This is a genomic window from Micromonospora yangpuensis (assembly GCF_900091615.1).
GTDB lineage: Bacteria > Actinomycetota > Actinomycetes > Mycobacteriales > Micromonosporaceae > Micromonospora > Micromonospora yangpuensis.
Genome location: NZ_FMIA01000002.1, coordinates 793,179 through 1,019,762 on the forward strand (window position 1 = coordinate 793,179; position 226,584 = coordinate 1,019,762).

The window sequence follows — 226,584 nt, forward strand, 5'->3', positions numbered from 1 at the left end:
ACGTCGGCCAGGAGCGTGTCGATCGTCAGGGTGCGGTAGTGCGCCAGCGTCCGGGTGACGTGGTCCTGGCCCGCACCGGTGGGCGGCACCGCAGGCCTACGTGTCCGACGGCGCGGACCGCTGCGGACCCGGCGGCGGGACCCGGTCGACCAGCCCGTTGGCCAGGTCGGGGACCAGCCGCGCGAGGTTGAGTACACCGTCGAGCACCTCGTGCGCGTCCGAGGTGTACCGGCGGACGACCTCACCGCGCCGGTCGTCGGCCATCTTCAGTTGCCCGACGACGGTGTCGATCAGCGCGTGCCCGTCGGCCCGTACCCGGGTGACCAGCTCGTCGAACGCCTCGGGGTCCACCCTGCGGTCGGCGCTCAGTTTCTCCTCCAGGCGGCGCGCGCTGGCGATGCCCGCCGCGAGCTCCTCCTCCAGCACGGATGCCGCGTGGGTCACGGTCTCGGAAGCCTCCTCGGCTACCTTCTCGAAACGCTCGTTGCCCTGCTCAGGTCGGTTCTTCTCCATGGCTGAAGTGTTGGTGGGGCGACACACCCCGGGTAGGGATGTGTCGCCATGGTGACTCGGAGTGGTCGGTCGCCTTGGCGCAGCATGGCGACGGTCGCCTTGGTCGGCTCAGCGCAGCGTGGCGACGACCGCCTCGGTCGGCTCAGCGCAGGGTGGCGACGACCGCCTCGGTCGCCTCGGCGATCAGCGTGTCCGCCGAGGGCGCGTCCGGCACTCCCCGGTCGGAGAGGACGGCGATGATCAGCGGCGCGCCGGTGGGGGGCCAGACCACCGCGATGTCGTTGCGGGTGCCGTACCCGCCGCTGCCGGTCTTGTCGCCGACCTGCCACCCGGCGGGGATCCCGGCCCGGATGTACGGGTCGCCCGTGGTGTTGCCGATCAGCAGGTCGATCAGCTTCTGTCGCCTCGGCGCGGGCAGCACGTCGCCGAGAGCGAACGCGCGCAGGTCGGTGGCGAGGGCGCGGGGCGTGCTGGTGTCCCGGGGGTCGCCCGGCGTGGCTTCGTTCAGCGTCGGTTCGTTCCGGTTGGTGTTCGTGGTCCGGTCGCCGATCTTCCGCAGCTCCCGTTGCAGGCCCTTCGGACCGCCGATCTCTTCGAGCAGCAGGTTGGCCGCGGTGTTGTCGCTGTACTGCACGTTGGCGGCGATGAGATCCTCGATCGACATGCCGGTGGCCACGTGCTTCGAGGTGATCGGCGCCCATTCCAGCAGGTCGGCCTCGGTGTACCGGATGACGCGACGCAGGTCGGCGTCGGAGAGGCGGCGCAGCAGCACCCCGGCCAGCAGGGCCTTGAACGTCGAGGCGTGCGCGAACCGCTCGTCGGCGCGGTGGGTGACGGTCCGGCCGGTTCCGGTGTCGATCGCGTAGACGCCCAGTCGGGCGCCGAACTGTCGCTCGAGCTCACTGAAGTGCCGGTTCTCGGAGGTTGACACCTCGACCGTCGACCCGGAGATCGCATTCGTCGGGACCGGCGAGGAGGCGACGGGGCCCGTGCCGCAACCGCTCAACAGAACGGCGACGAGGACCGACGACAACGCCGACACCCTGGTACGTCGGAAAGCAGTAGTCATGCGTTCGAGCTTGCTGCTCCGGACACATGCCGTCAAAGACGCCAATGACGTTTTCCATGCTGTTCTGGCATAGTTGCAGGTCATGGACCTGATCGGAGCCTGTCGGGTGTTCGTACACGTCGGTGAACGAGGCAGCTTCACCCTCGGTGCCGCAGCCGCCCGGGTGCCGCAGCCGGTGGCGAGCCGGCGGATCGCCGCCCTGGAGCGACGCTTCGGTGAACGGTTGTTCGACCGGGCCGCCCGGCGGGCCGTCCTGACCACGTTCGGGCGGGACCTGCTGCCACCGGCGAAACGGCTTGTCGAACTGGCCGACGCGTTGGACGACGACGTCGAGCGGGCGAAGCTGCGGCCACTGGCCGTGGCGCTGCCGGAAACCTGTCCCGTCCGGCAGTTGGCCCTGCTGGACGCGGCCGCCCGTGCTCAGGGCGCGATCCTCGACTTCCTACCGGCCGGGCCGTCGGCCCGCGCCGAGCTGCTCAGGTCCGGGCGGGCCCGGGCGGCTCTGGTCGCCGTGGTGCCGGACGAGGCGACCTGGGTGACGCCGCTCGGGGTGGCCTCGGCCCACGACGACGACCGGCGCCCGCTGCACATCGAGACGCTCAGGCCGGGCCGGGGCGGCAGTCGTCACGCCGGATCTGGATCCAACCCGAGGACGACGTCGCGCACGTCCGGGACCGGTTGGTCCAGATCGGCCATCGGGCCGCGCTCGCACCCGCCCAGATCGCGGTCGCCGCGACCCTCACCGCTGCGGTCTCCGACGTCATCCGGACGACCAACCTGCTGCTCTGCCCGGCCGCTCAGGCGGACGAGCTGGGGCTGCGCTGGCGTTCGGTGGCCGGCGACCCGGTCGCCCGTGGCTACGGGGTCGCCGCGGTGACCGAGGTCGACGCCGACCGGCTCCGGGGTGGGCTCCACGAGCAGGTGGGCCGTTGCCTGGCCGCCTCCGGGGCCGCCCGATGACCTCCGCCGACCGGTTCGTGGCGACCCTGCGCCGACAACTGGCCGACGCGGGGCTGTCCGGCTCGTTCCTGGTCCGGAACCTGGCGGACGGTGCGGAGATCGGCATCGAGGCCGACCTGGTGTACCCGGTCGCGTCCCTGGTCAAGGTGCCGCTGGCGGTGGCCGTGCTGAACCGGGTCGAGGACGGGCGTATCGACGGAGCCACGATGATCGACGTCGAACCGGGCCGGGTCGCGACGGCCGGCCCGATGGGGCTCACCAAGTTCCGGCACCCGGTGCGGATCGCCGTGGACGACCTGCTCTACCTCAGTACCGCGGTCAGTGACAACACCGCAGCCGACGCGCTCTTCGCCCTGGTTCCGCCGGCCGAGGTCAACCGGGCCCTGCGCGACGCGGGGATCGCCGGCATCGCCGTCCGGCACCTGCTGCGTGACCTCGTCGAGACGCCCACCGAACGGTTCGAACCGGCGGAGGTGCACCTCGCGCACTCGGTGGCGATCGGCGCACAGACCTCGCGGGGCGGGCACGCCGTGCCGCAGCTGGACGTGAGCCGGGCCAACACCGGCACCGCCCGCGCCTTCGTCGACCTGCTCGAAGCCCTCTGGGTCCCGTCGCGGATCGCGCCGGGCGTGGCCGCGCGTACCCGGTCGTTGATGGCTGACAACGTCGTCCGCCACCGCCTGACGCCCGACTTCGTCTCGGACGCCGCGAGGTGGTCGGCGAAGACCGGCACGCTGCTCAACCTGCGGCACGAGGTCGGCGTGGTCGAGCACGACGACGGCGGGGTGTTCGCCGTCGCCGCGTTCACCGCCTCCACCGTGCCGGCCTCGGCCCAACCGGCGGCCGAGGCGACGATGGGGCAGGTCGCCCGCGCCCTGCACGACCACCTCCGGGCCCGCTGAGGCCGGTGCCTGGAGGGCCGGACCGGCAGACGGCCGCGGTCGGCCGGGTGTCATCGGCGCGAGGACGGGTAGCCGGCGAGGGTGAGACCGACCAGCAGAGCCCTGATCGCCGGCGCGGCCGGTGCCTCCGCGTTGAACGCCGTCACCTACCTGGACATGGCGGTACGGGCCCGGCCGGCCAGCAGCGCCGCGGAGGACAGCGTCGCCCGCCTCGCCGACCTGGCCCACGTCGATCTCGGTGACCGGCAGACGGGCGGGAACCGGAGGGCCGGGCTCGGCCCGTTGCTCGGCTACGTGACCTCGGTCGCCGCCGCCGGCGGGTACGTCGCGGCCGGCGGCCGCCGGCTGCCCACCGCCGTCTCGGCGCTGGCGCTGACCGGGCTGGCCATGATCGCCTCGAACGGGCCGCTGACCGCGCTGCGGGTCACCGATCCACGCTCCTGGTCGGCGACCGACTGGGCCACCGACCTCGTGCCGCACCTGGCCTACGGCGTGGTCACCGCCGTCGCCCTGCGGGCGCTGCGCTGACTGCGGTCGCCCTGCGGGCGCTGCGCTGACTGCGGTCGCCCTGCGGGCGCTGCGCTGACCGCACGGCTGGCCTGGTCCGCGCCGGTCACCCCTCGGGCAGGTGGCGCATGGTGCGCAGCGGGGGAAGTGCTGGGCACCTAGCCTGATCGGTTTGCCGGAGGTCCCGAGTGACCCTGGGGGCGTACGTAGCTCCCGGGGCCGCTCCGTGTCGCGCTCCAGGATCCCCCGTCAGCCCTGGTCGTCCTCGTCTGCCGGCGGCCGGGGCTGGCGATGCTCGGCGATCCACGCCTCTACCTCGACGGCCAGCCAGACCTTGGTGGCTTTCAGCTCCTGGTAGGGCCTGGGGAACGAGGGGCGCAAGGCGATCTGCTGGAACCGCGAGCGGGAGACGCCGAGTCGTTGGCAGATCTCCCACGGCCCCATCAGTTCACCCGGTCCCTTGCCCATGGTCTGAACGTAAGAACAGGTTCATCTCCCCGCGTGTAGATCCTCGATCGGGGGTCCCCACATTGACAGGGGGGTAGCTGGCGGTGTGTGGTTGGTGACGCGGTACCCCCGGCCCGGTGGAGCGGGGCTCGGCGGGTCAGGGTGCCGCACAGAACCCGAGGTCAGACCCGGAAAGGTAACCCCGAATGCGGCAGACACAGCGACCGGATCCGAGGCCATGAGCTGTCGACGGCTGCCCCGGCTGATCCGCCTGGCCTGGTACGTACTCGACTACCACCGGCACCACCGGTGTCCGGCTTGCCGCCCCGACGTTCGGTGCCCGAACGTCGTGGTGGCCCGAGCCCGGATCACCGCCTGGCGTCGGTCCGGCTCGTGAAACTCGACCTCAGGGCCGGCGACATCCTGCACATCACCCGGGCCTGCAGCGTGCAGTTCGGCGTGCCGATCTTCTTCCGGCTCATCCGCGTGCTGGACCTTCAGACCTACTGCGGTTGGGTGTGGCTGGACGGTTACGAGTTGGACAGCGCGGGCGACGCCACGAGGCGGCGGGAGATATTCGTCAGGGTCGAGGGCATCCGGCGCATGGCGATGCCCGGCCGGTCCACCCCCGCCCAGCGGTCCCAGCCGATTGACCGGGAGATCACCCGCCGGGTAGGGCTGCGGGGAGTGCCCCGGTGAATGTCACAGCCTGCTCCTAGTCTCACCACCATGACGACGACGCAGACCCGTACGCTGGCCGTTCCCGGCGTCGACCTGGTCTATGACGTGCGCGGGCCGCTGCCGCCGGCGGATGGCCGGCCCGTCCTGCTGATGATCGGCCAGCCGATGACGGCGGAGGGCTTCGAGGCGCTCGCGGCCCACTTCACCGACCGCACGGTGGTCACCTACGACCCGCGCGGCCTGGGCCGCAGCATCCGCACGGACGGCCGGTCCGACCACACCCCACAGCAGCAGGCGGCCGATCTCCACCTGTTGATCGGGGCGCTCGACGCCGGTCCGGTCGACGTCTTCGCCAGCAGCGGCGGCGCGGTGACCGGGCTCGAACTGGTCGCGGCCTACCCCGGTGACGTCGGCACGCTGGTCGCGCACGAGCCGCCGATCAACGCCGTCCTCCCCGATGCCGCCGGCGCCGAACGCGCCCAGGCCGCTTGCTTCGACGCGTACCAGGCGAACGGCACCGGCGCGGGGATGGCCGCGTTCGTCGCGATGACATCCTGGCAGGGCGAGTTCACCGAGGACTACTTCGCCCAACCCACGCCCGACCCGGCGATGTTCGGGATGTCGGCCGAGGACGACGGCACCCGCGACGACCCGCTGCTGTCGAAGAGCTCGCAGGCGATCACCGACTACCACCCGGATACGGGCCGACTGACCGCGGCACCGACCCGGATCGTGGTTGCCGTCGGCGAGGAGTCGGCCGGGACGTACACCGCGCGGACGGCCGCCGGCCTCGCGGACCTACTCGGCCAGCGGGCCACGGTGTTCCCGAGCCACCATGGCGGCTTCCTCGACGGCCGGTTCGGTTACGCGGGCAAGCCCGAGGAGTTCGCCGCGAGGCTGCGCGAGGTGCTGGCCACCGACTGACCGCCGACGGCCGGCGCGGCCGTCGGCGGACCGCGGCTGGCCAGGGCGACCGGCGGGGGTGCCGACGACGGCCGTCGCCGGCGTCCGGCGGGCCGCCGGCAGTGACCGTCGTAGGTAGAATCCGATCGTGGTCCGTGAGTACGACACGCAGCTCGTCGAGTCGGTCGCGGTTCGTCGTGCGCGGATGCGGGAGCTGCTGCTCTGGGGCGGGCAACGGCGGATTCGCGCCACCGGCGACGGGCTCAGGTGGCTACGGATCGGGCTCGTGTTGGCGGCGGTCGCCTGCGCCGGTTGTGTGGGCTGGTCCTTCCTCCGCGGGGTCGTCGCCGACCAGCAGCGGGCGCGTGCCGCGGTGCCGGTCCAGCCGGCGAGTGCCGTGGTGCCGGCTAAGCCGGCGGGTGCCGTGGTGCCGGTCCAGCCGGCGGGGCCACGATGACCCGGCAGCCGGCACCGACGGCGGCCGGGCAGCTCAGCCGGGTGACCCTGGTCGGGCCGCGCCGGGGGGTCGACCTGGTCCTGCCCGCGGACGAGCCGGTCGGGCTGTTGCTGCCGGAGATCGTGCCGATGGTGGGGCACCCGGCGGCGGACGACTCGCGGGGCTACCAGATCAGCACCCTCGACGGCCGGGTGCTCGATCCGGCCGGCAGTCTGCGGGCGGCCGACGTGCTCGACGGCGCGCTGCTCCGGGTCGACCCGATCGCCGCGGCGCCGCCGGCGGCGACCGTGTACGACGTCTCCGACGAGGTCGGCGACGACCTCGCCCGCCGGGGCGGCACGTGGGACGACACCGCCCGGGCGTGGACCGCCACCCTCACCTGCCTGGTCGCCGCCACGGTGGCGGCGGTGCTCGTGGCGCCGCGACTCGGGACACCGGTGACCGGCCTGGCCGGCGGCGCGGTCGCGCTGGTCGGCCTCCTGCTCGGGCTGCGGGGCCGACGGTCCGTCGCGGTGGCGGTGCTGGTCAGCGGAGCCGCCATGGTGTTGAGCACGGTGCCGGGCTGGGCCGACGACCACACGGTCCGGTGGGCGTCCTGGGTGGCCGGCCTCGGCTGTACCGTGCTCGCCCTGGGTGCCGTGACGGGCAACCGGCGGGCCGGGGTTCTCGGTGGCGGGACCGTGCTGGTGCTGGTCACGGGCTGGAGCGTGCCGCTGCTGCTCGGCGTGCCCGCCGAACGGGTCGCCGCCGTACTGGCGGTCGGGTCCGTGGGACTGCTGGGGTTGCTGCCACGGGCCGCGATGATCACGTCGGGGCTCACCCGCCTCGACGACCAGCGCAGCAACGACGAGCCGGTGAGTCGCGTCGCGGTGCGGGCCGCGGTCGACTCGGCGCACCGGGGGCTGGCCGTCGCGGCCCTGGCGACGGCGGCGTCGGCGACGCTCGGCGGGCTCGTCCTGGCGGCGGCCGCGGGCCGGTGGACGTGGGTGCTCGCGGTTCTGGTGGCTGCCGCGCTGCTGCTGCGGATGCGGGCGTTCCCGCTGACCGTCGAGGTGGTGGCGTTGGTGGCCGGTGCGTTGGCGGTCCTGGGTGGCCTGCTGGCCCGCTGGGTGCAGGCCTCGCCCGGCACGTGGTGGGGCGCCGCGGTCGGTGCGCTGGTCGTCTGCGCGGTGGCCCTGGTGATCCTGGCCCACCGGCCGGCGCCGCACGTGCGGGCCCGGGCCCGGCAGTACGCCGACCGCGTCGAGGCGCTGACCGTGCTGGCGTTGGTGCCCGTCGCGGTAGGGGTGTTCGGGCTCTACTCGCGACTTCTCGAATCGTTCTGACGGAGGCGGTGGGATGAGCACCACGTCGGTCGCGGCCGGGCCGGACGACGTGCCGATCGCGCGGACGGTCGCCGCCGGCGACCCGTCGTTGCTGCGGGCGTGGCACACCGTCAGCCGGATGTTCGCCGGCACGCGGGCCACCCGGGAGCTGGCCGAGCTGGCCACCACCGTGCAGGCGCCGGTGCACACCGGCCGGCGGATCGCGGTGGCCTCGGTGCACGGCGGGGCGGGCAAGTCGACAGTGGCCGCGTTGCTCGCGTCGGTGTTCGCGGTGCGCCGGGCCGACGCCGTGCTCGCCGTCGACGCCGACCCGTACGAGGGCTCGCTCACCTGGCGGCTGGGTGCGCCGAGCCGACCGACGCTGGACCGGCTGGCACCGGAGCTGCTCGCGGCCCGTGGCGGTGACCTGCGGACGTTCGGGTCGCTCCTGCCGCGTACCGGAACGGGGTTGTGGTTGTTGCCCGGTGGTGCCGCCGACGCGAACCTGTGCACCGAGGTGACGCGGGCGCTGTCCCGGCTCTTCGCCATCGCGGTCACCGACTGCCGGTCGACGCTGGAGTCCCCCGGTACGGCGCCGGCCGCCGCCGACGCGCACGCGGTGGTGCTCTGTGCCGCGGCGACCCCGGACGGGGTCCGCGCCACCTACCGCACGCTGCGTCGGATCGTCGACACCGGGTACGCCTCGTGGCTGTCGCGGGTGGTGGTCGTGCTGAGCGCCGGCAGCCGCGACGGCCGCGCCGCGCTGCGCGCCGGTGCCGCCCGGGAGCTGATCGAGCAGACCGGCGTGCCCGTGGTGACGCTGCCGTACGACCGGCACCTGGCCGGTGGGGCGCTCATCACCCCGTCGCGGATCGCAGAACGCACGCTCGTCGAGGCGACCCGCGCCGCCGGGCTGGCCCTGGCCTGTGCCAAGCGGATGTGACGGGAGAGCGGTGGGATGACGACGCGCATCGTGCACCGCCCGGCCCGGGTGGTGCGCCCGGTGTCCACCCTGGAGCCGGTCCTGCTGGAACCGCCACCGCAACTGCCCGACGGCAGGTCCACCTCGGGCCTGCAATCGCTGCTGCCGATGGCCGGCGCGGGGGTGGCGATGAGCATGATGATGTTCCTGCGCGGCTCCGGCTTCGCCGCCCTGGGCGCGGTCGTGATGGTCGTCGCGCTGGCCGCCGCCGCGGCCATGTACCTCACCCAGCTCGGCCGGGCCGGTCGCCAGCGCCGGGGCAGACGCGAGCGGTACCAGGACCGGCTGGAGGAGCTGCGCGAGCGGCTGCGGGCCGACGAGCAGCGGCTGCAGGAGCAGGGAAACCTGCTCGACCCCCCGGTCATCCGGCTGCTCGACGTGATCCGCAGCCCGGCCCGGTTGTGGGAGCGCCGCCGTACCGACGTCGACTTCCTCCGGGTCCGGGTGGGCTCGGGTGCCCTGCCCGTCCGACCGGTCCGGTTGCGTGAGGAGAGCAGCTCCACCGAGCCGCCCGATCCCTTTATGCGGCAGGAGGCACAGTCGCTGATCCGCCGTTTCGAGCGGACCCCGGGCCTGCCGTTGCGGGTGGACCTGGACTGTGCCGGCGACGTCAGCGTGATCGCGCGCGACCACGACGAGGCGGTCGCCCTCGCCGGCGCGATCCTCGTGCAGGTCGCCGCGTTCCACGCCCCCGACGACGTGACGATCGCGATCGTCACCACGGCGCAGCGGGCCCCGACCTGGCGCTGGGCGCGCTGGCTGCCGCACCTGCTCGACCGCGCCTCGATCGGCCCGTCCGGCCCGACCCCGCTGCTGGTCACCAGCGTGCAGACGCTCGCCGAGCTGCTCGGCGCGGAGCTGGAGGTACGAGCCGACGCCGCGCTCAAGGCGCTGCGCCACTCCGCGGGGCGCACCGGGGCGCGGACGCGCCCCCGGCTGCTGGTCGTCGACGACGCGTACGGCGAGGTCGCCGGGGTCCTGCCGAGCCCCGATCCGCTCGTCGACCTGGGCCACCTCGGCGTCACCGTGGTGCACCTGCTCGCCGACCGGCTGCACGAACCCGGTGAGGTCACCCGACGGATCACCGTCGACGGCGGCCGGCTCACCCTGGAGGAGCGCACCGCCTCGCCGCCGGTGACCGTGCACGGCACGGTGGACGAGGTGCCGATGCCGCTGGTCGAGGGGCTGGCCCGGGCGATCGCACCGCTGCGGCTCTCCGCCGACTCCTACGACGACGGCACCGGCACCCCGCCGGCGGACTTCCCGGACCTGCTCGGCCTGACCGACCCCGCGCACCTGGACCTGGCCACGCTGTGGCGGCCGCGCAGCGAGCGCGACTTCCTGCGGGTCCCGATCGGGGTCGACACCGCGGGCCGCCCGGTGCTGCTCGACCTCAAGGAGGCCGCCCAGCTCGGCATGGGCCCGCACGGGCTGTGCGTCGGCGCGACCGGCTCCGGCAAGAGCGAGTTGCTGCGGACGCTCGTGCTGGCGCTGGCCGCGAGCCACCCGCCGGAGCAGTTGGCGATGGTGCTCGTCGACTACAAGGGCGGGGCGACCTTCGCCCCCTTCACCGAGCTGCCGCACATCTGCGGGCTGATCACCAACCTGGTCGCCGACGCGGCGCTGGTGGACCGGATGTACACCAGCCTGGACGGCGAGGTGCAGCGTCGCCAGCAGCTGCTCGCCGACGCCGGCCGGGTCACCGACATCACCGAGTACCACCTGCGCCGCACGGCGCAGGGCGAGCAGACCACCCTGCCTGCGCTACCGCACCTGCTGGTGCTCATCGACGAGTTCGGCGAGTTGCTGGCGGCCAGGTCGGACTTCATCGACCTGTTCCTGCGGATCGGCCGGATCGGCCGGTCGATCGGGGTGCACCTGCTGCTGTCGAGCCAGCGGATCGAGCAGGGCAAGATGCGCGGGCTGGAGAACTACCTGGCCTACCGTCTCGGCCTGCGCACGTTGAGCGAGATGGAGTCACGCACCGTCCTCGACACGCCCGACGCGTTCCACCTCCCGCCGTTGCCCGGTAACGGCTACCTGAAGGTCGACACGTCGATCTACCAGCGCTTCAAGGCCGCCTACGTGTCCGGCCCGCTGCGCGAGGGCACCGAGGCCGAACTCGCCCCGATCGTCGGTCCGCTGGTCAAGCCGATGCCGCTGACCGGCACCGTACCCGCCGACGCCGACACCTCCGAGGTGCCGAAACCGACCAGGCGCACCACCGGCCCGACCCTGCTCTCCACAGTGGTCGATCAGCTGGCGGCGGGCGGTCGACGGGTCCCGGCGATCTGGCTGCCGCCGCTGCCCCCCGCGCTCACCCTCGACCAGGCCGCCGGTGGGATCTCCGACAGCCCGCAGGGGCTCCGCCTGGGGGCCGCCCGCCCGGCCGGTCCCGGGCTGCCCGTACCACTGGGCCGGCAGGACGACCCGGCCCGCCAGGCCCAGGGGCCCTGGCTGGTCGACCTGGCCGGCCGGGGCGGCAACCTGCTCGTCCTCGGCGGGCCCGGCACCGGCAAGACGACGACGCTGCGCACGCTCGCCCTCGGTCTGGCCACCAGCCACCGCCCGACGGAGGTCGGCGTCTACGGCATCGACCTGCTGGGCAACGGGCTGTCGGGCCTGGCCGGGCTGCCGCACGTCGGCGGCGTCGCCAGCCGGGACGACCGGGAACGGGTCCGCCGCACCGTCGACGAGGTGCACGCGATGTTCGTCCGGCGCCAGCGCGTCTTCCGGCAGCACCAGTTCGACACGGTCGACGACCTGCGGGCCGCCGACGACCGGGTGCGGGCCGAGGTCGGCGGCGTCGACGTGGTGCTGCTGATCGACGGGTACGGCCAGCTCAACGCCGAGTTCGAGAGCCTCGAACCCGCGGTGCACGACCTGCTCGCCCGGGGTTCCCGCTACGGCGTCCACGTGGTCGCCACCGCCCGACGGTGGAACGAGGTGCGCGCCGCCCAGCAGGTCGCCTTCGCCAACCGGGTCGAGCTGCGGCTCACCGAGCCGGCCGAGTCGAGCATCGACGGCAAGCTGGCCCGGGCGATTCCGCCCGAGCCACCCGGCCGGGCCCTGACCAGCGACAAGTTGTACGCGCAGGTCGCCCTCCCGCGCCTCGACGGGCTGCCGGACCCCGGCAACGCCGGCCTGGTCGCGGCAGCCGAGCTGGTCCGGGCGTCGTGGACGGGCGCGCTGCCGCCACCGGTACGGGTGCTTCCCGCGGTGCTGCCCGTGGCCGATCTCGCCGACATCCCGGCCGGTCACGGGGTGGTGCCGTTCGGCCGGTTCGAGAGCGACTTCACGCCCGCCGTACTCGACCTCTTCGGTCGCGACCAGCACCTGCTCGTCCTCGGCGATCCCCGGACCGGCAAGACGAACCTGCTGCGGTTGGTGGCCGAGGAGCTGATGGCGCAGTACACCGAAGACGAGCTGGTGTTCGCGGTCTTCGATCCGCGCCGCGGCCTCGCCGACGTGGTGCCGGAGTCCTACCGTGGGGGATATGCCCCGAACCCGACGCTCGCCCAGCGGTTGTCCGCCGCGGTCTGTCAGGAGCTCGCCAAACGGGAGCCGTCCGAGCCGGCGCGCCCCCGCATCGTGCTGCTCGTCGACGACTACGACATCCTCGCCGCCTCCGCCACCCAGCCCCTCGGCGCGTTCGTGCCGTACGTGGCGGCCGGCCGGGACACCGGCCTGCACGTGGTAGTGGCCCGACGGGTGGCCGGCGCCTCGCGCGGCCTGTTCGAACCCTTCCCGCTCAGTGTCCGCGAGGCCGGCTGCCTGAGCCTGCTCATGTCCGGTGACCGCACCGAGGGGCAGCTGTTCGCCGGGGTACGGCCGACGGTCCTGCCGGTGGGCCGCGCGCAGCTCATCCGCCCCGGCGAAGCCCCGCGCATGGTGCAGACCGCCCACACCGGGCAGCAGTGATGACGTACGACATGGTCGCCCTCTGCCGGGCCGAGCCCGACGCGGCCGCGCTGCTGGGCGCGCTGCTCGCCGCCGGGCCCGACCTGAAGCTGGCCGCGGTCGAGGCGGCCGGGCTGGTGCAGCTCTTCGACCCCGGCGACGGGCGGCTGCTGCTGACCGTGGAGACCACCCGCCTGGTACGGGTACCGGGCGAGACCGAGCGGCTGCTCGGTGTCGCCCTCGACGACTCCTTCGACGGCCGGGTCTGGTGGGTGGAGTGCCGGGCCCCGGACGGCGACCCACGGGCCGCCGAGACGGGACGCCGGTTCACCGCGGAGCTGGTGGCGATCACGGGAGGGCTGACATGGGCGAGCCGTTGACCGGCCCGACCGACACGATCACCGACCGGGCGGTGGTGCTGCACCAGGACCGTCCGGTGGTCGGCCTCGCCCCCTGGCTCGCGGAAGCCGCGGTCGACGCGGTCCGGGACGGGCTGTTGCTCCAGGTCGTCACGCCGGCGGACGGCTTCGTCACGTATCCGCTCGAGATGATGCTGACGCAGGCCCGGGGGCAGTGGGTGGTACGCGGCGGTGACCACTACCGCGACGGGCTCACCGGCCTGCCGCTGCGGTGGGACGGCCGCCGATTCTCGCCCGCCGACGGCTCCCGGCCCACCGGCCCGCCGCCGGCCGCCGACCCGTGGACCGGCGGCCTGGAGATCCAGATCGTCACCCTGCACCCGGCCACCGAGGCACTGGAACTCGGCGCCAGCACCGAGGTCGCCGTGCGTGCCCTCACCGGCGACGCCCCGGCCGGGTGGGGCGTGGCCGAGCCGGTCAGCGAAGGGTGGTCGCGTCGCGACCTCACCTCGTTCTGCCGTACGCGCGCACCCGCGCCCACCAGCCTGACGATCGTCGGCGGGGAGCGGGGCTCGGCGGTGCTCGGGGTGCTGACGATCGAACGGGTCGACACCGGGGTCCGGGAACAGCTCCGGCTGGCCGGCCCCCCGCTGCCGGCGGTAGGTGAGGCGGCGGTGGAGGCGCTCGCCGGGACGCTGGCGGGTACCGCCCGCAGCGTCATCGTGGCCGTGCACCCGGGGCGGACGAACGGACTCCGATCGAGCCGGCCCAGCCTGCCGGCGCTGCCCTGGGGCATTCTCGTCGGCCAGCGGGGGAACGCTCCGCACTCCGTACCCGAGGTTGTCCCGGGCCGGGCCATGGGCCGGGGTGCCCGTCGTGCGTGGTGGTACCGACTGGACCGCGGCCCGGGTGCGCCGTACGAGACCCTCACCGCGGTCCTGCGCGGCTACGGCCTGGACGAACCTCGGTGATCCGGCCGCCGTCCGGCGCGTCAGCCCGCCGGCGACGGACCGCCGGTGGCTACCGGGTGGGCTGGGCCGCCGGCTCGCTCACCGGGCGGGCGCCCCGCTCGCGGCGGGCGATCGACCAGTAGTCGCCGAACTCCGGGACGGGTTCCCAGTTGTCCGCGACGGGCACGTCGTCGTACTCGTAGGTGTCCTTCATCCGTTCGACGTGGTCCATGACGATCCGCTGGACGTACCCGTCGGGGCGGAACGACAGCTCCTCGACCTTCGTCGCCTCGCTCTGGCGGAGCTTGGGGTCGTCGTTGGGATATTCCCACAACATGACCGTACGCAGGAACAGGCGCTCGTCGTCGGCCTTGACGAACCAGTACTTCAGGTTCTGGCGGCCGTGCTGGTCCCGGAACGTCACCGAGATGGTGTCGGTCTGCCCGGAGACGGTCACCAGCACCGGCTGGCGGCTCCCCCGGGGGCGAAGGGCGGCGATGAACTGCTCACCCGCGGCATCGCGGCCACGGGCCTCGTCCTCGCTCAGAGCGACCCCGACCCGGTTGCGGCGCACGTTCCACGAGTGGCAGTACTCGATCTCGCCGGGCTCGCTCATCGGCGACTCCTTTCCGTTGCGCTGCTCGGGCGCTGCTCACTCACCATCGTGATCGCCCGGGACGTCGTCGCCGCCCTCACGGTATTCATCGTCCGGAAGCTCGTAAACGTTACCCTCCTCGTCACGGATGGTGATGCCCAGATTCTCGGCCTCCTTGAGGACCTCGGGGGGAATGTCGGCGTCCTGCACCGGCACCTCAAGGATCATCTCGCCTTCCAGCTCCTTGCCGACCAGGTCGTCACCGAGGTCACGGCGGTTGGTCGGCGTATCGGCGATGATCGTGCCTTCCTTGTACTTCCGGTCGAACTCGCGGAGGTACTCGATCGCCGTCTCGGGCTTGATCTCGGCCAGCTGGGTGAACTTGCGCGAGACGATCTCCCTGCCCGGCACGTACGAGTCGACCCGCGGATACTGGCCCTTGTCGCTCTTGGGCTCGACGTGGACCTCGTTCGCGCCGCCCTGTTCCGTGTAGAAGGGCTCCCGGCGGTGGTTGAACTCGTTGCCCTCCCGCACGTTCTGGAGCCACTCCGGGGGCCCGGACGAGTCGGTGTCCGCGGTGTTCGCATCGGATCCGTCGGCTGCCTCGTCGCCGGGCGCCGAGGCCTCGGGTGTGTCGTCGCCCGGCGTGCTGTCCGGGTCGCGGTAGCTCGGGTTGTCGTCGCCCGGCCGGTCACCCGGGTTGTCGTCTTCCGGCGGGTCACCCGGATTGTCGTCGCGCGGGTCGCTGTCGACCGGGTCGCTGTCGACCGGGGTGCGGTCGCCCACGGGGCCGTCACCGACGCCGGTGTGCGTCGGCGGGCGGCTCACGGGCGGGTCGTCACGTGGCAGCTGCGGGCCGTTCCCGTCGCCGGAGTCCATGTTCATCTGGTGGCCGGGTCGGCCGTTGGGCATCTCGACCTCGAAGCCCCGGCCGATCGGCACGTCGCCGGCGATGGCGGGGACCAGCCCGAGATTCGGGATCTTGATGTCGAACTTCCCGGCGACGTTGAGGGCGACGTCGCCGACGGTGGGAAGGTTGTCGAGCCAGTTGCCGGTACGGACCAGCGCGGCGCCGATGCGGGCGGCGGTGGCGCTGCCGCGGATGCCGTTGACGGCGGCGCCCGCCCCGCGCAGGCCGGAGCCGGCGCCCTTGGTGCCGACGACCGCGGAGACGATGTTGAAGGTAGTCATGCCGGCGGCCTTGGACTTGTCCTCGCCCCAGGTGTCGTAGGCGATGATGCTCTTGCCGGCGTTGAGCAGGAGATTGCCCGCCTCACGGCGCCCCATGAAGGGCATGCCGGTGGTCTGGTCGATCACCGCGGTCACCGGGTTGGTGTAGACGGCGACCGCCCAGACGAACTTGCCCAGCCCCAGCCAGGACTGGCCGGCGGTGCCCCAGCTCCACTCGCCGGTGACCGGGTCCCGGCCGATCAGCCCGCCGAGGTCTTCGAGCATGGTCACGAAGCTCTCGCCGATGCCGCCGAAGTACGCGCCGACGTCGCCCCAGAAGCCCCGGTCGTGCTCCTCGTTGCTGCCCCAGGGCAGGGCGCCGTCCTCACCGGCCGCCGCGTCGAGGGTGTCGGCGGTGAAGCCGTACTCGCCGTCGTCGGCCCGGCCGTCGGCGTTGTCGGCCCGGTACTGCCGGCCGCCGTACAGTGCGTTGATCGTGTTGGCGCAGGTGCGCTGGGCCTCGAAGAAGGCGGCGACCTGTGTGTTGACCGCGGAGATCAGGCCGTTGTGCCGGTCGACCTTGCTCTCGTCCTCGCGCCAGTCGTCGTCCTCATTGGTCGAGGCGACGAACTGCTCGGCCTGGAGTTTCAGCGCCGCGAGCTGGGCCTTGATCTGTTTGACCTCGGTGGCGTACGTGCTCAGCGCGGTCCCGACGGCCTGGATGTCCTCACCGACCGACGCCGACACCGTGCGTACGGGGCCGGTGGCGGCGAACAGCTGGGCCGCCTCCGGTGCCTCGTACACCGCGGCCAACCCCTGCCAGGTGCTGTCGACCGCCTGGCCGGTGCTGGCGAAGTCCCCACCCGTGGTCCGGATCGTCTGGGCGTGCGTGGCCAGCACGTCCAGGTCACCGGGGATCTGTGGAATCTCCGCAGGATTGATCATTCCGGCACCGCCCTACGGCCCGGCCCCGGCATCACCGCCGAGGGGTCCGGTGCGGCGGTGGCGTTGCGTTGCGCGTTGGCGGCCATCTCCAGGTCGCCCTGGACGTAGGCGTTCGTCGCCTGCGCCGCCGCGTTCGTGCACGCCCCGGTGCGGGTGAAGACGAACTCCAGATCCGTTCGGATGGACGCCACGAAGCCCTGCAGCGCCTTACCCACGATCTCCGAACTCGACTGGACGGCGGATCCCTCCAACGCCGAGTTCAGGCTCTTCATCTGCCCCTCGAACGGGGCGGCCGCGGCATGGGTGCGATTCAGGACCCCACGTACTCCCTCGGGGGAGATGTCCCAGGCGCTCACGCTCGTGCTCCCTCGTCGACACTTGATCGGAAAGCCGGGTCACCCGATGGACTGCACCGCCGAGCGGGCCCGGGTGAGGGTGCTGGTCGCCGTGTCGTCGTTCTTCGCCATCGTGGTCTTGACCAGGTCGATGATCGTGCGGACCTCACCGGCGGCCCGGTTCCACCGGTCCTCGACGGTGCGGTACTCGTCCGACACGCCGTCGGCCTGGAAGTCGGCCATGGCGGCCGCGACATCGGCGCTGCGCTGCGAGATCACCGCCTCCAGCCGCGCGACGATGCCGGCGAGATCACCCTGGACCTGCTGCGAGGTGCCCGTGTCGAAACTGCGTCGGTCGGTGCCCATGACTGTCGCTCCCCTCGGATCAGCGGCTGCCGGAGAACCTGGCCGCGTCGAAGTTGGCGGTGCCCGCCGCCCTGGAGGCGTTGTCGGCCATCTCGGTGTCACCCTGGCCGAACGCCGAGTCCATGCCGCCCTGGCCGCCCAGGATCGCGCCGAGCGCGGAGTTGAGCGCGGCCGTGATCGAGTCGGCGTTGGCCTTGAACGAGTCGAACGCGGCCCGCCCGGCACCGTTGAAGTTTCCCTGCAGCGGCTCGGCAGCGGCGACCAGCTGCCTGATGAGGGTGCCGAGCTCGTCGGAGGAACCCTGGGTCTGCTTGGTGAGGCTGCCGAGTGTCTGCGCCCCCATGTCGAACTTCATCCTGCACCTCCACCTGCCGGGATGAATAACGTTCCCAGTCGATGCTACGACGACCGCGCCAGCCCGCGGTGCCCCCGGCCGGGGGTCGTCGCTGTCGGTTTCCGGCAGAGCGGAACGGCCGGATCCGTAACCCGCAGGACATCGATGCCCGTCATCCGTGCACTACGCTGAGCCATTGCAGATTCACCCACGGTGGGTGGGCTGCGGAGGGAGCGCGTCATGGAGGACATGGCCGTGGAGGCGACGGAGTTCGCCGATCTCGACATCGTCGACCTCGATCTGCCGATCGACGAGGAGCTCGCCGCGGTGAGCATCGGTGGCCTCGGCAACACCGAGGTCGGCGCGTCCGGTTTCTGGGGGAGGAGCTGGCTGATCTGAGCCCGGGCGGCTCCGGCGCGCCAGCCGGCCACGCCGGAGCCGTCCGACCGGACCATCCCGAGCCACCCCCGTGCGAGGTTCCTGTGCCCGCTCCGCCCACCGACTCCACCGGCCCCGTCGTCGTCGTACGGGTCGCCGCGCTACCCACGCAGGCCCTGGCGGAGACCGCCGCACCGGCCTCCTGGGCGACGGTCCAGGCCATCCTCGCCAGCCGTCGCCTGGTGGCCGAGGTCGGTGCCCGGCTGGCCGACGAGGTCCACGGCTTCGTCGCGGACCCGGCCCTCGCCGACGCCCGGCCGGAGCTGGTGGCCCTCCGGCGGGCCCTGCACAACCACCGCCGTCCCGGACCCCGGGCCTGGCCCGGCAACCATGCCGAGCTGCTGCCCGCCCGCTTCCGAGCCGAGCTGACCGGCTGGACCGTCGAGCTGGCCCGGTCCGCCGCGCTGACCCGGCGACTTCCCGAACTGCTCGACGCCGAGCGGGTCCGCAGCCTGCGGGCCCTGCGCGAGTGGAGCGCCACCGAGGTCTTCGAGTTCGGACTGCTGCAGTCCAGTGAGGACCTTTTGCACGCCCTGCTGAAATGGCGTGCCCAGCCGGAGGGCAGCGCGCCCCGGGCCCAGGTGGCGCTGCGGCTGGCCAAGTACCTGGCCCGCGCGGTGGCCAAGACCAGCCCGCAGGCCACCTTCATGATGAGCGGGCTGTGCCGGTGGTCCGACGTGCCGACCCCCGTGCAGCCCACCGGCCGCTGGGCCTGACGCAGCGCCGTCGAGCCGGACGTACCCCTGCTCCAGGCGCTCAGCCGCCGCCTGGCCACCGACGGTGCCGCCGACCGGCTCGTGGTGGCCGTCACGCCGGACGCCGAGGTGGCCGAGGGGCGGATCTGGTTCGGCCACCCGGGACGCGAGCGCATCCGGGGACTGCTGTTGACCCCGCCGGTGCGTACCGTCGTCGAGGCCGTCGGTGCCGGCGGACCCCTCGCGGAGGTGGGCCGCCGCCTGCCCCGCGACGCCGCGGTGACCTTCGACCGGCTGGTCGAGATCGGGCTGGTCGAGATCCGACCTCCCTTCGCCGACCAGGCCGCCGACCACCTGCACGACCTGCGCGCCTGGCTCGGCCCGGACGCACCGGCCGCCGGACCGCTCCGGGCCCTCGCGGACGCCCTCGACACCTATCCGGCCCCCGGGACCGGCGCCTGCCGTCGCCGGGAGCTGCACCACCGGATCCGCACCGAGTTCGAGACGGTGAGCGGCCAGGTCGGTGGCCCGCCGCTGCCCGCCCGGAACCTCTTCCGGGAGAACGCCGTCTTCACCGCCGACCCGGTCCGCCTCGGCGGGCCGGCCTGGCGTCCGGCCGTGGCCGACCTGCACGTGGTCCACCGCTTTCTGGCCCTCTTCCAGCACTCGACGGTCGTCCGGTTGGTGGCCCACCGGATCTTCGTCGACCGGTACGGCGCGCACGCCCGGGTGGGTCTGCTCACGCTGCACCGGGAGCTGTCCCGGCTGACCGTCGACGCCGCCCCGGCAACGGCGCTGGCGGAGCTCGCCGGCCTGCTGCACCCGGGGGAGCCGCCCGACCCGGCCGGCAGCACCCTCGCCGAGGTGCGGTTGCTGCACCGGCTGCGACAGGAGGCACTGGCCACCCTCTGGGCGGGGCCGGAAACCGGCCAGGACGGAATCACCGTCGACCCGGCGCGGGTACGGGCGTTGGCGGCCGGCTGGCCGCCGTGGGTACGACCCGCCCCGGCGTTGGCCTGCTTCGTCCAGCAGGTACCCGCCGCCGACGGGCTCCGGCTCGTGCTCAACGGCGTCGGCGCCGGGCACGGGGCCGTCCGCAGCCGGGTGCACCGGCTGCTGGCGAAGGTCGCCCCGGAGGCAGCCGACCCCGTCGACCCGCCCGGGTCCACGGCACTATCCGGTCCCGACCCGGCGGGCTACCTCGCCGAGCTCACCGGCCTCTTCGGCAGCAACGTCAACCTGCGCTCCCCGGCGGTGGGCTTCGAGATCTGCCACCCGGGGATGGTCAGCGCCCGCCCACCGCAGCAACGGATCCCGCTGGACGACCTGGTCGTGACGCCCGACGCGGCGACCCCGGGTCTGCGCCTGCGGCGGCGCAGCGACGACGGTGCGGTCCGCATCGCGTACACCGGCATGATGGCCGGGGCCCGGCTGCCCCGCCTCGCCCGTTTCCTGGTCCACCTCTTCGGCGACGTGCCCAACGCCGCCGCCCCGACCGCCCAGATCTTCACCGGGACCCCGGAACACCCGACCGGCACGGTACGGCGACGACCCCGGCTGTCGATCGGCCGGGTCACCGTCTCCCGGGCCTCCTGGCGGGTCCGCGCCGATCTCGTGCCGGGCCGTGCCAAGGGCGTCGACGACGCCGGCTACCTGCTGACCCTGGCCGCCTGGTTCGCCGAACACCGGATCCCCCAGCGCTCGTACGTCACGGCGAGCCGACCGGCCCCGGTCAAGCCGGTCTACCTCGACCTGGCAAACGTGCCGCTCGTACGCCTCTTCGAACGCCTGCTGCGCGGCCCGGACGCGGTGCTCACCTTCCAGGAGGCCCTGCCGCAGCTCGCCGACGCCCCGAGCTACGGCACCGAGGGCCGGCACGTGACCGAGTACGTCGTCGAGATCGGCCCCTCGTGACCCCGCCGCCCTGGCTGTCGCTGCACGCCTTCCACCGCGGCGACCACGACCGGCTGCTCACCGGGGCGGTCGCCCCACTGGTCGCCTCGTTGCGGGCCACCGGCGTACTCGACCAGTTCTTCTTCATCAGGTACTGGGAGGGCGGGCCGCACCTCCGGCTCCGCCTGCTGCCGACCCGGCCCGACCTCGCCGCCGACGTCGCGGCCTGCACCCGGTCCACCCTGGAGGCGCACCTGGCCCGGTTCCCCTCCCCACCCCCGGGGCCCGCCGAGCGGTACGCGGCCCTCGCCGAGCGGTACGCCCGCCTGGAGGGCCGGGCCGACCACGACCGACGGATCCGCCCGCCCGACGTGGTGGAGGTCCAGCCCTACCAGCCCGAGTACCCGGTCTACGGCGGCCGGGCGGCGACCCGGGCCGTCGAACGCCACTTCACCGACTCCAGTTGGCTGGCCCTGTCGACGTTGGCCCGCCCGGCGGCTGCGGATCACCGCTCGCGGCTGGCGGTGCTCGCGTTGGCCTCGGCGCTCGCCGCCTGGCAACCCGACCGGCACCGCCTGGCACACCTGCTTACCCGGTCCCGGTCCCACTGGGACCCGGCCGACGGTCACCGGGCACGGCGGGAGAGCTACCTGCGGCAGCGCACCGCACTGCGGCGGCTGGTGTCCGGCTGCTGGCCGGCCGCGCAGTCGGCGCGACCAGGGGCTGATCCGGACCCCTTCGTCGCCGCCTGGTCCGCCTCCATCCACCGGCTCCGAGCCGAGCTGACCGACCTGCACCGGGCCGGGGACTTCCGCCCCGACCTGCGGTCGGTGCCGACCCGCTTCACCGCCGACGCCGGCCCGTCCCGCTTCACCGCCGACGTCGGGCCGACCCGCTTCACCGAGGCCGGGCCGACCCGCCTCGCCGACGTCGGGCCGACCCGTGCGGAGCAGGCGTTGCTCGTCGTCCTGCTGCGCTGTGTGCACCTGCTCTGCAACCGGCTGGGTCTCGGTGTCGACCAGGAGACCCAGCTGCACTACCTGGTCTGCGCCGCCTGCGTCGACCTCGGAGAACCCGCGCGCGAACAGGAGGACTTCCGATGACAGCCACCCCGCCGCCGGAGGAACCCGGCTGGTACAGCATCCAGGTCCGGTACCACGCCCAGGAGAAGGACGACCTGATCCTGGACGGCGTACGCCCCCTGCTGACCGCGCTCGCCGACGTCGTCGACCAACCACATGTCATCCGCCACTGGCGTCGTGGGCCCCACCTGCGGATCAACCTGCGGACCACCCCGCAACTCTGGGCCGCGACGGTACGCCCCACCGCGCGGCGCAGCCTCTCCGGCTACCTGCGTGACCACCCCTCGACGGCCGCCCTGCGCGAGGCCGACCACCTGGCGGCACACCGGCGGCTCGCCGTCCGCGAGGCAGACCCCGGCCCGCTCACCCCCTGGTACCCCGACAACACCGTCCAGTTCGAACCGTACGAGGACCGTCGGCACGTCCTGGGCAGCCCGCAACTGGCGAGCCTGCTGGCCGGGGCGTACGCCCGCAGCACCGCCCTGACCTTCGACACCCTGGCCGCGATCCGCAGCGGTGCGGTGGACCGGATCGGGCACGCCCTGGACCTGCTGTTCGCCTTCGGTCATCTCAGCGTCCCACCGATCTCCCGGGGCTACCTGTCGTTCCGGTCGCACGTCGAGTCCTTCCTGGCGTACACCGCCGACCCCGACGCCGTCCGCGCCACGTTCGACGAGCGGTACCGGCGGCACCGCCCGGCGCTGCGCGACCGGCTCGACGCCACCCTGGCCACGGTGCGGGGCGGTCGCCCGGATCCGCTGGTCGAGACCTGGCTGGGGATCGTCCGGGACCAGAAGGCGCGGGCCGAGCCGCTGTTCACCAGCGGCGAGATCGACCTCGACCACCTCGACCAGCAGGGCATGGAGCTACGACACCCGATCGCCTTCCACGACATCCTCAGCGAGACACCGGCCCACCGGAGCGAGGTGCTGTCGCAGGTCTGGTTCCGCTGTCACCGGCTGGCCATCAACCAGCTCTACTCCCACCTGGGCCGACTCGGCATCGTGCCGACCCAGCGCTACCTGCTCTGTCACCTGGTGGCCCGCACGGTCGAGGAGGAGTACGACATCTCACCGGCCGCCCTGGCCCGACAGTTCGTGGACGCCCGGCGGTGAACCGCCGGGCCGCAGGCCCGGTCAGGAGGCGTCGTGGGCGTCGCGGTGGGCGAGGACCTCACCCATGTGGTCCTGCGCCCAGTACCTGATCTCCCGGGTCATCCGGTGCAGCGACAGACCGAGGTCGGTCAGCTCGTAGCAGACGGTGACCGGGACGGTCGGCGTCACCGTCCGGGTGAGCAGACCGTCGCGTTCCAGTGAACGCAGGGTCTGGGTGAGCATCTTCTGACTGACCCCGGCCAGCAGCCGGGCCAGCTCGGAGTAGCGCAGCGCCCTCGGCGCGTCCGGTCGCGGGCCGGCGTCACCGCCCAACGCGCACAGCACCAGCACCACCCACTTGTCGGAGATCCGGTCGAGCAGCTGACGGCTGGGGCAGACCGCGAGGAACGCGTCGTAGTCCGCCTTGGCCCGGGCCCGTTGCTGCGCTGCTCTCGTTGTGGCCACCGGGCTCCCCTCTCCCTGCTGGGTGGTTACGCACTTTCAAGTGCCTACTTCCCGATGGAGAGTAAAGCTCCCATGCTGGAACGCGCCACCCTCTCCCGACAACGAAAGTGACCCGATGAGCACCTCTCCCACCGCCCTGCCCGGCGGCACCTGGACGCTCGGCGACCACACCGTCACCCGCTTCGGCTACGGCGCCATGCAACTCGCCGGACCGTGGGTGCTGGGGCCACCCGCCGACCGCGACGGCGCGCTGGCCGTTCTGCGCGAAGCGGTCGACCGGGGCATCACCCACATCGACACCAGCGACGCCTACGGGCCGCGGATCACCAACGAACTGATCCGCGAAGCGCTGCACCCGTACCCGGAATCGTTGTTGATCGCCACCAAGGTGGGGGCGAACCGCGACGCGCAGGGCGGTTGGCCGACCGCCCGCCGCCCCGCGGACCTGCGCCAGCAGGTCCACGACAACCTGCGGTCCCTCGGGGTCGACACCCTCGACCTGGTCAACATGCGGATGGGTGACGCCCAGGGGCCTCAGCCCGGCCCGATCACCGAGGCGTTCGAGACCCTCGTCGAACTCCACCGCGACGGCCTGATCCGCCACCTGGGGGTCAGCAACGTCACCGCCGAGCAGGTCGCCGAGGCCCGCACCGTCGCCCCCGTCGTGTGCGTGCAGAACATGTACAACCTCGCCCACCGCCACGACGACCAGCTCATCGAGCAACTGGCCGTCGACGGCGTCGCCTACGTGCCGTACTTTCCGCTCGGTGGTTTCTCACCGGTGCGCTCCGCGGCACTCTCGGCCGTCGCCGCCCGGACGGGGGCGACCCCGAAGTCCGTCGCCCTCGCCTGGCTCCTGCGGCGCTCGCCGAACGTCCTGCTGATTCCCGGTACGTCGAAGGTCGCCCACCTGCGCGAGAACATCGTCGGCGCCGGCCTCGCCCTGTCCGACCAGGACCTCGCCGAGCTGGACCGCGAGGACCGGGCCCCGGTCGTCGCTAACGATCCGTCGGACCCACCGCGGCACTGAAGGCGTGGCGCAGGAACCTGCGCTGCCAGCGGACCTCGACGGCGCGCCTGTGGTAGTGCCGGCGCACCCAGTTGACGGCCTCGTCGGGGGCCATGCCCTCGAAGACGCACAGGGTCGCCAGGCCGGTGCCGGTACGCCCGATACCACCCCCGCAGGCGATCTCCACCCGGTCGGATTCGGCTCGATCGTAGGCCTGCCGGAGCACGCGCAGCGCTTCGTCGGGGTCGGCCGGCAACCAGAAGTCCCGCCACCGCACCCAGACCCGTTCCCACTGGGGTTCCGCGGTCGGCTTGTCCGTCAGATGGACCGCGAACGTCGGCGTCGGGCCGTCCGGCGAGTCGTATCTGAGGCCCCGTCCCCGGAAGCGGCGCCCGGACGGCAGCTCGATCACACCCGGAGCATCGACACTCCACTGTTCCGTCATGGAGACTCCCAACTCGTCCTCGGTACGGAGATCGTGTGCTCGACCTGGAGGTACGGGCCTCGCACGTCGTGATGATGTCGCAACTCTGGGCCATTGCGGAACTGATCGCGCGAGCTGCCGAACGTTGACCCGGGTTGCTGTCCCGGCTCGCAGTGCCGACCGGCCGCAACTTATCGGCTGTCTGGACTTCCGGGCAGCTCCTTCGAGCGCTTCTTTGGCTGGCAGTGGCTCCAGTCGTAGACGCCATCTGGGGGTAGGTTCTCGGGAGTGTTCATCGAGATCAACTTCACGAGTGGGCTCCCCGTGGATCGGGACGACATCGAAGATGCGCTCCAGGAGCTTGACGCCTTCGAGGTCGTTGGCGCGGGTGTCGGTGAACTGGGAACCAACCTCGACGTAGAGGTGGTCCTGCCGATTTCGCGGGACGAGGCACTCAAGCTGGTCGCGGAGTTGTTGCATCGGTTCGGCGTGGCGACGATGGCCTGCTTGCAGGTCTCGGATCCCAGAACGCGGATCGAAGTCGTAGATCTGCTCGGATAGTTCGTTACCCCTCAGCCGGCGGTTCGTCTGCCTCGTTGAGGACGTGGCGTAGCTGCTCGGCGGTGAGGCGGCGGGCGTGCCAGATCAATGCGGCTGCATCTCGGGCGTCGGGGTGGTCGGGTGGTGGATCGGCCGGTTCGTGGCCGGTGAGGGCGGCCAGGTCGTCGGCGGGTAGGCCCAGCAGGGCGGCGAAGCAGGCGACCAGGTCGGGACTCATTTCCTTCCTACCGTGACCGATGCGTCCGATGGTGGCGGCGGCGTAGTAGTGAGGCGTGACCCGGGCCAGGCATCGGGCTGTCGCGGACCACCCGAGATTCCGGTTTCGGAGCAGGCGCAGGATGAGCCCGCCGGGCCCTGGCGGGTACCGCTCACGGGGCGGTGGAGGCGGGAACGACCTGCTTCGCTCGGTCTGCGGTAGTGACCGGACCGCGTGGTGGAGCCGCCCCCGCTCCGTGGGTGGTAGTTGCGTCGATGCCGCGACCAGCGCGGGTACCCAGCTCCCGGCGGCCGGGTCGAGCGGGGTCAGATCATCCGGTACGGGCAGCTCCGCGATGACGAACAGGTCGGCGGTGTGCAGGCCGAGGGCGGGTGCCAGGAGCCGTACCAGTGCGGGTGTCGCCGGTTGACCTGTGGCGACTGCACGCAACTCCGTCTCCCGGACGCCGGTGTAGACGAGCAAGGTGGACAGGAGCAGGCCCCGATGCTCCAGCAGCCGGGCCAAGGGCCCCTGTGTGCTCGGCGTGCTGCCCATCCGGCCATGCTAGGGCTCAAGAGATTGGCAAACTTCCCATGGGGTTCTGCAACCCGACACGGACGCCTGCGGGCACTGCCTCTCGGCACGCCACGATGTTGATCGCCGCCTGACCAGCCTCCAAGAGGTGCGCAGGCTCTGTGCCGCTCGGCTTGCCGCCACTTGCGGAACTCCACACTGCGGTTCAGCAAGTTCCCCGGAACAAGGCCAGCTATACCAGCAACTAGGGTCACCTATCCCAACATGGAGACATGCCGATCATGCTGTCAAAGTCAGGGCGGGCATAGACAGCAACAGAGCCGCGAGCCGACCACCAGCAGGGTGCCGAACGCTCCTCAGGCTCGGGTGGTGACCTGCGGGGACGGCTGCCCGGAGGGTCAAGATCATTCTGCGTATTTTGCACGGAGCGCTGCAGCGGTGGCTTCGGGTGGCATCCGGCTGCACGGGTCGGCCGATCGATGCGGGGGAGTATCCGCAGGTCAAGGAGTTCTTCGCTGGTCTTTGAGGTGCCCCCGGCAGGATTCGAACCTGCGACACACGGTTTAGGAAGGCGACAGCGGCAGAGTGGCCGCTGTGGCCGCGAACAGGGCGGACCGACTTCTCACCGGATCCGCGAGCCAAGATCATTGCACGTACTCTGCACGAGGCGCTGCGGATGCCCGAGGACGGCCGGAGGCCGCCCGCAGGGAAGGCCGCAGCGCGACGGATACCCCTGCCTTGCAAAGATCAAGACGACTGTCGGCCGGCGTCGGTGACTGCCGCTGGCCTGCTCGCCGTGTCGCCCGTCGCCGCTCTCGGACCGGGTCTGTCGATCGACTTGGCTGTACGGATGGCTGTACACAACCCTGCTCCGTACCCCACGCCCGTGGGTCCTGCCGTTCACTGCCGCCCCGGTCCGCCGACCGGCCGCCACGCCGACAGGACGGTAGGTGCGCCACTGCTTCCACGTTAAGAATCTCGCTGATAATATCCCTTCCATGTTTAACGAAGACGTTGAGCGCATCCGCGAAGCCCTTGGCCCGCTCTGCGAACCCCTGCACGATGTCTTCACCTGGGCTGACCAGCAACGCAAGAAGGCGCTACCGGAGCTCGACGGCCTGCCGGAGTACAGGTGGCACGCGACCCACACCATCCGTGCATTCGCTCACCTCCGACTTCGGCAGATCAAGATCGACTCCTGGAACCTCGCTGGCAACCACTCACGCAACGGAGAGCTTTGGCTCACTGACGGCGATTATCGAGCACGGCTCCTACACACGATTCGTGACGCAGATGTTCCTGCAGCGGGAAGCAACGCCGCGAGGCAGGCCTACTACCGAAACGTGCCGCTCTTCACTCTGGCTCAGCAGCGGCTCACGGGACCGCCGGACGATCGCCTGCTGTTCGTCTGGCGGATCGACCTGAAGACCGGCGTTCCGGCCTTCCGGGTGGTAAGGCCCATCGGGAACTGGAAGTGGGGCGACCACGCCGAGACTGACATCGACTTCATCTTGCCCGAGACGGCAGAGGATCTTGCTGTACTAGAGTTCGAACCCTCGGATGAGGGCATGGAGTTGGACATCCCAAACGAGGACCAACTGGAAGGCGGGATCGAAGATGCTGGCGGCAGCGCCGGGTGAGCGACTTAAGACCCTGCGTGACATTCTGGGGTTGACGCAGAGTCAACTAGCCGAGGTGTCTGGCGTCAGTCAACCCTGGATATCAGATGTCGAAACGTCAAGTAAGGAGGCGACACAGGATAAGCTGCAACAGATTGCGGACGCGACCGGCACACCGGTCAGCTTCTTTGCGGCTCGCCCTGCATCGCTTCCTCTTGACACCCTCCGTTTCCGGAAGACGTCTGCCGCCAGGAAGACCACTACTCGGCGAGTGCACGCCGTCTACGGTGAGAGCTACCGCGTGACGGAAGATTTGGTTGAAGCGGAGCGCTATCCGACGCCGTCTCTGCCCTTTACTTCCAACGACGCCGACCTTGCCAGCACTGAGATTGAGCAGCTCGCAAACGAGACACGGGAAGCACTTCAACTGGCCCCCGGTAAGCCCATTCCGCACCTCACGCGTGCTCTTGAACGAGCCGGCATTGCAGTTGCCCCCATGGTTCTTCCAGATCACGATGGAGAAGAACAAGTTGCGGTCGGCCATTTTGGCGTCTCCTACTGGGGCGGCCTCGGCGCTACTGCGTTGATCGGATATTTTCCAGGCCATCAAGGGGACAGGGACCGCTTCACCCTGGCTCACGAGCTCGGGCACCTGGTCCTGCATACCTTTCGACCGAGAATCACCCACAATCAAGCCGAACAGGAAGCGAACCTTTTCGCGACTGCTCTACTGGTGCCGCTCGATCGCGCTCAGGCCAGCATGTCGGACAGACTCTCGCTGACCGACTACGCTCGACTAAAGGCGACCTGGGGCGTTTCCATCCAAGCTCTGATTATGCGCGGACATACTGTTGGTGCCGTAGGAGACACTCGAAAGAACTCCTTGTTCGTCCAGTTATCAGCGAAGGGGTGGCGAAAGCGCGAACCCGTCTCGGTGGGGCATGAATCACCGAAGCTGCTTTGGACATTGCTGTCTCGCCGCTATGGACCTCGCCCTTACCTGCAGGGTTCAGAAAAGCTTGCGATTCATCCGACCCTTTTGCGTTCGATCGCGCCGACTCCTCAATTGGCTATTGCTAACCAAAGCCAAGTCGACCCGACTCAGAATGGCGGGGTGAAGGTAGTCGATTTTGGCGCGGGGCGCAGGGCAGTACGGCGGAGAGCTTAGCGTCCGCCGATCAACTCCTTGCCATCCCGTCTGCCGCCGACCCACACACCGTGGAGCGGGCCAGGGCCAGGGCGACAAGGTGGAGCGCCCTACCGGACGTACGACCTTGTCGCCCTGGCCCTGGTCTGCTCGGCTTGCCTGGGTCGGTGGCTGGCGGGATGGCATCCCCCAACCCCTCCACCCACGGCCGAAACGTTCGGCAACTCCATCCCGGAGTCGTTCGGCCCCCGCCGGAGGCAGCTCTAACCCCCACCCCGCCCCACCCTCCGCCCTTCTTCGCACCCCCACCCCTTCCCCACCTCGGACCCGTGAGCAACCCGCCGCGTTCCGTTCGGCAACTCGCCCCGGGCGACCCGCTGACCGGTCCGCGGCTTCGTCTCGTCAGGCTGGATGATGACCGGACCGGTGCAGGCGGCACGCCCGGCCACAGGTCTATCCGGGACTCGTCACCGGGTCACCTCGCTGACCCAGGAGTGACGCGCGGGGCGGGGCGTGGGGTTCGGGCCGGTTGACTTTCCGCCCCGGGCGGGTAGGCCCGGGGCGGCGGCTCCGCAGGAGCCGGTTACCGCGCCCCGGCCCGCGCCCCGGCCCGCGCCGCGCGGAGCGCCTTGATCTTTACTGAGATTGTTTCGGCAACCGTTGGAACTGATGCATGGCTCCGTCAGCTACGCCGCTGCTGGCGTCTGCTCGTCGGTTGGACACGGCGACACGGGGTAGGCGCATGGCGGTCAGATGTACGCGGACGGCACGGCGGTCAACTCGGTGCTGAATGAGTTCATCGAGGCGGCGCAGTCGGGGACTCGGGGCCGCCGGTCGAAGACGGTCGCGGTGCCGCCTGAGATGGCTGAGGCTGGCCGACGGGCCGACCTACACGAGGCGGCTCGTGAAGCCGGCGTCGGCCAGGCGGGTGTAGGCGGCGCGCACCTGGTCGGGAATGTCTTGGGGGATCGCGAAGCCGAGTTCGGCGTACATGTCGATGCGCTGGGTGTCGCCGACGAGCATGTCCATGACCTTCTTGGTGTCGCCGATGCTGGCCACGTAGTCGTCGAGTGAGAGCTGGTGGGACGCGCAGATCACGTCGACCTCGGGCCAGAGCTTCTTGCAGGTGGCGTACGCGCGGCGCTGTTGGTAGGGGCGGGACATGAGGATCACCGATCGGGCCGGGACCTGGTGCTTGGCAAGGAGTGCGCGGGCGTACTCGATGTTCTGGCCGGTGTTGGTGGCCTGGGTGTCGATGAGGATCGCGGCGGTTGGTACGCCGTGGGTTATGGCGTACTCGCGGTAGTGGACGGCTTCGCCTCGCGGGAAGGCCTCGGTGGTGGTCGGGGCGTTGGCACCGGTGAAGACCAGGGTGGGGTACATCCCTCGGTGGTAGAGGTCGGTGGCCACCTTGGCGACTCCGAGATCATGGCTGCCGAGGCCGATGCCCACATCAACGGGCCGGATCTCGTGGTGCATGTGGTGGTAGTCCCACAGGCATTCGACGTCCGCGCGGTGTTCGGCGGGGATGGTCGGGGGAGTCGTCGTCATCGTGGCTGCCTCAGTCGGGAATCTTGAAGGTGTACGACCAGGTGAAGCGGGATGCGGCGTGGACTCCGCGGGCGAACTCGACGGGGCGGCCGTCGTGGGTGACGGTCGTGCGGTGCAGGATCATGACCGGCTCGCCTGCGGGGAGCTGGAGTAGCTGGGCTTCCTCGGGTGTGGGCATCCGGGCTCGTACCGTTTCGGTGATCGTGTCGGGCTCCAGTCCTCGGCTGGTGAGGATGCCGAAGCCGCCGCCTTGTCCGGCGGGGCCGGGCGTCGGGTCTACCAGCGAGGTTCCCTCGACGTCTTCCGGGCGGTAGTAGCTGGTCAGGGTGTGTGTCGGCACGTCGGCTTCGGTGACCAGGCGGGCGCGTTCGTAGACGGGTGCTCCGGGCGCGAGTCCGAGGGCTTCGGCGGTTTCGGCGTCCGCTTCGGTCAGGCGTACCTCGTTGGTCTGGTCGCCGGGCGTCCAGGTGCGGCCGGTCGCCTCGCGGTCGGCGGCGAACGCGACGAGCCCTGACTTCCACTTGCTCTTGGCGTAGCGGTCGGTGCCGAGGCGTTTCATGGCGACCCGTGGCCGGACGACGGTGCCGCGTCTGCGGACGGGCGTGACGAGTCCTTCGGCTTCGAGGACCCGAACTGCCTGACGGACGGTGTTGATGTTGACGCCGTGTTCGGTGGCGATCTCGTCCTGCTTGGGCAGGGTGCTGCCCTCGGGATGGTCGCCGCGTTGGATGGCCTCACGCAGCAGCGCGGCGAGATCCCGGTACCCGATACCCATTGGCTCCTCCTGGCCGGTGCGCTGTGTCGAGGTATCTCTACCTAGCAAGTGTGCCCACCCGTTCAACATTAGAGCTAGTTCTATTGACAGCACCATGGTCGATCGGGTCACATAGAGCTAGTTCTAATGCCTGGCTGGTGGGAGAGCGTGATGCGTGGCCCTGCGGAAGTTCCGACCGTCTCCAGATCATCCTCGATCCCACCCGGGGGCACCGCCCAGGCCATCGTGCCCGGTGCGTGTTGAGGCTGGCCCGGGGTGGGTGCTGGCGTGGGATCTCGACCCGAACGACATCCCCGGAATGGCCCGCCCGCCTCGGTGCCGCCCCGGCCGAAGCCGGGGACGGTACTGCCGCCGATGCCCGGTGACCTGGTGTTCCTCGGCCGGCGGGCGTCGGTGCAGTTCGGCGGGGACCGGGGGTTGTGGCTGCGGGTGATGTCGGTGTGCGACAAGCCGACGTACCACGGCTGGGTGTGGTTGACGGGTTATGTCATCGACCGGGCCACCGGTGAGGCCACCGGGCGGCGGGAGGTCTTCGTTCAGCTCGCCGGCCTGCACGTCGAGCTGCTTGCCAGGGGTAGCCGGACCCGGCGACCCGATGTCTCACGGGGGACGGTGAACCGGCGTGTTTGACGTGCGCGTACAGCTCGGTGCGGTGCTGCGGATCGCGGCGGACGACCGGTTCCGGCCGGCGGACGGGCCGGTGACGGTGTGGGTGACCGGCGTGCGGCTGGTGAGCAACCGGCCGGAGTGCGACGAGTGGGTCTGGGTCGAGGGCTTCAAGCTCGACGCCACCGGCCGCCGTGGGCCGCAGACCCAGATCCTGGTACGCGCTGCGCTGCTGCCGGCCAGGGTGGCGGACCGGTGACCACGTATCTGTCGGCGACCATCGCACAGCAGTTGCGCGCGGCACAGGCGCGGTTGGACCGGCACACGCCGTCGAGCGCCGACGGGCGCTGCTCCGGCTGCGCCGAGGTCGGCCCGTGTCCGCAGCGGCGGGCGGCCTTGCGGGTCTTCGGCCGGTACGGGCGGCTACCGCGCCGGTGGCCGAGGGCGACCCGGCCGGAACAGATCAACCGCACGTCGTCCTGGTCGTGGCTGTGCCGGGAGTGAACGCCGAACGACTGTGCCGGCCTCAACGCAAGGGCCTGCTTGCCGAGTGCCGGACTCGTCACGGTGCCACGTTGGTGTTGGAGAGTATCCGCAGGTCAGATCGCGTTCATGCTGGTCTTTGAGGTGCCCCCGGCAGGATTCGAACCTGCGACACACGGTTTAGGAAACCGATGCTCTATCCCCTGAGCTACGAGGGCGCGAGGGCCTAGTCTAGCGACCTGGGGGTTCACCTGGGGTGGCAGGGAGTGGCCCGCGTTCGCCCACGTTCGCCGGAACCCCGTTCGCCCAGCCCAGGACCACACACCGAGCACACGAACCCCCGTTTGCGACCGGCGGTCGGCCATGGTGACCCACGTTGGCACCGGTTCACCCCGGTTGGCATCCGCTGGAGAGCACACACCGCGCACATCATCGAAGATCATGGAAGGGCTAGCCGCTCCCCCGGCTGGGCACCGCCTTGCACGGGGGATTCCGGAAAGGTCGCGACCAGCCACGCGGCAGCCGGGTCGTCGATGTCGCGAGTCAGGTCCGCCGGGTCGAGGAAGACGACATCGACGTCGCCCACGGACGACGGGTCGAAGCCACGTCGTCCGTGAGCCGGTCACCCGCGCTCGGCTGGTTCATTGGGTGATGGAGTCGTCTATGCCGTAGTGGCTCCACCAGGTAGACCGGTGTCTGCGGAGTGTGCCCCCGACGCGAGTCAACAGGAGCCAGTTGCCGTTCTGGACCAGCGCCGCGTCCTCCTGCCGGGCGGCCAACACCCGTGCCACGGCCTTCATCATGTTCGGGATCCCCTTGTCGACCAGGTCGTCTGCCCGCATGGAGAAGTCGATGTCGACGTACGTCTCCGGCTCCCACTCCCAGCGGGCACCGTCGTCGGCCTCGGCATCGAAATAGCCATGGCTGCCTGAGGAAACGATCAACGCGTACCCGCGGGTGTCGTAGAGGCGGGCACTGAGCAGCCGTGGGTTGGTGCCGCTCGGCCTGGGCTTCTCGGCGGGTTCGGCTGCCACGAGATCAGCAACGTGGTCCAGGGGCAGGTCACCGGCCAGGGTCAACCTGAACTCGACAGCCATCTCCGCGCCTCTCCTCAGTCTCGACGGACGATCTGCACGATCGCGCCGCTCGGCGTTACCGCGACGAGTTCCTTCAGCCTCTCGACGGGCCAGGTGTCAAACTGTGTCCGCAGGGCCGCGAGGTCTCCGTGCCAGTCGTGCAGGTTCAGCACCACGCGTTGGGTCTGCTCCTTGTCGACCTTGGCGCGGACCTCGCTCCAGACGCCCCGCACCGGCTTGCCGAGAGTGGGCGAATAGCAGTCGAACACATGACCCTCGATCAGGTAGTCCGGGTCTTTGTTCGGGTTGCCGGAGTCGCCGGTACGGAGCCGGGCGTCGGCGATCTCCTGCCTGGTGGGGTTCTGGTGGACCCGGTAACTCTTGCTGGCGACTATATCGGCGCATTCGTTTTCAAGCTCCAACGGACGCCGCCCGTCGTCGTCCAACCGGGGTGGAATTCTGGTTCTCGGACCGGTCGGCGTCCCGCCCGGGACACCGGTTGGCTGTCTGGTCCAGGGCGTGCCGTGGTCATGGTCAGCTGATGGGGTGTCGCCGTGCTGGGAAGGGGTGGGGCTGGCCGGTGGGTGACCGCCAGCCCCTGTCAGTTTCCCGACGAGCCCAATTGCCGGGCCTGCGCGATCGCCGCTTCGATGGCCTGCCGGGCCCCGCCGGTGCGCGCAACCACCAGCACCAGGACCTGCTTGATGGCTTCCAAGGCCTGCAGCAGCGGCCCGGGCTGCCCGCCCTGCAGGACCATGGCGACGAGTTGCTGCGCCTCACCGACTCCGGTGATGGCCCCGGTCGCCGCGTCACGAGCGGCGTCCACGGCGCTCTGCACGGGCGCCAGCCCGGCGATCGTCTCCTGCGGGGTGGCCTCGTTCGGCACCGCCGCGGTGGCCTTCGTCGCCTCACCGATCGAACCGGCGAGACTTCCCAGGCCGCCCTGGATACTCGTGATCGCGTTGCGGACCCGCGCCACACCCGCCGCCACGGCGAGGAAGCCCGCGCCCGCGGCCCGCAGCGCCACCTCCTGCGCTTGGCTGTCGGCCGCGGCTGCTAACCCCTGGGCGCGTTCGACCCCGGCCATCAACGCACGGAGCTCACCGGTGATCTTCTCGATCTGTGACACGTGGCCGGCGCCCCAATCGACGTTAATGAAAGTGCTTGATGCCTGAACCTACCGGGCTACTCGCGAGGCCACCAGACACCAGCGAGGCGGTCGGCACCGCCGGCAGCCACCGCGATGCAAGCAGCCGCATGAGCAGGTTCCGGTCCAGATTCCAACTCTTGGGGTGGGAACTGTGGCTGTCGTGTCCGGCGGTCGACATGTCAGCATCGACGGGACGGCGGTGCGGGTGTTCGCGTCGGGAGGCTCGGTGGGTAATCGCAAGCGCAGTGGCCGTCGGCAGCGGAGGGAGCCGATCCGCCGGATGATCCCGCCCACCCGCGTGCCCGGCAGCCGGCGCCCTCACCGCCCGGACGAGACGGCGCTAATGCCGGTCTACGAATACAGCCCCATGTTTGGACGGCTCGTCGACGCGCCGGTGGAGATGGTGCCGCTGCTCGCCGTCCTAGCCGTTCTACACCAAGCGCAGAGCGGCATGCCGGTTGGTACCTGTGTCCCGACGAGTCATCAGGTCAGTGGGGCGCTGCGGCACCTCGGCTTCGAGGCCGAGCCGGTCGCCGCGTGCGCGACGCTGTACCGGGTGACCGACACGATCACCGAGGTGTCCGAGGTTGGCGTGTGGAAACGACCACCGGTTGTCCACCCCGACGGCACTACCAATGGCCACATGGTCGTGTGGACGCCATCGTTCGCGCAGCTCGTGGACGCCACCCTGGTGCAGGACCCGCTTCTGCTGGCCGCCGCCCAAGCTGACCCGGTCTACTCGACGCCAGTGTTCGTCGAGGTCCCCACCGACCGGAGGGAGTTCCTCACGGCTCAGCCCGTCGCCAGGCTAGACGATCACCTGTACGCGTCGTGGGTCCTGCTGCCAGATTGGACCCGACGGATGGACCCGGTGCTGGAAGGGAAGGCCAGCACGGTCGTGGAACTCGGCGCACTCGGTCTGGCCACCGACGCGCTCCGCCTCATCGCAGCGGTCGGAGAAGATCGGGATCTGGACGCTCTACCGGTCCGGTGTCCTCGGCTCGGGGCGCTTCTTCAAGGTAAGGAACAGCTACCGAAGTTGCCAGCCGAGCCACCCTCGCATCTTGACCCTGACGTGGGCGCAGCTCCGATGAACATATCGCGAGAGTCTCGATGAGCTCGCCGGCGGCGGGTGTTCAGTCGTGATCGCCATTCTGCGCGGACCGCTGGGGTGTCGTGGAGTTCGGATAGACAACCGGCGCGTTAGGGTGCCAGGGCCCCTCGCCCGCTTCTGACCGATGTTGCGAGGTCCGGAATCTGGTGGACTCCCCGGGGAGAGGTGATTGTGACTGCGAAGCCGACCATTGCCGCGCTGGCGGTTGTCTCCACCGCGTCGGGTGAGGTGGTGTTCGTACGGCAGCAGCGTGGCCCGTACGCGGGGTGGCTGCTGCTGCCGGGCGGCAAGGTGGAGTTCGGGGAGTCGGCGCACGATGCGGCCCGCCGAGAGACGGTGGAGGAATCCGGTTTCGAGGTCAGCGAGCTGACGCCGACGGGGGTGTACGAGATTCGCGCCGAGGACGGGTCATACCACTTCGTGATGATCGCGTTCCGTGCCGGGACCGCGACGCGGGTAACCGCCGGTGGGCATCATGTGGACGGGGTGTTGCAGGCCTCGGTGGATGAGGTGCAGCCGCACCCGACGGTGATGCGAATCCTCAACGACGCCGGCGTCGCCAGCTACCCGGCCCAGGACATCGAACAAGGCCTGCGCCGGAACGGTATTCTGATGGATGGGCATCTAATAGCAACCACGGCTGCTTTGGCCTGAGGGGTTGACTGGCAGTCTTCCGCCGAGCGGAATCCCACTGGACTCCACCGTCCCTCCTTGCTCAACCGATGTACGGCGTCGCCCGCTCCTCGAGGGCATGGTCGATACGCAGCCGCATCGAGGGGTGGATGTCCAACTGGTTGAGCTCGGCGGGGTTCACCCAGCGGACCTGACGCGACTCGCTGGAGGTCTCCAGTTGCCCGCCGACGGGCCGGGCGGTGAAGCAGATCGAGAACTGCTGGCGTACTTCACCGTCGTCGTAGGCCATCACGTGGTGGGGGTTGGTGTAGATCCCGACCAGGCCGATGACCTCCACCTCGATGCCGGTCTCCTCGCGCACCTCCCGCACCACCGTGCCGGAGATCGACTCGCCGATGTCGTGACCACCGCCGGGCAGCGCCCACAGGTTGTTGTCGGTGCGATGGATCATCAACAGCTCACCGCGCTGGTTACGCACCGCCGCCACAACCGACGGCACCACGCTGTTGGCAGCTGGCGCACTGGGGTCGTTGAAGTAGTCACGGCGCGCCATCCGTCATCTCCCGTCGAATGCGGCTACCCGCGCATCGATACCGCAGTGAGCTCCGCCTAGCTCAGCTGCACCCTGAGTAGGGTCAGCTTCATGAATGAGGTCCTATATGTGTATACCGCTGCGGGCAGTCTGGAGGTCGCGCGGCGGTTGGTCCAGGGCGCGGTGCGGGAGCGGTTGGCGGCTGGTGGCCAGGTCGTGGGGCCGGCCGAGTCAGCCTTCTGGCATGAGGGGTCTTTTGGCACCGGCCAGGAGTGGCAGGTGGTGCTCAGGTCCAGCGCCGGAGCGTATCCCCAGTTGGAGAGCTACCTGAGGAAGCATCACGAGTGGTCCAACCCGGAGATCGTCGCGCTGCCAGCGGTCGCTGGTTCACGGCCATACCTGCAGTGGGTGCGCGGTGTCACCGAAACCGCCGGTGAGGGTGGATGAGGCGACTGCCCTACAAGGTGACGCGCGTCGGTAGACCTTGTCTCGACGCTCGGTCGAAGGTGAATGGCAGCGAGGCGATTGAGCAGCTGCCCTTCAGCGAGGGCCTCCGCCAGGGGAGTTGGTGAATCGGATGTGAGCGCCGCTGTGCCCGACGGTGTGGGAGCCGGCGTGGACGGCGGCGGTGATGGCGTCGGGTAGCGGGGTATGGCGGGCGAGGTCCACGGCGAGAGAGCCGAGGAAGGCGTCGCCGGCTCCGGTGGTGTCGACGACCGGGACGGCAGGTGCCGGCACGGTGCCGGATCCATGGGGGTGGGTGAAGGCGGCGCCGTTGGGGCCTGCGGTGACGACGACGGTACGAGGGCCGAGGCGTTGCAGTGCGGCGGCGGATTCGAGCGGGTTGCCGGCGGTGGTGCGCAGGATGGTGGCGGCTTCGTGTTGATTGACCACGAGGACGTCGAGTTCCGCGAGCAGCCGGGGGTCGAGGTCAGGGTTAGGGACGAGATTGCCAATGACGATCGGCGCGCGGCGGTGGCTCAGCAGTGTGGTTACGGGCTCGGGTGGCAGGTCGAGCTGCACGATCACGGCTTCCGCAGCGAGGCCGGCGGTGGCTCGGTGTATGTCGTCGGTGGTGAGTTCGGTGGCGGGTGAGAGTGCGAGGGTGATGTAGCTTTCGCCGTCTGGGGTGACCTCGATGATGGCCGCGCCGGTGGTGGCGTCGGGGACGAGCCGGACGCGGCGGGTGTCGACCCTGGCGTCGGTCAGTGTTGCGGTGATCTGGTGGCCCCAGGTGTCCGCGCCGACGTTGGCGATCAGGGCGGCGCGCCCGCCGTGGCGGGCGGCAGCGATGGCCTGGTTGAGGCTTTTGCCTCCGGCATTGGCGGTCAGAGGCGAGCCGATGGCGGTGCGGCCGGGTCGGGCACGGTGGGGTACATGGATGGTCAGGTCGATGTTGGCCCGGCCGACGAAGGCGGCATCGACCCTGCCACCGGCCCCGCTGCTGTCGGTCACGAGGTCGCTGTGGAAGCGGCCAGGGCGGCATGCAACTGCTGCACTGCGGGCTCGGTGGGAAACGCCGCGAGCTGGCGGCCTGCAATTGCGACCTCGCGTTGGATGCGTGCCGAGCGGGTGAGGTTGGCCAGGTTGAGCGCGGCCAGGGCGGCGGCAGCGGCCAGCTCGGGTTCACCGGCGGCGGCGTGGGCGACGGCGGTGCGCGCCAGATAGCGGCCCCGTTCACGTCGGTACGTTTCCGGCCACGCGTCGAGAGCCTCGCCGAAACACCGGACGGCGACGCCGGGGCGACCCAGCCGAAGCCAGCCCTCGCCCTCCTGCGCGCTGATGTATGCCGTCGTGCAGAACGCACCGAGCCCACCGCCGTCTGTTCCGGTGGCGGCAGCGAGGTGGTGGGCGTCGGCGATGGCGGCCCGGAACGAGCTGGTGTCACCTTCGACCGTGTGCCCGTGCGCGCGTTGCACCGCCGCGAACGCGCGCACCTGCTCCCGGATGCTGCCAGCGCGCTCGGCGGCACGGGCGAGCCCGAGTACGCGGTCCTGGTCGGCGGCGTCGCTGGCCCGCTGCGCCATGCGAGCGAAAACGTAGGCGGTGAACTCGATGTCCCCGGCTTCTTGGGCCATGGTCAACGCTTGGGCGAGCCACCATTCGCCGGCGTCCCGGTCGCCCATATCGTCGCTGAGCCAGCCGGCGAATTCCGCCCACCGGGCCTCGGTACTCAACAGCGCCTCGCGCAGGCTGCCTCGTGCGGCTCGGCGGTAGTCGGCGATGTGACCGAGCTGCTGTCGGGCCGTGGGAAGGATGGCCGCGGCACCGACCCGGTTGTCGGATTCCACGAGCACCGACCGCAGTGCCGCGAAGTGCTCCACGACAGCCGGATCAACCTGCGCCGCCCGTGTCGCTGAGGGCAGCGGTTCCGCACTCGACAGGGACGCCACCACACTGCCGGGGACCGCCTGCAGGAGAGCCCGGCGGCTGACCTGAACGTGCCGTCCTCGCCCGTCTGCCACAGTCATCACGATATCCGCCTCCCCTGCGGGCTGGCCGTTCGTGTCGGTCACCGGGGTGGTACCGGCCGCGGTCAGAGCGGTGGTGAATGCTGCTGTTCCCCTGGCCCGGCGGTACTTCTGCTCAATGGCCACGACCCGGTCGTACCCGGCGGTGAGGGCACCGTCGGTGTCGAGGACCTCGTCACAGCGGTTCCAGAAGGCCCGGTCTGGGTGCTGGCGCCCGACTTCGGTGTTCGCGATTGTGCTGCGGCCGGTAAGGATCCTGGGCGCCAGTGAATGCTGGGTGTGGCCGGCCGCCTTGCGGTACGCGGCCAATTGCTGGCCAAGCGCGCGCCACGCTCCGCTCACCTCGTTCGGGCCTGCCACCGTCGCCTCCCGGGGCCATCGCGCCTCGGCTGGCTGAGCGAGATGACCGAGCGCTAGCCAGAGGCGGTCTTCGATGTAGATCGTTACCCTACCGTGCGGTCGTGGCTGCGTAGGTCGTCTACCCGCCGTTGCTGGTAGAGGCTTGCCCCGCCTGGCAGTGGCCCGCCACGGCCAGGCGGGGGCGTCAGACCTGTGCGGGTGCGCTTGGTCAGCTGGTCGTCGCAGCGGCGGGCGGGGTGTCGGCTTTGCGGGCGCAGTGTCGGCAGCGTCGTGGGCAGGGCGTTTGTGGTATGGCGCTGATGAGGCCGCTGGCCTGCAGGATCGTGGTAACCGTCTGCTCGAGGGTCTGAGGTTCGGGGATAGTGGTTTCGCCGGGGACCTTGAGTAGGTCTCGGTGCGTGTACCAGCGGCGCATCTCGTCGGGGGTGACGGGTATTGGCTCGTCTCGGTTGAGGTGGCGGCGGATGGTCTCGTCGATGGAGACGTCCAGGTAGAACACGGCGACCGGACCGGGGTGGTCGTCGATGAGCTGGTGCAGCACGGCGGCGTAACGCTCGGTGTGCAGGATGCCTTCCAGGATGACGTGGTAGCCCAGGTCGAGGGCGGTGCGGGCGGTCGCGGTGATGAACGCCGGGGCGACCGGGTTGATATGGGCGCTGTCGTGTTCGCGGAGCAGGGTTCTGCGGAGGTAGTCCTGCTCCAGCAGGGCGGCCCCGCGTCCGTAGCGGCGTCGGACCTCACGGGCGGCCGTGGTCTTTCCGCTGCCGGAATTCCCGCGGATGATCACCAGCGTTGGGGCGAGATCGGTGGCATGCGGTTTGTCCATCTGGTGGTCCCTCAGGCGGAGGCGGGTTGGCGGGGCAGCGTCGGAGTGTGCGCGGTGGGGCTGTCGTAACCGGCGGCTTGGAGGGTGAACAGCTCGGCGTACCGCCCGTCGGCGCTCATGAGCTGGTCGTGGGTGCCGGCTTCGACAAGGCGGCCGTGGTGCAGGACGTAGATGCGGTCGGCGTGCCGGACGTTTGCCAGCCGGTGGGTGATCAGGATGGTGATGCCACGCCCCTGCCGGTCGCGGATGGCCTGGAACAGGGCGTCCTCGGCGCGGGGGTCGAGGGCGGAGGACGGCTCGTCCATGATGAGCACGTCGGCGTCGCGCAGGAAGCCGCGGGCGGCGGTGATGCGTTGCCACTGGCCGCCGGAGAGGTCCTGCCCGCCGGCGAAGGTCCGGTCGAGCAGTGTCTCGTACCCGTGGGGCAGCTCGACGATCATGTCGTGGGCGACCGCGCGGGCGGCGGCGGCCTCGATCCGGTCCTGCTCCGTCGTGGTGGTGATGTCGCCGATGGCGATGTTCGTGGCGGCGGTGAACGGCCACTTGTGGTACTCCTGCGTCACGACGCCGATCCGGGCCCGCAGCGCGTCGACGCCCCACTCCTCAGCGGGCCGTCCGTTGTAGCGGACGGTGCCGCTGGTGGGGGTGCGGAGAGTGGCGATCATGGTGGCCAGGGTGGACTTGCCGGAGCCGTTCTCCCCGACGAACGCCACGGTCTGTCCGGCGGAGACGGTCAGGGTGACCCGGTCGACGGCGGGGGTGTCGCGATCGGGGTAGCACAGGCTCACCGCGTCGACGGCGATCTCCCGCAGCCGCTCCGCGGCCGGCGCGTCGGCGGGCCGGTCGGTGGACGGTGGCAGGTATTCGGCGGCCCGGGTCATGAAGCCGGTGTAGTCGCGGAAGTGCTGCCCCTCGGTGTAGACGCGGTCGACCTGGAACGTCACCACGGCCAGCGAGCGTTGCGCGGACTGGACGGCGATCACGCAGGTCGCGGCGGCGGAGAGCGGGATCTGCCCGTCGATGAGCAGTAGGCCGAGCAGGACGTAGACCACGGCGGTGGCGATCCCGCCGAGCACGGCGCCGACGGTGGTGGTCGTGGTGACCCGGCGGGCCAGGGCGAGCTGGATCCGGGTCTCGACGTTCATGACCCGGTCGTACTGGTCGAGCAGGAAGTCGCGCAGTCCGTAGGTGCGCAGCTCGGGGGCGGAGTCGCGTTCGGCCATCAGCCGGTGCAGCAGCCACAACCGGCGGCGGCGTACCGACCCGGCGGCGTAGGTCTGGTAGCGCAGGTGCCCGGCCCGCAGCGACGCCCACCCGTTCGGCACGGTCGCCACCAGCAGGGCGAGCAGCAGCAGCGGGTGGACCACCACCACGGCGACCGCGACGGCGATGACGCCGGCCAGTCCGGCGAGGAGGTTCATCGACGCCTGGACCAGGGCCGTGGTGGAGTTCGCGCCGCGGGAGGCGCGTTCCATGTCGTCGGCGAACGCGTCGGCGTCGAAGGCCTCCAACCGTACGGCGGTGGTCACCTCGAACAGGCCGCGTTCGACCTCCCGGTCGACCTTCGGGGTGAGGCCGTTCTGTGCGTACCCCATGGCGGTGGCCATGCCGGCGCGCAGCGCGGTGGCCGCCGCGAGCGCGACCAGGGCGGGCAGCGCGGCGGTCACCTTGTCGGCGGTCGGTCCGCCAGCGAACAGCTCCACCAGCACCCGCTGCGCCGCGAGGAGCCCGAACGCCGACATCACCCCGGCGACCACCGTGGTCGCCGCCACCACCGACGTCCGTGCCCGGTCGGCGCGCCAACTCACGACGAGCGCAGCCCAGACCAGGCGGGGCAGTTCGGAGAAGACGGCGAACAGGCCGGCTTGCGCTCGCGCCCGCACACCAGTCTCCCACCACACCTCCCGCAGCTCCGGCAGCACCGAATCCCGCTGCGGTGGTGCGGGACTGGCGGGCGTGCGGTCGGGGTGGTCGGTTTTCGGCATGGCGGTACCTCCCGAAGGTGAGCACGGTGGGCGGTGGTGGTGTCTCGATGCGAACGGCGGGAGCTGAGGTGTCCCGTTGGCGTCCCGGCTGGCGCAGCCGACGCTTCGCCCTTCCGGGCGGTGGGTCTCAGGTCAGGTGACTCGGACGCCGTCTTCGAGGTAGTAGCTGCACCCGTCCGCACGGGCGTTCAGCGCCTCGGTGATCCGGCGGGTCAGCAACGGCGGTAGCCGCAGGGCGGCCTCTGGCGGGTCGGAGAAGGCCCAGCCCGTCAACTCACCGGGCGGCACCACGATCCGTTCGTGCACGCGGGGGCCGAGGGTGCCGCCGTCGTAGACGACCATGACGCCCTCGGTACGTCCGGCGCGGGCCGGCACCCAGTCCACAACGAGCAACCGACCCGGTGCCAGATCCAGGCCGAGTTCCTCCCGGCACTCCCGGATCGCAGCCTGGTACGGCGACTCGTCAGCCTCGACACAACCGCCAGGGATCTCCCAGCCGGCCTTGTAGACCGGCTCCACCAGCAGAACCCGATCGTCCGCATCGGTGATCAGCAGCCCTGCGGCCATCCGCTTACGGGGCAGGCCAGCGGTGACGTCACGGCGTTCGGAGGGCATGCAGGGACCGTAGGACGCCGGTCGGTCGACACGCCCGCAGCGCCGTGCGCCGACATTGTCGGCAGATGCCGACACAACTCCGACACCACATCCACTCCGTCCGCGTTTTGGCCCCGCGCCGTTGGAGCCAGCGCCGTGAGCTGGGCATTCATCACCCGCGGGCAACTGCGGAAGGGAGTCCCGAGGGTGCAGAAGTGTCACCGGGAGCAGCTACGGTGTCGGCTCATCGTGACTGCGGCACCGGGGGTGGCAGCGATGGTCGACCACGACGAGATCGCCGCCGCTCGCCGCGCGCTCGGTCGCCACCTCGCCCATCTGCGTAAGGACGCCGGCCACACCCAGCATGGGTTGGCCCGGCTCGTGCAGTACGGGCGCAGTTCGGTGGCGAACACCGAGACCGGCCGCCAACATCCCGAGCGGTCCTTCTGGTTCCGCTGCGACGCGGTGTTGCGCACCGGTGGCGTGCTGACCGCCGAGTACGATCGCATCGCTGACCTGGACTATCAACATCGCTATCGACCGGTGCCCCCACCCGCTGGCCCTGGCCCTGCCACCTACGCGGCAGCCGTGTGGTGGGAGCACGAGGAGCGCATCACCGCCCGCCGGTCCGCGCTGACCGTGACGGCCGATGACGACGCGCGGCTGGCGCACCTGGAGCACGAAGTGCGGCAGGCGATCGGTGACAGCGAGCGACTCCCGCCGGCCACGCTCGTGGCCCGGCTGCGTCCGCTGCGGGTCAGCGTCGACCAGCTGATGTCGGCCCGGCAGCACCCGCCGCAACGCGCCCGGCTCTACACCGCCGCCGCCCACCTGTCCGGGCTCCTCGCCGCCCTCGCCCTGGACCTGCGCGCCTTCCCGGTCGCGCACGCCTACGCCGCCGAAGCCTTCGACCTCGCCCACGCCGCTGAGCAACCCGACACGCAGGCCTGGGCCCGCGCCACCCAAAGCCTGGTCGCCTACTACACCGGCAAGCACCGCGACGCGCTCGCCTATGCCGAAGACGGCCTACGCCACGCTGGCGCCGGCCCGCACCTCATCCGCCTCACGATCAACGGGCAGGCCCGGGCGCTCGCCCACCTCGGCGACCGCCGTGGTGTCCACCAGGCCGTGGACCGTGCGTTCGCCCTGCTGCCCGAACACCCGACCGGCGGGCAGGTCAGCACCAGCCTCACCCTCGGCCCGTACTGCCCGACCCGGGCCGCCGCCAACGCGGCGACGGCCTACCTGGTCCTCGGCGACACCACCGGCGTCGTCGACCAGCTCACCGCCGCTGTAGCGGCGTTCGACGCGGCGCAGCTGCGCGGTCCGCAGGCGCTCAGCCGCCTCGATCTGGCGACGGTCCATGCGAGAGCGGGCGACCTCGACCACGCCGCTGGGCTGGCGCTGGAGGCACTCAGCCTCACCGCCGAGTACCGCTTCGAATCGGTCTACCAACGCGCTCGCCGATTCCTCGCCGCCGCCCGCCCCTTCGGCCCTAACCCGCGACTACAGGAGGTCGCGGACCTGTTCACCGAATTGGCGCGTCCCGGCAGCGCGTCACCACCGGGCCTACGATCGCGGACATGAGCAGCCGGGAATTGGCCAGCTTGCGGCAGCGGTGGACCGCCTACCGGGACCTGGCCGCACTCACCGAGCACTGGTACTGGCGTCCCGGCTGGCGCGCCGGCCGCCATTTCTACACCTGGCACCTCACCTTCCAGGAACAGCCCGACCTCCACCGCCTCGTCACCGATCTTCAGCACCAGCTCCAGTTCCCCGGACTGGACCTGGTGCCGATCGACGGCCTGCACCTGACCATGCAGGGCGTCGGCTTCACCGACGAGGTGCCCGACGGCGACATCGAAGCGATCGTCACTGAAGCCCGGCAACGGTGCGCCGGCCTGCCGCCGCTGGATTTGTCTCTCGGCCCCGTCGACCCCGACGCCGAAGGAATCGGTCTGCTCGTCCAGCCCTGGAGCCCCGTCGAACGGGTCCGCACCGCGATCCGGGCCGCGATCGCCGCCGTGTGGCCAACCGTCCCCGAACCAGCTGACGGGTTCCGGCCCCACGTCACGATCGCCTACAGCGGTGCGCCCGCACCCACCGCCCCCATCCGCGCCAGGCTGGCCGAGCTGCGGCATCTGCCGCCAGTGACAGCGACGATCAGCGAGGTGTCACTGATCGCCCTCCACCGGGAACACCGCACCTACCGATGGTCGACGCAGGCAACAGCACCCCTGAACGGACGAGGCCCCCGACACGCTGAAGCGCAGGCAGCTCGTGGCGATCAGTGATTCGGACATCGCACAGGCGCTCTTGGCCTATCTCGAGTGCAATCCGGACGACGCCGTGTCGCTGGCCGAGCCGGTGAGGCTGCTGGCTGAGGGAGCGGATTTCGCGTCCCGACGAAACTTCTCGATGCATGTCACTGTCGGCGCTCTCCTGGTCCGCGGCGGCGCCGACGTGCTGCTTGTCGATCACCTCGCCTACGGGATCCTCTTGCAGCCTGGAGGACACCTGGAGCCGACCGACTCTACGTTGATCAGCGCGGCAGTGCGTGAGCTGGTAGAGGAAACCGGTGTTGATCCCAGCGGACTCGTCCCCGCGTCGAAGATGCCGGTCTACGTCGAGCACGGCCGAGTTCCGGCGCGGCCGGCGAAGGACGAGCCGGAACACTTCCATCTCGACTTCGGCTACTCGTTCCTGACGACGCAGGCCGACGTGGGGCCCATCCAAGAATCGGAGGTGCGAGGTGCGACGTGGCACCCCCTCTCCGTGGCTGAGCGGCTTGTCGGCCCTCGCATCGCGCGGGCGATGACCGCATCGACATGAAGCGGATGACGGCCCAGCGGCCGTCACGTTTACCCATCGCCGCTCATGCTGCGGCCGACGGTTGCCCGACCGCGACAGGCAGACCGCCGGCAAACTCCGTCAACTTTGCCGATAGGCCAGGACAATCAGGTCTGGGAGCGCGGGGGGATGGCGGGTGCGGTCATGGTCAGGTATCGGTAGCCGATTTCGGTGAGCCTGTCGGCGTCGAGGCAGTGTCGCCCGTCGAGCACGAGCGGTGAGCGCATGGTGGGGGCGAACTTGGCCCAGTCGAGGTCGCGGTAGTGCGACCATTCGGTGGCGACCACGATGGCGTCGGCGTCGTCGAACACGTCTTCGACGCGATCGGCGAGGTGCTCGGCCAGGGTGGGCTGTTCGCGGCGGAAGCGATCGGCGGCGACGGGGTCGTGCAGCGTGATCCGGGCACCCCGTTCGAGGAGCAGATTCGCGATGTCGATGGCCGGTGAGTCACGCAGGTCGTCGGTGTCCGGCTTGAACGCGAGGCCGAGGATGCCGATCTTGCGCCCCTTGATGATGTGGAGTTCGTCGAGGAGCCGGTCGACGACCTTGGTGCGCTGGCGGTGGTTGACATCGCGGGCGGCGGTGACGATCGGCATGGCGAGGTGGTACTCGCTGGCAGTGGCGATGAGCGCTGCGGTGTCTTTGCCGAAGCAGGATCCGCCCCAGCCGATGCCGGGGTTCAGGAAGCGGGGGCCGATGCGGGCGTCGAGGCCGGTGCCGCGGGCGACTTCGCGGACGTCGGCGCCGACCTTGCCGGCGATCGCGGCGATCTCGTTGATATAGCTGATCTTGAGTGCGAGGAAGGCGTTGGCCGCGTACTTGATCAGCTCGGCCGAGGCCAGGTCGGTGGAGACCAGCGGCACGGCGCTCATGCCGGCGGGGCGGGGCAGCACGGTGGGCGGCGTGAAGGACTGGTTGAGGATGGGTCGGTAGAGCTGGTTGAGGAGGTCCAGGCTCTTCTGGTTGTCGGAGCCGATGACGATGCGGTCCGGGTAGAGGGTGTCGGCGAGCGCGGTGCCCTCGCGGAGGAACTCGGGGTTCGAGGCGACGGCGAATCGGCCGTCGGGGCGGTGGCCGTGGTGGCGTTCGTACGCTTCGCGCAGGATCGCGTCGACCCAGTTGCCAGAGCCGATCGGGACGGTGCTCTTGTTGACCACGACGGTGAAGTCGCCGCGCAGGTGTTGGGCGACGCTCTCGGCGGCGGACCGCAGGTACTGCAGGTCGGGGTTGCCGTTGTCGAGTTGCGGAGTCTGCACTGCGATGAACACGACGTCGGCGTCGGGTACGCCGACGGCGTATTCGGTGGTGAAGTTCAGGTGGGAGGACGCCTGCTCGAGGAGCGCTTCCAGATGTGGCTCGTAGATCGGACAGTGGCCGCCGCGAAGGGTGTCGATCTTTTGCTTGTCGAGGTCGATGCAGGTGGTGTCGTGGCCCAGGAAGGCCAGGCTGACGCTGGTGGTGAGACCGACGTATCCGGTGCCGACAACACAGACCTTCATTGAGCGTTTCCTCTCGCCATGAACGATACCGACGCGTGGTGATCCGGATCCAAAAGTGCCGCTGACCAGCGATTTTCTGTTGCGGCGGTCGGCCGGCTTGAAGGCCGTGGCCCGCCTGCTGCCCGCCGGAATGATACCGACCTGAGGCGGGCGGCGGGTCGGTCGGACCGGACATTCGGGTCAAGAAACGGCGGCGGCTCCGCTGCTGTTCAGATGTCCGAGCAGGGTGTCCTTCTGCCCGAGATAGTCCCGGTTATCGGAGGTGACGAAACCGGAGAGGGGGACACGGTCGACGGTGATCCCGGCGGTACGGAGGGCGTCGATCTTGTGAGGATTATTGGTGGCGAGTCGGGCTGAAGTTACGCCGAGCCAGGCCAGGACGCTCGCGGCGGGTCGGTAGTCGCGGGCATCGGTGGGTGCGCCAACGGCGGCGTTTGCGGCAACGGTGTCGTAGCCCTGGTCCATGAAGGTGTAAGCGCGGATCTTGGCAGCAAGCCCGATGCCGCGGCCTTCGTGGCACAGCATGTAGAGCAGGATCCCGTAGTCGGATGCGCCGATCATGCGCAGGGATGTGGCCAGCTGGGGGCCGCAGTCACATTTGAGGGATCCGAGCAGGTCACCCGTGGCGCAGGCGCTGTGAATCCGTACCAGCGGATTCTGTTGGCCGGCGGGCTGAGGGCGGTGGACGGCGGCGAGCACCTCCTCACGGCCGGTCTCGGGGCCGAAAGCATGCAGTTGGAATTGTCCGTACGCGGTGGGGAGGTCACAGCTGGCGAGCCGAACGGTAGTCGTCATCTCGTTTCCTTCGCAGCGGTGCTGTCGGGTGTGGGCTTGTGGGCGATGAGCAGGACGTGTTCAGACATGCCGAGGAGTGAGGGTTCTGCCTCGACCCGGCGGATCGCCCGCAGGAGGAGGTCGCGACGGTGTGGGTCGCGGAGGCGGTCGGCGAGGTCGGGCAGCAGTTTGGCGGCGCCTTCGACCGCGAGCAGGGCGTGCGGGCGCAGGCCTGCGGTGGTGGCTTCTGCAGCGAGACCATTCGGGTTGTGGAAGTAGCCGGTGGTGAACAGCCGTCGATCACCGGTCGGGTTGCGGTGTTGCCCGTCGCGGAGATGTCGGGCCAGGATCGCCTCCACCGCCGGGTCGTCGTAGAGGTTCTTGGCGAGGTATTCCCAGGTGGTGTAGTAGCGGGACGTCGCTGCGGCGGCGACCACGCCGCCTGGGACAAGTACGCGGTACGCCTCGCCCCAGGCGCGGGCGCGGTCAGCGGCGTTGGTGAGGTGATACAGCGGTCCGAGCAGAAGAACTGCGTCGCAGCTGGCGGAGCCGAGAGGCACCTGGCGCGCGTCCCCGCGCGAGATCGAGGCCAGCGGCGACTCGGCGCGGGCGCACGTGGTGGCGGCTTGCTCCAGGTGCAGCGGGACAGGGTCCACGAGGTGGACGCGGTAGCCGTCCGCGGCCAGCTGAAACGCGTACGCGCCAGGTCCTCCGCCGACGTCGGCAACAGTTCCGGCTGGGGGAAGGTGGCGACCCAGGATGTCGCGGGTGCGCAGGTACTCGATGTGGCGGCGCGGGTCGCTCAGGCGTCCCTGCTCGGCTCCGTGGGCGTAGAAGGCGAGGACCTCCGGATTGATGCTCGCCGCTGAGGTCACGTCGGGCGGATGGAGATTCACGCTGCTGCCTCCGGCGCGCCATGCTCCAGATCCGCGAGGAAGCCGTCCTGGAACTGTCGACGCAGGCGGATCTGCTGCGCCGACATGATCGGGCCGCGGAAGCGGTCGAGGATCGATGCGACGCTGCCGCCGATCGCCGGACTGCTACCGATGGCGCTGAGCAGCTTGAACTGCATTACGAGGTAGACCGGTGGACATTCACGCGAGCTGCCAAGTCGCGCTGGGGACCAGAATCCGAGGTGGTAGTCCAAGCCAGCCAAGGTCAGGCACCGGTTCGCGAGATCCATGTTCGTTCGCAACAGGGCCATCTCGTGGGCGGTGATGTCCCGGAGTAACGCCCTCAGCATCACGAGACCTTGCCGGCCGGGTTCGGACAGCCAGGTGAGGTTGTTCAGGTTCGCCGCGACCTGGCCGGGCGGCAGCAGCCCCGGCCGAGTCCACGGGGGCGACGCCGCCGGGCTGCCGGTGAAGCACTCCCGCAGCTGCGCGTACGCGCCGGTGGCCATCTCATGAAGTTGGACGAGAAGGCGCGCGCAGGCTCTATCGAGGAGGAAGTCCCAGTCCGGAAGAGCGATCTTGAATCCGACTGGGCCACCAGCAGCGGACAGATCTGCGTCGCCCGCGAGGTGGCAGCCGGCGGGCAGCGGCTGCGTACGGGATGCGTCACGCATGACCTGGGCGGCCAGGTGCGCGATGGGGTCCACCAGCGCCCGTCGTCGGTTGAGGTCGTCTACCTCGCCCAGCGGCACGATCGAGGCGTCGCGGTAGGCGGCGGCGGGCCAGCAGTTGAGGTGCCAGTGCATCCGCTTGTCCCACCACTGCCCGTTGTCGCGGTCGACCGTGTACGGGTCGTGGTTAGTGCCGATCATGAGCTGCGCCCCGTCGAGGTCGAACCGGCGCCGAGTCGAGGAGGCGTCGACGTAACCGACGAACTGCCTACAGAACCTCAGCAGCGCCGTCAGCATGGCCTCGGGGACATCGTTGACCGACGACGCGATGACTCTGTCGTCGCCGACCGTGGCAAGCAGCATCATGTCGTAGACGCTGTGCGGGAACGCCTTGTCGATGAACGTGAGCCGGTCCCCGGATCGTCCGGCGGGAGATTCGCGCAGGATGTTGGCGCCGTAATGGTCGCGGTAGTGCGGGCTGAGGTTGCGCACGTCCGGTGGCGGCGCGGCGAATCTCGGCATCGGAAGGCTGGGAATGACCGGCAACGTCATCGCCGACGCCGGGTAGAGCGGCCCGAACCGGTCCGCGACCGGGCGACGAGTCGTGACGGCGGTCATGCCGGCGTACCGGACGCGATGGCGTCGCCGGCGGCAACGCCCATCATGGCAGCCTGCACGATGCCCTGGGCGATCCCTGCGGCGTCTCCGACCACGTAGATCGGCAGGCCCCGCACCTTGCAGTCCTCGTCGACCGGGACCCGGTCCCACAAGAACTCGACCTCAGGCCCGATCACGAGAACATCGTCGACAAGGTCATCCACGGACAAGCCTGCGCCGGCGTGGTCCAGGATCGAGCCCATGACCCGGCGGAGGCTCTCGGTAAGGCTGACGTGCTCTGCGTCGGTGAACAAGCTGTCGAGCCGGGCGGTAGTCAAGTCCTTGACGGACGGCTCGAACGCCACTGCCGCAGCCAACTCCGGCCAACTACGCGGCTCGGTCGTCTTGTTCATGAACGCGCGCAGACTCTGCGCCACCGGCCGGCCTCCGCTGAGCCGCCAGTAATCGGACAGGATCTCGTCCCGGACTTCGGTGCTGGTGCCGGGTCTGGCAAGCTGGCACAACAGGCCGAAGTTGGCTGCCAGTGGACGTCCCCCGGGAAGGCGTTCAGTGGTTTCGTGCCCGTCGAGAGTGATCACCTCCCGCCCGAAGGAGCGCTGGTAGTTGGTGAACTTGATCCGACCACCGTTCGGGCCGCCGCAGAAACAGAAGGTCTTCGTCTTACGGTCCACCCGCTCTAACTGGGTGATCTTCAGATCGGGGTGCTCGACACCGATCGCGGCCAGCACCTCGGCCCTCGTCTCGAGACGCACGCCGAGCGACATGTCCGGCGCGATCGTCTGCACCCCGAATGCCGTCAGGAGGTTGTGAGTGCTGGTCACCCCGTGTCGGCCCGTGGCCAGCACCAGACGTGCCGTCTGGGCGGTGACGAGGCCACCGTGGGTCGCTACCGTCAGCGTCAGGCGGTCCCCCTCTAGGGCGGCGGTGACAAGTTCCGATTTCTCCCAGACGGTCAGAGCGTCGTTGCGGAAGCCGTGCAGCGCCGTGAGCATGTCCCGAACCTGCGTCTCCCCCAAGACCGCGACCGGGTACTCCCGGATGGCCAGGCCGTTCCCGGCGAACGCCTTGATGGCTGGCGCGCCGAGTCTCGTGCCACTCAGAATGGGCGGCTCTGGCAGTGGAGCGGTCAGGAACTGGAACGCGCGTTCGCACAGTTCGTCCGCGCGGTCCTCACCGAAGTGATCGATCAGGCGGCGGCCGGACGGCAGCAAGCTCAACTTCACCCCGTCTCCGTAGTGCACACAGCCGCCAAAGCCACTGATCACGTTGCAGATCCCGGCGCACCCCGTGCAACGCAGCCCCCGGTCGACCGGGCACGGCCGATTCCGCATCCCCCGCCCGGCCTCCAACAGCAGCACCCGCAGGCCCTGGGCCTGGCGCACGACCTCGTGGGCACAAGCCAGACCACCTGGGCCAGCGCCGACGACGACGACATCGAAGAACATTGCAGACATTCCTTCCAACAGTCGCAGGCGATCGGGAGCGAACAGCCATCCCCGCCGCCGGACGCGCTGCATGTCCGTGGCTGGATCAGCAAATCGGCAGCAGCCGCGGCCAGCGCGATGATCACCACGTAGGGCAGCGAAGGTGCCGTCCGGACAGCTATGCGCGGACGAGCCGCCCGGGGCCTTTCGGGGAAGGCTCACTCACCGTCGCCGACGTCGGGTGTTGTCGGACAGGCATGTCATCGGACTATGACAATCCACCGACACCCGCTGCCGCGACCGCATCCGCCGCTTGGCCTTTCGGTCCGGCCGCGAACCCGGAGCGATCGGCAGGGTTAGCTGCTCGTGCCCGTGCGACGATGGATCTATGAACCACAGCAGCGCCGGCTTGGTCATCTGGGACGTTGACGGGACGCTCATCCCCGCGGACTTGCGTTGGCTGACGCGCGCGATCGCTCGTGCGTACGGCATCGCGCAGTCCGAGGTTGTCTTCCCTGACAAGAAGGTGCATGGGTATACGGACGAGTCGATCGCCGTGGACACGGCGATCGCTTCGGGCGTGGACCCGTCATCTGCGGAGGCAGGCATACCCGCCTTCCGTCAGGCCATCGCCGCGGTCATGCGAGAGGGTCGGCAGGAGTTGGCTGAGGTCCAGCCGCCGTATCCAGGTGCTGCGGCGAGCATCGCGAAGCTGCACGAGCGTGGCTTCATCCAGACCGTGCTGACCGGCAACCTGCGTTCGGCCGCCGAGGTGAAGCTGGACGTGGCGGGCTTGGACGATTTTCTTGATCTTCGCATCGGCGGGTTCGGATCGGACGCGCGAGATCGCTTCCAGCTTCCGGCAGTCGTAGCTCAGCGCTACTCCGCGATCTACGGTGACCCGCTCGATTCCGCTCGAACGATCGTCATCGGGGATGCGCCCAACGACATCGCTTGCGCACGTCACGCCGACTTTCGCGTCGCTGTCGTCGCTCACCGGCTTGGGCGTCGAGAGCTGGCATCCTACGAACCTGACGTGGTACTCGACAGTCTCGACCCGACGACGGTGGCGGCAGCCGTCAGTTCGCTGTTGAGTGCGGGCGGAACGCCGGCTGCTCGTTAGGCGGCCATCTGCTCCTCGAGTTCGAGGACAAGCGGCTCATCGCGCCATCGGTCCAACCGTTGTCGAGCTCGTTGGGCTCGAGCGATGCCTCGATGGTTTCCACCGGCTTTCAGCTGGTCGTAGGTGGCGCCAAGCAAGGTGCAGGATTGTTCGAGTTCGCCGGCGTCGGCGTAGGCGCTGGCGAGGTCTACGGCTGCCGCCAACGCGACGTTGGCGTTGGCGTGGTCGTGCTGCAGCATCTGTACCGCACTTTCCAGCACGGTCACCGCTTGGTGGGGCTGACCGAGAAGGAGATGGCACGTGCCCGCGTAGACGTGGAGGCGGGCGCTGCTCCAGTCGCTGTAGAGGCCGACACAGTCAACAGGCGACAATTCGTTGACCGCTTCTTCTGCCCGCTTCAGGGCCGCCGTGGCCTCGCGGGGAAGTCGCAGGGCCGCGAAGGCTTGGGCCTGCTCGGCAGCTACTCGCGCCCGTGCGGGTGGACTGAGATCGGTGGACGCACGGGCGGCCTCATCGAGGAGCCGCAGGCCGATCATGATGTCACCATCTGCGTCGATCAGTGTGGCAGCCTCCGAGTGGAGGTTGCTCTCGAAGATGCGTGCCGTTGCGCTGATCCTGCGGCTGCCCAGCCTGTCGCCGAGCTGACGGGCATAGGCACAGTGAGCGAGCGCGAGGGCACGGTTGCCCTGCGCGCTCCACAGCCGGCTGGCGACGATCGAGGCTTCGGCGAGCATCGCTCCGATATCAGCGCGGATGGGAGCACGACCCGCTTTGCGATACAGCGTTGACAGGCAGTCACGGTGGGCCTCGATCAGACCCAGTAGCGCGTCGGGTGACACGGCCTGGCGCTGCTGGGCCAGCATGCTGGTGAGCGTGGAGAAGCTGTTCCACTCGCCCACCAGGTAGTCCGTTCCCGGTGTGCGGGCGAGCGCCTCCGCAGCGGTGGAGGACGAGGGCTCAGCAGCCACGTGGCACGCCATAGGGGCGGCCGTGCCGCTCAGCACGTGCCGGTTGCTGGCGAGCCGGATGCGATCGTATTCCCGGACCAGTCTGCCGCCGGTTCCCAACACCTCGTCGCTTCGGGCCCAGAAATCGCGGCCCACACGCTGCCGGCCGGTCTCCACGTTCGCGATCGTGCTCCGTCCATAGCTCACCCGCGGGGCGTACGCCTCCTGCGTGTAACCAGCGGCTTTGCGGCTGCGGGCCAGCATTTGGCCAAGAGCGATCCATGCCTTGGCCACGTCTTGTGGTGGCACGCTCGACATCAGCAGCTCCCGATGGGTACGAACGCTCGCGCGAGGCGAGGCAGGTTGGCGTGGGAGCACTGTAGTGCAGGTCTGTGATGCGCCAGCTACTCAGCGGCTTCATCCAGCACGTTTCCGACAAAGTTCCGACATTGGCCTCGCGGTCGTCCGAACTCGCGTGACCTCCGATGCTCGTATGCTCCCTGCTCGTGACCCACGAGCCGGCCAACAATGATCATGAGGTTGAAGCCAAGTACCGCGTCGACGACCTGCAGAGGTTGATCACGGCGCTCGCCCGGCGGCAGGTCGTGTTGACGGAGCCGTCGGTCCAGGACGACCAGGCGTACGCACCAGCCGGCTGGTCGTACGGAATGTCGAAGGTCGGTGTGCCGTTCGCGCGTCTTCGCACGCAGGAGGGGCGCCATCTGTTCACAGTGAAGAAGCCGATCGACAATGAGATGGCGTGCCTGGAGCACGAATGCGTGATCCTCGACCGTCACGCGATGCACGCTGCTCTAGCGACGATGGGTTGGGTGCCAACCGTACGAATCGTCAAGCACCGCCGAACTGGCGATTGGGACGGCGCGACGGTCTGCGTCGACGTTGTCGACGGGCTCGGCGCATTCGTCGAGGTGGAACGGGTGGTCAGCTCCCAGCACTCGGGTGAACAGGTGCAGCACGGACTCGATGCGATGATCCGCTCACTCGGCGTGCCTGTACTGCGGGTCGTGGACACCTACGACACATTGATCTGGAATCTGACGAGCGCGGCTGTTGGGACGTCGGCGCGGGTCTGAGGGGGTCGAGTCCACGGCTGTTGTCGCCCCGGCTGTGCCGGCTGTAAGCCTGGGCTGCCGCGCTCGGCTGTCTTCAAGGGAATTGCAGGAGTGGCACGTCGTAGAGGTCGGTTTGGCGGACGCGCCTCATCGATGGCTCGGCGATCTCAACAATGATCATCTCGGTGAGGAACTGGACGGTCGCGGCGAGCAGGTGGCTGGTGTGGGCGGTGGCGCTGTGCGCTTTCAAGCCGACGGTGAGGTGGATGTGCGGCTGGATGGTGTCGGTGTCGGGGTCGTAGGCGAGGGTGCCGCCGCCGAGGGCCTCGATGTTGGTCAGATGGACTTTGGACCAGACGGGGGCGTCTGGGTTGTCGAGGCGTTCGCAGGTGCCGACGATGTCTGCGGTGGCGAGGCCGGCGATGAAGGTGGGGATGTAGCCCTGGCGGATGTCGTGGGTGCGGCAGGTGCGGTCGAGGGCGTCGTAGAAGTCTTCCCCGTGGTCGAAGACGGCGGCGATGGTGCGGCCGGGGACGACTTCGCGGCTCCGCAATGTGGGCTCCTTCGAGTTTCGGCTGGCGCGCAGTGAGTGATGGGTGCCGCCGGGAGGATTTGTCGCGTGGCGCGAGTGCTGGCCTATTGACGGGTAAGCATGGTGAGGGTGTCCTCGAAGCTGCGGGCAAGGCTGGCGAGCACGGCCTGTCCCTTGGCTTCGGCGGCCAGAGATGGTTGCCCGATTACTCCGGTGCTCGTGTAGGCGGTCATGCCGAGTGTCAGGAGGTGTGGCCGCTCGGTGAGGTGATCGGCGGTTCCGAAGTCCGAGCCGACGGCATCCGGCGCGGCGTGGAGAAGGATCGACGTCTCGATCTCTCCGGCGTGCATGTCGTCGTGGGTGGTGCTTTGCAGTCCGGCGTCGTGGCGTGCTTGGTCCCAGTCCTGGCGACCTGGGAACAGTGCGAGGCGTGGCCGGTCGGTGTTGGCCTCCTGGACGATGTTGGACAACACGTAGTTGCCGCCGTGCCCGTTGACGAGCACGAGACGATCGATGCCTTGGCCGTGGAGGGACGCCACGACGTCGTTGATGATGGCGGTGAGGGTGGTGGAGCTGAGACTGACAGTTCCTCGCCACGCCGCGTGCTCGTGGGAGCAGGACAGAGTGATTGGCGGAAGCAGGAACAGGTCGTAGCGTTCCGCGAGCGCGGTGGCGATGGCGCTGGCCACGATGGTGTCGGTGGCGAGCGGTAGGTGTGGGCCGTGTTGTTCGAAGCTGCCGATGGGGAGGACAGCGACCGTCGCTCGGCGGCGGGCTTCGTCGGCCGCCGTGGCGATCGTCCAGAGGGTCACTGGTCTATTCTGCCGCCCGTCTGGAAGACGTACGGGACGTCAAGGGAGCTTCGGCGCTGCCAGTACCGGCACCGCGCCCGCAGGCACGCCGTACGTCGATGTCGGCGCTGTGCGCGCAGTGGTCGGTGAGACCCTCAAGGCGAGGTTGGTCCAGGTAGGCGGCAGCTGCCAGATGGGGCAGTAGCCCAGGGCCGGCATGGAGGTAGTCGAAGCGGTATCCGTTTCCGGCACGGCCGATCCAGCTGTGTGCCTGCACGTCGGGGTGCAGAGTCCTGTGGACGTCGGTGAGCCCGAGTGCGGTGAGGGCGTCGAGAAAGTCGTACTCGAAGGGTCGAAAGCCGGGGTAGCGGGGTTGGTGGTTACGGCTGATGACGTTGTAGTCCCCGCCGACCACCAGGTTTGCGCGGTCGGTGGTAGGTAGTCGGCCTAGGGTGTCGGTGACGGTGGTGAGGAAGGTCTGCTTCTTGGTGAGCTTGGCTGGTGCCCGGTCGCTGGAGGGGACGTAGAGGCCGAGGATCGCCACGGCAGGGTCGGTGTCGAGGGTGAGGGCGGGGGCCCGGCCGGGCAGGCTGATACCCGCGGTGAGGTGTGGGGCTGGGCGGGTGGGGATGCGGCTGGCGATGGCACAGCCGCGGTCGCCGTCGGGTGAGGGCTGGTGAGTGATGAACAGCCCGGCTGCGCGCAGGCCGGTGAGAAGGTGCCGGGTGCCGGGTCCGTTGCTGGTTTCGGTCAGGATGACCACGTGGTCATCGCGCTGCAGCAGCCAGGTCAGAAGGTTCTGCGCACGGGCGAGGGCGGCGGCCTGCACGTTGATCGTCAGGATGGACAGCACGGTGAGCCTCGCTGGTCAGGGGCCGTCGGCGGGTAGCAGGGCGAGAATAGTGTCCACGACCTGTTCGGGGGTGAGGCCGTGGCAGGCGACGACGTGTTGGCGCCACTGCTGCCGGTGCAGGTGGGTGGCGGCGTCGCGGTAGAGGGCGAGTTCTTTCTCGGGTGAGCCGGCCAGTTCCAGCCTGGTCAGGTGCGGCCTGGCTGCCAGTCGGGTGCGGATGACCTCTGGGTGGTCTTCGAGGTAGATGACGGTGGCGGGCAGGACGTAGCGGTTGTAGGACCAGATCTCGCCGAGGTCGAGGCCGTCGATGCGTTGCAGCACCAGGGAGGAGGCGACGTACCGGTCGGTCACGACGTGGAGTCCGTCGTCGAGCCGGGGAATGATCTCTGTTTCGATGTGCGCGGCGCGGTCGGCGGCCAGAGCGAGAGCCAGTGCCTTGCCGTGCAGGAAGGACTCCTGCCGGCGCAGGAGTTGGCCCAGGGGTGTGCGGGTGGGCTCGCTGGTCAGGTGGACCCCTGCCGGTCCGAGTTCGGCGAGGCGGTCGGCCAGGCGACGGGCGACGGTGCTCTTGCCGACTCCGTTGGGGCCTTCGACGGCGATGAACAGGCTGCTCACCCCTTGGCCAGGGACAGCGGGAGCAGTCGACGGCCGGATGGGTCGGTGACGGGGCACTGCTCGGTATCGACATCGCCGATGCGGCCACCGGTGGCGATGACCGCAGCAGGGCAGCCCTTGCCGCACTGTCCGGCCAGCGCGCAGGAGCCGCAGGTCGGGTTGGCGCCGAGCCGGTAGCGGCCGTGGAAGTCGTAGGCGTCGAGGCCGATGACAACCTCACTATCGAGGATGTTGCCGGTGAGGAACTCGGTATCGCGGTGCGCGGAGGCGGGCGTGCGGGCGGCGAAGACCAGGTAGGGGCACACGGCGACCTGCCCGTCGACGAAGACGTAGATCAGTTTTCCCGCGTCGCATCCGCCCAGCGGCAGGTCGTCGTTGGGGAACCGGATGCGTACGAGGTCGAGTTGGCCGGCGAAGCGGTCGGTCACGGCCGTGATGGCGTCCATCGCGGCCGTGGTGGCGGCGAGCTTACTGCGGCTCTTCACCCCTCGTCCGAAGGAGGACAGCGGGTTCATCAGCACGTACTCGGCGCCGACGTCGACGGCGAAGGCGCACAGGTCGGCGAACTCCTGCGGCACGGTCAGCGCGTTGGGCGTGGACAGCAGGCCCTTGAGGAGGCCGGCCTTGGCGAACTTGCGGGTGGTGGCGACGGTGGTGGCGAACGACGACCGGTCGCCGCGGAACTTGCCGTGGCTGTCGGGCCGGAACCCGTCGAAGGACACGTTGACGTGAACGTTGCCCAAGGCGGCCAAGGCGGCGATGTCGGCGTCGCGGGTCAGTGTCGCGTTGGTGCAGATGCCCACCGGCAGTCCCTGATCGGCCACCGCCTGGCACATGGCGATCAGGTCGGGGTGGACGAAGGGCTCGCCCCCGGTGAGCGTGAGGCGTTCGACTCGGGCGTCGAGCAGCCGGGGCAACACTCGGGTGGTGAAGTCGCCCAGGGACAGGTCGGACCCGACTGCGGTCGAGGAGACGAAGCAGTGGGCGCAGTGCAGGTTGCACCGTTCGGTGATCTGCACCAACGCCTTGCGTCCATCCCCGCCGACGGAGGTGCGGAAGTAGCAGGACGAGGCGTGGGTGTCCACGATGAGGCGCTTCATAAGGATCTTCCCGCGGTAGTGAGATGAACTCCGGACGCGCCAAACGGGGCGGCGTCGAGCAGTTGCGCGGCAGCGTGCAGTTGGCGGTGCACGACCTGGGTGTGAGAGCCATCGGTGTGGCGCTGGTGGTGGCCTGCGGCGGCCGTGGTCAGAAACCACCAGGCTGCCCACACGCGGTGCCATCCCAGCGCCCACTGAGCCGCCGGCAGGCCGCCGCGGTCGGAGTGGGCGTCGGTGCTGCCGCCAGCCGCGACGTAGGCGCGGATCAGGCGGGTAAGTTGGGCGGGGTCTGCGGCGTTGCGGGTGCCGAACCAGGTGGCGAGGTCGAGCAGGCCGGGTCCGGTGAATGCTTTCGCCCAGTCGACGAGACGGCATCCCGTGCGGCTGACGTGCAGCGAGCTGCGGTGGAACTCGCCGTGACACCAGCCGAAGGGCTCTCGTTCGGCGCCGTCGGCGCGCCGGCCCGCCACGGCTTCCAGCCGCCGCAGCAGTTCCTCGGTCGTGGCCGTGTTGAGGAAACGGCCCTGGCGGTGTAGCGCGTCGAGTGCGGCGAGCGCCTGCTCTGGGAGGCGCTCCAGGGTCTGCTGGCCGAACACGGGCAAGGTCGGCATCGGGGGGATGGTGTGGATCGCGTGGGCGGCGGCTGCAGCCTCGGCCGTGGTGGGTGGGCGGATGGGGTCGCCGAGGTCGTCCATCAGCATGCCCAGCGCCTGCGGGCGTAGCGTGTAGCCGTGCAGGTGGGGCACCGCCGCGCCGTTTTCGTTGAGGGCTCGCAGCACGGCGGCTTCGCCGGTGAACGGTGATGTGGCGAGCTTGCAGATCACGCTGCTGCCATCGCTCAGGTACAGCCGCTGCACCGTCGACAGTTCCCACTCCTGGATGACCTGCCCACCGGTCTGTTGATGGCCAGCGGCGGTGAGCAGGTCGCGGCGTAGCTGGTCCGCCAACGCGGTACTAATGGCGATCATGATCTGCTCGCCGTCTGGATGCCGGTGGCGGCTCTCTCGAGCAGCGCCAGCGCGGTGTCGAGGCGTGCCGACATCGCGGCCGGCAACCGGGGGTGTGCTGCCTGGTGAAAGGCCCGGAAGTGCGGCAACAGCGTGAGCAGCGCCGGGCGCCTGCGGAGGAAGTCGGTGACGTCGCCGCTGGCGTGGGCCCGTCGCAGCAGCGATGTCAGCGCGACGATCTTGTCGGCGGTCGAGGCCAGCAGTACCGGCAGGTCGTCGACGCGGATGGGCGGGACCGGCATGTCGAGGGCCCGGTGCTCGGCCTGCAGGGCGGCGATGATCCGCGGTACCTGCGGGCCGTAGGCGGCGGCGAGGACCTGGTAGATGTCCGGCGTGCCCGGGGCGAAGTCGGGGATGTCGTGCAGCAGCGCTGCCGCTATCAGATCCGGGTCGGGGTTTGGTACATGCTCGCCGATGGTCACCGCGACCCGGACCGCGTGGGCCAGTGCGGGACGGTCGTCGATGGCGTGTCCGGCGCACCATCGCTGGGCGTCGCGCAGGGCGCGGTCGACGGTGGCGGCCCGGGGAGGGGATAAGACGGTCATACCCTGATACCTCCTGGTTGCCGTAGCATCGGCGCCATGTCCGGGCCGCTACCGCAGTGGTGTGAGCAGACGTGCGTGGTGTGTCCCGCCCAGCAGCTCGGGCCGGGCCAGTTCGACGTGGTCGACCGGCCCGGACCCGAGTTCGCCTACAACCCGGACATCGGATGGCGACTCACCGCCGAGGGCGTCGCGGTGTGTGTGCACCCGTACCGGGTCGGACTGCCACCGGGCCGATACGCCTCACGCGGTGAGCCTGTCCCCGACCAGACCCCACGACCGGCGCCGACGCCCGCCTCCCTGGTGCTGCCTGCCGAGCTGGTGGATCTGGAAGGCTGGCTCGTCGCCGTGCTGCGCGACGCCCCGGAAGAGCAGATCTTCGGTGCCGTTGCCCGCGCCGAGCGCCTCGCCGCGGAGAGGTTCGAGCCGAAGCAGGTGGTGGCGGCCATGCGGCGGGTGCTGTCGGTGGAGCTGGCTAACCGCTGACCGCGACCGGTGTGGTCGCTGGGTCCGGCTGGTCGAAGTCGAAGTCGTGGCTGCGTCCGTCGCGTCCCAGGCCCGCCGCCTGGTAGTGGGCGTTGAGCTGGTTCAGGCGGCGCGTCACCTCGGCGGAGTCCAGCCAGTACCGCAGCGGCTGCGGCCCCCAGCCGGCGGCGGCGTAGTACTCGTCGGTCAGGCAGCCACGGGTGTAGGTGAACTCCTCCAACTCCGTGGCGTGCGGGAACGTGACCCCGAGGTCGCGCTGCATCCGGGACATCAGGGTGAACTGGGCGAGCACGGCGTGGATCATCTCGTCGACCGGCGCCGGCACGAGCAGCTCCGCGGCTTGCTCGTCGCCGCCGGTGAGCTCGAACACCGCAGCCTTGAGCGCGAGGACCCGCATCGCTTCGGTCAGCAGCGGGCCGGCGTCCCGGTCCAGGGACCAGCGGCTGATCGCCGGGTACCCGGTGAATGTCGCCCAGCAGCTGGAGTACTTCATCGACGAGCTGCGGAGCCGTTCGGACGACGAGTGGCGTGTGATCAGGTCGAGGATCTCGGCGGCTCGGCGACCGACCTCAGCCGGTTCGGGCATGGTTCGTGGGGCCATGGCACATCCCTCCTACGGGAGCGTTGGGCACAGGCAGGCGAACCAGCCGGCGGCCGGATCGCCCGTCACCGCTGTCCTCGTGCCGTCGACGCACGGTGATGCCCCATTAAGGGCTGGGTGCACGGATGTCGGTAAGCCGTTGCTGTGACTTCTGACAAGCTCCGACATTGACCAGCCCAGACCGTGAATGGCCCGACGGCCGAAAGCCGTGATGCGGCGTGTCAGTACGCGATATGCGCCGCCTGCGGCAGGGCGTGATAGCCGCCATCCAAGAAGACTGATGTCGGCGGATTGTCAGACGTCGACGGCAGGGCTTACCGACATCGACCGACTTCGCCTTTAGTCACTCTCGTCGCCGGTGGCGCGTGCCGCGTCCCGGACTGAACACGTCACGGCCCAATGCCGGCATGCGGTGCCTTGATGAAGCACGTGCCGACGACTCATTGATCAACTGAAAGGATCCCGGATGTTGGATCAGCACGATCTAGAGCGTTACGGCTATCGGCAGGAGTTGAGCCGCCAACTACGGTTCCGGGACCTGGTTGCGTACGGCCTGGTGTACATGGTGCCGATCGCGCCGATGGCGATCTTCGGCAGCGTGTACGCCGGTTCCGGTGGAATGGTGGCTCTGGCGTACGCGGTCGGTGTGGTGGCGTTGGTGTTCACCGCGTTCTCGTACGCGCAGATGGTGAAGGCGTTTCCGATGTCGGGCAGCGTCTACAACTACGCCGGCCGGGGCATCAGCGCGCCGGTCGGGTTCCTGGCCGGCTGGGTGATCCTGCTCGACTACGTCCTCGTACCGGGCCTGCTGTACCTGGTGGCGTCGGTGGCGATGCACTCCACCGTGCCTGCGGTGCCGGTGTGGTTGTGGTTGCTCGGGTTCGTCGCGGTCAACACGGTCGTCAACTCGGTGGGGATCCGGATGACCGCATTGGTGACCCGGGTGATGCTCGTCGGCGAGCTGATCGTCCTGGCGGTCTTCCTCGCCGTCGCCGGTTGGGCCGTCGCAACGGGCAGGGGCCGGTTCAGCTGGGAGGCGTTCTACAACTCCGACACGTTCACCTGGTCTCTCGTCGCGGGGGCGGTGTCGATCGCGGTGCTGTCCTTCCTCGGCTTCGACGGGATCAGCATGCTGGCCGAGGAGACCAAGGGCGGTTCCCGGCAGATCGCTCGGGCGATGGCCGCTGTCCTCATCCTGGCCGGCGTGCTGTTCATCGCGCAGACGTGGCTGGCCGCGATGCTCATCCCCGAGCCGGCCTCGCTGCTCAGTGACGGGGATCCGAACGGCACCGCCTTCTATGATGCCGCGCAGGTGGCTGGCGGAGGCTGGCTGGCGACGTTGTGCGCGGTCGCCACCGCGATCGCGTGGGGCCTGCCGAATTCGATGGTCGCTCAGGTCGCCACGTCCCGGCTGCTGTACGCGATGGCCCGGGACCGGCAGCTTCCCGGCTTCCTGGCGAAGGTGTCGATCCGCCGCAACGTGCCGATCAACGCGACCCTGCTCACCGGCTTCGTGTCCCTGGCACTGGGCCTGTACATGGCCACCCGCGCCGACGGGATCACGCTGCTGTCGTCGCTGATCAATTTCGGGGCGATGGTCGCGTTCCTGGTCCTGCACGTCTCCGTGGTCGTGCACCACCTCATCCGCCGGCGCAGCGGCAACTGGTGGGCGCACCTGGTGATGCCCGGTATCGGCTTCGTGATCCTCGCCTACGTGGTGGTCAACGCGAACATCGCCGCGCAGCGCCTCGGTCTGGCCTGGCTCGCCCTCGGCATGGTCGTACTCGCCGGCCTGTACCTGTCCGGTCGCCGGCCCGCCCTGTCGGGTCTGGCGCCCGCGCATCCGCAGGCCCGCCACGTCGAGCGAGTGTGACCGCCATGGACACGATCACCTACCGGCCGGCCCGCGACGAGCTGGCCTACACCTTCGGCGGCCGGATTCCGGTGGCCCACGTCCGCTCCGGCGGCATGCTTCAGGTGCACACCGAGGACTGCTTCGGCGGATTGGTGCGCGGCCCGGCGGACCTGCCGTCGCAGGTGTGCCGCATGCCGTACCTGAACCCCGTGTCCGGGCCGTTCTTCGTCGAGGACGCAGTGCCAGGCGACACCCTCGCCGTCCACCTCGCCTCGATCGTTCCGGCCCGCGACTGGGGAGTCTCCTCGACGTTCCCGCACTTCGGGGCACTGACCTCCACCTCGCATACGGCGACCCTGCAGCCGCCTCTCGAGGAGCGGGTGTGGGTGTACGACATCGACCGGCAGGCCGGCACGGTCCGCTTCCACGCCACCGACAGCGACCACATCGTCGACCTGCCGCTGGACCCGATGATCGGCACCATCGGGGTGGCGCCGGGCGGTTTCGAGGCGCGTTCGACCATCGTGTCCGACAGCCATGGCGGGAACCTCGACACACCGGAGCTGCGCGCAGGCACCACCCTGTACCTGGGGGTGAACGTGCACGGGGCGATGCTCGCCCTCGGCGACGGACACGCCCGCCAGGGCGAGGGTGAGGCCTGTGGCGTCGGGGTGGAGATCGCCACAACCACCACCCTGATCATCGAGGTCATCAAAGGCGTCCCGACGGTGTGGCCCCGCCTGGAGACCGACACGTCGATCATGTCAGTTGGCTGCGCCCGTCCCCTGGAAGACGCGTACCGGATTGCGCACCGCGACCTGGTCGGCTGGGTGGTAGACCTCACCGGCCTGGAGCAGCTCGACGCCTACCAGCTGGTGTCACAGGCGGGACGGGCGCCGATCGGCAACGTCTGCGACCCGAACTACACACTCCTCGCCGCCGTCGACAAGCTGCTGCTTCCGCAGCCGCAAGCCGCCTACGACGGGGTGCACGCCCGCTTCCGGCAGCACACCGACGGGCCGAGGTAGAGGGCGGGATCCACATGGCCTCCTCCATCCCCCAGCTGCCGTTGCGGGACGAGTTGTTCCTGCTCGGTCACGACGACGACACCGGCCAGCCACACATCCACCGCCAGGCTCTCGCACTCGGCCTGGCGGGTGCGGTGCTCATCGACCTGTTTCTCGCCGGGCGGATCGGTCTCGACACCACGGACGACACCCAATCGGGCGAGGAGCAGCGGCTGTGGCTGCACCTGGACCGCCCGGTCGGGGACTTGATCGCCGACACCGCCCTGGCCTCCATCCGCTACGCCCACCCGACCCCGCCGCTGCGGAGGTGGCTGCGCGGGTTCGCCGACGACCTGTACGACCGCACCCGCGCCGGCCTGCACGCCGGCGGGATCCTGCGCCACGACGTGCGTCGCCGCCTGGGAGGGCTCGCCCGCACCGACCGCTACCTGCCCACGGACCTCAAGTGGCCGGTCGTCGCCCGCGCCCGGTTGCACTACATCGCCGCCGGCCGTGACCAGCCCGACAACCACACCGCCGCCCTCGGCGGCCTCGTCGCGACCCTCGGCCTGACCAACCACCTGTACCTCGCCGACGACATCGCCACCCTCACCGCGCAGCTACGCACCATTGCCGCGCAGCACCACCGGCAGGTACGCGACATCACCGCCGCGGTCGACGCCGCCGTCGGTGACCTCGCCACCGCCACCTACCGGTAAGCCCGCCCCACCCACCCGCTGCCCTTGGAGGCATCCCATGGACGTCATTCCGCGTATCCGTGCCGCCCGGTGGGCGGACAAGGAACCGGTCGCCGCGCTGATCGCCTACGCCCTGCACTCCGGCCCGCTCGCCCAGTGGCTGGTGCCCGACCCGACCTGCCGGCAGCGGATCCTCACCGACGTGGCGGTGATCTGGGTGGAACACGCCATGTTCTTCGGCGACATCCAGATCATGGACGACCTGAGCGCCGCCGCCATGGGGTTTCACCGCTACCGCAGCATCCCGCCACCGTCGAACTACCACAGCCGACTGGCCGACGCCGCCGGCCCGCACGTGCGGCAGTTCGAACTCCTCGACCAGCTACTCACCCCGGTCCGACCCACCGAACCTCACCACCACCTGGCAGTCCTCGCCGTCCTTCCCGCCGCCCAACGACGCGGCATCGGCAAGGCGATGCTCACCCACCATGAAAGCCGCGTCGACCGCATCGACATGCCCTCGTGGACCGAAATCGCGCCCGACAGCCAGGACCTGTACCGCAAGCACGGCTACCTCCCGAGACCCACGCTCACCCTGCCCGACGGGCCGGTCCTCGTCCCGATGGGCCGCAACCCTCACCCGAACCGCGGCTCCTGGCCCCTGAACACCGCCAGGCCGGCAACCGTCACCGCCCCGGCCCGCGCCCAGTCCGACGCCCAACGCTAGGCCCTGGGTTTCGGTAGCCAGGTCCGGCTAGCACCGCCCCTCTCTGTCGCCGCCCCGCGTCATCGCCCACCCTCTGCGTCGGGCCCACGTCGGGGCGTCCAAGCCGGTCGCCCGCCCGTTGAGGGAGGGCAGCGGCGACCGACGTGGCCGGCGACGACAGCCCCCCACTGTCGTCGCCGGCCACACCCTCCGCTCACATGCGCCGTCTGCGGGTCCCTACGAACTTCACAAACCCGGCGCTGCTCCCACCGCCTGAACGCAACCATGAACCCCCAGGAAGGAACGCCGATGCCGACGCGGACGACCGCCATCCCCGCGTGGACACCCGCCTTCGTCGCCGAGGTCGTCGCCGCGACCATCGAACAAGCCGCCGTCCACGGCCTGCACCAAGCGCCCCGGGACGTTGCCCGCAGCCACCACCTGTCGCCCGCGACGGTTGAGGAATGGGTCTCGCGGGCCCGCGCCGTGCAGGCCGCGCCCGTGCCACCCGGCCTCCTGGCCTGCCACACCTGCGCGCGATCCATGATCCTCATCCAGCTGCCCGGCAGCGGCAGGTTCTACCTGTGCGCGCCGTCCTGCGGGCGCACACCGGTGCCGGCCGAGGAGATCCGCGACGCCGTCGCCGCGGTGATCCTGCACCGCACCCCACACCTCGTCCCACCCGGAAAGACGACCCAGGCCGCCTCCTACGCGCTCGGCCCTATCCAACGCGTCACCGTCGGCGCAACCGGCACAGACCTGCACATCACCTGGAGAGCCATCTCCCTACAGGTCACCGGCCCGATGATGGTCATGGCCCAGCGTCTACACCTAGCCCAGCGCCACGCCGCCGACAACAAGCCCGAGCGTGCCATCGACGTCCTGCACAGCGGGCTCCTGCACGTCGACCCCACCAGCGGCAGGCTCGCCCTGGACACCGCGACCGCCCGCGCCGCCATGCTCCTGGCCACCCTCACCCTCACCAGCGGCGACCCAGCCGCCGCGCTCCCCTGGGCCCAGTGGGGACACCGCGGCCTGCGCCACCTCCTCCGAGACCCCACCAACCCGGAAGTCCGCGCCGCCCTGCGCGTCCTGGCCGCCACCCACCGCGCCGCCGGGAACCTCACCGCCGCCGCCGACTGCTACAGCGACCTCATCCGCCACCACACCCAAGCCGACGGACCCTACGCACTACCCACCCTCGCCACCCAAGCCACCCTCGCCGTCGTCCTGTACCAACACGGCCACCAGGAACCGGCGCAGCAACTCCTCGCCCGCACCATCGCCGACCACCGCCGTGTCCATCCCCACCACCCCGCCATCGCGCGCATGACAGCCGCCCTGTACCGCATGCACACCACAGCTACCGGCCCGCCGGGGCATCCCCCGCACATCGCAACGTCCGCCACGCCCGGCGCCAGCTAGACCGCCGCGCACCTGACCACCCACCACCGGGACAACCGGCCTGGGCGCACCCGAAACAAATGCGCATCGAAAGGACACCAAACACCTTGCTCCGCACCACCCCCACCACGCGCCGATGGTCGGCAGGACTGATCGCTGGCCTCCTCCTCGCCGGCTGCCAACCCGGACCCGCCAGCCCGACACCGGCCACACCAGCCCCCACGACGCCTCCGATGCCCCCATCCCCGGCACTCGTAGCGACCGCGCCCGGCCTCACCCCACCGCAGCGCCTGCGTCTGCTCGCCGGCACCATCACGGCCGCCCCCGCCGATCGCACCATCGACCTGCCCTACACCTACCTCCACACCCAATCCTGGACTCGTGCCACCAATGTCATCACCCGCTCGGACCTACAGCGCTGGCGCCGCGACGCCGACGACTCCGGCCGTGAGGTGACGCGCCGGCTCCCCGACGTGCATGGCCTCGCCCACCGTCCGACACCTGACGAGCGCCGCCAGTTCGCCACTGCCGGGACGAAGACGACGCGATACGTCAGCGGCGAACTCGAGCCCTACCTTCCCGAACCGCTGACCACCGACATCGCCGAGCTTGTTGGTGCGCTGGCCCCACGCGAACTGGCCGGTGAGCCCGCGTACCCGCGCATGCTCGTCCAAGGCGTCATCGGCGTCGCCACCAGCCAGTACCTCAATCAGGAACAGCGCGCAGCCGCACTGGGAGTCCTCGCAGACGTGCCGGCCATCTCCTACCAGGGCGAGCAGACTGACCTCGCCGGACGAACTGGCCTCGGCTTCACCGTGAGTGCTGACAACTCCCAGACGCAGCTCATCGTCCACCCCCGCACAGGCGAGATCCTCTCTGCCCAAGAACGAGTGCACGGCGCGAAGGCGGGCTTGTTCTCTTACGTGCTGATCCTCGAACACGGCCACACCGGCACCGACACCGCAACGCTTGGCGGGCGGCCTTGAGCTGCCCCGTCCGCTCGAGGGCGTACACGGGCGCATCGACTCCGCACGGTGGTGACGTCGCCCTCGACGACGGTCACGTCGTGGCCCGCCAGGTTCGCTCGCCGCCGGGCCGCCAGCCGACCACCGATCTCCACGGCCAGCGCCGACGCACCAGCGGCCATGAGGGGACCCAGTCACCTGCCCTGCTCTGGGCCCCAATCTCAGAGACGCGCGTACCCGGTCGCAGCCCGCACTCGGCAAGCACCTCATACCCTACGCAGCTACCCCGGCCGAGCTGCCTGAAATTGTCGGGATCATCGTCGAAGCTGCCCGCTGCCTCATCCACTGGCCGTCACCTCTCACGGCGCGAGCGCCGTCCGGAACGACCGAGGCCTCGTAGGAGGGCGGCCTGCTACAGCTCGGCGACGATAGTGGCATCACCCCGCGAGGCAGGGACCGCGGCGCTTCCGGTTGATCTTCTTGGCGACGGCATCTGCGGCGTCCTGGTGCATCCGCTTGGTGACGCTCTGGTAGGTGTCGCGGGTCAGGGTCGTGGTGGAGTGGCCGAGTTGCTCGGAGACGACCTTGATGTCGATGCCGGCGTCGAGGGCGATGGTGGCGGCGCTGTGGCGCAGGTCGTGCAGCCGGATCGGAGGCAGCCCGGCCTTGCGGACAAGCTTGCGGAACCGTTGGGTGACGGCGTTGGGGTGCCACGGCTTTCCGTCGGGGCGGACGAAGAACAGGCCGGTGTCGGGCCATGCGTCGCCGGCGGCGAGTTGCCAGGCGGCGCGGCGGGCCTTGTAGGCGGTGAGGACCTTGGTCGTGTCCGTGTCGAGGGCGACGTCGCGGTTTCCGGCCCTGCTCTTCGGCGGTTTCTGCACGGCGGTGTAGCCGTGAGTGGCGATCTGGTTGTTGATCGTGGTCTCGCGGCGGTGCAGCCGCACCTCGCTGTCGCGCAGGCCGCACGCCTCGCCGCGGCGGGGCCCGCGGTAGGCCATGTAGTGCCACATGGGGTGCAGGTCGGGGGCGTGTACGGCGGCGTAGTCGAGGAACTGCACGACCTGGGCGTCGGTCCAGACCATCACCGGTCCGGGGACCTCGCCGGTGGCCTTCCACCGTTGCACGCGTTCGTCCTCCCACACGATCGGCAGGGGCCGGTCGGCGGGGACCTTGACCAGGGCGGCGGGGTTGGCGCCGACGATGAGTTCGTCGGCGAGGGCGTCGTTGATCGCTTTGCGGAGGCAGGCGCGGATGCGCTGGCGTGTGCTGGCGCCAGTGGGTCGCACGCCGGTGACGGACGCGCGGACAGCTGGGTCGGTGCTCGCCTTCGCGGCGGCGATCTCGTCGTTGCGACGCTCGATGGCAGCGAACATGGCGCGGATGTGGGTGGTGCGCAGCTTGTCCAACGGGATGTCGCCCAGGTGTGGGATCAAGTGGACCCGCGCGATCGATTCGTAGCCGCGCTGCGTGTTCGCGTCGATCGTGAGGTGGATCAGCCAGCCGGTGAGGTACTCGGCGACGGTGGGCATGTCGGCCAGCGCACCGTCGCCGCGCAGCCGTTGGCGGATGCGGTCGACCTCGGGCAGGGGACGTTTCGCGCGTACGGCGGTTTGCAGCAGGTCGGCGATCTCGGTACGGCGGCGCCGGTCACCGTTGGCGAGGGCGAGCAGGTCGCGGGCGTGGTCGAGTTCGTCGGCGGCGGCACGCCGGGTGGGAAAGCTGGAGCGGCGTAGCTGCCGGCGCCCGCCATCGGTGGTGGGTGGTAGTTCGAGCTGGTAGGCCCAGTGGCCGTGGTCGGAGCTCCAGGATCGGTTCGCGCGTCGTAGTTTCGGGCAGTCGTTTCCCAGTGGCTTGCCGGTGTCGGGGTGGCGGCAGCCGCAGCGCTTGAAGATGCTTCCGTCTGGCATCGGTGGTGGTGCTCCCGTTCGTCTGGGGTGGTGGGGCATCGGTTTGGTCGATCGACATCCACGCGTGACCGGCGGGCACGGTCAAGTCGCCGCGGTTCCAGGTCCGGTGGGTGGTCCATCCGCTGGGCCGGTGACCGGCGAAAGTCAGATGCGCCCTGCTGGGGAGTCTGAGATCCTGTCCGGTTCGCGTGAGATCGGGCATGGAGGACGGCCGATGGTGGCGGCAGTTGACGTGGTGAGGGGTCGGGTGCGGCGCCCGGAGTTGCACGCGGCAGTGGCCCAGTTGATGGCGGCGGTGCTCCGCGACTTGGCCGCTCGCGACGGCGTGCCGGTGTTCGCGACCGTTCCCGACTTCGGCGAGTGGCACCGCCACGGGCAGGAGGCGTTCCTCGCGATCCGCCGCGGCGCCTGGCAGATGCCGGCCTGGGTCACCGACTACCGGTTCTTGGACACCTTCGCCGAGATCGGGGCGGTGCGGGCCGTCGTGGCCGCCGATGAGGTGCTGCGCGAGCGGATGGATTGCCTTGTCGGGGTGGAGTTCGCCCTCACGCTGCGGCAATTGGGGTGGACGCTGGTGCAGCACGTCCTCGAACCCATGGTGGCCGCCGTCGGGGGTTACCGGTTCGACCAGGAGGCATTCGACGCCGCGTACAGCAGGTTGGAGGACGGTCTGCTGGCCACGCGGGCCCGGCTGGTCGAGGTGGTCCCGCTCAACGCCTTCACCCCCACCGCGGGCATCGAGGCGGTCACGTTGCCGGACGGCCTGGTGCTGCAAGCAATGAGCGACCGGCAGGTGAGCGCCGCGATCGGCTACCTCGCGGTGCCGATCGCCTTCGCGGGCGGCCCGAACTCGGTGACCGTGTCGCGGTTCCACCAGTGGGCCCTGACCCGCTGCACCTCGTACCCGGTGTGCTCGGACGTGGACGTACCCGCCCAACCGACGGCGCCGGATTCTGGCGCGCTGGTCGAGCCAGCCAGCCGTCTGGTGACGGCGCTGCGGCTGGTGTGCGGCGGGTCCGTCACCGCGACCCGGGCGATCCGCTGCCCACCGGACGACGACTTTCCCCAGGGTCTGGGGCCGACGGCGTCACTGTCGGCGCTACCCGCCTTCGACGAGGAGCGGCCGACGATCCTCGGGCGAGAGCAGGTTGAGGCGGTGCGCGAGGTGTACGACCTCCTCGCGCATCCCGTGGTCCGGGGGAACCGGGGTCTGCAAACCGCGCTGCGCCGGCTGGTCCTGGCGGGGGCTGACCGGGTGCCGACCGACCGGCTCATCGACCTGATGGTCTGCAGCGAAGTGCTGTTCATCAAACTGCCAGGCCTCCCAGCGGATCGTTGGAAGCAGGACAAGGTCGTTGCCGGAGCGACCGTGCTCTTGGCGGACGACCCTGTCCTGCAGGCGCCTCCCGAGCGGCTCGAGGCACTCCTGCGTCTGGGGTACCGGCTCCGCAACGACGAGATGCACGGCGACGACCCGAGCAGGCGGGAACTGCGCACGCTCACCGGTCAGCCGACAGATGACCTGTCAGCCGTCGTGGATGACATCGAGCTGGTGTTGCGCCGCACCCTGGTCCGGCTCCTCTCCGGCGTCGTCGAGCAGTAGTCGGCGCGACTGCACCGGCACGGCGTACGGAGCCGTGCCGGTGGACCGTGCCTACCACCCCCGGTGGGGTCAAGGCGGAGGGCTGCAGCCCGTGGTGTCCCTGTCCGCGCCCGAATACCCGCCGTCCTCGTCGGCACCCGCCCCGCCGGTGTCATCCGCTGCCGGTACCGGCAGGGACTCGAGGTGCAGTTTCCGCAGGATGGGGGCGGTCGGCACGCGGTAGTACGCGCCGGCCCGGAACAGGGGCACCGGGAAGGCGTCGCGGGCGGCCAGCTTGTAGGCCGCCGAGCGGGAGATGCCGAGGATGGCGGCGGCGGTGGCGAGGTCCGTGGTCGCCCCGAGCGCCAGGATGCGCTCGGTGGTCCAGGTACAAGCTGCGTCGTCGCTGTCGGGGTTGGCGGCGGGGGTGAGGCTGCGGGTTCGTCGTGCTGATCGCATGGGCTTGACTCCTAATCTCGGACCGCCAGCCGCAGGGGCGGTAGGGTCCTGGGGTTTTCAGATGAGGGCTGGCTCTCCGCATGCGGCACCGCCATCGCGTCGGACTGGCGGTGCCGCCTGCGGAGCGAGGCCGTGGAGGCGGAGCACGCCGATGCCGGTTAGCGGGATCTCACTGGCACCCTGGCCTCAACCGGGCGCGCCACCACTGGCCATGTCGGTAGGCCAAGGAACCTTCTCCCGCTACCACCTGCACGGGCACAGCAGCAGCCGCAGGGCGGCGGCGGCCTGTTGGGGCACGACGCCGTTGCCGAGGACCCGCAGCGCGAGAGTGCGCGGCAGCCCCAGGTCGGGGTCGGTGACGTGGCCTGGGTCTAGGCCCATGAGCCACTCCACGAACGGCGGCGCGAGGACGGGTTTGCCGTGCCGGCCGATCTGCGTGGGTTCCGGTGCGGGCCGGCCGAGCAGCAGCTCCCAGCGGGCGACCGCGGCGGCGTAGCCGCCCCACCGCTGTTCGTCGGGCTGCCCGAGCCCGGCGATGGTGGTGCGCAGGTCCGCGCCGCCATCGCCGTGCTGTCCGGGACCGCGCCCGTCGGACGCGCGGGGGGTGGGCAGGGTCCGGGCCGGGACCCGCACCGCCGCGGCGGGCAGGGTCAGGTCGCCATGCGAGCCGCGCTGCCCGGGGCAGCCCTTCTCGCCGTCGGTGGCCCGTGGGGTGGGCAGCAGCACCTGCGACAGCGGGGGCCGGAACCCGGCCCCCGCGCGTCGTCCGGGCGTCCCGGTGTCGCTCGCCCTGGGGGTGGGCAGCAGCCGCGCGCCGTCGACCCGCGTATGCCCGTGCTCAACGGTGCGCCCCACGGTGGAGGTGGATAGGAGGCCGTGGGTCGAGCCTGACGGTTCGATGAGGTCGGGCAGCCCGTGCTGGTGGCCGGGTCCTTTACCGTCACGGGCGCACGGTGTCGGCAGCGTCCGCACCCCCTCCCCGTCCTCCGGCGGGTGCGGCCAGCAGGAACAGCCTGTCCCGGCGGTGGGCGGCGCCGATGTCGGACGCGCGTAGGCACGTCCAGTTCGCGTCGTACCCGATCGCGGCCAGGTCGGCTTCGACGACGTCGAATCCCCGCCGTAGGAGCGCGGCGACGTTCTCCACGAACACGAGCGGCGGTCGAAGGACGCGAACGGCGTCGGCGACGGCACTCCACAGGCTGGAGTGCTCTCCGGTGATGCCGGCGCGTTTGCCGGCATTCGAGATGTCCTGGCAGGGGAACCCGGCGGTGAGGACGTCGACGGGTTCGACGCGGGTCCAGTCGACGGTGCGGATGTCACCGAGGTTGGGCACGCCGGGCCAGTGGTGGGCGCAGACGGTGCGCGCGTGCCGGTCGGTTTCGGCATACCAGGTGAGCTCGCCGCCGAGCACCAGCTCGACGGCCATGTCGAGGCCGCCGTAGCCGGTGCACAGCGATCCGATGCGCGGTGCGGGTCGGTGGTCAATCACGCACCTCCCCGGCGTCTAGTGTCGGAGTCTCACCGCGCGCGGCCAGCCGCATGCAGCAGCTCTTCGCTCCAGCCCTGAGGCTCGTGTAGCGGTAGGTAGGGGCACTCACACGACCACCCCTCCCCCGAGGTTTTCCTTCGGGCTTCCTGCATCCGAGTCGGTCTGGCTCTTGATGAACACGAGGACGTCCTCGTGCGCGATCAGGTGCATGGGGGTGCCGGCGGCCCGGGCCTTACGGACGGCCTGAAGTTGGAAGAACGACGGGCGGGCGACGAGCCCGCCGTCGCGGACGGCGGCGAGCAATGCCACGCACCGGTCGACCGGGGTGAGGCCGGCCCGGATGCCGGCGCCGATGACCGCGCTGGGCAGGTCGACCAGTTCGCCGTGCTTGCGCCACGGTCGGGCGGTCACCACGACGACCCCACCAGGCTTGAGGAGGGTGTGGCAGCCGGCGAGGATCTGGGCGAACCCGTCGGCGAGTCCGGTGAGGTCGCGGTAGGCAAGGTTCCCGCGGTCGGTGCCGTCGTTGTAGGCGTTGTCGAACTTCGCCACCCCGTCCGCGCCGGGCCGAACCAGGCCGTGCACGGTCGGCCCGTACGGCGGCGAGGTCACCACGAGGGCGACCTGCCCGGCCAGGGCTCCGGGTACGAGCGACAGGATGCGGGTGGCGTCGCCGCGGATGACGCCAGCCCGGCCGGTCGCGCCCTGGGTGTGGGCGTGCGTGATGTTGGCGTCGGCGATGTCGGACCAGCGGGACTCGTACTCCACCCCGATCGCGTCGCGGCCGGCGTGGATCGCCTCGACCAGGGTGGTGCCGATCCCGCACATCGGGTCGAGCACCAAGTCCCCCGGTTGGGTGTAGGCGGTGACGGCGTGCGCGGCGATCGCGGGGAGCATCCGCGCCGGGTGCTGCACTGACTCACGGACGTACCGGCCGCGGCGCTGGACTGGGCCGGTGGACTGCGCAGTCGCCCACACCGACAGGCCCTCCGGGCCGGGAGCAGCCCGGTGGCGTCCGATCGGGTCGGGGCTCGTGGCGGCAGTGGTCGTGGTCTGCTCGTGGGCCGGTTCGGGGGTGTGTGCGCGGTGCCTAGCCACGGCGACCACCGCCCTCGCGCCCGCCCCGGCGCGGGGTGTGGCGCTGAGTCTGGCTGAACACCATCAGGTCCGCGTGGACCCGCAGGTGCGCCACCCGCCACCGATCGCCCATGCTGTTGGCGAGGGTGAGGAGTTCCTCGTCGGTGACGTGGTAGACGAACGCGTCCCCGTCGGTGTCGGCGGTGACCGCGACAAGGTGCTGCAGGTAGCCCAGCCCGACGCCGGCGGCGGCCTCGACCACGCCGGAGAAGTCCTCCGGGCCGGCGGTGGTGCCGGCCGGGACGGTGACGACGAGGATCAGGCAGCCACCCGGCTCCAGCAGCTGGGCGCAGCCGGTCAGCAGCCACGCCAGCCGCACCCGGTTGGCGGCGGCGTTGGGGTCGAGGGGCCAGCAGGCGACCACGAGACTGGTCGCCTGCTGCAGGGAGCCGCCGGCCTGCCGCCCGGCGGCCGTGTCGGCCGGTGGGTGCAGGTCGGGGTCGGTGAGGTCGTCCCCGAACCAGGCGCCCATCTCTGGCAGGTCGTCGTCGGCGTCCGTGTCGCCGGTGGTGCCGGCGGGCGGGACGGGAGTGGCGGGGCCGATGATCAGGCTGGAGGCGTCGGTGAACCACGCCGGGTGGTGCAGGCGGGCCCCAGCCGCGCAGGCCTGGGTGAGGGCGTGGTCGGGGCTGAGGTCGACGACCGCCTCGCCGGGGCGGCTGTAGGCGGCGATGAGCCGGGCGGCGAGGCGGGTGCCGATGCTGCGTCCGGCGTCGCCCGGGGTGCGGGCGGTGCGCCAGACGGTGAGCGGTACCGGCGGGTCACCGGCGACCAAGTCGGTCGGCGTCGGGTCGACCCCGGCCAGCGGGCCGGTGTCGACGATGGGATCGTGCTGCGGGTTGTGGTGCTGCGGCGTGTGCTCGCTCATGTGGTGTCGGCTCCGCGCCGCGCCGTGGTGCGCTGACACCCTCAAACCGGTGTTTGTCAGCTGTGGCGAACACCTGCCGACCTCACGGTGATCTCACGAATGTCTGACAGCCGATTCCTGTCCGCTCGGCTGGCCCGGGAACGCGGGATGATCCGGCGGTCGCCGGCTCGATCGAGCCGGGGTCGGCGTCGTGAGATCGTCACAGCGCTCGGCCACCCCCGGCTGTCAGACATGCACGGTCACGACCACCTCGACCATGACCGCAACTTGCGTCGATGACACGGGGGCGCTGGCCAGTCTTGTCAGATCGCCGTCCGGTGTCCCGGACGGCGGCGGGGTCTGTCCCGGACGGCGGCAGCGTCACCGAGGACACCGGTGCCGGATTGTCATCGGAGGCGGCGGCCGTGTCAGACCGTCCCCACGCCGAACGAACGCTGTCAGACGGCGCGGGCCGCCGCGGCGCGCGGGGTGACGATGACATTCGGCGGCGGTGTCAGCCGGTCGCGATCTGACACCGTGCCGCCCGCGGGGCGCTGTCACCGCTGTGAGACCGGCAGTGCCCCCGTTGTCAGGCCGCTCGGCGGTGTCGTGTCCCTCGCGGCCTTGTCCCGTGTCCGCCGCCTCCTGTCGTGTCAACGCGCCGGTCAACGCGGTTTGTCAGAACGGTGAAGCACGCCGACGCCGGTCGTCAGTCAGCGGATGGCCGGGGCGGCCGACGCCGTCGAACCGGCAATTCATGCCTGCCGGCCTGCGCTGTCAGGGGCCTGTGAGACCCCGGTGGCGCAATGGCGGTCAGACGCGCCGGCCACCCCGCTCCGGCCCGTCATCGACATTCGTCTCCGACATGGGAGTTCGTGACATGACCGCGTCCGCCAAGGACTGGCCCGACTCGCCGCTGGACGCCGTGGACACCGCGTTCGCCGACCTGACCTGCGACCCCGACCCGTTGTCACTGGACCTCGACCCGCTGGCCGACCAACTCGGCGATGACAGCGGTCTGCCTGGCGGTGTCATCGCCCTGCCGGCGTTGCGGCAGTGGCTGCTGGAACATCCCCGCGCCTACACGGCGCGGGACGTGGTGTGGCGGGAGCTGGTCCGCCGCGCCCGCCTCGACGGACCCGCCTGGGTCATCGCCGCGGTCGCCCTGGCGATGCCGGCGCTGCGCCGCTACGCCGGCCGGCTGCACACCGGCTGGGCCGGCGATGCCCACGACCTGGACGCCGAGATCCTCACCGGCTTCCTGACCGCCCTGCGCGACCGGGTCGACCTGGCCAAACCAGCGCCGTACGCGGCGCTGTGCATGGCCGCGTGGCGGGCCGGCCACGAACTGCGGCAACGTGACGGCGCCGAGGCTGTTCCGGTGGACGACCTCGAACACGTCACCGGCCCCCGCACGCCGAAGCGGCCCTACGGGCATCCAGACCTCCTCGTACGCCGGGCGGTCGAGTTGGGCATCGTGGACGAGTGCGATGAGCAGCCCTACATCGACGTGCGGCTGGGCCACCGGGCCATCGAACCCATCGCCGCCCGCCTCGGCCTAGAGGTCGACACGCTGCGGCGACGTGTCGAGCGCATCGATGTCCGCATCGCCGACGCGCTCGCCACCGGGATGCTCACCGAGGCGACCTCACCCCGGGCGCGGGAAGACCTCGCCGTGGCGGCCGAGCGACGGCAGCACATCCGGGCCGCCCGCGGCGGCAGCGCTCGGCATCCTGCGGCGCAGGTGACGCTGGCAGCCGCCTGACCGCCGACCATCCCGCAGGCTCTCTGCTCGCGGGCCCGACCATCTGGTCGGGCCCGCGAGCGTGTGCGACGAACCCGCCACTTCTCACCGCTGCTACCGGCCCCCACCCCGGTGCGGGGAAACCCGCCGTGGCCGCTGCCAAGCGGGTCTGACGGATCTCCCACGGATCTGACAGCGGCCCCGGCGGGGTGTTGATCCGGCGGCTGTGAGATTCCGGCGCCGACGCCGACGGCGAGGTCCGCCACCAGCGGCACGATCGTCGGACAGGCCGCTGACCAGGGCTGTCAGAGGTCTGTGAGGTCGTGTCGGAGCGCTGTGGGATCGGCAGGTGTTCGCCACAGCTCACAAACGCCGGTTTGAGGGTGCGGAACTCCTCCGACGCCACCACGGCGTCACGCTGGGGGTTGATTCCGCCCGCCGCGGGCCGGGAGGCCAGGTCGGCACGGGACCGGGCGACCTCGGGTGCCGCGCCACGTTGATGCGCTGACACCTCATCGATCATCGCCAACCCGAACGGGAGGACGAGCTCCTCCCGAGGTTCACCACGGTTCCCGGCCGACGTGTCTTTCCCGAGCCCGGCGGCGGCTCTCCGCCCACCGTTTCGACGAATCGCCCCGGCGCGAGCCGGGGCGGGAGGTGCAGCCATCATGTTCCGCCCGCTGTTGGCACGTTCCCGTGCCCTGACCACCGCCCTCTCCCACGCACCGATGACGACCCGCGCGCTTCGCCTCGTCGCCCGGGTCGCCGCGCCCGCCGCGGCGGCTGCTGTGGTGACGCTGGCCGTGCCGGCCGTCGCTTACGCCGACCCCGGCGGCCCGGTCGTCCTGGCCGCCAACGACCTGCCCACCGTCATCGCCAACCTGCAGACCTGGGTGATGGGCATCCTGGCAGCCGTCGCCACCCTGTTCCTGGTCCTGGCCGGCGTGTACTGGGCCACCGCCGGCGGCGACCCAGCCCAGGTCGACAAGGCCAAGGGCGCACTGAAGAACGCCCTGATCGGCTACGGCCTGGCCGTGCTCGCGCCCATCCTGCTGGAGGTCGTCCAGGGAATCGTCGGAGGCTGACGATGGCCTGGGCGCTCAACCAGATCCTCGACTGGTTCGCCGGCCTGCTGCTGGACTGCCTGAACGGGCTCATCACCGCGATCACCCACGCGCTGCTGATCACCCCGGACGTGACCAGCCTGCCGCAGGTGCAGGCGCTGACCGGGCGGTCGATCTGGGTCGTCGACACCGTCTTCGTCCTGGTGTTCGTCGCCGCCGGTGTCCTGACCATGGTCGCCGGCGGCGACGAACGCGCCCGCTACACCGCCAAGGACCTCCTGCCGCGGTGCGTCGTCGGGTTCGTCACCGCCCACTTCTCCCAACTGATCGCTGGCAAGCTCATCGAGTACGCCAACGCGTTCACCGCCGCACTGACCGCGCAGGACTTCAACGGCGACGGGGCACTCGACGCCGTCAAGACCCACCTGATAGCCGCGCGTGACCAGACCGCCGGTCTGCTGTTCGTCGTCTGCCTGGCGATCATCGTGTTCCTGCTCGCCGCCACGGCCTGCAGTGTGATCGTCCGCTTCGCGGTCGCGCTGGTGCTCACCGCGGTCGCGCCGATCGCGCTGGCCTGCCACGCGCTGCCGCAGACCGACGGCGTGGCCCGCCTGTGGTGGCGGTCGTACGTCGCCATGCTGGCGATCCCGGTGGTGCAGGCGTTCGTGTTGTTCGCCGGCCAGTGGATGCTGCTGGATACCAGCACCATGCTGCCGCTGCTGGGCCTGCCGGTCGAACCGGGTGGAGTGCTCAACCTGTTCGTCGTGATGGTCCTGCTGTGGACCACGCTCAAGGTGCCGGGTCTGATGCGCCGCTACGCCACCAGCGGCGCAGGCGGGCGTGGCGGCAACGTGCTCGGCGCGGTCGTGCGGGTCGTCGTGGTGCAGCAACTCACCCGCGGGCTGCGCATCCCCGGCCTTGGGGCGGTGCGACGATGAGCCGCGCCCGCCGCGACGAACAGGCCGTCACCGCCCGCATGCCCGCCGACGTGGACGCGCCGGACAAGGTGCTCTACGGGCTGACATTCCGGCAACTCGCGATCCTCGCCGTCGCCGCCGTCATCTTTTACGGCGCCTGGCGCGCCCTGCACGCGATCGTGCCCGCACCGGTGCTACTCGGCGCCGCGGTTGTTCTCGGCGGCCTGGTGTTCGGCCTCGCTGTCGGCCGCCGCGACGGCCTGCCCATGGACGTGTGGCTGGCCTCCGCGGTGCGCCACTCCCGGGCGCCGCGCGCTTTGTCCACCACCGACACCACCGCGAAGACACCCGACTGGGTGCAGGCCCCGGCGTCGAAGGTGATGCTGCCGGCGCCGCTGAAACTGCCCGCCGACGCCATCGACGACCACGGTGAGATCAGCCTCGACGGTGTGAAGGCGGCGATGGTCGCGGCAACCAGCGTCAACCTCGCTCTGCGCACCGCCGACGAGCAGGCCGCCCTGGTCGACACCTTCGGCCGGTGGCTCAACAGCCTGTCCACGCCGACGCAGATCGTGGTGTCGGCGCAGCCGGTCGACCTGCGCTCCGCCGCCCGCACCCTAGCGCGGGCGGCGGACGAGATGCCGCACCCGGCTCTCGCCGACGCGGCAGCCGATCACGCCCGGTTCCTCGACGACCTCGCCGAACGGCGGGATCCGCTGCGCCGGCAGGTCCTCATCGTCACCCGCACCAACTCCGGTGAGCGCGGTGAACACGCTGCCCGGCGCCGCGCCGATCAGACGGTCCGGTCGCTAGCCGGGCTGGGCGTCACCACCCGCGCCCTCGACGGCCACGCCACGACCGCCGCCCTGGCCGCTGCGGCGGACCCCTACCGGCCGCCCCGCCCCGGCGGCCTCGCCGCCCCCGACACCACCATCACCGCGCCTCCGGCGAGGAGGCCACGTACCAGGAGGACATCATGATCTTCGTCAAGCGCCGACGCGCCCCGATCGACGACAGCACCAGCCCGCCGTCCGCAGGACTCGCGGCGACGGTGGCCCCGGCCTCGGTGGAGGTGACGCCGCGGTTCCTGCGGGTCGGGGACGGCTACGCGGCCACCCTGGTGGTGACCGGGTATCCGGCCGAGGTCGGGCCGGCGTGGCTGGAGCCGCTGCTGTCCTGGCCAGGCCGCCTCGACCTGGCCCTGCACATCGACCCGATCCCCGCACCGGTGGCGGCGTCGCGGCTGCGCAACCAGCGGGCCCGGTTCGAGTCGTCCCGGCGGGCGGACGAGCAGAAGGGCAAGCTGGCCGACCCGTACGTGGAGGCCGCCGCCGACGACGCCGCCGACCTCGCCGAACGCCTCGCCCGCGGGGCGGCGAAGCTGTTCCGCGTCGGCCTGTACCTGACCGTGCACGCCCGCACCGAGGCCGAACTCCTCGACGCGTGCGCGCAGGTGAAGGCCGCCGCCGCCTCCACGCTGATCGAGGTGCAACCCGCGACGTGGCGGCACCTGCCCGGCTGGACCACCACCCTCCCCTTGGCGACCGATTCGCTGCAGATGCGCCGCACCATGGACACCCAGGCCCTGGCCGCCGCGTTCCCCCTCGCCAGCGCGGACCTGCCGGCACCGCTGCCCGGCGACCCCGCCACCACCGGCGGCGTGCTCTACGGGGTCAACCCGGACTCCCAGGGCATCGTCTGGTGGGACCGCTGGAGCTGCGAGAACCACAACAGTGTGATCTTGGCCCGCTCCGGCGCCGGGAAGTCCTACTTCGTCAAACTCGACATCCTCCGCCAGCTCTACCAGGCGGTGCAGGTCGCCGTCGTCGACCCGGAGGACGAATACCTCCGGTTGGCCGACGCGGTCGGCGGCACCATCGTGCGACTCGGCGCACCCGGCGTGAAGATCAACCCCCTGGACCTGCCGGCCGGGGACACCCGCCCGGACGTGCTCACCCGCCGCGGCCTGTTCCTGCACACCCTTATCGCGGTGCTGCTGGGGCAGCTGCCGCCGCCGGCCGAGCGCGCCGCCCTGGACCGGGCGATCCTGCAGGTGTACCGGCAGGCGGGCATCACCGCCGACCCGTCCACCCACCACCGGCCCGCGCCGCTGCTGCGCGATCTGGCCGCGACCCTACGGGCCGACGACAACGCCGCCGCCCACGAACTGGCCGCCCGACTCGCCCCGTGGGTGGCCGGCTCGTTCTCCGACCTGTTCGACTCACCGACCACGACCCGCCCACAGGGGCACCTCGTCGTCTGGAGCCTGCGAAACCTGCCAGACGAACTGCGCGCCGTCGGCACCCTCCTCGCCCTGGACGAGATCTGGCGGCAGGTCGACCTCCCACCCCAACACCGGCGGTCCCACGAAGGATCCCGCCCGCAAGGCCGGCGGCTGGTCGTGGTGGATGAGGCGTGGCTGCTGATGCGCGACGGGGAAGGCGCCCGGTTCCTGTTCAAGATGTCCAAGGCCAGCCGGAAGCGCAACGCCGGCCTGTCGGTCATCACCCAGGACGTCGCAGACGTGCTCGGCACCGACCTCGGCCACGCCGTCGTGTCGAACGCGGCCACGCAGGTGTTGCTCAAGCAGGCACCGCAGGCCATCGACCAGGTCGCCGACGCGTTCGGCCTGACCGTCGGGGAGCGGCGGATGCTGTTGTCTGCCCGGGTCGGGCACGGCCTGCTGATCTCCGGTACGAACCGGACCGCGTTCGAGTCGATCTCCTCGCAGACCGAACACCTTCTCGCGACCACGAAGCCGTCCGACCTGGCCGACCTCGACTCCGACGACGGGGAGGAGGCCCTGTGACACCCCTGCATGCCTTTTCGCCGATGCCGGCGCCCAGCCCGTCCGGGCCGGGCGCCGGTCTCATCTCTCCGCCGGGCGCGCCCGCGCGGTGGGTTCTGCACGCCGCGGAGTGGGCGGCCGGCCGGCCGTGGTTGCTCGGCGTCGCCGCCTCCCTGCTCGTCGCCTATGTCGCCGGGCGCAACCTCCTCGACGGGTGGCGGCACCGCCGCCACACCGACGGCGCCCGCCTCGTCACCGTCGCCCCACCGCCGGAGGTCGACCCGCACAGCGCCGCCGCGCTGTGGGCGAACCTGCACGGCACCCTCACTCCGTCCCGCCGACGCCGGCTGCTGTACGGCGCCCCGCACGTGGTGTGGCACTACACCTGGACCGGCCGCCAGCTACTCATCAGCATCTGGGTGCCCGGCAGCGTGCCGCACGGGGCGGTCGAGGCCGCCGTGCGGGCCGCCTGGCCCGGCGCCGCCTGCACCACCGACGACCAGGCGTCACCGCCGATCCCGCTCGACGTGCCCGCCGCCGTCGGCGGGCACCTGCTGCCGACGGCCGCCGAGTGGCTGCCCTTCGAAACCGACCACGACAACGACCCGCTCCGAGCACTCATGTCGGCCGGGTCGCAGCTCAAACCGGACGAGTATGCCTGCGTGCAGGTCCTCACCCGCCCCGCCACCCCCCGCCGCGCCGCACGAGCCCGCCGCGCCGCCGGCCGGCTCCGCGACGGCAAGACCGCCGTACCGGCCATCAATCCCGCCGCCCCACTCCTGTGGCTCATCGAGGCGTTCCTACCTGGCCGCACCGCCACCGCCCGCAGCGGCGGCCAGCCGGCCAGCCGCCGGGACCCCGGCGTGGAGAGGGACGTGCGGGCGATCCTCGACAAGACCACCCACCCGCTGTGGACGATCGGCATCCGCTACGCCATCGCAAAGAACAACCACCGCGGCGGGTCCCGGCCGGAGGCCAGGCTGCGCGGTGTCGCGGACGCGGTCGCCTCGTCGTTCGCCGTGTACGCCGGCCGCAACCGCCTCGCCCACCGGGCGCGGATGGCGCAACCGGTGGCCGTGCTGGCCACCCGGCGGCTCGGATCCGGGTTCCTGGCCTCCACCCCCGAGCTGGCCGTCCTCGCGGCGCTGCCGCGGGATCTGGCCGTGCCGGGGTTGGATCGGGCGCGGGCGAAGTCCATGCCCGCCCCGGTGGCGGTGCCGACCGGCGGCCGCGGGATGAAGGTCCTCGGCGACGCCGAAGTCGGTGGCCACGCGGTGGCCCTGTCCGTCGCCGACGCGAGGTATCACATGCATGTGGTCGGATCGACGGGCTCCGGGAAGACGACCCTGCTGGTCAACATGGCCGTCGAGGACATCAAAGCCGGCCGGGGCACCGTGGTCATCGACCCGCACGGCGACATGGTCCTGGACATCCTCGACCGGCTTCCCGCCAGCGTCGCCGGGCGGGTGGTGCTGTTCGACCCCGACCAGCCCAACCCGCCCACCCTCAACCCGCTATCCGGCAGCGACCCAGACCTGGTCGTGGACAACCTCGTGTCGATCTTCGGGAATATCTTCGCGAAAGCGTGGGGGCCCCGGATGGACGACGTCATGCGAGTGGCCTGCCTGACCCTGCTGCGACACGCCAACGTCACCCTCCAACACATCCCGCCCCTGCTCAACTCGGCGCAGTTCCGGTCGGCGATGACCGTCGGCCTGGACGACCCGGCCGGCCTGTCCGGGTTCTGGCAGTGGTACGACGACCTCAACCCGGCCCTGCGCTCCCAGGTCATCGGCCCCGTCCTGGCCCGCCTGCGGGCGTTCCTCCTGCGGGACTTCGTCAAGCGCACCATGCGCTACCCCCGGTCCAGCTTCGACATGGGCAAAGTCCTCGACGGTGGGGCGCTGCTGGTACGCATCCCAAAGGGGCAGTTGGGTGAGGACACCAGCAAGCTGCTCGGCTCCCTCGTCCTGGCGCAGGTGTGGCAGGCCGCGACCGCCCGCGCCGCCGTGTCGGCGGACAAACGCCGCGACGCCACGTTGATCATCGACGAGTGTCAGAACTTCCTGACCCTCGCCAACAGCCTGGACTCAATGTTGGCGGAGGCGCGGAAGTACCGACTGTCGATGGTCCTCGCCCACCAGGACCTCGCCCAGTTCCCGAAGGACCTCCTGGCAGCGGCGTCGGCGAACGCCCGCAACAAGCTGTACTTCTCCGTCGCCCCGGAAGACGCCCGCGTGCTGGCCCGGCACACCCTGCCCGAGCTCGATGAGCACGACCTGACGCACCTGGACGCCTACACCGCTGTCGGGCGGCTCGTCGTCGGCGGGCGGCAGACGCCGGCGTTCACCCTCAAGACCCGGCCGCCGAAGCCGGTCGTGGGCGAGGCGACGGCGATCCGTCAGGCCGCGGCGCAGGCGGTTCCGGCCCAGGACACCAGCGCGATCGACGACCTCGTCGACCGGTTCTCGGCCCGCCCCGACGACAACCGCCGGTCCCGAGGCAAGAGCGCTCCGAAGGCGAACACCTGAACGCCGCAGGACGGTTGAAGCAAGATCGACAGATCGGTCGACCGAGGTCGACCGAGTCCCGGTCGCCCCTTCCGTGCGGGCTTCACCAGCCCTTCACCACCGATCACCACACCGCACTGACAGATCCGGCCGTCCGGGTCTGTCAGTGCCGCTCACCGGCCGTGTCCAGCCTCCGGTGACCACCTCACCGAACTCAGACACCCTCCCTCGGAGGGAACTCCTCTTCCGCTTGGAGCATCCACCGTGTCCACCAACAACTCCGACTCCCGCTCGGCTTCCGCCTCTTCCTCGTCCTCTTCGCCTGGTTCCCGTTCGTCATCTCGTCTTGCTCGTCTTGACCGGCTTCGTCGGTTGACCACCCGTGATCATCAGCTGTTGCGGTGGCTCGCCGAGCACTACGTGCTGTCCACCGACCAGATCACCACGGCGCTGTTCCCATCGCGTCGCTCGGCCCGGCTCCGACTCGCCCAGTTGCACCAGATGGAGGCGGTCAGCCGGTTCGTCGACGTCACCACCGGCAGCGGCCAGTACCTCTACACCCTCGGCCCGCTCGGCACCGTGGTCCACCCCACCCAGTTCAACGACCCGAACCACGTCGACGCCCGCGCCCCACGCACCAGCATCGACCGCACCGAACGCATCATCGGCAGCCGCCGCCTGGCCCACCTGCTCGGCACCAACCAGCTGTTCGTCGACCTGCTCGGCTACGCCCGCACCGACGAACACGCTCGTCTGGCGCGGTGGTGGTCCGAACAGCACACCACCGCAGCCTTCGCCGCCGCTTCCTACGCCGCCGGCAGCGGCACCGGTGTCCAGCCCGACGGGCACGGCATCTGGCACGCCGGAGGGCGCACAGTCGGGTTCTTCCTCGAACACGACAACGGCACCGAACCCCTCGGCATCGTGCTGCGCAAGCTGCGCGGGTACGAGCAGCTCGCCCGCTACGGGCCCCGCTACCCGGTGCTGCTGCGCGTCCCCGGCCGCCGCCGCGAGCAGCACCTCCTCGACGCCCTCGCCGGGGTGCCCACCGCCATGCCCGTGGCCACCGGCCTCCACGGCGAGCATCCCGCCGGGCCTGCCTGGACGCTGACCACCGACCCCGGGCCGCGCCGCTGGCTGCACGAACTGCCCGCCGACCACGGCCCGGACAACCCGGCCACCAACCCGCACCGCTTCCCCGACACCGACCCCAGCGGCCCCGCCGACCCGGAGCCCTGACATTCACCTTCAACACACGCGGAGGGGAGCCGTCCCACTGCCTTGGGCGGCTGTGAGACAGACCGGATCTCACAGTCCCGCCGTCCCTCGCCCGCGGAATCGAGCGGTCGTCTGACAGTGCAGGTCACCGGCACTACTGACGATCATGACGGCGGCCGGCGCTGACAGATCCGGCCGCTACCTTCATCGGCACCACCTTCACCCATATATCGCTCCACCCGGTCCGGTCCCACCTCGGGAACCACCGCCGCACCTCACGGTGCGCTCCGCCCACCCGCCCTTGTCGGCCGGTCGGCGCCCGCGCCAAGCGGCGACCCCCAGGTCGCACCGCACCACCAGCACCAACCCGCACCATCCCGCTCCACCAGCAGCCCTCTGCTGCACCCATCCCTGTTCGTCCCGTGAGTCGACCCATGTACCCGGTGGGCCGGCCGCTTCCGCGCGCCTAACAACGCGCCCTACCGAAGGAGGAACCCCAGATGACCGCAACCAACGGTGCCGCGACCCCGCTGAGCCGCTACGGCACCCGCGTGCCGACGGTGACGCCCCGCCCGGGCCGCAAGCCCACCCCCGCGGCCACCACCGCCAGCACCACGGCGCCCACCAGCCCGGTGGTCACGCCGACCGCGACGATCAACACCATGATCGTCTGCCTGCCCGACGGCCTGCCGTCGCAGGCCCTGACCGCCACCCAGCTCGACCGGCACTTCGGCGTGTCCGGCACCCTGCAGCCCCGTTTCTGGGCCATCCCGGACATGTGGCTGTGGCAGCGGCGCGACCTGGTCGCGCCTCGCAAGGGACGTCCGGTGTACTGCGCCGGCGGACCGGTCAAGCTGCTCGACCTCGCCGCCATGCGTCACGCCGCCGGCGTCGGCGCCGGCATCCGCCACCAACTGTGGCAGCAGGTCGTGCACGGCACCCGGCCGGCCACCCCATGGCCGACCCTGCTGGCCCGCCACCTGGCGGACCCCGCCAAATACCCGCGCGAGCGGGCCGAGGCGGACTTCCACAACCAGGCCCGCGTCAACGCGATGCGGATGCACAACGCGGCCAGCTACGGCGCCGCCCACCTCAGCCCTGGGGAGCTGGAGATGTTCCAGGCAGGCCCGATGGCCTACCAGCACTACAGCGCCACCACCGCCGTGTGCGGCGACGCCCTGCTCACGCCGGACGGGCACAAGTTCGCATCCGCGAGCGACGCCCTCACCCACCGGGTGACCTACCTCGAGCAGGCGACCCGGTACCTCGACACCATCGAGGCCGACCAGCGGCTGCTCGCCGTCGCCCTGTAGCACCACCGGATCTGGAACCGGTCGGGCACTGCCACCCATCCCTCTTCCCTGGGATCGGCGGCGGCCCGACCGGCTCCACCCCATTGCACCCGCGCCGCGCTGCGCACCAGCAGCAGACGCGACCTCTGCAGCCGCGTCCCTGAGCGTCCCGGCCCTGCGACGCACACACCCTCCGCGACGAGTGCGGCCACACCCCCACACGACATTGACCACAACCTGAACCACGCCCGCCTGCACTACATCCGACCCGCTCCTGCGGGCCATCCGCCGTACCCACGGGGGGCCAAAGCGGCGTGGCGTGGACCCACTGCCGGCCCCGTATGGCACCCGCCCGGCGCCCCGGGCTGGGGCTCCCTGCAAGCCCGGCCGGCGAACGGCCGACCTTTCCCTCTTCCCCTATCAGGAGGTTCCTTCGCCATGTCCAACCGACTGTGGTTCCGCGTCGACGACGTCCTGCCCCTCGCCGAACACGCCGCCGCCACCCACGCCCACCTGAAGACCCGGCAGCAGTACCGGGCCGACGTCCCGGACCAGGCCGCGCTCATCTGGTCCCACGACACCGACGGTGACTGGCTGTCCTCCAACGGGATCCCCCGCTGGTACGACGCCGACGGCGCCGACCACCGGGCCCTCGCCGAAACCTGGACCCACACCGCCACCGGCGCCACCGGCAACCCGGTCCCCGCCGACGACGGGCACGGATTCCTGCCCCTACACGCCGACCACGTCGACGGCCGGCGGGACCTGCTCGACCTGCTCCGCTACGCCCGCCGCCACGGGATGCACTGGTTCGGGTTACACCCCGACCCGGCGAGCGAGGCCACCGGCGACCGCCACCGCATCTCCCGCCACCGCGGCGACATCTTCCCACCGCTGTCCACCTGGATCCCGGCGGCCGTCACCTGCGACGTGGTCGGCGGCGGCACCTACCGCGCCATGGTCGCCACCGGCTACACCACCCTCACCCGCACCGGGCTGCTGTGCCGCTTCCCCCGGTTCGCGGTGCAGCGCATGGCCGCCCACCTCGACGCCCTCTACCCCGGTGACATGCCCGGGGAGCACCCCCGGCTGCGGTTCGACGGCGACGAGGTCGCCGTCGAGTGGGAGAACGACGACGGCCTGGACAGTCGCTGGTTCGAGGACGACCGGGTCACCCCGGACGCCAACCGTTGCTACGCCATCGGCGCCTACCAGTGGCCATGGGCCCTCGTCGCGTCCGAGGCGACCTCCCGCGCCGCCGACCCGACGGACCGGTCGCGGTGATCGTCGACGAGGTGTTCCACCAGGGCGGCCCTGGCAGCTACGAGCTGACCCGGGTGCACCACACCGACGGGTACGTCCTGCGGGTGCGGGTCTACCGCGACAGCTACGCAAAGCAGAGCACAGCGGTCGCCGAGGTCCTCACCCCTCTGTTCACCTGGACGATCATCGCCAGCAGCCCCGGTAGCGGCTGGCAGCGCACTACCCCGATCACCTCACCCGACGTGACGCCGCTGATCCCGGTCGCCGACGAGGTGCTGCAGCGGGCGCGGCGGATCCTTCCCGTGCCGCCGCCGTTCACCACGCCCGGCCGGTAACCCGCCAAGGCCACGCCCTCCCGCGCCGCACTGCCCGCCCGGTCGCACCTCACGCACCAGCGGACCCAGCCCGGCGCCGCGTCTTCCGAACCTCATCCGCCCGCCGCACCACGGCGGGCTGATCAGCGCGTCCACGGCCCACCGCCGCTGACGCGCTTTCGCACTTGCACGACCTGGCCGATGCCCGGCCACCCGCGCACTCGCGCACACCCGGGCACGGCCGTGCCCGGGTTCCCACCCCCGCAGAAGGGAACCCCATGACATCCACCAGCAGACCCCGCGTCGCCGTCGTTGGCGGCAGCCTCACCGGCCCGGTCACCGCGTTGCTGTTGCTGCACGCCGGATTCGACGACGTCACCGTCTTTGAGGCGGCACCGGCGTCCGCGCCCCTGGGCGGCGGCCTCATCGGTCTGGAACACCCCGCCCTCGACGTGCTCGACCGCCTCGACATCGGCCAGCACGAGTTCGTCGCCCATGACTCCGAGGCCATCGTCCAGATGACCATCCGCGACCGCCACCCCGCCGAGACGATCCGGCGTACCTACCCGGGGCGGAACACCACCTGGACCCTGCTGCACCACGCACTGACACGCCGCCTACCTGCCGGTGTCCTGCACTCCGGCATGAAGGTCACCGCCCTGGCCGAGCAGGCCGGCCAGCCGGTGCTGCGGTTCCGCGACGGCCACACCGCACCCGCCGACCTGGTCGTGTTCGCCGACGGCCGGTCCTCCACCGGCCGCCGCCTCCTCGACCCTGATCGGACCCTGCGGTACGCCGGCTACGTCGCCCACCGCGGCATCGCCGACATCACCCCCCAGCCCGGCCTGCGGGACTTCCTGCGGCTGCAGCCCTGCCCCGGTGCGCAGTTCAACCTCGCCCCGGTACCCGGCGGCTGCGACTGGACCTTCTACCTCAACTGCACCAGCACCGAGTACGCGCAGCGGTTCGGCGCCGACCCCACCCGCCGAGTCTTCGCCCTACCCCGACACGTCAGCCCCGCCGCCCGCACCCACGTCGACACCCACGCCGACCAGCTCCTCCCGGCCGACCACGCCGCCGTCGTCCACGCCACCACCACCCGCATGGCGGTGCCAGTCCTCGACATCACCCCACCGGACCGCATGGTCTGGCCCGTCGGCGGCGGCCACGCCGTCCTGCTCGGCGACGCCCTCGCCCCCGTCCGCCCGCACACCGCCCGCGGCGCCAACAACGGCATCGAACAAGCCGCCGGCCTAGCCGCCGCCCTCACCCAGCACCGCAAGTACGGCGCCGACCTCACCGCCGCCCTGCACGGCTGGCAACGCCGACACCTGCCCGCCGCCGTCGCCGCCGTACACCGCGGGCCCGCCATCGGCCACCGACTCGGCCTCGGCACCCACCAAACCGCCCAGTAACCCACCCCTCGAAGGAAAGGAGGTGGCCCTCGTGGCCACCAAGACCACCGCGATCGTCGTCGACGACCTCGACGGCTCCACCGACGACGTCGGCACCTACCAGTTCGCCTTCAACGGCATCACCTACGAGATCGACCTGTCCGCCGGCAACTTCGACCGGATGGCCGCTGCCTTCGGCCCGTTCATCACGGCCGGACGCCGCCTGCCGAAACAGACCCGCGCACGGCGGCAGCACGGCACCGCGACCGGCCGCACCCAGAGCCAGGAGATCCGCACCTGGTGGTGGACCGCGAACTGGCAGGAGCTGAACCTGCCCCGGCCACGAACCGGGGGCGTCATCCCCGCCACGGTCCGCGACGCCTACCACGCCGCGCACTGACCCCCTGTCACCAGCAGGCCGCCCGGCGAGCGTTCGCCGGGCGGCGCACCTGTCCGCGTCGCCGGAGTCCCGCACTCCGGGCAAACGACTTGATCAATGCCCGATCCGAAGCGTGCATCAGTGCACGCGCCTCACTCATCGACCCCTGCCGACGGCAGGAGAAAGGGGCCCGCGCCCATGACCAGCACCCCCACCAACACGGCCGCACCAGCACCACTGGCACCCAGCGTCGCGAAGGTCCTCGCCGCGCTGCACCGCCTCGGCGAAGCCACCGCCGCCGCCATCGCCACCGAAGCCGGCCTCGGCTACTCCACCACCACCCCGAAACTGCGCACCCTGGAAACCGCGGGACTGGCCGAGCCCAGCCGAAACGACACCGGACGCAGCCTGTGGCGGCTGACCGACACCGGCCGCGCGCACGTCGAGCAGGGCGAGCACGACGAGCCCGCACCGGAATCCTCCACCTCAGACGTGGACACAGTCACCACCGCCGCGGAACTCGAGCCACGCGGCGACGACACGCAGGTAGCCGGAGATGCCGCCGGGCAGGACCACGACGAGCAACCAGCCGCCGAGATTCCCGCCGACGGGCAGCCGGACGCCGCCCAGGAGCAAGCATCGCCGGCTGCTGGTGACGTCGAGGCCGCACCCGACGAGGCCGCTGAAGCCGAGGACACCGAAACCGACCACGGCGACGATGACGACCGCTCGACTGCCGACCCCGACGTGCCGGGCGCGACCGACGACACCGACCCGGCCACCGGAACGACGCCCGCAGCGAACGACACGGACGTCAGACCGGCCACACCGGATGGTGGCCCTGCCGGCGGGGCCACCGACAGCACCACGGGCGACCCCGCCCCGGAAGCACCCGCCGCTACGCCGGCCACGGAGGCGGCGGGCGATTCGGCACAGCCCTCTACCCGGCGGGCGTCGGGCTCCCTGCGCGGCGCGGTCCTCGACATCCTCGAGGCCAACCCCGGCCAGCAGTACAAGGTCAGCGAGCTGTGCAAGCTGGTCGACCGGGCCAACGAGGGAACCGGCGCGAAGAAGGCCAGCGCGGGCGCGGTCCACAACGCCGCCGTGAAACTCGTCGGGACCGGGCGGGCGGTCCTGGCCGCCGAGAAACCCGCCACCTTCGCCCTCGCCGACACCACCGCCTGAACGACCCCGCCAGCCGGTAGCCCGGGGGCGGGCGTCGAACTTCCCGGAACCACGCCCGCCCCCGGTGCTCCTTCACAGACAAGGAGCTCCCGAAGTGTCTCCCATCCTGACCTCGATCGTCACCGCAGCCGGTGGAATCCTCGCCGGTCTCGCCCTCGCCGCGGCGCTGCTCTGGCGCCAGCAGCAGGCGCTAACCCGCGCCCGCTACGCCGCCGACCACGACGACACCACCGGCCTGCCCAACCGGCGGGCCCTGCTCGCCGCCCTCACCCGCGCCACACACGCCGATGCCCCGTTCGGGCTCGTCCTGCTCGACCTCGACGGCTTCAAAGCCGTCAACGACACCCTCGGCCACGAGGCCGGCAACGACGTCCTCACGGAGGTCGGCCGACGGCTGGCCGCCCTGCGAGGACCGGTGCGGCTCGCCGCGCGGCTGTCGGGCGACGAGTTCGCCCTGCTGGTCACCGGCGGCCCCGACGACGTGGCGGCCACCGCCCGCGCCGCCTGGCGGGCGGTCGGCCGCCACCCCGTCGACCTCGGCACGCACGCGGTGGCCTTGCGCGCCAGCGTCGGGCACACCAGCGCCGCCCTCGGCGTCAGCCCGCGCACCCTGCTGCACCAGGCCGACATCGCCATGTACCAGGCCAAACAAACCGGAACCGGGGTCCACGGCGCCACCGCCACCACCGGCCACACCGGACCGCCGCCAGGTACCCGCCTGCGAGACCTGCGCCGCCGCCGCTGACCGCTCACGGACACACCAAGAGGACCTCGCGCCCGTCGACGTGCGCGAGGTCCTCACCGTGCCCCGCTCTTATCTGCCCAGCCCTGCTTTCCCTCTCCTCGGCGTCGGTCGCCGAGACCCCGTTAAGGAGCGCATCCGCCATGAGTAGCCCCCACACGTTCACCGTCGGCGACCGGGTGACCATCGACCCGACCGTGGCCCGCGCCAGCACCCGGGGCGTCACCTACCGCGTCACCCGGCTGCTGCCGGTCAACGTCATCGTCGAACCCGTCGACGGCGGCCGACCGGTGAAGGTCAACCCCACCTACCTACGGCCCGCCCCCACGGCGGACAGCACCACCACAACCGACAGCAGCAGCACCGGCGGCGGCACCCACAGCGGCGAGTGGACCATGAACCACGAGGCGCCGCTGCACCCGGGCACCCTCGTCACTGTCGCCGGCCCGGGCTGGAAGCAGCCTCCCGGCGAGCTGTACGTGGTGCTACGCGACACCGGGACCGGCCGCGTCTCCCTCGTCCCGCTCGGCGGCAACAACGGCCGCTACTGGCGCGGCGTCTCCCGCCACCTGCTCACCATCGTCGACCCCACCCGCGTACGCCTCGACTCCGAACAGACCACCTGAACCACGACTTCACGCTGCCGTGTCGGGCGGGCAAGGTTCTGCCCGCCCGACACGACTTGACCTTCGTCGAGAGATGAGCGTCGATCAGCGCTGGCCGCCGGCCATCGTGCGGACATCAGCACTCCCAAGGGCTCCGACGCGAGTCGGGCGGCGACCGCGCATGCCCGCGATCCGCCGACCGAAGGGCCACCCGCCATGGCACACCGCGCACAGCCCAAGGGCCGCAACCGGCGTCCCAGCGACCGCACCGCCGTACCGGACGACGTCACCGACAGGCTCCTGTGGGCCCTCGCGGTCGACGTCGCCGCCGCCCACCAACTCGGACCCGACGGCGCCTGCACGAACCTGCAGTGCCGCGGGCAGCAGGGCCCCTGCTGGGCGCTGCGCACCGCCCGCCGCGCCGAACAACACGCCCGCCGCGCCCCTGCCACCCTCGCCCCGGCGCCCCCGCCGCCGTCGCCGCGCCCGGTCGGGGTCGTACGGGGACGCGCCCCCGTGCCCGCCCCGCCGCGCCGCTTCACCGGCTGGTTCACCCCCGCCCGCCCGCCGGCACCCCTGACACGGTCCGCGCCCGTACCGGACGCGGTGCCGCCTGAATCCCGCGTCTACCGGCATCCACCCGTGGCGGCGCTGGCCGCCTGAGCACGCACCTGGAGGTGCACAGTGAACTTCCTACCGAACGACACACTCGCCGGCTACGCCCGCACCGCCGTCGACCTGCGCACCCGCATGGTCGACTACCACCGCAGCCCGCTCGCGGCGAAGTACCTGCAGGCGTTCTTCGGCAGCCGCCTCGCCAACCACTCCAGCCCCAGCCCAGCGGGCATGGCGAAGGTCCTCACCGCGGTGCGCGCCATCACCGCCAACCCGTGGCGGCACGGCGAGCCGTACGTCATCGCCCCCGCGATGACCGCGATCATCGCCGCCGCCGCGGCGGCCCTCGACCTGACCGGCGAGGTACTCCCCGCCGACATCGCCCCCGACGACGGCGGGGTGCTGTTCCTCCCCGAACCGATCTACCACCGCAACCTCCGCGGCGAGGTGTCCTCCATCGGTGCGATCACCTGGGCCCGCACCACCAACACCGGCAGCGGCCGGTCGTTCTGGGCCATCGCCGGCTGGGCCGACCACCACGACGCGCACGACCCGGCGGCCGTCCGCCGCCGGCAGCAGCTCGCCGACCGGCCCGACCTCGCCCGACAGTTCGGCCCCCTACGTGCTGACCGACTTCACCGAGATCCCCATCGGCCAACCCGTCGACCCCCGCCCCGACCTGCCCGTCCTCGACGGAGACGACCATGACTGGGAACCGGCGCCCGACGGCCGGTTCTGCATCGACGAGACCACCACCCCGATGCGGGCCTGCGCCGCTGCTGACCGACTTCACCGAGATCCCCATCGGCCAACCCGTCGACCCCCGCCCCGACCTGCCCGTCCTCGACGGAGACGACCATGACTGGGAACCGGCGCCCGACGGCCGGTTCTGCATCGACGAGACCACCACCCCGATGCGGGCCTGCGCCGCTATCGCCTACGCCTTCTGGCGAATTCAGGCCCAACCTCTGGCCACCGTCGCCGCCGCCCCCCTGGACCGCGCCGCCCGCCGCCGCGCCGTGCGCGCCAGCATCCGCCACGACACCCGCGTGGTCATGCTGCGCCGCACCAGCCCTCTCGCCGAACCCACCGACGGCGAACCCAAGTGGCACTACCGGGTGCGGTTCGTTGTCCGCGGCCACTGGCGACGCCTCATCGACCGCGACGGCCACCCCTACCGCATCTGGATCAACGCCCACATCAAAGGCCCCGACGGGGCACCCCTGCTGCACGGCGAGAAAGTCGCCGTTCTCGCCCGCTGATTCCCTGCAACCCGCCGAAGGCCGCGCGACGCCCCCTCCACGGGCCCGCGCGGCCTTCGCCGTCCCCGCCCACCACCCGGCCACCGCTCTGAAGGAGTGACCAGTCATGACCACCCGCGTGCTGTCCGGGATCACCGTCGCGGTCGTCGGCGTCCTGCTGCTGTGCTCCGGACTGGCCACCACCCTGATCTTCGGCGGCGGCACCGGCGCCGCCGCGTGTGCCGCGATCGCCAGCGTCACGCCCACCGCACCGTCGGCGACGCGCAGCCCCGCCTCGGGCGGGATCGGTCCGATCGGTGACTGGAGCACCGAGCAGGTCGGCAACGCCGCCACCATCACCGCCGTCGGCATGCGTCTCGGCGTCCCGCCCCGCGGCTGGGTCATCGCCGTGGCCACCGCGATGCAGGAATCCTCGCTGATCAACACCCCGGGTGGGGACCGCGACTCGGTCGGCCTGTTCCAACAGCGGCCCTCCCAGGGCTGGGGCACCCCCGAGCAGCTACAGGACCCGCAGTACGCGGCGACGAAGTTCTACCAGAAGTTGCAGGCCGTCGACGGCTGGCAGGCGATGGCGCTGACCGAGGCCGCCCAGGCGGTGCAGCGGTCGGCCTACCCGGACGCCTACGCCAGGTGGGAACCCGACGCCACCCGCATCGTCACCGCCCTGACCGGGGTCACCGCCGGCCTGGCCACCTGCGGCGTGACCGTCAGCGCGCAGGGCTGGACCCAACCGGTGCACGCAGACGTCGGCTCCGGTTTCCGCACCGAGGACCGTCCCGGGCACGACGGCGTCGACCTGATCGTGGGCAAGGGCACCCCGATCCACGCCGCGTCCGCCGGCACCGTCACCGTCGTGCGCTGCAACGCCGTCGACGTGCGCACCGGCGCGGGCTGGGGCTGCGACCGCGACGGCGACCCCGCTCTCACCCGCGGCTGCGGCTGGTACGTCGACATCACCCACCCCGGTGGGGTGATCACCCGCTACTGCCACATGCTCACCCACCCCTCCGTCGCCGAGGGCCAACAGGTCGCGGCCGGTGACGTCATCGGCGTCTCCGGCAGCTCCGGCCACTCGTCCGGACCGCACCTGCACTTCGAGGTCCACCTCGGTGACCACACCTCCGCCACAGCCGTCGACCCGGTCGGCTTCATGGCCTCCGTCGGCGCGCCCCTCAACCAGTAGTCGCCATCGCGAACGCCGGCGGCGGCTGCGTGATCCACCCCCAGCTCGGTGGTCGGCCCACCCCGGGACGACCACCGCAACCCACATCCACACAACCCTGAGGAGGAAAAGCCCGTGAGCACACCCACGCTCATCGGTGTCGCCGCGTTCCGCGGCAGGTACACCGCCCGCTTGATCCAGTTCGGCGAGGATCCGCAGGTTCTGGTGCCGCTGCTGCGCCGGATCTGGACCGACACGTTCAGCCGTGACACCGGCGCCATGGCCGCCGCGCTGCTGGCCCACGACTGGTGGTCCCTCGCCGTCAACCCCAAGCCCCGCCGCTGGGACCAGCAGCGGCCCGTACCGGGCCTGGGCCATCCCGCCGACAACGACACCATCCGGCGCGGCGCGCTGCGCGAGGACGTCGGTGGGGCCCTCGAGTGGCTGTACCTGCTGCACCTCGATCAGCGGCGGCTGGTGGTGTACGAGGCGACGGTCCACGGCCGCTGGCTGCGGCACAGCGCCCACCACCTCGACCCCGCCGATGAACTGTTCATCACCGAACCCGCCGACGACGGCGGCGGCCCGGAGATGACGGTGTGCACCGTCTGCGGCGCGGTCGACGAGATCGACCACGTCGAGGTGCCGTCCATGGCCGGCTACGGCTACGACACCGCCACCAGCTGCACCCGCTGCGGCTCCTCGGTCGCCACCGACCCGATGTTCGGCGACCACGTCACCCGCAAGCCCTGGCCGCCGCACAACCCCACGACGGGTGACGCGACGGGTAGCGCCCGATGAACACACCCGACCCCACGCCGTCGCCGCCCACCAGCGGCAGCGATGGCCCGTCCACTCGCCGATCGGAGACCACCATGAGCTACCAGCCTGGCCAGCGCGTCGCGCTGGTCCACACCAGCGACCCACATACCCGGCTGCGTGCCGGCGACACCGGCACCGTCCGCCGCCACGACCAGCGGCAGAACATCGTCGAGGTCGCCTGGGACAGCGGCTCGACGCTGTCGATGTGCCTCGACGACGGCGACCGCATCGCACCAGCCACCACCCCGCCGCCCACCGGCGATCCGGTCGCCGAGGCCACCGAATGGGCCGCCGCGCTGCGGCGCATGCGGGCCGCCGGCACCGAGGCCGGCCAAACCGCCGCCGAGTGGTGGGCGCAGGACACCATCGGCGCCCGAGCCAGCGGCGACACCCGCCTGACCGCCCGCCGGATCCTGGCCGGCATCCACGACGGCGATCCCGCCGTCCTCGACACGTTGCCCCACTTCTTCTCGGCTGGAGACTCGGTCGATGCCGCCGGGTGGGAGCTGTTCGCCGACGCCACCGGCGATGTCTCCGGCTGGTTCGGGCTGCGCATCCAGCAGCGCGACGAGGCGATGACCGTCTACCGCGACGCCTTCGCCACCGTCGCCGAAGAGCGTGTCGCCGACCTGTGTCACCTCGCGGCCAGCCCCACCGGCCGCGACGTGTCCCACCTGCACCCCGACCGGGTGCACCTCGGCGACGTCGGCGTGTTCTCGGGCGAGTGGGCAATGACCGCCGGCCCGGACGGCGATGACCGCTTCGAGATCGGCTTCGCCGGCACTCTGATCGACCACTGGAACGGGTGGGCGGTGTTCTCCTGCACTCGCCCGGTGGCGGAGGCGATCGTCGCCGACCAGTACCGGCTCCGCGACCAGCACTGCCGCAGCCTGCGCGAGCAGGGCGTACCGGAGGACGACCTGGATCGCCGGGTCGACGCGGATCTGGCCGACCTGTCCTTCGACGGAGACGTCCTCGTCGCCGACCAGCGCGCACTGTCCGACGATCCGGAAGCCATCGAGCGCGTCGCCCCGGACGGTGACGGCCGGTACGTGGTGATGGGCCGCAGTTGGTGCTGGGAGGCCGTCGACCCGTACGCCTGCGACCGGATCGTCGGCGACCTGCCCGACCCGAACCAGGCATAGGCCGGGCCCCCGACCAAGGTCGCGCCACGTCACCCGAAGCCGAGCCCTCTCCGGCAGCGGCACACCACCACGACAGGTAGGACCAACAGGAAGGAAGACCACGTGACCATCCGTACTCAAGAGGAGATCGTCACCCGGGTCTGGGCTCTCCGGGCCAACCGACAGGACATCCTCGGCTTTCGGGAGGAGGTGCTCGTGGAGGCACTCGACCTCGACCACGCCCGCCAGGTCATCACCCCCCGACACCCGGTTGAGTGGGCCCAGCGGGTCGACCACGAGACCTACGCCCGGGAATACCTCGAGTTCGCCATCGGGAAGATCCTCGACCACCGGGGCAACTCGGCGAGCCGGTCGGTGGACAAGCTAAGCGAACTCGCCTGGCTCCTCGGCCGCGACGACATCGTGGCGGCGATGGACCACGCCGGCTACCCGATGTACGGGGCGCCCAAGGTCAGGGCGTTCGCCGACGGGTTCGGCTGGCCGTTCCTCGACTGCGACGACGGGCTGGCCCTGGCCCGGATGGCCGACGGTCAGCAGTGCGACCCGCAGGGCTGTGAACGGGGCTGCGCCGACTGACCACGACCTGGCCACCGGCCCAGCTCCCGACCTTCGACGTGCCCGCGTAGACAGCCGGCACGTCAGCATCCCGCGCCCCGCACCAATTCGACTTGATCGATTGGGCGGTGGGGCGTTCCATCGTCGGCGCAGACACCGCCCGCGCGGCGTCGACACCGACCAGCACGCACCGGCGGCGACCCACCTGTCGCCGTGATTCTTCTGCACCACCGGGGTGTGGTCGCCCACCCGCCCGGCCCGACCAGGCCGGCACGGGGTTGGCCCCACCCGTCTCCGCTGTGCGGTACCCACCGCCCGCGCACCCGGAGACGGGTGCGCGGGCTCGACCTTGGAATCGAGGCATCACCATGACCACACCAACCCCACCGGCCCCCCAGGCCGGCGCGCCGCAGAACAACCCGACCTCGGACGGCACGCCCACCGCTGAGGCCGCCTCTGGCCGGTCCGGCTACCTGTACCGGAAGGTGGCCCTGCACCTGGCCGACCACCCCGATCAGATTCTCAAGGTTGGCGAGATCACCCGGGCGATCGGCGCCCCGTCGTCCGGGGCGGTGTTCGAGGCGTTGAAGAAGATGACCACCGCCGGACACGCCACCCACCACCGCGACCCGCACCACCGCTTCCAGATCACCCAGGCCGGCATCGACGCCGCCGGCACCCTCCCACCCGCCGCGCCCCGCACCCGCTCCAGCAGCAGCGGTGGCGGCAGGCAGGGACGGCCTGCGCCGGTACCGCGACCGAACGGGACGCTGTACCACCCGCGGCGGCTCGGCCGGGGCTGGGACGTCGAGGAACTACGGCGACTGCGCACCCAGCAGGTGCCCGTGCTGCTGTACGGGCCGCCCGGGACCGGCAAGACCGCCATGGTCGAGGCCTCGTTTCCCGACCTGCTGACCGTCGCCGGCACCGGCGACACCGTCGTCGACGACTTCCTCGGCTCCTACAACCCGATCCCCGGCGGCGGCTACGAGTTCGTCCACGGACCCCTGGTCACCGCCATGCGGGAGGGGCGGGTGCTGCTGGTCGACGACGCCACCCTCATCCCACCCCGCGTCCTGGCAGTCCTGTACCCGGCCATGGACGGCCGCGGAGTGATCACCATCCCCGCCAACGGCAACGAGACCGTGCAAGCCGTCGACGGGTTCTACATCGTCGCCGGCCACAACCCGGGCGTGCACGGCGCGGTCCTCACCGAGGCCCTGGCCTCCCGGTTCACCGTCCACCTGCACGTCACCACCGACTGGGACCTCGCCCGCCAACTCGGCGTCCCCAAACCGGTCGTGGCCGCAGCGATCGACCTCAACGCCGACCTCGCCGCCGGCAAGACCGTATGGGCGCCGCAGCTACGCGAACTGCTCGGCTTCGTGAAGGTCCGCGACCACCTGGGCATGCCCGCCGCCCTGGCCAACCTGGCCGGCATCGCCCCCGAGGACGCCCGCGACGACGTCACCGCCGCCCTGTCCCGTCACACCGGCACGCCCATCACCGCGCTCGCCCTCGGCAAGCGCTAACCGCCGCCCACCTCAGATTTCTGGAAGGAGCCAATCCGTGTCACACCCCAGCACCCACCTCCAGCAGGGCGCACCGCCGACGCCGGCCGGCGCCAGCAACTGGCATAGCTGGTCCGCCGCGTGGACCCAGCACGTTCCGCTGCTGACCGGCCGTACCGACCTCACCGTCCTCGTCGCCCCCGGCGCCGCCGGGGACGCACCCGAGTGCTTCTACCCCGCCCTGAACCGGATCGAGGTCGACGCCACCTACATCGCCGACAGCCCCGACGTCACCGACCCGACGAAGGCCCGACACAAGCGCCTCGTGCCCACCGGCTACGGGCTGCTCGTGCACGGCGCCGCGCACGCCGCGCACAGCCGCTGGACCACCCCGCCCGGCACCCCGCCGATCCTCGCCGCCGTCGCCGACATGCTGGAGGAATCCCGGGCCGAAGGACGCCAACGCGCCCGCCGCCGCGGCGACCGCCGCTGGCTACGGCACACCGTCACCACCCTTCTCGACCCCGACGACGCGGCCGTCGACGACGCGTGGCACGCCGGACAACTCGCCGCCCTGCTCCTGGCGCGCGTCGACGCCCGCATCGTCACCAGCAAAGACGTCCGCCCGATCCGGGCCGCCGTCACCGGCGTCCTCGGACGCAAACGCCTGCGGCAACTGCGGGACATCTGGCGCGAGGCCCACACCTGCGAAGACACCGACGCCGACACCATGATCTGCCTGGCCCGCCGGTGGTGCCAGGTACTCGGCATCGACCCCGACCAGCAGTACGACACCCCCGTACCGGACGCCGGACAATTCGCCGGCCGCCTCGCCGCGGCCCTCGTCGACTACCTCGCCGTCGCCGCCGGCATCACCCCGGCCGAGTACGCCGCCGCGCTGCTGGCCCACCGGCACAGCCCACCGTCGGAGTGGGACCGCCGGGACCCGACCGAGCAGGAACACCGCGCGGCCCGCGACCTCGCCAACCGGCTGCGGCAAGCCCGCACCCAACACTCCGAACCCGGCCGGCGGCCCTCCGCGATCCCACCCGGCCGGCTGCGCACCCGGCAGGCCATCACCGCCGAAGCACAAATCGCCGCCGGGCAACTCCCGACCGCCGCCCCGTGGCAGCAACGCGCCCAACTGCCACCGGAGAAACCCCGTCTGCACCTGGCCGTCCTGGTCGACCTGTCCGGCTCGATGGACCGCTACACCGACGCGATGTCGTCGGCCGCGTGGATCTTCGCCAACGCGGCACGCCGCGCCGACGCGACGACCACCACCATCGGGTTCGGCGACCGCACCACCGTCCTGGTACCCCCACGCACCCGCCCCACGCAGGTGCTGACCATGCGCACCGGCCTCGCCACCGCCACCTTCCCGGAAGCGGTCAAGGTCGCCGACCAACTCCTCGACCTACGCCACGGCCGCACCCTGCGGATGCTCGCCGTCGTCTCCGACGGCTACCTCGACGACATCCCCGCCGGCCAACAACTCGTCACCACCCTGCACCAGGCCGGCTGTGCCGTGCTGTGGCTGCACCCCGCCGACCCGCTCGCCGACAGCGAACTGACCGGCCCCGACCAGATGTGGAGGCACACCTTCACGCACACCACCACCCTCACTGTCGCCGATCCCGTCGAGGCCGTCGCGGCGATCGCCGACGCCGCCGTCGCCGCGCTCGCCCAGGCCTAGCCCAGCCGCGCCGTTCGGCGACCGACCAGCCCACCCCCGCGCCGCGGCGCTGCAACGGCCGTGGCCGGGCAGCGCCGCGCGCGGCCACCCCAACGACGTACCCAAGCCCGCAGAGGCGGGCTGCCGCCGGCAACCCGCCACGTCTCGCGGGGCCGGCAGCGGACGGCCCTCGCCGCCGGTCGGCGACTTGACCATCCCGCGCCATCGAAGCGTCCATGCATCCCGTCCCCATGACCCGGTGGGCCAGGTCCGGACGCGATACGACGCCGCCCATCACAAGGAGCTCATCCCATGCGTTTCGGCACCGACAACGAACACCCCTTCGACACCGACAACCGCGCCTGGCGACGTCTCGCCGACGTCACCAGCGAACACTTCGACGTGATCACCTGGACCCGCGACCCGGACGGACGGCCGGTCCTGCTCACCCTGGGCGACCTGCGAACCGGAGACATGATCACCCTCGCCGTCCTGGACTCCCTGGAGATCCGCGACCCGTACGCGCTGCTCGCCGTTCACACCGGCGGCGAACTCGCCGCACACGGCCCCACCAGCGGCGCCGAAACAGCCCGCTCCCTCGCCCCCATGCTCGCGCTCGACAGCACCACACTCGCCGTGACCAAACCCGTGCCGCTGCACGACCCCGCCACCACAGCCCTACCCGCCACCTGCTGGGTCGACCTGCCCACCACCCTCGCCGCGGCCCTACGGCCCGCCCTCGACGACGCCCGCACCGCCGTCCTCGTGCTGCTCGACCGCACCCAAGGCTGGCTCGCCGCCGTCGGCCCGTTCCCCACCCACGCCGCCGCCGACACGTGGCAACCCGACGACGGACCCGGCCGCGCAGCCGACCGGCTCATCGTGCCGCTGCACCCGGTCACCCTCCAGGAGGCCCAGCCGTGACCAGCACCCGACCCCTGGCACACCCAGAGCTTCCGCCGATCGTGGCCCTCGACGTCGACGGCGTCCTCAACCCCGCCAACCCGGCCCACGCCGCAGCGCTTGGCTACCAGCCACACCGCTACGACGGGCCCGGACCCGACGGGCAGCACGTCACCGGCACCGTCTGGCTCCACCCCGACCACGGGCCATGGCTGCGGGAACTGGCCGAACACGCCCAACCGGTGTGGTGCACCAGCTGGAACCACCTCGCCGCCCAATGGATCGCCCCACGACTCGACCTGCCGACCACCTGGCCGCACGTTCCCGTCCACGCGGGCGGTGTCCGCTTCGGCCACCAGAGCAAACTCTCCGCCCTCTACCCCTGGGCCACGCGGCGGGCACTCGCCATCCTCGACGACGAGTTCGGCGGCAAGGACCCCACCACCGCCGACCAGCGCACCCGCGACGGCGCACCCACCCTGCTCCACCCCGTCGACCCGTCTCACGGGCTGCGCCGTGCCGACATCGACACGGTGCTCACCTGGCTACGCCGGCTCTGACCAGGCCACACCGGCGCCACCCGGGCGCCAAGGCCTTCCGCTCACCCGGATTCGTGGGGCCCGCATCGACGGATTCGGGCCCCACGCCGTTACGCCAAGGAGTTGATGATGGACAGCATGTTCGATCCCGCCGACGAACCGGGTACCGACCGGTCACCCCGGCTCAGCGTCGGCGACCCGGAACTGCGCAAGACTCGCCTGCTCGCCCGCGAGTGCTCCACCTGCATCTTCAAGCCCGGCAACCCGATGCACCTCGACCCCGGCCGACTCAAGCAGATGGTCGCCGAGGCACGGGGTGCGGCGGGATACATCATCTGCCACTCCACACTGCCCTACGCCGATAGTCCGGTCCCGCCCGCGGTCTGCCGCGGATTCGCCGACCGCTACCGCACCTGGCAACTCCAGGTCATGGAACGACTCTGGGGCTTCGTCGACGTCGAGCCACCCGACCCGGACTCCACCCGTACGCCCGAATGACCAGGAGACAGCACGTGCCTAACACCGACGACTTCCTCCAACGCCAAGAACAGATCATCGACACCACCGGCTGGGCCGTCACCCACGTCCTGCCCACCGCCGACGACCCCGACACCACCGCCCCGTTCGCCTACACCGTCGGGCTCACCGCCCACGACTACCCCGAACTGATCACCGCCGGACTGCCACCCGAGGTCGCCCACAGCCTGCTCAACGACCTTGCCCGCCGGGTCTACGACAAGGCCGAACGGTTCACCCACGGCCAGCGCATCAGCGACCTCATCGCCGGCTACGACGCGATCATCATCGACGGACCACCCACCGACGAGCTGCTGCCCGCGATGGCGATCAACCGCTACGGCCGAGAGAAAACCCGCCTCCAGCAGCTCGTGTGGCCCGACCGAGAGGGCCGATTCCCCTGGGACAGCGGGTACGACTTCGACCCGCAGGCACAGCCGCTCATCGCCCAGCTGTAACAGAGCACGCCAGCTGCCGCCGGGATCCGGGCGCCCCCTATCGGCGCTCGGATTCCGGCCACGACCGGATGCGCTCGCCTATGTCGGCTCGGGCTGTGTCGCCATCGACGTCAACGCCGTCACTGGGGTCAACACCGGTAGTCAGTTACTGAGCATTAGCGAGTGCCCGGCCCCTCCCGGTGGTTGGGCAGGCATGGAGTGAAAAGGCGGGGTCTTTCGTCGTCCGCCGTGCCGTGCGTTCGGATAGTCCGCGTGGTCTCGGCCAGCTCGCTGCCGTCGTCACCCCACAGCCGCCCGGATCCTCGCCGACGCGGCAAGGACCGGCTACCCATAGCAATGGGGCACTGAACATCCGCACGCTCGAGCGTCCGCAAGTCTGTTCGTCGCTGCTTGGCGCCTCTTGCTCTATTCTCCGTTCACAGCGATACTGCGGTTCGACCGCAGCGCGCGGCGAGACCTGGCATCTGCGGGGGCCTATCGTGCCTAATCACCACGACGATCTTCAGGCGTTTGCGACTCTTGAGTCCGAATTTCGGGCGGTATGTGAGATCGCGATCGAGACATGCCTCCGCCTCTCTCCGCCCTACCGGCCAACGGCATGGGGTCACGTCCACGGGAGTGGTGTACGACTTGCCCGTGTTGGGCGTGTTGCGTAGATGAGAGACGGCCATCGCGTCGATCCTTCAAGACGACCAAGTCAGAGAAGGAGATGAGGACGCGATGGCCGCTTCAGAGAGTGTGAACCCTGTTGACCTGCTGCGCGAGCAGATCGAGGGCGCGTCGCCGGATGTGTTGCAGGCGATGATCAAGACGTTCGCGCAGGCGGTGATGTCCGCCGAGGCCGACGCGATCTGCGGCGCCGCATATGGGCAGCGCAGTGATGAGCGGGTCAACTCCCGTAACGGCTACCGGACCCGGGAATGGGATACCCGCGCCGGCACGATCGACCTGGCGATCCCGAAGCTGCGGCAGGGCTCCTACTTTCCCGACTGGTTGCTGACGCATCGGCGGCGGGCCGAGCAGGCCCTCGTGTCGGTGGTCGCGACGTCGTATCTGCTGGGGGTGTCGACGCGGCGGGTGGAGAAGCTGGTCGAGCAGCTCGGCATCCGGCAGTTGTCGAAGTCGCAGGTCTCGGAGATGGCGCAGCATCTGGACGCGCAGGTGGAGGCGTTCCGCAACCGGCCCCTGGACGCCGCCCACTACACGTTCGTGTGGACCGACGCCCTGACCATGAAGGTCCGCGAGGCTGGCCGGACCGTCAACGTCCACGCCCTGGTCGCGGTCGGGGTCAACGCCGACGGCCAACGTGAAGTCCTCGGCATCGACGTCGCCTCGGACGAAGACGGCGCGGGGTGGCTGGCGTTCCTGCGATCCCTGACGGCCCGCGGACTGTCGGGCGTCCAGCTGGTCATCTCCGACGCTCACCGCGGCCTCGTGGCAGCGATCGGCGCCGCGCTGCCCGGCGCCACCTGGCAACGATGCCGCACCCACTACCTGCGCAACCTGCTCACGAAAGTCCCGAAATCAGCGCAGCCGTGGATAGCCACCCTGGTCCGCACGATCTTCGACCAGCCCGACACCGACGCCGTTCACGCCCAGTTCCGGCGGGTCATCGCCACGATCGAGGCGAAGTTCCCGGCCGCCGCCGAGCACCTCGACGCCGCCCGCGACGACCTGCTCGCCTTCACCGGCTTCCCACGCGAGATCTGGCGCCAGATCTGGTCCAACAACCCGCAGGAACGCCTGAACAAGGAAATCCGCCGCCGCACCGACGTCGTCGGGATCTTCCCCAACCGAGCGGCCATCATCAGACTCGTCGGCGCAGTCCTAGCCGAACAGACCGACGAATGGACCGAAGGACGCCGCTACATGGGCCTGGAACTCCTCGCCAAAGCCCGCCTGACCACCCTCGACACCAACCAACACGACACCAACCAGCCCGACCCCACCCCGATCGCCGCATAACATCAGACCGGATCACGCGATGGCCGTCTCTTACACCACCAGCGCGGACGTGACCCGGCATGGAAAGGGATGATTTCCACCCTGGGTGCAGCGGAGGCTGCGCGACGCTTGGTCGTTAGCGGGGACATCCAGACAGGCTTCGGTCGGCTTGTCCAAGCTGGTCGCCCCGAGCTAACTATCGAATGGGAGATCCTTAACCCAAGGTGGGATCCGTTATTCAGCGAGCAGCACCGAGCAGCCGCACGCTGGCGGCTTCAGCGAGCGGGCATCGAGCCGCCGAACCGCTAATCGCCGCCAGCACAGTTCGGCGAGTGGCTGCGGGGGGTCGCCGAGCTGAAAGACCAAATTGCAACAGCTCCGTAAGCGAATGTGAGAGATGTCCGACTACTACAAAGTCATCGTCGATGCCGGTCACGAACTTGCAGCGTCAACCAGGAACCTCGGCGCTTTAAGCTCGAATACTTTCAATGCTGCTCGCAGCCTCGGCCGCGTCGACTTGCTATCGGCGGATGCCGAAATAGCGAAGCTGCTTGCACAAAGCAAGCTGAAGGGCGTAATCATTGGGGCTGTCGCCACTGGCGGGATCATCGCAGTCGCCACCGGCGGGATTATCGCAGCAGTCAAGTCGGCGCCATACGTCAAGGACTGGTTCAACGATCTGAAGTCGAAGTCGAGTGGGAACTCCGAGATGAGCGAGGGCGAGAGTCAACCCGCCCTGGACGGCGCCGCCGCGAAGAACTTCTCGCAACAGGTAGAGGCCTCGCTGGACGACCTCCGGACCGATATGAGCAGCGAGGAAGCCCAACGGCGACTCGCGATGATCATGATCGCCGCGGCGTTCATCGCCGATCAGATGCGGACCCTATCCCGTGCTCGCGTCGAAGACGCCGACGCTGCGCCGGAACTGAAGAGCGCGCTGGAGAGACTCTCCGCCCTAGACCTCACGGACACCCTCAACCGGATGCTGGAGGCGAACTCCTCCCTGCTCAGCGACGAGACCACGGCCGCGCTCATGAAGATCTTCGAAGGCGGCCGTTTCATCGAGGGCGAATACCTGCCCCTGCGCAACGACAAGATCAAGGACGCGCTTCGCCTGACCGAGGGCGAGGAGTGAACCGGAAAGACTCCTAAGGATCTGGCAGCACCGCCCCGCACTTTGAGCCGCACCCTGCCGGGTGCTTGCGCCAGCGGGCCCACAGGTTGCCGTGGCGCCGCCCCAAGGCACGAGGGTGGTCACGAGGCGCCAATTTGCTCGGCGACACGACTTGTGTCGTGCCCGTTCGCGGTTCGCGGCACGGGTGGCCAGTACCGGCGGACGGTGCGCTCGGACCGGCCGATTCTGGTGGCGATCTCGGCTGGGTGCAGGGACGGGTCCTGGCGATGCCAGTAGGCCACGGCCCCGGCGGTGTCGGGCGGCACCTTTGCGCTGCTTGTGCCATCGTCCGGGTCGGAATTTCGACCCTGGCCTTCGATAGAGTCCAACTCAATCTCTTGGGCAGCGCCCGGAGGGTTGGCCGTGTCCTGCTCGTCGGGATTCTCGACCGGCGTGCCTGGAGAGCCGGTGGTGCCGGACCTGCTGATTCCAGACCGGTCCGTGGCGTGGTGAGAGGGGTCCGCACCCCGCAACGGCGGCGTGTGCGGGGACGGTATGGCGTCCTTACCGGTCTGGACGAGGTGAGCGTCCTCGTGGTCGCGTGTATCGTCCTGCGGCAGCTCAGGTGCAACTTCCTCGGTGTCGCGCGCATCGGTCGGCGCGTGCACGGTGGCGTCCGCATTCGAATGCTCGCCCTCGTCGCCGCGGATCGCAGCCTCCGGCCATTCCGTCGGCGATACGTCGAAGCCTCGTAACGTCTGCGCTGCACGGGGCGGCCCTGATACGAGGGCCGGTGCCCTCAGGCTCGGCGATTCGGCCGTCGGGGTCGGCGTCTCCGTTGGCGTGGTGGCGGACTGCAGGCGGCCAACCTGACTGACGGAGGGGGTGCGGATCCGTCCAGCGATCTCGACCAGGCTGATGCTGGCTACGACGACGAGCCCGTCAACGGAGATGGGCAGCAGGTAGGAGGCGGCGACGCCAGTTTCGCCGTATCGGGCGGCGACGCCGACCATGTGCCAGTAACTCACCCAGGCGGCGATGCCGGCGATGACGGCGGCGGCGATCAGCCGGGCGGCGGCCAGGCCGCGGCGATCTGCGGGGACGCGGGAGATGAGTTCGACGGTCAGCAGCAGTGCCAGCGGCGGCCACGCGGCGATGACCTGGCTGATGAGGTTCGGCCGGGCGTGTAGGACGTTCGCCGCGATCGACGCGGCGACGCCGAGGGCGAGCACGGCCCGCACGGCCCACCGCAGCCGGATCAGGTGCCGCGTGTCGACCTCCGCTACCTCCGGGGTACGGGCGGAGGTGTGCCGGGGTAGCGGTGTGGCGGTCATGCGGCAGCTCCGTCACCGGGCCGGGGCGCCGGCCGCAGGTCTGGTCGGCGGGCGGGACGCTGGACCTGGGCGACCAACTCGTCGGCCAAGGCGATGGTGTCGTCGCTGGGTTCGGCGTCGATCTCGCCGAGGGCGCGGGTCAGGGCGCGGCGCAGGCTGCGGATGGCGTCGAGGTGCCCGAGCGCGGCGCGGGCCCGCATCGCCTGCTGGTACAGCTCTTCCGCGTACAGGTTGTGGCCGATCGCGGCGTCCAGGACGGTGAGCTGCTCGGCGGGGTTGTCGGTGAGGGCGTCGGCGAGGGCGAGGTAGGCATCAAGTGCCTGCTGCCGGACGGCTTCGCGGTAGGGCTCGATCCATTCGTAGTCGGCGCCGTCGGCCAGGTGTCCGCGGTAGGTGTCGACCGCGCGGCGTAGCGCGGCGAGGCGCTCGGTTGGGTCGGTGGCCTGGTTGGCGTCGCGGATCGCGGCGCGCATGCGCCACAGGTCCACGTCGACGGCGTCGCGGTTGAGGACGTACCGCTGGTGGGGGTGGGTGAGGTAGGTGCCGCGTCCTGCGGTGCGGCGCATGATGGTGCGCAGGTCGGACACGTAGGTGTAGAGCCGGCCGGGTGCTTTGTTGGCGGGGGCGTCGGGGAGCAGGTCGTCGAGGATCGCCTCGGCGGAGGCGTCGCCGTCGTGCACGGCCAGGTAGACGAGCACTTCGAGGGATTTCTTGCGCAGCGTCGGCCCTGGCGGCACGTCGACGATCGCGGCGGTGCCCAGGACGGAGACCTGCACCCTCCCGTGGCTGGTCTCCTGGCTTTTCTCGGCCGCGCCGTCGGTGTCCGGTTCCTCCACGGCGGGCGGGGGCGCACCGTCGCGGGCAGTGTCCGCGCCGCCGGCATGGGCGTCGGTGGGCGGAGCTGCCTGGGTGGCCGGGGCGGTCTCGCTGCTGGCGCTGCCCGCTGTTGTTGTCGGGGCGGCGGGCACGGGCTCCGGGCCGGATGCCGGCAGGTGGTCACCCTCGCGGACGGGGACGTCGGCTGGCGCCGGCTCGGTGTCGGGAGAAGGTTGCGCATCGGGTGCGGCGTTCGTGGCCTGGGCGGTGGTGACGGGTTCGATCGGGGCGGGAGCCTGCGGCTGGCCGGTGTGGGATTCGGCGAGGGTGACGAGCAGGTCGCTGGTCTCGGACGGGGTGAGGACGGCCAGTCGGCCGATGTCGGCCGGGTGGCCACCGTGGCGGGAGCCTTCCCCCTGGGCGCGGCTCGTGGTGCCGTCTTCGGCGACGACGACGGTGTCGCCGTCGGGCCATGCGCCCAGCAGCACGCCGTGGATGTCAAGGCGCTGGCCCTGGGCGAGGAGCGCGGCGATACGGGTGCGCTGGTGGCGGGTGTCGGCGTCGGCCAGCAGCAGGACTGGCGGCATCGGCTCCCCGGTCGGGTCCGCCGCGCGGGCCTCGGCGGCGGTGTCGACCTCGTGGGCGTAGGCGATGCGGCTGCGGTGCAGGGTCTGCGCCTCGAGCAGGTCGAGTGCCTCGTCCAGGCCACCGGTGACGGTCAGCCGCGGGGTGCGGGGCAGCGCGACGGCACCGGCGCCGAGCAGCGTCGCCGCGGTCGCTGATGGCATGACCAGCCAGGTGCGGTCTTCTGGTGCGTCGAGGCCCCCGGCGGCCAGGGCGGCGGCCATGAACCCGCGGGCGGCGGCCTCCGCGCCGGGACCGGTGAGCCCCAGGCCGGCAGGCGGCCAGACCGCGGCGAGCGGGTGCGCCAGCGACGGCACCACCGGGCGGAGCGCAGTGTCGTCTCCTGCGCGCGGGTCCGCGGCAGGCGCCGGCTTTCCGTGGTCGTCCTCGTCGTCGAGACCGGCGTCGTCGAGGGCGCCGTTCTGGTCGTGCCGCCCGGCGATCTCCGGACGATCGTCGTCGAGCAGGCCGGCGTCCTGATCGGAGGTGTCAGGGCTGTCCGGTACGGAGGCGTTGTCGTCCGCTTCGGTGCCGTCGGGGTCGGTGAACAGCCCGAGGTCGTCATCCGGACCGTCGAGGCTGGCCGGGTCGGTGGGGGTCGTGGTGGCGTGGCGCAGGCGTCGGCGGATCTGGTTCACCACGGGCGGCATGGGCGCCACGTCGGGGTCGTCCAGGCGCAGGTCGGCCGACACGGGCCGGCGGGTGTAGCGGCGGCGGCGGTGGGCCCAGACGAGGGCGACGGCCGCGAGGATCGCGGCAACGAGCCCGGCGTCGAGCCAGCTGCCGGTGCCGAGTGAGACACCGGGTGACGCCTCCGTTTGCGGCCCGGGTGTCTGCTGCCCGTTGACCGAGGGGCGGGGCGTCGTCGAGCCTCCGGAGGCCGACGGCTGCTCAGCGGGCGCGGTGGAGACCGGCGGCGAGGGGACGTGGACTATGCCGTCATCACCGTCGTGCGGTGCCGGGGTGGTGGAGCCTGTCGGCGGTCTCGCGGACGGCGCGTCGGGTGGCGGCTGGGTGGGTTGGTTGGGTGTCGGCGGGGGCGCGGTGGTGCCGGTTCCCGGCTGTTCGGGGCCTGCCGCCGGCGGCTCGGCGGGTGGCGGGGTCCGGGGTGTGCCGGCTGGTGGTGTGGCGTCGTCGGGCAGTTCCAAGGTCCAGCCGGGATAGATCAGGTTCGGGTTGGTGAGGGTGCCGCCGACGTCGCGGAAGTGGGTGCCCCGGTTGAGGGCGAAGATCTCCGGCCACCGGTTGGCGTCGCCGAGCCACTGCTGGGCGATCTTCGACAGGGTGTCCCCGCGCCGCACCTCGCATGTGTAGGTCTGGCCGGACGACACAAGCGTTACGTGGCCCGCTACCAGCCGCGCCGGCACCGGATCCCTCATGTCCGGCAGGGCGGACGTCGACACGGCTGCCTGCCAGGCCTGCGTGTGGTGCCCGTCCGTGGTCACCAGCCGCATGGTGCTGCTGGGCACGGCGGTCGCCGTAGCCGTAGCCGGAGCGGTGGCGTTGGTGTGGGTGGTTGTCGCCTGCGCTGGCTGGGTGAGGGTCGGTGCGGCCTGGGCGGCGGTGGCGAGGACGCCGCCGCTGATGGCGGCCACCAGGATGGCGGCGAGCCCGCGGGCCGGCGCGATGGCTCGGGGTTGCGGCAGGCGGATGCCCGTGGCGGTTTCGGCGACCTCGGCGATCAGCGACCAGATGAACGCCGCCCACGCCGCCCAGAGCAGGCAGACGAGGGCGTTGCCGAGCATGGCGTCGGTCAGCGGTGAGGTGAGGGCGGTGCCGACGTCCTGCCAGGTGGGGACCTCGCGGGGTAGCGGCCAGCCGACGTATCGGATGAGCGCGTACGGCACGCCGGCGGTGAGCAGCACCAGGATCCCGAGTCCGGCCAGCCGGCGGGCGGTGGCGCCGAGGAATGCGAACACTGGGGCTCCCGGTCGTGGCGTGGCGGTCCTGGTCAATTCGGTGCGGTAACGCCGGTCAGAGGGCTGGCGGTCGCAGTCGCGGACACCGGCAGGGCGCTGATCCCGACGAGGTGCAGCAGCTGCGTGGGCCGGGTGCCGCTGATGGTGACGGTGACGGCGGTGGGGGTGGCGGACGCGGTGACCTGCCCGTCGACGCCGGCCTGTTGGGCGAAGCTCCGCGCGGCTGCGGCGGCCTGGGCGGGCTGGAGCTGGACAGTGCCGGTGGCCCGGTAGGTGGCAAGGTCAATCTCGCGGGCGCCTGCCCGGGCGGCGCCCTGTGCGACGTCGAGGAGCCGCACCTTGTCCGACATGCCCAGGCCCAGGTCGAGCACCAGGCCGGCGAGGATGAGGACGAGAACGACGCCGAAGATCGTCCACGGGGTGATCTGGCCGCGGTCGTCGTGGCGGGCCTGCCGCAGGCGGGTACGCAGCCGGTTCATGGCGCCGTTGTCCCGCGGTAGGTGTCGAGGGGCTGGTGGGAGGTGCCGCGGATGGTGATGGTGCCGGGCAGGCCGAGGCCGTAGAGGTCTTCGAGGCGGACGGTGCACGCCACGGTGGCGCTGACCTGCCCGCCGGGGACGAACGCGCCGGCGTCGACGGTGACGTTGGACGGCTGGCAGGTGAAGGCCCGCCCAGCCAGGGTCGCGGAGGCGCCGTCGGCACCTGCGGCGCGGGCCTCGCCGGGGGTGTGGGCGAGGGACGCCTGGCGGGCCGCGGCGGCGGCGGCGGAGTTGACGTCGATGGCGGCCGAGGCCAGGCGCAGGCACGCCACCACCGCGAGGGCGGCCAGGACCATCAGCGGTACGTAGCTCAGCGCCATCTCGACGCTGACCGAACCGCAGTCTCCCCGCAGCCGAGGCACCCGGCGGCGTGGGTGTCGGCTGCGGCGCTGCTCGCGGGTCACGTCGAGGCTCCTTCCACTCCAGGCGGCGAGGGGGCCAGCGACAGGGTCGAGGGGCGGAAACGCTCGACTGGGGCGCTGGCCTGCGTGCTGACCTGCAGACGTAGGAACGGCACGACGGCGGGAACCCGCCCTGCCACGGCCACGGTGGCGGTGTCGGCGGTGCGGGTGACCGACACGCGCGGGTCGACGACGACCTGCCCGGCGACCTGGCGGAGCACCTCGGTGGCGTCGGCGCGGCCGGCGGCGGTGGTGCCGCCGGACACTCTGGTGGTCTGCAGGGCGTGGTTCGCGGCGTGCTGGACGCCGAGTTGGGCCAGGGCCCACAGGGCGAACTGCACGCCGACGAGGACAAGCAGGAACAGCAGGGGCGCGTAGAGGACCACCTCGGTGGTGACCGACCCGCGGTCACCACCGAGCCGGCGTCGCCTGCCTCGTCGCGTGCGGTGCATGGCTAGAGGTTGATTCCGGTGATCTTAGTGATGATCTTGCCTTGGAAGATGGCGTAGACGGCCAGGACGAGGGTGACGAGCAGGGCGATCCACATGACCTTCTCGGTGGTCTCGCTGCCCCGGTCGCCGGAGTCGCGCAGCCGGCGGGCCCGGTCGACGAGGGTGAGGTGTGCCAGGGTCAGCAGGGCCATCAGCTTGCTGGGGTGCACGGCGTTTCTCCTTCTGGTGTGTCGGGGTCAGAAGCTGTCCACGGCGGTGACAGCCGGGTAGAGGAGGAACAGCATGTAGGCGGCGGCCAAGAGCATGACCGGCATAGACATGCGCTCGGTGGCGGAGTTGGCCCGGGCCTCCAGGGCGGCGGCCTGGTGGGCGCGCAGGGTGGCGGCGCGGATGGTGAGGGAGTCGCGGATACGGGCGCCTTCGGTGCCGGCGAGACTCATCGTCGCGGCGAGTTCCTGCAGTTCGACGACGCCGGTGTCCTCGCCGAGCTGGCCGAGGGCCTGCCAGGGCGGGATGCGCAACAGCCGGGCGGTGGCCACTGCACGGTTCAGGCGTCCGGCGGCCCAGCCGTGAGTGTCGGCGCAGGCGTCGTCGAGGGCTTGTTCGAGACCGGCGCCGCCGGCGAGGGAGATGACGACGAGATCGAGCACGGCGGACAGGGCGTAGCGCAGCTCGTCGCGGCGCCGCTGCGCCTCGGCGTGCACGGTGGTCTCGGCCAGCCACCAGCCGCCGGCCGCACCCGCCAGCGACGCCCACAGCGGCATGCCGGCGGCGAAGCTGACCCCGCCGGAGGCGAGGACGGCCATCGCGACCGGGGGCAGCAGCAGGCCGGCGATCACCGCGAGGGCCTGGTCTGCCAAGTGGGTGGCGGTCGGCCGTTGCAGGACGGCGAGGTCGGCGCGCATCCGCTGCCGGGGCAGGCCGAGGGCACGCAGGGGCGCGGCGAGCAGCCGAGTCCTTGCCCCCACCGGTTCTTCCGAGGCAGCCGGGGTGCGGCGCAGAGCGTCGAGGGCCTGAGCGAGGCTGGGGCGGGCGGGATGCAGGCCGGTGCCGGCCAGGACCAGGCCGAGGCCGGCGACGACGCCGCACGCCACCACGAAAGCGGCCATCACGCCACCTGCCCGAGCTGGTCGGCCGAGAGCACCCGTGGCGGTTGCGGCACGCGGGAGGCGCGGGCCAGCCACCAGAACCCGCCGGCGAACACCGCCCCGACGACAAGGAGCACGAGCTGCCCGGTGACGCTGCGGTACGGGGCGAGGAACCCGCGGTTGAGCAGGATCAGCCCGGCGACCATCGCCACCGACGTGCCGGTGATCACCCGGGCGGCCGTGCGGGTCGCGGCCCGTTTGGTGGCCACCCGCATCCGGATGCCGGCGAGCTCACGGGCGGTGGCGGCGAGGCTGGTCAGGCACTGGGACAGTTGCCCGCCGTGGTAGCCGGCGGCCTGCGTCAGGGCGCGCACGACGAGGTCGGCGGTGGGGTCGGCGAGGTCGGCGGCGAACGCGCGCAGCGCGTCGGGCAGCCGCGCACCACCGCGCACCGCCCCCGCGAGGGCCTGCACCTGAGGGCGGATGGGCTGGGGGGTAACAGGGGCGGTGGCGGTGATGGCCTGCTCCAGGCCGGCGGCCGAGGACAAGGTGTCGCGCAGCAGCTCAGCCCAGGTGGCGATCGCCTCGATCCGGGCGATCGCGCGAGTGTGCTCCCGGTCGGGACCGAGGACGCGGGGCAGCGCCCACACCGCGGCGGCGGTCAGCAGCGCCGCGACCGGCCAACGGGTCGCCGCCGCGGCGGCGAATCCAGCGACGATGGCCGCGAGGAGCCGGGTGCGGTCGGCCGACGTCCACCGTTGCCGTGTCCGGGTGGTCGGGATGCCGGGTGGGCGGCGGCGTAGCCCGTCGGCGACGAGGATCAGGCCGGCGGCGCAGCCCAGGCCGAGCAGGATCGGCAGCAGGTCCATGCTCACCACCGGTCCCGGACGAGGAGGTCGGGTTTGAGGCCGGCGGCGGTGAGCTCGTCGAGGGTGTCGGCGCGAATCGGCGCGGCGGGGACGGCGCGCCGGTCGGGGCCAGGGCGGTAGATCTCGTTGGAGGGGACCTGGGTGCCGTCGGTCTCCAGGACCTGGCGGATGGACGACACCACCCGGGTGCCGTCAGTGGCGACGTCCAGGTGGACGACGAAGTCGACGGCCTGGCCGATGAGCACGTTCGCCGCGTCGAAGGTCAGCTTCTCCGGCGCCTGCATGACGTACATGGCCAGCCGGGTCAGCGCCTGCTTACTGGAGGAGGCGTGCAGGGTGCACATGCTGCCGTCGTTGCCCTGCGACATAGCCAGGAGCATGGGTACGGCCTCGGCGCCGCGGGTCTCGCCGACGATGACCCGGTCCGGGCGCATCCGCAGGCCCCAACGCACCATCGTGGACATGTCGATGCCACCGACGCCTTCCAGGTTCGGTTCCCGCTGCTGCAGAGCGGTGGTGTTCGGGTGGGCGTCGCTGTCCTCGTCAAGACCGAGTTCGTAGGCGTCCTCGACGGTGACGATCCGCTCGTGCGGGCTGATCGCGCCGGCGGCGGCGCGCAGCATGGTGGTCTTGCCGACGCCGACACCTCCGCAGATCACGATGTTCTTGCGCGCCCGCACCAGCGCCCGGATGAGTTCCCGCAACCCCACCGTGATCTCCCCGCGGTGCAGCAGGTCGTCCAGGGTCACCCGGTGCAGGGTGTTGCGGCGGATCGACAGCGAGGGCCGTTTCGCTACCGCCATCACGGCGAACAGGCGTTGCCCGCCGGGCAGCCGCAGCGACAGGCCCGGCGAACCGCGGTCGAAGCGGCGCTCCTCCTGCCCGCTGCGCGCCGCCGCAACCCGCACCAGGTCGACCAGGTCGTCGTCGGAGGCGGCGACCGGCGGCACTCGCTGCACCCGCCCGTCGGTGGTGCGGATCCACACGTTGTCGCAGCCGTTGGCGAAGATGTCCTCCACCCGCGGGTCGTCGATCAACATCTGCAAGCCGCCCAGGCCGGTGAAGCTGTCCCGCAACGCCCGCGCCAAGGCCGCCTCGGCCTGCGGAGTGAGCGGGACACGGCCGGCGGAGATGTCCTCGCGGGCGTGGACGACGAGTTCCTCCGCGATGTATCCCGCGATCACCGCGTGCCGCTCGCCGTCGGGAAGTTGCGCGCCGTGCGCGGCAAGGCGGTCGCTGACCCGGGCCCGCAGCCGCGCCACCACCTCCGGCGGCGCCGCCGTCGTGCCGCCGTTCAGGGTCGGGGCGGTCACCGCACGACCTCCAGCGCCGCACCGGCGGGCTGCCCGCCGGCCGCGAGAGACGCGGCGAGGGCGCGCAAAGCTTGGGCGAGGCGGGTACGTGTCCACGCCCGCCCCGTCATCCGCCCGGCGAGGACGCCCGCACCCCACCGGTCGGTGGGCAGCTGCGCCCAGACCGGGACACCGAGGCGCCCGCTGATCTCCGCCGGGGCGTAGGCGGACCGGCCGCAGACCGCCAGCCCGACACCACCCGACCTTGCCGCGGCGCGCAGCGCCGGCAGGCGGGTGTCCAGGTGATCCAGGTACTCCGTCGACCCCGAGGTGACCAGCACGACCGCGTCAGCGGAGCGCAACAGACCCCATGTCGGGCTGTTGGCGTAGAGGCGGCCCGCGTCGGCGACCACTACCGGCGCCAACCGCGCGACCGCGTCGGCCTGGCCGGCGAGGACCGACACCGCCCCCGCGGCGGTCTCGGCCGCACCCGGCCCGACGAGGACGTGCAAGCCCAACGGCACCTGCTGCACGTACGGCGCCGCCCCACCGGCGTGCCCACCGTGCCGGGCCGCCGCCGCCAGGGACGCCAGGCCCGGCTCCTGCGCCAGCCCGAACCTCGCCGCGACCACCCCACCACCGGGATCGGCCTCCACCAGCAACGCCGGGCGCTCCGGCCACAACGCCGCCATCCCCAACGCGGCCGTCGACGCACCCGGCGCGCCGGACACCGACGCCACCATCACCAACATCTCCCGCACCTCCTCACGTCTCACTGGGACGGGCCGAGCTGCACCAGCGACACGTCCCCCGGAGCCGCCGCGACCGCTTCCGCCGCGTCCGCGGCGAGCAGCACCGTCACCAACTGCGTGCCCACCTGGTCGGCGCCCGCCGCCACGGACACGACCGTGGCCACCGCCCGGCGTACACCGCTGTTCTGCTGCGGCGCCTGCTGCCCGCCCCCCGCAGGCGGGGCGACCAGCACCACCACCCGCGACCCGGCGGTCAGGCTCGTCGGGGCCCGGCCCGGCTTGACCGGCACCGCGATCACCGCCTGCCCCGCCGCAGGCCACGCCGCCGGCCCGACCTGCCCCGACACCAGCAGGCTCCCTGCCGCCAGCGGCACCGCCGCCGAACGGCCAACGATCCCGCCGCGCCGCTCGGCCGGGACCAGGTCCAGGCCGGACGGGTTCGCCATCCGCACCACCCGGACATCGACGTCGGTGATGACCTGACCCGCCGGTACGTCCCGCGCGACGGCGAGGAACTGCTCGTCGGCGTGCCGGCGCAGGTCCAACTGCCAAAACGTCACCACCGTCGCCAGGACCAGCAGCACCCCGGCGACCACACGCCGCCCGCTGCGCCGCCCCACCCGCCGCATACCGGTGGACACCGGCGGCAGATCCGCAGCGGCGATGCTCCCCGGCCGGGGACGGTCCGTCGTGACGCTCACCGGACACCTCCGACGATCGCCTGGGACTCCGCCACCCGCACGGACACCGTCGAGGTCGTCGTGAGCGGAGCGAGAGTGCCCCCACTACCGGCACCAGACCAGGTGACCGACCACGTCACCGTCGCCCGCAGCCGGAACGCCGCCCCCGCCGCGACAGCGGACGAGGAGGTGTAGGTGTGCCCGCACGGCGACGACGCCCGCGGGTCGGTGCCCGGCTTCCACGGCTTGCCCGGACCAGTGCACGTCAGGTCGTCGCTGCCGTCGCCGAAGGACCACACCACCCGGGTCGGTGTCGCGGTCGCGGTCACCGACACCCCAGGCACCGACGCGGTCGCCGACCGGGCACCCCACGTGGCCGGGTCCACCCACAGCCAGACCGGCACCTGCACCAGCACGAACGGCGCGGTGGTGGGATTCGTGTGAATCTGCGGCGAGGGCAGGCGCAGCCGAGAACGCGCCGTCTGCGCCAACGCCGTCAGATTCACCGTCGGCGCCTGGTCCAGCCACACCGGCACCTCCTGCGACCCGAGCCCGTTGGCTACGCAAGTCCGCGAATACCAACCGCCCTCTGGGCCCTTGCCCGGCGGAGGCGGGAGACCCACGTCGACCAGCGCCCAGTAGCAGCCGTCGCCACCGCCGCCGCCCGAGCCGTCGTCACCGGACCCGCCGCCTTGGTTGCCGCCGGTGGAGCCGCCAGACCCGCCGGGGGTGCCGGCGCTGATCTCGCATTCGGGAGCTGACGGGTTCTGGGTGCAGCTGACCCCGCCGATGCCACCGTCAGCACGTGCTTCCAGGCTTCCAGTCATCAGTACGATCGCTGCCGAGACCGCAGCGGTCAGGAGTTGGGCGGTGCGACGCATCAGCACGACCCCACGTCCTGGACGCCGAAGCCGGTGACCTTCCAGCCGCCGGCCTCGAGGTCCGTGACCGTTGCCCGCGCGCTCCGCCGGCCCCCGGGCACGTCGTTGATCGGCTTGCCCGCCAGGTTGTAGACCAGGAAGGCGCTGTCGTCGATGCAGTCGGTGACGGTCACCGTCGCAGGTGAGGCGTTGAGCGCGACGTCGGTGGCCTGAGGGTCTAGGACGTACTTGCCCTTGAGTACCTGCTTCTTGCTCCGGTAGGTGGCCAGCCCGTTTCGCAACGTCTTCAGCGCGCCGTCGCTGGCGAACCTGCTGAGGTCGGGCTCGTCGGGGTTGGCGGTAAGACCGGCCTTCGCGTACGCGGCCCACATACCGCGGTACACGTCCAGCGCGGCGCCTTCGGCCGCGCCACGCGGATCCTGGCTGGGCGTGGAAACACTGACCGAGGTAGTGGGAGAAGGTTCTTGCCCGGTGTTTCCGGCGTCGCACGCTCCCGCGCCGGCCACCAGGCACAGGGCTGCCGCCGAGCCCGCCAGGCGCAAGCGGCGGCCTCGCGCTCGAACGGTGGAAGTTCGCTGTCTGTTACGGATCGTCATCTGCCGCCCTGCCTCCTGACGGTTCCTGGCCACAGCGAAGCGGACCCACCCCGCTGTCGTGGAAGTTGCACGCACGGATGCCTGAACCCACCTCTACACCCGGCCCCTACGGTTACCGCAACGTGCTTACCTTCCGGTGATTACCGTCTGGTGCTCACCTCGAGGTCACCGATAATGCGAGTCTTTCGACGCAATCCGACCAGCCGGTGTCGGATTCGCGACACTATGCCCACAGGGATCGAAGGCCTTAGAATCCTCAGAAAATCTCAAGGGAGCGCGCATTATGAGCCGCACCGCCGAGGGTCCTCAGCCCGCCGACCTCGCTGCGGAGCTCGCCCGTCGGCCCACGGCCATCGCGGCTCTCGTGACGCTGCGTGACCGCGCTGCTGCCACTGTCGGCGACCTCGGTGGTGTGGACGAGGCCTCCCGCGAGGCGCTGCGGGCCGACCTATGCTGGCTCGCGGCGACCGGACTTCTGCGGCGGGAACCGCATGGCAGCTGGGACGTGGTCGCCGCCACGGGCGCCTATCGCCTGTCCACTATGGGGAACGCTCTGGCGGACGCCCTGAACGCGCTCGCGGAGGGCTGCCGCCACCTTGCCGGCGCGTCAGCTACTCAACGACGTGACTCGACGCCTCGATGATCTCCATCTGACTCAACGTGAATTCGTTGTTCACGTAGAGCAGTCGATCCCCTAGACTCGTCCTCTGGCCGACCTTGACGGGGAGGGGAGGCGGATGGACGACGACCTTCACGTCGCGCACGAAGCGATCAGGCTGTGTGCCCAGCGGTGGACCCTGGAGATCCTCACGGCACTCGGTCAACGGCCGATGCGATTCTCGGAGCTGCTGCGCGAGATCCAACCGGCACCGAGCTCCAAGTCGCTCAACGACGCCCTGCGCCGGCTGCGCGACGGCGGCCTGGTGCACCATACCGACGACGCTGGTGCCGGCACCTACTCCCTGACTGCCGCCGGCACGCACCTGCTGCCGCTGCTCTCGTCGTTCATGCGCGAGATGCGGCGCTGGTCAGACACCTATCGCGACGGCTGTGCCCAGCCGACCGCCGCCGATACCGGACCGGCGTAGGCCCATCGCGCGCCGCGACAACCGCAGCCGATGACTCCTGCAGCGCTGGGGCTGGCGCTCTTCAGCGGTGCCCTTGCCGGCTTGGCGCTGCCACACGCGTACACCTGGCTGGTGACCAACCCGCCGGCCATCGCAGACTCGCCCGCATCCGGGACGGCCAGGATGGGCACCCCGCCATCCAGCCGTGTTCCGGCTAGGAGCGCGGTGACCACTGTGGTCCTGTCGGAGCTGTGTGGCATCGGGCTGGCTGTTATCTCTGCCGGCCTGGCCTGGATATTGCGCGACGCCCCCGGCGGCCTGCCCCTGCTGGCGGTCTGGCTGGTGGTGATGCACACCGGCGTGCTGCTCGCCGCCGTCGACGTCGCGGTCCGCAGGCTGCCCACGCCCGTGATCAGCGCCGCCGCCCTGACCGTCGGCGTCTTGTTGGCTGGCCAAGCAGCGGCCACGGGTCAGGCGCAAACGCTGGTCACCGCCGCGCTAGCCGTGGCCGCAATCGGTGGCCTGTACCTGGCCTTGGTTCTCGTGGCGGGCAGCGGAATGGGCCTGGGCGACGTGCGGCTGGCCGCGCTGCTCGGCGCGGCACTGGGCGCCACCAGCTGGCCTGCGGTGTTCCTCGGCAGCCTGCTGCCCTTCGTGCTCGCCGTTCCTGAAGCGCTGGCGCGCCTGGCGCTGCGCCGTGCACACAGCATCGCCTTCGGCCCTTACCTGGTCGCCGGGGCGCTGATAGCGACCGTGGTCGAAAGTAATCAGGCGCCAGCAGCGTGTGTTGCGTGCGCTCTGCACGTAGGCGGCAGGCCACTATGGGCAGGCAGGTTATGGCCCCACTGAACCAACTTGCTCTGGCCCCACCTGCGGGACTCCAACTTCCCTTGGCCCCACACGGCACCAATGCGTCGAGGGACCTTGTCGGACCCCAGCAGCGTTGCGCGACCCGACGTGCACGCGGATAGACTCCGCCTACGTACGATGAGGTACGGCTGCGGAGGAGCGCTGCTGCTCGAGCGCGTCAGTCGGGCCAAGATCAGCACGGGGAGCGCCCTGCATTGACCAATCACCTTACCGGTTCTGGGCTCCGCCGCGTTGGCCTCCGTGATCATTATCGAAGCTCCACAGATGACATGGTCAACGACTTCTATGGCCCATGCCTGGGTGCTTCGGTTCGATATGACCGAGCGGTCGGCTACTTCACGGGTACCAGCTTGGCGCTGGCGGCGCGGGGAGTTGAGCGGCTCGCGTTGAAGGGCGGGCGGATTCGGCTCATAGCCAGCCCTCATCTGACGCCTGAAGATGTCGAACAGATCGAGCTGGGCTATCAGTACCGAGAGATCATCGCGCAAGCACTGCAGCGCGAGCTCGGCCCCCAAGTCGAGCAGTCACCAGGCATGCTAGCGCAGCTGGGCTTGCTGGGACGGCTCGTTGGTCAAGGCGTTCTCGACATCCGCATCGCCGTAGTTCGCCGACAGAATCGTCTGGCGCTCTACCACGAGAAAATTGGTGTCTTCACCGACAGTCACGATGATGTTGTGGCCTTCACAGGGTCGTCGAACGAGACGGCGAGCGCCTTAGTCGAGAACTTCGAGTCCGTGGAGGTCTTCAGGGGATGGATAGAGGCTGACCACGAACGGGTCAGGCGAATCGCAGACCACTTCATCGGGTTGTGGGACGGGGTGACACCGAATGTTGAGGTCATCGACTTCCCCGATCTAGGCAAGGATCGCCTGCTACAGCTCGCGAAGGCCGCCGAGCAGCGTGGTCTTAAGGAAGAGCTGCCGGGCTTGGAGTCCGGGATCCTCATCGGTAGTCGGTCTGGTTCCTTTCCGCTGCCGCGAATGCCCTTGGATATGTCGCTGCGGGAGTACCAGAAGGATGCCATCAAGAAGTGGTTCAGCGCGAATGGCCGTGGCGTCTTCCAGATGGCCACTGGCACCGGCAAGACGCTGACGGCGCTCGCGGCATTGTCAAAGATGGCGGAAATCTACGAGAAACAGCGCAAGCCACTGTTGGCGGTGGTAGTGGCGCCGCAGCTCGATTTGGTCGATCAGTGGAAGGCGGAGGCGGCACGCTTCGGCGTACAAGCCTTGTGCTGTTACGACAGCGCCCGGGCATGGACTGATGCGGCGAACGCGTTGACGATCGGTCTGGCGTCTAGGACGACTGGGTTCGGCATGCTGATCACTACCAACGCGACCTTGGTTCGCGCGCCGTTCCAGGAGTTCCTGAGCCGGCAGAGCGCGCCGTTCGTCTTCGTGGCCGACGAGGCACACAACCTCGGAGCCTCGTCAGCGCTTGCGGCTTTGCCAGCGTCCGCGCCATATCGCATGGCTTTGACGGCGACTCCTGAGCGGTGGTTCGATCCAGCCGGCACTCGCGCGCTTGTTGAGTACTTCGGTGATCCGGTGATCGAGCTGGGACTGGCCGATGCGATCCGGCTCGGCGCGTTGTGCGAGTACGACTATTACCCGGTGCCGGTTCGGCTGACCGAGGAAGAGAGCGGGCTGTATGCCCAGCTCACTCAGCGGATTGGGCAGGTGTTCGCCTCCGGCGTCGAACTCGACGTTTCCGACAGCGAAGGTGCATCACAGCTGTCCCGGTTGCTGCAGCGCCGAGCACAGTTGCTCGCCCATGCCGAGGGCAAGCTACAAGCACTTCGTGAGCAGCTGCGACCGAGGGCGGACGACCGTTGGCAGCTATTGTACTGCGCGGAAGGGTCACCACCGCAGGGCGGCGAACGCCAGATTGACCAGGTGCAGCGGCTAGTCGGTGCAGAACTGGGCATCCCGAGCCACCCCTACACCTCCGAAGAGTCTCGGGATGACCGGCAGAACATCCTCGCCCGGTTCCGGCGCGGTGATCTCCGAGCGCTGGTGTCGATGCGGTGCCTGGACGAGGGTGTGGACGTGCCGGACGCCCGGCGTGCGTTCATCCTTGCGAGCACAAGCAACCCGCGGCAGTTCATTCAGCGGCGCGGCCGAATCTTGCGTCGTGCTGAGGGCAAGCAGTATGCGGAGATCGTTGACTTCATCGCAATACCCGACGGCCATGTGGACATGCAGTTGGAGCGCCGGCTGCTGCGCCGCGAGCTGGCCCGATTCTCGGACTTCGCCGCCACGGCGCGGAACGCCGGCGAGGCGTTGGCAACCATGCGACCCATCCGCACCGCGTACGGCTTGATGGACATCTAGGAGGAACAGTCAGTGGGCAGTGAACCGCGAACTGAACGCGAGGCTGTGGCACAAATAGCTGCCGAACAGGAGGATATCGTGCAGCAGCACATGAAGAATGTGCTAGATATATCGCGCCGCAGGATGCACCTACGTAACTTCTCACGCGGCCTGGTTGACCTGTACTCCAACGCGCTGGACAAGTTGGTTAAGTGATGAAGCTTATATCCCTCGAGCTTCACAACTTCCGACAGTTCGCCGGAACCCACAAGATCGAGTTCGCGACCGGGGATGACCGGAACGTCACCCTCATCTACGGGGCAAACGGCGGCGGGAAGACCACACTGCTCAACGCCTTCACCTGGGCGCTGTATGGGCAAACCTCCCTGGACTTCGAGCAGCGAGACCGCTTGGTGTCGGACTCCGTGTGGGACGACGCCGCAGGCGACGCTGTGCTGGAGACTAGCGTCGCCGTGGCCTTCGAACACAACAATGTGCACTATCACCTCAAGCGTCGAGTGACCACCCTTAAGGAGGGCGGTCGTGAACAGCTACCACATACGGTTGACGTGCAACTCGACAGCATGGAAATGAATGGGGTCTGGAAGAAGGTAGATCCGTGGGGTGACTCCATCGCCCAGATTCTACCCCAGGACTTGTCAAAGTTCTTCTTCTTCAACGGCGAAAGAATCGAGCAGCTCGTACAGCCGAAAGCTTACGCCGAGATCCAACTCGCGATCAAGACGCTGCTCGGTTTGGAACAATACGAGGTCGCCCTGAAGCACCTACCCGAATTGTCGAAGCGCCTCCGCGCAGAGTTGCGGAAACTCGGCGGTACGCAGGCCAGTAACATCGTCAACGAGCAGGATGAAGTTCGTGAGGCGATTGACCGCCTGGAGGACGAGCGTCGACGACTCAACGGTGAACATCGCCACTTGGGCGACGAAAAGGAACAAGTGCTGGGCCTGCTGCGCGCAAACGGGCCGGCGGCGGAACTGCAGAAGCGCCGAGATGACCAGGAGCGCGCGTACAACGCGGCCGTGGAGCGGCAAGCACGGGCGCGAGAAGCACGCCGAAATCTTCTAAGCCGGCAGTCCTATAAGGTGTTGCTGGCCAAGCTGCTCCCGGATGTGGAGCAGGCGGCTATGGGTCTTCGGGACCAAGGGCAGCTGCCCGCTCCTCTCAAGCGCCAGTTCGTGGAAGAACTCCTGAACACCGGGACGTGCATCTGCGGCACCGCGCTACGGCCGGGGGCTGAGCCGCACGCGCATGTTGAGCGGTGGCGGGCCAAGGCCGGCCTCGCCGAGGTGGAAGGCGCCTGGCAGCAGCTGCAGGGCCGTATCGGAGAGGTCCGTGACGTTGCCGCTGGCCTGCCTGAGCAGCTGCGGCAGGTCAATGCCGACATCGCGACGGCGATCGAGGACGCACGGCAGGCTGCCGCCATCGTCAGCGACGTCTCGGCGCAGATCAAGAAGTTGCCGGCAGAGGATGCCCAGCAACTTGAGAGCCGTCTCACGAAGCTTGACACGCAGATCATCGACAACAGGCGCCGCGTGTTCGACATCGAGCGCCAGTTGAAGGAGAAGGACGATCGGGCGGCGGAGCTTCGCAAGTTGTTGGCGAAGGTTGAGATAACTGACAAGCAAAGCGCCGTGATCCGTCGTCGTATCGACGTCAACGACTCCGCACATGCTGCGTTCCAAAAAATGTACGATACTGCCTGCGAGTTCGTACGCACCCGGTTGGACCGTCAAATTCGAGACGTTTTCTCACGGATCGCGGTCAAATCGTTCTACCCGGAACTCAACTCCTCGTTTGAGCTGCACCTGTGGAAGGGGTCGGGTGACGACCGATTCCCAGCGCCGAAGTCCACCGGAGAGAACCAGATTCTAAGCCTCTCCTTCATCGGAGCTCTGGTGGCGCTGTGCCGCGAGCGCGCGAAGGAGGACGAGAACACGAAGTTTCTCGGCCACATGGGCGGCTTGTACCCCATCGTGATGGACGCCCCGTTCGGAAACCTGGACAACACCTATCGCCAGCAGATTGCCCAGGCGCTGCCCAACCTGGCCTCGCAAGTCGTGGTGCTGTCCAGCGCCGCGCAGGCCGAGGGGGTGGTCGCCGATGAACTTGAAGGACGGGTCGGCGCCAAGTATGTGGTCACGATGAAGACGACGAAGACCGATATCAACAGTGAGCGCCTCGTCCTCGACGACAAAAGCTTCGACTACGTGGTGCCTGCTGCGGATTCGGACCACGCGACCATCGAGAGGGTTCGTTGACATGGGTGACCCGCGGGTTCGCCGGCCGGCCGACAAGGCCGAGTTGATCGCTCGCCTCGCCGAGGGGAACGGCTCTGTCTTCCCTTCCATGCGCGACCTCTTCGTGTTCGCCGCAGCGCTGGGCAAGGTGGACGAGCGGCGCCGACCGCTGACGCGCGCCGCGAAAGACCCGATCCGGTTGGACCTGTTCCGCACCGATGCGGGCCACGAACTGCTCCTTCAGTGCCTGGCCGTGCTAGCACATCCAAACGATGCCGAGATCCTGCGGGAAGACCGAGTGGACGAACGCATCGAGATCTTCGAGGAGTACGTGAACGGTGGTCTAGAGCTGCTGCAGGAGCACCTGGACGCCGGCAAGCTCAAGACCGACGACGAGGTGATCGTGGCAATGCTGAGCGCCTACTTCGATCACCACGATGGTGGCGACGATGTGGATCTGAGTCAGTTCGCCGATGATCTTGGACTGTAGGCCCCGTCGAGGGCTTGTAGTGCTGCCGGTGCCCAAACATCCGACGCCGAGAGGCTGCGGTCGGCCCGCGACAACGGCGGGTCGGCCCCATCCTCGCCACGCTGCCCCGGCCGTTCGGTGCGGGTTCAGCGCTACAGGCCTGTCGGGCTACGTCCGCCGAACGCCATGCCCTCGTCCCTACGAACGCCCGGCTGTGAAGCCCACCGCCGGCCACGTCGACGTTCTGGCCGCCGACGCCGCGACCTAGCCTCGGGTCGTAGCGAACGCCCATACCGATGAGATCAAACCATCGCCCATGCGGCCTGGGCCCAGCCCGGCGCACGCTTCGGGTGGAGTTCTAGCTGAGCAGACCGCTGAATGCTCCGCTCAGCGCGTCCCAGTCCGGCTCCGGCGTCAAATGAGACCACGAGAACCGCAGAGCGCCTTGGACGCGGTCGGTGGACAGGCCCATCGCCTCCAGGACGTGACTCGGGGCGTAACTGTGCGAGGTACACGCCGAGCCGTTCGAGATCGCCACGACGGGCTTCAGCGCCAGCATGACGGCCTCGGAGTCCAGGTATCCGCCATGTCCGTTCGGGATCGATACATTCAGTGTGCTCGGCAGCACATGATCCTGGTCGCCATTGAACTCCGGATCAAACGGGGCTAGGGCTGCCATAAGGCGGCTCCGTAACCTTTCGCAGGTTCGGCGGCGGTCACGCTGATCGGCCACGGCGAGGGCGGCGGCGGTGCCAAGCCCAGCGATCAACGCGACTGCCAACGTGCCGGCGCGAAGCCCTCGCTCCTGACCGCCGCCGTACTGCAAGGGGCGAAGCGGCGGGCGGACGAAGCCGCGTCGCCGCGCGATAAGGGCGCCTACGCCCTTGGGAGCGTAAATCTTGTGGCCGGATACACTGATTAGGTCGATACGGGATTGCCGCAGCGGTTCGAGTTCCTTACCGAAGGCTTGGGCGGCGTCGACATGCAGGAAGGCGTCATGGTGATCCATAGCGGCCGTGATGTCGGCGAGGGGCTGCAGGACGCCGGTTTCGTTGTTGGCGTGCATGATCGAGACGAGCAGCGTGTCGGGACGAAGGGCACGGCGGAGATCGTCGGGATCGACCCGGCCAGAAGTGTCGGCCTGCAGCAGAGTGACGGTGAAGCCTCGTCGACGTAGTTCGTCGACGGGCTCGAGGACAGCTTTGTGCTCGATCGCCGTCGTGATGACGTGCCGGCGACTCGTGGCCTTGCCGTGATCAACCAGGCCCAGAAGGGCGAGATTGTTGCTCTCGGTCGCACCGCTGGTGAAGATCACCTCATCGGGACCGGCATCGACGACGGTGGCGACCTCCTCCCGCGCGGCCTGCACGCGGCTCTTGGCCGTCTGCCCATAGCCGTGGGTGCGACTGCCGGCGTTGCCAAAGTCACTGACCAGGTAGCGGGTCACCTCCTCGACAACGCGCGGTTCCAGAGGGGTCGTCGCGGCACAGTCGAGGTACACCGGCATCGACTCCGGCTGACCTGCGGTAACGGCAAGCCGCGAGGGCAAGGAGGTGGATCGTCGTGGCACGCCACCACTGTACGGGATCAGCGGAGGGCTGGTACGTACGTAGCCATGCCCTGGTACGTGTTTGACTTACGTACCGCGTTGTCGTAAACCTGTACGACATGTCGACCTTGGCGCAACGCAGGCCGTCCCCCGTCGCGGAACGTCGAGGGGCCTTCGAATACGTCTTCCCCGCGATTCGCGGAGTTCAAGCTCAGCGTGAGTTCTATGTGACCATGTGTCCGCTACGACTCATCCCACGGCTGTTCGTCTTCGACGAAGAGGAACTCTTGCCGGAGTTGCGGGCTCAGCGGACCCTGAACCGTGCGAGGGTGCCCGACATCGCCCGCTACATCTTGGAAAATCAGGACACGTATACATTTTCTGCGCTGACCGCTTCCGTCGATGCCGACCTTCGCTTTGAGGGATTTGAGGGCGACGGGCCACTTGATCGCATCGGCACGCTGTCGATTCCAATGTCCGCCAAGTTCGTCATCAACGATGGCCAACATCGCCGCGCCGCCATCGAAGAAGCCCTGCGGGAGAATCCAGAACTGGGCGACGAGAGCATTGCGGTCGTGCTGTTCCTCGACCTCGGTCTCAGCCGGTGCCAGCAGATGTTTGCCGACCTCAACCGGTACGCGATCCGCCCAGCACCGTCGCTGAGTGTGCTGTATGACCAGCGTGACACCCGTGCATGTATCGCGCGGCAGGTCGTCTTCGAGTCTCGTGTACTCACTGACCTTGTAGAAACTGAGAAAAGCAACCTGTCGGTCCGGTCCCGCAAGCTTTTCACCTTGTCGGCCGTCTTCACCTGCACCAAGGCCCTGCTCGACGGATTCGACGACCTCCCTTACGAGAAGCAAGCTGGCATCGCGCAGGATTTCTGGACCGCGCTCATCGACTATTTCCCTGACTGGAAGCGCGTCGCGCAGCAGGAAGTCACCGCCGGGGACATCCGCCGTGACTTCCTTCACTCGCACGGCATCGCCCTGCACGCATTGGGCAAGGTCGGCAACCGGTACGTGTCACCCACTTCATCGCTCCAGGTATGGCGGAAGAAGTTGGCCCCCCTGCGTGAGGTCGACTGGTCGCGGGCGAACCGAGCCATGTGGGAAGGCCGGGCACTGGTCGGCGGCAGAATCTCCAAGTCAAGCGCCAACGTACTCTTGACGACTAACGCTCTGCGCGGCGTGCTCGGACAAGAACTAAACGAGGAAGAACAGCTCGCCGAGAAGGCATTCATGGGAGAGGGTCAATGAGTCGCGGCAAGCCCACGCCAAACTCAGTCTTCGCTGCTGACGGATATTCGGCGGTCATCGAACGGCTGACCACCGAGATCCAGGAGTTGTACCTCACCGACCACATCCCCTGGGTGGTCGGCTACAGCGGGGGCAAGGACTCAACCGCGGTGCTGCAGCTGGTCTGGTTGGCCCTCGCCGGCTTGCCGGCTGAACAACGCAAGAAGCCGGTGCACGTCATCAGCACTGACACCCTCGTGGAAAACCCCGTCGTCGCCGCCTGGGTTGCGCGTTCTCTCGACGTCCTGGCCGACGCAGCCCGCACCGCCGCGATGCCGATCACGCCGCACCGGCTCACCCCTAGTGTCGAGGACTCCTTCTGGGTCAACCTGATCGGCCGCGGCTACCCGGCGCCTCGACCCAAGTTCCGCTGGTGCACCGAACGGCTCAAGATCAACCCGTCGAACACGTTTATCCGGAACGTCGTTCGTGATCACGGCGAGGCCATCCTGGTCCTCGGCACGCGCAAGGCCGAGAGCGCCGGCCGCTCCAGCCGCATGACCAAGCTCGAAGGTCGACGCATCAGGGACAAGCTGAGCCCGAACGGGAACCTGCCCAACTCGCTGGTGTACTCGCCCATCGAGGACTGGAGCAACGACGACGTCTGGATGTTCCTCATGCAGACACCCAACCCGTGGGGGTACTCGAACAAGGACCTGCTGACCATGTACTCCGGGGCATCCGCCGACGGCGAATGCCCCCTCGTCGTCGATTCCAGCACGCCCAGCTGCGGCGATAGCCGATTCGGCTGCTGGGTGTGCACCTTGGTCGACAAGGACAAGTCGATGTCCGCGATGATCCAAAACGACGACGAGAAGGAGTGGATGCTCCCGCTGCTGGCCCTGCGGGACGAGCTGGACGCCCCCGACCGGACGAAGCGGGACTTCCGCCGCATGAATGGCCGCATCCAGCTGTTCAACGACGACCTCATCCACGGGCCCTACACCCAAGAGGCCCGCGAACACTGGCTCCGCAAGCTCCTGGAGGCCCAGACCTACATCAGGAAGACCGGACCGGACAACGTCCGCGACCTCGAGCTCGTTTCCGCTGCGGAGCTCGAGGAGATCCGCCGCATATGGGTCATCGAGAAGCACGAGTTCGAAGACCGGCTCCCGGTGGTCTACCGGGAAGCCACCAAGAGTGACTACCCAGGCAAGGCGATGGATGATCACTTGCCGCTCAACGCCGACGACGTGCAACTACTGCGCGACCTGACGGAGGGCGACCGCGTCCATTTCGAGCTTGTGCGAGAACTACTCGATGTCGAGCAGAGGCACCGGACGATGACTCGTCGTGCCGGGCTGTTCGACGCTTTGGAAGGAGCGCTCAAGCGCGGCTTCTACACCGATGCCGCGGACGCCACCGAGCGCGCCCTGCGCCGGCGCGACCTGCAGGCTAAGTCCAAGGAGCCGGCCAGCGACCCGCACGCAGGGTTGTTCGGCATAGCCGAAAGCTTCACCCGACCAGTCGACGCCATCGACGAGGAAGCCGCACATCAGTGATTCTGGACCAGCTCACACTCGAGAACGTCGGCGTCTTCGCCGGTCGTCACACCCTCGACCTGACCCCGCCTTCGTCCCGCAAGCCCGTGACGATGGTCGGGGGGTTCAACGGCAGCGGTAAGACAACCATCCTGGAGGCCATCCTCTTCGCGCTGTACGGCCCCCTGGCCCGATCAGTCTCCGGGCGCGCCCGCGGCTATGACTCCTATCTGCGGCAACTAGTCCACCACCGCGGCACCGGACCGTCCAAGGCGGCGGTCGAGCTGCGCTTCCATGCCTACCGGGAAGGCGAACGCTTCGACTATCGCATCCACCGAAGCTGGCAGATCCGCGGCAAGTCCGTCACCGAGGGAACCGCAGCCTACCTGAACAACGTGCTGGACAGGGATCTCACGGACCGTTGGGCCGAGCACGTCGAAGCGTTCATGCCCCGCGGCATCGCCGAGCTGTTTTTCTTCGACGGCGAGAAGATTGAGACGCTGGCGGAACTCGACAATGCCCGCAGCATGTTGCGCACGGTCATCGGTGCGCTCCTCGGGCTGGACCTGGTCGACCGGCTCGACACCGACCTGGGCGTCATCGAACGCAACCACCGGAGGCAGTCCGCTGCCGGCGACAAGCAGATAAACCTTGACGAGCTGCAGCAACGCGTCACACAGACACGTGCCGTCGAAGAACGCCTTCATCAGGACCTTGCAGCCATCCGCGTCCGGGTCGAGCGTGCCGCCAAACGCCGCCACGAGCAGCAGGAACGTTTCCGTGTCGAAGGTGGTGAACTGTTCCGGCGTCGTAAAGACCTCGACGAAGCACGCGACAAGGCGACCGAACGACTCAAAGCAGCCGACAAGCAGCTACGCGACCTCGCCGAGGCCGCCGCGCCTTTCCTGCTCGTCCCAGACCTCATCGATGAGGTGATCGAACAAGCCACGGCCGAGGTCGAGTCCGCCCAGATGAACCGCCTCGCCGGCGTGCTACGCGACCGCGACCGCGACATCATCGAGCGACTTCGAGGCATGAAAGTGGGAGCTGCGGCGATCGATGACCTCGACAAGTACCTCGCAGAGGAAAGGCTGCATCGCACCGCCCGCGCCAGCGCCACGGACATCACCCAGCTGACCGCAGATGACCTGGTCCACGTACGGGCGATGCACGAGCACGATCTACCTGATATTCGGCAGCGTCGGTCAGCGCTCCTACGGCAACGGGACCGGGCCACCGCCGATCTAGAGGACAATCAACGGCAGTTGGCGGCCGTACCGGAGGACGAAACTGTCAAGCACCTGCAGGAGGACCTCGATGCGGCTGTTGCCGACGAGACCGCCGCGCAACGCGACCTCGACCGTGCCGAGGCTGATCTCACTGCCGCGCGTGCCGCCGGAGCCTCCGCCATTAAGGCGTACGAGTCAGCGCTCAAGAAGGCCACCGACGCCGCCCTCGAGCGTGAGGACTCGCAGCGCGTGCTGGCCCATAGCCAACGGGTCCGCAACACCCTCGCTGCGTTCCGGACGGAGGCCGTTAAGCGACACCTTCGCCGCATCGAGCGCCTCGTCCTGGAGTCCCTGCGCAGCCTGCTCCGTAAGCAGGACCTGGTCGCTGACCTACGCATTGACCCTGAGACCTTTACCGTCAGCCTTACCCGATCCGACGGCACCGACCTCGCACCCCAGCAATTGTCGGCCGGCGAACGTCAACTGCTCGCCGTCGCCCTGCTCTGGGGCTTGGCTCAGGCATCCGGCCGTCCCCTGCCGATTGTCATCGACACTCCTCTAGGACGCCTCGACGGACAGCACCGCGAGCATCTGATCCGCCGGTACTTCCCGCACGCGAGCCACCAGGTCATCCTGCTGTCAACCGACCAGGAAATCGACGAGGCAGCCTGGAAGGAACTCAAGCCCACCACCGGCCACGCGTACCACCTCGACCATCCATCCCACAGCACTGGCACCTCCATCCAGCCCGGCTACTTCTGGTGAGGACACGATGACCATCGAACACATCCGTTTGAGCCAGACCGCCAAGGATCAACTCATCACTCTCAAGCGGCGTACCAACCTCACCCAGTGGAACGTCCTGTGCCGGTGGGCGTTTGTTCGCTCACTCGCCGAGCCCACCATCCCGCCGAACGCGAGGATCGTCACCGACAGCAACGTCGAGATGAACTGGCGTACGTTCGCCGGCGCACACGGGAGCCTGCTGTGGGCGCTGCTACGGGTTCGCTGTCACCGCGACGGCATCCCCTTGGACGACGAGAACCTCGCGCAGCAGTTCCGTCTACACCTCCATCGAGGAATCGGCTACCTCGCCGGCGATCGGCAGTTACGCACCATCGCCGACCTCATCAACCTCGACGCAACCCGATCCGCCAAGGCCGCATGACCCCCATCGCCCGGCACAAGACAGCGATGACAAGGCTATCGCTGTCGAGGCCCTTGGCCACCGCCGTCGACGACGCGATCGTCCACACCGACGTGACAGTCTTCGACTACGGATGTGGACGCGGCGGTGACCTTCAGCGCCTCACCGAACTCGGCATCAGCTGCGCCGGCTGGGACCCCGGCCACCGCCGCGACGCCGAGCGTCGTGCCGCTGACGTCGTCAACCTCGGCTACGTCCTGAACGTCATCGAGGACCCCGTCGAACGCGCGGAAGTCCTGCACTCAGCATGGGCTCTGGCTCGAAAGGTCCTCATCGTGTCCGCCCGGCTCGTCTGGGACGCCAAAGGGTTGAACGGGCGGGCGGTCGGCGATGGGATCCTCACCACGGCCGGAACATTCCAAAAGTTCTACACCCAGCAGGAGCTGCGTACATGGGTGGAGTCCACCCTCGCCGCCCCAACCCTCGCAGCCGGCCCGGGGGTCATGTACGTGTTCCGTGACCCGGCAGATGCCCAGTCACTACTCATCGATCGTGTCCGCCGGACCGCAAGAACCCCCACGCCTTGGGTCAGCACCCAACTCTTCGACAATCACAAAGTGCTGTTAACGCCTTTGATCACTTACCTCACCGAACGAGGACGCCTTCCTCGGGCCGGAGAACTACCCGAGGCCGATGCGATCAAGCGACAGTTGGGAAGTATCGCGCGAGCCCACGCCGTTATCGTCAACGCCACCGGAGCGGAGAAGTGGGAGCAACACCGCCTCCACCGCGCCGAAGACCTACTGGTGTACGCAGCCCTCGCACTTTTCGACCAACGGCCACCCTTCACCCACCTACCCAAGCCCGTCCAGCACGACGTGCGAGAGTTCTTCGGCACCTACAAACAATGGTGCACCCGGGCCGACAAACTCCTCATCACCACCGGCCAGCAGCAACGCCTCGACCTGGCCATCTGCGCCTCGCCCGTCGGGAAGCTGACCCCCAGCGCCCTCTACGTCCACAGCTCGGCACTGGGCCACCTCCCGCCCTTGCTGCGAGTCCTCGAAGGATGCGCCAACACTTTCGTAGGCGCCGTGCCCGGCGCGAACTTGGTGAAGCTACATCGAGGTCAGCCCGTCGTCTCCTACCTCAGCTATCCCACGTTCGATGCCGATCCGCACCCCGTCCTTGCAGGATCGGTTATCGTCAACTTGCGTAAACTGGCAATCGACCTCCGTGACTACCGGCGGGTCGATAACCCTCCGCTGCTGCATCGCAAAGAGGAGTTTCTCGCCTCTGACCATCCCCGCCGCCTTCAATACGAGCGTCTCACGGCTTCCGAAACTCGCAATGGCCTGTACGCACACCCGGAGCGCATCGGTACGCTCAAGGGCTGGGAAGCAACACTGCGAGAAGTTGGTGTAGAGATTCGTGGGCATCGTCTCTACCGCCGCCATACCAGCAGATAGTTCAGCAGAGCTAAAAGAGTCAACTGAGACTCATCAAACCCATCCGACGCAGCATGCGTTGTGACGGCGCCCGTGCAGGTTATAACCGATTGACCAACAATTCTCGCTTGACGAACCGGTACGCCTTCCACGTGTCGTGAACCGCACAGAAAACCTTCATGTTGGGCGGCGTGAGTGCTCCATGTTCGAACCATGGGGCGATGCGCAACTCACCATCTTCTAGGCCGGCTCCACAATCCCGGTTCTCACACTTGTGCCGAAGGCTCACTACACGCAACGTCCACAGCGGGCGCGGAATGGTTACCCAGCCGAGCGCCGGGTGGCAGAACTGATCTGACCACGATTGAGTATCGTAGATGCTGGTGTAACGACCCTTCGCGATGTTGCACCATCCGCACGCCAACCGCAGGTTGTCTAGGTCGTTGCTACCTCCGTCCGCCAAAGGGAGTACATGGTCAATTTCGACACTGACATGCCGAGGTTTTACTCTCGCCCGGACAAAGTCGGTGAGCACCGGGGCGGGAACCGCGCGACGAGTCCTACCGGCGATGAAGTTGTCCCTGGCTGCCGCACTGAAGCGAAATCCACACAGATAACAGTGAGGGCGGCTCATCGACTCCCATAATTCGGTTCTGATAGACTTGGACATTCGAGCACGCGCAGCTAGTCGACGTGCATTTACCTCGCGCCACGCTAACTTGCTCAACTCCTTCCAGGCGTCTGTTGCCTCCTCACGCGGCACGTCGTGCAGAAGGTCGAGCACACCGGGCCGAAGGCGCGAAGCAAGGTCGCTGAAACTTAGTGAGGTGTCGGCCGCGTACCGCGCCGGATCGACCAGCCCATCCAGGAACCAGCGCGCGTAGGCGCTAGCGATATCGGCCTTGAGCAGCGCTTCCCTCGGACCATAGACGCGTGTTGGCACAGTGAAGGCGGCTAGCGAGTCAACAACATCACCGGACCATTTAGATTTGTTGACCTCTACCGCCTTCTGAAGGAAGGCGACGAGGTTTGCCACGCTCACCAGCGCCGACCTAGAACTGAAAGTTACTCAGCGGAGGGAGCCGGTCCGGGTTCTCTCGATACTCAAACCAGAGTGTCGCCAACTCCTTCTTCACTCGGTCGTTGTCTTTTTTGTAGCCATTAAACTCCCAGTGGCGGTTGAAGTATTTACGGCCCCTCTCGGGGCTAATCCAGTCATTAAAAGCCGCGTCGACATCTGCACGCGAACTCAAGGTTCTTCTCGCGTTGTGTAGGAACTTGAAGAAGTCAGCAGCAAGGATAGTGAGGCTTACTTTGTTGTAAAGATTGCTGTCCCTCGTGCTTCCCCATGCATTTGGCGCTGCCGGATCCGTATCGGCGAAGTCGTCGCGTACGCGCGTGTAGAAGTGTGCAAAAACCTCCAGCCATGGCCCCTCCGACGCACCCCAGATCTTCTTACGTTCTCTCTGCGTGGTGGCGCCCGCCACATATTCAGACTGGGGTAGGCACTTCTTGCACCACAGCGCGGCATGGTCATTCTTGAGACCGTACTGGCGACCTCCGGTCAGATCCCGGAAGATTCTGATCAAACCGCGGAGCACACTCCACTGAAGGGAAACGTTCCGGTCATCGTTGACACCCGTCTTGACGAGACCATAAAAGGGACTGTTCGGGTCTCGGGTCAGATACGCGATTGCCCGAGAGTCATCGAACTTGATCTTGGCGTCTCGGAGGCGCTGCCCGATCTCCTCAACCTCATGATCGCCGAGGCTCGTCGCGACGATGGTTCCCAGCAGAGCGTCCGACAACGGCGTCGCCTTCTGGTTTACCACCACGAACTGAAAGACGTGTTCAGCCGGACTTGGATCCATCAGGAGAGAAACCGGGAGACGGCGAGACTGTTCCCGCAGGATCAACTCGTTGACGTTTGCAGGCGCGACGCCCTCCTCGAGGGATGCGAGCACGCGATCCTGATTGGCGTCGTCGTTAGCCTTGATTTCGGCCGCTTTGACAGCTCCGCGTAGGCGATGCTGTCCATCGACCAACACAACAGGCAGGAGATACGCCAGCACCGCATCCCTGTGGAATCCGAGCAACTCGTCATCAGCACCGTCGAGCCCCGTGCGCCTCAGCACCTCAAGTCGGGCTAAGACCTCAAGATAGAAGTCCGTGAGGTTGGTGCTCTCGGACAGCATTGTTGCGGCGTTCCAGTTAGGTCCGGTGTCGGTGCCCTGCCCGGCAGCCTCTTTGTCATCGTCGTCCTGGCTATCGTCCGGATCGTCTCCTTCGAGGGTGGAGTCGCCGGCTTCACTCGGCAGCCGGTGCCCGTAGTCGCTCTGGACCTGGGCGATCAAGTCCGCAATACGTTCATCCTCCGGCGTTCGATCAGCTAGATGCGGGAAGCGATTCCGCAGGTGTGCCGCGAGCCCTTGGAGAAGCTCTAGCATGGACTGTTCACGAAGGCCGTCAGTCCGGATGACGATGTCACCGAACTGAGTCTGCTCGTTGCCACCATCCCCTGGCTCGAACGAGACGTTGGCAAGGTCCTGCTGTGCGGCAAGGAGCGGGTTCTGAACCACATTGCGCGGATCACTAAAAAAGGCTGCGATCTCATCAACGCGGTCGTCCGTCTTGTCCCGCTGGAAACCGATGTTCTCGTGGCCCTCGACGCGCAGCCGCTGCGGAACCCCCGCCCATTTATCGATGTCGACCGCCGGCGCAGAGAACAACACCAACGGCTTTCCGCCATCCGCCTGGTAGGTGCGGTACGCGGGGTATCGGTACTCAGGCAACGAACTTGCTCCTCTGGACACGGGACGGTGCCGACAACCTCACCACTGCAGGTGCCTCCAAGTAAACCTGCCCCCCAGCATCCCAAAGCCGCCGTGTCGCGTCCACATAGCCCACGGTCGTGACCTCAGTGCACGGAGGGCGCCCCGCAATGTCCGGTGTCGCTTGGAAGCCAGGCCGCCGCCGCGCCACCGGCAACTGCTTGCTTATCTGTGCAAACCATGGTTAAAGGTCGAGCTTGCTCTTGGTGCCCGAAGGCAATCGGGCGCAAGTAACCCATCGGCCCCAAATCGGCGGGCGGTCACAGTCGCTGCCCTGCCCGCTCAGCGCGGGGACAACATCACGGTCCATGTCGCGCAGGGGCGTTCACCACCAGCGGCTCCTGACCTTGATCTCCCGCACGGGTATCTCGGAGGGGTGCAGGGGACGTTCGACCACGGGGCGCATCGTGTGGGGTGTGATGCGGTCGCGTTCGTGTTCCTCGGCGAACCGGGCGGCCTGTTCGTGTTCGCCGAGGGTGTCCAAGGCCTTGAGGAGGTCGGTTACCAGGATGTCGAGGCGGTGGGTTTCGGCTTCGGCGGCGAGGAACCGTTCGTGGTGGGTGACTGCCCGGTGGCCGCACCACTGGCGTAGTAGTTCGTGACGGGGCCGGTCGTGGCGGCGGTACCAGTCGTACTCCCATTCCGGTGTCGTCGACCGGTTGTCGCGGCCGACGCGGTGCTCATCGCCGAACTTGCATTTGCGGCGGGACTGGGCTTCCTGCTCGATGACGAGGTCGAGGACCTGGGTCGGATGGGCGTGGCACGCGGCCTCGACCAGTTGGAGGGTGCCGGCCGGGGACAGGATGGTCCGGCCGTCGTGATCGAACCATTGAGCCGAGGCGAGGATGTCGTCGACTGGGCCGCCGATGATCTCGCTCAGCCGGGTCCTGTCGTGGATGTTGGTGGCGCATGACACCGGGGACCAGAGCAGTTCGGCTACGTTATCGCTGATTAAGAGGCCGAAGATCTCCTCGACGCAGGCTTCCTCTGTATGGTCGAGGCTCAGGTCGTCGATGCGTTGCCAGTTCGCCATCAGCGCGTCGAAGGTCCCGACCTCGCTCCACGGCACCCGCAGCCGCGACCCGGGGACCTTCTCCACCCGTTCGTCGGGGTCGTCGAGGAATCTGATCTCGAGGCGGGCGCTGGTCTTCTTCGGCTCGACGGCCAGGATGCGGACGCGTTCGGACGGTGCGTGGTCCGACTGCCGGTAGGCCCATTCGTCGCCGACCGTGAAGTGGGAGGGGTCGATTCTCATCCAGCCGTCCTTCGGGTAAGCGTCGCTTGTTGCGTGGTACCGGGTCGTGCTGGCGGTTCGCGCCGCGATGGCGGCAGGTCCCGGCGCAGGCTCGTACACATTCGGCCGGACTGTGGTGGCGGTTGAGGTGTCGACGTACTTCAGGCGCCGCTGTCGAGCAGCCCGTGGTGCCACGATTCGGCCTGTCGGCGGATGCCAGCGTGAGCCTGCCGGTCGTGATCAGGGCGGTGCTCCTTGCGTGGTCCGTGAGGGCTCCAGTCACCGAGGAACGGGCGCAGGTCGTCGGGTCCGGGCTCGGGGTTGTAGTTGATGTCAGCCAGCACGCGGGGATTGCGGATGGGGTCGATCCGGTCGGCGGCGGCCCTGCCCCACGCGACCCAGCTGGCGAGGTATCCGCCGGCGCCGGTCCGCCCCTCGGCCGCTTGTTCGAGGGCGGTGCAGAAAGCGCGGATGTCAGCTGCGGTGGACCACGCCTGGTAGGCGTTGCGGAAGGTTTCCGCGCGGATGTTGTCCGCAGCCCGGACGCGGGCGTCGGCCATCGCGGCGCGCCATTGCGCGAGGGTGGCCTCCTCCTGCCGTCTGCGCTCGGCCGCGGCTTCCTCCTGCCGCCGCCGGTGCTCGGCCTCGGCCTTCTCCCGCGCGGCTTCGGCTGCCCGCCGTTGCTGTTCGTCGGCGGTGACGCCAGCCTCGAACCCTTGGATGATCTGCGCCACGCGCTGTTCCAGACGTACGCGTGGGGTGTCGGTCCAGGTGTCCCGGTTGTCGTGGCCGGCCCGGGTGATCTCCAAGCGGAGCCTGCCGGAGTCGACGACGTCGAACTCCGCGGGTTTCATCCACGGCCGCAGGCGCAGCACCTTCAGCTCCTCGGCGGTGGGTTCGTGCGGGACCTGGTCGCGTTCCTCGGTCAGGGTGACTGTGCGTCGGACCTGCCCGGCCTGGAGGAACATCCGCGGGTGTTTCGCCTTGGTGTTGACCCCGAGCCGGTGCCCACGTCGGGCCGCCTCGCCGGCGAGCTGCCGGATCAGCAGTAATGCTCGGGGCAGTAGGTCGGAGCTGACGGCGAGGTTGGTCGGATCGGCCTCGAGGGCGCTGAACGCCAGATGCGGGTCGGTGGTGACACGTCGGGTGTTGAGCCGGATCCGGTTCCAGTCGGTCTCGTCCGGGCCGGCGTCGGTGTACAGGCGGATGACGATGTCGCCGGCGTCGCGGCCGGTGTGGCGCAGGTGGTGACCTGATGGCACAAGTCCCTGCTGCTTGAGCGCGTGAATGATCCGGCGGTACCGGGCCCGCGTTCCGCTGTCGGGGCTATCGATACGGACCATGCCGCCCTCGTGCTGTAGGCGGTCGAGCAGGTCGCGAGCCGATCGCAGCAGGTCCGCCGACGAAGCGCCGCCGGTGTTGTCGCCGGGTGCCGGCGTCTCGGACCGCGGGAGGGAAGCACGGTGGTCGGGATGATCGGGATGGTGGCCATGCTCGAGGTAGAAGCGACCGGCGTCGGTCGAGGACGCCTTCCACACCCCTGCCTTGCGTGTCACCGTCACCAGGTTCCGGTCCTGGAGCGCGCGCGCCGACCTGCGGTACTCGACGCCGTCCGGGCCGCTGAGGTCATCGCCGCCGTGGATCCGGCGAAGCAGGTCGAGCTGCCGCTCATTGAGCGAATCCCATCGCTGCACCAACCGACAGTAAGGGGCGCGGCGTACTTGATGGAGCTGGACACGGCCGTATATGGCAGCCCCGGTCCGAGAACGAACCGAACTGGTCGGCTCCGCCTGAAACTGACCCGTGGTTCCGGAACCCGCCCGATCAGAGGGGTCAAGGTTGAACCCGCGCTGACACCGAACAGGATCCGGCCGTCTGCGAACTACGAGCCTGTAGGCGGGTGGCCCCGCGAGTCTCTTGGCCGGGAGAAGCGGCGGGCTCGTCGTGCGCGATCAGGCTGTAAAGGGTGATGAGCGGCGCAAACGCTGGTTGCGAGTGCGGCGCCAGGAAACCAAACGCTCCGGCAAACCGGGGGAACCTCAGGGCCGGCTTATTCTGGGACCGCCACGTCGCGCGTCGGCCTACCGGATGCCACGCGCGAGAGTGGAGGCCTGCCTGGAGGTGTGAGGTTGCCCGAGAGCCGCCACAAGTTCTTGTACGAGCGTCTTGGAGACCACGACTTCCAACTGCTGGTCAACGCTCTTCTGACCGCCCGCTTCGCGGGCTTCGTACCGCTGCCGCTGCGGCAATCTGATGGAGGCCGAGACGGCGTGCTACGGAGCGCACCCGAGAAGGTGCTCGTTTCTCAGGTGAAGTGGTCAGTCAACGGGAGGCACAAGGACCCGGTTGGCTGGCTTGACGCGACGGTGCGTAGCGAGGAGGACAACCTTCGCCGACTGGCTGCGAAGGGTGTGCGGCGGTACATGCTGGTGACCAATGTGCCCAGCACCGGGAAGCCCGGAACCGGCACCTTCGACCGGCTCAACGCCAAGCTTGACGCGCACGCCAAGAGTTTCGGGTTCGACGAGATGACGTGCTTGTGGCGCGAGGCAGTCGACGGGATGGTCGACGGCGCACCGACCGAGATCAAGTGGCAGTACGCCGACATGCTCGCCGGTTGGGACCTTGTTCGGTACCTCATCAGCGAAGAGGCCGTCGCGCGCAAGGACGGCGGTTTGCGGGCGCTGGTGCGCAAGGTCGCGGCGACGCAGTGGGATGACGACGAACGCGTGAAGTTCAGCCAGGTGGACATCGACCGCGAAAAGGTCGCAGACCTGTTCATCGATGTCGGCGCGGATCGACTCAACGCCAAGGGTGCCCCGGGTGGCGAGGGACTGTTTCTTGAGACGCTGGGCGGTGCTGCCGCCCATCTGCTGCGGACGGCGGACAAATGCACACTCGTACGGGGCGCTCCAGGACAGGGCAAATCGACCCTGTCCCAGTATGTCTCGCAGGTGCACCGGGCCGCCTTCATACCAGCGAAGCAACGACCCGCTGACCTTCCGGAGGTCACGGACCCGTTGTTCCCCCTGCGGTTCGACCTCAGTGACTACGCCCGCTGGCTTTCAGGCGTTGACGTGTGGGACCGGGATACGGAGACACCGAAAGCCTCCAAGAGGCGGCCAGCCTCGCAGTCGACGATCGAGTGCTTCCTTGCCGACTTGATGACACACGCCAGCGGCGGTATCCCAGTTGAGGCAAAGGATGTTCAAGACGTCTTCGAACGCGTCCCGAGCATGGTCGTTCTCGACGGCCTCGACGAGGTCGGGCGACCCAAGACGCGCGAGACGGTCGTGGATGCCATCGACCGGTTCTGCCGCCGCAACAAGGCTTACCCGAGTGTGCCGAAGGTCATCGTCACGACAAGACCCAGCACCAATGAGCTCCCCGAACCGTCAGCTGACCTCTTCGAAGTACTCGTCTTGAAGCCGCTTGACACCAAGCAGCGCGACGAGTACCTGCGGAAGTGGTGCACCGTCCGTGGCATCCACGGGAGCGAAGGGCGGGCCCTGCGCGGGAACTTCAGGGCCAAAAGCGCCGAACCCTACATCGGGGAACTCGCCGGGAACCCGATGCAGCTGACCATCCTGCTCGACCTCCTGCACAAGCACGGAGAAGCCACGCCCACCCAACGCACGGAACTGTACGACTCTTACGTGGATTTGCTACTGGCTCGAGAGGCCAACAAGCATCCCGAGTCCGTGAGGAAGCATCAGAAGCAGCTACGCGAGATCGTCCCGTTTCTCGGCTGGTACCTACAGTCTCGAAGCGAAGAGGCCAGCGTGAACACACGGATGTCGGTCGCCGACTTGAAGGCCGCCATCCGCCACTTCCAGTACACCTACGGCAAGCCCGAGTCGGTCGTGGACGAAATGTTCGAAGCGACGAGTGATCGGCTTTGGGCACTGACAAGCAAGGACGAAGGAACCTTCGAATTCGAGGTGCTGTCTCTGCGCGAGTACTTCGCCGCCCGCTTCCTGTACCGGTACGCCGGAGAGGACACCAGGGGATTTGATAGGAACAGCGTCTTTCGGGAGCTTTTACGGCGTCCATACTGGCTTAACACGGCGCGGTTCTACGGCGGGAGCGCCGAGGGTGGGGACGTCTACATCCTGGCCGAAGGTATACGTGACGAGATCACCGAAAATGGCGCCCCGCCATCCGTGGTGGCGGCCTGGACGCTCCTGACCGACGGGGTGTTCGCCAGCCGTCCTCGCCAGGCCCGCGATGTCCTGAGCAGCCTATGCGCCGAGCAGAACCTTAACGTCCTTCTCGATGCCCTGGCACGCCGGGAGATCGTCCCGCTGCCAGAGATTCCTCAACTTCCGTCTTCAGACGGACCCGATCCCACGTGGATCCGGCTGACGGGCCAGATCACCGCCGATCCCGCCAATCCCGACACCCCTCACCTTGTACGGGCGCTTCGAGAACTACTCAACCAGCGAGCCGAGTTCACCAAGTGGTGGGCCCAACACATGCAGACCGCCGTCAACGGCCCCAACGAGGGTGCCTGGCTGGAGATGGCCGCCCGGTGTGAGGGAGCCGCCGGCTTCAGAATGGATCTCGACGGCGTCGACCTGTCTCGTCCGCTCGTCGCCCAATTCGTGCTCGACACCGGCCTCGTACCGCCCGCCGGCAGCAAGTTCGAAGCCAACCTCATCCAGGCCGTACTCGATGGTCTCTGCCCGAATGTCAGCTCGATACGTTCGCTACCCGCACAGATCGCGGTCGCATTCGCAGCCGAGGGCTTCCTCGCCACCTCGGCGACGGGCTTCACCGACGACGACGTCGCTCGACGGCGTCGCCAGGAGGCCATCAACTACTTGCGCCGGTCCGGCTCACCACTTGCCGCCGCTGCCGCGCTGCGCAAGTTCAGGGCCGGTGAGAAGGGGAGCACATTCCCGTGGTCGAACACGGCTTCGGCGCTGATCGAGCACACCGGTCGCTGCTGGCTGGCCTCCCAAATTGCCATCATCGGCGCAGCGTCGCCCCACAGGCCAGCCTTCACCCGCCACCCGGGAACGACACCGTTCGGGCCGAACAGCCATCCGGCGACCCTCCTCGCCGAGACCCGCGCCAACGCCACCGACCAACGATGGTGGCGCGAACAACTGAAGACCATCGAGAGCGCGGACGGCGACACGACCATGGACGGCGACCTCGCCCGCGCCGAATGGGTCCTCGCGCTGTGGTGCGTTGCAGCAGAACCCGTGGTCACCTCTCTGTTCACCGAGTGGCAGTCGGTGTTCGCTCAGCTGCCTGAGCTCCGACGCCTCGGGGTCACGGATGTGGCGCTGCGTGTCGGCGCTCGCGGCTGGCTCGAAAGACTGTCCACCCCCGCGGCCCCAGCCGACGAAACTATCCGCGCCCTTTGGGACTCTCGAGGCCTAGAGCGCTGGCAGCGCTTCCCGCCAAGCACCTTCTCGCCGAACCCTTCCCCCACATCGCCGCCGCCACTCCTGACCGTCGCACGCGCACAGAGGTGGCTCAAAGTCGACACTGTGGGTACCTACCGCTGAACGCCGGCTACCCCCGAACCCGTCGCCCACACCCTCACCGGACTCTGCACCACCCGCACTCCGCCCCGTTACCCCCCCGGTCACGATGTGCGGGACCTGCGCAGCATCAGGGCATCACCGATACGTAGGGCGGGCGTACGGCATGGTGCCCAGGCCGGCTGGTCGCCGGCCGCCGTTCGCGACCGGGCCTGATTTCCACGCGTACCGGGCTCGCGGCGACCGATCAGTACGGCTTCGCGTGGCATCACCGGGGCCGGCAAGGCGACCACGATATGGGGCCCTGGTCTGGGGCTGTGGCCGCTCGTGTCAGGTGCACCGTCATTCGGTGGCCGTGGGGGCCGGGTTGGCCGACCAGAGTTCCTCGACCCGGCCGAGCCACCAGACCGCGATAGCGACGAGCCAGGCGACGACGAACAAGCCCACGATGCCGTAGCCGGCGTAGTCGAGGGGGATGTCGGCGATCGCCGCCAGCGGACCGAAGGTGATGTGGGCCTGGCCGGCGAGGACGCCGATCAGTTCGATGGTGCCGATGATCAGGGCGAAGGCGACCGAGGTAGGCGAGGGCGCCGGCTCAGGGCTGTCGGTCAGCGGCCTGCTTGAGCGCCTGGCGCAGCCCGGCGAGCGGTGGCACGCCGGAGGTCGCCGCGGCGTCGCGATACAGCCGGCACGCCAGCGCCGGGCGCTGCCCGGGCTGCGCGAACGGATCGCGCCCGTCGATGAAGACGCTGGGCGAGCCGGTAGAGCCGAACTGCTCGGCCTCGGTCTGGTCGCTGACGATGCGGGTGGTGAACCGCACCGTGGACAAGCCGACGTCGTCGAGCGCCCGGCGTAGCAGCACGGCGGCGGGCCCTTCGTTCGGACAGTCGACGACCACCAGCAGTGGCACGTCCATGTACCCATCATGCGGCCGCGAGGCTTCGGGTACGCGGCGGCCCGCCGAGGATCGGCGTCAGCCGGTCGGGCGGGGCGCATACATGATGACCGCGACGCCGGCCAGGCAGATCAGCGCACCGATGACGTCCCACCGGTCCGGACGGAACTTGTCCACGACCATGCCCCACGCGAGGGACCCGGCGACGAACACGCCGCCGTAGGCGGCCAGGATGCGCCCGAAGTTCGGGTCGGGCTGGAACGTGGCGACGAACCCGTAGGCGCCGAGCGCGATGACGCCGGCGGCGATCCACCACAGGCCGCGGTGCTCGCGCCAGCCCTGCCAGACCAGCCACGCCCCGCCGATCTCGAACAGGGCGGCGACGACGAACAGCAGTATGGAACGGGCGACGGTCACGTCCGGACCGTACCCGGCGCACGGCAGCCCGCGATCATGCCGGTGACCCGGTGGAGCAGCCGCAGTTTGTCCCACCGGCGCAGCCGCCGTGGTGGCGGAGCCGACTCGCCCACCACCACGCGGTGCCGGCCAGCGCGGCCAGGGCGACGGCGATGCCGGGCATCCACGCCCCCGCGGCGGCCCACCCGGCGCCGGACAGTACCCCGGCGGCCAGCAGCAATGGGATGGCGCAGCACGCCGCGCAGGCCACACCGGCGAGCCCGGTCAGGCCGGAGGGCAGCACCCGGCGTGCCCGGCCAGCAACCCGGTCAACGGTCTTCGGCATCCGAGGCTCCTTCGGCGATGGTGGCGAACGGGATGGGGCAGCACGGCGCTCCGGCGCACGCGACGAGGTCGTCGCAGCCGGCGTCCACGGCGGCGCGCAGCGTGTCCGCGATGACCTGCAGGTCGGCGATCTTCGCCTCCACCTCGGCCAGCTTCGCTTGGGCGCGTGCCTGCAGCCCGGCGTCCGGGTGCCGCCCGTGCCGGTGCTGGCCCGCTTCGAGCAGGCCGGCGACTTCGTCGAGGGTGAAACCGAGCCGCTGCGCCGCCTTGATTACCTTCAGGACGGTGACCGCCTGCTCTGGGTACTGGCGGTGCCCGCCCAGGCTGCGCTCCGGCGCAGCGAGCAGGCCGCGGCGCTCGTAGTAGCGCAGCGTCTGCAGGTTCACCCCGGCTGCGGCCGCGATCTGACTGCTGCGCAGCCCGCTCACGCCGCCATCCCAGCAGCCGCCCGCGCGGCGAGCGCGTCCAGGACGTCGATGTGCCCGGCCGGAACCTGCACCTCCAACTCCACGCCGTTGCCGCCAGCGGGGGCCAAGGTGAAGGTGAAGAAGGAGCAGCACATGCTCTCCCGCCCGATCAGGTCCCGTGCGGTGGCCTCGGCTGCCGGGGCGAGCTGCCACCGCAGCCGCGTCGGCGTCGCCCGCTGCTGCCCGACAAGCATGGTGGCGAACAGGTCATCGAACTCGGCTAGCCGCAGCGGCCGCTGCGCGGTGGGCAGGGTGCATGCCTCGGGCACCCACGATGGACCGGTTACCTCGTCGTTCGTGGTCATGCCACGACGGTAAGCCTGTACCCAGGTACAGGATGCAAGCCCTTCAGGCCGACTTCGTCGCCGCGCCTTCCGCCGCCGGTGAACCGTGGACCGGGCCACCCAAACAGCTCGGTCAGGTCCGGCACCGATCCGGGGCGAGTCAAGCAGACCACCTCTGGGCCACCAGCGTTGATCGTGGCGGCCCCGACGCGGGTCGGTTCCCCGTTGGGCGGTTCGGACAGGGCGTGGCGTCGAGCACCTCGACTGGTACGCCCACCGACGCGCCATGAACCGACGCGCCATCGCCGACCGGCTGCACCACTTCCACTACCGCCGGACCGAGGGCGGGCCGCCTGATCGAGGCACCCCAAATCCGGGCGCGGGGACCCTCGTTCGGGTGGTGACGCCGATGGTGGCGAGCGCGCAGCAGGTGGCCACGCCGACGAGCAGGGGTGCGTAGTCGTCGCTGGTGTGCAGAAGCGCGGCGGCGGCGAGGGGGCCGGTGGCTTTGGCGATGGTGACGGGGGCGGCGAGGCGCCCGGCGATGGTGGCGTAGGCGGTGGTCCCGTACCGGTCGGTGAGCAGGGCGGGAGTGGCGAGGCTAGTAATGCCGAAGCCGAGCCCGAAACCGACGATGGCGATGATGGCCCCGGTAGAGGTGCCGGCGAGCAGGGGCATGGCGAGCACGGCGACGGCCTGGGTGGCGTAGACGGCGCCCACGATGGTGGTGACGGGTAGTCGTCGGCGGGCGGCGGTGAGGACGAGCCGGCCGGTGACGGACAGGACGCCGAGCAGACCGGCGGCGGTGGCGGCGAAGGTGGTGGGGTGGCCGCGGCTGATCAGGTAGCCGATGAGGTGCACGGTCATGGTGCTGGTGGCGGCGCCGTGGGCGGTGAAGGTCGCGGTGAGGATCCAGAAGCGGGCGTCGCGCATCGCGGTGTGAGCGACCGACCGTCGTCCGGGTTGCGCGCGTCGAAGCGGGTCGGCCGGTGCGGTGCCTGCCGGTCGGGGCTGGCGGACGGTGAGCGCGTGCAGGGGGATGGTCACCGCGCCGTGGATGGCGGCGAGGGCGAGCAGAGCGCCGCGCCAGCCGAGGTGCGCGGTCAGCAGGCCGGTCAGGGGCATGAAGATGGTGCTGGCGAACCCGGCCACGATCGTGACGGCTAGGAGGGCGGTGGTGCGCCGGTCGGGGGTGAACCAGGAGACGATGACGGCGAAGGCGGGTTCGTAGAGCACCATCGCCCCGGCGATCCCGATGCCGATCATGAGGGCGTAGAGCTGGCCGATGGTCTGCACCTGGGACCAGGCGACCAGGAGCGCGGTGGCGGTGATCGAGCCGGCGGTCATGATCGCGCGACCGCCGTGGTGGTCGAGCCACCGGCCCACGGGGATGGCCATGAGGGCTCCGGTGAGGACGGAGGCGGTGAGCGCGCCGGTGACGGCGGTGGTGGACGCGCCGATGCTGGTGGCCATCGGGGTGAGCAGCACCGGGTAGGCGTAGTAGAGGGTGCCGTAGCCGATGGTGGAGGTGACGGCGAGGGCGGCGACGATCCGCCACCCGTGGTGCCCGCCGACGGTGGGGTCGGCGGGCACCGTCGTGGTGGTGGGCATCAGCTGCCGCAGCAGCCGCCGGCCTGCGTGTCGGCGGGTGCGGCGTCGAGGGTGACGAGGTTCGGCGGGGCGGCGAGCAGCCCACCGGTGATGCCGGTGGCCAGCCCTCGTGACGTCGGCTCGGTGGCGGGGGTGGGTCCGCAGCAGCTGTCGCCGGTGGCGGAGTCGTCGGGGTTGCTGTTGCACACACCGGTTTCCGGCAGGTCGAGCTGGACGTCGCGGGCGGCGGTCCAGTCGCCGGCGAGGGCGGCGACGACGGAGCGGACCTGTTCGTAGCCGGTGGCCATCAGGAACGTCGGCGCCCGGCCGTAGGACTTCATGCCGACGGCGTAGTAGCCGACCTCGGGGTGGGCGAGTTCGGCGACGCCGTGCGGGGGCACGGTGCCGCAGGAGTGCTCGTTCGGGTCGATCAGCGGCGCGAGGGCGCGGGTGGCGCCCATGACCGGGTCGAGGTCCAGGCGCAGCTCGCCGGCGATGGAGTGGTCGGGGCGGAAGCCGGTGGCCGCGACGATGCGGTCCACGGTCAGCGACTCCTCGCTGCCGTCGCCGTGGCGCACCACGACGGTCACCCGGTCGTCACCGGTCGGGGTGAGAGTGTGGACGGCGAAGCCGGTGAGTAGCCGGATCCGGCCGGCGTCGACGTGGGCGCGCAGCCGGGAGCCCAGTGCCCCGCGGGCGGGGAGGGCGTCGGCGTCGCCGCCGCCGTAGGTGCGCGCCGGCGAGGTGGTGCGGATCGCCCAGGTCACCTCGGTGCCCGGGTGTTCGGTGGCGAGATCGGCCAGCGAGAGCAGGGTGTTCGCGGCGGAGTGGCCGGCGCCGACGACCAGGGTGTGCCGGCCGGCGAACCGGTCGCGGTCGGCGCCGAGCACGTCGGGCAGCGCGTGCTCCAGGTACGCGGCGGCGTCGGTCTCGCCGCGGGCGGGCAGACCGGACGCGCCGAGAACGTTCGGGGTGCCCCAGGTGCCGGAGGCGTCGATGACCGCGCGGGCGAGCACCTCCTGGCCGTCGGTGAGGCGGACGAGGAACGGGGTGGTGTCGCGGCCGGCGGTGCGCAGCCGGTCCAGGCCGAGGCGGCTGATCGCCTCGACCCGGGTGCCGTAGCGCAGGTGCGGCTTGAGCTGCGGCAGTTCGGCCAAGGGCTGGAGGTAGTCGGCGGCCAGTTCGGCGCCGGTGGGCAGGGCGTCGGGGTCGGGGCCGACCCAGCCGGCGTCGTCGAGCAGCCGCCGGGCGGCGGGGTCGATGTCGTACCGCCACGGGGAGAAGACGCGGACGTGGCCCCACTGGCGCACCGCCGAGCCGGCCGCGTCGCCGGCTTCGAGAACGAGGAACGGCAGGCCGCGCTCGTGCAGGTGGGCGGCGGCGGCCAGGCCGACGGGGCCAGCGCCGATCACCACGACCGGAAGGCTGTCCATGGCGCTCATCCTGTAACTCCTCTGCGTTGAAAACTGTCGAATCAGATATGTGCAAGGGGCACTGGGCATCCGAAGCCAGAGGCGGTTAGGTGACGGTGGGGCTGCGGCGCTCCAGCAGGACCACGTCACGCCACCGGCCGTGGTGGCGGCCGACGCGTTCGCGGACGCCGACGATGCGGAAGCCGGCCCGTTCGTGCAGGGCCAGGCTGGCGGTGTTCTCGGGGAAGATGCCGGACTGGATGGTCCAGATCCCGGCGGCCTCGGTGGAGGCGACGAGCGCGTCGAGCAGCAGCCGGCCGGCGCCACGGCCCTGGGCGGCGGGGTGCACGTAGACGGAGTGTTCTACCACCCCGGCGTAGACCGCCCGGGCAGAGGTCGGCGACGCCGCAACCCAGCCGACGACGACACCACCGGCCATGGCCACGAAGCGGTGCCCGGGCAGCCGCGCGGCGTCAAAGGCCACCCAAGCTGGCGCCGTGGTCTCGAAACTGGCGTTGCCCGCGTCCAGGCCCGCCTGGTAGATCGCCAGGACCGCGTCGGCGTCGGCGGCGGTCATCGGCCGTATGGCGACGCCCGCGCGCCCCGCCGGGCCGGTGGGGTCGCCACTGCCGCCAGCCGTCATGATCATGCGTCCCACCCAATTCTGTCTCGACGTCCGTCAAATCAGAGAGTTGCACGCTGGTTAGAAGAATGTCAACCTAGAGGCATGTCTAAACAGCCGACGCCGCTCGCCGCCATCGACCTGAACGCGGCGACCTCCTGCTGCGCGCCGCTTGCACAGCGGCGGGTACCCGCGGAGGCGGCCGCGGCTGTCGCGGCGGCGTTCAAGGCGCTCGGCGACCCCGTGCGCCTGCAGTTGATGTCGATGATCGCCTCCGCCGAGGGCGGGGAGGCGTGCGTGTGTGACCTCACGCCGGCGTTCGAGCTAACCGGCCCGACGATCTCCCACCATCTCCGGACGCTGCGTGAGGCCGGCCTGGTGGACGCCGACCGGCGCGGCACCTGGGTCTACTACCGCGCCCGGCCCGGCGTCCTGCGCCAACTTGCGTCCCTGCTCTCCGTCGAGCCCGCCGACTCATAGCAGCACCTAAGTCCCGTCGACAGGCACGCGCCCGCGAAGAGGGGCCCGCTCGACGGCGAGCCCGCCGGCCAACAGCAACGCGCCCGCCTTGGCGGGCGGGCTCGGGCGGGGGAGGTCGAACGCTCCGGTCGGCCGATGCCGCGCATGCGGCACCCAGACAGCCGCGTCTTGGGGCCCCCTTTTTGTCAACCCCGATTAGCTCAGCTATGGTTGAGTCAATGAACGCTGAGCTTGATTCTCTGGCTGGGCGGGCGCGGGTCCACGCCGCGCTCGGCGACCCGGCGCGGCTGGCGATCGTGGATGCGCTCATCCTCGGCGACGCGTCCCCCGGCGAGATCGCCCACACCCTCGACCTGCCCACCAACCTCGTCGCCCACCACGTCAAGGTCCTCACCGACGCCGGACTGGTGGTCAAGGGCCGCTCCGAGGGCGACAAGCGCCGCACCTACCTGCGGCTTCGGCCGGAGACCCTGGCCGCGCTGACCCCGCCGCCCCTGACCGGTGTCGGCCGCGTGGTGTTCGTCTGCACCCGCAACTCGGCCCGCTCGCAGCTCGCCGCCGCCCTCTGGTCGGGCCGCACCCACACCACCGCCGCGTCGGCCGGCACGCATCCCGCCGACCGGGTGCATCCCCGCGCCGTCGCCGTCGCCCAACGGCACGGGCTGACCCTCGACCCGACGGCCACCGCTCACGTCGACGCCACGGTGCGCGCCGACGACCTCGTCATCGCCGTCTGCGACAACGCCCACGAGGAACTCACCGGCCCGGTCCGGCCCCGGCTGCACTGGTCGGTGCCCGACCCGGTCCGCGTCGACACCGACGAGGCGTTCGAGGCCGCGTTCGCCGACCTCGCCGCCCGAGTCGACCGCGTCGCCCCCATCGTCACCCCCGCCACGAGCACGGGAGACCACCATGACTGACACCAGCCCCCACCCCTACCCGGAAGTCTCCATCGACCAGCAGGTCGCCCTGCGTACCGCAGCGACCCGCCTCGCCGGGGAGTTCGCCGGCGTCTACGGCACCGAGACCATCGAACGGTTCCTGCTCTCCAGCTACGACCAGTTCGCCACCGCCAGCACCATCCCCCACTACCTGCCCCTGCTGGCCGAACGCTTCGCCCGCCAGCGGCTGCAGGCCCTCGCCCGCGTCGAGGGCCACCACCGCGACGGCCGACCGGTCGCCCTGTTCCTGTGTACCCACAACGCCGGCCGCTCCCAGATGGCCCTCGGGTTCTTCACCCACCTCGCAGGCGACCGGGCGGTCGCCTGGTCCGGCGGCAGCGAACCCGCCATCGAGGTCAACCCCGCCGCGGTCGCGGCGATGGCCGAGCGGGGCATCGACATCACCGACGAGTTCCCCAAGCCGTGGACCGACGAGGTCGTGCGCGCCGCCGACGTCGTGGTCACCATGGGCTGCGGCGACGCCTGCCCCGTCTTCCCCGGCACCCGCTACGAGAACTGGGACCTCGACGACCCGGCCGGCCTCGACCCGGCCGACGTACGGCCGATCCGCGACGAGATCGAACGCCGCGTCCGCCGACTGCTCGACGAACTCCACATCCCCGCCAACCGATGATCCCTGCGCCGCCAACGGCTGGGACGCCAGCACCCTGGGAGAGAACACACTGATGACCATCGCACTCCGGCGGCGCCTGCTGGCCGAGTTCACCGGCACCGCCCTGCTGGTCACCGCCGTCGTCGGCTCCGGCATCATGGCGACCACCCTCTCCCCGAACGACGTCGGGTTGCAGTTGCTGGAGAACTCGATCGCTACCGCCTTCGCCCTCGGCGCGCTGATCCTGATCTTCGGGCCGGTCTCCGGTGCGCACTTCAACCCCGTCGTCTCCGCCGCCGACTGGTTCCTCGGCCGCCGCGCCGGCACCGGCCTCACCGCCCGAGACCTGGGCGGCTACGTCGTGGCGCAGGTGCTCGGCGCGATCGCCGGGTCGGTGCTGGCGAACCTGATGTTCGACCTGGCCGCCGTCGGCTTCTCCGGCAAGGACCGCGCCGCCGGTCACCTGTGGCTCGGGGAGGTCGTCGCCACCGCCGGCCTGATCCTGCTGATCTTCGCCCTGGCCCGCTCCGGCCGCGCCCCCGTTGCCCCGGCCGCCGTCGGTGGCTACATCGGCGCCGCCTACTGGTTCACCTCCTCGACCTCGTTCGCGAACCCGGCCGTCACCATCGGCCGAGCCTTTACCGACACCTTCGCCGGCATCGCCCCCACCTCCGTGCCCGGCTTCGTCGTCGCCCAGCTCGTCGGCCTCGCCGTGGGCGTCGGCCTGCTCGCCGCGCTCTACCCCGACGCCGGGAAGGCCGCCGACCAGGTGGTGGTGCCCACCGACGACCGGAACCCCGCCCTCGACCACCGCCCATGACTGGCAAGCCCGAGCACCGCCGAGGCGACCAGTCGCACCGCGACCATCTCAACCGGCCGCATCCGGCCGGCCGGTACCGGCTGCTCGACCGCAACAGCAATCCCGACCGATCGCTGCCCGCGATTCCCGACGAGGCGCCGGTCAACCGGCCCTGCGACCCGTACTGCCAGAGAGGCTCCTGATGTCCGACAAGCCCAGCGTCCTGTTCGTCTGCGTCCACAACGCCGGCCGCTCCCAGATGGCCGCCGGGTGGCTGCGCCACCTCGCCGGCGACGCCGTCGAGGTCCGCTCCGCCGGATCGGCACCCGCCGAGACCGTCAACCCGGCCGCCGTCGAGGCCATGCGGGAGGTCGGCATCGACATCACCGACCAGACCCCCAAGCTCCTGGAGTACGCCACCGCCGAGTCGTCCGACGTCATCGTCACCATGGGCTGCGGCGACGCCTGCCCCGTCTTCCCCGGCAAGCGCTACGAGGACTGGAAGCTCGAAGACCCCGCCGGCAAGGGCGTCGAATCCGTCCGCCCGATCCGCGACGACATCCGTACCCGGGTGGAGAAGCTCCTCGCCGAGCTGCGCCCCGCCGCCTGACCCACCCGCCAGCGGCCGCCCGCCGACGCTCCCCGTCGGCGGGCGGGAGCCCCCCGAGCAGGAGCCCCCCGTGACCGACCCCCACCGCCTGATCATCATCGGTTCCGGACCCGCCGGATACACCGCCGCCGTCTACGCCGCCCGCGCCAACCTCGCGCCCCTCGTGATCGAGGGCAGCCAGTCCGGCGGCGCGCTGATGACCACCACCGAGGTGGAGAACTTCCCCGGCTTCCCCGACGGCATCACCGGCCCCGATCTGATGGACAACCTCCGCAAGCAGGCCGACCGATTCGGTACGCAGTTCATCACCGACGACGTCACCCGCGTCGACCTCACCGGCGACGTCAAGACCGCCTGGGTCGGCGAGCAGGCGTACCAGGCCCCGGCGGTCATCCTCGCCACCGGCTCCGCCTGGCGGCCCCTCGGCGTACCCGGCGAGCAGGAACTCCTCGGCCACGGCGTGTCCGCCTGCGCCACCTGCGACGGGTTCTTCTTCCGCGACCAGGACATCGCCGTGGTCGGCGGCGGCGACACCGCCATGGAGGAAGCCACCTTCCTCACCCGCTTCGCCCGCAGCGTCACCATCGTCCACCGCCGCGACACCTTCCGCGCCAGCCGCATCATGGCCGACCGGGCGTTGGGCAACGACAAGATCCGGGTGGTATGGAACAGCGTGGTCGAGGAGATCCTCGGCGCCGTCGCCGCCGTCCGCCTGCGGGACGTCCACACCGGCGAGACCCGGGTCCTGGACGTCACCGGCGTGTTCGTCGCCATCGGCCACGACCCGCGCAGCGAACTGTTCCGCGGCCAGGTCACCCTCGACTCCGACGGCTACGTCACCGTCGAGGCCCCGGGCACCCGTACGAACCTGCCGGGGGTGTTCGCCGCCGGTGACCTCGTCGACCACACCTACCGCCAGGCCATCACCGCCGCCGGCACCGGCTGCGCCGCCGCCCTCGACGCCGAGCGCTACCTCGCCTCCCGCACCTGACCGGCACCGCTGAGGTCCGGCCAGCGCGGCTGGACCCCGGAGCCTACGGCAATCCGCGCAGGCGGGAGGCGATGTCGGCGACCGTCGCCTTCGCGGTCCTGCCGGCACCCACCAGCGTCGCCGAGGCCGCCCCGGTCCAATCGCCGTAGCCGAGCAGATAGAGGCGGTCCTCGTCCACCGACCGGGTGCCCTCGACGACAGCCTTCCCTTGCCGCCATCCGGGCAGCAGCGGCGCGAGGTGGGTGAGGTTGGGCCGGAACCCCGTACACCAGATGACGGCGTCGCAGGGCTCCTCGGTGCCGTCGGCCCACCGCACGCCACGCTCGGTCAACCGCACAAACATCGGACGGGGATGCAGGACGCCGCAGTCACGCGCCTCGCGGACGCTCGGCACCATCACGATGTCCCCAAGCTCGCTGACACCACCACCGGCCGCGCCGGCGGCCTTACGGGTGGCCACACCGAACAGCACCCGACCGTCGACGTCGTCCGGCATCAACCGCGCCGGATGCAGGGTCACCCAGGTGGCCTCGGCGACCCGCGACACCTCCGCCAGGATCTGCGCTGCGGAATTACCTCCGCCGACGATGACGACCCGCTGCCCCCGGAACTCCTCTGGCGAGGTGTAGTGCACCGTGTGCAGCTGCCGGCCGGCGAACTGCTCACGGCCCGGGATGTCGGGCACGTACGGGCACTCCCACGTACCGGTGGCGGAGATGACGTACCGGGCCGACCAGGTCCCCGCATCGGTATCCACCGTCAGGCGGTCCCCGGCGCGCCGCACCTCGCGGGCGCGGACCGGACGGTGCACCCGCAACTCGTAGCGTTGCTCGTAGGCCTGCAGGTAGTCCACGACGTGCCCGGCGGTGGGGAACTCCTCGCTCTCCTGCCGCGGCATTCCCCACCCCGGCAACGGGCTGTACTCCGCCGGGGAGAACAACCGCAACGAATCCCAGCCATGCCGCCACGCGCCACCCGGCTGCGGCTGGGCGTCGAGGATGACGTGATCCAGTCTGGCGCGGCGCAGGTAGTAGCCCGCCGCCAAGCCCGCCTGCCCGCCCCCGACGACCACCACATCACACGACCCCGACACGCACGACACCTCCCTCGATCCGTAGATCATCATGCCGAGACGACAGAAGCGGTGGGCGCCTCCAGGAACTCACGGTGATCCTGCCCTCGTTCACCAGCCGATCGACGGGGTCTGCTGTAACGATGCAAGACGTGCCAACAGTGAAGATCGAGACACCTGCCATCTCGCCCCTCGCCGGCGAGCCGATCGACCGCGCCGATGCCGAACGGCTCGCCGGAGTGCTCAAGGCGTTCGCCGACCCGGCCCGGCTGCGACTGCTCAGCCTGATCCAGTCCGCCCCGCAGGGGGAGGCGTCCGTCAGCGACCTCACCGCTCCTCTCGGACTCTCCCAGCCGACCGTCAGCCACCACCTGCGGATCCTCACTGAGGCCGGCCTGCTCGAACGCGACAAGCGCGGCGTCTGGGCGTACTACCGCCTCGTGCCGTCCGCCATCGCCACGATCGCCGACCTGCTGACCCCGCCCCGCAAGCGAGCAATGAAGAAGACCCGCTGACCGACGCCATCGGCGACCGCCGCCGGCGCCTCAGGACCCGGCCGTGCGAGAGCCGAAACGCGGCGGTTGAGCGTCCCACCGCGCGTGGCTCGGCCCTGAGCAGCGGGCTCTACGTTCAGGCATGACCCATCGGGGCGGTCCAAGACGGGGCAATGTCGCCGCCTGTACCTATCCTGGCCAGGTGGACGGTGTAGCGAAGGACTTCTTCATCTCGTATACGGCCGCTGACAAGGCGTGGGCTACCTGGATCGCCTACATCCTCGAGGCGGACGGCTTCGCGGTGACGATTCAGGAGTGGGACTTCCGGCCAGGCAGCAACTTCGCCGTCGAGATGGACAAGGCCCTCAAGCAGTGTCCGCGGATGATCGCTGTGCTCTCCCCGGCCTACCTGAAGGCACCCTTCCCAGCCTCGGAGTGGGCAGCCGTCTTCGCCAGCGACCCGGAGGGCGCGAAGAACGCCCTCGTGCCGATCATGGTGCAGGAGTGCCAGCCGGAAGGGCTGCTCAGCCAGGTGGTGCAGATCCGCATTTACGGACTCGACGAGACCGCTGCGCGGAAGCAGATCCTCGAAGGCGTCCGCCGCGAACGGAACAAGCCCGCCACACCCCCGCCGTTCCCGGGTACGTCGGCGGCGTCCACCGAGGCGCCCGCCCAGGCTGTGCCATATCCGACAGCCCGCACTGCCGCGCCGGCCAGCCCATCGCGGCTGCGCTGGCAGAGCCCGGCACCGCCGGTCAGCGTCTCCTGGCGCAGCGACCTTGACCAACGCATGCAGGACCGCCGGCTAGGCGGCGCAGCCGTCGAGGTGCACCTGGCCTTCGCCGCCGACGAGGCGCGACTGCAGGTTAGCGAGCTGGCCGCCCTCGCCGACCTGCTACCCGACCATGGCCGACAGCACGGCATGTTCACCCGGCTGGAAGCCCTGCACGCGCACGCCGACTCCACCGTCGCCCGGGCGACGAGCAGCAGCCGGGACAACGAGAAGGGGCTTGTGATTTGCCGGTCGGGCCAGCGGTCGGCGTGGGCCCCTCTGCCCCGAGGCCAAATGGGCGCGGTGCTCGACCGTGACGACCTGATCAAGCAGCTCGCTGCCATGCTTAACACGCTGACGGCGCTGGAACTGCCTCACAGCGACCTTGTCGTACCGGCCATCGGGCTCGACCCCGCCACCATGATCTCCTACGGCAAGGTCAACGTACCGAGCAACACCGCCACCTTCGGGTTCGCGCAGGCAGACCACATCCACGTCTCTCCGGACGAAGCCATCGACTACGGCAGCGTCGTCGCCCGCCCCACCGACGTGGCCGCCGAACTCGTCGCACGTCTCATCGCCGACCACCGGATCGCCACAGGCCTGCGCTGACAACCTACTGATCCACGCCCCCCGCCAGGACGAGTCCCAGCAGGATGCCGTCGCCGACCACCGGTCGGACCGGTGCTCCGTTGATGCTCGGCGAAACGGTTCTCTGCGCCGCGCCAGGCGCAGCGCGGACACCGATGGCGGTCTTCGTTCTCTACGCTGCTTTCATGGCAGCGTGTCCCGAGCTGACCAGGCCGGCCCCCCGCGTGGGGTGCGGCCACGGTCTCTCCGGGGCAACCCCGGGGACGCGATACTCACCTCGGCACGACACCACAGGTGCGTCGGCACGCTCCGCGAGCCTGTGCACCCGCACGACCGGGCATCGTCGGGACACGCTGCCACCACCGGCGCAGTCGTGACCACCATCCACGCCCTCGCCACCGCGCTCGCCGACGCGTTCCTCGCTGGCGACGGCTGGCGCCGCGCCGATCTCGTCGGCCAGGGTGGGCTCGTCCTCGGGGTCCGGCGGCGATGGCTGTGGCCGGTCGCCGACGCGGTGCTGGTCGCCTACCCGCGCCCACCCACCGACCGGCCGCGCGAGCTGGCCACGTTCCTGAGCACCCTCGACCCGCTCCGTGCGGCAATCGCCGCCGCCCGCCAGCACCAGCGGCCCATCGTCATCCGCACGCGGCCCGTGACACCGACCCGAACCGTCCGCCGTCCCTGGCGCACCCCGGTCATCGACACCGTGGGCGACCTGGCCGCGATGCTCGACCTGAGCATCGCCCACCTCGACTGGTACGCCGACCGACGCGCCATGAACCGCCGCGCTACCGCCCACCGGCTGCACCACTACCACTACCGGTGGACCGACCACGGGCGGCTGATCGAGGCGCCCAAGTCCCGGCTGCGCGCCCTGCAACGCCGGCTGCTCGCCGAGGTCCTCGGCCCGATCCCGGTCCACCCCGCCGCGCACGGCTTCGTCCCCGGCCGCTCCGCGCACACCTTCGCCGCCGCCCACGCCGCGCAGCCGGTCGTCGTCCGGGTCGACCTGCTCGCCTTCTTCACCCGCATCCCTGCCGCCCGCGTTCACGGGCTGTTCCGCACCGCCGGCTACCCCGAACCCGTCGCCCACACCCTCACCAGACTCTGCACCACCCGCACCCCACACCCAGTCCTGCGCCGCGCACCCACCGACCTACCGCACCGGGCGGCCTGGCTCACCGCGCTCCGCACCGGCCACCTGCCCCAAGGCGCGCCGACCTCGCCCGCTCTAGCCAACTTGTGCGCCTACCGACTCGACCGACGCCTCACCGGCCTCGCCGACGCCTTCGGCATCGCCTACAGCCGGTACGCCGACGACCTCGCCTTCTCCGGCGACCTCACCACCCGCCGCATCGATGACCTGATCGCCGCCGTCACCGGCATCGCCCGCGACGAGGGCTTCCAAGTCCACACAGGTAAGACCCGCATCCGTGGGCGCGCGGACCGGCAACTCCTCGCGGGACTCGTCGTCAACCAACACCCCGCCCCACCCCGCGACGAATACGACCAGCTCCGCGCCATCCTCCACAACGCCGCCCGCACCGGCCTCGCCGAGCAGAACCGGACCGACCACCCCGACTTCGCTCAATACCTCATCGGACGAGTTACCTGGGTCAGCCATCACCACCCGGCACGCGCAGCCAAACTCGCCGCGCTGCTGGCCCACGCTCTCGCGACACCGTAGACTGAGGCGGCGCGGCACCTTCACCGGATCTCGGTGAGGACGCGTCGGACCGACCGAAGCTTGGCCTGAGCAGGACTTACGCCCGTTCTGCTGATCTTCAGCAAGCGAGCACAGCAACACGCGTGTGCGACCCGCTAACACGAAAAGAAAATAGGAACCGGCAGGTAGTCAGCGTCCGGGTACAGATAGAGCGTCGTCTTAGGAAACCGATGCTCTATCCCCTGAGCTACGGGGGCGCGAGTGGCCAGTCTAGCGACCTGCGGGTTCGCCCCGGGTGGCAGGGAGTGACCCGCGTTGACCCGGGGTGTCCGGGCTGGTTCCGGTCGGGGTTTGGCCAGGTCGGAGCGCCTCGGATCACATCAACCCCGGATTTCGACCCTGATCTTGGCCGGGGCTGACCTGGGCTGGCCGGGGTTGTCCGGGGGTGGCTTCCGCTGAAGAGCACACGTTGCACACATCAGCCAAGATCGAAGTGGCCGGTTTCGTCGGCCGGATGCCGCGCCCAGTCGGGCTCGCCGCCGCCGCTCGTCGCCGCGGCGGTCGCCGCCGCTTCGGGTGTGGTTCACCGTCGCTGGTGGTGTCCGGGGTGCCAGTGCGGTAGCGGGATGTCTGTCGTGCGGTGTTGGGTGATGGCGTGGGTGGCGGTTGCTTCGAGGTGTTGGACGTTGTCGATGGTGGTGTGGAGGGCCATGGCGGTCTGGGGGACGGTGAGGCCTCGCCAGTGGCGGAGGTGGAGGCAGGTGCGGTGTCGGGGGTCGAGGTGTTGGTATGCGGTGAGGGCTTGTTGGAGGTCGTATTTGGCGATGACGGCTGCTTCGGCGCTGGTGGTGTGGTGGTTTTCGGTGGCGTGGTAGTCGTCGGTGAGGCCGGCGGGGTGTTCGGGGCGGTTGCGGCGGGCTCGGGCGTGGTCGAGGACGAGGCGGTGGGCGATGGTGTGGAGCCAGGCGATGATCGGTCGGCGGGGTTGGGTGTACTGGTGAAGGTTTTTCCAGGCGCGTAGGAATGTCTCGGCGGTGATGTCCTCGGCCAGGTGTCGTTGGTGGCTGCCGACGCGGGCGGTGACGTGGCCGAGGACGCGGTTGTGGTGGTGTTGGTAGAGCTGGCCGAAGGCGTCGCGGTCGCCGTGTTGGGCGCGGCGTACGAGGTCCCATTCCGGCGGACGGTCGTCGTGTTCGTGGTGGCGGGGGTTTCCGGTGGGTGTGGTCATGGGGTCGTCCGGTGGGCGTAGCTGCTCGCGAGGATGATGATCATGAGTAGGAGCGCCAGGATGGTGGCCGGGCGTGCCAGGCGTAGGCGTAGCAGGAGCCAGAGGGTGTTCGACAGGCTGCCTTTGGCCAGTGCGAGGGCCAGGATGAGTACGCCGATCAGGGCGAGGAGTTCTTTCATGGCGTGCTCCGGGTTGGGGTCTGTGGCTGGTCGGATGGGTGCCGCTGCGCGTCGTGGTGGTGGGCTGCGGTGGTTGAGGCCGTCTGGTGTGCGGTGACTGCCGGGGTGCGGGGTGCGAGTAGGCGCAGGAGGGGGGTCTTGGTGGCGAGGAGACCCACGATCGTGGCGTAGACGGCGACGGTGAGCCCTTGGGTGGCGGCGGTCTGCCAGCCGGCGCCGGCGGCGTTGGCGGTCGGGTCGGCCAGGCGCGGCATCGCGGCCGTCAGTAACAGAAGCGGGAAGTTGACGGCCAGGTGAAACGCGATGCCGGCTTCGATGCCGCCGGTGACGACGGTGAGCCAGCCGAGGGCGACGCCCATGGTCAGGACCAGCAGGACACCCCAGACGGTGCCGGGCCCGTGCAGGGCGGCGAACACGACCGCCTGCCCGCCGATGGCGGGCCACGGGGAGCGGAAGAACCGGCCGATGGCCTGGAGGATGACGCCGCGGCTGATGTACTCCTCGGCGGTGACCTGCCCGACCAGGAACACGGCCACGACGGCCACGGTGGTCAGGTACGGGCCGACGCCGGGCCACCCGGATGGCTGCGCCGGGGTGGGCTCGACGTCACTGGTGTGGGTCAGCACCTCGATCACGAAGCCGGAGATCATGCCGGCCAGGGCCGTCGGTACCGCGACGACAAGGCAGACCGCCAGCCAACGGCGGCGGATCCGGCCGGCGATGCTCAGGACGCTACCGGCCGGCCGCCGCTCGATGGTCTTGACGGTGAGCATGGCGATCGGCAACGCGACGGCCACCCCGGCGATGGAGTACGCCATCAGGGTGTAGTCACCCAGCAGCGGCAGCCGGGGCTGGACGTGCATGGCCACGGCGGCGGCTGTCAGGCTGACCAGGACCCCGAGGAACGCCACCAGCACGGCGGCCACGGAGCGCCACCATCGGGGCGTCAACTCCCGGGACACCCGGTGGAACACCACCGGCCCGTCGGCCATGCCCGTGGCGGGCAGACCGATCGAATTCGGCGGGTTGGTCGGTCCGGCCGGGTGGGGCGCGGTGGCCGCTGGCGTCGGCAGGGATGAGGGTTGGTTGTGCAACGGAGAGAACCTTCTTCTCGCAGGTGGAAACACCAGGCCGCGTCATACGCGCGCGACCCGGGTGGACGTGGACAGGCGTGGTCAGGCCACGGGAGGGTGGTCGCGGTGTAGTGGCCAGAGCCGGGGGCCGCTGGGGAGGTGTAGAGGTGTGTCGGCGTGGTAGCCGTAGGCGGTGAGGGTGTCGCGGGCACCGGTGGTGGTGACGACCGTGTCGACCGGCAGAGCTGGGTGGTCGGCGTGGTGGTGGCGGTGGTCGAGTAGGTGCCGGCCGAGACCCCGGCCGCGGTGGCTGGGGCGGACCCACAGCCAGGACAGCCAGTCGTGCGCCGCGGCTGACCGGTAGCTGTCCATGGCCTGCAGCAACTGCTGGAAACGGACGGCGGCGCGGCCGGCGGCCGGTCCGAGGTCGTGGCGGGTCGGCGCGGCCCACGGCCTGGTTTCCGGGTACGGATGCCAGACGGCGATGGCGGTCATGTGTCCGAGGATGGTGACGTCGCCGCGTGCGACGGCGTGGTCGACCTGCACGGCGATCAGCCGTTGCAGCACGTTGCGGCGTTGCCGCAGGTCCGGCAGCAGCCACTCGGTGACCGGGTCGAACATGGCCACGGCGGCGAGGAGCATGGTGACGGTCGGGACGTCGTCCGGCCGTGCCGTCCACGCCTTCTGGTCCAGCTGTCCGGTCACTGCGCCGCGCCTTCGGTCGGGACAGCGCTCACCATGGTCGGGGCCGTGTCGAAGAAGCCGGGCGGGAAGATGGCGGTGCCGGGTCGCCACATCCGCCAGATCGTCGGCCCGCTCGGAATCTGGATCGGTATGCCGGCCCGGTAGCCGAGCCGTTGGTAGAGAGCCCGGTTGCGCAGGTTCGTGGCCTCCAGGTACGCGGGCAGACCCTCGGCATCAAGGCGGCGATGGTGGTTGGCGAGCAGTGCGGCCCCGATCCCACCGTTCTGCCGGCCGGGTGCGACGGCGAGGTAGGCCAAGTGGTGGTGCGGTGTTGCGGGGTGGTGGGTTTCGAAGAGCGTGTCGAGGAGGGCGAACACGGGCGCGTACCGGCCGGTGGCCTGCTCCAACGCTGCGAGATGCTCTCGGCTGGGTGAGGTCGGGGGTTGCAGGCGGGGGTACCAGATCGCCACCCCAGCCCGATCGTCGGTGGTGTGCACGGTCCCGTGTTCCAGGCCGTGGTGCAGGACGGCGGTGAAGTAGGCCCGGTAGACCAGGCGTCGTTCGGCGGGGTCGGGGACGAGCCAGTCGGCTACCGGCCCGGTGAAGAACGCGTCGGCCAGGACCGGGACCAGAGCGTCGGTGTCGGCGGGTGTCGCCGGGCGGACCGCGACGGTGGGGATAGTCATCTCGGCAAGGTCCTTACACGTGGTGGGATGCGGTGGTGGGGGTGCGCCAGGCGACGGTCGCGGTGTGCGCGCCGAGGCCGATCGCCTGGTACACGTCCGGGCGGGCCCGTCGCAGGATGAGCGCCCACATGGCGCCGAGTAGAGCGGCGGTGGCGTAGGCGGTGGGAAACATCCACCGCAGCGGGGAACTCGCTTCGACGCCGAGGAGGGTGTCGAACTCGACCAGGGTGGCGGCCAGGATTCCGGTCAGCGCGAGAGTGGCGGCCACGGGCGCGATCGTGCTGCGCCAGCGTCCTTCACTGTGCGGGCTGTGGTGGAAGAAGCCGACCACGGCGGCGGAGGTGACGGTCATGAGGATGAGGACGCCGAGGCCGCCGGTGACGGTGATCCAAAAGAACAGGTGCACGATCGGATCCGCCCCCACCACCGCGTAGCCGACCAGCACGATCACGGCGACAGCGCTCTGCAGGAGCGACCCGACCTTCGGGGCGCCGGTGCGGCGGCTGGTGCGTCCCAACACCGCGGGTAGGACGTGTTCCCGGCCGAGTGCGAACAGGTACCGGGCCACGGTGTGGTGGAAGCTGAGGAGTGCGGCGAAGAGGCTGGTGACGAACAGGACCTGCGCGACGGTGATCACGGTGGTCGGGAGATACGGGCCGGCCAGGTCGAAGATCAGCTCCGTGCCCGAGGCACGCGCGGCTTGCACGATGTGGTCGGGGCCGGTGGCCACCGACATCGCCCACGCCGACCCCGCATAGAGCACGCCGGTGAGTCCGACGGCGATGAAGGTGGCTCGGGCGATGGTGCGTCGGGGGTCGCGGGTCTCTTCGGCGAAGACGGTGGTGGCCTCGAAGCCGACGAAGCCGGTGATCGCGGTGACCAACGCCGCCCCGATACCCGCACTCACCACCAACCCGGGATGCAACGTGCCCAAGCCGATACCACCGGGAGCGGGTTGGCTGAGCATGACCGCGTCGAAGACCACCACCACAGCGCACTCGGCCACCAGCATGACGGCGAGGATCCGCCCGTTGAGGTCAATGCGCAGCAACCCGAGGACCGCCACCACCGCCCACGCCGTCAGGGCACACACCCACCAGGCGATGTGAAGGTCGTAGCGGGTGTGGAGGAAGTCGGCGAGGACCGCGCCGAAGCCGCCGTACAGGCCGATCTGCATCGCGTTGTACGCCACTATCGCCACGGCGGCTGCGGCGACGCCGGCCGGGCGGCCGAGACCGTGACGGACGTAGGTGTAGAACGCGCCAGCATTGACGACGTGCCGGGACATCGCCACGTAGCCGACGGCGAACAGGCCGAGAACGGCAGCGACCAGCAGGTACGCGATCGGGATACCGGTCACGCCGGTGACCGCGTAGCCGGTGGTCGCACCACCGGCAACCACGGTCAGCGGGGCGGCGGCGGCCATCACGAAGAACACCACATGCGCGACGCCAAGGCGGCCACGCGCCAACGTCACCGACACCGCACCAGCCACAGAACGAGACATGCAGAATCACCTTTCACGGAAGAAGAACAAACGAGGAGCGGGGAGCGGGGAACTGCGGAGGCTGTGGTGGGTCAGGTGCGGTGGGACAGGACGGCGTTGCCGACAGCGGCGGCGAGGTCACCGAACAACTCCCGCACCGGCGGCTGCACCCCATCGACCACCTCCCGCAGATACAGGCGGGCCGACAACGGCGCACCATCGAGCAGCGACGAGTCCAGTTGGGTGTGCAGGACCAAGCCGGCCAGGACCCGGTCGGAGTCACCGAGCGTCCGACGACCGCGAAGGCGCTGCGACAGACGCGCCCCAGGCCACGCGGCGTCGTTGATGTCCACGGGCCGATAGACGGTGCGCTGCCGCCATAGACGGCCGACCTGCTGCGGTGCGAGGAGGCCGGCGTGACACATCCGCCGCGCCACCTGCGTGTAGGCGGTATCGGCGACATACGCCAGCCACGTCCGGGTCGGACACTCGGGCTCCGCTGCCAATCGGTCGAGGATCAGGTGCTGGAGGGGGTCCGCCGGTGGGTGCATGTCACGGACCCGCACCCGCCCGTCGGCGAACGTGATCCGACCGGTGAAGTGCAACTCGGCCAGCAGTGCGGCGGCCAGGCCGTAGCCGAGGGCGGAACCGAACAACCGCCGCTGGCCGTAGTCGTCGTGGGCGACGAAGAAGAACTCATCCGCCAACAACGGCGGCCGGGCAGCCGCGGTTGGGGGCCGCCTGGACGATAGATAACGGGGATCATGCCGCCCGACATCGGGATGACGTGTCACCACGACCGACCTTCCTCACTCGAACAGGGATGTGCACCTGGGTCAGCCGCATGAATGCTCCAGTTGCAACAGGATCCGAATAGTCGGCGGTTGTCCACCCTGCTGGGGTCGCGGATTGTCAGGTCGAATCGTTAGACCGGACCCGCCCCTTTGGCGCCCAGCGCAGTGGTCGACTCATAATCTCGCCAAATTGCATCCGGGTCCATGGCAGATATGCGGACAGGGAATCTGTCCGCAAGAGCAGCCGTCGTCGCTCTCGGTTGCGGTCATCGGGCTCGCATCGCGTCCTCTGCCGGGCAGGCGCCTAGAGTGGTGAGCGTAGAGTCATTGCGTGCGAGCCCAGTCCATCAACTCTGATGGGGGCAGCCCGAACACCATGCGCCGGTACGCCGTAGGCGGATTGCTCGTCGCCTGTTGGCTCGCCGGGCGTACGGTGAGACGTTTCGAGGAGGCGTTGTGGAGGCGGAAGCCGGCATCGGCCCGATCTCGGCATCGGACGCAGTGCGCGCCACAGTCAGTTACGACCAGCTTCGAATCTGTGACGGTTCGTTCTACTGGTTGGAGGCTCGTGCCGGTACCGGCTGCGGTGTGATGCTGGTGCGACGGCGTTCCGAAGGTGGAGTGCATGACGCTGGGCCTGCGAATTTCAGCATCACCAGCGAGGTGCACACCTACGGTGGGGGCACCTATGCCATCGTTGAGGACGAGTTGTGGTGCACCGGTGCAGCGGGCCTGTACCGGCAGCATGTCGGCAGCGATGACCTAGAGTTGATGGTGCCGGGAATCATTGGCGGACTGGTTGTTGGCGCGGGTGAAATACTTGCTGTGCGGGAGTCCGAACAAGGCGACGAGTTAATCGCGGTGACTGCCGATGGACCAGCGTCGGTGAGAGTTCTTAGCACATCGCCAGGGTTCTTTGGTCCCCCTCAGCCAGGCCCAGCGATGGTGGCTTGGTCCTGGTGGAGCGAGCACGACATGCCCTGGGATGCCTGCGAGCTTTGGGTGGCACCCTACGAGTCTGGTGGTTGCATCGGAAAGCCATTGCTCGTCGCGGGTGGGGCAGATGAGTCGGTGGTGGAGCCGCGATGGGGGCCTGACGGTTCCCTCTACTTCGTGTCGGACCGTAACGGCTGGTGGAATCTGTTTCGATGGGATGGTCAAGATGTCCATGCTGTAGCTGCCGTCACGGGTGAGTGCGCGGCGGAACCCTGGGAACTGGGGTATGCGTCGTACGGCTTCCTCGACGACGGTCGGATCGCGGTGGTGGTTCAGCAGGGACCGAGGCACCGACTGCTACTCGTCGACCCGCTGGGCGCGGTCACGCCAGTCGAGATTCTGTACACGTCGATCAAGCCCTACGTGGCGGTATACGAGAAGACAGTCGCTCTCATCGCCTCGTCAACGACGGTGGCACCTCAAGTCGTGCTGGTACACCTCGCATCTGGTGATCCCCGGGTTGAGGTGCTGGCCCGCTCGGAACATGCGGACCTCGCCACCTACACGGTCTCGACCCCCGCAGAGCTGCAGGTGCCCGTCAAGGAAGGTCGCGAGGTACGGGCCGTGGTGTATCCGCCTGCCGATGCAGGACCGGGTTGGCGGGCTCCGGTGATCGTTCGTGCACATCCGGGCCCGACTGCCTCGTGTCTGCTGCGTCTGGACTGGCAGGCACAGTTCTTCACTGGCCGTGGTTTCGCCGTCGTGGATGTCGACTATCTCGGTAGCACCGGGTATGGGCGGGCATTCCGCCAGGCGTTGTACGGCCGGTGGGGTCTGGCTGACGTGAACGACTGTCGTGCGGTGGCCGAACACCTCATAGCAACCGGTCGAGCAGTGCCGGGTCAAGTCTTCATCCGCGGTGCCAGTGCCGGTGGATACACGGCGTTGCACGCGGTCACGCACGACGGTCCCTTCGCTGCAGCCACCGCGATCTCGGCGATCGTAGATCCGGACCGGTGGGCGGCCACCGTTCCTAGATTTCAGCGCGCTCACGCTCTGCGTTTGAGTGGTGGCGCGGGCAGGGTTGCTGCCGATGCCATCCGACGACCGGTCCTGCTCGTTCACGGAACCGATGACAGTATCGCCACCGTGCACGACGTGCGGGAACTCGGAGCGCAGCTGACTCGCTTCGGTCTGGTGCATGACCTGCTGTTGCTTGACGATGTCGGCCACTACGTAGCCTCTTCCGTCCGCGCCGAGGTGGCGCTGGAGGCAGAACTTGCCCACTATCTGTTGTCGATGAGCGAATCCGCAAGCGAGCGTGACGGCCAGACCGCCGCCAGTGGGAGTTCGTGCCGCACGTAGTCGCCGAACTCACGGACATCCGGCTCTCCCCGGTAGGGATCCAGGTCGACTTGGACATCGACAATCCTTTGCACACACCGGTGGGAGTCCGTCTTGGCCGCGTGATCGACTGCGGTCCTGGCTGTCGCACATGCTTCTTCAATGCGCCCGGCGGCGGCCAACGAGGATGCCAGGAGCGCAGTGTCGATGGCGAGTCGACGGACGTGTGAAGGGCTCAGTGCCGTGAGGGCGTCGTCTAGATGCCGCTGCGTCTGGGGAGGCTGACCAAGGTCATGGAAGCAGTGGGCCAGTTCGTCGGCAAGATACGCCGACGTGAAGTACCGGATCCATTCCGGCTCCTCCTCCAACCGACTACGGTCGAGCTGCTTCTCCGCAGTCAGGAGGTGGGCTACCGCGTCGGCCTCATGCCCGAGACGGGCGTGTGCGCGGGCCACCACGGCATGCAAGGCCGCTCGGATCGCGGGGGTTGCTTCAGCTTCACACCCCGTCACCGCCGTCAGCGCCATTCGTAGGCTCGCCTCAGGATAGTTGCAGTGCAGCGTCAGGTGGCCAATATTTACAGCAAGAAGATAGCCCCCATAAGTGCGATCATGGGCCGCCTGCGCCAGCCGAAGGGCGCGCAGGTAGCGGCGTTGGGCAAGACCGACCGCCCCCGTGTCGACCGCCTGATATCCGCACAGCTCGAAGAAGCCCGCAGCGATCCTGAACAGACGTCGCCCGATCGCATCAGAAGCAGGTGGACTCGCGAGTAACCGATTGATCTCGCCCTCGACGTACCGCTGTACCCGCTGATGAACCCGACCAGCGCCATGCCTGTGGTCCAACTGCCGAAATACTGTCAGTGCGTTTTCTGCCGATACGACTTCATCCTCCGATACTTGACTGACGGCTCGAAGTCGGCCTGCTGGCGAATGGCCGAAGTCATGGTGATTGTTCAACCAGTCGAGGGCGGTACGATCCAGCACGCCCGGCTGGAAGGGGACACGCCGCAGCAAGTCGCCCTGCTCGGGAGTCTCCAAGGGAGCACCCGGTAGCGAGGTGATCGGGGTACCTGGCTGGGTCGAGACAAGAGCGATCCTGGCTCTCCGCTCACGGTCACGTTCGGCTTCAAGTACCGGCAACAGGCGCAGCAGAGATCCATCGGCTCCCAGCGCCGCGTCGCAGGCTTCGACGAACTGACGGGACGGGAACCGGTCTGCGGTCTCCACCCGCCTCACCAGGTCAGGGCTGAAGCGGATCATGGAACCCAGCCGTGCCTGCGAGAGGTTCGCTTGTTCTCGCAGACGCCGCAACTCTGCGCCGAAGAAGTGGCGCTCCGACACGGATGGATGGAGCGTGCGTGGAGCCTGGCCCATGACGCCGCCCTCCTCAAGGGATTCACCGAACGGTACCGGTCAGCTTAGCTTTTGCTGTCCGATCATTCGATGTTGCCTCGCTGTTGGCATCGGCGGCAGCAGATCACCTGCGGGTCCTGTCACTTCAGGCCGGGAGTTTCGGGGTATGGCATCGCGCATTGCTGATAAATGCGGACAACTAATTTGTCCGCATGACTGGCGTTACGCGCCGGAGGGTCGGTGGGGTGTAGTGATTCTCGTCCTTGAAGGTCTCGCAGGAAGGCAGATCAATGGTCCCCACCAGTTCCACGGGCGCTGCGGCCGCCCCGGTCGCCAGCAACTCCGAGCAGATCCGGCAGTACGCCTCGGTGGCGGAGGCGACGCTCGCGCTGGGCTGCAAGACCTACTCGGGCACCGTCGCACAGGGCGGCGGTGGCGTCTCCATCGACAGGTCTGGGCGGTAGTCCACCCCCGCTTCAGATCGAGACCGCTGCCGGCCCGCGTATCCCGTCGCGGGCCGGCGGCCCCAGTCTGGGAGTCCTTTTTGACGTCACTTCCCCCGGCGCTGCAGATGGCGGATGTTCGGTTCCGCCACGAACACTTTGGCGCCCTCTCGTGGACCACAACCCAGCCCCGTCGGTTCGTGGAGTTGCCGCGTCCGGCGGCCATGGTCGCGCTGCTGGCACGCGAACCGCTGGCTCCGCAGTACCCGCTGCTGGCGCAGACTGCCCTCAGCGATCGTTTCGGTCTCAACGAAACCCGGTGGACCAGCGTCGTCGGTGAGCTGTACTCCGCAGGCGTTCTCGCTTCGGCTGGCAGCTCAGTGGCTGAGCCCGTGACCGCCGCGCGTGTTCACGCCGTCGCGGACGAGGCCGAGGCGGCGCGGCCCCGAATGCCAGTACTCAAGCCGTTCTGGGCTCACCTGCAACCGTTCACGGTCTGCAACCAGAAGTGCTTGCACTGCTACTGCTCCGGTGGTCCGCAGGCAGACCCGTTCCTCCTGCCCATGATCAGGTGGCACGAGCTCGTCCGCCGGCTCGACGACTACGGCGTGCCGGATATCTACATCACCGGTGGGGAGAGCCTGCTCCTGCCAGGATTCTTCGACTTGGCGGCCGACATCCTCGGCCGAGGACTGGGCTTCGGGGTGTCGACCAACGCCACGGTCCTCAACGCCGGCCGGCTGGAGCGGCTCCGTGAGTTGGGGCTTTCCCCGATACAGGTGTCGCTCGACGGTGGTCAGGCGGCCACGCACGAGATGATCCGGGCAGCGCCCGGCGCCTGGCCGAAGACCCTCGCGGGTATCCGTGCGCTCAGCGATTTCACCGAGGTCGTCATCAACACCGTGGTCAACCACATCAACCTGGGGGAGCTGGAAAGCGTCGTCCAGATCGGGCTCGATGCCGGGGTGCGGAGGTTCAAGTTCTTCCCACAGAAGCCGGTCGGCCGGTCCAACCCTTCAATGACCTTGGACGACACAACGATCATGACGGTGCTGCTGCCCGAGTGTCAGCGTCTGGCCGAGGCGTACGACGTGACGATCGAGACAATCAACCCGACTGAGGGCTGCGGCAGCGGCAGCATCGGCTTCGCCGTCGATCAACACGGTGACGTGTACCCCTGCATCTTCGGAGTGGAAAACCGGTCCCTACGGGTCGGGAACCTACTCACCGATGACCTGGACACGATCTGGTTCGGCTCGGAGGTATGGGAACAGTTCCGCAGCGAGCCGACGAGCCCGTGCCGACGCTGCGAGTTGCCATGCCCATAACGATTGATCCGTGCCGACCGCGAGTACTGGTGTGGGCACCGACGCTGTACGAGTCCGGATTCAAACAGCGCCACGTCGACGGGGACGCTCTCGCGGTTCAGGCATCCCTGCGTGCCGCCGGCTACGACAGTGTCCTGTTGGATGCGTACTACCGGGGCGGCCCCGCTGCGACGCTGGCCGACACCCTCGCTGATGCCGCCGGCATCACCCAACGGCACCCGGACTCCGATGACGCCGGCAGCACCAGCGGATTCGCCGTGCTCGTGGTGCACCTGTTCACCTCAGACGCGTACGGACCTCGACTGCGTCGTATCGCGGACGAGTTGGTGGCCGCGCGGCTGCGCCATCCCCGGCTGACTGTCATCGGCTTCGGGCCACTGGCGGTGTCCGCCTCCGGGGAACTGATGGCGCACGGTGCGGTGGACCACGTCATCGCCGGACCCGCCACCGTCATAGCCGATCCGTTTGTGGCGGATCTCCTCACGCACCTGCGCGCACACCTGACGGTTCACACGCCGCTACGGTCGCTCACGACCGCCGACCTACCCTACGGTGCCAACTCGGTGGTGTCGGTGGCCGCGAGCCGAGGGTGCCGGTCCCGCTGTACCTTCTGCGCCTACAACGCCGACCTGCCGGGTGGCGGATGGCGGGACCTGCCCATGGCACCGGTTGTCGACGACATCGCCCATCTTCACGAGGCCACCGGGGCGACGGCGTTCGCGTTCTCAGATTCCGACTTCGGCGGCAACCGCGACGAGTGTGCCCGCCGTGCCACCGAACTGCGTGACGGGCTTACGGCAGCGGGCCTCGCCGGCACCCTCACGTTCGCGATCAGCGTACGGGGGGAGTCTCTCGCCCCACACATCGTTGGCCTGCTGGCCGACGCTGGGATCCGCACCATGCTCATCGGAGTGGAATCGTTCAACCCGGACACCCTGCGCCGTGTCTACGGCAAACGACAGAACCTCACGCACCTACGGGAGGTGGTAGCAGCCGCCGACGATGCCGGCGTCACCATCGTGGCCAGTTACATCCTGTGGCATCCCTGGCAGACCCTCGGCGGACTCCGCGCCGAACTGGACGCCCTGGAGGACTTCGGCCGCCACCGGATTCCACACTTCATGGCCCGCAGCCGCTTGAAGGTCATCCCCGGCACCGTCATCGAACGGCAGGTCGCCGCCGACGGACTGCTCATCACCGCGCCCTTCCACCGCGCTTTCACCATCGCGGACCCGGCCGCCGCTGCGCTGGAGGAGGCACTCAACGAGTGGTTCTCGGCTATCGCAGCGCCAGTGCTCTCCGATCTACACGAAACCGACGCGGGCAGCTTGGACCGGCTCGCCGAGCTCAAGATCGCCGAATGGACATGGCTCACAGACGCCGTCAACCGGGAGGACATCGACCATGGGTGAGCTACTGCTCGGCATCCACGGCGGCGCAAACGCCACCGCTGCCATCGCCGTCGACGGACACCTCACGTACTGCGTACAGGAGGAACGACTGACCGGCATCAAGGGCTACATGGGCTTCCCGCGCCGGGCCATCGCCACCTGTTTGGACGCAGCCGGTGCCGATGCCGCCGATGTTGCTGAAGTCGTCTACGGCAGCCGCTCCGGCGCCGTGGAGCACTGTCCCCGCGACGAATGGCGCCGCCGGCTCACCGGCTTCCATCACCGGCCGGACCTGGCCGACATGGAGGCGCACCTGGTGGCCGCCTCCCCCAACGGGTTGCCGCAGCGGCTCGATGATCTGCTACGGCAGAGTGGTGTCACCGCGCGGGTCACCTACATCGACCACCACACCGCTCATGCCGCCGCCGCCTACTACGGACTACGCGCCGCCCCCGAACGCCCCTATCTCGTCCTGACCTGCGACGGGTTCGGGGACGGCACCTGCGCGACCGTATCGACTTGGACAGCCGGGCACCGCATCGAGATCGCCCGCACCGACATGCGCGACTCGATCGGCCTGCTCTGGTTCTGGTTCACCCACGCCGCCGGGTTCACCCCTCATGAGGACGAGTACAAGCTGATGGGCATGGCCCCCTACGCCCGTGCCGACCGCGCTCGGGAAGTCGCCGACATCCTGCACGAGTCCCTCGGCCTCGACCGCAGTGGGCTTCGCCTGCGTCGCAGCACTGGGCCCAGCATCGAGCGTGCATGGCCCGCCATCGAGCAGCGGCTCCACGGGCGCCGCTTCGACGACCAGTTCGCCGGTCTGCAGCTTTTTACCGAAGAACTGCTGACTCGCTGGGTCAGCAACGCCGTCGCCGCCACCGGCATCCCGGATGTGCTCGTCGGCGGAGGAGTGTTCATGAACATCAAGGTCAACCAGCGGATCGCCGCCTTGGACTGTGTAAGGACGTTCAACGCCTTTCCGTCATGCGGGGATGAAAGCCTCCCACTGGGAGCCCTCTACCACCACCTTGCCGCCACCCACGGCCATCAGACCATCACGCCGCTGAGCGACTGCTACCTCGGCGAGGAAATCACACCCACCGACGCACGCGACGCGGTCGCCGGAACCGGCCTCGTCCTGCACGAGATTGACCAGATCGAGGACGTCGTCGCACAACTCCTGGCCGACGGCGAGATCGTTGCCCGCTGCGCCGGCCGTATGGAATTCGGTGCCCGCGCGCTCGGCAATCGCTCCATTCTCGCGAACCCATCCGACGCCGACATTCCACGGCGTCTGAACCGGCTCATCAAACAGCGGGACTTCTGGATGCCCTTCGCCCCAGCGATGCTCCGCAGCCACCAACACCGCTACATCCACAACCCTCGCGACCTGCACAGTCCCTATATGATGATCGGCTTCGACACCCCACCTGATGCTGCCACCCACATGATCGCCGCCATGCACCCCGCAGACCTGAGTTGTCGACCACAGATCGTGGACGACCACAGTCCAACCGGGCTCGCCGCGATCCTTGACGCCTACCATCACCGGACCGGCCAAGCAGTGCTACTCAACACGTCACTGAACCTGCACGGCCAGCCCATCGCCCGCACCGCAGTCGACGCCGTGAACGTCCTCCTGCACTCGGATCTTGCCCACCTTCAACTCGGCCCGTACCTCGTCACGAAGCACGCACCGACATGTTGAGGCTCATCGCGATATCGACCCCCTGATCAGCAGTGATGATCGCCTCGCGCAACTCGACGTCACGTGGATCGAAAGCAGTCAACACGCTGCCCCGCAGGTCAGCACGAGTGAAGTCTGCCTTCCGCACGCTCGCGCCAGAGAGGTCCACCTCCCGCAGCACGGCACCCTGGCACCGCGCACCGCTCAGGTTCGCCCCACGCATCAGCACCCGAGCAAAGTCGGCGGTCCCCAGGTCGGCACCCGCCAGTTCGACGTCCGACCAGTCTCCGCCTTCCACCTCCAGGCCTGACAGGTCACACCGGTCGAACACCGACGCGATCAGGGCGCAGTTGGTCAGCGATGCATCCCACCAACTGCAGCCGGCGAACCGGCAATCCCGGAACGTCGAATCGACCAAACTCGCGCAGTTGAACCTGACCGCAGTGAAAGTACACGCGTCGAAGACGCAGCTCTCAAGGAGCGCCTCGCACAGATCAACCTCCTGGATCGCGGCCATCTCGTAGCGCAATCCCACGAACCTGGCCGGACCGGTCGAAGTCCCCTCTGGTGCCGGCCAGTCTCGGCCGGAAATTACCCTTCGTGGCGCTGGCGGGCGTCGACCTTCCCTCATGGAGTCTCATCCTCGACGCGGATGCCCGCCGCACCTGCCAGTCCGTAGGAGAGGCTGATCAAATCGGTGTGGTGCACCACCGCGCCCTTCCAGCTGGAGAGGTCACCGACACCGGCCAAGTTGCAGCCCCGAAAACGTGTGCCGTCCATCGACGCCTGATGGAAAACCGCGCCAGTCAGATCACAATTCTGGAACACGGCACCCCGCAGATCAGCATTCGTGAAATCAGCGTTGTTCAAGTTGCATCCCGTGAACAGCACCGCGTCGAACGTCGCCATCCGCCACGCTGACAGGTCCGCTCGACACTCCGCAACAGTGACGTCTCGCACCACACCATCAGCCCAGGTGAACCCCGTCATCCTGCACTCCGCCAACCGCACCCGCGTCATGCTGCCCCCGTCGGCACGAAGGTTGGCCAGGCTGGAATCCGTCATCAGGCAATCAGTGAAGGCCACCTGGTCCAAGCGACACCCAGACAGGTCCGCGCCACGGAATCGACACTGCACGAATGCCGACGAATCAGCTTCCTGGCCCGCCAGGTTCACACTGTAGAAGGCTCGACGCTCAAGCTCCGACTCGGACTCCAACTCAGCCGCTTCGAACAACTCAAGCTCAGTCGGTGGCAAAGGACTCCGAGGATCCCTCGCCTTACGCAGAGGAGAGGTCGCGCGTTTCATGGAAGCCCGTCGCGAAGACATGCTCCACATCCTAGAGTCTCGGCGACGGCTTGGTGAGATCGCCATCCTCGAATATCATGCCCTCGAACCGACCGTCACCACGACGACAAGGATCGCGTTCAACCTAGACATCGACGATTGATGACGATGGGAATGACCCACACGACGGTGGAGCTGGAAGGTGACGTGGGACGAGTCCTCCCTGACAGCGTTGCCGCCGGCGCAGTCGCTGCACCGCGCACGCATCGACGTGCGCGGCGCTTGTGGTCCGCGTAGCCGTCATCCACGTCGCCCAGGCCGCCGGGGTCCCACTGTGACCGGTGGCCACCTGCAGATCATCGTCTGCGGCGCCGGCCCTGCAGCCGACGTCACCACGCTGATCAACACCGCGCACGAGCAGTCCTGGACAGCGGTGGTCACCGCCACGCCCCATGCCGTGAGTCTCATCGACGTTGCCGACGTCGAACGCCTGACAGGTGCTCCGGTACGCACCGACTACCGGAAGTCCCCGGGCGTGCGCCGCTCGCTGCCCGCCGCCGACGCCCTGATCATCGCACCCGCGACGTACAACTCGATCAACAAGATCGCTCTCGGCCTGGCCGACAACTACGCCATGACCTCGATCGCCGAACTGATCGGAGGCCAGGTGCCAACCGTCATCGTGCCCTTCGTCAACACCGCCCTCGCCGCCCGGCTACCCTTCCGCCGCGCCGTGACCAGCCTCCGCGACGAAGGAGTACATATCCTGCTCGGCTCCGCCGAGGGCTGGGAACCACACCCACCCGGCAGCGGAAACGATCGGCAATCCGAGTTCCCCTGGGTGACGGCCTTCAAGACAGCCGCTGAGCAGGCTGTAAGGTACGGAGCCTGAAGTGCTGGAACGTCGGTCCCGCCGCGCCTTCATCGGGATCAGTGGTGCCGCCCGGGTTGGTTTTGGCGGTGAGGCGTTTGGCGAGGTTGTCGATCATGGCGATGGTGATCATGCTGGCGGAGTTGTCGGGTCGGGCTTCGTAGTCACGACTGCCCTCGCCCTCGCCCGCAACACCCCGCTACCCGAAGCCGTCACCGCCGCCGTGCACGTCGGATCCCACACCGTCCAGCACCAAGGCGCTACAAGCCGTACCCCCGCCAAGTCAACGGACACCACGTCGGGCTTCGCCGAGCCCTAGGGCACTTGGGGACGGTTGCCAGGTAGAGCAGGCTCGGGCTACCGCATGGGTTCCGGTCGACCGCGTGCTCGCCCCGCGAATGCGGATGCGGAGCGGACACCCTCGCGGTGTGGGGCGGGTCAGCGCACCCCAATGCGGCCGGCGAATTCGCGCACACCTGGGAGGCTGTGACTGTTGCGGGAGAGCAGGTCGGCGGTGAGCTGCTGCGCCCAGGGCCGGAACCGGACCTCCTGTGGGGTGTCGCGCTCGGCGGCCAGTAACGCCTGGAACGTGGCGTGCGGGCGACCGCGGCCGTGCAGCGCCAGGGCGGTGTCCTCCCAGTACCGGGCGCGGCGCTCCGGCGAGATGATCCGGGACGGGTCGACCAGCCGCGCGTAGTCGATAGCAGTGCCGTAGTCGCTGAGGACCCGCGCCACGCTGATCTTGTAGACGGCCAGTTCACGAATGTTGAACTGGCCGTCCTTGATGCCGCTGGCCCGACGGGTGGCGTCTTCGGCCTCGCCGAGCAGGGTCCAGGCGCTGTCACGGTCGTCGCGCATCGCGGCGGTGTACGAGGCTGCGGCCAGTAGTTGCCCGTACAGGGCGGTGTGGGCGGCGTCGGGCAGGCCGGTGTCGGCCTGCAACGCTTGAGCGGCATCGAGCATCAGCTTCTGCGCTCCGTCGCGGTGGTGGGTGCGGCGTATCACGGTCGCGGCCAGCCTGCGTGCGTCGGCCAGCGCCATCGGGTCGTCGCAGCCACGGGCAGCCTGCACTGCCCGCTCCGCGGTGGCCCAGGCCATGCCATTGTCGTGCAGCTTGATCAGCAGTTGGGTGGCCACGTTGTAGGCCTGCGCCAGGCGACTGGCCGCCAGCGGTACCTGGTCGACAGCGGCGGTTTCACGGACGGCGATGGCCTGGGCGAGTAGCCGGGGCAGCCGGCGGGCGAGTTGGGCGTAGCGGGTGGCCCGGAAGTCGGCGCGGGCGGCGGCCAGCTGCGCGGCCAGCTGATTGCCCGAAATGGGTGGAACGCTGACCCGACCGAACAGCACGTCCTCGACGGTGTCGGCCATGCCGTGCGCGGCGGTGGCCCGGTCGAGAGGCAGCACCATCGCCCCGGTCACCGCAGCGGCGGTCGTCGCGATCAGGTCGCGTCGGCGCATCGGGTCACCATCCTCATCGGCACCTGCGGTCAGGCTAACCGTGCTGGTGTCGAAGGTCGATCGTGACAGCCCGAACAGATGCGTCGGGATGGCGAACACCTCGGCGAGGCGGCGAAGCTCACGCACGTCCCAGTGGCGGTTGCGCTTGGTCTCCATCCGGCTCAGCGTCGAGGCGGAGAACCCGGCCAACGCGGCGGCCTCCTCCAGATTCAGCCCGGCCGCTACTCGCGCGGTGCGCAGCACGGTGCCATAGTCGCCGCTGCTGACAGCCTGCGCGACGGCCGGCAACCTGATCCACGCGGTCCATATGCTCAACCAGCACTTCCATCCACGAAGGTGAACCGCCCCGGATCTTGTGGAGATTTCCCAGGCGTCGTCGGTGGGGGAGTGGCGACCTCGCCCCGGCTGCCGGCCGGGGCGAGGTCGTGTTGGTCAGGCGGTGGGTCGGCGGCGGTTTCTGATCATTGCGGCGACGGCGTCGGCGGCTTCGTGGCGCATGGCTTTGCTGACGCTCTGGTAGGTGTCGCGGGTGAGGGTGGTGGTGGAGTGGCCGAGTTGTTCGGAGAGGACCTTGATGTCGACGCCGGCGTGGAGGGCGAAGGTGGCGGCGCTGTGGCGGAGGTCGTGGAGGCGGATGGGTGGTAGTCCGGTTTTGTGGATGAGGCGGCGGAACCGTTGGGTGACTCCGGTGGGGTGCCAGGGTCGTCCGTCGGGTCGTACGAAGAACAGTCCGGTGTCGGGCCAGGTGGGTCCGGCGGCGAGGCGCCATTGGGCGCGGCGGGCCTTGTAGGTGGCGAGGACTTTGACGGTGTCGTCGTCGAGGGCGATGTCGCGGGTGCCGGCTCTGCTTTTCGGGGGTTTCTGGACGAGGGTGTAGCCGTGGGTGGCGATCTGGTTGTTGATGGTGGTTTCACGGCGGTCGAGGCGTACCTCGCTGTCGCGTAGGCCGCAGGCCTCGCCGCGGCGGGGGCCGCGGTAGGCCATGTAGTGCCACAGGGGGTGCAGGTCGGGGTCGAGGGTGGCGGCGTGGTCGAGGAAGTCGGCGACCTGGGTGTCGGTCCACACCATGATGGGTCCGGGGACCTCGCCGGTGGTGCGCCAGTGGCGGACGCGTTCGTCTTCCCAGACGATGGGTAGGGGTCGGGTGCCGGGGACCTTGACCAGGGCGGCGGGGTTGGAGCCGACGATGAGTTCGTCGGCGAGGGCGTCGTTGATGGCCTTGCGTAGGCAGGCGCGGATGCGTTGGCGGGTGCTGGGGCCGGTGGTGCGGATGCCGCGTACGGCCCAGCGGGCGGTGGGGTCGGGGCTGGTGCGGGCGGTGACGATCTCGGCGTTGCGGCGTTCGATGGCGGTGAACATCTGCCGGATGTGGCTGGCGCGGAGTTTGTCGAGGGGGACTTCGCCCAGGTGGGGGATGAGGTGGACGCGGGTGATGGATTCGTAGCCGCGTCGGGTGTTGGTGTCGACCTTGAGGTGGGTGAGCCAGTCGGTGAGGTACTCGGCGACGGTGGCGGCCTCGGCGAGGGGGCCGTCGCCGCGGAGTCGTTGGCGGAGCCGGTCGATCTCGGGTAGGGGCCGCCGGGCGCGTACGGCGTCCTGGAGGACGTCGGCGAGTTCGGTGCGGCGGCGTCGGTCGCCGCGGGTGAGGGCGAGCAGGGCGCGGGCGTGGTCGAGTTCGTCGGCGGCGGCCCGGCGGGTGGGCAGGCCGGCGCGGCGCAGGATACGGCGGTGGCCTTCGGCGGTGCGGGGGAGTTCGATCTGGTAGGCCCAGCCGCCGTGGTCGGAACTCCAGGCGCCGTTGGCGCGGCGGAGTTTCGGGCAGTCGTTGCCGTAGGGCTTGTGGGTCATCGGGTGGCGGCAGCCGCAGCGTTTGAAGATGCTTCCGTCGGGCATCGCGGGTGGTGCTCCTTCGTCGGGGTGGGGTGCGTCGGTTTCACCGATCACATCCACGCGTGGCGCGTGGATGTGATCAAGTCGCCGGCGGGTGACCGTCCGGGGCGGTGGTCGGGGGCGCGGGTTCGAGTAGGTGCAGGGCGGCCAGCAGTGGCGCGGTGGGGATGCGGTACTGGGCGCCGACGCGCAGGTGCGGCACGGGGAACGCGTCGCGGCGGATCAGTTTGTACGCGGCGCTGAGGGAGATGCCGAGCATGGCCGCCGCGGTGGCGAGGTCGGTGCTGGTCCCCAGGTCGCGGATCTGCTCGGCGGTCCACGCCCGCGTGGCGTCGGGTTCGGTGGTCGCGGGTGTGGTGCGGCGGGTACGTCCGGTGGATCGCATGGGTCGGTCTCCTCGACAGGGGTGTGAGCGTCAGTGGCTTCGGGTGGCGGCCGGCGCCCGGTGTGGACGCCGGCCGCCACCGGTGGGTTCGGACGGGGAACTCAGTCGTGGCCGGGTGGGGGTGCGCCGGCCTGGCGGTGTGGGCAGAGCAGCAGCCGTAGGGCGGCCACCGCCTGGTGGGGCACGACGCCGTTGCCGAGGATCCGCAGTGCGGCGGTGCGCGGAATCCCGAGCGTCGGGTCGATGACGTGTCCCTGGTCGAGGCCCATGAGCCACTCCACGAACGGTGGTGCCAGGACCGGTCGGCCGTGCCGGCCCGGCTGGGTTGGCTCCGGGGCGGGCCGGTCCAGCAGCCTCTCCCAGCGGGCGACGGCGGTGGCGTAGACACCCCATCGGCCGGTGTCGGGCTGGCCCGACGCGACCACGCGCGGGTCCGCCCCGCTGTCGCCGTGGCGGCCGGGCCCGTGCGCGTCGGACGCGCATGGGGTGGATGCCCGTACCGCCGCGGACGGCAGGGTGAGGTCACCGCGTGAGCCGCGTTGCCCGGGGCTTCCCTTCGTGCCGTCGGTGGCCTTCGGGGTGGGGAGCAGCACCTGTGACAGCGGCGGCCGGAACCCGGCCCCGGCCCGCCGCCCCGCGGTGCCGGTGTCACTGGCCCTCGGGGTGGGCAGCAACCGGGCCTGCTCCTGCGGGAACCGTCCCCGGGTGGTGGATGCCGCGGCGGGCGCCGGGGTGCGGGTTGGTCCGGTGGGCTCGATCAGGTCGGGTAGGCCGTACCGGTGGCCGGGGCCCTTGCCGTCACGGGCACACGGTGTCGGCAGCGTCCGTACCTCCTTGCCCCGGCCGGGTGGGTGTGGCCAGCAGGAACAGGCGGTCTCGCCGGTGGGCGGCACCGACGTCGGACGCGCGTAGGCATAGCCAGCCCGTGTCGTACCCGATCGTGGCCAGGTCGGCGTGGACGACGTCGAACCCCCGCCGCAGGAGCGCGGCGACGTTCTCCACGAACACGACCGGGGGTCGAAGAACCCGAACGGCGTCGGCGACACTTGTCCACAGGCCGCTGTGGACACCGTGGATACCGGCGCGTCGACCGGCGTCGGAGATGTCCTGGCAGGGAAACCCGGCCGTGAGGACATCGACGGGCTCGACCCGGGTCCAGTCGATGGTGCGGATGTCACCGAGGTTCGCCACGTCGGGCCAGTGGCGGGCCAGGACGGCGGCGGCGTGCCGGTCGGTCTCGGCGTACCAGGCGAGCCGGCCGCCGAGCACCAGCTCGACGGCCATGTCGAGGCCGCCGTAGCCGGTACACAGTGACCCGACTCGGGGCGCGGCGGGCGGTCCAGTCACCTCACCTCCCGACCCGGATCCGACCCCTTGGGTTCGCCGGAACCCGCGGAGTTCGGGGGCTTGCCGAGGACCAGGACGTCCTCGTGGACGATCAGGTGCATCGGCACGCCGTTGGCCCTGGCCCGGCGGACCTGCTGCAGCTGGAAGAACGACGGCCGGGCGACGAGCCGTCCGTCGCGCACCGCCGCGAGGGAGGCCACACACCGCTCCAGGGGTACGAGGCCGGCGGCGGTGCCGGCGGCCAGGACCGCCGAGGGCAGATCGACCAGGTCACCGCGTTTGCGCCACGGCCGGGCGGTCACCACCACGACCCCACCCGGACGCAGCAGGGTGTGGCAGCCGCGCAGGATGTCGGTGAACCCGTCGACCAGGCCGTCCAGGGACGACCGGTAGGCGAGGTTGCCCCTGTCGTCGCCGTACCGGTTGTCGGACTTGGTCACCCCGTCGGCGCCGGGCCGGACGAGCCCGTGCACGGTCGGTCCGTACGGCGGTGAGGTCACCACCAGGGCCACCCGCTCGGCCAGAACCGCCGGTACCAGCGCGGCCAGACGGGTCGCGTCGCCCCGGATCACCGAGCCACGTCCGGTGGCACCCTGCCGGTGGGCGTGGGCGATGTTCAGGTCGGCGATGTCGGACCAGCGGGACTCGTACTCCACCCCGAGACCGTCCCGACCGGCGTGAATGGCCTCCACGACGGTGGTGCCGATCCCGCACATCGGGTCGAACACCAGATCCCCGGGACGGGTGTAGGCGTGTACCGCGTGGGCGGCGATCGCCGGGAGCATCCGGGCGGGGTGCCTCACCGACTGCGGCACGTACCGGCCACGCCGCTGCACCGGTCCGGTGGACTGGGCGGTCGCCCACACCGATAGACCCTGCGGCCACCCCGCCGCCAACGGGCCGGTGGGCTGGTTTGTTGGAGCATCAGCCACGCCGCTCACCACCCCTGCGGGTGAACACGAGCAGGTCGGCATGGACCCTGAGGTGGAGCAGGAACTCGTCCGCGCCGGTGGCCCTGGCCAGCGACAACAGCTCCTCGTCGGTGGCGTGGTAGGTGAACCGGTCCCCGTCGGTGTCCGCGGCGACCGCGACGATGTGCTGCAGGTAGCCGAGCCCCGAGCCGGCGGCGGCGTCGACCACCGGCGTGAAGTCCTCCGGGGTCGCGACCGCACCGGCCGGAACCCCGACCACCAGCACCAGGCACCCACCCGGACGCAGCAACCGGGTGCACGCGGCCAGCAGCCGCCCCAGCCGGGCCCGGTTGGCCGCCCCGTCGGCGGCGTCGAGGGGCCAGGTCGCCACCACCAGACTGGTACGACCCTGCGGATCACCGCCGTCGCCCGGGCACACCGACGGGGCGTCGTCGGGAAGCGGACCGGGATCGGTCAGGTCGTCGCCGAACCAGTCCCGCACATCATGCGGACCATCGTCACCGCCGTCGTCGTGTCCGGCGGGCCGCTCGGGCGTGCGCCGGCCAACAACCAGCGCCGAGGCCGTGGTGAACCACGCCGGATGATGACCACGCCCACCACGCAGGCAGGCCGAGTCCAGGACATGCGCGTCGGTCAGGTCGACGACCGTGTCACCCGGCCGGCTGTACGCGGCCACCAGCCGGTACGCCAACCGAGCGGACACGGTTGCGTGCTGGTCGCCGCCACTGCGAGCGGTACGCCAGACGGTGATCGGCACCGGCGGATCGCCGGGAACCAGATCCATCGAAGGAACAGGGGAAGTGCCGCCCCGAGGGGCAGGCCGCGACGAGGAGTGCTCGCTCATGTGATGTCGGCTCCGCGCCGCGCCGTGATGCGCTGACATCCACCAACCGACGCTTGTCAGACCAGGCGAACATCCGACGATCTGACAACGACGTCAAGAATCTGACAGTGCTGGTCAGCGGCCTACTGCAATCTTGACTGACGTGGGGTTAATTCGATGTTGCTTAGAGGGGGCGCCGCTCCGATGTCGGTAGAGGTTCTGCAGTCCACGCTCACACGATGACCGACTAACTCCACCGGTCAAGCAACCATCCAACGAGGGCGCGGGTCGCTCCTGCGACTGCTCCACCGAGCGCAGTAAGCATGAGACGAGTCTGTAGAGCAGCGTGCCCCCGGCGGTTCGTCTTGTCTCGCATGAATTCCTCCCAGCCCTTGTCATCCGATGCTCTGCCGATCCTTGATGGAGCACCACACCCGCTGGACGGATGGCGACGGGTGCAGGCGAGGCGGAGGGTGTACATGCGTGTGGCCGATCAGTGACGATGGACCACGATGGATAGCGACAGGCGCGTTGCGGGGCAGCGTCGACCGCGAGGTATCAGGCGGACGCCGCTGGAGCCGGGGCCACTCAAAGACCTGAAGGATGCGATCTATCACCTGTACGTCGAGGCCGGCCGGCCCACGCTCGACCGCATCACCGCAGATGTCGCGGCTATGGCCGACGAGCTGGATCTGCCTGGCGTCCCCAGCCGAGACACCATCAACCGAATCATCGGAGATGCTCGCCTTCCACCACTGCGCGGAGACGCTGTTGCGACTGCGGTGGTCCTCGCCCAAGCGGCTGGCCGGCGCGACACCGCCGCAATAGCTGCCGATATAGGTGCGTTCTGGACGCGAGCGGGAGCCGCCGGGACTTCCACGGACAGCCGGTTCGGGCAGCCGGTCCGGCACTGCGATCCCTTGGCCCTCGAGGTCCACCCTGCGATCCAGGTAGGTCGTCCACTGCCTCCACTGCCCCCGTACGTCGAACGCCGACACGACCGTGAGCTTGCGAAGGTCGTCAGTGAAGCGTGTTCGGGCAGGTCCCGGATCGCAATGCTTGTAGGGGCTTCGTCCACCGGGAAGACACGAGCCTGTTGGGAGGCGATCCAGCATCTACCTGCGCAGTGGCGGGTGTGGCACCCGTTCGACCCGACCCGACCCGATGCCGCGGATCAGCACCTAGAGCAGGTCCCCGCGCACACCGTGGTCTGGTTCAATGAGGCACAGCATTACCTGCTCACCGCTGATCCGAGGCTAGGCGAGCGCCTGGCAGCGCGGCTGAGGACGCTGCTGCATGATCAGGCCCGGGGACCGGTACTGGTCCTAGGGACAATCTGGCCCCACTACTGGGACGCATTGACAGGTCCACCGCCTGCAAACGACCTCGACCTGCGCGCTCAGGCCCGAGACCTCCTGATCGGCGCCGACATAGCGGTCCCGGACGCCTGGTCCACGATCGAGGTGCGACAGCTTGCTGCGGCCTCCGACGCGCGCCTACGGGAAGCCGTTGAAAACGCCGAAGCCGGACGTATCACGCAATACCTGGCCGGCGTTCCCGAACTCATGCAGCGATACCGCAACGCTCCACCGTTGGCACGAGCGGTGCTCACCGCCGCCATCGACGCACGCCGACTCGGCCATCCACTGTCGCTGCCGCACGAGTTACTCACACGGGCGGCACCCAGCTACCTGGCTGACGTCGAGTGGGGCCAAGTGTCCGAGGACTGGTGGCAAGACGCCCTCTCCTATACCGCTAAACCATGTCACGGCATCGCCGGCCCCCTGATCCCCATCCGCCCTCGCCCAACCGAGGACGCCACTCTCCCTGCCAGTTATCGGCTTGCCGACTTCCTTCAGCAGCGCGGCGCAGCAGAGCGCGCTGCGATCTTCCCACCCGCTGGTTTCTGGGACGCTGTGGCAGCCGCCGTCAGCGATCCGGTCACCTTGCGGACCATCGGCGACCACGCGGAGCACCGCGGAAGGTACCGACGTGCCGCAGCGCTCTACCGGCTCGCGGTGGCGGGCGGAGACGATCAGGCTCGTTGGACCCTGGCCGCTATACGCGAACGCGCCGGGGATCAAAGCGGCGCGACCGCATTGCGGCAAGGTGGCACCTCAGCATTCGTCGATGAAGGCGCTGAGCTGTCTGCGCGCGCGGAGCTGCGTGAGCGTGCCGGTGATCTGCCCGGCGCGATCGACCTGTACCAACGAGCGGCCAACCGGGGCGACGCACAGTCCTGGGACAGGGTCGTCTCGCTGCTGGAGCAGACAACCGACCCGGACGGCGCCTTGGAAGCGGCTCTGCGCGCTGCGGACCAAGGCCATGCCTCCGCGCTCAGGGTGCTCGCGATCACCCGCGACCGGATGGGCAATCCGCACGGATCGGAGCAGGTAGCCCAGCTTGCGGCCGACCGGGGCGACGCAACGATATTCGGCTCGCTCGCTGCGACCCGCGAGCGCCTCGGCGACCTTCAAGGGGCCAGGGAGCTGTACCAGCGAGGCGCCGATCACGGTGATACCCACGCACTCTGCTCCCTGGCCGAACTCCTCAAGCGCAACGGCCTTCGCGACATGGCAGAGCAGCTCTATCAACAGGTAATAGACAGCGGAACGCCCTCCGCCCTAGTGACCCTTGCCGCCCTACGCGAACAGATGGGCGACAAAACGGCCGCTCGCCAGCTTTACCAACGGGCAGCTGACGGAGGCAGTACCGCCGCACTGCTCTCATTGGCTGCCGCTCACGAGCGTGACGGTGACCTCGACGAGGCCGAGAAGCGGTACCAGCAGGCCATCCAGCAGGGTGATGTGACCGGTTGGTGGTCACTCGCCGGGTTGCGTCACCAATCCGGTGATCTTGTCGGTGCCGACCAGATGTACCGCAGGGCGGCCGACCACGGGATCAGCGCGGCCTTGATCTCGCTGGCAGAGCTGGCTGAGGAACGGGGCGATCGGGTCGAGGCTGCAGAGTGGGCCCTGCTGGCGACGGACCATGGCGACAGCGACGGCCTCGACATGCTGATCCAGCTGCGTCGGCGGATGGGGGACCGAGCCGGCGCGAACAAGATGGAACGCTTCGGCCTGGACGATGACGGCAGCCCCGCCGCCAGCCTGGAGTGAAGGACATCTGCCCCGCGCAAAGTGTATCGATCAACGTTCCGATCGCCTCCCACTCCTGGTGCCGCAGGTCGTCCCGAACATCCGCCTCAGTTGCAGGCGGACATCCTGTCGTGACAGCGAGACCCGTGTCCCTGCCAACGGATGTCCGTTGTCCCTGCCCCATCCGACGACCGATGCCGCAGTCGGGGGTCCGGTGCCCTGTCCGCCGCTTTCCAGGTCTGCGTAGCGGTTGTACGTCGGGTGGCTGAAAACCGTGTCCGCGACATCACCTGAAGTGACCCAAGGTGCGACATCACCATGACATCCGACTTCCGACAAGGTCAGGCGACGAAACTGGAGCATTGAGATGCTGACACCGACGGACTGCGGACAGCGGAAGACGGTACTTTACTCCGCGAAGTCTCGACCCCACCCCGTCCCACCCGGCGTCAGAGCATGGACACCACCGGTCTGACAGACGGCTGAGCAGATCTCTCAGTGCTGTCTGAATCTGACAGCAGCCGCCGGGGACGCGTACGCCGTCCAAGATCCCTATGGTCGATGTCACCCGGCTGGCAGAGGGCTTCTGTCACCGGCTGACAGTGCAGCTCGACGACCGTCTGACAGCGGGACGCGGGCACCGCGCGAGCCCTACGACTTCGCGGGGGACGGACGCGGCCCCTCCGTTTGTCAGAGCCGTGTCAGACCGAGGTGTCCTACTGCTGGCGTACCTCGCGGTCGCCCGGCGATCCGCGTCCCCTCACGTCACCCGGAGTCCTGACATGTCGATGTCCGACATCCCGACCTCGCCCACCTCGCACCTACTCGCCGCGGACGTGGCGTTCGTCGCCCTGACCACCGGGCCGGCACCGCTCTGCCTCGACTGCGACACCCTGCCCGACGACACCAACGCCGCCCCTGACCGGCCGTCCGGCCTCGTGGCACTGCCGGTGCTGCGCCACTGGCTGCTGACCCACCCGCGCGCCTATACGATCCGCGATGCCGTGTGGCGGGACGTCGTCCTCCGCGCCCGACTCCACGGCAAGGAATGGACCATCGCTGCGGTCGGCATGGCCATGCCCGCCCTGGTACGCCTCGCCAGACACCTGTGCACCGGCTACCGGGGCGACCCCGCCGACATCGACAACGAGATCCTCACCGGATTCCTCGAAGCCCTCCGCGATCACGCCGACCTTACCCGCCCCGCCGTGTATGCCTCCCTCACCAGAGCCGCCTGGCGGGCCGGACGGCAACTACGACTGGCCGACGACCAGACCGTACCGGTCGAGGACCTTGACCACGCCACCGTCGGACCGCGCACCCCGAGAACGCCCTACGGACACCCCGACCTGCTCGTCCGCCGCGCGGGCACGCTCGGGATCATCGCTCACACCGACGTCGAACCATGGATCGACGTACGCCTGGGCCGCCGCGCCCCGGAACCCATCGCTGCCCGCCTCGGCATCACCGTCGACGCACTCCGGATGCGACTCACCCGCGCCGACGCCCTCCTCGCCGAGGCCATCACCCATGGCCACCTCACCTGGGCCGCCACCCCGGACAGGCGCAACACCACCACGGCCAAGCGTCGTGCAGGCATTCGCGCCGCCAAGGCCACCGTCAGCGCCTCTGTCCCGCAACGCCCTCTCGCGGCAGCCGCCTGATCCGAGGGGCGCGGCCGGCCGTCGGATCCGTGCGGCCGTGTAGGGCGACGCTTGTCGCCGGCTCCACTGATTGCTCCGTCTCGATGTTTCTGCCAGGTCAACGCACAGGATCCTCCTTGGATCCTGAGTGGCATCGGACGGAGCACACTCAGTGCTCACCCTGGATCCAGGCCCGCACGGCGGCCCGCTCCATTTCCGACAGCTCCATTCGGACGTTGACCGTCAGCCGCAGCACGTTACCGGCGAACTCCGAGGCGAGGCTCGCCGCATCGTGTCGCGCATCCCTCCAATCGACCCCGCTGTACTTCAGGCCGATGAGCACGAAGTGGATCGCGCTCCTTGTGGCCGCTTGTCCTCGCCGACCGCATGCTTCACGGATCACCTCCTCCGCCTGCGCCTGAGGCAAGGCGGGGTCGGCCCGTCCCTCATCGGCGATCGACTGGAACAGCGCCTGATAGGCGTCGGTGCCGATCAGCGGTGCTCCGACGACCCGGTTCACTCGTTCGGCGATCTCCGGCACACCCGCTGGCTGGACCAGTTCGTGCCTGGCTGGGTCGAACAACCAGCCGGGATGGCGGGGTTCCAGAACCAGAGTGTCACTCTGAATCGCCGCGACGAACTGCTTGAAACCGCCCGCTCCAGCCCAGTTTATCGTCGCCTCCCGTCCAACGACCTTCCGGACGTGATGTGCTGCGGAGGCGAGGTCGACCGGTGTCGACGCCTGTGCTACAAGTTGTCGCACGGCCGTCTCGAGGCGGATCCGCACGCTGTCGCTGTCGACCACCACAGCCGGGGTCGTGCGCGGCTGCGGAACTGGGGTGCGAACGTGGTCCCTACCGGTCTGCGATGGGCTCAGGCCCAAGGCTTCCTCGATGAACATGATGTCCGGAATCGCGAAGTCGCACACCGACTGCAGCGCGGCGGCGGTCGGGCCGCTCACCAACATCGCTGACGTCCTGTCGTGCTCTCGCAGCCGCATGAACACCGGGGTGAAGTCTGCGTCGGTCGACAGGACGACGAAGTCGTCGAACCGGGTGGGATGGGTGAGGGTGTCGAGGATGTCGAGCACCATGTGGATGTCGGCGCTGTTCTTGCCCATGCTCGTCAGCGACGGGCAGTCCACGACCCGAAACCCGGCCCGCGTGAAGTATGAGCGGAACTTGCCGGAGTGGCTAGGCTCGAGGTAGCAGATCCGGCGTAGTAGCACCCGCGGGACTTCGTCGTCATCCACTCGGAACGGGCCGAGGTCCTGCTCCATCCACCGCACCCAGCGTCCAGGGTCAGTGGCGAACGCTGCGGCCGCTTCGGGGCTCGAGTTGCGCAAACCAATGTATACGTTTTCAAAGTCGACAAATAGCGCGGCACGACGATACGAATCAGAATCGCCTTTGGCCATGGCAGTTACCTCCGGGGATGGTGGACTGGTCGACCATAGATGGCTGGCAGGGTGCGTGCTGTCAATCTTTCGACCCGCGAATCCGTGTCGTCCGACGCGCTGCGTGTACAGGCGTGTTTAAGCGCGCTGCACCATCCCGCTGCCGTCGGCGACGCCGCACAACGGTTGTCAGAGCGCTGTCAGATCGTCGGGTGTTCGCCTGGTCTGACAGGCGCCGTTTGGAGGGTGCGGGACCAGCGGGGACAGCCCGGTCGGGTTGGCCCGGTGGTTCCGTCCGCCGTCGAGCGTGGGGTGACGTGGTCGTGTCGCCCCCGGGTGCCGCGCCTTCGTATGCGCTGACACCTCATCGATGACCGCAACCACCCAGTAAGGGAGGACGAGCTCCTCCCGGGGTCGGCTCGGCATGTTCACCTCGCGCCCGGCGGCGGCTCTTCCGGTCCGTCTCTGGTTCGCTCCGTCCGCCGTCTGGTGGGCGGGGCGGGAGGTGAACGCTGATGCTCTCCGTCCCTATCTTCGTTTCTGTCCGGCCGCTCGTGATCCGCCGCGTCGTCCGCGTCGGCACGGGTGCGGTCGTCGTCGTGTCGGTGTTGTCCGTTCCGGGTGTGGCTCAGGCCGACCCGGTTGGTGTCGTGGTCCTAGCGGCGAACAGTCTGCCGGTGGTCATCGCGAATCTCCGTAACCTGCTGATGGGGTTGTTGGCGGGGATCGCGACCCTGTTCCTGGTGCTCGCGGGGGTCTACTGGGCGACCGCCGGTGGTGATCCGAGTCAGGTCGAGAGGGCCAAGAGCGCGTTGCGTAACGCGCTGGTCGGCTACGGCCTGGCGGTGCTGGCCCCGGTCCTGCTGCAGCTGATCCAGGGGGTCGTCGGCGGATGAACGGCGTGTTCGCGGTGCTGTTCCTCGACGACGTGCTCGATTGGCTGGTCGAGACGGTTCTGGGTTGTCTCGACGCGGTCTTCGCTCTGATCACCGACGTGCTGCTGACCTCGCCGCAGGTCACCGCCCTGCCGCAGGTGCGGGCGTTGACCGGCCGGTCGATCTGGATCGTCGACTCCGTGTTCGTGCTGGTGTTCGTCGCCGCCGGGGTGATGGTGATGGTCTCCGGCGGCGACGAACGGTCCCGGTACACGGTCAAGGAACTCGTGCCGCGCATGGTCGTCGGCTTCGTCGCCGCGCACTTTTCCCAATTGCTCTGCCGGGAGTTGATCGATGTGGCGAACGCGGTCACGGGCGCGATCGGCGGCGGCTACGACGAGGACAACGCCCTGGCCGCGGTACGCCGGCACGTCGAGACCGGCCGTGCTCCGATCGCGCCGCTGCTGTTCCTCGTTCTCGTACTGGTCATCACGGTGCTGGTGGTGGTGACGGCGTTCCAGGTCGTCGGCCGGTTCGTCGCCCTGCTGGTCATGACCGCGCTCGCCCCGCTGCCGTTGGCCTGCCACGCCGTGCCCGCCCTGGAGGGCGTTGCCCGGATGTGGTGGCGGGCCTATCTCGGGTGCCTGGCCGTGCCGGTCGGGCAGGCGTTCACGCTGACGACCGGGCAGTGGCTGCTGCTGGACCCGACGAATCTGCTGCCCGCCCTGGGCCTGTCCACCGATCCGGGTGGCCTGCTGAACCTGTTCGTCGTGATCGTGGTGCTGTGGACGACCGCGCGGATCCCGGGGCTGGTCGGACGGTGGGCCGGACAGCGCGCCGGCGGCCCCACCGTGCTCGGCGCGGTCGTGCGGGTGGCCGTGGTCGACCAGCTGGCCCGCGCCGTTCCCGGAATCCGTACCGCGAGGAGGGTTCTCCGATGACGCACAACGACGCCGATGACGTGGTGGACCGGGCCCGGATACCGGCCGATGTCGACGCCCCCGACCGGGTCGCCTACGGGCTGACGTGGCGGCAGTTGGCGATCCTGGCCGTGGCCGGGTCGCTGCTCTACGCCGGCTGGCACGGTCTGCGTGGCGTGGTGCCGCCGCAGGTCGTCGCGTTCGGGGCGGTGGTGGTCGGCGGCCTGGTGTTCGGGCTCGTGGTGGGACGCCGGGACGGGCTGCCGTTGGACGGTTGGCTGCTGCACGCGGTCCGCCACGTCCGCGCCCCGAAGGCCCTGTCCGCGTCGGCGGCCACCACCGGCCCGGCCCCGGATTGGGTCGCGCCACCGGCCGGCCGGATGCCGCTGCCGGCGCCGCTGAGGCTGCCCGCCGACGCGATCGCCGACGACGGTGAGATCAGCCTCGGTGGCGGCCGGGCGGCGGTCGTAGCGGCCACCACCGTCAACCTGACCCTCCGGACTGCCGCCGAGCAGACCGCCCTGGTCGAGGCGTACGGCCGGTGGTTGAACTCCCTGTCCACGCCGACGCAGGTGGTGGTCTCCGCCCAGCCGGTCGACCTGGCCGGCCACGCCCGCCGGGTCGCGGAGGCCTGCCGTACCCAGCCCCATCCGGCGTTGGAGGCGGCCTGCGCCGACCACGCCGCGTTCCTCGCCGATCTGGCCGAGCGGCGGGATCCGCTGCGCCGGCAGGTCCTCGTGGTCACCCGCACCGGCCCCGACGACCACGGCGCGCACACCGCCCGGCGGCGCGCCGACGACACCGCCCGCGTCCTGTCCGGTCTCGGGGTCACCGCCCGCGCCCTGGACGGCACGGCCGTCACCGCGGCGCTCGCCGCCGCGGCCGACCCCTACCGGACGGCCCGTCCCGGTGGCCTGGTCGCCCCGGACACCGTCATCACCGCCACCCCCACCCGAGCGCCGAGCTGAGGAGACCCACCGTGTTCACCCACCGCCGCCCCGCCGACCACCGCATGACCGTCCGGCCGCCGTCGGGCCTGGCCACCACCGTCGCGCCGGCCCCGGTGGAGGTGACCCCCCGCTGGCTGCGGGTCGGTGACGGCTACACCGCCACCCTCGCCGTCACCGGATACCCCGCCGAGGTCGGACCCGCCTGGCTGGAACCGCTGCTGTCGCACCCCGGCCGGGTCGATGTCAGCCTGCACATCGACCCGCTGCCCACCCCGGTCGCCGCCGCCCGGCTGCGCCGGCAGCGGGCCCGCCTGGAGTCCACCCGGCGGGTCGACGCGCAGCGTGGCAGGCTCACCGACCCGCACACCGACGCCGCCGCCGACGACGCGGCCGACCTGGCCGAACGGCTCGCCCGCGGCGCGGCGAAACTGTTCCGCGTCGGCCTGTACGTCACCGTGCACGCCCGCTCCGAGACCGACCTGCGGCAGGCCTGCGACCAGGTCAGGGCCGCCGCCGCGTCGAGCATGCTGGAGGTCCAGCCGGCCACCTGGCGTCACCTCGCCGGCTGGACCACCACCCTGCCCCTGGCCGCCGACGGGCTACGGATGCCCCGCACCATGGACACCCAGGCACTCGCCGCCGCGTTCCCCCTCGCCTCACCCGACCTGCCGGCACCCCTGCCCGGCGAGCCGGCCGACCACACCGGGGTCCTCTACGGCGTCAACCCGGCCGGCACCGGCGTCGTCTGGTGGGACCGCTTCGCCCAGGACAACTACAACAGCGTCGTCCTGGCCCGCAGCGGCGCCGGCAAGTCGTACCTGGTCAAACTGGAAACGTTGCGCCACCTCTACCAGGGCGTCCAGGTCGCCATCATCGACCCCGAGGACGAGTACCTGCGCCTCGCCGACGCCGTCGGCGGCACGATCATGCGTCTCGGCGCGACCGGCGTGCGGATCAACCCCCTCGACCTGCCCACCACCGACCCCCGCCCCGACACCCTCATCCGCCGGGGCCTGTTCCTGCACACCCTCGTCAGCGTCCTGGCCGGCGAGCTGCCACCACCGGCCGAACGGGCCGCCCTGGACCGCGCCATCCTCGCCGTCTACCGCGCCGCCGGCATCACCGCCGACCCCCGTACCCACCGCCGGCCCGCCCCGCTGCTGCGGGACCTCGCCGCCACCCTCACCGCCGACCCCGACCCCGCCGCCGGGCACCTCGCCGCCCGCCTCGCCCCCTGGACACACGGCTCGTTCAAGGACCTGTTCGACGGGCCCAGCACCAGCCGCGCCGACGGCCACCTCGTCGTCTGGTCCCTGCGGCACCTGCCCGACGAACTCCGCGGCGTCGGCACCCTCCTCGCCCTCGACACGATCTGGCGGCAGATCGACACGCCACCCGCCAGCGGCCCACCACCACGGCGTCTCGTCGTGGTCGACGAGGCGTGGCTGCTCATGCGCGACCGCGAGGGCGCGAAGTTCCTGTACCGGCTCTCCAAGGCCGGCCGGAAACGCCACACCGGACTGACCGTGGTCACCCAGGACGCCGCCGACGTCCTGAGCACCGACCTCGGCCAGGCCGTCGTGGCCAACGCCGCCACCCAGGTCTTGTTCCGCCAGGCACCCCAGGCCATCGACGCCGTCGGCGACGCCTTCGGCCTGACCGCCGGCGAACGCCGACTCCTGCTCACCGCCCACCGCGGCCACGGCCTGCTGATCAGCGGCACCCACCGCGCCGCGTTCGAGGCGATCGCCAGCGACACCGAACACCACCTCGCCACCACCAACCCCGCCGACCTCCACACCGAGCACCCCGACACCCTGTGAACGCCACCCCACCGGCCGTGGTGCCGCACCCCGCACAGCGGCGGCACCACACCCGGCCGGTCACCAGGAGTACGCCATGACCCCGATCCCACCCCTCACCCCGACAGCCCCCACCGGCACCGATCCCGGCTCGACGATCCCACCACCCCCACTGACCGGCACCGTCCTGCAGGCGCTGACCTGGGTCACCGACCGGCCGTGGCTGCTCGCCGTCGCCGCCGCCCTCCTCGCCGCCGGGACCACCGCCCGGAACCTCGCCGCCACACACCGCCACCGACACCACGCCACCGGCGCACGGCTGGTCACCATCGCCCCACCACCCGAGGTCGACCCACACGGCGCCGCCGCCCTCTGGGCGAACCTCGCCGGCATCCTCACCCCCGCACCCCACCGGCGCCTCCGCCACGGCACCCCCCACGTCACCTGGCAGTACACCTGGACCGGCCGGCAACTCCTCATCGGCCTGTGGGTACCCGGCACCATCCCCACCGGCGCCGTCGAGGCCGCCGTCCGCGCCGCCTGGCCCGGCGCGGCCACCACCACCCGCAACCCCGCACCCGACCCGATCCCCACCACCACACCCTGCGCCGCAGGCGGACACCTGCTGCCCACCGCCGCCGAATGGCTGCCCTTCCACACCGACCACGACAACGACCCGCTACGCGCTCTGATGGCCGCCGGCTCCCAACTACGCGACGGCGAACACGCCTGCGTGCAGATCCTCGCCCGACCCGCCACACCCCACCGCACCCGACGAGCCCGCCGCGCCGCCGGCCGACTACGCCACGGCACGGCCGCCGTCCCGTCGATCAACCCCGCCCGACCGGTCACCGCACTGCTCGACACCCTCCTACCCGGCCCCACCCGCACCACCACGACCGCCGCCGGCCGCCGCGACCCGACCATCGAACGCGACGTACGGGCCATCCTCGACAAGACCTCCCAACAGCTGTGGGAGACCGGCATCCGTTACGCGGTCGCCTCCCGCCCACTACGCGACGGCACCCTGCCCCACCACCGGACCCGCGGCATCGCCGACGCCATCGCCTCCGCGTTCGCCGTCCACGCCGGACGGAACCGCCTCGCCCACCGCACCCGGATGCCCCGGCCCGCCACCGTCCTCGCCGCCCGACGCCTCGGCCCCGGCTTCCTCACCAGCACCCCGGAACTCGCCACCATGGCCGCCCTGCCCCGCGACCTCGCCGTACCCGGCCTCGACCGCGCCCGCGCCAAGTCCATGCCCGTCCCCGTCGCCGTGACCGGCGGCGGACGCCACCGCAAAACCCTCGGCGACGCCGAGGTCGGCGGCCACACCGTCGCCCTGGCCGTACCCGACGCCCGCTACCACACCCACATGGTCGGCCAGACCGGCTCCGGCAAGACCACCCTCCTGGCCAACCTGATCGTCGCCGATATCAAGGCAGGCCGCGGCACCATCGTCATCGACCCCCACGGCGACCTCGTCCTCGACGTCCTCGACCGCATCCCCGCCACCGCCGCCGACCGCGTCGTCCTGTTCGACCCCGCCCAACCCAACCCGCCCGCCATGAACCCCCTCGAAGGCGACGACCACGACCTCGTCGTCGACAACCTCGTCAGCATCTTCGGGTCGATCTTCACCAAGGCATGGGGACCGAGGATGGACGACGTGATGCGGGTGTCCTGCCTGACCCTGCTCCGCCACGCCAACGTCACCCTCCAACACATCCCGCCCCTGCTCAACAGCGCCCAGTTCCGCTCCGCCATGACCGTCGACCTCGACGACCCGGACGGCCTGCACGGCTTCTGGCAGTGGTACGACGACCTGTCCCCGGCCCTGCGCTCCCAGATCATCGGCCCCGTCCTGGCCCGCCTACGCGCCTTCCTCCTGCGCGACTTCGTCCGCCAGACCATGCGCTACCCCAGATCCAGCTTCGACATGGGCAAGGTCCTCGACGGAGGGATACTCCTGGTCCGCATCCCCAAGGGCGAACTCGGCGAGGACACCAGCCGACTCCTCGGCTCCCTCATCCTCGCCCGCGTCTGGCAGGCCGCCACCGCCCGCGCCCGCACCCCCGCCGACCAGCGCAGAGACGCCTCCATCTACCTCGACGAGGCCCAGAACTTCCTCACCCTCGCCGCCAGCCTCGACACGATGCTCGCCGAAGCCCGCAAATACCGCCTCGCCATGACCCTCGCCCACCAGGACCTCGCCCAGTTCCCCCGCGAACTCCTCGCCGCCGTCTCCGCCAACGCCCGCAACAAGATCTACTTCAGCGTCGCCCCCGAGGACGCCCGCATCCTGGCCCGCCACACCCTGCCCGAACTCGACGAACACGACCTCACCCACCTCGACGCCTACACCGCCGCCGCCCGCCTCGTCGTCAACGGCCGCCAGACACCGGCCTTCACCCTGCGCACCCGCCCACCACAGCCGGTCGTCGGGGAGGCCACCGCCATCCGCCACACCGTCGCCCAGGCCACCCCGGCCCAGGACCCGCCCGCCATCGACGCCCTGGTCAAGCAGTACAGCCAAAAACCAGACCACCCCCGCCGCGCCACCAAACCATCACGATGACCCACCACCGGTACGGACGACCACGGCGCACTTGGACGGCGACGATGCCGATCCGCAGGCGTATCCGCGACGGATACCTCTCCGGCAGCTACTGGTACGACGCAAGGGGTCGACCTTGAGGCTGTCCTGATCGTACGGTGGATGTTGTGGATGCGGATCTGTCCGAGATGCTTATCGACCTGGCCGCAGCCGGGTTCGATGGCGACGTGCTGGCCCCGGTATCCGTGACAGATGCAACTCGACGGGTACTCGCCTTCTGTACCGAGCCGCGCAGCGGATGGGCCACTTACCATCTCGCCGCCCGTGGCACTCGCGCCTCCGGCCTATTTGATCAAGTCACCACGTGGTCGTTGTTCTACGCCAACGCACTCGCCGGCCGGGTCGATATCAAGGACGTGGCCGACTTCTCGCTTGAGCGCCGACGCGACTTCGCAGCCCGGGTCGCCGCCGTGCCGGAGGGCGCCGACCTGCACACGATGGACGACGGTGGGGTAGCCCAGGTGGTCAACCTGTGCCACTTCGGGTACCCCGGCGTCTGGGGACCGAAGACCACCAAGATGGCTGCTCTGTACCGACCCCGGGCGGTTCCCGTGCTCGACGGACACGTAGCGGAGGTGTTCGGATTCAAGCGCGAGGGCTTCTCGGACAAGTCACGTCAGTACGGCCTGGACCGCCGTGAGCGGATCGACAAGGTCGTGCGGGCCCTGGCGACCTGGATCCGCATCCATCGCGCCGAGATAGCGGCTCTTCGAGAGGCGGTGACACCAACCGTTCCAGAGATTCTGGATCTACCGGACCTTCAACTGATCGATATCGTCCTGTGGACATCACAGGACGACAAGCCTGCGAAGCGACGTCCCGGTCAAGGTGACCGGTGGATTGACCGGCCCGTCCGTCAGCATGTCCCAGCCGACGAACTGCGGCCTGTACCGATCACCATCGGCGGCTGACTCGCCGACAACGTGCTGCCCGACGGACGATCCAGTCGGCAACCTCGGAAACCCCTGACTGGATGGACTCGGCCACCTGCTCACGAGTCGTCATTAGGCATACCGAGGCTCGTGCTGCAAAGACAGCCATCACAACGTCGCTTAGACGCTGACGTCAGTGAGTAGTCGACCATCGACGAGAGCCCCGCTGTGCTGATCGCTGCGCTTCGTCGATGGCATCTGCCATCCGGCAGTCGTCGACTTCCGTGACCGGATCCATCGTGGTATCCGTCGCCCCTTCCAGCTCGCCCTCCCGCGCTGGCTGACAGATCAGCCGGTTCGGGCTGTTCACGCTGCACGTTGGCATGTCGGGCGACCGCCGTCGTCGATCTCCACTCAGACACCCTCCGAATGGAGGGACCCCTCTTCCCCTGGGAGTACCTGCCGTGTCCGGTCGTCTTCCGCCCCGCCCGACCTCCGCCGACCCCTACCTGCAGACCCGTCGTCTGACCTCGCGTGACCGGCTGTTGTTGTCCTGGCTCGCCGAGCACTACCTGCTGTCCACCGCCCAGGTCACCCGGGCGCTGTTCCCCTCGGGGCGCAGCGCCCGCCTCCGGTTGACCCTTCTGCACCGCATCCACGCCGTGGACCGGTTCGTCGACACCACCGCCGCCGGTTCGACCCAGTACCTGTACGCCCTCGGCCCGCTCGGCCTGCGGCTCAACCGCGACGCCTACCACGATCCCGACAACCCGGCGGCGAGGCCGCCGCGTAGCAGCCGTGACCGGGCCGACCGGATCGTCGGCAGCCGCAAACTGCGGCACCTGCTCGGCGTCAACGACTTCTTCACCAACCTGCTCGCCCACGCGCGCACCAACCCGCACGGGCGGCTGGAGCGGTGGTGGTCCGAGCAGCACGCCACCGACGCCTACGGCAGCGCCGGGATCCAGCCCGACGGCCACGGCGTGTGGACCGTCGGCGACGCCACGGTGGGGTTCTTCCTCGAACACGACAACGGCACCGAACCGCTGGGGCGGGTCCTGGCGAAGCTGCGCGGCTACGAGCGGGTGACCCACTTCGGTCCCCGCTACCCGGTCCTGTTCCGGGTACCCGGCCCCGGCCGTGAGCGCAACCTGCTGGAGGCGCTAACCGGCGTGGCGTCCGTGCTGCCGGTGGCCACCGCCGTGCACGACGCCGACCCCGCCGGGCCGGTCTGGGCCCTGGCCGGCGACCCCACCCGGCGGCTACGGCTGCACGAGCTTCCCAGCGACCACGGCCCGTACGCGGCGACGAACCCGAACCGCTTCGTCCACCGCGACCCCGAGACGCCGGACGCACCCGGCGACACCGAGCCCGCCTGACGGCGGCTACCGGTGGCGGCCTGTCAGATGCCGCTTTTCTGTCACGGGACGGCGACGAGTGCTCCCGGATCGGGATTGTCGTCTGACAGCGCAGCTCAGAGCCCTTTTTTCCGGTTCTTCGGGCGTTCCGGCGGTGACAGATCGGGCCGCTACGGTTCACGGCATCACCATCACCCTCATATATCTCCACCCCGGCGGTCCCGCCCTCGGACCGTTCGCCGTATCCGGCAGCTGACGCCCACCCGCCCTCACCGGCCAGGTCGGCCCCGCCGCCCACGACGAACCCCGACAGCCGCACCCGCCATCGGCACCAACCCCACCCCTACCGGCCGGAGCCCACGCACCCAGTGGACCGGTCATCTCCGCGTGCCCACGCACGCCCACCCCGGAAGGACGAAACCTATGGCAAAGAAGCCAGCCCCGGCGGCCACCCCGGCCGCCGCGCCCAGCCCCGAGGCGGTCATCCGCACCATGATCGTCTGCGTCTCCGAGGACCTGTCGGCGGTGCTCGACAGCAGCCGGCACCTCGAACGCCACCTCGGCGTGGCCGGTGTCAGCTGCCCCCGGTACTGGGCCTCACCGGCCCTGCGTCTGTGGCAGCACCGGCAGCTCATCGGCCTGCGCAAGGCCACGGCCGGCCCCCGGTACTGCGCGGGCGGGCCGATCAGGCTGCTCGACCTGGCCGGTATGCGCCACGGCGCGCACGTCGGTGCCAGCGTGCGGCACGCGAACTGGGCCGGTGTCGTCGCGGGCACGAAGTCGGCCACCGCCTGGTCGGTGTTCCGGCAGCGGCACCTGGCCGACCCGACCGGGTACCCGATGGACACCGCGGTCGCGGAGTTCCACCGGCAGCCACGGGTGCAGGCCATGCGGATCCACAACGCCGCGCTCCACGGCCCGGGACGCCTCGACCTCGACGAGCTGGAGATGTTCCAGGCCGGCTCCCACGCCTACGCCACCTACCACGCCCTCTGGGCCGTGTGCACCGACGCCTTCCTCACCACGACCGGCGACCGGATGCAACCGGCCAGCGGGTTCCTCACCGACCGCATCACCTACCTGGACCGGGCAGCCCGCTACCTGGACTCCCTGGACGACTCCCAACGGCTCTTCGCCGTCAACCCGCGCCAGCCGTGACCGGATGACCGGCCGGGTCAGCCACGACACCCCTCGCACCCGAAGGGACCCGTGCGCTGGCCCGGCCGGCTCCACCCCGGCTGGTGTCTCACCCATCCCCGGAAGGACAACCGCACATGCCCGTACGACTCCGGTTCCACCTGGCGACGGTGCTGCACCTGGCAGAGACCGCCACCACCGCCCACCGGCGGGTCGACATCGACGGCACCGTCGTGACCCACGCGCCGCCCGCGCTGCACCTCATGCGCGACCACGGCGACGGCCTCGACGACCACCTCTACATCGACGGCAACTTCCACCCCAGCCTGTCCGCGGACAACATCAACACGGCACCGTTCCGCAGCACCTACCAGGGGCGCCGCTACGGCCACGGCATCACCTGGACCGAGTGGCTCGGCCATCCGCCCCGGCACCGCAATCCGGTCCAGGCCGTGATTCCCCTGGCAGACGGCAGGCTCCTCGACCTGATCCGCGCCGGCCACGCCGCCGGCTTCGACCTGTTCACCGTCGACATCGACGTCAACGGCGGGATGCGGCCGTCGGTGGCCCGACGCCGCGTCCGCCCGCCACGCGCCTGCCGAACGCCCCAGGCCGGGGCACCCGAGCCCGCCGGACCCGCGTAAGGGCCGCCCTACACCTCTTCCAGACGACAAACGCCCGCTACCTCGCCGCCTCGACCCGGCAGGTCGAGCGCCAGCGGCCCCGCCGCCCAAGCCACGGACCGCACCCGGATAGCGGCTGACAACAACCCGCCGGCCTCGACCTTCCACTCGCACGACCTGGCCCTGCCCGGCCAATCCGCGTATCCCGGGCACGGCCGTACGGCCGTGCCCGGGTTCCCGCCCAACTCAAGAAAGAGGGAACCCATGGACCTCACCCCGGCCATCCGCCCGACACTGCCCCACAGCCGGCCGCCGCGCGTCGCCGTGATCGGCGGAAGCCTGACCGGGCCCGTCGCGGCCCTGCTGTTGCTGCGGGCCGGCTTCGACGTCACCGTCCACGAGGCCACCCCGGCGTCCGCCCCACTCGGCGGCGGCCTCATCGGCCTGGAACACACCGCACTCGACGTACTCGACCGGCTCGGCATCGACCAGCGGGAGTTCATCGTCTCCGACTCCGAGACGATCCTGCAGGTCGAGGTCCGCGACCGCCGGCCGGCACGGACCGTACGACGCACCTACCCCGGCCGCAACACCACCTGGACGCTGCTGCACCGGGCCCTCGCCGCCCGGATCCCGACCGGTGTCCTACGACAGGGCAACCGGGTGACCGGCCTGGAACAGCATGCCGGCCGGCCGGTGCTGCGCCTCGCCGACGACACCGTCCAACCCGCCGACCTGGTCGTGTTCGCCGACGGCCGCTCCTCGACCGGCCGTCGTCTCCTGGACCCCGACCGCAGGCTGCGCTACGCCGGCTACGTCGCCCACCGCGGCACCGCCGCCCACACCCCGCGACCCGACCTGCGGGACTTCGTCCGCCTGGAGCCGTGCCCCGGAGCCCAGTTCAACGTCGCACCGGTGCCCGACGGCTGCGACTGGACGTTCTACCTCGACTGCACCGCCGACGAGTACCGGCAGCGTTTCGGCGCCCCGCCCACCCGCCGGGTCTTCGCCCTGCCCCGGCACGTCAGCCCGGCCGCCCGCCAGCACGTCGACGAGCACGCCGACCAGCTGCTACCGCCCGAGCACACCCGGGTGGTGCGGGACACCACCGTGCGGATGGCCGTGCCGGTGCTGGACATCGACCCACCCACCCGCATGGTGTGGCCCGTCGGCGACGGCCACGCCGTCCTGCTCGGCGACGCCCTCGCCCCGGTCCGCCCCCACACCGCCCGGGGCGCCAACAACGGCATCGAACAGGCCGCCGGCCTGGCCGTCGCGTTGACCCAACACCGCCGGTACGGTGCCGACCTGACCGCCGCCCTGCACGGCTGGCAACGCCGGCACCTGCCCGCCGCCGTCGCCGCCGTACGGCAGGGCCCCGCCATCGGCGACCGGCTCGGCCTCGGCACCCGATAACCCCGCCGCCTGCCGTGGCCAGAGCCCCACCGCCTCGACCCCCGCGACCCGCGGACCAGACCGTGAACCCTGCCCCCGTCGCCGCTTCGGCGTCCGGGGGCTCTTTCGGCATTTCCCCAGAACGGAAGGACACCACAGTGGCCACCAGGACAACGAGCGTCGTCATCGACGACCTCGACGGATCCACCGACGACGTCGGCACGTACCGGTTCGCCTTCAACGGCGTGCGATACGAGATCGACCTGTCCCGCCCCAACTTCGACCGGATGGCGGCGGCCTTCCAGCCCTTCCTCGCCGCCGCCCGCCGCCTACCCAAGCCGACGGCCGGGCCGACCGCGGCCGACCGTCAGGCTCTCAACGGGCGCATCCGCACGTGGTGGGCCGCGCACTGGCAGGAAAAGAACCTGCCCGCGCCCCGGTCCCGGGGATCGATCCCGGCGGCCGTGCGCGACGCCTACGACGCCGCCCACTAGACCCCGGGCCGGACTGACGGCGGGCCGCGACTGCCACACCGGTCAACCGACCGCAGTCGCGGCCCGCCGCCTCCGCCAGATCGTGCCGCCAACGACTTGAACACCGCCCCAGTCGAAGCGTGCATGGAGTGCACGCCCCGACGGCCTCCCCCACGGGGAGAGAGGAACGATCACATGAACGACACCACCAGGGCGTCCTCGACGCTGCACCGGGTGCTGGCCGCACTCGCCGAGCGGGGACCCATCACCGCCGGACATCTCGCCGAGTCGCTCGGTATCGCCTACCCCACGGCCACGCCGAAGCTGCGGGAACTGGAGAGCGCCGGTTACGCCGAACGGATCCGCACCGACAGCCGCACGACCCTGTGGCAGCCGACCGAGACCGGCCGCCACCAGCTCGGCCCGGCCACCGGCGACACCACCGGCACGGACACCACGCCGAAACCCGCCACGAAGAAGGACCGCCACGCCCCGACGAAGGCCGAGCAGGACCCCGGGCCCTCGCCCGAGGCGGAACCAGAGGCGGCGACGGACCAGCCGGAAGAACCAGCCGACATCCCACCGGCAGACCCACCCGCCACCGGGACGCCGCCGGAGCCGACAGCGGAGACCGGTGACAAGGCCCCAGCTCCGACGGAACCCGGCACGGGCGAACAGGACGCCGAGCCAGGCCCGGACCAGCCGGCCGAGCCCGACCCGGAGCCCGCCCCACAGCCCGAACCCGAACTCGACCCGGAGCCGGAGCCCGCTCCGCAGCCCGACCCGGAGCCGGAGTCCGGGCAGGGAGCCGAAACTGGGTCCGAGTCCGAGCCTGTCGTCGAAGCCGGCCCGGAGCAGTCAAATGAGGGACCGGCTGACGAGGCCGCCGCCGAGGACACCCCAGACCCGACAACCGACGGGGACCCGACGGCAGCACCCTCCCGCGAGCAGGCCGAGACGCAGGAGAGCGACGGCCCCGGTACGCCGGCCCCGCCACGACGCCGCAAGGGGCAGCTCCGCGAGGAGGTGCTGGCGCTGCTGCGGGGCAACCCGGGAACCGCGTACAAGGTCGGCGAGATCTGCAAGCTGATCAACCAGACCCACGAGGGCACCCCGGTCAACAAGGCCAGCGCGGGCGCCGTGGCGAACGCCCTAGACAAGTTGATCGTCGCCGGCTCCGTCACCCGACTCGACGCCAAGGTCGCGACCTACCAGGCCGCGTAGCAGCCCGCCCATTCCATCCCGGGGTAGCCCGGGGGCGGGTGTACGACGTTGGCGCGATCCACACCCGCCCCCGGTGCTCCTTCACACACAAGGAGCGACACCAGTGTCCCAGACAGCGAACTCTTTTCTCACCGCCGCGGGCGGGCTTCTCGCCGGGCTCACCGCCGCCGGCCTGTGGGCGCTACGCCTACGGGTTCTGCTGGCCCACTCCCGCCACCGCCTACAGGCACACGATGTCCTTGTCCGCGCCGCACACGCTCTCGTGGTGGACCTGCGGGCCGAGCGGGACACCTACCACCGGCAGGCGACCCGCGACGACACCACCGGCCTGCCCAACCGGCGTGCCGCGATCACCCAGCTGACCCGATCCATCGAGGAGCAGGCAGAGGTCGGCGTCGTCGTGGTCGACCTCGTCCGGTTCAAGCTGGTCAACGACCGGCTCGGGCACCGGGCCGGCAACACCCTGCTGGCCCAGGTCGCCGAACGTCTCCGGCGGCTGAGCCGCCCCGACGTGTTCGCCGCCCGTCTCTCCGGCGACGAGTTCACCCTCATCGTGTCCGGCGACCCGGCCAGAACCCGGACCGTGGCCGAGCGGGTCCGGCTGCACATCAGCGAGGTGCCGTTCCTGCTCGACGGCAAGCAGGTCAACGTCCTGGCCAGCGTCGGCTACGCCACGACCGGCCAGGCCGGTGACGACCCCGAGACGCTGCTGCACCTGGCCGACATCGCCATGTACTGGTCCAAGACCCACGGCGGCGCGGTGCGCGGCTACGCCGAGTCCATGGGCGACACCCCTGCCACCGGACGCCCCCGCGACTGGTCGCCGCCGCCGGACCGCTGAACCCCGCCCCACCACCCTTCATAGCTGGAGCGATCCATGACATTCGACCAGGTCGTCGTGCGGACTCTCGCCCGCCTCGACGACGCCGAACCCGACCCCGACGAGTTCCCCATCGCCGTCGCCCGCGACACCGCCGACATCGTCGACTTCGTCACCGCCGGCTGCGCCCTCATCGCGGCCAACCTTCAGGAGTCCCTGCTCACCGATGCCGCACACCTGCTCCGGCAGCTGCAGGGCGGCGAGCCCAACCACCAGGAGACCGACACCGTCGGCGAACGGCTGCGGGCGGTCCGCGCCGCGCTCGCCGGGACACGGGCAGAGCGTGACCGGACACGGGCACGGTTCCGCCAAGCGTGCGCCGCGCTCCGCCGCACCGGGGCGCTCGTCGACGTCACCACGGGGTCGGGCCCTGGTACGTCGGCGGAGCCTGGGGGCACCGGATGACGATCCGTCGTCTGGTGTCGATCACCATCGCCGTCGCCACCGCGTTCGTGCTCTGCGCGGGCGGTCTCGGCGGGTTCCTCGGCGGCGGCCTGCCCGCAGCGTGCCTTCCCGGCACCGCCACGCCGGCTACCAGGACGGCCGCCGTCGCGTCGGGCACGCCCCGCACGTGGCCCGCGACCGACCGGTGGGACGGCGAACAGGTCACCCACGCGGCCACGATCGTCACCACCGGCGCCCACCTCGGGATACCGGCGCGCGGGTGGGTCGTCGCGGTCGCCACCGCCATGCAGGAGAGCACGCTGCGCAACCTCGCCGGAGGTGACCGGGACTCCGTCGGACTGTTCCAACAACGCCCCAGCCAGGGCTGGGGCACCCCGGCACAGCTACGGGACCCCGTCCACGCGGCGACCGCCTTCTACACCGCGCTGCTCACCGTCAACGGCTGGGAGACCATGCCACTGACCGACGCCGCGCAGGCCGTGCAGATCAGCGCCTACCCCGACGCGTACGCCAGGTGGGAAGGCCCCGCCACGGCCCTGGTCACCACGATCGCCGAGACCGCCGGCCTGCCGGTGGCCGGCCTGGCCGGCTGTGGGGTGGCCGGCCCGTGGACCCCACCGGTGCTCGCCCCGGTCGGATCCGCTTTCCGCAGCAGGGACCGCCCCGGCCACGACGGCGTCGACCTCAGCGTCCCGCGCGGCACGGTCATCCGCGCCGCGTCCACCGGCACCGTCCGCACGGTCCGCTGCGACGCCGTCCACGCCGGCACGGGAGCGCCCTGGGGATGCGACCGCGACGGCAACCCCGACCTCACCGCCGGCTGCGGCTGGTACGTCGACATCGACCACCCCGGCCAGGTGATGACCCGCTACTGCCACCTCGACCAGCCACCGACGGTGACCGTCGGGCAGCGGGTGACGGTCGGACAGCCCCTCGGCGTCGTCGGGTCCACCGGCCGCTCCAGCGGCCCGCACCTGCACTTCGAGGTGCACACCCACCAGGTCGGACCGATCGACCCGGTGCCGTTCATGGCCGCCCAGGGCGCCCCGCTCGGCCCACGCCACCACCCCTGAGGCCCCTCTGCCCACAGACCAGCCCGCCGCCGCACCCAGAGCGGCCGGCTCGCTGCCCACGAAGGAGACCTTTCGTGTCCTCGACGTCCAGCAACACCCTGGCGTACTTCCTGCTCGACCTTGACGAGGAGATCGACGTCGCCGGGTGGGGAGAACCGGTGACGTTGCTGCTCATCCACACCCGACCCAGCGACACCGGGAACTCGGCCCTGGCCTGTGTCGAATTTCCCCTGCACCCGTACTACCTGGGCACCAGCCCTGCCGGGCTGCCCCGGTTGCTGCGGCGGATCACCGCCGACCTCACCGACCCGACCGGAGGAACCGCCCACCAGGTGACCCTCGCCGCCATTCTGGACGGGCTCCTCGGTCACGATCCCGCCGCGATGATCCTGGCCTGGGCCGTAGTTCACCATGACCCGTACCAGATCAACGGAGAACCTCGCACGGCCCGCCGGATCACCGCCGTCGACACGGGGAGACGGCTGTTCAGCCTCACCCAGCCCGAGGGCAGCGGCCCATGGCTGCGCGTCAGTCCCGGCCTGCCGGAACCCACCGACGAGGACACCGTGTCCACGGGTCTGGCAGCCCTGCTCACCGCCGCCTCCCGCCACGCCTCCCGGCACGCCCGACAGCCCGCCGCACCGCCGGCGGGGGAGGAACCCGCCGACCCCCGTGCGCCGATCTTCGTCCTCGGCCCCGACGACAGGTCGCTGATGTGCCTGGTGTGCGGCGCCCTGGAGGGAATCACCTGCAGCGAGATGCCCTCCATGGCCGGCTACGGCCGCGACACCTACACCCGGTGCGGGCGCTGCGGCTCCATCGAGACCACCGATCCCATCCTCGGCATCCACATCACCCGCGCCCCCTGGCCGGTCCCACCGGCGACCACCGACGGCGACGCCACCCCGTGAACCACCACACCGTGGTACATCACGCGCCCCGCTCCTACCGCCGCGAGGTGTCCTCCGGCGTGCGGGCCGCCCGCAAGCGCAGATAGGCCCCACACCGGCCAGACGGTCCACACCGGAGCGGACCTCCCGAACGACAGACACCGCCACACCCACGAGGAGCGGACCATGCCCGAAACCCACCTTGCCCTCAAGTACTGCGGCGTACGGATCGACGCCCGGACGCTCGCCGACGCCGCCGGCACCGGCACCGACCGGCCGACGGTGGCCTCGGAACTGCGCGCCGTGCTCTACGCGCTCACCACCACCGAGGCGCTCATCGCCGCACTCCTGCCCACCATCGAGAAGGGTCTACGCGATGTGGAGCAGGTCCTCGCCGCTGTCGCTGACGACCCTGTCCCGCCCATCGATACCACCGGGGTCGTCCAGGCACGTGGACCCCGCCTCGACGCGCTGATCGGCCGACGGGCCGCACAGATCGAACACCTACGGTCCGTGACCCGACTCTGGACGGCACAGCACCCCGAACCCGACCCGACCGCCCCGGCACACGACTGACCGCACCCCGCCCACGGCGGCCACCCGTCCCGCGTCCCGCGCGGCCGGCTGGCCGCCCTTCGGGGTCGGCACGAGCACCTGCCCGACGCGGACGACTTGATCCGTGGACAGAGTCGAGCGTCGATCGGTGCGGTCACCGCCGAGCCGACGCCGACAGCGCACACGAACAGCCCCGCACCAGGTTCCGCCGGCGGCGACCGCACCGATCCGCCCGCCGAAAGGACCCGACCCGATGCGACACACCGTCTTCACCGAGGTACCCGACGCCACCGAGGTGCCCGACGACGTCACCGACGTCCTGCTCTGGCGCATGGCCGTGCGCGTCACCGCCGACCACCGACCCGACCCACGCGATCCCGGACGGTGCGCCAACCTGCGCTGCGCCCACGAAGAGGCGTACCCGTGTCCGCCGCTGCGTGACGCCCAGCGGGCGCGACAGGCCGCGACCCGCCCACCGCGGTTCACGCCCGGACGGGCCCGCGTACCCGCCGTCACCACCCTCGCCCAACGCTTCGCCGGCTGGTTTCGCCCCACCCGCCCCGCGCCGCCGCTGCCTCGCCGCCAACCCATGGCCGCCCTGCGTCTCGCGGGCTGACCACCACCTGTCACCCCGCCACCTGTCACCCCGCCGCCGGTCGCCACCGGCTGGCACCACCCCCTGGAGACACCGTGAGTTTCTACACCGAGACGACCCTGGCCGGGTACGCCCGTGCCGCCGTGCACCTCAAAACAGGGATGGTCGGCTACAGCCGCACCGATCTGGCCCGGCAGTACGTCACGACCTACCTCGACACCGTGTTCGCCACGACGGGCGCGACGCCCACCCCCAAGGTGGTGACCGCCGTCGACAGGATCGCCCACCAGCCCTGGCAACTCGGCGACCCCTACGTCCTGGCACCCGAGATGAGCGCGATCGTGGCCGCCGCCGCGCAGGCGCTCGACCTGACCGGCGAGGTCGTGCCCGTCGACATCGCCCCCAGCGACGACGGGGTGCTCTTCCTGCCCGAACCGATCTACCACCGCGGGCCGAGCGGCCGGATCACCTCGGTCGGCGCCATCACCTGGACCAGGGTGCACAACTCCGACACCGGCAGTTCCGACTGGTGGATCACCGGCTGGACCGACCGCGACGACCCGATCGACCCCTCCGCCGTCCTCCTGCGTGCCTCCGACGCCCAGACCACACCGCTGGCAACCAGCCTCGGCCCCTACATCCTGAACTGCTACGCCCGGCTCCCCACCGGCAGGCCCGTACCCACCCGCCCCGACCCGGTCGCCGCCGATAACGACATCGAGTGGATGCCCGCCCCCGACGGCCGGTACTGCATCGACGAGTCCACCATCCGGGTCAAGGCGGTCGCCGCCATCGCCTACGCGTTCTGGGTCATCCAGGCCCAACCCCTGACCACCGTCGCCGCCCCGCCACTGGACCGGGCGGCCCGCCGCCGCGCCGTACGCCACCGCGTGGCCCACCAGACCCGCGTCGTCATGCTGCGCCGCCGCAAACCCGTCACCGGGCCCCACGGCGGCGAGGCGAAGTGGCACTACCGGGTCCGGTTCTTCGTCAAGGGCCACTGGCGGCACCTCGTCAACGCCGACGGCCAGCCCTACCGGATCTGGATCCACCAGCACATCAAGGGACCAGACGACGCACCGCTGCTCCTCGGCGACGTCGTCAACGTCCTCGCCCGCTGACCACACCCGCCCCCAACCGGAAGGACGACCATGCCGTCGCCCGACGAGATCCTCGACATCCAACGGAGACACATCACCGAGACCGGCTGGGCGGTGACGGCCGTGCTGCCGGCCCCCGGAACCACCGACAGCCCGTTCGCGTACACCGTCGGCCTCACCGAACGCCACCTGCCCGAACTGGTCATCGCCGGTCTGGATCCCCGCATCGCCCAGATACTGCTTAACGACCTGGCCGGCCGCGTCCACACCGGTGCCGCCCGACTCACCCACGGCCACCGGGTCGACGACCTGATCGTCGGCTACCCGGCGGTGATCGTCGAGGGCCCGGCGACCGAAGCACTGTGGCCCGGAACGGCCTACGCCCGCTACGGCAGGGACCGGGTACACCTGCAACAGATCGTGTGGCCCGACAGGCACGGCCGATTCCCCTGGCACGACGGGTACGAGTACCCCGGGCACGTACAGCCCCTCCTCGGGTGCCCGTAACAGCCCATGGCCGGGATCACCGACGCGGTCGACGCCCTCGCCGCCCACCTCGGTCTCCGCGTCGACTGGACACGGTTGCACCACCACCTGAACACCGCGCCGGTCGCGGCGCTCCTCAGCGCCGCCAGTCGTGCCCAATCCCACGGCCACACCGTGGACCGCCACCAACGGGACATCAACGACCTGCTCGACCATCCGGGCGACGAGACCGCCAACCACGAGGACACACACCTCGTCGCCGCGGCCCTCGCAGACCTGATTCTCACCTCCCACGAGCAACGGCAGACGGCCATCGACCAGGCACACGACCTCGTCGACGCGCTCACCGACCTCGGCGTCCTGACACCCCCCACCTGACCGCAGTCAATGAAAGGACTGTGATGACACACCAGAGGAAAGCACCACGGACACCGCTGCCCACCCACTCCGGGGCGACGACCAGGCAGTACACGTCGCACGCCCCCGACGACGCGCCGCCCTGCGCGGACCTGTCCGACCGCGACCGGGCGCCGGTGATGGACCCGGGACACCCGCATGGTGACGACCGGAACCTGTCCCACCTCCACCCCGACCGGGTGCGCCCCGGCGGGTCCGGGGTGTTCGCGGGGGACTGGGCGTGGACCCCCGGCCCCGACGGGAGGATGCGGATCCCGACCGGGTACGTCGGCGTCCTGGTCGACGACTGGAACGGCTGGGCCGTGTTCACCTGCACCCCTGAGGTGGCGCGGGCCATCGTCGACGACCACGACCGGGCCCGCGACGACCACCACCGGCAGCTCACCGCAGAGGGCGTCGGGGCGGCCCAGCGGGAGCGGCGGGTCGACGAGGCGCTGGCCCGGTTGTGGTTCGACGGCGATGTCCTCGTCGCCGACCACCGCGCCGTCAGCGACGACCCCGACGCCATCGCACGCCACCGGCCCGACCCGGCCGGCCGGTACACGCCGATGGGCCGGTCCTGGACCTGGATTGCGGTCGACCCCGACGACTGCGACCGCATCGTCGGCGACATCCCCCACCCGCCCGCCACCTGCACGACGGAGGACACCCGTGTGTGACCACGACGACGAGTACGTCCACGAGGACACCCTGCAGGCGGTGATCCGGCACCTGCTCACCACCGTGGACCTCGACGACCTCTGCCACGACGCCGGACTGCCCCACCTCGTCCACGACGGCGAACCGGTGACCGTCACCGCCGCCGACACCTACCACGACGCCAGCATCCTCACCCTCGACCGGGGCGTGTGGCTGGAACTGTCCGACGGCAGCGCCTTCGGCCTGACCGTCCAGATCGGCCGCCGCCCGCGAGGCGAGGTCACCCTCGACCCACCCCGCCCGTCCGACCTGGAGGACCAGGCATGACCCCGCACCTCATCACCCTGCTCCACAACACCGAGAGCCGGTTCTTCCCGTACGAGCCCGGCCACGCGCTCACCCAGGTGTTCTCCCACTGGCGGCACCTGACCGCCCCCACCACCGCCGAGCAGTGCGCCGACTGGGCCTACCACGTGTGCAACGCCGACCTCGACCGGCTGGAGACCGCCCGTACGACACCCGGGGGAGAGGCGGACTTCCTCGTCGCCTGCGCCTACCGGCTCCTGCGGCTGCGGTCGCTGTCCGTCGGCGACGTCGTGGCCGTCACGACCGACGGTCACACCACGTGGCTGGCCTGCGAGGTCACCGGCTGGCGGCACGTCGACACCCCGACCGGGCGCACCGGACGGGCGCTGACGGCCGAGACCGTCTACCGGCACCTGCGGGTAGGACACGATGGGTGACCATCCGTGCCACCGGCACCGGCCTGGCCGCCACACCGAAAAGGGTCTCAACGGACCGTGCGGGTTCTGCGGCACCGACCTGCTGACCGTCGCCTCCGGTGAGTGCCGGTCCTGCCTGCGCCTGGTGTGCGAGGACTGCGACGGCGGGTACGAGCCGGACCTCGGCCCGATCTGCGGCCCCTGCGCACCCGCCGACACCCCCGACGCCACGGACCCCGTGAGCGCCGAGGGTCGGACGCTCGACCGATTGTGCGTGTTCGAGTTGGCGCTGTCCTGCGGTCACCGCGTCACCATGGCCGTGACCGGCTGGTACCCGGTCTCGGTGGCCTGCTGCGACCGGCTCGGCGGCACCGTCCTGCGCGGCCGGTACGTGCCCTACTTCTCGCAGGTCGACTACGTGCGGCTGCGCTCGGAGCGCTACCGCTACCGGTCCGCGGGCGTTCCCCGCAGGCCTGGACGGCTCCTCGACCGGCAACCCCGCACCGACGAACCCCGCCCGTCACCGCGTCCGGGCGACCGGGCGAGCAGCGGGCGGTTCCCGGCCCGCGTCGGCGCGACCTGGAGCGTCGACGGATCCGCCCCGTCACCTCCACCCCGCTGACGAAGAACGTCACCGTCGGGTGACGTGAGCAGTGGATCGGCCCGCCACGAGCGGGCCGTCGTCGTACCAGGGCAGGTCCGTGGTCTGCCGGGTCCGGACCACGCGCGGCCCGCCGCGCCCGACGCGAAACGGCACCGGCCCCACGGCACGGCCACCGATGCCGACGACCTGGCCGCCCCGCACCAGCCGGCAGGCCCGTGGCACCAACACCCCCTTTGTCCCGTCGGGAGGTGGCCACGCCGTCGGTGTGGCCACCTCCCGACCACACCTGTCAGGAGGAAACGGATGCGCCCTCGGCACGCGCCAGAGCCCACCGTTCCGGACCACGACTTGATCACCACCGGCGGCGGCGGTAGTCGTGTCCCCGCACCGTCGACCGGCGACGTCAGGAGACCAGCGATGTCGACACCACCGGCGGGCACCCCCGCCACCCCCGACGACCCGCCGACCGGTGGCGCCGTCAACGCGGTCAGCGGACTGCCGAAGCTCCGCGCCGGCGAACTCCAGGCGCAGGTCCTCGCCGTCCTGGCCACCGCCGGGCTCGCCATGGACGTGGGCGACATCGCCGAGATCCTCGTCGGCCGGTCCTCCGGCGCGATCGGCCAGGCCTGCGAACGACTCACCGAACGCCGCCACGCCGCGCTGCTGCCGGGCTCACCGAAGACCTACCGCATCACCCCGGCCGGCCGGGACGCCCACCAGGCCCGACCGGCACCCGTACCACCCGCACTCCGCCCCGCCACCCCCGCCGGGGGAACAGCGCCCGCCACCGCGCGACCGGCCCCCTCGACCCCGCAGGCGTCAACGACCGCGGCCACCCGACCCGCGGTGGCCCCGGCCCCACGACCGGCGACCCCCGAGCCCACAAGGCCCACCACCGGGCCGGTACGGCGGCCGAACGGGCAGCTGTACCACCCGCGGCTACTGGCCAAACGGCCCGACGTCGACGTCCTACGGGACCTGCGCCGGGCCGACGTGCCCGTCCTGCTGTACGGGCCACCCGGCACCGGCAAGACCTCCCTGATCGAGGCCGCGTTCGGCACCGACCTGCACACCGTGCCCGGCGACGGCGACACCACCGTCGGAGACATCGTCGGCGACTACGTGCCCACCGACGGCGGCGGCTACGAGTTCGTCCCCGGCCCCCTGCCGAGGGCGATGGAAGCCGGCGGGGTGCTGTTCATCGACGACGCCACCCTCATCCCGCCGAAGGTCCTCGCCGTGGTGTACCCGGCCATGGACGGCCGCCGGCAGGTCATCCTCAAGGCCGCCGCCGGCCGGATCGTCACCGCAGACCCCGGCTTCTACGTCGTCGCCGGCCACAACCCCGGCGTCCACGGCGCCGTCCTCACCGAAGCCCTCGCGTCCCGGTTCGCCACCCACATCCGGGTCTCCACCGACTACGACCTCGCCGTCGCACTCGGCGTCGACTCCCGGATGGTCCGCGCCGCCCGCAACCTCGCCACCCGCTACGACAACGGCGAGATCGGCTGGGCACCGCAGCTGCGGGAACTACTCGCCTTCAAACGGATCACCGACGTCCTCGGCATCGACACCGCCATCGCCAACCTGATCGGCCTGGCCCCCGTCGAGGACCGCGAGGTCGTCCACAAGGCCGCCACCCAGGCCTTCGGCCACGCCAAGATCCTCCCCCTCGCCCTCGGCAACCAGCTGTAACCCCCGAAAGGAGACACCGCCCGTGGCCCTGTCCACACACCTCAACACCGACCCGGACGCCACCGCCACCGCCCTGCCCGACGACCACGCGTGGCGGACCATGTCCGCCGCCCTCAGCGCCCACGTCCCACCCATCGCCGGCCGCGAGGACCTGCTCGTCGTCATCGCACCCGGCGCCGGCGGCGGCGCACCCGCCTGCTTCGTCCGCGAACACGCCACCATCGAGATCGACGGCACCCACCTCGGCGTCGACCCCCGCACCGTCGACCCCCACGACCCCGACGCCCGCGAGGAGTACCCCGTGATCTGGGGCCTGCTCGTGCACGAGGCCGCGCACGCCCACCACACCCGCTGGGAGTTCGGCACCGGCCCCGCCCGGATCGCCGAGGCCGCCGCCCTACTGGAGGAGTCCCGCATCGAGGCCGCCCACCTACGCCGCAGGCCCGGCGACCGCCGCTGGATACGCGCCGCCGTCATTCGAATCGTCCTCGGCGACATCCCCACCACCGACGACCCCTGGTCCGCCGCCGCCAGCGCCGCGCTCGTACTCGCCCGCGTCGACGCCGGGGTCCTCGACCCCGACGAGACCGACCCGCTGCACCGGGTGGTCACCCGGATCCTGCGCCCCGCCCTGCTCGCCGACCTCACCGCCATCTGGCGCGACGCCCACCAGGTGGCCGACGACGACACCGACGCCATGCACGCCCTCGCCCGACGCTGGTGCGACACCCTGGGCGTCGACCCCGACACGGCACCACCCACCCCCACCGGCCCCGGCGCTCCCGGTGGCCCCGGCGGCCCCGGCGCTGCCGGCGGTCCGGCGAACCCCGGGGGACAGGGGGCGCTGCGCCGCGCGGCCACCTCCACCGTCGCCACCGTGGCCCGGCACGACGCCGAAGCCGCTACCGCCGCCGCCCAAGCCGCCGCCCGCGCCGGCACCCGGGCCCGAGAACGCCAGGCCGAGGCCGACCAGCGGCAACGATCACACGACGCCTCCCGCACGGTCTTCGGCGACCCCACAGCCGGCGGTGGCGGGGCGAGTAGCGACGGATCGCCGTTGGTCCGCCGACGCCCGCCCCGGCACCGGACCCGGCCACCCACCGACGCCGAACGTACCGCCGCCCGTCAGCTCGCCCGCACGCTGCGGCAGGCCGCCCACCGCGACCCCACCAGCACGATCACCACCTCGGTGACACCACCGGGTCGCCTGGTCACCCGCGCTGCCCTGGCCGCCGACGCCCAACGCGCCGCCGGCCAGATCCCCACCAGCGAACCCTGGCGACGCACCGAACGCCGCCGCGTACCTAACCCCCCGATCCGCGTCGGCATCGTCGCCGACGTCTCCCCGTCCGTGGCATCCTTCGCCGACCCGATCGCCTCCGCCGCCTGGATCACCGCCCAGGCCACCGCCTGGGCCGGCGGCACCAGCGCCACCGTCACCTTCGGCCGTTACGTCACCCCCGTGACCCGCCCCGGACAGCCACCCGACCAGGTCCGTCTCTTCCCCAGAGAAGGCCACACCCAGGGCTTCCCCCTCGCCGTCGACGCCCTCGACGCCGTCCTCGACCTGGCCGACCCCCGCGGCGGCGCGCGGCTGCTCGTCGTGGTCAGCGACGGCAAACTCACCCGCACCGAGACCCGCGACGGACAGAACCGCCTCGACCGTCTCGCCCGCGCCGGCTGTGCCCTGCTCTGGCTCGGCCCACCCGAGTCCCGGCCCCTGACCGGCGCCCACACCACCGCCCTGGGCACCCCCACCGACGCCGGCCGTCTCATCGCCCACGCCGCCGCCACCGCCCTCCGCCGCGCCTGACGGCATGCCCGGCCGCCCGAATGTGGGGATCGTCGGGTGTCGAGAGGGGCGGGTAGGTTGCAGGCGTCGGAATCCGTTCTCGGTCAGGGTGGCCCGCACGTGTCGAGCATCGAAGAGATCACCGGTGAACTGCGCACCCTGGGCACCGGAGTCGAACGGGCACAGAGCCTCACCGCCGGAGCCGACCACCAGGCCCAGGAGATCGCCGCCCGCGCCGCCGGCACCGGCTTCACGGCGGTCGCCGCCGGCATGGCCCGGGTACGCGCCGCGATCGCCACCATCCACAGCGGCCTGGGCGGCCTCGCGGGCGCCGTCGGTGAGGCGACCACCGCCACCGCGAACGTCCCACGGGAGGCCACCCCGCAGGAGAGCATCGCCGCCCTGGCCCCGGTCGGGCAGGGCATCGCCAGCGCCCGCGAAGCCGCCACCGCGACGATCGCGCACGTCGACCAGGCCCGTCAGCTCGTCGGCGCGGTCCTGCAGGGCGGGCAACCCGGCCCGCTCCTGCAGGCCCTCGACAGCGTCAAACAGGTACTGGTGCTCCTGATACAGCGCGGCACCGCCGCCCAGCAGGCCGTCGAAGCGGCGATCAGCCAGGCCCGACAGTTGGGATCGGCGGGAAACTGAGCCGGGCTGACCGCCCCGCGGCGGTCAGCCCGGACCCTGACGAGCGCACCAGGCCCGCGAAACCAGGCTCCGACCCCGGTCACGCCGAGCCCACCACAGGTGCGGTGACCATTCGATGGTCACGACCTCCCACCGGAACACCAGACGGAACGCCGACCGGGCCCCGCACCAGGATCCCACCCTCCGCAGACACCGCCGTACGGCGGGCACTGCAGTTGGAGAACGAGTGCGCTGACACCCTCGCCCGCGCGGCCTACCAGGTACGACAGAACCCGACCCGACCCGAGATAACCCAGGCACGGCACGACACGGGCGACACCGGCAAGCCGGACAAGGATCCGGACTACCTGGTCGAAGGACATGTCTTCGACTGCTACTCACCGACGGCCACCAAGGCCGTTCGAGGGGTCTGGACGGCCGTCGAGGAGAAGATCTCCGGGCAGCAGACCCAACGCGTGGTGATCAACCTGCACGACTGGCGCGGCGACATCACCGCCCTCCAAAAGCAGTTCGACGACTGGCCCATCCCCCACCTCAAGGAGGTCGCGGCGGTGACCAGAAACGGTGACATCATCGAGTTTCTGAGACGAGACTGAGAGCGGGCAACACATGGGCATCGACTACCGACTGACCCTGGCCGGGGACATCCCGCTGGAGGAGGTCGCGCACCTCATCGCACCGCACCGATTCCGGGAGTCGACCAACGCCGGCTACCCTCGCCTGCTCACCGCCGACCTCACCACCGAGCAGGGGTTCGGAGTCAGCGTCATCGCCGGCAGCAACGGCTACTTCGACGCCGAGGACGACGACGGCACCCAGTGGGAATGGGAACCCGAACGGTACGTCAACGTCACCTTCGACATGACCAAGAACGACCCGCCGGAAACCGCGACCGCCGACATGGTGGCCACCGTGGCCCGGATCCTCACCAACCGCCCGGAAAACGCGGCCCTCGTCCTCAACAACAACTGGCTCCTGCTCACCCGCACCGACGGCACCCTGCGGAAACACCGAGCAGCATGGTGGGACAACTACCGGCTCACCGACACCTTCACCACATAGTCCCGACCCCACACCCGCAGCACGTCACACCCCGGAGCCCGAACCGGGCCCCGACACCACACTCAGGGACGACGCGAGCCCAGACCGCCCGCCGCACCCCATGCGTCACGGACTCGCCGGACCCGCGCTCCTCGGTGGGCCGACCTGTTATTCGCAGGCGATGCCGTTGTCGTCGCGGTCCAGCCAGCGGGAGTACCCGGGTCACCATCGGATCGGTAGCTTCCCACGGCCCGTACCGCGGCCCAGTCGCCTCGGTCGCCGTTGCCGCGTCCCGGATCGCAGGCCTCGCCGTCCCCGTCACGGTCGAACTCTGGCCGGTATCCAGGATCACGCCGGGGACCGACGACGGGCAGAACCAACGCGTGGCGCTGAACCTCACCGACTGGCGGGGCGACCCGGCGGCCCTGCGCCGCCAGTTCGACAGCTGGCCCATCGACGGGCTGAAGGAACTGGTCGCGGTCACCCGCGACGGTACGACCGTCCAGATCATCCGGCAGGACCGAGAAGGGAAGACTTGATGGCCGTGGACTTCCGTCTGGTCCTGGCCGGCGATCCGCCCGTCGGCGAGGTGGCCGCGCTGACCGCCGCCGAACCCGCCGAGACGCCGCAGCCGGCGTTCAAACCGGGCCTGCTCACCGCCCGACTGTACGACCAACGCGGCTACGCCGTCGCCGTCCGCTCCGGCAACCACGGCTACTACGAGTTCGAGACCGACGACGCCGCCCGCTGGGAGTGGGAACCGGACACCTACGTCAACGTCACCTTCTCCATGCGCGCCGACGACCTGGCCGAGAAGGGAGTTCCCAACATGGTGGCGGCGGTCGGCAGGGTCCTGACCGGTCGAGCGGAGGACGCCGCTCTGATCCAGGACGGCAATTATCTCTACCTGACCCGCATCGACGGCGTCATCCGCAAACACCACCCGAGCTGGTGGAACCACTACCACCTCGACCACCTCATCACCGGCTGACAGCGCCACGGGCGCGGTGAACCGGTGCCACACCGAGGCGGCCAGCGGTCCACCAGGAGCGGGAGGTCGTGACATGGGGATCGCCTACCAGTTGACACTGGCCGCGGACGTGCCGCTGGAGCAGGTGGCGGGGCTCGACCGAACCGGGCTACCCCGCCTGCTCAGCGCTGACCTCACGGTGCGGCGGGGATATAGCGTCAGCATCCTCGGCGGTATCGACGGTGACGTCGATACCGACGACGACGTAGCCCAGGGGAAGTGGAAACCCGACAGGTACGTCAAGGTCATCTTCGACATGGCCAGGAACGAACCGCCGGAACGGCGACCGCCGTGGCCGGGATCCTGACCGAGCGTCGGGAGAACATGGCACTGGTCCTCGACCACAACTGGCTCCTTCTCACCCGCCCCGACGGCATCCTGCGGTAACACCGACTAGCCAACCTGACGGTGCAGGTCAGGAATGGTGTGTGTAGCCCCGTGGTCGATGAAGGCGATCCAGGTAAGACAGCAAATCGACCCAAAGCCGATGCCCAGCCGGGAGCCTCGCCATGCTGCTTACCTGTCCACGATCTCGTTGTCCAGCCGGATCCTGAACCACCTCGCCGCCCGTGTCCGCAGCGGCCGTTGTCAGCGCGAATCTCGATGGCGGCGGTTGAGCCCCGGCCGGCAGGCACTGCTCGCCCTGGCCCACCTGCGCAACGGCGACACCTACAGGCGCCTCGCCGCCGGCTTCGAGATCGGCACCGCCACCGCCTGGCGCTACGTCCAGGAAGCGATCGTCCTGCTCAGGGTGGCCGCCGAGGACCTGAAAACCGTGATGTGGCGCATCCGCACCCTGGCCTACGCGATCCTGGACGGCACGCCGATCCCCGATCGACCGGGTCGCCAACCAGAAGCCCTACTACTCCGGCAAACACAAGCGGCACGGCGTGGACGTCCAGGTCATAGCCGACACCGTCGACCGGCTCGTGTGGGCCTCGCCGGCCCTGCAGGGTGCCGTCCACGACCTAGCCGCCACCCGCACCCACGGCATCATCTACGCATTGGCCAGCGCAGACGCCCTAACCGTCGCTAACAAGGGCTACCAGGACGCCCACGATAGTGTGCGCAACCCGTTTAGACGGCGGCGATTCCGGCCGAAGTTGTCGCGCCGGCAGAAGGCGATCAACCGCGCCCACGCCAAGATTCGGGCATGCGGCGAGCGGGCGGTCGCCATACTCAAGACCTGGAAGATCCTCACCAAGCTAGGCTGCTGCTCACGCCGGGCGACCGCGATCATGCAGGCGATCCACGTCCTGCCCCACGTCGACGCGAACCGCTACGCAGCACGAAAAGGCTCACCCTTGACACTTCCGCGCCTTGAGTAGAAGACTGGTGCAGTCTTGCCATTGGACTTCGGAAGGGTGGCGGTCTGGTGTCATACGATAAGACCTGCGGCATCTGTGGGTTCGAAGGGCGCGGAAGCGGCAACCCGCCTGCCAATTGCCCTGCATGCGGAAAGACTTGGTTCGCGGCATTTCCGGACATTCGGCGCATCAAATGCGGCTCTCTGAAGAATGTTTAGATTTCTTCCCATCTCTTCGGTGAACGTAGCTTTTAATGTGAAGCAACCCCGACGCAACCTCTGCTCTTGCGCGATGAGGAAGCGGGTCGGCGCCGCGTCTATGTCGGCCGTCTGACTAGCTTTTTCCAGGCTGAGTGAAAAATGCGCCGCTGATTCGGCTGGGTTTCCCTTCGTGGTCGTTGTGCGGTCAATATGTGGCTTGGAAGCCGCATGCCAAGCGGTACTCCGCGCCTCGCAGGCGACGCTTATATTCACGAAGAACCAAGATTCCGTGCCTTCGTGCTAGTGAATAATGGACATTGGTGCTATGCAAGCTACTGCGGTGTTGAACGATCTCCCCTGTCGCCTAAGAGGGTCGAGGTGGAGATCTGGATAGTGGATAGCGACACTCTTTGGTATGATATCGACCAGTAGGAGTTCTTTCGCTTCGCCGACCGTGGCACCGCCAGCCCTCGCCACGCACTCAAAGCTGTGCAGGCGGCAGTGGAGGTCTCGAATTCTTCAGGAGGCGTCGATGATGGATGTGCCGAAGGATGATCTCCGTTCCGTGAGCGACGAGGCTCTGTATGTGCGACTTGTGCGGCTTAAGGACGGGTATCCCCGTGACTTCGATGCCGTTGACTACGACCGGCGACGTGATACTTGGGAGGCCGAGAATTCAGCAGTAACTGCCGAGATTCAAAGCCGGGGAGCTCAGCCCCCGGCCTGGTGGGATAACTATCTAATTTCGGTCGGCGCGCTCTCCCTTCGACGGCACCACAACCGCCGGTGGTTTGTGTTGGTGGCGCTGGTTTACGCCGCGATCTGCGCCGTAGCCATTGCCGTGTTCGGCGGCCCAGCCGTCGCGATCACCTTCTGGGGGACGGTGCTTGTAGGAGGCCCAGCGTTATTCATCGCGACCAGAATCGCAGAACGCTAGGCTCGTCGACGTCTAGAAGGAATCCGCTTCATGCCCATCTCTGAGCTCGGTGAATTGGGGCTGCGTGGGCGGGCCTGCTGTCCGACCGTCAGGCCTCACCTCGGGCAGCCGGACGGTGGAAGTCCGGCGGCAGGTTGCGGCGCACGGTGCGTTCGGTGCGGCCGATTCTTCGTCCGATCTCCTGGTAGGGCAGGGTCGCGTCGATCCGGAGCCAGTAGGCGACGGCGGCGGCGGTTTTGCTTAGCACCGGCGACGCCTGCCCACGGTCGCCTGTCGTGGGTGGCCTGCCGGCATCGCCGTCGCCTTCCGTGCGAGCGGTAACTGCGGGTGGCGGCGCGGGTTCGAGTAGATCCGTCGCGGGTCGCGACTCGTCGAGGGTGTGGTCCCGCTGTCGGCCCATCTGGCCCGTGTCGCGTTTCGCGGGCGGTCGGGGCCGGTCGGGGTCGGTGGCTTCCGCCGACCTGTGTCGGCCGCGGCGCGGGTTCGTCGCGGTGGAGCCCGGCCGGATAGCCAGTGGGAGTCCCTGAGCAACATCGTCCGGGGATCCGCTGCCGGGGTTGTCGCCGCCCGCTGGCCGGACGTGTGGCAAGCGCAGGCGTCGCCGTGGATGTGGGGTGCCGCTGGTGGCGATGCGGGTCGGGGTGAGGTCGGCGGCGATGAGGTTGGTGAGGCCGTCGTAGTCGGCGGTGGCGGCCAGCCGGGCGGCGATCTCGTCGAGGTCGTAGACGTGTACGGCGATCGTGGCGGTCCTCGGGTCGACCGCTGTTCTGATCTTGCGGCGCAGGACCGTGGCGATCGCCCGGTCGCGGTGTTCCCGGCGCAGCTGGGTGCGGGCGGCGTCGATGGAGTCGTAGAGGCCGAGTCGTGGGTCGGCGCGGGCCAGGGACCGGGCGCGGCGGGTGATCCGGGGGTGGCGTAGCCAGTGGCCGAGGATCTCGTACGCGGGGGTGGTCGCGGGCAGGGCGCCGACGGCCCGGAGGCGGTCGCGTCGCAGGTTCTCCACGTGTGTCAGCCAGACCAGGTAGCCGAGGGCGGACATGCCCGCGAAGAAGCCGCCGACCAGGGGGTTGTCGTGGGACAGCCAGTTGAACGCCACGGCCGCGGCGGCGACGGCGGCGGACAGGATCCGGGAGGCGAGGGCGCGTTCGCCGAGTCGTCGCCGGACGTCGGCGTTGGCCATCACCACGACGCCGCCGAGTTCCAGGGTCGCGACGGCGGGGATCGCGACGAGCAGAGGGATGTCGAGTTTCTGGGTGGCGCCGGTGACCTGTCCGGCCAGGGCCACCAACAGGACGACGACGTAGAACACGGCCCGCATGCGCGCGGTCCGGGTCACGGCCTGCCGTAGCTGGGTGTCGAGCCCACCTGCCGCGGACGGGACCGGCGTCCGGGCGGGGGCCGCCTCCGGGGTGGACGCGCCCGCCGGTGGGGGAGGGGCTCCGTCGGAGCCGGCGCGGCGGCCGTCACCGGTGTCGATGCCGTTCACCGGGTCGCCTTCCCGTTGCCGGGGTGGTCCGGTGGCGGCTGGTCGAGCAGGGAGCCGGCCAGGGTCGTGGTGTCGTCGCTGATCTCGGTGTCGATCTCGGCGAGGGCCCGGCCGAGCCGGTCGCGCAGGTCCCGGATGGCCGTGGCGTCACCCCGGGCGGCGTGGGCGCGCATCGCGGCCTGGTACAACGGTTCGGCGTACGGGTGGTGGCCGATGGCCGTGGTGAGCACGGCGAGTGTCTCGTCGGGGTCGTCGAGGGCCTCGGCCAGGGTCAGGGCGGCGTCGAGGGCCTGGCGGCGGATCGCCTCCCGGTACGCCTCGATCCACTCGTAGTCCTTCCCGCCGGCCAGGGGTCCCTGGTAGGCGTCGAGGGCGCGGCGGAGGGCGGTGATCCGTTCGGTGGGGTCGGTGGCGTGTTCGGCTTGGTCGAGGGCGTCGGTCATCCGCCACAGGTCCACGTCCACCAGGTCGCGGTGCAGGACGTACTGCCGGCCGGGGTGGGACAGGTAGGTGCCGGGGCCGGCGGTGTGTTTCAGGACGCGGCGCAGGTTGTAGACGTAGGTGTGCAGGCGGTGCGGTGCCTTACGGGCCGTCGCCTCGGGCAGCAGGTCCTCCAGGATGGCGTCCTGGCTGGCGGTACCGCCACGCGTGGCGAGGTAGACCAGCAGTTCCAGGGACTTGCTCCGCAACGGCTGGGTCGTGTCGACGTCGACGACGCGGGCGTCACCGAGTACCCGCACCACCACCCGGCCCTCGGCGGCCTCCCGTAGCGGTACGCCACGGTCCTCGCGGTCGTGTTCGGCGGTCGCCTCGACCTGCGGGGGGCCGTGGCTGTCTCCGGTCGCGGGTCGGTGGCGGGCTGGGTGCTGCGGCTGCTCGACGAGGAGGTCGTCGGCAGGCGCAGGATCGGGTTCGTGGTCGGGCATGGCCGCTCCGCGCACGAGGACGGCCTTTTTCTCGTGGGAGGGGGTGTCTCCTGGGTCCGGCGGTTCGTCGCCCCGACGGGCGTCGGCGTGCGGGGTAGGGGAGGCGGCGGTGGTTGTCGGTGGCGGGCCGGTGTGGGCCTCGGCCAGGACGCGCAGCAGTTCGCCGGTGTCGGCCGGGTCGATGACGGTGAGCCGGCCGACGTGGACGGTGTGGCGACTGTGTCGTCGGGCCTCGTCGGCGGCGGGGCTGGTGGTGCCGTCGTCGGCGACGGCGACGCTGTCCCCGTCCGGCCATGCGCCGAGCAGGACGCCGTGGATGTCGAGTCGCTGTCCCTGGGTGAGCAACGCGGCGATTCGGGCGCGTTCGTGTGCGGCGGTGGCGTCGGCGATGAGCACCATCGGGGGCAGGGGTTCGACCGTCGGGGCCGCGTCGCGCAGAGCGGCGACGGTGTCGACCTCGTGGTCGAAGCAGATCCGGGTACGGTGCAGGATCTGTTCCTCCAGAAACGCTAGGGCCTGGGTCAGTCCGTCGGCGACGGTCAGCCGGGGCGTGACGACGGTGGTGCCGGTCAGGGTGGTGAGGACGGCTGCGGGTATGACGACGTGGCCGCGCCGGTGGGCGTGGTCCGGGCTGTCGGCGGCGAGGGTGGACACCAGGATGCCGCGGGCGGCTGCCCGTGCTCCCGGTCCGGTCAGGCCCAGACCTGCCGGCGGCCAGAGGTCGATCGTCGGGCTGGCCAGCGCCGGCGTGACCAGGGAGCCGACCGGCGGCGGTACGGCGTCGACGGCGGGTTGGCCCGCGTTGTCGGCGACCACGGGTGCGGGTGCTGTCCGTGGGGGCAGGGCACGGCGGATGCGGGCCACGACCGGTGCCACGGCGGCCAGGCCCCCGCCGGGGCTGTTCGGGGCCGGGGTGTGGGTGTGACGGCGGCGGGTCCAGGCGAGCGTCGCGGCGGTCAGCACCGCGGCGGCCAACGCCGCGTCCATCCAGCCCCGATCGCCCAGGGACACGCCGGGCCGGCCGCAGTCCGCCGACGCGTCACGCTCCGGTGCGACGGGTACCCCGGTGGTGGCGTCGGGCTCGGGAGACGGACCGGTGGTGGTGTCGTCCGGCGGCGGGGCCGGCGGGTCGACGTGGTGGCCGGGGTCGGGTCCGGCGGGTGTGGGCGGGGCCGGAGCGGGCGGAGGCGGGGGCGTGTCCGCCGACACGGGTAGGCGCAGTCTCCAGCCGGGTTGGATGAGGTCGGGGTCGGTGAACGCGCCGGTGGCGAAGCGGGTGCCCCGGTTGAGGGTGTAGATGTCGCGCCACCGGTCGGCGTCGTCGAGCCTGCGCTCGGCGATGCCGGACAGGGTGTCGCCCCGCCGTACCGTCACGCTGCGACGCGTGGCGGCGCTGTCGTCCGGCCGGGTCGCCGTACCGGCGGTATCGGCCGGCCGATCGGCGTCGGCGGGTGGTGGGGCGGGCTGGTCCGTGGTGTCGGTGGCCGTGGCGGCCAGCGCGGCGGGAGCGGTTCCCCCGGCGGCGGTGGTGACGGCGGTGGCCCCGAGCAGCGCGGCGGCCAGCCCCTGCAACGGCCCCGGCAGCCGCACCCGGGCGACCCCCCGTAGGCGGCGGGCGGCGCGGTCGTGCAGGCCGGTGAGCACGGTGGTGGCCAGCAGCGCCCACAGCGCCCACCCGGCGGTGACCGCCAGGACGGTGAGGAAACCGGGTGTCATCGGCTGCGCGATCCACGCCCTGACCTCGTCGCCGGTCGGCCACCGCGGGCCGGGACGGCCGAGCGCCCACAGCAGTACCGCGGGAGCGCCGACCACGGCCAGCGCGGTCACGGTCCTGCCGACGTGAGCTGTAGTCCGGATGCCCATGAACGTTCCCTCCTGCCGACCGGGTGTGGTGTGCCGGGAACGCTAGGCCCGGACCGGCGGGGGGAGACGGCTCTGACAGTTCACAGAACCTCACAGCACCTCACACGACCTTACAAACGCAGGTCAGGCCCTTGATGGGTTGCTCAGCCACCCTGCTCGCCCCACCGCGTCACGGGCGGGCGGGGTGGCGGTACCGGCACCGGAGGCGTCGATGTCCTGCCGGAATCCGGCCGTGGGTGTGGGGCGCACGTCAGGGGCGGCACGAGGTGGCAGGGTGAGTTCGCCGGCACCGGAGAGAGGACTTCCGTCGATGACGCTGTGGCTCTGCGACTACCACGGCCACCCCTACGCCCTGTCCGATCCGGAGGAGGCCGGTCGGCGGTTCGACGAGCAGGTTCGGGCGGTCATGCCCCACGGCGGTCGCGGGCAGACCCTCACGGTCGGTCCCGCCGGTCAGCCGGTCCTGCGTGTCGATGTCGACATCGACGCCGACCGGGCCGCCGTGCGGTGGCTGCCCGACAACTCCTACGCCACCACTCCGGAGGCGGCGGACACCGGGATCACCGTGTACGAGTCGGCCGACGTCGGCCTCGTCGAGATTCCCACCGCCCTCGTCGGCCTGGACACGGCCACGGCGCGCGGACTGGTCATGGAGTACGTCGCCACCGCTCAGCGTCCGGCCGGCGTGTCCTGGATCCGGCAGGCGTGATCCGCTCCCGGATGCTCGGTCAGCGTGCGCGGTAGTGGTAGACGCAGAGGACCTCGCCGGTAGCGCCATCAATGACCATCATCTGCCGAGTGGTCTCCGGCTTGTTCATGGCGATGAACCTCGCCCATGCGGGATAACGGTCGCAACCCTCGGCGGAGTCCTGCGAGGTGGGGTGGTTCGGTTCGCCGGGTAGGACACCCAGGGCGGCCACGGTGAGGGCGAGCACCGCGGCGTACCGACGGGGTCGGCGAGGTGGCGGTCGTGGCGTGTCGGCCGGTGGAGCGTCGAGGTCGATGACCGGGGTGTCCTGCGCGGGCATGCCCGGACCCTACGTGACGATCGACGCCGATCCGTGCCCCTCAGCGGCGGACACGGTGCGTATTCGTGGGTGACGTGAATGTGATCCTCATGTTTGACTGATCTCTATGTCAGGGCGGGTACGGCTGGCGATCGACTACGGCGGCACCACCACGCAGGCGGTCGTGGCGTGGCCGGACGGCCGCTGGACACCGGTGACCGTGGACGGGTCGGTGGTGCTGTCGAGCGCCGTCCTGGTGGCCGCCGACGCCAGCGTATGGACGGGAGAGCAGGCGTGGCGGGCCGCGGTACGGGAACCGGACCGGTTCGTGCCGGCACCGCGCCGCTCGGCGGAGCAGGACATCGACGTGGACGGCCGGCGGGTACCGGCGGCGGACCTGGTGGCCGCGACCCTGCGCCGGATCGCCGAACAGGCGCAACTGGTGGCGGGCGGGCCGGTGGAGGATGTGCGGCTGGTCGTGCCGGCCGGGTGGGGGCCGCGCCGACGTACCTGGATGCGGCAGGCGGCGCACCGGGCCGGGTTGGGCCAGCCGCGTCTGGTGGAGGCCCCGGTCGCGGTCGCCGACCACCTCCTCGCCCACGGCACACAGCTGCCCGTGGGCGCGTACCTGCTGGTGGTGGATGTCGGGGGCGGGGCGGAGGTGACGGTGCTGCGCCGCGGCCCGGCCGGCTTCGAGGTCCTGGCGACCCTGGCCGATCCCGCCGCCGGCGGCGACGCCATCGACCACGCCCTGGCCGCGGCCCTGCCCGGCGAGGACGGCGGGTGGGGGTGGGTGGCGAGCGTGCGGACGGCCAAGGAGAACCTGGCCTGGCACACGGCCATCACCGTGCCCCAGCCCGGTGGGACGGCGGTGGTCGCCACCGGCGTGTTGCTGGAGGAGACGGCGCGGCCGGTGCTGGAGCGGGTCGGGCAACTCACCGTGGACACGATCGCCGCCGCCGAACTGACGCCCGCGGACCTGGCAGGGGTGTGCCTGGTCGGCGGCACCACCCGGCTGCCCCTGGCCGCCGCCGTCGTCGCACAACGCACCGGCCTCACCCCGCACGTGATCGACGACCCGCTGTTCGCCGCCGCCCGAGGCGCCGCCGACACCACCGCCGACGACGGGGAAGGGGTGGGGCAGGAGCCGGTCATGCCGCCGGCCCGTCGGGCGTGGGCGGTGGCGGTACCCGGCTTCATGTCGTTGGCGATGATCGTGCAGATGCTGCTCACCGT

Annotated in this window: 228 protein-coding genes, 1 tRNA gene and 7 pseudogenes (2 of these 236 running past the window's edge); 139 read left to right on the forward strand and 97 right to left on the reverse strand. The window is 70.1% G+C overall.

The annotated features are described in order from the left end of the window. The 3 genes from GA0070617_RS03775 to bla all read right to left on the reverse strand — a co-directional run. Positions 1-89, reverse strand: the 5' end (the start) of a protein-coding gene (locus GA0070617_RS03775; protein ID WP_091433956.1) for a polyprenyl synthetase family protein. 952 nt of this gene lie to the left of the window's left edge; only the first 89 of its 1,041 coding nucleotides appear in the window; its start codon is at positions 87-89; the stop codon falls past the left edge of the window. A 7-nt stretch (positions 90-96) separates the two neighbouring features. Continuing rightward, positions 97-513: a hypothetical protein gene (locus tag GA0070617_RS03780; protein ID WP_091433957.1), complete on the reverse strand. Its 417-nt coding sequence runs from the start codon at positions 511-513 to the stop codon at positions 97-99. Between the two features lie 142 nt (positions 514-655). Next, on the reverse strand, positions 656-1,582 hold the full coding sequence (bla, locus tag GA0070617_RS03785) for a class A beta-lactamase (RefSeq protein ID WP_091433960.1): 927 nt from the start codon (positions 1,580-1,582) through the stop codon (positions 656-658). A gap of 82 nt (positions 1,583-1,664) precedes the next feature. On the opposite strand from bla, the pseudogene GA0070617_RS32300 reads away from it, so the two are divergent. From GA0070617_RS32300 to GA0070617_RS03800, 4 genes and pseudogenes are all read left to right on the forward strand, one after another. Beyond that, positions 1,665-1,841 (forward strand): annotated as a pseudogene (locus GA0070617_RS32300) (helix-turn-helix domain-containing protein); the annotation flags it as partial. 419 nt (positions 1,842-2,260) lie between these two features. Then, positions 2,261-2,542 (forward strand): hypothetical protein, encoded by a 282-nt coding sequence (locus GA0070617_RS31255; RefSeq protein ID WP_229688397.1) that lies wholly within the window; start codon positions 2,261-2,263, stop codon positions 2,540-2,542. Then, positions 2,539-3,444 carry a serine hydrolase gene (locus tag GA0070617_RS03795; protein ID WP_091433962.1) on the forward strand — a complete coding sequence of 302 codons (906 nt, stop codon included), beginning with the start codon at positions 2,539-2,541 and terminating at the stop codon, positions 3,442-3,444. The genes GA0070617_RS31255 and GA0070617_RS03795 overlap by 4 nt, the downstream gene beginning before the upstream one ends. Before the next feature lie 81 nt (positions 3,445-3,525). Beyond that, the gene (locus GA0070617_RS03800) at positions 3,526-3,972 is read left to right on the forward strand and encodes a hypothetical protein (RefSeq protein ID WP_091433964.1); all 447 of its coding nucleotides are present in this window, start codon (positions 3,526-3,528) and stop codon (positions 3,970-3,972) included. A 228-nt stretch (positions 3,973-4,200) separates the two neighbouring features. On the opposite strand, the gene GA0070617_RS03805 is transcribed toward GA0070617_RS03800, so the two are convergent. Continuing rightward, positions 4,201-4,419, reverse strand: coding sequence for a helix-turn-helix transcriptional regulator (locus GA0070617_RS03805; protein WP_217628766.1), 219 nt, complete (start codon positions 4,417-4,419; stop codon positions 4,201-4,203). A gap of 372 nt (positions 4,420-4,791) precedes the next feature. Between GA0070617_RS03805 and GA0070617_RS03810 the strand changes: the two genes are divergently transcribed. The 8 genes from GA0070617_RS03810 to GA0070617_RS03845 all read left to right on the forward strand — a co-directional run bounded on the left by GA0070617_RS03810 (position 4,792) and on the right by GA0070617_RS03845 (position 13,955). Continuing rightward, positions 4,792-5,097, forward strand: a complete 306-nt coding sequence (locus tag GA0070617_RS03810; protein WP_175440425.1) for a hypothetical protein — start codon at positions 4,792-4,794, stop codon at positions 5,095-5,097. A gap of 30 nt (positions 5,098-5,127) precedes the next feature. Beyond that, positions 5,128-6,003, forward strand: coding sequence for an alpha/beta fold hydrolase (locus GA0070617_RS03815; protein WP_091433968.1), 876 nt, complete (start codon positions 5,128-5,130; stop codon positions 6,001-6,003). A gap of 127 nt (positions 6,004-6,130) precedes the next feature. Beyond that, a complete protein-coding gene (locus tag GA0070617_RS03820; protein ID WP_217628767.1) occupies positions 6,131-6,439 on the forward strand; it encodes a hypothetical protein in 309 nt (102 codons plus the stop codon). Further along, positions 6,436-7,764, forward strand: coding sequence for a type VII secretion integral membrane protein EccD (gene eccD / locus GA0070617_RS03825; RefSeq protein WP_091433970.1), 1,329 nt, complete (start codon positions 6,436-6,438; stop codon positions 7,762-7,764). The genes GA0070617_RS03820 and eccD overlap by 4 nt, the downstream gene beginning before the upstream one ends. Before the next feature lie 13 nt (positions 7,765-7,777). Continuing rightward, positions 7,778-8,686, forward strand: a complete 909-nt coding sequence (locus GA0070617_RS03830; RefSeq protein WP_217628768.1) for a nucleotide-binding protein — start codon at positions 7,778-7,780, stop codon at positions 8,684-8,686. Between the two features lie 15 nt (positions 8,687-8,701). After that, positions 8,702-12,646, forward strand: a complete 3,945-nt coding sequence (gene eccCa / locus GA0070617_RS03835) for a type VII secretion protein EccCa (protein WP_091433972.1) — start codon at positions 8,702-8,704, stop codon at positions 12,644-12,646. Next, a complete protein-coding gene (locus tag GA0070617_RS03840) occupies positions 12,646-13,005 on the forward strand; it encodes a hypothetical protein (RefSeq protein ID WP_091433973.1) in 360 nt (119 codons plus the stop codon). Before eccCa ends, GA0070617_RS03840 begins: the two co-directional genes overlap by 1 nt. After that, positions 12,990-13,955 (forward strand): DUF6177 family protein, encoded by a 966-nt coding sequence (locus GA0070617_RS03845; protein ID WP_091433976.1) that lies wholly within the window; start codon positions 12,990-12,992, stop codon positions 13,953-13,955. The genes GA0070617_RS03840 and GA0070617_RS03845 overlap by 16 nt, the downstream gene beginning before the upstream one ends. 49 nt (positions 13,956-14,004) lie before the next feature. On the opposite strand, the gene GA0070617_RS03850 is transcribed toward GA0070617_RS03845, so the two are convergent. The 5 genes from GA0070617_RS03850 to GA0070617_RS03870 are packed head-to-tail and all read right to left on the reverse strand — an operon-like array spanning position 14,005 to position 17,700. Next, positions 14,005-14,550, reverse strand: a complete 546-nt coding sequence (locus GA0070617_RS03850) for a hypothetical protein (protein WP_091433978.1) — start codon at positions 14,548-14,550, stop codon at positions 14,005-14,007. Between the two features lie 36 nt (positions 14,551-14,586). Beyond that, positions 14,587-16,644: a hypothetical protein gene (locus tag GA0070617_RS03855; RefSeq protein WP_091433980.1), complete on the reverse strand. Its 2,058-nt coding sequence runs from the start codon at positions 16,642-16,644 to the stop codon at positions 14,587-14,589. Then, on the reverse strand, positions 16,641-17,000 hold the full coding sequence (locus GA0070617_RS03860; protein ID WP_091433982.1) for a DUF6507 family protein: 360 nt from the start codon (positions 16,998-17,000) through the stop codon (positions 16,641-16,643). Before GA0070617_RS03860 ends, GA0070617_RS03855 begins: the two co-directional genes overlap by 4 nt. Positions 17,001-17,039: 39 nt before the next feature. After that, complete coding sequence (locus tag GA0070617_RS03865) at positions 17,040-17,345, reverse strand: pore-forming ESAT-6 family protein (protein WP_091433984.1); 306 nt, start codon at positions 17,343-17,345, stop codon at positions 17,040-17,042. Between the two features lie 19 nt (positions 17,346-17,364). Beyond that, a complete protein-coding gene (locus GA0070617_RS03870) occupies positions 17,365-17,700 on the reverse strand; it encodes a hypothetical protein (protein ID WP_091433986.1) in 336 nt (111 codons plus the stop codon). A gap of 219 nt (positions 17,701-17,919) precedes the next feature. Between GA0070617_RS03870 and GA0070617_RS30350 the strand changes: the two genes are divergently transcribed. The 5 genes from GA0070617_RS30350 to GA0070617_RS03890 all read left to right on the forward strand — a co-directional run bounded on the left by GA0070617_RS30350 (position 17,920) and on the right by GA0070617_RS03890 (position 22,902). Beyond that, on the forward strand, positions 17,920-18,078 hold the full coding sequence (locus GA0070617_RS30350; protein ID WP_175440426.1) for a hypothetical protein: 159 nt from the start codon (positions 17,920-17,922) through the stop codon (positions 18,076-18,078). A gap of 83 nt (positions 18,079-18,161) precedes the next feature. Then, a complete protein-coding gene (locus GA0070617_RS03875) occupies positions 18,162-18,833 on the forward strand; it encodes a hypothetical protein (RefSeq protein WP_091433989.1) in 672 nt (223 codons plus the stop codon). An 84-nt stretch (positions 18,834-18,917) separates the two neighbouring features. Next, a complete protein-coding gene (locus tag GA0070617_RS03880) occupies positions 18,918-20,726 on the forward strand; it encodes a lantibiotic dehydratase (protein WP_342341779.1) in 1,809 nt (602 codons plus the stop codon). Further along, positions 20,723-21,808 carry a thiopeptide-type bacteriocin biosynthesis protein gene (locus GA0070617_RS03885; protein WP_175440427.1) on the forward strand — a complete coding sequence of 362 codons (1,086 nt, stop codon included), beginning with the start codon at positions 20,723-20,725 and terminating at the stop codon, positions 21,806-21,808. The genes GA0070617_RS03880 and GA0070617_RS03885 overlap by 4 nt, the downstream gene beginning before the upstream one ends. Then, on the forward strand, positions 21,805-22,902 hold the full coding sequence (locus GA0070617_RS03890; protein WP_091433994.1) for a thiopeptide maturation pyridine synthase: 1,098 nt from the start codon (positions 21,805-21,807) through the stop codon (positions 22,900-22,902). The genes GA0070617_RS03885 and GA0070617_RS03890 overlap by 4 nt, the downstream gene beginning before the upstream one ends. Before the next feature lie 21 nt (positions 22,903-22,923). On the opposite strand, the gene GA0070617_RS03895 is transcribed toward GA0070617_RS03890, so the two are convergent. Next, positions 22,924-23,346 carry a winged helix-turn-helix transcriptional regulator gene (locus GA0070617_RS03895; RefSeq protein WP_091433996.1) on the reverse strand — a complete coding sequence of 141 codons (423 nt, stop codon included), beginning with the start codon at positions 23,344-23,346 and terminating at the stop codon, positions 22,924-22,926. A gap of 115 nt (positions 23,347-23,461) precedes the next feature. Between GA0070617_RS03895 and GA0070617_RS03900 the strand changes: the two genes are divergently transcribed. After that, a complete protein-coding gene (locus tag GA0070617_RS03900) occupies positions 23,462-24,376 on the forward strand; it encodes an aldo/keto reductase family oxidoreductase (protein ID WP_091433997.1) in 915 nt (304 codons plus the stop codon). Here the strand turns inward: GA0070617_RS03900 and GA0070617_RS03905 are convergent. Beyond that, positions 24,345-24,800, reverse strand: coding sequence for a phosphatase domain-containing protein (locus GA0070617_RS03905; protein WP_091433999.1), 456 nt, complete (start codon positions 24,798-24,800; stop codon positions 24,345-24,347). The two genes, GA0070617_RS03900 and GA0070617_RS03905, sit on opposite strands and share 32 nt — an antisense overlap. A 267-nt stretch (positions 24,801-25,067) precedes the next feature. Between GA0070617_RS03905 and GA0070617_RS03910 the strand changes: the two genes are divergently transcribed. Next, positions 25,068-25,340: a hypothetical protein gene (locus tag GA0070617_RS03910; protein WP_091434001.1), complete on the forward strand. Its 273-nt coding sequence runs from the start codon at positions 25,068-25,070 to the stop codon at positions 25,338-25,340. A gap of 4 nt (positions 25,341-25,344) precedes the next feature. Here the strand turns inward: GA0070617_RS03910 and GA0070617_RS03915 are convergent, their stop codons facing one another. Next, entirely contained in the window at positions 25,345-26,091 is a 747-nt protein-coding gene (locus GA0070617_RS03915; protein ID WP_229688396.1) for an XRE family transcriptional regulator, read from the reverse strand. Between the two features lie 977 nt (positions 26,092-27,068). Between GA0070617_RS03915 and GA0070617_RS03920 the strand changes: the two genes are divergently transcribed. From GA0070617_RS03920 to GA0070617_RS03925, 3 genes and pseudogenes are all read left to right on the forward strand, one after another. Further along, complete coding sequence (locus tag GA0070617_RS03920) at positions 27,069-27,710, forward strand: hypothetical protein (protein ID WP_091434002.1); 642 nt, start codon at positions 27,069-27,071, stop codon at positions 27,708-27,710. Then, positions 27,688-27,864 (forward strand): annotated as a pseudogene (locus tag GA0070617_RS32305) (helix-turn-helix domain-containing protein); the annotation flags it as partial. The gene GA0070617_RS03920 and the pseudogene GA0070617_RS32305, both read left to right, overlap by 23 nt. 96 nt (positions 27,865-27,960) lie before the next feature. Then, complete coding sequence (locus tag GA0070617_RS03925) at positions 27,961-28,857, forward strand: ImmA/IrrE family metallo-endopeptidase (protein ID WP_229688395.1); 897 nt, start codon at positions 27,961-27,963, stop codon at positions 28,855-28,857. Between the two features lie 867 nt (positions 28,858-29,724). Here the strand turns inward: GA0070617_RS03925 and GA0070617_RS03930 are convergent. Together GA0070617_RS03930 and GA0070617_RS03935 are read right to left on the reverse strand one after the other, a co-directional pair. Continuing rightward, entirely contained in the window at positions 29,725-30,387 is a 663-nt protein-coding gene (locus GA0070617_RS03930) for a YdcF family protein (RefSeq protein WP_091434007.1), read from the reverse strand. Positions 30,388-30,397: 10 nt separating this feature from the next. Beyond that, positions 30,398-31,162 carry a GntR family transcriptional regulator gene (locus GA0070617_RS03935; protein ID WP_091434009.1) on the reverse strand — a complete coding sequence of 255 codons (765 nt, stop codon included), beginning with the start codon at positions 31,160-31,162 and terminating at the stop codon, positions 30,398-30,400. A 354-nt stretch (positions 31,163-31,516) separates the two neighbouring features. Here GA0070617_RS03935 and GA0070617_RS03940 point away from each other — a divergent pair, with 354 nt between their 5' ends. Genes GA0070617_RS03940 through GA0070617_RS03950 form a run of 3 tightly spaced genes read left to right on the forward strand, consistent with a single transcriptional unit; the run spans position 31,517 to position 32,272 of the window. Then, positions 31,517-31,792 (forward strand): hypothetical protein, encoded by a 276-nt coding sequence (locus GA0070617_RS03940; protein ID WP_091445859.1) that lies wholly within the window; start codon positions 31,517-31,519, stop codon positions 31,790-31,792. After that, positions 31,785-32,027 carry a hypothetical protein gene (locus GA0070617_RS03945; RefSeq protein ID WP_091434011.1) on the forward strand — a complete coding sequence of 81 codons (243 nt, stop codon included), beginning with the start codon at positions 31,785-31,787 and terminating at the stop codon, positions 32,025-32,027. Before GA0070617_RS03940 ends, GA0070617_RS03945 begins: the two co-directional genes overlap by 8 nt. Continuing rightward, complete coding sequence (locus tag GA0070617_RS03950; RefSeq protein WP_229688394.1) at positions 32,024-32,272, forward strand: hypothetical protein; 249 nt, start codon at positions 32,024-32,026, stop codon at positions 32,270-32,272. Before GA0070617_RS03945 ends, GA0070617_RS03950 begins: the two co-directional genes overlap by 4 nt. A gap of 124 nt (positions 32,273-32,396) precedes the next feature. Here GA0070617_RS03950 and GA0070617_RS03955 read toward each other — a convergent pair. From GA0070617_RS03955 to GA0070617_RS03970, 5 genes are all read right to left on the reverse strand, one after another. Beyond that, positions 32,397-32,469: transfer RNA gene (locus tag GA0070617_RS03955), tRNA-Arg, on the reverse strand. A 221-nt stretch (positions 32,470-32,690) separates the two neighbouring features. After that, complete coding sequence (locus tag GA0070617_RS29600) at positions 32,691-32,837, reverse strand: nucleotidyltransferase family protein (RefSeq protein WP_139135567.1); 147 nt, start codon at positions 32,835-32,837, stop codon at positions 32,691-32,693. Between the two features lie 55 nt (positions 32,838-32,892). After that, the gene (locus GA0070617_RS03960; RefSeq protein ID WP_091434014.1) at positions 32,893-33,348 is read right to left on the reverse strand and encodes a SitI3 family protein; all 456 of its coding nucleotides are present in this window, start codon (positions 33,346-33,348) and stop codon (positions 32,893-32,895) included. A 14-nt stretch (positions 33,349-33,362) separates the two neighbouring features. Next, a complete protein-coding gene (locus GA0070617_RS03965) occupies positions 33,363-33,773 on the reverse strand; it encodes a CdiA C-terminal domain-containing protein (RefSeq protein ID WP_091434016.1) in 411 nt (136 codons plus the stop codon). A 155-nt stretch (positions 33,774-33,928) separates the two neighbouring features. After that, complete coding sequence (locus GA0070617_RS03970) at positions 33,929-34,456, reverse strand: DUF6244 family protein (protein ID WP_091434018.1); 528 nt, start codon at positions 34,454-34,456, stop codon at positions 33,929-33,931. 172 nt (positions 34,457-34,628) lie between these two features. On the opposite strand from GA0070617_RS03970, the gene GA0070617_RS03975 reads away from it, so the two are divergent. Continuing rightward, positions 34,629-35,594: a hypothetical protein gene (locus GA0070617_RS03975; protein ID WP_229688393.1), complete on the forward strand. Its 966-nt coding sequence runs from the start codon at positions 34,629-34,631 to the stop codon at positions 35,592-35,594. Positions 35,595-35,762: 168 nt separating this feature from the next. Continuing rightward, the gene (locus GA0070617_RS03980) at positions 35,763-36,245 is read left to right on the forward strand and encodes an NUDIX hydrolase (protein ID WP_229688392.1); all 483 of its coding nucleotides are present in this window, start codon (positions 35,763-35,765) and stop codon (positions 36,243-36,245) included. Positions 36,246-36,306: 61 nt separating this feature from the next. On the opposite strand, the gene GA0070617_RS03985 is transcribed toward GA0070617_RS03980, so the two are convergent. Beyond that, a complete protein-coding gene (locus GA0070617_RS03985; RefSeq protein WP_091434024.1) occupies positions 36,307-36,777 on the reverse strand; it encodes an NUDIX hydrolase in 471 nt (156 codons plus the stop codon). 90 nt (positions 36,778-36,867) lie between these two features. Here GA0070617_RS03985 and cutA point away from each other — a divergent pair, with 90 nt between their 5' ends. Continuing rightward, a complete protein-coding gene (gene cutA, locus GA0070617_RS03990; RefSeq protein ID WP_091434026.1) occupies positions 36,868-37,203 on the forward strand; it encodes a divalent-cation tolerance protein CutA in 336 nt (111 codons plus the stop codon). A 93-nt stretch (positions 37,204-37,296) separates the two neighbouring features. On the opposite strand, the gene GA0070617_RS03995 is transcribed toward cutA, so the two are convergent. The 5 genes from GA0070617_RS03995 to GA0070617_RS04015 form a co-directional block, all read right to left on the reverse strand. Beyond that, positions 37,297-38,211 (reverse strand): PfkB family carbohydrate kinase, encoded by a 915-nt coding sequence (locus tag GA0070617_RS03995; RefSeq protein WP_091434028.1) that lies wholly within the window; start codon positions 38,209-38,211, stop codon positions 37,297-37,299. Beyond that, the gene (locus tag GA0070617_RS04000; protein WP_091434030.1) at positions 38,208-39,587 is read right to left on the reverse strand and encodes a helix-turn-helix domain-containing protein; all 1,380 of its coding nucleotides are present in this window, start codon (positions 39,585-39,587) and stop codon (positions 38,208-38,210) included. The genes GA0070617_RS03995 and GA0070617_RS04000 overlap by 4 nt, the downstream gene beginning before the upstream one ends. 208 nt (positions 39,588-39,795) lie before the next feature. Further along, positions 39,796-40,413, reverse strand: a complete 618-nt coding sequence (locus GA0070617_RS04005; protein ID WP_091434032.1) for an AAA family ATPase — start codon at positions 40,411-40,413, stop codon at positions 39,796-39,798. Positions 40,414-40,424: 11 nt separating this feature from the next. Beyond that, complete coding sequence (locus tag GA0070617_RS04010) at positions 40,425-42,398, reverse strand: ABC transporter ATP-binding protein (RefSeq protein ID WP_091434033.1); 1,974 nt, start codon at positions 42,396-42,398, stop codon at positions 40,425-40,427. A 132-nt stretch (positions 42,399-42,530) separates the two neighbouring features. Beyond that, a complete protein-coding gene (locus GA0070617_RS04015) occupies positions 42,531-43,013 on the reverse strand; it encodes an NUDIX domain-containing protein (RefSeq protein ID WP_091434035.1) in 483 nt (160 codons plus the stop codon). Between the two features lie 255 nt (positions 43,014-43,268). On the opposite strand from GA0070617_RS04015, the gene GA0070617_RS04020 reads away from it, so the two are divergent. From GA0070617_RS04020 to GA0070617_RS04030, 3 genes are read left to right on the forward strand one after another with little or no spacing between them, the layout of a single operon-like run. Further along, positions 43,269-44,579, forward strand: coding sequence for a helix-turn-helix domain-containing protein (locus GA0070617_RS04020; RefSeq protein ID WP_091434037.1), 1,311 nt, complete (start codon positions 43,269-43,271; stop codon positions 44,577-44,579). Continuing rightward, positions 44,576-45,286, forward strand: a complete 711-nt coding sequence (locus tag GA0070617_RS04025; protein WP_091434040.1) for a 2'-5' RNA ligase family protein — start codon at positions 44,576-44,578, stop codon at positions 45,284-45,286. Before GA0070617_RS04020 ends, GA0070617_RS04025 begins: the two co-directional genes overlap by 4 nt. Further along, complete coding sequence (locus tag GA0070617_RS04030) at positions 45,273-45,824, forward strand: NUDIX hydrolase (protein WP_091434042.1); 552 nt, start codon at positions 45,273-45,275, stop codon at positions 45,822-45,824. Before GA0070617_RS04025 ends, GA0070617_RS04030 begins: the two co-directional genes overlap by 14 nt. 125 nt (positions 45,825-45,949) lie before the next feature. On the opposite strand, the gene GA0070617_RS04035 is transcribed toward GA0070617_RS04030, so the two are convergent. The 5 genes from GA0070617_RS04035 to GA0070617_RS04055 form a co-directional block, all read right to left on the reverse strand. Next, positions 45,950-47,341: a UDP-glucose dehydrogenase family protein gene (locus GA0070617_RS04035; protein WP_047890458.1), complete on the reverse strand. Its 1,392-nt coding sequence runs from the start codon at positions 47,339-47,341 to the stop codon at positions 45,950-45,952. A gap of 180 nt (positions 47,342-47,521) precedes the next feature. Further along, entirely contained in the window at positions 47,522-48,136 is a 615-nt protein-coding gene (locus tag GA0070617_RS04040; protein WP_091434044.1) for a GTP cyclohydrolase II, read from the reverse strand. Continuing rightward, entirely contained in the window at positions 48,133-49,011 is an 879-nt protein-coding gene (locus GA0070617_RS04045) for a class I SAM-dependent methyltransferase (protein WP_229688390.1), read from the reverse strand. The genes GA0070617_RS04040 and GA0070617_RS04045 overlap by 4 nt, the downstream gene beginning before the upstream one ends. Beyond that, positions 49,008-50,297, reverse strand: a complete 1,290-nt coding sequence (locus GA0070617_RS04050; RefSeq protein WP_091434049.1) for a hypothetical protein — start codon at positions 50,295-50,297, stop codon at positions 49,008-49,010. The genes GA0070617_RS04045 and GA0070617_RS04050 overlap by 4 nt, the downstream gene beginning before the upstream one ends. Continuing rightward, a complete protein-coding gene (locus GA0070617_RS04055; protein WP_091434051.1) occupies positions 50,294-51,742 on the reverse strand; it encodes an FAD-dependent oxidoreductase in 1,449 nt (482 codons plus the stop codon). The genes GA0070617_RS04050 and GA0070617_RS04055 overlap by 4 nt, the downstream gene beginning before the upstream one ends. A gap of 367 nt (positions 51,743-52,109) precedes the next feature. On the opposite strand from GA0070617_RS04055, the gene GA0070617_RS04060 reads away from it, so the two are divergent. After that, the gene (locus GA0070617_RS04060) at positions 52,110-52,844 is read left to right on the forward strand and encodes an HAD family hydrolase (protein ID WP_091434053.1); all 735 of its coding nucleotides are present in this window, start codon (positions 52,110-52,112) and stop codon (positions 52,842-52,844) included. On the opposite strand, the gene GA0070617_RS04065 is transcribed toward GA0070617_RS04060, so the two are convergent. After that, the gene (locus tag GA0070617_RS04065; RefSeq protein ID WP_091434056.1) at positions 52,841-54,109 is read right to left on the reverse strand and encodes a helix-turn-helix domain-containing protein; all 1,269 of its coding nucleotides are present in this window, start codon (positions 54,107-54,109) and stop codon (positions 52,841-52,843) included. The genes GA0070617_RS04060 and GA0070617_RS04065 overlap by 4 nt on opposite strands. Positions 54,110-54,297: 188 nt before the next feature. Between GA0070617_RS04065 and GA0070617_RS04070 the strand changes: the two genes are divergently transcribed. Beyond that, complete coding sequence (locus GA0070617_RS04070; RefSeq protein ID WP_200905145.1) at positions 54,298-54,885, forward strand: class IV adenylate cyclase; 588 nt, start codon at positions 54,298-54,300, stop codon at positions 54,883-54,885. Between the two features lie 73 nt (positions 54,886-54,958). Here the strand turns inward: GA0070617_RS04070 and GA0070617_RS04075 are convergent, their stop codons facing one another. The 7 genes from GA0070617_RS04075 to GA0070617_RS04105 all read right to left on the reverse strand — a co-directional run bounded on the left by GA0070617_RS04075 (position 54,959) and on the right by GA0070617_RS04105 (position 60,307). Further along, on the reverse strand, positions 54,959-55,417 hold the full coding sequence (locus tag GA0070617_RS04075) for a PPC domain-containing DNA-binding protein (RefSeq protein ID WP_091434058.1): 459 nt from the start codon (positions 55,415-55,417) through the stop codon (positions 54,959-54,961). Between the two features lie 83 nt (positions 55,418-55,500). Further along, positions 55,501-56,208: a creatininase family protein gene (locus tag GA0070617_RS04080; protein WP_091434060.1), complete on the reverse strand. Its 708-nt coding sequence runs from the start codon at positions 56,206-56,208 to the stop codon at positions 55,501-55,503. 4 nt (positions 56,209-56,212) lie between these two features. Then, positions 56,213-57,040: an endonuclease/exonuclease/phosphatase family protein gene (locus GA0070617_RS04085; protein WP_091434062.1), complete on the reverse strand. Its 828-nt coding sequence runs from the start codon at positions 57,038-57,040 to the stop codon at positions 56,213-56,215. A 15-nt stretch (positions 57,041-57,055) separates the two neighbouring features. Continuing rightward, complete coding sequence (tmk, locus tag GA0070617_RS04090) at positions 57,056-57,655, reverse strand: dTMP kinase (protein WP_175440428.1); 600 nt, start codon at positions 57,653-57,655, stop codon at positions 57,056-57,058. Continuing rightward, positions 57,652-58,755, reverse strand: coding sequence for a radical SAM protein (locus GA0070617_RS31260; RefSeq protein ID WP_091434066.1), 1,104 nt, complete (start codon positions 58,753-58,755; stop codon positions 57,652-57,654). The genes tmk and GA0070617_RS31260 overlap by 4 nt, the downstream gene beginning before the upstream one ends. Beyond that, positions 58,752-59,723 (reverse strand): aminoglycoside phosphotransferase family protein, encoded by a 972-nt coding sequence (locus GA0070617_RS04100; protein ID WP_091434068.1) that lies wholly within the window; start codon positions 59,721-59,723, stop codon positions 58,752-58,754. The genes GA0070617_RS31260 and GA0070617_RS04100 overlap by 4 nt, the downstream gene beginning before the upstream one ends. Next, positions 59,720-60,307, reverse strand: a complete 588-nt coding sequence (locus tag GA0070617_RS04105) for an HD domain-containing protein (protein WP_091434070.1) — start codon at positions 60,305-60,307, stop codon at positions 59,720-59,722. The genes GA0070617_RS04100 and GA0070617_RS04105 overlap by 4 nt, the downstream gene beginning before the upstream one ends. 36 nt (positions 60,308-60,343) lie before the next feature. On the opposite strand from GA0070617_RS04105, the gene GA0070617_RS04110 reads away from it, so the two are divergent. Further along, the gene (locus GA0070617_RS04110) at positions 60,344-60,790 is read left to right on the forward strand and encodes a hypothetical protein (RefSeq protein WP_091434072.1); all 447 of its coding nucleotides are present in this window, start codon (positions 60,344-60,346) and stop codon (positions 60,788-60,790) included. Here GA0070617_RS04110 and GA0070617_RS04115 read toward each other — a convergent pair. Then, entirely contained in the window at positions 60,780-61,391 is a 612-nt protein-coding gene (locus GA0070617_RS04115) for a hypothetical protein (protein ID WP_091434075.1), read from the reverse strand. The genes GA0070617_RS04110 and GA0070617_RS04115 overlap by 11 nt on opposite strands. A 466-nt stretch (positions 61,392-61,857) precedes the next feature. Here GA0070617_RS04115 and GA0070617_RS04120 point away from each other — a divergent pair, with 466 nt between their 5' ends. The 6 genes from GA0070617_RS04120 (at position 61,858) to GA0070617_RS04145 (ending at position 68,047) form a co-directional block, all read left to right on the forward strand. After that, positions 61,858-63,264, forward strand: coding sequence for an APC family permease (locus tag GA0070617_RS04120; protein ID WP_091434077.1), 1,407 nt, complete (start codon positions 61,858-61,860; stop codon positions 63,262-63,264). Beyond that, complete coding sequence (locus GA0070617_RS04125; protein WP_091434080.1) at positions 63,261-64,274, forward strand: acetamidase/formamidase family protein; 1,014 nt, start codon at positions 63,261-63,263, stop codon at positions 64,272-64,274. Before GA0070617_RS04120 ends, GA0070617_RS04125 begins: the two co-directional genes overlap by 4 nt. Before the next feature lie 14 nt (positions 64,275-64,288). Next, the gene (locus GA0070617_RS04130; protein ID WP_091434082.1) at positions 64,289-64,972 is read left to right on the forward strand and encodes a GOLPH3/VPS74 family protein; all 684 of its coding nucleotides are present in this window, start codon (positions 64,289-64,291) and stop codon (positions 64,970-64,972) included. Between the two features lie 37 nt (positions 64,973-65,009). Further along, entirely contained in the window at positions 65,010-65,678 is a 669-nt protein-coding gene (locus GA0070617_RS04135; protein ID WP_091434084.1) for a GNAT family N-acetyltransferase, read from the forward strand. 288 nt (positions 65,679-65,966) lie between these two features. Beyond that, on the forward strand, positions 65,967-67,082 hold the full coding sequence (locus GA0070617_RS04140) for a tetratricopeptide repeat protein (RefSeq protein ID WP_091434086.1): 1,116 nt from the start codon (positions 65,967-65,969) through the stop codon (positions 67,080-67,082). 212 nt (positions 67,083-67,294) lie between these two features. Continuing rightward, positions 67,295-68,047 (forward strand): hypothetical protein, encoded by a 753-nt coding sequence (locus GA0070617_RS04145; RefSeq protein WP_229688389.1) that lies wholly within the window; start codon positions 67,295-67,297, stop codon positions 68,045-68,047. Positions 68,048-68,463: 416 nt separating this feature from the next. Here GA0070617_RS04145 and GA0070617_RS04150 read toward each other — a convergent pair whose 3' ends face one another. Next, on the reverse strand, positions 68,464-69,933 hold the full coding sequence (locus tag GA0070617_RS04150) for a site-specific integrase (protein WP_091434089.1): 1,470 nt from the start codon (positions 69,931-69,933) through the stop codon (positions 68,464-68,466). On the opposite strand from GA0070617_RS04150, the gene GA0070617_RS04155 reads away from it, so the two are divergent. Beyond that, positions 69,917-71,536: a hypothetical protein gene (locus GA0070617_RS04155; RefSeq protein ID WP_229688410.1), complete on the forward strand. Its 1,620-nt coding sequence runs from the start codon at positions 69,917-69,919 to the stop codon at positions 71,534-71,536. The two genes, GA0070617_RS04150 and GA0070617_RS04155, sit on opposite strands and share 17 nt — an antisense overlap. A gap of 69 nt (positions 71,537-71,605) precedes the next feature. Here the strand turns inward: GA0070617_RS04155 and GA0070617_RS04160 are convergent, their stop codons facing one another. From GA0070617_RS04160 to GA0070617_RS04180, 5 genes are all read right to left on the reverse strand, one after another. After that, complete coding sequence (locus GA0070617_RS04160; protein ID WP_091434090.1) at positions 71,606-71,974, reverse strand: DNA-binding protein; 369 nt, start codon at positions 71,972-71,974, stop codon at positions 71,606-71,608. Positions 71,975-72,214: 240 nt separating this feature from the next. After that, positions 72,215-72,829, reverse strand: a complete 615-nt coding sequence (locus tag GA0070617_RS04165) for a hypothetical protein (RefSeq protein ID WP_229688388.1) — start codon at positions 72,827-72,829, stop codon at positions 72,215-72,217. A gap of 85 nt (positions 72,830-72,914) precedes the next feature. After that, the gene (locus tag GA0070617_RS04170) at positions 72,915-73,463 is read right to left on the reverse strand and encodes a DNA cytosine methyltransferase (protein WP_091434094.1); all 549 of its coding nucleotides are present in this window, start codon (positions 73,461-73,463) and stop codon (positions 72,915-72,917) included. A gap of 105 nt (positions 73,464-73,568) precedes the next feature. After that, entirely contained in the window at positions 73,569-74,483 is a 915-nt protein-coding gene (locus GA0070617_RS04175; RefSeq protein ID WP_229688409.1) for a TRM11 family SAM-dependent methyltransferase, read from the reverse strand. 70 nt (positions 74,484-74,553) lie between these two features. Beyond that, positions 74,554-75,468, reverse strand: a complete 915-nt coding sequence (locus GA0070617_RS04180; protein WP_091434098.1) for a hypothetical protein — start codon at positions 75,466-75,468, stop codon at positions 74,554-74,556. An 859-nt stretch (positions 75,469-76,327) separates the two neighbouring features. Between GA0070617_RS04180 and GA0070617_RS04185 the strand changes: the two genes are divergently transcribed. The 30 genes from GA0070617_RS04185 to GA0070617_RS04335 all read left to right on the forward strand — a co-directional run bounded on the left by GA0070617_RS04185 (position 76,328) and on the right by GA0070617_RS04335 (position 107,104). Next, complete coding sequence (locus GA0070617_RS04185; RefSeq protein WP_091434101.1) at positions 76,328-77,212, forward strand: hypothetical protein; 885 nt, start codon at positions 76,328-76,330, stop codon at positions 77,210-77,212. Positions 77,213-77,859: 647 nt separating this feature from the next. Continuing rightward, entirely contained in the window at positions 77,860-78,276 is a 417-nt protein-coding gene (locus GA0070617_RS04195) for a pilin (RefSeq protein ID WP_091434102.1), read from the forward strand. 2 nt (positions 78,277-78,278) lie between these two features. Continuing rightward, complete coding sequence (locus tag GA0070617_RS04200) at positions 78,279-79,193, forward strand: TrbL/VirB6 family protein (RefSeq protein ID WP_091434104.1); 915 nt, start codon at positions 78,279-78,281, stop codon at positions 79,191-79,193. Beyond that, entirely contained in the window at positions 79,190-80,152 is a 963-nt protein-coding gene (locus GA0070617_RS04205; protein WP_091434106.1) for a PrgI family protein, read from the forward strand. The genes GA0070617_RS04200 and GA0070617_RS04205 overlap by 4 nt, the downstream gene beginning before the upstream one ends. After that, on the forward strand, positions 80,149-81,981 hold the full coding sequence (locus GA0070617_RS04210; RefSeq protein WP_091434109.1) for a VirB4 family type IV secretion system protein: 1,833 nt from the start codon (positions 80,149-80,151) through the stop codon (positions 81,979-81,981). The genes GA0070617_RS04205 and GA0070617_RS04210 overlap by 4 nt, the downstream gene beginning before the upstream one ends. A 23-nt stretch (positions 81,982-82,004) precedes the next feature. Next, the gene (locus tag GA0070617_RS04215) at positions 82,005-84,491 is read left to right on the forward strand and encodes a helicase HerA domain-containing protein (protein ID WP_091434112.1); all 2,487 of its coding nucleotides are present in this window, start codon (positions 82,005-82,007) and stop codon (positions 84,489-84,491) included. Positions 84,492-84,842: 351 nt separating this feature from the next. After that, positions 84,843-85,709 carry a replication-relaxation family protein gene (locus tag GA0070617_RS04220; protein WP_091434114.1) on the forward strand — a complete coding sequence of 289 codons (867 nt, stop codon included), beginning with the start codon at positions 84,843-84,845 and terminating at the stop codon, positions 85,707-85,709. A gap of 479 nt (positions 85,710-86,188) precedes the next feature. Beyond that, a complete protein-coding gene (locus tag GA0070617_RS04225) occupies positions 86,189-87,001 on the forward strand; it encodes a hypothetical protein (RefSeq protein ID WP_175440429.1) in 813 nt (270 codons plus the stop codon). Positions 87,002-87,418: 417 nt separating this feature from the next. Beyond that, positions 87,419-88,264, forward strand: a complete 846-nt coding sequence (locus GA0070617_RS04230) for a hypothetical protein (protein WP_091434116.1) — start codon at positions 87,419-87,421, stop codon at positions 88,262-88,264. Further along, a complete protein-coding gene (locus GA0070617_RS04235) occupies positions 88,261-88,578 on the forward strand; it encodes a hypothetical protein (protein WP_091434119.1) in 318 nt (105 codons plus the stop codon). The genes GA0070617_RS04230 and GA0070617_RS04235 overlap by 4 nt, the downstream gene beginning before the upstream one ends. Positions 88,579-88,835: 257 nt before the next feature. Then, positions 88,836-89,972 (forward strand): FAD-dependent monooxygenase, encoded by a 1,137-nt coding sequence (locus GA0070617_RS04240; protein ID WP_091434121.1) that lies wholly within the window; start codon positions 88,836-88,838, stop codon positions 89,970-89,972. 31 nt (positions 89,973-90,003) lie between these two features. Beyond that, a complete protein-coding gene (locus GA0070617_RS04245; protein WP_091445869.1) occupies positions 90,004-90,351 on the forward strand; it encodes a histone-like nucleoid-structuring protein Lsr2 in 348 nt (115 codons plus the stop codon). 96 nt (positions 90,352-90,447) lie between these two features. Beyond that, complete coding sequence (locus tag GA0070617_RS04250) at positions 90,448-91,515, forward strand: MarR family winged helix-turn-helix transcriptional regulator (RefSeq protein ID WP_229688387.1); 1,068 nt, start codon at positions 90,448-90,450, stop codon at positions 91,513-91,515. 94 nt (positions 91,516-91,609) lie between these two features. Then, on the forward strand, positions 91,610-92,260 hold the full coding sequence (locus GA0070617_RS04255) for a GGDEF domain-containing protein (protein WP_091434125.1): 651 nt from the start codon (positions 91,610-91,612) through the stop codon (positions 92,258-92,260). A gap of 140 nt (positions 92,261-92,400) precedes the next feature. Continuing rightward, positions 92,401-92,883, forward strand: a complete 483-nt coding sequence (locus tag GA0070617_RS04260) for a hypothetical protein (RefSeq protein ID WP_091434127.1) — start codon at positions 92,401-92,403, stop codon at positions 92,881-92,883. A gap of 195 nt (positions 92,884-93,078) precedes the next feature. Beyond that, positions 93,079-93,525 carry a hypothetical protein gene (locus GA0070617_RS04265; RefSeq protein WP_091434129.1) on the forward strand — a complete coding sequence of 149 codons (447 nt, stop codon included), beginning with the start codon at positions 93,079-93,081 and terminating at the stop codon, positions 93,523-93,525. Between the two features lie 21 nt (positions 93,526-93,546). Then, positions 93,547-94,185 carry a hypothetical protein gene (locus GA0070617_RS04270; RefSeq protein WP_229688386.1) on the forward strand — a complete coding sequence of 213 codons (639 nt, stop codon included), beginning with the start codon at positions 93,547-93,549 and terminating at the stop codon, positions 94,183-94,185. Beyond that, a complete protein-coding gene (locus GA0070617_RS04275; protein WP_229688385.1) occupies positions 94,182-94,739 on the forward strand; it encodes a hypothetical protein in 558 nt (185 codons plus the stop codon). The genes GA0070617_RS04270 and GA0070617_RS04275 overlap by 4 nt, the downstream gene beginning before the upstream one ends. Positions 94,740-94,845: 106 nt before the next feature. Beyond that, positions 94,846-95,922, forward strand: coding sequence for a M23 family metallopeptidase (locus tag GA0070617_RS04280; protein WP_091434131.1), 1,077 nt, complete (start codon positions 94,846-94,848; stop codon positions 95,920-95,922). A 114-nt stretch (positions 95,923-96,036) separates the two neighbouring features. After that, a complete protein-coding gene (locus GA0070617_RS04285; protein WP_091434134.1) occupies positions 96,037-96,702 on the forward strand; it encodes a hypothetical protein in 666 nt (221 codons plus the stop codon). 74 nt (positions 96,703-96,776) lie between these two features. Then, complete coding sequence (locus tag GA0070617_RS04290; RefSeq protein WP_091434135.1) at positions 96,777-97,868, forward strand: DUF4314 domain-containing protein; 1,092 nt, start codon at positions 96,777-96,779, stop codon at positions 97,866-97,868. 102 nt (positions 97,869-97,970) lie between these two features. Continuing rightward, positions 97,971-98,444: a hypothetical protein gene (locus tag GA0070617_RS04295; protein WP_091434137.1), complete on the forward strand. Its 474-nt coding sequence runs from the start codon at positions 97,971-97,973 to the stop codon at positions 98,442-98,444. Positions 98,445-98,791: 347 nt separating this feature from the next. Continuing rightward, positions 98,792-99,955, forward strand: a complete 1,164-nt coding sequence (locus GA0070617_RS04300; protein WP_091434139.1) for an AAA family ATPase — start codon at positions 98,792-98,794, stop codon at positions 99,953-99,955. Positions 99,956-99,992: 37 nt separating this feature from the next. After that, the gene (locus tag GA0070617_RS04305) at positions 99,993-101,630 is read left to right on the forward strand and encodes a VWA domain-containing protein (RefSeq protein WP_091434142.1); all 1,638 of its coding nucleotides are present in this window, start codon (positions 99,993-99,995) and stop codon (positions 101,628-101,630) included. Positions 101,631-101,921: 291 nt separating this feature from the next. Next, positions 101,922-102,533, forward strand: coding sequence for a hypothetical protein (locus GA0070617_RS31975; protein WP_091434145.1), 612 nt, complete (start codon positions 101,922-101,924; stop codon positions 102,531-102,533). Further along, positions 102,530-103,072, forward strand: coding sequence for an HAD domain-containing protein (locus GA0070617_RS04315; protein WP_091434147.1), 543 nt, complete (start codon positions 102,530-102,532; stop codon positions 103,070-103,072). Before GA0070617_RS31975 ends, GA0070617_RS04315 begins: the two co-directional genes overlap by 4 nt. A gap of 108 nt (positions 103,073-103,180) precedes the next feature. Beyond that, positions 103,181-103,549, forward strand: coding sequence for a hypothetical protein (locus GA0070617_RS04320; protein WP_091434150.1), 369 nt, complete (start codon positions 103,181-103,183; stop codon positions 103,547-103,549). A 14-nt stretch (positions 103,550-103,563) separates the two neighbouring features. Continuing rightward, a complete protein-coding gene (locus GA0070617_RS04325; protein ID WP_091434152.1) occupies positions 103,564-104,025 on the forward strand; it encodes a DUF4262 domain-containing protein in 462 nt (153 codons plus the stop codon). A 720-nt stretch (positions 104,026-104,745) separates the two neighbouring features. Continuing rightward, positions 104,746-105,990 (forward strand): IS256 family transposase, encoded by a 1,245-nt coding sequence (locus GA0070617_RS04330; protein ID WP_091434154.1) that lies wholly within the window; start codon positions 104,746-104,748, stop codon positions 105,988-105,990. Positions 105,991-106,366: 376 nt separating this feature from the next. Further along, positions 106,367-107,104 (forward strand): hypothetical protein, encoded by a 738-nt coding sequence (locus GA0070617_RS04335; RefSeq protein ID WP_139135568.1) that lies wholly within the window; start codon positions 106,367-106,369, stop codon positions 107,102-107,104. Between the two features lie 119 nt (positions 107,105-107,223). Here GA0070617_RS04335 and GA0070617_RS04340 read toward each other — a convergent pair whose 3' ends face one another. The 13 genes from GA0070617_RS04340 to GA0070617_RS31270 form a co-directional block, all read right to left on the reverse strand. Then, entirely contained in the window at positions 107,224-108,417 is a 1,194-nt protein-coding gene (locus tag GA0070617_RS04340) for a DUF2637 domain-containing protein (RefSeq protein WP_091434158.1), read from the reverse strand. Next, positions 108,414-111,776: a BTAD domain-containing putative transcriptional regulator gene (locus GA0070617_RS04345; RefSeq protein WP_091434160.1), complete on the reverse strand. Its 3,363-nt coding sequence runs from the start codon at positions 111,774-111,776 to the stop codon at positions 108,414-108,416. Before GA0070617_RS04345 ends, GA0070617_RS04340 begins: the two co-directional genes overlap by 4 nt. Positions 111,777-111,808: 32 nt before the next feature. Next, positions 111,809-112,255, reverse strand: coding sequence for a pilus assembly protein TadG-related protein (locus GA0070617_RS04350; protein WP_047894850.1), 447 nt, complete (start codon positions 112,253-112,255; stop codon positions 111,809-111,811). Beyond that, a complete protein-coding gene (locus tag GA0070617_RS04355) occupies positions 112,252-112,635 on the reverse strand; it encodes a TadE family protein (protein ID WP_091445871.1) in 384 nt (127 codons plus the stop codon). The genes GA0070617_RS04350 and GA0070617_RS04355 overlap by 4 nt, the downstream gene beginning before the upstream one ends. Positions 112,636-112,715: 80 nt before the next feature. Then, a complete protein-coding gene (locus GA0070617_RS04360; RefSeq protein ID WP_091434162.1) occupies positions 112,716-113,168 on the reverse strand; it encodes a TadE/TadG family type IV pilus assembly protein in 453 nt (150 codons plus the stop codon). 2 nt (positions 113,169-113,170) lie between these two features. After that, on the reverse strand, positions 113,171-113,359 hold the full coding sequence (locus GA0070617_RS04365; protein WP_091299259.1) for a hypothetical protein: 189 nt from the start codon (positions 113,357-113,359) through the stop codon (positions 113,171-113,173). Positions 113,360-113,404: 45 nt separating this feature from the next. Next, complete coding sequence (locus GA0070617_RS04370) at positions 113,405-114,277, reverse strand: type II secretion system F family protein (RefSeq protein WP_091434164.1); 873 nt, start codon at positions 114,275-114,277, stop codon at positions 113,405-113,407. After that, complete coding sequence (locus GA0070617_RS04375; protein WP_091434166.1) at positions 114,277-115,125, reverse strand: type II secretion system F family protein; 849 nt, start codon at positions 115,123-115,125, stop codon at positions 114,277-114,279. Before GA0070617_RS04375 ends, GA0070617_RS04370 begins: the two co-directional genes overlap by 1 nt. A 2-nt stretch (positions 115,126-115,127) precedes the next feature. Next, complete coding sequence (locus GA0070617_RS04380; RefSeq protein WP_091434167.1) at positions 115,128-116,438, reverse strand: TadA family conjugal transfer-associated ATPase; 1,311 nt, start codon at positions 116,436-116,438, stop codon at positions 115,128-115,130. Further along, the gene (locus GA0070617_RS04385) at positions 116,435-117,169 is read right to left on the reverse strand and encodes a MinD/ParA family ATP-binding protein (RefSeq protein WP_091445874.1); all 735 of its coding nucleotides are present in this window, start codon (positions 117,167-117,169) and stop codon (positions 116,435-116,437) included. The genes GA0070617_RS04380 and GA0070617_RS04385 overlap by 4 nt, the downstream gene beginning before the upstream one ends. Positions 117,170-117,189: 20 nt before the next feature. Then, complete coding sequence (locus GA0070617_RS04390; RefSeq protein WP_091434170.1) at positions 117,190-117,870, reverse strand: SAF domain-containing protein; 681 nt, start codon at positions 117,868-117,870, stop codon at positions 117,190-117,192. Next, positions 117,867-118,730, reverse strand: a complete 864-nt coding sequence (locus GA0070617_RS04395; RefSeq protein ID WP_373868302.1) for a hypothetical protein — start codon at positions 118,728-118,730, stop codon at positions 117,867-117,869. The genes GA0070617_RS04390 and GA0070617_RS04395 overlap by 4 nt, the downstream gene beginning before the upstream one ends. Then, positions 118,730-119,326, reverse strand: a complete 597-nt coding sequence (locus tag GA0070617_RS31270) for a hypothetical protein (protein WP_229688162.1) — start codon at positions 119,324-119,326, stop codon at positions 118,730-118,732. Before GA0070617_RS31270 ends, GA0070617_RS04395 begins: the two co-directional genes overlap by 1 nt. A 283-nt stretch (positions 119,327-119,609) precedes the next feature. Between GA0070617_RS31270 and GA0070617_RS29605 the strand changes: the two genes are divergently transcribed. From GA0070617_RS29605 to GA0070617_RS04425, 7 genes and pseudogenes are all read left to right on the forward strand, one after another. Beyond that, positions 119,610-119,969, forward strand: a complete 360-nt coding sequence (locus tag GA0070617_RS29605) for a hypothetical protein (protein WP_139135569.1) — start codon at positions 119,610-119,612, stop codon at positions 119,967-119,969. Positions 119,970-120,063: 94 nt separating this feature from the next. Then, a complete protein-coding gene (locus GA0070617_RS04405; RefSeq protein WP_091434177.1) occupies positions 120,064-120,414 on the forward strand; it encodes a winged helix-turn-helix transcriptional regulator in 351 nt (116 codons plus the stop codon). A gap of 30 nt (positions 120,415-120,444) precedes the next feature. Further along, positions 120,445-121,158, forward strand: a pseudogene (locus GA0070617_RS04410) (prepilin peptidase); the annotation flags it as partial. Positions 121,159-121,532: 374 nt separating this feature from the next. Continuing rightward, entirely contained in the window at positions 121,533-123,596 is a 2,064-nt protein-coding gene (locus GA0070617_RS04415) for a DEAD/DEAH box helicase family protein (protein ID WP_091434180.1), read from the forward strand. A gap of 12 nt (positions 123,597-123,608) precedes the next feature. Next, positions 123,609-123,791, forward strand: coding sequence for a hypothetical protein (locus GA0070617_RS29610; RefSeq protein WP_139135570.1), 183 nt, complete (start codon positions 123,609-123,611; stop codon positions 123,789-123,791). Beyond that, a complete protein-coding gene (locus GA0070617_RS04420) occupies positions 123,791-125,854 on the forward strand; it encodes an AAA family ATPase (protein WP_139135571.1) in 2,064 nt (687 codons plus the stop codon). Before GA0070617_RS29610 ends, GA0070617_RS04420 begins: the two co-directional genes overlap by 1 nt. A 1-nt stretch (position 125,855) precedes the next feature. Next, a complete protein-coding gene (locus GA0070617_RS04425; RefSeq protein ID WP_091434184.1) occupies positions 125,856-126,323 on the forward strand; it encodes a DNA phosphorothioation-associated protein 4 in 468 nt (155 codons plus the stop codon). A 337-nt stretch (positions 126,324-126,660) separates the two neighbouring features. On the opposite strand, the gene dndA is transcribed toward GA0070617_RS04425, so the two are convergent. Further along, entirely contained in the window at positions 126,661-127,809 is a 1,149-nt protein-coding gene (gene dndA, locus GA0070617_RS04430) for a cysteine desulfurase DndA (protein WP_091434187.1), read from the reverse strand. 161 nt (positions 127,810-127,970) lie between these two features. Between dndA and dndB the strand changes: the two genes are divergently transcribed. The 5 genes from dndB to GA0070617_RS04455 are packed head-to-tail and all read left to right on the forward strand — an operon-like array spanning position 127,971 to position 134,475. Then, positions 127,971-129,110, forward strand: coding sequence for a DNA sulfur modification protein DndB (gene dndB, locus GA0070617_RS04435; RefSeq protein WP_091434189.1), 1,140 nt, complete (start codon positions 127,971-127,973; stop codon positions 129,108-129,110). Further along, a complete protein-coding gene (gene dndC / locus GA0070617_RS04440; protein WP_091434190.1) occupies positions 129,107-130,651 on the forward strand; it encodes a DNA phosphorothioation system sulfurtransferase DndC in 1,545 nt (514 codons plus the stop codon). The genes dndB and dndC overlap by 4 nt, the downstream gene beginning before the upstream one ends. Next, positions 130,648-132,624 (forward strand): DNA sulfur modification protein DndD, encoded by a 1,977-nt coding sequence (gene dndD / locus GA0070617_RS04445; protein WP_091434192.1) that lies wholly within the window; start codon positions 130,648-130,650, stop codon positions 132,622-132,624. The genes dndC and dndD overlap by 4 nt, the downstream gene beginning before the upstream one ends. 7 nt (positions 132,625-132,631) lie before the next feature. Next, positions 132,632-133,027, forward strand: a complete 396-nt coding sequence (gene dndE, locus GA0070617_RS04450) for a DNA sulfur modification protein DndE (RefSeq protein WP_091434194.1) — start codon at positions 132,632-132,634, stop codon at positions 133,025-133,027. Beyond that, a complete protein-coding gene (locus GA0070617_RS04455) occupies positions 133,024-134,475 on the forward strand; it encodes a DNA phosphorothioation-associated putative methyltransferase (RefSeq protein WP_091434196.1) in 1,452 nt (483 codons plus the stop codon). Before dndE ends, GA0070617_RS04455 begins: the two co-directional genes overlap by 4 nt. 79 nt (positions 134,476-134,554) lie before the next feature. Here the strand turns inward: GA0070617_RS04455 and GA0070617_RS31005 are convergent, their stop codons facing one another. The 4 genes from GA0070617_RS31005 to GA0070617_RS04475 form a co-directional block, all read right to left on the reverse strand. Next, positions 134,555-135,496, reverse strand: a complete 942-nt coding sequence (locus GA0070617_RS31005; protein ID WP_217628769.1) for an HNH endonuclease — start codon at positions 135,494-135,496, stop codon at positions 134,555-134,557. Positions 135,497-135,506: 10 nt separating this feature from the next. Next, positions 135,507-137,246 carry a ParB N-terminal domain-containing protein gene (locus GA0070617_RS04465; RefSeq protein WP_139135572.1) on the reverse strand — a complete coding sequence of 580 codons (1,740 nt, stop codon included), beginning with the start codon at positions 137,244-137,246 and terminating at the stop codon, positions 135,507-135,509. Positions 137,247-137,610: 364 nt separating this feature from the next. Then, a complete protein-coding gene (locus GA0070617_RS04470; protein ID WP_091434201.1) occupies positions 137,611-138,540 on the reverse strand; it encodes a hypothetical protein in 930 nt (309 codons plus the stop codon). Positions 138,541-138,680: 140 nt separating this feature from the next. After that, positions 138,681-140,216, reverse strand: a complete 1,536-nt coding sequence (locus tag GA0070617_RS04475) for a hypothetical protein (RefSeq protein ID WP_139135573.1) — start codon at positions 140,214-140,216, stop codon at positions 138,681-138,683. Positions 140,217-140,648: 432 nt separating this feature from the next. On the opposite strand from GA0070617_RS04475, the gene GA0070617_RS04480 reads away from it, so the two are divergent. Next, a complete protein-coding gene (locus GA0070617_RS04480; RefSeq protein WP_091445878.1) occupies positions 140,649-144,038 on the forward strand; it encodes an NACHT domain-containing protein in 3,390 nt (1,129 codons plus the stop codon). A gap of 571 nt (positions 144,039-144,609) precedes the next feature. On the opposite strand, the gene GA0070617_RS04490 is transcribed toward GA0070617_RS04480, so the two are convergent. The 8 genes from GA0070617_RS04490 to GA0070617_RS04525 form a co-directional block, all read right to left on the reverse strand. After that, positions 144,610-144,930: a DsbA family protein gene (locus GA0070617_RS04490; RefSeq protein ID WP_091434205.1), complete on the reverse strand. Its 321-nt coding sequence runs from the start codon at positions 144,928-144,930 to the stop codon at positions 144,610-144,612. Positions 144,931-144,987: 57 nt separating this feature from the next. Further along, positions 144,988-145,326 carry a YnfA family protein gene (locus GA0070617_RS04495; protein ID WP_091434208.1) on the reverse strand — a complete coding sequence of 113 codons (339 nt, stop codon included), beginning with the start codon at positions 145,324-145,326 and terminating at the stop codon, positions 144,988-144,990. Between the two features lie 34 nt (positions 145,327-145,360). After that, on the reverse strand, positions 145,361-145,651 hold the full coding sequence (locus tag GA0070617_RS04500; protein WP_139135574.1) for a hypothetical protein: 291 nt from the start codon (positions 145,649-145,651) through the stop codon (positions 145,361-145,363). Continuing rightward, a complete protein-coding gene (locus GA0070617_RS04505; RefSeq protein ID WP_091434211.1) occupies positions 145,635-146,078 on the reverse strand; it encodes a MerR family transcriptional regulator in 444 nt (147 codons plus the stop codon). Before GA0070617_RS04505 ends, GA0070617_RS04500 begins: the two co-directional genes overlap by 17 nt. Continuing rightward, complete coding sequence (locus tag GA0070617_RS04510; protein WP_091434213.1) at positions 146,075-146,422, reverse strand: hypothetical protein; 348 nt, start codon at positions 146,420-146,422, stop codon at positions 146,075-146,077. The genes GA0070617_RS04505 and GA0070617_RS04510 overlap by 4 nt, the downstream gene beginning before the upstream one ends. A 306-nt stretch (positions 146,423-146,728) precedes the next feature. Continuing rightward, the gene (locus GA0070617_RS04515) at positions 146,729-148,012 is read right to left on the reverse strand and encodes an MFS transporter (RefSeq protein WP_091434216.1); all 1,284 of its coding nucleotides are present in this window, start codon (positions 148,010-148,012) and stop codon (positions 146,729-146,731) included. Continuing rightward, a complete protein-coding gene (locus GA0070617_RS04520) occupies positions 148,012-149,433 on the reverse strand; it encodes an FAD-dependent oxidoreductase (RefSeq protein WP_091434218.1) in 1,422 nt (473 codons plus the stop codon). The genes GA0070617_RS04515 and GA0070617_RS04520 overlap by 1 nt, the downstream gene beginning before the upstream one ends. Before the next feature lie 76 nt (positions 149,434-149,509). After that, positions 149,510-150,046, reverse strand: coding sequence for a GNAT family N-acetyltransferase (locus GA0070617_RS04525; protein ID WP_091445880.1), 537 nt, complete (start codon positions 150,044-150,046; stop codon positions 149,510-149,512). Positions 150,047-150,130: 84 nt separating this feature from the next. On the opposite strand from GA0070617_RS04525, the gene GA0070617_RS04530 reads away from it, so the two are divergent. The 7 genes from GA0070617_RS04530 to trxB all read left to right on the forward strand — a co-directional run bounded on the left by GA0070617_RS04530 (position 150,131) and on the right by trxB (position 154,459). Continuing rightward, on the forward strand, positions 150,131-150,505 hold the full coding sequence (locus tag GA0070617_RS04530; protein WP_091434220.1) for an ArsR/SmtB family transcription factor: 375 nt from the start codon (positions 150,131-150,133) through the stop codon (positions 150,503-150,505). A 218-nt stretch (positions 150,506-150,723) separates the two neighbouring features. Continuing rightward, positions 150,724-151,425 (forward strand): arsenate reductase/protein-tyrosine-phosphatase family protein, encoded by a 702-nt coding sequence (locus tag GA0070617_RS04535; protein ID WP_091434221.1) that lies wholly within the window; start codon positions 150,724-150,726, stop codon positions 151,423-151,425. Continuing rightward, entirely contained in the window at positions 151,418-152,080 is a 663-nt protein-coding gene (locus GA0070617_RS31275; protein WP_091434223.1) for an arsenate reductase ArsC, read from the forward strand. The genes GA0070617_RS04535 and GA0070617_RS31275 overlap by 8 nt, the downstream gene beginning before the upstream one ends. 52 nt (positions 152,081-152,132) lie before the next feature. Then, positions 152,133-152,879 carry an MIP/aquaporin family protein gene (locus tag GA0070617_RS04545; protein WP_091434225.1) on the forward strand — a complete coding sequence of 249 codons (747 nt, stop codon included), beginning with the start codon at positions 152,133-152,135 and terminating at the stop codon, positions 152,877-152,879. Next, complete coding sequence (locus GA0070617_RS04550; protein ID WP_091434227.1) at positions 152,876-153,061, forward strand: hypothetical protein; 186 nt, start codon at positions 152,876-152,878, stop codon at positions 153,059-153,061. The genes GA0070617_RS04545 and GA0070617_RS04550 overlap by 4 nt, the downstream gene beginning before the upstream one ends. Then, positions 153,061-153,468 (forward strand): arsenate reductase ArsC, encoded by a 408-nt coding sequence (locus tag GA0070617_RS04555; protein ID WP_091434229.1) that lies wholly within the window; start codon positions 153,061-153,063, stop codon positions 153,466-153,468. Before GA0070617_RS04550 ends, GA0070617_RS04555 begins: the two co-directional genes overlap by 1 nt. 70 nt (positions 153,469-153,538) lie before the next feature. After that, entirely contained in the window at positions 153,539-154,459 is a 921-nt protein-coding gene (gene trxB / locus GA0070617_RS04560; protein WP_091434231.1) for a thioredoxin-disulfide reductase, read from the forward strand. A gap of 43 nt (positions 154,460-154,502) precedes the next feature. On the opposite strand, the gene GA0070617_RS04565 is transcribed toward trxB, so the two are convergent. Next, positions 154,503-155,552: an ArsO family NAD(P)H-dependent flavin-containing monooxygenase gene (locus GA0070617_RS04565; protein ID WP_229688159.1), complete on the reverse strand. Its 1,050-nt coding sequence runs from the start codon at positions 155,550-155,552 to the stop codon at positions 154,503-154,505. A 146-nt stretch (positions 155,553-155,698) separates the two neighbouring features. Here GA0070617_RS04565 and GA0070617_RS04570 point away from each other — a divergent pair, with 146 nt between their 5' ends. The 3 genes from GA0070617_RS04570 (at position 155,699) to GA0070617_RS04580 (ending at position 159,075) form a co-directional block, all read left to right on the forward strand. After that, complete coding sequence (locus GA0070617_RS04570; RefSeq protein WP_373868307.1) at positions 155,699-156,046, forward strand: ArsR/SmtB family transcription factor; 348 nt, start codon at positions 155,699-155,701, stop codon at positions 156,044-156,046. 181 nt (positions 156,047-156,227) lie between these two features. Continuing rightward, the gene (locus GA0070617_RS04575; RefSeq protein WP_175440431.1) at positions 156,228-157,409 is read left to right on the forward strand and encodes a toll/interleukin-1 receptor domain-containing protein; all 1,182 of its coding nucleotides are present in this window, start codon (positions 156,228-156,230) and stop codon (positions 157,407-157,409) included. Between the two features lie 352 nt (positions 157,410-157,761). Then, positions 157,762-159,075, forward strand: a complete 1,314-nt coding sequence (locus GA0070617_RS04580; RefSeq protein ID WP_091434241.1) for a reverse transcriptase family protein — start codon at positions 157,762-157,764, stop codon at positions 159,073-159,075. 562 nt (positions 159,076-159,637) lie between these two features. Here GA0070617_RS04580 and GA0070617_RS04585 read toward each other — a convergent pair. The 7 genes from GA0070617_RS04585 to GA0070617_RS04615 all read right to left on the reverse strand — a co-directional run bounded on the left by GA0070617_RS04585 (position 159,638) and on the right by GA0070617_RS04615 (position 165,100). Next, entirely contained in the window at positions 159,638-160,282 is a 645-nt protein-coding gene (locus GA0070617_RS04585; protein WP_091434245.1) for an RNA polymerase sigma factor, read from the reverse strand. Further along, positions 160,279-160,461: a hypothetical protein gene (locus tag GA0070617_RS04590; RefSeq protein ID WP_091434248.1), complete on the reverse strand. Its 183-nt coding sequence runs from the start codon at positions 160,459-160,461 to the stop codon at positions 160,279-160,281. Before GA0070617_RS04590 ends, GA0070617_RS04585 begins: the two co-directional genes overlap by 4 nt. Next, positions 160,458-161,555 (reverse strand): CPBP family intramembrane glutamic endopeptidase, encoded by a 1,098-nt coding sequence (locus GA0070617_RS04595; protein ID WP_139135575.1) that lies wholly within the window; start codon positions 161,553-161,555, stop codon positions 160,458-160,460. Before GA0070617_RS04595 ends, GA0070617_RS04590 begins: the two co-directional genes overlap by 4 nt. A gap of 81 nt (positions 161,556-161,636) precedes the next feature. Continuing rightward, complete coding sequence (locus GA0070617_RS04600; RefSeq protein WP_091434251.1) at positions 161,637-162,239, reverse strand: GNAT family N-acetyltransferase; 603 nt, start codon at positions 162,237-162,239, stop codon at positions 161,637-161,639. Beyond that, a complete protein-coding gene (locus tag GA0070617_RS04605; protein WP_091434253.1) occupies positions 162,236-162,904 on the reverse strand; it encodes a GNAT family N-acetyltransferase in 669 nt (222 codons plus the stop codon). The genes GA0070617_RS04600 and GA0070617_RS04605 overlap by 4 nt, the downstream gene beginning before the upstream one ends. Positions 162,905-162,917: 13 nt before the next feature. Next, the gene (locus tag GA0070617_RS04610) at positions 162,918-164,411 is read right to left on the reverse strand and encodes an APC family permease (protein ID WP_091434256.1); all 1,494 of its coding nucleotides are present in this window, start codon (positions 164,409-164,411) and stop codon (positions 162,918-162,920) included. A gap of 71 nt (positions 164,412-164,482) precedes the next feature. Then, positions 164,483-165,100 (reverse strand): GOLPH3/VPS74 family protein, encoded by a 618-nt coding sequence (locus tag GA0070617_RS04615; RefSeq protein ID WP_229688158.1) that lies wholly within the window; start codon positions 165,098-165,100, stop codon positions 164,483-164,485. Between the two features lie 540 nt (positions 165,101-165,640). Between GA0070617_RS04615 and GA0070617_RS04620 the strand changes: the two genes are divergently transcribed. After that, entirely contained in the window at positions 165,641-167,485 is a 1,845-nt protein-coding gene (locus GA0070617_RS04620) for a S9 family peptidase (protein WP_229688157.1), read from the forward strand. Here the strand turns inward: GA0070617_RS04620 and GA0070617_RS04625 are convergent. Next, positions 167,407-168,840 (reverse strand): helix-turn-helix domain-containing protein, encoded by a 1,434-nt coding sequence (locus GA0070617_RS04625; protein ID WP_091434258.1) that lies wholly within the window; start codon positions 168,838-168,840, stop codon positions 167,407-167,409. The two genes, GA0070617_RS04620 and GA0070617_RS04625, sit on opposite strands and share 79 nt — an antisense overlap. Positions 168,841-169,109: 269 nt before the next feature. Between GA0070617_RS04625 and GA0070617_RS30355 the strand changes: the two genes are divergently transcribed. From GA0070617_RS30355 to GA0070617_RS04640, 4 genes are all read left to right on the forward strand, one after another. Then, on the forward strand, positions 169,110-169,283 hold the full coding sequence (locus tag GA0070617_RS30355; protein ID WP_175440432.1) for a hypothetical protein: 174 nt from the start codon (positions 169,110-169,112) through the stop codon (positions 169,281-169,283). Between the two features lie 179 nt (positions 169,284-169,462). Then, positions 169,463-170,590, forward strand: a complete 1,128-nt coding sequence (locus GA0070617_RS30360) for a radical SAM protein (RefSeq protein ID WP_175440433.1) — start codon at positions 169,463-169,465, stop codon at positions 170,588-170,590. Positions 170,591-170,619: 29 nt separating this feature from the next. Beyond that, positions 170,620-172,002, forward strand: coding sequence for a B12-binding domain-containing radical SAM protein (locus tag GA0070617_RS04635; RefSeq protein WP_175440434.1), 1,383 nt, complete (start codon positions 170,620-170,622; stop codon positions 172,000-172,002). Continuing rightward, entirely contained in the window at positions 171,995-173,695 is a 1,701-nt protein-coding gene (locus GA0070617_RS04640; RefSeq protein WP_091434266.1) for a carbamoyltransferase C-terminal domain-containing protein, read from the forward strand. Before GA0070617_RS04635 ends, GA0070617_RS04640 begins: the two co-directional genes overlap by 8 nt. Here the strand turns inward: GA0070617_RS04640 and GA0070617_RS04645 are convergent. Further along, complete coding sequence (locus GA0070617_RS04645; protein ID WP_175440435.1) at positions 173,670-174,203, reverse strand: pentapeptide repeat-containing protein; 534 nt, start codon at positions 174,201-174,203, stop codon at positions 173,670-173,672. The genes GA0070617_RS04640 and GA0070617_RS04645 overlap by 26 nt on opposite strands. Positions 174,204-174,301: 98 nt before the next feature. Continuing rightward, on the reverse strand, positions 174,302-175,003 hold the full coding sequence (locus tag GA0070617_RS04650; protein ID WP_091445886.1) for a pentapeptide repeat-containing protein: 702 nt from the start codon (positions 175,001-175,003) through the stop codon (positions 174,302-174,304). A 292-nt stretch (positions 175,004-175,295) separates the two neighbouring features. Here GA0070617_RS04650 and GA0070617_RS04655 point away from each other — a divergent pair, with 292 nt between their 5' ends. Continuing rightward, positions 175,296-175,853 (forward strand): flavoprotein, encoded by a 558-nt coding sequence (locus GA0070617_RS04655; RefSeq protein WP_091434270.1) that lies wholly within the window; start codon positions 175,296-175,298, stop codon positions 175,851-175,853. Here the strand turns inward: GA0070617_RS04655 and GA0070617_RS31280 are convergent. From GA0070617_RS31280 to GA0070617_RS30365, 9 genes are all read right to left on the reverse strand, one after another. Beyond that, complete coding sequence (locus GA0070617_RS31280; protein ID WP_229688156.1) at positions 175,813-175,965, reverse strand: hypothetical protein; 153 nt, start codon at positions 175,963-175,965, stop codon at positions 175,813-175,815. The genes GA0070617_RS04655 and GA0070617_RS31280 overlap by 41 nt on opposite strands. Positions 175,966-176,270: 305 nt before the next feature. Beyond that, positions 176,271-177,605, reverse strand: coding sequence for a helix-turn-helix domain-containing protein (locus tag GA0070617_RS04660; protein WP_091434272.1), 1,335 nt, complete (start codon positions 177,603-177,605; stop codon positions 176,271-176,273). 117 nt (positions 177,606-177,722) lie between these two features. Further along, complete coding sequence (locus tag GA0070617_RS04665) at positions 177,723-179,183, reverse strand: tyrosine-type recombinase/integrase (RefSeq protein WP_091434274.1); 1,461 nt, start codon at positions 179,181-179,183, stop codon at positions 177,723-177,725. 76 nt (positions 179,184-179,259) lie between these two features. Further along, a complete protein-coding gene (locus tag GA0070617_RS04670) occupies positions 179,260-179,565 on the reverse strand; it encodes a helix-turn-helix domain-containing protein (RefSeq protein ID WP_091434276.1) in 306 nt (101 codons plus the stop codon). Positions 179,566-179,666: 101 nt separating this feature from the next. Beyond that, positions 179,667-180,458 carry a hypothetical protein gene (locus GA0070617_RS04675; protein ID WP_244891674.1) on the reverse strand — a complete coding sequence of 264 codons (792 nt, stop codon included), beginning with the start codon at positions 180,456-180,458 and terminating at the stop codon, positions 179,667-179,669. Beyond that, positions 180,364-180,912 carry a DNA cytosine methyltransferase gene (locus GA0070617_RS04680; RefSeq protein ID WP_229688154.1) on the reverse strand — a complete coding sequence of 183 codons (549 nt, stop codon included), beginning with the start codon at positions 180,910-180,912 and terminating at the stop codon, positions 180,364-180,366. The genes GA0070617_RS04675 and GA0070617_RS04680 overlap by 95 nt, the downstream gene beginning before the upstream one ends. Continuing rightward, on the reverse strand, positions 180,909-181,853 hold the full coding sequence (locus GA0070617_RS04685; RefSeq protein WP_229688153.1) for a TRM11 family SAM-dependent methyltransferase: 945 nt from the start codon (positions 181,851-181,853) through the stop codon (positions 180,909-180,911). The genes GA0070617_RS04680 and GA0070617_RS04685 overlap by 4 nt, the downstream gene beginning before the upstream one ends. Then, positions 181,837-182,688: a hypothetical protein gene (locus GA0070617_RS04690; protein ID WP_091434284.1), complete on the reverse strand. Its 852-nt coding sequence runs from the start codon at positions 182,686-182,688 to the stop codon at positions 181,837-181,839. Before GA0070617_RS04690 ends, GA0070617_RS04685 begins: the two co-directional genes overlap by 17 nt. Positions 182,689-183,062: 374 nt before the next feature. Beyond that, entirely contained in the window at positions 183,063-183,665 is a 603-nt protein-coding gene (locus GA0070617_RS30365; RefSeq protein WP_175440436.1) for a hypothetical protein, read from the reverse strand. A 135-nt stretch (positions 183,666-183,800) separates the two neighbouring features. On the opposite strand from GA0070617_RS30365, the gene GA0070617_RS04695 reads away from it, so the two are divergent. Beyond that, the gene (locus GA0070617_RS04695) at positions 183,801-185,786 is read left to right on the forward strand and encodes a tetratricopeptide repeat protein (RefSeq protein ID WP_175440437.1); all 1,986 of its coding nucleotides are present in this window, start codon (positions 183,801-183,803) and stop codon (positions 185,784-185,786) included. A 761-nt stretch (positions 185,787-186,547) separates the two neighbouring features. Next, positions 186,548-187,429 carry a hypothetical protein gene (locus GA0070617_RS04700; protein ID WP_091434287.1) on the forward strand — a complete coding sequence of 294 codons (882 nt, stop codon included), beginning with the start codon at positions 186,548-186,550 and terminating at the stop codon, positions 187,427-187,429. Between the two features lie 148 nt (positions 187,430-187,577). Here GA0070617_RS04700 and GA0070617_RS04705 read toward each other — a convergent pair whose 3' ends face one another. Next, complete coding sequence (locus GA0070617_RS04705) at positions 187,578-188,825, reverse strand: NYN domain-containing protein (RefSeq protein ID WP_091434289.1); 1,248 nt, start codon at positions 188,823-188,825, stop codon at positions 187,578-187,580. Between the two features lie 494 nt (positions 188,826-189,319). Here GA0070617_RS04705 and GA0070617_RS04710 point away from each other — a divergent pair, with 494 nt between their 5' ends. The 30 genes from GA0070617_RS04710 (at position 189,320) to GA0070617_RS04860 (ending at position 216,613) form a co-directional block, all read left to right on the forward strand. After that, positions 189,320-189,700 (forward strand): pilin, encoded by a 381-nt coding sequence (locus GA0070617_RS04710; protein WP_091434291.1) that lies wholly within the window; start codon positions 189,320-189,322, stop codon positions 189,698-189,700. Beyond that, the gene (locus tag GA0070617_RS04715) at positions 189,697-190,620 is read left to right on the forward strand and encodes a TrbL/VirB6 family protein (RefSeq protein WP_091434293.1); all 924 of its coding nucleotides are present in this window, start codon (positions 189,697-189,699) and stop codon (positions 190,618-190,620) included. The genes GA0070617_RS04710 and GA0070617_RS04715 overlap by 4 nt, the downstream gene beginning before the upstream one ends. Beyond that, positions 190,617-191,567, forward strand: a complete 951-nt coding sequence (locus GA0070617_RS04720) for a PrgI family protein (protein ID WP_091434295.1) — start codon at positions 190,617-190,619, stop codon at positions 191,565-191,567. Before GA0070617_RS04715 ends, GA0070617_RS04720 begins: the two co-directional genes overlap by 4 nt. Before the next feature lie 44 nt (positions 191,568-191,611). Beyond that, positions 191,612-193,372 (forward strand): VirB4 family type IV secretion system protein, encoded by a 1,761-nt coding sequence (locus GA0070617_RS04725; RefSeq protein WP_091445890.1) that lies wholly within the window; start codon positions 191,612-191,614, stop codon positions 193,370-193,372. Between the two features lie 76 nt (positions 193,373-193,448). Continuing rightward, the gene (locus tag GA0070617_RS04730) at positions 193,449-195,929 is read left to right on the forward strand and encodes a type IV secretion system DNA-binding domain-containing protein (RefSeq protein ID WP_091434297.1); all 2,481 of its coding nucleotides are present in this window, start codon (positions 193,449-193,451) and stop codon (positions 195,927-195,929) included. Between the two features lie 146 nt (positions 195,930-196,075). Continuing rightward, positions 196,076-196,879: a DUF6308 family protein gene (locus GA0070617_RS04735; RefSeq protein ID WP_091434299.1), complete on the forward strand. Its 804-nt coding sequence runs from the start codon at positions 196,076-196,078 to the stop codon at positions 196,877-196,879. 425 nt (positions 196,880-197,304) lie between these two features. Further along, on the forward strand, positions 197,305-198,219 hold the full coding sequence (locus GA0070617_RS04740) for a replication-relaxation family protein (protein ID WP_091434301.1): 915 nt from the start codon (positions 197,305-197,307) through the stop codon (positions 198,217-198,219). A gap of 402 nt (positions 198,220-198,621) precedes the next feature. Beyond that, positions 198,622-199,356, forward strand: a complete 735-nt coding sequence (locus GA0070617_RS04745; RefSeq protein ID WP_091434303.1) for a hypothetical protein — start codon at positions 198,622-198,624, stop codon at positions 199,354-199,356. Between the two features lie 116 nt (positions 199,357-199,472). After that, the gene (locus tag GA0070617_RS04750) at positions 199,473-199,979 is read left to right on the forward strand and encodes a hypothetical protein (protein WP_091434306.1); all 507 of its coding nucleotides are present in this window, start codon (positions 199,473-199,475) and stop codon (positions 199,977-199,979) included. 243 nt (positions 199,980-200,222) lie between these two features. Next, entirely contained in the window at positions 200,223-201,374 is a 1,152-nt protein-coding gene (locus GA0070617_RS04755; RefSeq protein WP_091434308.1) for an FAD-dependent monooxygenase, read from the forward strand. 137 nt (positions 201,375-201,511) lie between these two features. Then, complete coding sequence (locus GA0070617_RS04760) at positions 201,512-201,847, forward strand: histone-like nucleoid-structuring protein Lsr2 (protein ID WP_091434310.1); 336 nt, start codon at positions 201,512-201,514, stop codon at positions 201,845-201,847. A 174-nt stretch (positions 201,848-202,021) separates the two neighbouring features. After that, the gene (locus GA0070617_RS04765; protein ID WP_175440438.1) at positions 202,022-203,050 is read left to right on the forward strand and encodes a MarR family winged helix-turn-helix transcriptional regulator; all 1,029 of its coding nucleotides are present in this window, start codon (positions 202,022-202,024) and stop codon (positions 203,048-203,050) included. Between the two features lie 103 nt (positions 203,051-203,153). Beyond that, complete coding sequence (locus GA0070617_RS04770) at positions 203,154-203,891, forward strand: GGDEF domain-containing protein (RefSeq protein WP_091434317.1); 738 nt, start codon at positions 203,154-203,156, stop codon at positions 203,889-203,891. Between the two features lie 36 nt (positions 203,892-203,927). After that, entirely contained in the window at positions 203,928-204,335 is a 408-nt protein-coding gene (locus GA0070617_RS04775) for a hypothetical protein (RefSeq protein ID WP_139135576.1), read from the forward strand. Beyond that, complete coding sequence (locus tag GA0070617_RS04780; protein WP_091434321.1) at positions 204,332-205,408, forward strand: M23 family metallopeptidase; 1,077 nt, start codon at positions 204,332-204,334, stop codon at positions 205,406-205,408. Before GA0070617_RS04775 ends, GA0070617_RS04780 begins: the two co-directional genes overlap by 4 nt. Positions 205,409-205,482: 74 nt before the next feature. Next, on the forward strand, positions 205,483-206,319 hold the full coding sequence (locus GA0070617_RS31285) for a hypothetical protein (protein WP_229688151.1): 837 nt from the start codon (positions 205,483-205,485) through the stop codon (positions 206,317-206,319). A gap of 165 nt (positions 206,320-206,484) precedes the next feature. Further along, positions 206,485-206,874, forward strand: coding sequence for a hypothetical protein (locus tag GA0070617_RS04790; RefSeq protein WP_091434325.1), 390 nt, complete (start codon positions 206,485-206,487; stop codon positions 206,872-206,874). A 232-nt stretch (positions 206,875-207,106) separates the two neighbouring features. Further along, entirely contained in the window at positions 207,107-207,469 is a 363-nt protein-coding gene (locus GA0070617_RS04795; protein WP_091434328.1) for a hypothetical protein, read from the forward strand. Between the two features lie 74 nt (positions 207,470-207,543). Further along, entirely contained in the window at positions 207,544-208,569 is a 1,026-nt protein-coding gene (locus tag GA0070617_RS31290; RefSeq protein WP_091434330.1) for a hypothetical protein, read from the forward strand. Between the two features lie 30 nt (positions 208,570-208,599). Continuing rightward, complete coding sequence (locus GA0070617_RS04805) at positions 208,600-209,055, forward strand: DUF4262 domain-containing protein (RefSeq protein ID WP_091434332.1); 456 nt, start codon at positions 208,600-208,602, stop codon at positions 209,053-209,055. A 6-nt stretch (positions 209,056-209,061) separates the two neighbouring features. After that, positions 209,062-209,412, forward strand: coding sequence for a hypothetical protein (locus tag GA0070617_RS04810; protein ID WP_091434335.1), 351 nt, complete (start codon positions 209,062-209,064; stop codon positions 209,410-209,412). 23 nt (positions 209,413-209,435) lie between these two features. After that, the gene (locus tag GA0070617_RS04815; protein ID WP_139135577.1) at positions 209,436-210,110 is read left to right on the forward strand and encodes a hypothetical protein; all 675 of its coding nucleotides are present in this window, start codon (positions 209,436-209,438) and stop codon (positions 210,108-210,110) included. Continuing rightward, positions 210,103-210,417 (forward strand): hypothetical protein, encoded by a 315-nt coding sequence (locus tag GA0070617_RS30380; RefSeq protein ID WP_091434339.1) that lies wholly within the window; start codon positions 210,103-210,105, stop codon positions 210,415-210,417. Before GA0070617_RS04815 ends, GA0070617_RS30380 begins: the two co-directional genes overlap by 8 nt. Beyond that, positions 210,414-210,833: a hypothetical protein gene (locus GA0070617_RS30385; RefSeq protein ID WP_091434341.1), complete on the forward strand. Its 420-nt coding sequence runs from the start codon at positions 210,414-210,416 to the stop codon at positions 210,831-210,833. Before GA0070617_RS30380 ends, GA0070617_RS30385 begins: the two co-directional genes overlap by 4 nt. After that, positions 210,826-211,434: a hypothetical protein gene (locus GA0070617_RS04830; protein WP_091434343.1), complete on the forward strand. Its 609-nt coding sequence runs from the start codon at positions 210,826-210,828 to the stop codon at positions 211,432-211,434. The genes GA0070617_RS30385 and GA0070617_RS04830 overlap by 8 nt, the downstream gene beginning before the upstream one ends. 399 nt (positions 211,435-211,833) lie before the next feature. Next, positions 211,834-213,111 (forward strand): AAA family ATPase, encoded by a 1,278-nt coding sequence (locus tag GA0070617_RS04840; RefSeq protein WP_229688150.1) that lies wholly within the window; start codon positions 211,834-211,836, stop codon positions 213,109-213,111. Between the two features lie 22 nt (positions 213,112-213,133). Then, on the forward strand, positions 213,134-214,924 hold the full coding sequence (locus GA0070617_RS04845; protein WP_091434347.1) for a hypothetical protein: 1,791 nt from the start codon (positions 213,134-213,136) through the stop codon (positions 214,922-214,924). A 99-nt stretch (positions 214,925-215,023) separates the two neighbouring features. Next, positions 215,024-215,551, forward strand: coding sequence for a DUF6244 family protein (locus tag GA0070617_RS04850; protein ID WP_091434348.1), 528 nt, complete (start codon positions 215,024-215,026; stop codon positions 215,549-215,551). A 209-nt stretch (positions 215,552-215,760) separates the two neighbouring features. Then, positions 215,761-216,147, forward strand: coding sequence for a CdiA C-terminal domain-containing protein (locus GA0070617_RS04855; protein WP_175440729.1), 387 nt, complete (start codon positions 215,761-215,763; stop codon positions 216,145-216,147). Positions 216,148-216,160: 13 nt separating this feature from the next. Beyond that, positions 216,161-216,613, forward strand: coding sequence for a SitI3 family protein (locus GA0070617_RS04860; protein ID WP_091434351.1), 453 nt, complete (start codon positions 216,161-216,163; stop codon positions 216,611-216,613). 147 nt (positions 216,614-216,760) lie between these two features. Here GA0070617_RS04860 and GA0070617_RS32310 read toward each other — a convergent pair. Together GA0070617_RS32310 and GA0070617_RS32315 are read right to left on the reverse strand one after the other, a co-directional pair. Then, positions 216,761-216,814: pseudogene (locus GA0070617_RS32310) on the reverse strand (excalibur calcium-binding domain-containing protein); the annotation flags it as partial. A gap of 77 nt (positions 216,815-216,891) precedes the next feature. Then, positions 216,892-216,972 (reverse strand): annotated as a pseudogene (locus GA0070617_RS32315) (excalibur calcium-binding domain-containing protein); the annotation flags it as partial. Between GA0070617_RS32315 and GA0070617_RS04865 the strand changes: the two are divergent. The 5 genes and pseudogenes from GA0070617_RS04865 to GA0070617_RS29640 form a co-directional block, all read left to right on the forward strand. Next, positions 216,964-217,131: pseudogene (locus GA0070617_RS04865) on the forward strand (CdiA C-terminal domain-containing protein); the annotation flags it as partial. The pseudogenes GA0070617_RS32315 and GA0070617_RS04865 overlap by 9 nt on opposite strands. After that, complete coding sequence (locus tag GA0070617_RS04870; protein WP_091434353.1) at positions 217,131-217,583, forward strand: SitI3 family protein; 453 nt, start codon at positions 217,131-217,133, stop codon at positions 217,581-217,583. The pseudogene GA0070617_RS04865 and the gene GA0070617_RS04870, both read left to right, overlap by 1 nt. Positions 217,584-217,656: 73 nt before the next feature. Then, positions 217,657-217,929: a SitI3 family protein gene (locus tag GA0070617_RS04875; RefSeq protein WP_229688148.1), complete on the forward strand. Its 273-nt coding sequence runs from the start codon at positions 217,657-217,659 to the stop codon at positions 217,927-217,929. Between the two features lie 180 nt (positions 217,930-218,109). Next, positions 218,110-218,950: pseudogene (locus GA0070617_RS04880) on the forward strand (transposase family protein). A 711-nt stretch (positions 218,951-219,661) separates the two neighbouring features. Beyond that, on the forward strand, positions 219,662-220,066 hold the full coding sequence (locus GA0070617_RS29640; RefSeq protein WP_139135578.1) for a hypothetical protein: 405 nt from the start codon (positions 219,662-219,664) through the stop codon (positions 220,064-220,066). Positions 220,067-220,154: 88 nt separating this feature from the next. Here the strand turns inward: GA0070617_RS29640 and GA0070617_RS30390 are convergent, their stop codons facing one another. Next, a complete protein-coding gene (locus tag GA0070617_RS30390; protein ID WP_175440440.1) occupies positions 220,155-221,552 on the reverse strand; it encodes a hypothetical protein in 1,398 nt (465 codons plus the stop codon). Next, entirely contained in the window at positions 221,549-224,341 is a 2,793-nt protein-coding gene (locus GA0070617_RS04890; protein WP_139135579.1) for an AfsR/SARP family transcriptional regulator, read from the reverse strand. The genes GA0070617_RS30390 and GA0070617_RS04890 overlap by 4 nt, the downstream gene beginning before the upstream one ends. A 310-nt stretch (positions 224,342-224,651) precedes the next feature. On the opposite strand from GA0070617_RS04890, the gene GA0070617_RS04895 reads away from it, so the two are divergent. Further along, the gene (locus GA0070617_RS04895; protein ID WP_091434357.1) at positions 224,652-225,050 is read left to right on the forward strand and encodes a hypothetical protein; all 399 of its coding nucleotides are present in this window, start codon (positions 224,652-224,654) and stop codon (positions 225,048-225,050) included. A 19-nt stretch (positions 225,051-225,069) separates the two neighbouring features. Here the strand turns inward: GA0070617_RS04895 and GA0070617_RS04900 are convergent, their stop codons facing one another. Beyond that, a complete protein-coding gene (locus GA0070617_RS04900; RefSeq protein ID WP_139135580.1) occupies positions 225,070-225,369 on the reverse strand; it encodes a hypothetical protein in 300 nt (99 codons plus the stop codon). A gap of 106 nt (positions 225,370-225,475) precedes the next feature. Here GA0070617_RS04900 and GA0070617_RS04905 point away from each other — a divergent pair, with 106 nt between their 5' ends. Continuing rightward, positions 225,476-226,584, forward strand: partial view of an Hsp70 family protein gene (locus GA0070617_RS04905; RefSeq protein ID WP_091434362.1) — the 5' portion only. It continues 733 nt past the right edge of the window; the window shows 1,109 of its 1,842 coding nt (coding positions 1-1,109); its start codon is at positions 225,476-225,478; its stop codon lies off the right edge, out of view.

Bases quoted from the DNA above. Each gene is read 5' to 3' on its own strand.
- GA0070617_RS03780 (WP_091433957.1), bottom strand. From the start codon at position 513: ATGGAGAAGAACCGACCTGAGCAGGGCAACGAGCGTTTCGAGAAGGTA.
- bla (WP_091433960.1), bottom strand. From the start codon at position 1,582: ATGACTACTGCTTTCCGACGTACCAGGGTGTCGGCGTTGTCGTCGGTC.
- GA0070617_RS03795 (WP_091433962.1), top strand. From the start codon at position 2,539: ATGACCTCCGCCGACCGGTTCGTGGCGACCCTGCGCCGACAACTGGCC.
- GA0070617_RS03805 (WP_217628766.1), bottom strand. From the start codon at position 4,419: ATGGGCAAGGGACCGGGTGAACTGATGGGGCCGTGGGAGATCTGCCAA.
- GA0070617_RS03815 (WP_091433968.1), top strand. From the start codon at position 5,128: ATGACGACGACGCAGACCCGTACGCTGGCCGTTCCCGGCGTCGACCTG.
- eccD (WP_091433970.1), top strand. From the start codon at position 6,436: ATGACCCGGCAGCCGGCACCGACGGCGGCCGGGCAGCTCAGCCGGGTG.
- GA0070617_RS03830 (WP_217628768.1), top strand. From the start codon at position 7,778: ATGAGCACCACGTCGGTCGCGGCCGGGCCGGACGACGTGCCGATCGCG.
- eccCa (WP_091433972.1), top strand. From the start codon at position 8,702: ATGACGACGCGCATCGTGCACCGCCCGGCCCGGGTGGTGCGCCCGGTG.
- GA0070617_RS03840 (WP_091433973.1), top strand. From the start codon at position 12,646: ATGACGTACGACATGGTCGCCCTCTGCCGGGCCGAGCCCGACGCGGCC.
- GA0070617_RS03845 (WP_091433976.1), top strand. From the start codon at position 12,990: ATGGGCGAGCCGTTGACCGGCCCGACCGACACGATCACCGACCGGGCG.
- GA0070617_RS03850 (WP_091433978.1), bottom strand. From the start codon at position 14,550: ATGAGCGAGCCCGGCGAGATCGAGTACTGCCACTCGTGGAACGTGCGC.
- GA0070617_RS03855 (WP_091433980.1), bottom strand. From the start codon at position 16,644: ATGATCAATCCTGCGGAGATTCCACAGATCCCCGGTGACCTGGACGTG.
- GA0070617_RS03865 (WP_091433984.1), bottom strand. From the start codon at position 17,345: ATGGGCACCGACCGACGCAGTTTCGACACGGGCACCTCGCAGCAGGTC.
- GA0070617_RS03870 (WP_091433986.1), bottom strand. From the start codon at position 17,700: ATGAAGTTCGACATGGGGGCGCAGACACTCGGCAGCCTCACCAAGCAG.
- GA0070617_RS30350 (WP_175440426.1), top strand. From the start codon at position 17,920: ATGGAGGACATGGCCGTGGAGGCGACGGAGTTCGCCGATCTCGACATC.
- GA0070617_RS03890 (WP_091433994.1), top strand. From the start codon at position 21,805: ATGACAGCCACCCCGCCGCCGGAGGAACCCGGCTGGTACAGCATCCAG.
- GA0070617_RS03900 (WP_091433997.1), top strand. From the start codon at position 23,462: ATGAGCACCTCTCCCACCGCCCTGCCCGGCGGCACCTGGACGCTCGGC.
- GA0070617_RS03905 (WP_091433999.1), bottom strand. From the start codon at position 24,800: ATGACGGAACAGTGGAGTGTCGATGCTCCGGGTGTGATCGAGCTGCCG.
- GA0070617_RS03915 (WP_229688396.1), bottom strand. From the start codon at position 26,091: ATGGGCAGCACGCCGAGCACACAGGGGCCCTTGGCCCGGCTGCTGGAG.
- GA0070617_RS03920 (WP_091434002.1), top strand. From the start codon at position 27,069: ATGTTTAACGAAGACGTTGAGCGCATCCGCGAAGCCCTTGGCCCGCTC.
- GA0070617_RS03930 (WP_091434007.1), bottom strand. From the start codon at position 30,387: ATGACGACGACTCCCCCGACCATCCCCGCCGAACACCGCGCGGACGTC.
- GA0070617_RS03935 (WP_091434009.1), bottom strand. From the start codon at position 31,162: ATGGGTATCGGGTACCGGGATCTCGCCGCGCTGCTGCGTGAGGCCATC.
- GA0070617_RS03940 (WP_091445859.1), top strand. From the start codon at position 31,517: ATGCCCGGTGACCTGGTGTTCCTCGGCCGGCGGGCGTCGGTGCAGTTC.
- GA0070617_RS03960 (WP_091434014.1), bottom strand. From the start codon at position 33,348: ATGGCTGTCGAGTTCAGGTTGACCCTGGCCGGTGACCTGCCCCTGGAC.
- GA0070617_RS03985 (WP_091434024.1), bottom strand. From the start codon at position 36,777: ATGGCGCGCCGTGACTACTTCAACGACCCCAGTGCGCCAGCTGCCAAC.
- cutA (WP_091434026.1), top strand. From the start codon at position 36,868: ATGAATGAGGTCCTATATGTGTATACCGCTGCGGGCAGTCTGGAGGTC.
- GA0070617_RS04005 (WP_091434032.1), bottom strand. From the start codon at position 40,413: ATGGACAAACCGCATGCCACCGATCTCGCCCCAACGCTGGTGATCATC.
- GA0070617_RS04010 (WP_091434033.1), bottom strand. From the start codon at position 42,398: ATGCCGAAAACCGACCACCCCGACCGCACGCCCGCCAGTCCCGCACCA.
- GA0070617_RS04015 (WP_091434035.1), bottom strand. From the start codon at position 43,013: ATGCCCTCCGAACGCCGTGACGTCACCGCTGGCCTGCCCCGTAAGCGG.
- GA0070617_RS04020 (WP_091434037.1), top strand. From the start codon at position 43,269: ATGGTCGACCACGACGAGATCGCCGCCGCTCGCCGCGCGCTCGGTCGC.
- GA0070617_RS04025 (WP_091434040.1), top strand. From the start codon at position 44,576: ATGAGCAGCCGGGAATTGGCCAGCTTGCGGCAGCGGTGGACCGCCTAC.
- GA0070617_RS04035 (WP_047890458.1), bottom strand. From the start codon at position 47,341: ATGAAGGTCTGTGTTGTCGGCACCGGATACGTCGGTCTCACCACCAGC.
- GA0070617_RS04040 (WP_091434044.1), bottom strand. From the start codon at position 48,136: ATGACGACTACCGTTCGGCTCGCCAGCTGTGACCTCCCCACCGCGTAC.
- GA0070617_RS04050 (WP_091434049.1), bottom strand. From the start codon at position 50,297: ATGACCGCCGTCACGACTCGTCGCCCGGTCGCGGACCGGTTCGGGCCG.
- GA0070617_RS04055 (WP_091434051.1), bottom strand. From the start codon at position 51,742: ATGTTCTTCGATGTCGTCGTCGTCGGCGCTGGCCCAGGTGGTCTGGCT.
- GA0070617_RS04060 (WP_091434053.1), top strand. From the start codon at position 52,110: ATGAACCACAGCAGCGCCGGCTTGGTCATCTGGGACGTTGACGGGACG.
- GA0070617_RS04065 (WP_091434056.1), bottom strand. From the start codon at position 54,109: ATGTCGAGCGTGCCACCACAAGACGTGGCCAAGGCATGGATCGCTCTT.
- GA0070617_RS31260 (WP_091434066.1), bottom strand. From the start codon at position 58,755: ATGAAGCGCCTCATCGTGGACACCCACGCCTCGTCCTGCTACTTCCGC.
- GA0070617_RS04100 (WP_091434068.1), bottom strand. From the start codon at position 59,723: ATGATCGCCATTAGTACCGCGTTGGCGGACCAGCTACGCCGCGACCTG.
- GA0070617_RS04105 (WP_091434070.1), bottom strand. From the start codon at position 60,307: ATGACCGTCTTATCCCCTCCCCGGGCCGCCACCGTCGACCGCGCCCTG.
- GA0070617_RS04110 (WP_091434072.1), top strand. From the start codon at position 60,344: ATGTCCGGGCCGCTACCGCAGTGGTGTGAGCAGACGTGCGTGGTGTGT.
- GA0070617_RS04115 (WP_091434075.1), bottom strand. From the start codon at position 61,391: ATGGCCCCACGAACCATGCCCGAACCGGCTGAGGTCGGTCGCCGAGCC.
- GA0070617_RS04120 (WP_091434077.1), top strand. From the start codon at position 61,858: ATGTTGGATCAGCACGATCTAGAGCGTTACGGCTATCGGCAGGAGTTG.
- GA0070617_RS04130 (WP_091434082.1), top strand. From the start codon at position 64,289: ATGGCCTCCTCCATCCCCCAGCTGCCGTTGCGGGACGAGTTGTTCCTG.
- GA0070617_RS04135 (WP_091434084.1), top strand. From the start codon at position 65,010: ATGGACGTCATTCCGCGTATCCGTGCCGCCCGGTGGGCGGACAAGGAA.
- GA0070617_RS04140 (WP_091434086.1), top strand. From the start codon at position 65,967: ATGCCGACGCGGACGACCGCCATCCCCGCGTGGACACCCGCCTTCGTC.
- GA0070617_RS04145 (WP_229688389.1), top strand. From the start codon at position 67,295: ATGCCCCCATCCCCGGCACTCGTAGCGACCGCGCCCGGCCTCACCCCA.
- GA0070617_RS04155 (WP_229688410.1), top strand. From the start codon at position 69,917: ATGCTTCCGTCTGGCATCGGTGGTGGTGCTCCCGTTCGTCTGGGGTGG.
- GA0070617_RS04150 (WP_091434089.1), bottom strand. From the start codon at position 69,933: ATGCCAGACGGAAGCATCTTCAAGCGCTGCGGCTGCCGCCACCCCGAC.
- GA0070617_RS04160 (WP_091434090.1), bottom strand. From the start codon at position 71,974: ATGCGATCAGCACGACGAACCCGCAGCCTCACCCCCGCCGCCAACCCC.
- GA0070617_RS04180 (WP_091434098.1), bottom strand. From the start codon at position 75,468: ATGAGCGAGCACACGCCGCAGCACCACAACCCGCAGCACGATCCCATC.
- GA0070617_RS04185 (WP_091434101.1), top strand. From the start codon at position 76,328: ATGACCGCGTCCGCCAAGGACTGGCCCGACTCGCCGCTGGACGCCGTG.
- GA0070617_RS04195 (WP_091434102.1), top strand. From the start codon at position 77,860: ATGTTCCGCCCGCTGTTGGCACGTTCCCGTGCCCTGACCACCGCCCTC.
- GA0070617_RS04200 (WP_091434104.1), top strand. From the start codon at position 78,279: ATGGCCTGGGCGCTCAACCAGATCCTCGACTGGTTCGCCGGCCTGCTG.
- GA0070617_RS04205 (WP_091434106.1), top strand. From the start codon at position 79,190: ATGAGCCGCGCCCGCCGCGACGAACAGGCCGTCACCGCCCGCATGCCC.
- GA0070617_RS04210 (WP_091434109.1), top strand. From the start codon at position 80,149: ATGATCTTCGTCAAGCGCCGACGCGCCCCGATCGACGACAGCACCAGC.
- GA0070617_RS04215 (WP_091434112.1), top strand. From the start codon at position 82,005: ATGCCGGCGCCCAGCCCGTCCGGGCCGGGCGCCGGTCTCATCTCTCCG.
- GA0070617_RS04225 (WP_175440429.1), top strand. From the start codon at position 86,189: ATGACCGCAACCAACGGTGCCGCGACCCCGCTGAGCCGCTACGGCACC.
- GA0070617_RS04230 (WP_091434116.1), top strand. From the start codon at position 87,419: ATGTCCAACCGACTGTGGTTCCGCGTCGACGACGTCCTGCCCCTCGCC.
- GA0070617_RS04240 (WP_091434121.1), top strand. From the start codon at position 88,836: ATGACATCCACCAGCAGACCCCGCGTCGCCGTCGTTGGCGGCAGCCTC.
- GA0070617_RS04250 (WP_229688387.1), top strand. From the start codon at position 90,448: ATGCCCGATCCGAAGCGTGCATCAGTGCACGCGCCTCACTCATCGACC.
- GA0070617_RS04260 (WP_091434127.1), top strand. From the start codon at position 92,401: ATGAGTAGCCCCCACACGTTCACCGTCGGCGACCGGGTGACCATCGAC.
- GA0070617_RS04265 (WP_091434129.1), top strand. From the start codon at position 93,079: ATGGCACACCGCGCACAGCCCAAGGGCCGCAACCGGCGTCCCAGCGAC.
- GA0070617_RS04275 (WP_229688385.1), top strand. From the start codon at position 94,182: ATGACTGGGAACCGGCGCCCGACGGCCGGTTCTGCATCGACGAGACCA.
- GA0070617_RS04280 (WP_091434131.1), top strand. From the start codon at position 94,846: ATGACCACCCGCGTGCTGTCCGGGATCACCGTCGCGGTCGTCGGCGTC.
- GA0070617_RS04290 (WP_091434135.1), top strand. From the start codon at position 96,777: ATGAGCTACCAGCCTGGCCAGCGCGTCGCGCTGGTCCACACCAGCGAC.
- GA0070617_RS04300 (WP_091434139.1), top strand. From the start codon at position 98,792: ATGACCACACCAACCCCACCGGCCCCCCAGGCCGGCGCGCCGCAGAAC.
- GA0070617_RS31975 (WP_091434145.1), top strand. From the start codon at position 101,922: ATGCGTTTCGGCACCGACAACGAACACCCCTTCGACACCGACAACCGC.
- GA0070617_RS04320 (WP_091434150.1), top strand. From the start codon at position 103,181: ATGGACAGCATGTTCGATCCCGCCGACGAACCGGGTACCGACCGGTCA.
- GA0070617_RS04330 (WP_091434154.1), top strand. From the start codon at position 104,746: ATGGCCGCTTCAGAGAGTGTGAACCCTGTTGACCTGCTGCGCGAGCAG.
- GA0070617_RS04335 (WP_139135568.1), top strand. From the start codon at position 106,367: ATGTCCGACTACTACAAAGTCATCGTCGATGCCGGTCACGAACTTGCA.
- GA0070617_RS04340 (WP_091434158.1), bottom strand. From the start codon at position 108,417: ATGACCGCCACACCGCTACCCCGGCACACCTCCGCCCGTACCCCGGAG.
- GA0070617_RS04350 (WP_047894850.1), bottom strand. From the start codon at position 112,255: ATGAACCGGCTGCGTACCCGCCTGCGGCAGGCCCGCCACGACGACCGC.
- GA0070617_RS04355 (WP_091445871.1), bottom strand. From the start codon at position 112,635: ATGGCGCTGAGCTACGTACCGCTGATGGTCCTGGCCGCCCTCGCGGTG.
- GA0070617_RS04360 (WP_091434162.1), bottom strand. From the start codon at position 113,168: ATGCACCGCACGCGACGAGGCAGGCGACGCCGGCTCGGTGGTGACCGC.
- GA0070617_RS04365 (WP_091299259.1), bottom strand. From the start codon at position 113,359: ATGGCCCTGCTGACCCTGGCACACCTCACCCTCGTCGACCGGGCCCGC.
- GA0070617_RS04370 (WP_091434164.1), bottom strand. From the start codon at position 114,277: ATGGCCGCTTTCGTGGTGGCGTGCGGCGTCGTCGCCGGCCTCGGCCTG.
- GA0070617_RS04375 (WP_091434166.1), bottom strand. From the start codon at position 115,125: ATGGACCTGCTGCCGATCCTGCTCGGCCTGGGCTGCGCCGCCGGCCTG.
- GA0070617_RS04385 (WP_091445874.1), bottom strand. From the start codon at position 117,169: ATGTTGGTGATGGTGGCGTCGGTGTCCGGCGCGCCGGGTGCGTCGACG.
- GA0070617_RS04395 (WP_373868302.1), bottom strand. From the start codon at position 118,730: ATGCGTCGCACCGCCCAACTCCTGACCGCTGCGGTCTCGGCAGCGATC.
- GA0070617_RS31270 (WP_229688162.1), bottom strand. From the start codon at position 119,326: ATGACGATCCGTAACAGACAGCGAACTTCCACCGTTCGAGCGCGAGGC.
- GA0070617_RS29605 (WP_139135569.1), top strand. From the start codon at position 119,610: ATGAGCCGCACCGCCGAGGGTCCTCAGCCCGCCGACCTCGCTGCGGAG.
- GA0070617_RS04405 (WP_091434177.1), top strand. From the start codon at position 120,064: ATGGACGACGACCTTCACGTCGCGCACGAAGCGATCAGGCTGTGTGCC.
- GA0070617_RS04415 (WP_091434180.1), top strand. From the start codon at position 121,533: ATGGTCAACGACTTCTATGGCCCATGCCTGGGTGCTTCGGTTCGATAT.
- GA0070617_RS04420 (WP_139135571.1), top strand. From the start codon at position 123,791: ATGAAGCTTATATCCCTCGAGCTTCACAACTTCCGACAGTTCGCCGGA.
- GA0070617_RS04425 (WP_091434184.1), top strand. From the start codon at position 125,856: ATGGGTGACCCGCGGGTTCGCCGGCCGGCCGACAAGGCCGAGTTGATC.
- dndA (WP_091434187.1), bottom strand. From the start codon at position 127,809: ATGCCGGTGTACCTCGACTGTGCCGCGACGACCCCTCTGGAACCGCGC.
- dndB (WP_091434189.1), top strand. From the start codon at position 127,971: ATGTCGACCTTGGCGCAACGCAGGCCGTCCCCCGTCGCGGAACGTCGA.
- dndC (WP_091434190.1), top strand. From the start codon at position 129,107: ATGAGTCGCGGCAAGCCCACGCCAAACTCAGTCTTCGCTGCTGACGGA.
- dndE (WP_091434194.1), top strand. From the start codon at position 132,632: ATGACCATCGAACACATCCGTTTGAGCCAGACCGCCAAGGATCAACTC.
- GA0070617_RS04455 (WP_091434196.1), top strand. From the start codon at position 133,024: ATGACCCCCATCGCCCGGCACAAGACAGCGATGACAAGGCTATCGCTG.
- GA0070617_RS04470 (WP_091434201.1), bottom strand. From the start codon at position 138,540: ATGAGAATCGACCCCTCCCACTTCACGGTCGGCGACGAATGGGCCTAC.
- GA0070617_RS04490 (WP_091434205.1), bottom strand. From the start codon at position 144,930: ATGGACGTGCCACTGCTGGTGGTCGTCGACTGTCCGAACGAAGGGCCC.
- GA0070617_RS04500 (WP_139135574.1), bottom strand. From the start codon at position 145,651: ATGCCGAAGACCGTTGACCGGGTTGCTGGCCGGGCACGCCGGGTGCTG.
- GA0070617_RS04510 (WP_091434213.1), bottom strand. From the start codon at position 146,422: ATGACCACGAACGACGAGGTAACCGGTCCATCGTGGGTGCCCGAGGCA.
- GA0070617_RS04515 (WP_091434216.1), bottom strand. From the start codon at position 148,012: ATGCCCACCACCACGACGGTGCCCGCCGACCCCACCGTCGGCGGGCAC.
- GA0070617_RS04520 (WP_091434218.1), bottom strand. From the start codon at position 149,433: ATGAGCGCCATGGACAGCCTTCCGGTCGTGGTGATCGGCGCTGGCCCC.
- GA0070617_RS04525 (WP_091445880.1), bottom strand. From the start codon at position 150,046: ATGACGGCTGGCGGCAGTGGCGACCCCACCGGCCCGGCGGGGCGCGCG.
- GA0070617_RS04530 (WP_091434220.1), top strand. From the start codon at position 150,131: ATGTCTAAACAGCCGACGCCGCTCGCCGCCATCGACCTGAACGCGGCG.
- GA0070617_RS04535 (WP_091434221.1), top strand. From the start codon at position 150,724: ATGAACGCTGAGCTTGATTCTCTGGCTGGGCGGGCGCGGGTCCACGCC.
- GA0070617_RS31275 (WP_091434223.1), top strand. From the start codon at position 151,418: ATGACTGACACCAGCCCCCACCCCTACCCGGAAGTCTCCATCGACCAG.
- GA0070617_RS04545 (WP_091434225.1), top strand. From the start codon at position 152,133: ATGACCATCGCACTCCGGCGGCGCCTGCTGGCCGAGTTCACCGGCACC.
- GA0070617_RS04550 (WP_091434227.1), top strand. From the start codon at position 152,876: ATGACTGGCAAGCCCGAGCACCGCCGAGGCGACCAGTCGCACCGCGAC.
- GA0070617_RS04555 (WP_091434229.1), top strand. From the start codon at position 153,061: ATGTCCGACAAGCCCAGCGTCCTGTTCGTCTGCGTCCACAACGCCGGC.
- GA0070617_RS04585 (WP_091434245.1), bottom strand. From the start codon at position 160,282: ATGACCACACCCACCGGAAACCCCCGCCACCACGAACACGACGACCGT.
- GA0070617_RS04590 (WP_091434248.1), bottom strand. From the start codon at position 160,461: ATGAAAGAACTCCTCGCCCTGATCGGCGTACTCATCCTGGCCCTCGCA.
- GA0070617_RS04605 (WP_091434253.1), bottom strand. From the start codon at position 162,904: ATGACTATCCCCACCGTCGCGGTCCGCCCGGCGACACCCGCCGACACC.
- GA0070617_RS04610 (WP_091434256.1), bottom strand. From the start codon at position 164,411: ATGTCTCGTTCTGTGGCTGGTGCGGTGTCGGTGACGTTGGCGCGTGGC.
- GA0070617_RS04625 (WP_091434258.1), bottom strand. From the start codon at position 168,840: ATGGGCCAGGCTCCACGCACGCTCCATCCATCCGTGTCGGAGCGCCAC.
- GA0070617_RS30355 (WP_175440432.1), top strand. From the start codon at position 169,110: ATGGTCCCCACCAGTTCCACGGGCGCTGCGGCCGCCCCGGTCGCCAGC.
- GA0070617_RS04640 (WP_091434266.1), top strand. From the start codon at position 171,995: ATGGGTGAGCTACTGCTCGGCATCCACGGCGGCGCAAACGCCACCGCT.
- GA0070617_RS04650 (WP_091445886.1), bottom strand. From the start codon at position 175,003: ATGTCTTCGCGACGGGCTTCCATGAAACGCGCGACCTCTCCTCTGCGT.
- GA0070617_RS31280 (WP_229688156.1), bottom strand. From the start codon at position 175,965: ATGATCACCATCGCCATGATCGACAACCTCGCCAAACGCCTCACCGCC.
- GA0070617_RS04665 (WP_091434274.1), bottom strand. From the start codon at position 179,183: ATGCCCGACGGAAGCATCTTCAAACGCTGCGGCTGCCGCCACCCGATG.
- GA0070617_RS04670 (WP_091434276.1), bottom strand. From the start codon at position 179,565: ATGCGATCCACCGGACGTACCCGCCGCACCACACCCGCGACCACCGAA.
- GA0070617_RS04690 (WP_091434284.1), bottom strand. From the start codon at position 182,688: ATGAGCGAGCACTCCTCGTCGCGGCCTGCCCCTCGGGGCGGCACTTCC.
- GA0070617_RS04700 (WP_091434287.1), top strand. From the start codon at position 186,548: ATGTCGATGTCCGACATCCCGACCTCGCCCACCTCGCACCTACTCGCC.
- GA0070617_RS04705 (WP_091434289.1), bottom strand. From the start codon at position 188,825: ATGGCCAAAGGCGATTCTGATTCGTATCGTCGTGCCGCGCTATTTGTC.
- GA0070617_RS04710 (WP_091434291.1), top strand. From the start codon at position 189,320: ATGCTCTCCGTCCCTATCTTCGTTTCTGTCCGGCCGCTCGTGATCCGC.
- GA0070617_RS04715 (WP_091434293.1), top strand. From the start codon at position 189,697: ATGAACGGCGTGTTCGCGGTGCTGTTCCTCGACGACGTGCTCGATTGG.
- GA0070617_RS04720 (WP_091434295.1), top strand. From the start codon at position 190,617: ATGACGCACAACGACGCCGATGACGTGGTGGACCGGGCCCGGATACCG.
- GA0070617_RS04725 (WP_091445890.1), top strand. From the start codon at position 191,612: ATGACCGTCCGGCCGCCGTCGGGCCTGGCCACCACCGTCGCGCCGGCC.
- GA0070617_RS04730 (WP_091434297.1), top strand. From the start codon at position 193,449: ATGACCCCGATCCCACCCCTCACCCCGACAGCCCCCACCGGCACCGAT.
- GA0070617_RS04745 (WP_091434303.1), top strand. From the start codon at position 198,622: ATGGCAAAGAAGCCAGCCCCGGCGGCCACCCCGGCCGCCGCGCCCAGC.
- GA0070617_RS04750 (WP_091434306.1), top strand. From the start codon at position 199,473: ATGCCCGTACGACTCCGGTTCCACCTGGCGACGGTGCTGCACCTGGCA.
- GA0070617_RS04755 (WP_091434308.1), top strand. From the start codon at position 200,223: ATGGACCTCACCCCGGCCATCCGCCCGACACTGCCCCACAGCCGGCCG.
- GA0070617_RS04765 (WP_175440438.1), top strand. From the start codon at position 202,022: ATGAACGACACCACCAGGGCGTCCTCGACGCTGCACCGGGTGCTGGCC.
- GA0070617_RS04775 (WP_139135576.1), top strand. From the start codon at position 203,928: ATGACATTCGACCAGGTCGTCGTGCGGACTCTCGCCCGCCTCGACGAC.
- GA0070617_RS04780 (WP_091434321.1), top strand. From the start codon at position 204,332: ATGACGATCCGTCGTCTGGTGTCGATCACCATCGCCGTCGCCACCGCG.
- GA0070617_RS04790 (WP_091434325.1), top strand. From the start codon at position 206,485: ATGCCCGAAACCCACCTTGCCCTCAAGTACTGCGGCGTACGGATCGAC.
- GA0070617_RS04795 (WP_091434328.1), top strand. From the start codon at position 207,107: ATGCGACACACCGTCTTCACCGAGGTACCCGACGCCACCGAGGTGCCC.
- GA0070617_RS04805 (WP_091434332.1), top strand. From the start codon at position 208,600: ATGCCGTCGCCCGACGAGATCCTCGACATCCAACGGAGACACATCACC.
- GA0070617_RS04810 (WP_091434335.1), top strand. From the start codon at position 209,062: ATGGCCGGGATCACCGACGCGGTCGACGCCCTCGCCGCCCACCTCGGT.
- GA0070617_RS04815 (WP_139135577.1), top strand. From the start codon at position 209,436: ATGACACACCAGAGGAAAGCACCACGGACACCGCTGCCCACCCACTCC.
- GA0070617_RS30385 (WP_091434341.1), top strand. From the start codon at position 210,414: ATGACCCCGCACCTCATCACCCTGCTCCACAACACCGAGAGCCGGTTC.
- GA0070617_RS04830 (WP_091434343.1), top strand. From the start codon at position 210,826: ATGGGTGACCATCCGTGCCACCGGCACCGGCCTGGCCGCCACACCGAA.
- GA0070617_RS04840 (WP_229688150.1), top strand. From the start codon at position 211,834: ATGTCGACACCACCGGCGGGCACCCCCGCCACCCCCGACGACCCGCCG.
- GA0070617_RS04860 (WP_091434351.1), top strand. From the start codon at position 216,161: ATGGGCATCGACTACCGACTGACCCTGGCCGGGGACATCCCGCTGGAG.
- GA0070617_RS04870 (WP_091434353.1), top strand. From the start codon at position 217,131: ATGGCCGTGGACTTCCGTCTGGTCCTGGCCGGCGATCCGCCCGTCGGC.
- GA0070617_RS04875 (WP_229688148.1), top strand. From the start codon at position 217,657: ATGGGGATCGCCTACCAGTTGACACTGGCCGCGGACGTGCCGCTGGAG.
- GA0070617_RS29640 (WP_139135578.1), top strand. From the start codon at position 219,662: ATGATGGATGTGCCGAAGGATGATCTCCGTTCCGTGAGCGACGAGGCT.
- GA0070617_RS04890 (WP_139135579.1), bottom strand. From the start codon at position 224,341: ATGGGCATCCGGACTACAGCTCACGTCGGCAGGACCGTGACCGCGCTG.
- GA0070617_RS04895 (WP_091434357.1), top strand. From the start codon at position 224,652: ATGACGCTGTGGCTCTGCGACTACCACGGCCACCCCTACGCCCTGTCC.
- GA0070617_RS04900 (WP_139135580.1), bottom strand. From the start codon at position 225,369: ATGCCCGCGCAGGACACCCCGGTCATCGACCTCGACGCTCCACCGGCC.